Below are 230,686 nucleotides of genomic sequence, written 5' to 3'. Positions count from 1 at the left end.
TGAAAAGATTGGTTTCACTGCTAAGGCCAACGCAAATCAAGACCAGAAATTATTAATTATCAACGGTGCGGGTGGTGTTGGATCAATGGCAATTCAATTAGCGGCATGGGCCGGTGTGCAGGTGACAGCAACGGCCTCGCGAGCAGAGACGATTGACTGGGTGAAGCACTTAGGGGCTACTCAAGTCTTTAATCATCGTGAGCCATTGCAGCCTCAGGCACAAGCTGCGGGCATTGAATTTTTTGATGCGATTTTGATTTTATTTAATACGGACGCGTATTTTGAGACGGCTGCTCAATTGATTAAACCGTTCGGTCATATTGCTTCGATTGTCGGAAACCAGCGACCATTAGCTTTGGGGCAGATTAAAAATAAAGCAGCCAGTTTTGATTGGGAGTACATGTTTGCCAAGAGTGACTATCAAGTTGACCTGGCTAGCCAAGGACGGTGGCTGGAAAAAATTGCCAATCTGATGGATGAGCATGTGTTAAAAACCACGTTGACCAAGGCGATAACGACTGGCATTAACGCACAAAACTTACGAGCAGCACACCAATTAGTTGAAGCTAATCAGATGGTCGGGAAGATCGTTGTGACAGGACCCTTCAATGGTGAGACAGGTTTAAATAAAGACGAGGAGAATTGATGTCATGAAGTGGACAGGAATCACTGTCAATACGACAAATGAAGCTGTGGAGGCAGTGAGCAATATTTTAATGGAAGCAGGTGCTAGTGGAACCAGCATTGACAACGCTGCAGATTTCATGGCTTTGCGACCAGAATTTCCAGGTGAGTTGTTGGATAAACAACAGATTCCACACGTGGCAAGTGGCGCTTTGGTCACCGCCTATTATCCTGAAACTGTCGAAATTGAAGATTTATTGCCAAAAATAAAAAGACAGGTCAGCCAGTTGACTAATTTTGGTATAAATGCCAATCCGGGGGCGGTAACGCTCAAACCAGTGGCCGAAACAGATTGGGCTACCGCTTGGAAGCAATACTATCATCCTGTTCGTGTCAGCCGATATTTAACGGTCGTGCCTAGTTGGGAGAAATATCGTCCCCAACAAGTGGATGAAAAATTGATCACACTTGATCCAGGAATGGCGTTTGGAACCGGTACACATCCGACGACAGCCTTGATGTTGGCCGCATTAGAAATAACGTTACGCGGTGGGGAAACCGTCCTCGACGTGGGGACTGGATCGGGCGTTCTGTCAATCGGAGCCAAATTGCTGGGTGCGCATAAGGTCTTCGCTTATGATGTGGATCAAGTGGCGGTTGATGCGGCGATCAGTAATTTGGCTCTCAATCCGGTGGCACGTGATGTCGAGGTTTCAGTAAATAACTTACTAACGGGAGTGACACAAACTGCTGATGTCATTGTCGCTAACATTCTGGCAGAAATTATTGTTCCCTTGATTCCACAGGCGTGGCCAAGGTTGCCAATTGGCGGACATTTCTTGGTGAGTGGCATTATTGAAGATAAACATGAACTCATTGAAAAGCAGCTGCAAGCTGAAGGCTTTAAAATCGAACAGATTTTGCAACAAGGTGAATGGTACGGAATAATCGCGCGTAAACCGGCGGAGGATGAATGATGCAACGCTATTTTTTGCCAGTTGATTTTGGTCGTGATAAAAAATTTGCATTGGATGATGCCACCTATCATCATTTTGTACAAGTTCTGCGGGCACAGATCGGGCAAGCGGCTGAATTTGTGACCCCAACGCAACAATTGTTTTTAGCTCAGCTTAGTTCGCTTGATCTCGAGCATCATCGGGCCATCATGACCATTGAGCGTCAACTAGAACAAACGGTTGAATTACCAATCCATGTTCGTTTAGTGTGTGGCTTGCCAAAGGGAGACAAAGCTGACTTCATCACGCAGAAAGCGACGGAGCTAGGGGCAAGCGAAATCGTGTTTGTCAAAACAACTTGGTCAATTGCTGATTGGCGCAATAAAGTGGCTAAAAAACGCCAACGATTACAAACAATTGCGCTGAATGCTGCCCAACAGGCGCATCGCTTGATGGTGCCAGAAGTACATTATTTAGATCAGTTATCTCAGATTGACGAATTGCCAACAGATATTGGTCTGGTGGCCTGGGAAGAATCTGCGAAGGCCGGAGAACAGACACATTTAGCACAAGTGTTGACCACCATTGCGGAAGAGCAAACTTTAACAGTCGTTTTTGGGCCGGAAGGTGGTTTGACACCAGATGAAGTGACGGCATTGCAGGCAGTGAACTATCACCCGGTTGGCTTAGGACCACGAATCTTGCGGACTGAAACGGCACCTCTGTACTTATTAAGTGCGGTTTCGTTTGCCACAGAAATGATGGCTCATTAAATTATCACGATAAAAAATGATAAAACACCGTAATTGTGCGTGACGTTACCGTGAAAAGTGGGTATAATGAGCGGCATAATTAAAATTTGATGAAAGGCGGCGGCAGTATGGCCCGTTTTAAGCAAAATAGTGGTTGGGAGTATTGGGGACTAGGCATTGTTTTTGGGGCACTTCTGCCTTATCTCGCTAATTTAACGTCTCTGTCCGTTTTTCACAAGGTACTGTGGGTGTTGTTAGGTCTAAATGGGCTTTACGCCCTGGCGATTGGTTGGCAAATTGGCCGAAAGAAGCGACGGGTTTCGTTACTGCTGGTTTTTCCATTTGTTTTCGCCGCAGCTACATTTCTATTTCAGCTGAATGCACACGAATATGCTTACTATTTGGCGATTGGGTATTTGTGCTTGAGCTATTTTGCATATGGTCAGCAAGGCGGGATGACGGTTACTAATTCTAGTAAGAAGAAACGTGACGGGCGAGCTTTGGAAGATTTAATGGCTAACCACTGAGAAGATGCTCATTGTCTGGTAAAACAAAAGTTTTTATGCAGCAGATCCCTGTTTCTCTTTTTTGGAGAGATAGGGATCTGCTCTTTTAGATTGCGCCTTCAGGAACCTCGAGAACAATAATTAGATGGCAAGATACGTTTTGTTTGCAGCGACTTACGGCCGCCGCATGTTCTGCATAAGACTTTAGCATTGTGTAATTTATAGTTTCGGTTAAAATAAGGGGTTAAATAACTAAATTTGGGGTGAGACGATGTCAAAAGAACATATTTGGACAGCTGACGAGGTGTTGACACAAGTGGGGACTTACATGAATGAAGCCCATGTCGCACAAGTTCGTGCCGCTTATGATTATGCACAACAAGTTCATTCTGAACAAAAACGTCAGTCTGGCGAACCATACATTATGCATCCCATTCAGGTCGCCGCGATTCTCGCCGAATTAAAAATGGATCCAGAGACGATTGCGGCCGGATTTTTGCATGATGTTGTTGAGGATACCGTTGCAACTTTAGATGATTTACGTAATCGGTTTGGCGATGACGTGGCTGAAATCGTGGACGGGGTTACGAAGATTGGAAAAATTAAGTACCGTTCAAATAAAGAACAACTTGCTGAGAACCATCGGAAATTATTGTTGGCAATGTCCCATGATATCCGAGTAATCATTGTTAAATTAGCAGATCGATTACACAATATGCGTACGTTGCAGCATTTACGTCCGGATAAACAACGGCGGATTGCCAATGAAACATTGGAAATTTATGCACCGTTGGCCGACCGGTTAGGGATCAGTACCATTAAATGGGAATTAGAAGATCTCAGTTTACGCTACCTAAACCCAGAACAATATTATCGAATTGTCCATCTCATGGATTCCAAACGAAACCAGCGAATCGAAATTATCAATGAGGCAATTGGCGAAATTAAAGATGCCATTTTAGATTTGCATATTCGGACGCAGATCTATGGGCGACCGAAGCATATCTATTCTGTTTATCGCAAGATGGTCGACAAGCATAAGCAATTTGACCAAATTTATGACCTGTTGGCTATTCGGGTGATTGTTCAGTCTATTCGAGACTGTTACGCAGTATTGGGTGCGATTCACACTCATTGGACGCCGATGCCTGGTCGATTTAAAGACTATATTGCGATGCCTAAAGCCAACATGTATCAATCCTTGCACACAACGGTTATCGGACCTGAGGGCAAGCCATTAGAGGTGCAGATTCGGACGGAAGAAATGCACCGAGTTGCTGAATATGGGGTTGCTGCACACTGGGCCTATAAAGAAGGTCAGACTGATGAAGTACAGGAGTCAACGAATGGTGATCGGTTAAATTGGTTTAAACAGATTATTGAATTGCAGAATAATGCCACTAACGCCGATGACTTCATGGAAGGCGTCAAGGGTGATTTGTTCACTGATTCTGTCTATGCGTTTACACCTAAGGGAGATGTTTTAGAGCTGCCTAAAGGGGCTGGTCCTTTAGATATGGCCTATATTATCCATACTCAAGTGGGGAATCATACGACCGGAGCTAAAGTGAATGGCAAAATTGTGCCGTTGGATTCGGAAATCAAAACTGGTGACATCGTTGATATCTTAACTTCACAGAATTCGAGTGGTCCTAGTCGTGATTGGGTCAACTTGGTTCATACGCGGCGGGCTCGAAATAAGATCAAGCAATATTTTCGCAAAATGGATCGCGGCGAGAATATTCAAGCTGGGCGAGATATGTTAGTCCACCAGCTCCATGATTTGAATTTTGATCCCAAAGAGATCATGACTGATGATAATCTCGCCAAAGTTGCGGAACGGATGAACTATCGGTCGGCGGATGATTTATTGTCAGCCATTGGTTTTGGTGACTCGACGCCACGAGGGGTCGCTAATCGACTGACTTCGGATTTGCGTGCTCAGCGTGAGGCAGATCGGCAAGCAGAAACGGAGCGAGAAATTCTTGCTGAAAATGGTGAGAAGACCGATGAAACTAGTGAGGTTAGTGCCAAAGAAGAGGCTAAACGTTCCGCTTCAGACGGGGTCATTATCGAAGGTGTAGATAATTTGCTCGTTCGGTTAAGCCACTGTTGTTCGCCGGTGCCAGGTGACCCAATTGTTGGGTACATCACCAAGGGGCGTGGTGTGTCGGTGCACCGGACTGATTGTCCAAATGTTCGGGGTGCGGAAGCTAATGGTGAGCGAATTGTCAGTGTTGAATGGGATGATCCGGCCTCCAATCGCACCAATTACAATGCAGATATTGAGATTCGTGGCTATAACCGTAATGGCATGCTAAATGATGTGTTGCGAATGATTAACAACACAACAAAGTTTTTATCATCGGTGACCGGTAAAGTTGATCACAACAAGATGGTGGTTATTTCGGCAACCGTTGGTGTGCGTAATTTGGATGTTTTAAATCATATTATGGATAACATTAAGAACGTTCCGGATGTTTATGAAGTTTTACGAGCAACCCACTAACGCATACTGGAGGGATTTTATGCGAGTTGTTTTACAGCGCGTGAACGCTGCCTCCGTAACGATTGATCAGCAAGTTATCGGGCAGATAGAACACGGTTTGCTTTTGCTAGTTGGCATTGGGCCTGAAGATAGTTCAGCACAAGTTGATTACTTAGCGAAAAAGATTCTAAATACCCGAATTTTTAGTGACAAGGCTGGCAAAATGAATCTGAGCGTCCAGGACATTCACGGGCAAATTTTGTCAGTTTCACAATTCACCTTGTATGCGGATACTGCCAAGGGCAATCGTCCGGGGTTTTCAAATGCCGCAGGTCCTGAACTTGCTAAACCGCTGTGGGAAGCTTTTAATCATCGTTTAGCGGAAGCCGTTCCCATACAAACGGGGGAGTTTGGCGCAGATATGCAGGTCTCGTTAGTTAATGATGGACCAGTGACCATTATCTTTGAGCGTTAGCCGAACCATTAAGACGTGAGGGTTAATCAAAACGGGGCATCAGTTGGTAAGTGCAGTCACTTACCAACTGATGCCCCGTTTTTTTGGGCTATTTAGTTTGGCAATGAAATTTACATTTTGCTTTTGGCCTAAATTATTTTTGAGCGGCCAGCAATTTTGAAAATTTTACCGGATCATTTATTGCGCTGCTTGTTTGGCAAAATAATCTGACAGGCCGGCGGTAATCGAATTGGCAACACGATAAGGATAAGTAAGCCCTGAGATAACCTTAAAGTCATGGGCATCATTGATGTAACCCATTTCTAGCAGAACAGCAGGTCGTTCATTATCTCGGATAACCTGAAAGTTACCAAATTCAATGCCTTTGTTGGGCATGGGATAGTGGTTCATTTGACTATTTAAAGCTTTAGCAAGACCCATTGAGAGATTTTTATGATAATAATACGTGGTCAAACCAGATGATTGATTTGTTTCCGGTGACGAATCAAAGTGAATACTGATGAACGCATCTGCCTTAATTTCATTGGCCAAGGCCGGTCGTGGTGCGAGGCCGACATACTTATCACTATCGCGAGTTAAAACCACGTGAGCGCCACGCTGGCGTAGTTCATTAGCCACTGCCTTGGCAACCTTTAGCGTGTATGTTTTTTCCATGTCCTTCGGCGATGTGTCTGAGGGACTGTGTAAGGCGCCGGAGTCACTGCCACCATGACCTGGATCAATAACAATGGTCGCTTCAGACAAGTCAGTTGCCTGTTTTAGATTATTCCGGCGATTGACCAACCAGCTGGCTACCCAACCGGTATGACGATCATCATAGCGCACATGATACCAAAGATTTTTTTCACCAAGCTTAACGAGGCGGGTATTCAGTTTTGCCTTGTGGACGGTTCGACTGGTCAGACTCGGACCGGAGCGGACATTTAAATTGTCAACACTAACGCGGACCGTTTGTTCACGGGTAAGCCAAAAGAGCAGCAGACCAATTGTAATCGTGACGGCGAGAGTTAGTGAAATTTGGAACCAACGTTGTTTAAGAAATTTCATTTGGGTATTTTCCTTATTTTCATGAAAATCGAATAAATTACACTTAATTATAGCAAATTCGGATGAGCGACTTGACAGAAGCCTAAAACTAAATTAAGTTTTAAACACGAAAACAACATTAAAACCGATGATAAAGACAATTAGTGGTCGTGGCAAGACTAGAGAGTAAGTGGTTGGTGAAAACTTATACTGCTACGACGATGAAGACACTTTTGAGGTGGATGAGAATCCCGTCACAGGCGACGTTACCCTGAGAAAAAACAAAGGTGGTACCGCGCTTTTAGCGCCCTTGATATGGATCAAGGGCTTTTTTTGTTGATAAATCCATTTAGCAGCGGCGCGTTAAGTCATTGTGAGTGGTGAATGATTGTTACAAGTGATGGATGAAACGGAGGAATTTTATGAAGTATCAACGACCAAAAGGGACAGCAGACATTTTACCGGACATATCGGCCAAATGGAGTTACGTGGAAGATATGGCCCGATTATTATTTGATGACTATCAATTTCACGAAATCCGGACACCGATGTTTGAAAGTTTCGACGTTTTTGCTCGATCAGCCGGCGATACCAGTGATGTTGTCACCAAAGAAATGTATGACTTTTACGACAAGGGCAATCGCCACATTGCGTTGCGGCCAGAAGGAACGGCCGGTGTGGTGCGAGCGTATGTGGAAAATAAATTGTATGCACCTGAGCAAGAGAAACCTTACAAGGTCTTTTATATGGGGCCAATGTTTCGTTATGAGCGGCCACAATCTGGACGCATGCGGGAGTTCCACCAGATTGGCGTTGAGGCGTTCGGCAGTGATGCTCCAGCTTTAGATGTGGAAATTATGGCAATGGCGATGGATTTCTTTGCTCATTTAGGCTTGAGTGGACTAAAACTGGCCATTAATTCACTCGGCGATGCGCAGACGCGGGCAGATTATCATCAAGCATTGGTTGACTATTTGACACCACATTTCAATGAGCTGAGCGAGGATTCACAGGCCCGTTTGCACAAAAATCCGTTACGGGTGTTAGACAGTAAGGATCCACAAGATCAAGATATCGTGGCTGGTGCACCGTCAATTTTAGATTATTTAACGCCAGCGGCCCAAAAGCACTTAGACACCGTGACACAAATGTTAACAGCCTTAGCGATTCCATATGAGGTGGACGCAACGATGGTGCGTGGCTTGGATTATTACAACCACACTATTTTTGAAATTGAGAGCGACGCTGACGTTCTTGGTCACGGCTGGACCACAATTTGTGGCGGTGGACGTTACAACGGGTTGGTTGAAGAACTGGGCGGCCCAGAGACACCCGGATTTGGTTTTGGCATCGGGATGGAACGGTTACTCCTCTTATTACAGGACGCCGATATCGAAGCACCAATTTCAAACCCACTGGATGTCTATGTTGTGGGAATTGGTGAAGAAACAAATGTGGCCACGTTGCAACTTGTTCAAGCGATCCGCAATGCTGGTTTCAGTGCAGATCGGGATTATTTGGATCGGAAGCCCAAGGCCCAATTTAAGACAGCTGATCGGCGTGACGCGCGTTTTACAATGACCGTTGGCGCCAACGAATTAGCTCAACAGACCGTTAATTTCAAAAGCATGCAAACAGGTGAAGAAATTAGTTTACCGATGTCCGCTATTTATGCGGATTTTGCCAGCATCTTTGACAAATACTTTGATGAAGATTAGGGACAAATTGATTTTGAGAAAGTAGGGGATTGAATGGAACGAACACAGTATGCAGGTTTGATCGACGAAAGTTATGAGGGGCAACAGGTCACGTTATTTGGCTGGGTGCAAAAACGTCGTGATTTAGGTAAATTAATTTTTATTGATTTACGGGATCGTGAAGGCATTGTCCAACTTGTTTTCAGCGCCGCTAATAGTGAGACTGCCTTGGCGGTTGCTGAACAGATGCGTAGTGAATACGTCATTAAGATTAGCGGCTTAGTTAAGGCGCGCAGTGCAAAAGAAGTTAACCCTGATATGGCAACTGGAAAAGTTGAAGTGGAGGTTAGCGGTGCTGAGATTTTAAACAAATCAAAGGTACCTCCATTTGACATCAGTGATGGGGTCGAAGCCGCTGAAGATTTGAAATTAAAGTATCGTTATTTAGATTTGCGGCGCCCAGAGATGCAGCATAATTTAATCCTGCGTAGTAAAATCACACAAGCCGTGCATTCATACTTTGACGAAAATGGTTTTATTGATGTTGAAACGCCGGATTTAACGAAGTCAACGCCAGAGGGTGCTCGGGATTATTTGGTTCCCAGTCGAATTTACCCTGGTCATTTTTATGCACTGCCACAATCGCCGCAATTGTTTAAACAATTGCTGATGGGCGCTGGGTTCGATCGCTATTATCAAATTGCGCGTTGTTTCCGGGACGAAGACTTGCGCGGGGATCGCCAACCCGAATTTACACAAATTGATATGGAAACTAGCTTCATGAGTCAACACGATATTATGGATATGACAGAAGGCCTAATTGCTCGTGTTATGAAAAACACACGCAATCTGACCGTTGATTTGCCATTCAGTCGCATTACGTGGCAGGAGTCCATGGATCGCTTTGGTACTGACCAACCGGATTTGCGGTTTGGCATGGAGTTGATAGACTTGTCAGAGCAATTAAAAGACAGTCCATTTAAAGTCTTTAGCGGGGCCATTGCTGACGGTGGTCAGGTTAAGGCAATTGTGGTGCCAGGTGGTGCTGATCATTATTCACGTAAACAACTTGACGGCATGACAGATTACATCAAACGTTTTGGGGCGAAAGGGCTCGCTTGGGTTAAAGTGACTGAGGACGCTTTTAATGGGCCAGTTGCCAAGTTCTTGAACGACCAATTTGCGGCGTTAACAACTGCGACTGCAGCCAAAACCGGTGACTTAATCCTCTTTGTTGCTGACCGGCGGAAGGTTGTCGCAGACAGCTTGGGTTACCTACGCGTCACGATTGCGAAGGAACTCGGCCTGATTGATCCGGATAAATTTGCCTTTGTCTGGGTAATCGATTGGCCATTGTTCGAATATGACGAAGGTGATCAACGTTGGGTACCGGCGCATCATCCATTCACAATGCCAAATGAAGGGGACGAACATTTCTTAGACGAGGGTGAAAACCCCTATGAAGCTCATGCGCAAAGTTACGACATCATCCTTAATGGTTTAGAGCTGGGCGGTGGATCGATCCGGATTCACACGCGTGAGCTCCAAGAAAAGATGTTGAGCGCATTAGGCTTTACGCCGCAACGAGCAAAGGCCCAATTTGGTTTCCTATTAGATGCCTTAGATTACGGGTTCCCGCCGCATGGTGGCTTGGCAATCGGATTGGATCGCTTTGCTCGTCTGCTTGCTGAGGCTGACAATATTCGAGAAGTTATTGCCTTTCCAAAGAATTCAAAAGCAACGGAGCCAATGACCGCTGCCCCGAGTGAGGTTACCACGCAACAATTGACCGAATTGCATCTAGCCGTTCGGCAACCACGTGATGAGAATTAATATGGTTTTCACGAACTTCAGTAGATTTCAGCATTAATTGAGCAAGGTGTTTCCATTCATGGTGGAAACACCTTTTTTGTACCTTCCCAACAAAGTTTGTGACGTCACATGTGAAAACGCTGTCAACAAAGCGCCGTATATCAGTTGGTAAGGGACGGAATCCGCTTGTTGTTTGATGTGAAATTAATTACAATGATTGAGTAGTAAGCAGTTTCAATATCTAAAACATGGTTGATGAAAGGGACGACGAAACATGAATAAGTTTATTGGAATCGTGGGAACGATTTCGACAGAGTCGACTAACAAACGCCTCTTAACATTTATGAAACAGCATTTTGCTGATCAAGCAACAATCGATTTACTTGATATTTCTGGGCTACCAATGTTCAACAAACCTGCGAACAAGCAAGTACCCAAACGGATCGGTGAAATGGCGGCGAAAATCGAAGCTGCTGATGGTGTCATCATCAGCACGCCAGAATATGATCACTCAGTCCCTGCGGTTTTGATGAACGCGTTGGCGTGGCTATCATACGGGATTCATCCGTTTGTGAATAAGCCAGTGATGATTACCGGTGCTTCTTTTGGTTCTTTAGGTTCGTCAAGAGCACAGGGACATTTACGCATTATTTTAGATTCACCAGAATTACGTGCGCGGATTATGCCGAGTTCTGAATTTTTACTGGGTAATTCTTTAAGCACGTTTAATGAAGACGGTAGCTTGAAAGATGCAGAAAAGGTGGCCAAATTAGACGGTCTCTTTGCTGATTTTCAGACCTTTGTTGCGCTGACTAAACAGCTTAACCATGCAGATGAACTTAATAAACAAGAGGCCAAGGATTTTTCGTGGGATAAGCTCGATTAAATCGTGGAGGGAGTAACAATTATGAAGCTAGTTGGAATCGTCGGATCAGTGGCGGACGTGTCTTATAACCGCATCTTGATGAAATTTATCGCTAGTCATTTTAGTGATCAAGTTGATGTTGAGATCCTTGACATTAATGACATACCAATGTTCGATCAAGAAAACAATCAAACAAATGGTGAGCCAATTCAGTACCTCAATAAAAAGATTTTAGCCGCTGATGGGGTGATTATTGCCACGCCAGAGCATAATCATACGCTAACCCCTGCACTAAAAAATGTGATTGAGTGGCTTTCTTATGAGATTCATCCATTTTCTGGGAAGCCGGTCATGATTGTGGGAGCTTCATTCTATGACCAAGGTTCTTCTAGAGCTCAATTAATGCTGCGTCAGATTTTAGAATCACCTGGGGTCAATGCTGTTGTCTTCCCAGGCAATGAGTTTTTACTAGCTAATGTTAAATCAGCCTTTGACGAGCAGGGTAACCTGAAGGATGGTAAGACAGTGGCCTTCCTTGGGAGTACATTGAGTAAATTTGTGCAATTCGTTAAAGTTATCAATCTCATGAATGAGCCACAAAGCGGCGAAGAAGAAGACTTAACGGCCTCTGGTAGCATCTCCACGACTGTTGCAGGTGTCGATATGGCAGCTGATGACTGGCTTGAGCAAGCGGCGATGGCAACCCAGGCGGCTGAAGGTGATCAATATGTAAAATTAGACCGTGGTTTACTGACGGTTGATCAGCTGAATGCCTTCTTAAATACGATGCCAATGGAATTGACCTATGCTGACAGTAACAATCAGTTTATCTATTACAATAAGATGACGGATAATCCGAAAGCAATGTTGGCGCCACGACGACCTGGTCAAGTTGGCGATCCAATGTCGATGGTCCATCCACCACGAGCGGTTAAACATGTTGCCGAAGTAATCAATGCCTTGCGGACCGACAAAACAGATCTGGTTAAGATGCCCGTCCCTGGGAACGGACCCGATCGTTTTATCATGCATTATTACAAAGCTATGCGTGATGGCGATCACAAGTATTTGGGCATCAACGAGTGGGTGCTCGATTTAATGCCAACGATTCGCTATTACTTACAAGCGACTGGTCAAAAACTAACACCAGATCCAAATGCACATCCTGATGCAGTCGCGGGCGCCTCTGAGCAGCCGACTACACCAGTGGGACGCCAAACAGATGCAACCGCTGGGGCGTCCGAGGAGATTGACACCCCAGCTAATCCGGCGCCAGCCGTTGATGGCACCTCGGGCGCATCAGAAGCTTAGTGAAAGTAGTTATGTGTTTATAAAAGATTGGTCATAAATCGCGATTACCAGATGATTTTAAAGTAATCGTGATTTTTTTATTGTTCATGCTCACTGGCAGACGAATTAAAGCAATCGAGCAAGATTGGACACTGAATTATGGGGCCGCCGGGGAGGATTTTATTCCGTTTGAGGCATTTTACGGTATGCTTAATTTAATGAATAGAAAGAAGGTTGCGGTGATGGCAGAATTAACAGATGAAGCAGCGACGTATCGTGCTCAATTTGGGCAGCCAGTTCATGATGAAGATGCATTATTCGAGCGTCTTACATTGCAGGTCTTTCAAGCAGGGCTGAATTGGCGAATGGTTATCAATAAATTACCGATTTTTCGTCAGGCTTTTAAAGATTTTGTGGTTCAACAGGTGGCGGCTTTTGAAGAGGAGGATGTCGAACGTTTGCTAACCATGCCTGGCCTGATTCATAACGAACGTAAGATCCGTGCAGTGATTAATAATGCGCAAGTGATTATGAAGCTGCGTCAAGGTGGTCAATCATTTGACCAGTATTTAGCGCAATTTAAAGAAACCGACTCGGCCACTGACCGACCTGAACAAACAGTAGCTGCGACGGCGGCCGCCAAACAGCTGCATCAACAAGGATTTGAGTTCTTAGGGCCGGAGACAACCTTGTCATTTCTACGGAGTATCGGGTTATTTAATCATTCAGATCATCCATTCACACAAAAATAATAATAGCGTGTCAACATCAATGCTGTCGCTTGGACAGTCAGCTGTTGACACGCTATTTAGTCAAGTAATTAAGGCTGATAATTCACCGTGTTGGTAAAATCAATTTGATGTGATTTACCCGTCTTAACCGTTTCGTCACCGCGTAAATTTTCACCACGTGAACCTAGTTTTGTGCGGACTGACTGCGGCTGATTAGTCCATGAGTTATTGGTCAAGTGGACACGATAAGCACCAGTCGGTAGGGGGTGCCCAGCGCTCGTTAACTTGCTAGAAGTAAAAGCGCCATGATTAACCTTGACCTGGTCACCTAGCACTAAGTCTTTTTGGCTAATGGTTACCCTTAATTGACTACGATCAGGTAAATTAGTGGTGCCATGAAGCCGGACATCGCCGTTATTGTCGACATTAAATGATAGTTTGGTTTTAGGGATGACCGTGGTGGTCTTATTTGTCGATAGCCACGATTGTCCGACGCTCTGGTTGGAAGAAGCTGGTGCTAAACCGGCGATCGTCCAAACGATGACGCACAGAATAGACAACCCCAGACTCAGCCAAACTTTTGTGTGGCGCTGCCAGGAGCCAAACCTAAAGATGACATAGACCCCAGCTGGAAAGAATAGCACGGTAAGGACAATGCCAAACCACGGTTCACGGTAGAATTGATTTGCTTGAATGTTCATGGTGACCTCCAAAATGTCATAACGACAGTATACCATGACGACTATCTGACTAGCAGTTCGGGCTGAATGATTCTTGTTGCGACTTGGAATCTACCCTCTGTGAACGTTAAAATTTGTTATAATCGGGATATCACAATTCAAAAGGACAGTCGTTATGAATGATTTGCAGCAATTGATCGAGCGACATCAATATACTGGTCGATTAGGAACGGCCTTCATTTACTCCATTTGTGTGTCCATTGCCTTAAACTTTTTCTGGAATCCTGGACACATTTATTCATCAGGAATTACTGGGGCGGCCCAGCTAGTGCACACATTATCAACGCGCTACCTAGGGGTTGATTTAGGTATCGGTGAGTTATTGTTTGCACTAAATATTCCTTTATTTATTTTAGCGTGGTTTAAAATTAGTCATCGGTTTACCTTTTTTACGGTCATTGCGGTCGGTTTGTCGACAATCATGATTCGTGTTCTGCATCCAGTGACATTAACGACCGATCCGATTATTTGTGCGATTTTTGGCGGCGCCGTTAATGGCTTTGGCACGGGGTTAGCATTACGTTATGGTATTTCGACTGGCGGATTAGACATCTTAGGGATTGTCATTCGCCGAGCTACCGGGCGTAAAATTGGGACAATCAACATGATGTTTAATGCATTCATCGTGATCGCTGCCGGCTTTGTCTTTGGCTGGCCGTATGCATTTTACTCTGCGATTGGTATCTTTATCAACGCACGGGTGATGGACATGGTCTATACTCGGCAACAACGTCTGCAAGTGATGATCATTACGGATCGTCCGAAAACGGTCATCGACTCTGTGCAACACCATATTCGTCGAGGGATCACGATCGTTCATGGGGCGGAAGGGGCATATCGGCACAATAAAAAAGCAATTTTGTTTACCGTGATCTCTGGTTACGAAGTTGGTGAATTACAAGAGGCGATCAACGAATCTGATCCCAAATCATTCGTATCGTTAAGTAACATTGAGCGAATTTTGGGGACCTTTTATGAGCCAAGGCTTTAATTAGGCTGAGCTAATACTTGGAAAATCCGTCTTGTTGAAAACAATTGCTAAAGGAGCAAAGATCAATGTTAGTTGGGTCACATGTCAGTATGAGTGGGCAAAAAATGTTGTTAGGGTCCGCTCAAGAAGCAGCAACGTATCATGCTAATACGTTTATGATTTACACCGGTGCACCACAGAACACTCGACGAAAAACTATTGATCAGTTGAATATTCCAGCTGGCAGAGCCTATATGGCTGAACATGATTTGGCGCATGTGGTCGTTCATGCGCCGTACATTGTCAACTTGGGCAATACATATAAGCCAGATAACTTTGCCTTTGCTGTGGAATTTCTTCGTGAAGAGGTTCGCCGTGCTGACGCAATTGGTGCCGAGCAAATTGTGTTACATCCGGGTGCACATGTTGGCGCTGGCCCATCCGTCGCGATTGCATCAATTAATAAAGGCTTGAATGAAATTCTCAGTCCGACTCAACAGGTGCAAATTGCGTTGGAAACAATGGCCGGCAAAGGCACAGAGGTTGGCGTATCATTTGACCAACTGGCTCAAATGATCGATGGTGTGACGTTAAATGATAAGTTGTCGATCTGTTTTGATACGTGTCATACAAGTGATGCAGGTTACGCAATTAAGGACGATTTTGATGCTGTCATTAATGACTTCGATCAAATCATTGGTTTGGATCGACTCAAAGTGGTCCATCTAAACGATTCGAAGAATCCGCAAGGTGCACATAAGGATCGACACGCTAATTTGGGTTATGGTATGATTGGGTTTGAACGTTTGAATGCGATTGCACATGATCCGCGTTTTGAAACGGTGCCCAAGATTATGGAAACGCCATACGTGGCGGTTGATCCAGAGCATAATCCTAAGGATAAACGCGCGCCGTATGGTTACGAAATTGCTGAGTTAAATGCGGGACAATTTAATAACCATTTAGTGACTGATATCGCAAATCAAGCGGATTTTACTGCTTTTCTCAAATAATTGAGCTTTTTAGGAATAATTGTTCGAGAATAATTGACGATTTAGACGGGTTTCTGTATAATCTTTTAAGGACAGTTAAGTGCACATTGTACAAAACCGTTACTAAACGCCCGAAGGGAGGGGATTTCACAATGGCAAAGACAGTTGTTCGCAAAAACGAATCCTTGGATGATGCTCTCCGGCGTTTCAAACGGACCGTTTCTAAGAACGGAACCCTTCAAGAATACCGTAAACGGGAATTCTATGAAAAGCCAAGCGTTAAGCGTAAGCTTAAGTCAGAGGCTGCTCGGAAGCGTAAAAACAAGAAGAGCCGGTTTTAATTAACCGTAAACGTCAGCTGCGGCTGGCGTTTTTTCATCGGTTGATTTTAAATTTTGAGGAGGTTATCGGTATGGCATTATTGACACAGTTGAATGATGACTTAAAGACAGCGATGAAGGCGAAGAATAAGATAGAATTAAATGTCGTTCGTTCATTGAAATCAGCGATTATGAACGAAAAAATTGAACTAGGTCATGATTTGAATGAAGATGAGGAAATCGCGGTTGTGGCCCGTGGCTTAAAGCAGCGCCGTGAATCACTAGATGAATTTGAACGAGCTGGTCGGCAAGATTTAATTGATGAGACTAAGGCTGAAATTACGATCGTCGAACGATACATGCCGGTTCAATTGACGGCCGCAGAGGTTAATGATGTGGTCAAACAAACAGCCGCAGAGGTTGGGGCAACCAGTCAAGCTGACTTTGGTAAGTTAATGGGAGCAGTTATGCCAAAGGTCAAGGGGAAAGCTGATGGGAAGCTTGTTAACGAGGCCGTTAAAAAATTGCTCCAAAACTAATTCTTGAAAATAAAGTCACTAAACGACCGTCAAAACACTGGCGGTCGTCTTTTTGGTTGGCTTTATGCTAAAATAAAACTTAGTATTAACGAATATGACGCGGTTAAGACCGCAAAGGAGCGAGACTTTTTTGGCAGAAAACCATTTTAAATTTGAACGCAGTTTTCGGTTGTCCACGCCGGATTTAGAAGCCGCATTAGTGGGCGCTAACGATGCTAATTTAAAAATGCTTGAGGAAGGCTTGAACGTCAATGTTCATCCATTTGGTGATTTGATTACGGTGGGTGGCGATCAAGAGACTCCCGTCAATCAAGCAATCGCCATTATCGACAATTTAGTCCAACTGATTAAACAAGGAATTACGCTGAATCGGACGGACATTGTATCAGCGATGACAATGGCTGAACGGGGGACATTAGAATATTTTCAGGACCTTTACAAGCAGACGTTAATTAAAGATGATCGTGGCCGATCAATTCGGGTGAAGAACTATGGTCAACGCCAATATGTTCAGTCGATTGGTCATAATGACATTACCTTTGGCATCGGGCCAGCTGGTACAGGAAAGACCTTTTTAGCTGTTGTGATGGCTGTGGCTGCGCTAAAACGAGGCGATGTGGAGAAGATTATTCTCACTCGGCCAGCTGTTGAAGCAGGCGAAAGCCTTGGCTTTTTGCCAGGTGATTTAAAAGAAAAGGTTGATCCTTATTTGCGCCCAATTTACGATGCACTTTACCAAATTTTGGGAGCGGAGCATACCCAACGGTTAGTAGATCGTGAAGTGATTGAAATTGCGCCACTGGCCTATATGCGTGGTCGTACCTTAGATTCAGCCTTTGTGATTTTGGATGAAGCACAAAATACGACAAATGCCCAAATGAAGATGTTTCTAACTCGTCTGGGCTTTGGTTCCAAGATGATCGTCAATGGAGATATTTCGCAAATTGACTTGCCAGGCCGAACGCATTCTGGATTAGTCGATGCCCAGAATCTTTTACAAAACATCGCGCATATTGGCTTTGTTACCTTTGACGCGGATGATGTGGTGCGCCATCCCGTTGTTGCAAGTATCATTAATGCCTATGATCGCCGCTCACAGCCTGATCAGCCAACAATGAAAGGATAATGATGGACTTAGAAATCTTTGATCACACAATCGATGGGGTCACTGAAGCGCACATGACATTAGTTCGCGATATATTGGCGGCGGCTGGTCGAGAACTCGATTTGCCTGATAATACTGAAATGTCGGTGACACTGATGAACAATCCCGAAATCAAACAAATTAATCAGCAGTATCGTGGTGTAGATAAGCCAACGGACGTGATTAGTTTTGCTATTGAAGAAGACCCCGACGACGAAGATGCGATTATTATGGATGACGCATTATTAGCTGAAATTCCTAAGAATATTGGGGATATCATGATTTCGGTAGATAAAGTTACCGATCAAGCAACGTATCTTGGCCATTCTTACGAACGAGAATTGGGCTTTTTACTCGTTCACGGCTTCCTTCACTTGAACGGTTACGACCACATGGACCCTGCTGACGAAAAAGTGATGTTTGATCTTCAAAGAAAGATACTGGATGATTATGGCCTCACCCGATAAACAGCAGACGCAAAAAAATCAGCATTTTAGTCAGGCATTGCGACATGCCATTGATGGGATTATGGATATTATTTATCATGAACCCAATATGCGTTATCACATGGTCTTTGCCGTGGGTGCGTTGCTAGTTGGTGTGATTTTACAAATCAGTCGCATGGATTGGCTGTGGATTACGTTAGCAATTTTTACAGTCATGCTGGCTGAGTTTGCCAATACAATCGCAGAGTCCTTAACCGATCTGATCACCCACGGTCGTTTTGATCCGCTAGCTAAACGAGTGAAAGATGTGGCTGCCGGGGCGGTGGTGGTTGCGGCGGTCTTCGCGATCATCACGGGAGCGTTAATTTTTGTCCCAAGACTGTGGGCACTTTTGGGCTAATCAATTAAAGGAGTACACCGAAGTTATGCAGGAACAAACGAAATTTCATTCAGGATTTGTCGCGATTGTTGGGCGACCTAACGTAGGTAAATCAACGTTTTTGAATCGGGTAGTTGGTCAAAAAGTTGCGATTATGAGTAATGTTGCGCAGACAACCCGGAATAAGATTCAGGGCATTTATACCACTGCTCAGGAACAAATTGTGTTCATTGATACGCCAGGAATTTTTAAACCAACGAGCAAGCTGGATGAGTTCATGGTCAATTCGGCAATTTCCACCTTAAATGAAGTCGATGCAGTTTTATTTATGGTTAATGCGGAACAAACGCGTGGCGCTGGTGATAACTATATTATTGATCGGTTAAAGATGATCAAGAAGCCGATTTATCTGGTGATTAATAAGATTGATCAAATTCACCCTGATAAGTTGCTTAGCATCGTTGACCAATATAAGGATGCCTTGAAGTGGCAAGAAGTTTATCCAATCTCAGCTTTACAAGGTAATAATGTCGATGAATTTTTACAGCAATTAGCCAGTGACTTGCCTGAGGGACCGCAATATTACCCAGATGATCAAGTTACAGATCATCCTGAGCGTTTTGTGGTCGCTGAGCTCGTTAGAGAAAAAGTTCTGCAGTTAACTCGCGACGAAGTGCCACATTCAGTGGCGGTTGAAGTCGAATCGATGAAACGGGAACGTCGTGGCGGCACGCGTAGCGATGGACAACCAAATGAATTAGTGCATATTTCGGCAACAATTATCGTCGATCGAACTTCACAAAAGGGCATCATTATTGGCAAGGGCGGTAAAATGTTGAAGGAAATTGGCACCCGTGCTCGTGCTGATATCGAACCACTGTTAGGTGACCGTGTTTTCTTAGAGTTGTGGGTCAAGGTCGTGCAACATTGGCGTGACAAGCCCTCTGCCTTACGAGAATATGGGTATAAATCGCAAGACTATTAATTCATTATTAGCTATCGAAACGGGCAGTGGTCGCCACGGCAACGTTTCGATTTTATTTTAGGTTAGTTGCCGGGAGGTGAAGACGATGACGACGTATCAAAATGTCGACTTTCATGGCATTGTCATGTATGCCAAAGATTACCGGGAACGTGATCAGCTGATTAAAATATTTACTGCTGAATACGGCAAAAAAATGTTTTTTGTTAAGGGAGCTAAACGCCGGGGCTTTCGTTTACACAGTGCGTTGTTACCGTTCACCCATGGCCACTACGTTGGGAGCCTTAATGATGACGGCCTCAGTTTTATCAACGCGGCTAAGCAAACGGCACAGTATGCAAGCGTCAATGATGAGATCGAAAAAAATGCTTATGGGACATATATTTTAAGCCTCATTGATGCAGCATTTCGAGACGGCCAATTGATTGAAAATTGGTATTTAAAAACTGATCGAGCGCTAACCCTTATTAACCAAGGTCTCGATCCACAAATTATTACCAATATTATTGAAATTCAACTCCTCTCAGCCTTTGGTGTGGCCCCCCAGTTACAACATTGCGCAATCTGTGGTCGGACGGATCTGCCCTTTGATTATTCAGAAAAATATGGTGGTTTAATCTGCGCTAATCATTTTGATCAAGATGAACATCGTTTACATCTTGACCAGCGCACGATTTTTTACTTGCGACAATTCTCACTAATTGATTTGGACAAAATCACGAAGATTGCTGTTTCGGATCGAACAAAACGCGGATTACGGATGGTGATTGATTTAATCTATGAAAATAGTGTCGGCTTACACCTACGAGCCAAACATTTCATCGATCAGATGGCTTCATGGGAAGACCAATTGATGCATGATCAGCAAGTATTGCGTCAACGTCGATCAAAGCCGACTTTGTCAGACAATCAGGATGATCAGACATAATTAGAATCGACTATTGTGGCTACGGGTTTAAATTGACAACGGCACGACGGATGCTTATGATGAAGGAGTTATTTAATTAAATCATGTTAACAGTGATCAAAAAGGGTTCTCGAGAAATGGTGCAGCGAGTCAGGGACAGTGGTAGCCTGATCCAAATTTCGAGTAATTGGCATTTTGGGAGTTAACTGAAATGAAGCTGCTCGAGTAATCGAGAAGTAGGGTGGAACCGCGTAATTTTTCACGTCCCTACATTGACAGGCTATCTGTCGATGTAGGGACGTTTTCTTTTCAACTCAACGATGCAATCCCTCCAGGGTCGTCATCAAATACACTTTAAGGAGCCATGTTATGGATAATCATGTGGATCAGAAGTTGTCTGTCCAACAAATCATTTTAACTTTGCAACAGTATTGGGCGGCGCAAGGCTGCATGCTCATGCAGGCTTATGATACGGAAAAAGGGGCTGGAACCATGAGCCCCTATACCTTTTTACGGGCAATTGGGCCAGAACCGTGGAATGCTGCCTATGTGGAGCCAAGTCGCCGGCCAGCAGATGGCCGTTACGGAGAGAACCCGAACCGGTTATATCAACATCATCAATTTCAAGTGTTAATGAAACCGGCGCCAGACAACATTCAAGATTTATATTTAAATAGTTTACGGGAACTGGGCATTGACCCCTTAGAACACGATATTCGATTTGTTGAAGACAACTGGGAGAATCCATCGATGGGGTGTGCTGGTGTTGGCTGGGAAGTTTGGCTTGACGGTATGGAAATTACCCAATTTACGTATTTCCAAATTGTCGGCGGGTTAGAAATGAACCCAGTGGCCGCCGAAGTTACTTACGGACTAGAACGATTATCGTCATATATTCAAGATGTCAATTCTGTGTTTGATTTGGAATGGAGCGATGGTGTTTTGTATGGCGATATTTTCAAAGAACCAGAATTTGAACATAGCAAATATTCGTTTGAAGAAAGCAATCAAACGATGTTATTGACCCTTTTTGATGATTTTGAAAAAGAAGCTCAAGCTAATTTAGCTAAAGGTTTGGTTCACCCCGCCTATGATTATATTTTAAAGTGTTCGCATACCTTTAATTTATTGGACGCTCGTGGGGCAGTCTCGGTCACGGAACGAGCAGGCTATCTGAGCCGTATTCGTAATATGGCGCGCAGTGTGGCTAAAACGTTTGTCAATGAACGAGCCAAACGTGGTTTCCCGCTCATTAAAGATGAAGAAAAGCGTACCCAATTAGTCGAAGCTTGGGAAAAGCGGCAGGCTAAACAAGCTGCCCGTCAGCGGAAACAGGAGGCCAAGTAAACATGATGACACATGACTTTTTATTAGAAATTGGGTTAGAAGAAATTCCGGCTCACGTTGTCACGCCTAGTATTAATCAATTAGTTGAACGAACAACAGCGTTTTTAACTGAGCAACGAATGACGTTCACTGAGATTACCCCGTTCTCTACGCCACGACGGCTGGCTGTTTTGGTTAGTGGCTTGGCAGATCAACAGCCAGATATTGATGAAGAAGTCAAAGGACCAGCAAAAAAGATTGCCCAAGATGACGATGGTCAATGGACCAAGGCGGCTCAAGGATTCGTCCGTGGACAAGGGGCGACTACCGACGATATCACGTTTAAATCGATTAAAGGCGAGGACTATGTCTTTGTGACTAAGCATGAAAGCGGTGCGCCAGTCGCTGAAGTGTTGGCAGGGATGAAGGACGTGATCACTGCCATGACCTTTCCGACGATGATGAAGTGGGGACACAGCCACAAGTTTCAATATGTACGCCCCATTCGCTGGCTAGTTGCGTTACTAGATGAACAAGTGTTGCCTTTTGATTTATTGAATTTAACGACCGGTCGTACAACGCAAGGCCATCGTTTCTTGGGCCATGAAGTTGAATTAACACAGGCTACAGACTACGAGAACGCACTAGCTGACGTGTTTGTCATCGCTGATGCTGCTAAACGTAAGCAACAGATTCGCGAACAGATTCAACAACTAGCGATGACCCACGAGTGGACCGTTGCGGTTGACGAGAATTTACTGGAAGAGGTTAATAATTTGGTCGAATGGCCGACAGCCTTTGCCGGTCAATTCGCCGAAAAATATTTAACGATCCCAGATGAAGTGTTGATCACTTCGATGCGTGATCACCAACGTTTTTTCCATGTTCAAAGTCAATCTGGGCAGTTATTGCCAAATTTTGTTTCTGTAAGAAATGGGAATACTAACTATTTGGACAACGTGATCGCTGGCAATGAAAAAGTGTTAACAGCGCGTTTAGAAGACGCTATGTTCTTCTACCAAGAAGATCAAAAGCATGAGATTGACTTTTATGTCCAAAAATTAGCTGGGGTTAGCTTTCACGATAAAATTGGTTCAATGACTGAACATATGAAGCGTGTCGGAATTATGGCACAACTCATTGGCCGTCGGGTGGGATTGACGGAAACTGAGTTAGCGGACCTACAACGGGCCAGTGATATTTACAAGTTTGATTTAGTCACCGGTATGGTGGGTGAATTTGCTGAACTTCAAGGTGTGATGGGCGAGAAGTATGCACTCTTGTTTGGTGAACGGCCAGCGGTGGCGCAGGCGATTCGTGAGCATTACGAGCCGGTTTCGGCAGAAGGTCAATTGCCTCAATCAAATGTCGGCGCTGTTTTAGCGATTGCCGATAAATTCGATAGCATTATGACATTCTTTGCTGCACAGATGATTCCAAACGGTTCTAATGATCCTTATGCGCTGCGCCGACAGGCTTTTGGTATCGTACGGATTCTGCATGATCGCGGTTGGCATGTACCATTAGTGAAAATGAGTCGTGAATTCGAAGCAGCATTGACTCAGCAACATGCCCAGCTGAGTCCTGAGTTGATGGCTAATTTAGCTGACGGGCGCACTAAGATTCAGCAGTTTATGCAAGATCGAGTTCGTCAATGGTTTAGTAATCGAAACATTCGACACGACATCGTCGAAGCGGCTACTAATGCTGATACCTCAGATGTTGAAACGATGATGGATGACGCCGCTGTTCTCCTCAACCATCTTCAAGACGGTGACTTTAAGGACGTTGTCGAAGCACTGAATCGGGTCACCCGGTTAGCTCAATCCGTCATAAAACAAACTGATTTTCCGGTTGATCCAAGTCTATTTGAGAATGATGCAGAGCAGCACTTATATGATGCTGTCAATGATATTTCCGGTCATTTTGATCAGCAGAGTCGTGAAGACAATTATCAGTCGCTGGCTCAGTTACGTCCACTGATTAACGCTTACTTTGAGGCAACAATGGTAATGGTTGATGACGCTGCGGTACGGCAGAATCGCCTAAACCAATTAGCGCGTTTGACTAAATTGACGTTGCAATTAGGTGATTTAAATCAATTGGTCGTGAAATAGATCATTTAAATTTAACCAGACTAAGCTAACAAAGCAGATGCCATCTTATCTTGGCTTCTGCTTTGTTTGTAATCACGATCCTTGTACATTAAACTCAAATTGACTTATATGTGAAGGAGGCCTTAATTGTGTTGTCGATTAAGCGAATCTATGCACCAATTAGTGCAGATGATGGTGAACGGATTTTTGTCGATCGATTGTGGGCCAGAGGAATCAGTAAGGAGAAAGCCAAATTGACCGACTGGGTGAAGACGATCGCCCCGTCTACTGAAGTGCGTCAGCGTTTTGGTCACGATCCAGGGGGCTTTCCAACATTTAAACAGGCTTATGACACTGAATTAGATGAAAACCCACAAACGCCAGCCTTTATCGAACGGATCAAGGCCGGACTTGGCCGGGGGAATGTGACGCTGGTTTACGGGGCGAAAGATGAACAACACAACAATGCCGTCGTCTTGCTGACGTATCTACAGGATCACTTGACAAAATAATTTAATATCTCGGACTTAACAGACACCAAGCAAAATACTGTACATTGCCGGAACAGCGTGTATAATAATCATTGTGTGTAAGTAGGTCTATTTTGAGTCGCATTTTTTGCTTCGCGTAACGAGGATGTTCACGATGTCGGAAAGTGCGTCTTTTTACGCTTCGTGAGCGTGAATGGAGGTGACGAGATGGCAACAAGAATTCCAGAAGAAATCATCGAAAATGTCCGCACCTCAGTCAATATTGCCGATATTATTGGACAAACAGTTCAATTAAAAAAATCGGGAAAAAATTTATTTGGGTTATGTCCGTTTCACGAAGAGCGAACACCATCATTTTCCGTGAATGAAGAAAAACAAATTTTTCACTGTTTTAGTTGTGGCCGCGGTGGCAATGTTTTTAAATTTTTGATGGAACTCAATAATATCAGCTTTCCTGAGGCCGTGCTTCAGGTGGCTGATGAAGCTAACATCACCATTGCCGATGAGTATCAGCATCCTGATGCGGGCCAGCTCAATTCTGAAGTTGGTCAGTTAATTGGACTTTACGAGGATGCCGCTAAACTCTACCATCACGTGTTGATGAACACTCAGGTTGGCGAAGCAGCACTGACCTATCTGCATCAGCGTGGCTTGACGGATGAAATTCTCAATACGTTTAATATCGGTTTTGCACCAACTGAAGGCTTACTAAAACCACTCTTTGAAGAGCGCCATGTGGATTATCAACTGTTGCGCACGTCTGGGTTGTTTATCGAAAATCAAGATGGCCAATTACGTGATCGTTTCAGTGGTCGCGTCATGTTTGCGATTCGTAATGGCAGCGGCAAAGTGATTGCTTTTTCAGGGCGCCTGTTAGTGAAGGATCCGGATGCACCCAAATATCTCAATAGTCCAGAAACCAAGATCTTTCATAAAAGTGAAACGTTGTTTAACTTTGACTTGGCAAAGCGAGAAATTCGTAAGGCTGATGCGGTTATTTTATTCGAGGGTTTTATGGATGTGATTGCCGCTTATTCAGCCGGAATCAAGAATGGCATCGCATCAATGGGGACCAGTTTAACAACGGAACAAATTAGCATCTTACAACGGGTTGCACAGACATTGTACGTCTCTTATGACGGCGATGATGCAGGTCAAAATGCCACACACCGAGCGCTATCATTGATTGGCTCACATAGTAATATGCAGTTGGGCGTCATTCAGATGCCTGAAGGGTTGGACCCAGATGAGTATCTACGAAAATACGATGCCACTCAGTTTCGCGCTGTATACGAAGGCGCTAAGGAAACACCAGTCGGGTTCGCCTTACGATTTCTCGCTCGAAATCGTAATCTAGATAATCAGAGCGATCAATTAAGCTATATTAATGAAGTGCTTAAGATTGTTGCTGGTGTGAATGCCCCGGTTGAGCGAGATTTGTATCTGAATCAACTTGCAACTCGTTTTAACTTGGACAAAGCATCTTTACAGCAACAGCTTGCAGATGTTAGTCAGAATCAGGCGCCGATCCCAGTTGCCGGACAAGCGTCGGCGACCGCGGCGCCACAAAAAGTCGTTACCTATCAAGTACCTAAATTAGATCAAGTTGAACGGGCCGAGCAATTGTTGTTACAGCGTTTGCTGACTGATCAAAGTGTTTGGCTCCATGTGACGGCCGATGCTGAGTTTCACTTTGTTCATGATGCTTATCAGACGCTATTCCTGTTGGCTCAGGGTTATAAACAAACCCATCCCGATCTACAAATCGCTGGCTTTCTCGATTATGTCAATGATGCAGACCTCGAGCAAACACTAATCAACGTGACCGAACAGCCTGTGTTTGACCGTAACGACTTAACGGATGTAGATGATTGCATTCAGATCATTATGAATCAAGCGCCGATTGATGAGGCCATCCGTCAAAAGAATATCGCCATGGCTGAGGCCAAACGTTTAAATAACCGTGATTTACAGAATCAGCTGACATTAGAACTGATTCAGTTGTATAAACAAAAACAAGCTTTGAAACAAGCTTGATTTTTTAAAAATTCGGTGTAAACTAATTGTTTTGCTGGATAGCGAATATAAGGGGGACCTTGCATGTCTGAAAAGCAAGAAACAACCAAAGCATTTGATGAAAAAGGTTATACTAAAGCAGTCAACGCTTTAATTAAGGATCATAAAAAGGCTAAAGAAGTTCAGTATGATGACTTGCAGACGAAGCTGGTGACACCGTTTAAGTTGGATGCTGACCAGATCGATGATTTAATGCAAAAGGTTGAGGATGCTGGTATCGGTGTTGTTGATGAGAACGGCGACCCATCCGAACATGCTTTAAAAAATAAGAAAAGTGATGTTTCTGCAAAAGAGCTGAAGGCTAGTGATGCGGCTCCATCCGGTGTTAAAATCAACGACCCGGTTCGGATGTATTTGAAAGAAATTGGTCGTGTGCCGTTGCTATCGGCGGATGAAGAAGTTGCCTTAGCTTTGCGGATCGAGCAAGGTGATGAAGAGGCCAAGCAGGAATTAGCTGAAGCTAACTTACGATTAGTTGTGTCCATTGCCAAGCGGTATGTCGGTCGCGGCATGCAGTTCTTGGATCTGATTCAAGAAGGTAACATGGGGTTGATGAAAGCCGTTGAGAAGTTTGATTACCGAAAGGGATTCAAATTCTCGACTTATGCGACATGGTGGATTCGTCAGGCGATTACCCGTGCCATTGCGGATCAGGCTCGCACAATTCGGATCCCCGTTCACATGGTTGAGACGATCAACAAATTGATTCGGATTCAGCGACAATTGTTGCAAGATTTAGGACGGGAGCCAATTCCTGAAGAAATCGGTGCCGAAATGGATATGCCGACGGATAAGGTTCGTGAAATCTTGAAGATTGCCCAAGAACCAGTTTCATTAGAAACGCCAATTGGTGAGGAAGATGATTCTCACTTGGGCGACTTCATTGAAGATCAAGATGCGACGTCACCGGCTGACCATGCTGCTTATGAGTTACTCAAAGAGCAATTGGAAAGTGTGCTTGACACACTAACTGATCGGGAAGAAAACGTTTTACGATTACGCTTTGGGCTAGATGATGGTCGGACGCGAACTTTAGAAGAAGTTGGTAAAGTCTTTGGCGTTACTCGTGAACGAATTCGGCAGATTGAAGCGAAAGCGTTGCGCAAATTACGCCATCCAAGTCGATCTAAACAACTGAAAGATTTCCTGGAATAATCAAAAATTAGCATTACAATTTGATCGTACCCACTGCTTTGTTGGCAGTGGGCTTTTTTTGTTCAACGATACCAAAATTTTGGCTACTATAAAAAGATTAGTTTAAAAACTTATTCGGCTACGTTGGATTCTCATCCGTTTACTGGTTAACCTTGGTATACTAAGTTAGTAAAGCTAGATTTGAGAGGAGTTACCTTATGGATGCAAACCATCTATCAAAACGGTTAGCCGCGGTCGCTAAGCGAGTGCCAGATCAAGCAAGGTTAGCAGATATTGGATCTGATCACGCTTACTTACCCGTTTTTTTAGCCAAACAACACCGAATTCAATGGGCCATTGCCGGCGAGGTTGTCGCCGGTCCTTTTGAAAATGCTCGTTCAGAAATTGTCAGCCAAGGGTTAACTGAGCAAATTGAGGCTCGCTTGGGCGATGGTCTGGCAGTCATCAATCCGCAAGATCAGTTGGATACCATCGTGATTGCTGGCATGGGTGGTACACTGATTAGTGATATTTTGACGCGTGGATGGCAAAAGTTATCTGGCAGTGAAAGATTAATCTTGCAGCCTAATGTTGGTGAGGCGCATTTAAGGCAATGGCTGGTCCAACATCAGTATCGAATCACCAGTGAAGAAATTCTCAAAGATGAAGGTCATATTTATGAAATTATTATGGCGGTTAAGATGGCTGCGCCGGTCCATTTAACGGACCAACAGATTCAATTTGGCCCTCAGCTATTAGCGCAACCTAACACCGCTTTTGTTGAAAAATGGCAACATGAATTAGCACGGCGACAACGCGTGTTAGCTTCATTGAAGCAAGCTCATCATGTGCCTGCTGAGAAGGTTACGATGCTGACAGAAACAATTGCTTCGATTAAGGAGGTTTTGGCCCATGCGCGCACAAAAGTTAATTGATCAATTTGAACAATTTGCACCCTTAAATTATCGAGAGGCTGGTGACCCAACTGGTTTTCAAATTGGTGATCGCCAGGCAGACATTCATAGAGTGATGACTACCTTAGATGTCCGTCCGGAAGTCGTCGACGAGGCGATTGAACAACGGGTCGACTTCATTTTTGCACATCATCCAGTTATGTTTCGGTCAGCCCAAAATTTAGACTTTACGGCTGATCCTCAGCTTGCTATGTATGGCAAACTTATCGAGCACCATATCGTGGTTTATGCAGCTCATACGAATCTTGATAATGCGCCAGGCGGCATGAATGATTGGTTATCTGAGCAGCTTAATTTGCAGCAGGTGACCAGTTGGTTGCCAAATCCAACCTTTCCAGAAGTTTCCATGGGTCGAGTTGGGCAGCTGGCCAAGCCACAGAGTGTGATTGACTTTGCCCAATATTGCAAAGCACGGTTTAATTTAACAGGGTTACGCGTAATTTCACATGAACCAGATCGTTTGGTGAAAAAAGTCGCTATTTTAGGTGGTGACGGAGGTAAATTCTTTCGCGAAGCGCAGGCTACAGGTGCTGATGTCTATGTGACGGGAGATGTTTATTATCATACAGGACACGACATGTTGGCCGCCGGTCTGTCAGTTGTTGATCCTGGGCACCACATTGAGGCGATTTGTATTCCCAAGCTAGCGGCGTTGTTACAGCACTGGTCGCAGCAAAAGCAGTGGGGCATTGAAGTTGTTGAATCGCAGCCAAATACCGATCCGTTTACTTTTGTGTAAGCGGATTAAATCGAGTACACTAAGACTATTAAAGACGAGGAGTGTGACAATTGTGGCAAAATATGAATCATTACTTTCCCGATTTATCGGATATGCGAAGGTGAATACACGTTCAGATCCCGATTCAACTACGATTCCATCAGCACAGCGTGAAGTTGATTTTTTGAAATCGATCGCTGAGGAGTTAAATGAAATTGGATTGAGTGACATTCAGACTGATCCGAACAGTGGATATGTCACGGCGCTCTTACCAGCAAATGATGACGGCAAGGCGGCGCCAATTGGTTTTCTCGCACACATTGATACGGCAGATTTTAATGCTGAAAATATTGCGCCGCAAATTGTCGAAAACTACGATGGACAGTCGGATATTAATTTGAGTAAAGATGGTAAATGGATGTTAAAAACAGCCGAATTTCCTGCTTTACACAAATACGCCGGACAAACGTTAATCACGACCGATGGGACGACATTATTAGGTGCGGATGACAAAGCTGGCGTGGCTGAAATTATCACAGCCATGGATTACTTGGTTAATCATCCGGAAGTTAAGCATGGTGATCTCCACGTGGGCTTTGGACCGGATGAAGAGATCGGTACCGGCGCAGATCACTTTGATGCCAAGGGCTTTGGTGCTGACTTCGCTTATACTGTCGACGGCGGCCCACTCGGTGAATTAGAATATGAAACATTTAATGCAGCCCAAGCGACCATTGAAATTGATGGAAAAGAAGTGCATACAGCCACGGCTAAGGGCGTTATGATTAATGCCTTGCAGGTAGGGATTGACTTCCATAATTTACTGCCAGAAGGGGATCGTCCCGAATTGACAGAAGGTCGCCAAGGTTTCTTCCATTTGTACAAAATGAATGGCACGGTGGATCATGCGACCCTCACCTATATTATTCGTGATCACGATCGGCAAGTGTTTGAACAACGCAAACAGCAGATGCTAGACATCGCCGAAAAATTGAACGCTGATTATGAGGCCGATCGTGTTCATGTGACGCTGACAGATCAGTACTATAACATGCGCGAAGTCCTTGAAAAGGATATGACCGCCGTTGATTTAGCCAAGCAGGCAATGGAAGCCCTTAACATTGAACCCGTGATTTACCCAGTTCGGGGTGGGACGGATGGTTCAAAAATCTCATTTATGGGCTTACCAACGCCTAATCTTTTTGCCGGTGGGGAAAACATGCACAGTCGCTTTGAATTTGTTTCTTTGGCGACGATGGAACAGGCGGTTGACGTCATTTTGAAAATTAGTGAACTGAATACAGAAGCGTAGAATCGTAGAATCGCCTTTAACCAGGAAGCGAGTATAACTAGCCTTATCGGCCAGTTATACTCGCTTCTTCTGCGGTAGTTTTCCAAACAAAAAAGCGCGTCCGCTAAGATGCGAATGCACTATTTGTTTGCTTCATTAGCTGCTGGAGTGGACTTATCAGCCATCAAGTAAGTAAAGGTAGCAACGACGACACAAACGATCGCTGCTACGATGCCAATTTCCAACGGTTTATATGTCATTAATTCAAGTTGACCACCGATGTAGCCAATGACTTCACCCCAGATGAATCCCCAAAAAATTACGGTTAAATAACGCATTTTTTGACCACCTTTCGTTTCATTTAGTAGTTTAACACTCTCGTCACTGATTTCAATTGGATTTGTCCCTTCAAAAGAGACTTGTTCAGCAGTAGGTTATTGGTTTTGTTATAATAGCGGTACGAACAAACGTTTGAAAGGAGTTGTCGTGGTGCAACCAGAAATAAGTCCAGCTCATGATCTGACCACTCATGTCGTGCCGTTGTCTGTTCTAAGTAGCTATAGTTTGCTGAACAGCCCGATTCGTATTGACGCGTTGGTTAACGCAGCTAAACAGCGCGGATATGAAGCGTTGGCATTGACGGATATTAATGTTTTATACGGCGTGGTGGATTTTTTTAACGCTGCCAAAAAGGCTGGCATTAAGCCGCTGATCGGACTGACGATCGAATTGAATTCAGAACAGCATCTTGATCAAGTGTTTCCACTAACATTAGTGGCGCGAAATCAAGCAGGTTATCAGAATTTGATCCAAATTTCTTCAAAGAAAATGACATTGGCAGCTGATGCAACCTTGACTTTAACGCAAATCTCATCATGGTTAGGCAATGTATACGTCCTGAACGGTTTAGAAAGTGAAGTTGGTCGTTTAATCAATTCAGGTCAAAGTAGTCAGGCACAACGTTTGGTCCAGCAATTGCAACAAGCGGCCGATAACCAAACTGTTTTTATTGGGATCAGCGATCAGCAATCAGGAACCGCCATTGAGAATTTGCAAGAATTTTCGGAGCAAAATAGCGTACCACTTGTCGCAATGAATCCCATTCGATATTTAAATCCTGATGATCAATTTAAAACAAATGTATTGGCTGCGGTTGAAGCAGGCGAGCAGATAACAAATCTTGGTGTGGCCAGTCAGCAAACCGGTCCGTGGTATTTGCGCGAGGCAGGGCCACTGACAGCACACTATCAACAATTGAATTTAAATGATGCTGTTTTAGCTACCGTACAAATTGCCGCGACGTCTACGGTGGATTTTACGTTTCAAGCGCCACAGCTTCCTCACTTTCAGACGCCCGCTGGCCAATCTCCCGATCAATATTTACGCGACCTATGTGAGCAAGGGCTAACTAAACGGTTGGGGGACAGGCAGCCATTGTTTGACCGCTACCAAAAGCGGCTAACGCATGAGTTGGCGGTCATTCACCAGCTTGGCTTTGATGATTATTTTTTGATCGTGTGGGATGTTATGAATTTTGCCCATCAACATCACATCACCACAGGACCCGGACGTGGGTCAGCAGCCGGATCTTTGGTCGCCTACGTTCTTGATATTACCGAGGTGGACCCCTTAGCTTACGATTTACTCTTTGAACGATTCTTAAATGATCAACGAGCGCAAATGCCGGATATTGATTTAGATATTCCTGACGACAAGCGTGATCAGTTACTGCTGTATGTGCGAGATCGGTATGGAGCTGATAAGGTGGGACAAATCATTACATTTGGTACATTAGGCGCCAAGCAGGTTATTCGCGATGTCGGGCGTGTTTTTGGATTATCTACGTATCAATTAGCTGATTGGAGCCATGCAATTCCTGGCGGGTTAGGTGTCACCTTAAAAGACGCTCAAGATCAATCCCAACCGCTAAAAAATTTGATTGCAGATAGTTCGCTAAACCAGCTCCTATTTGAGACCGCTCTGGCGTTAGAAGGTCTGCCGCGACATACCTCAACGCATGCTGCTGGGGTGGTGTTAAGTGATCAACCGCTAACGGCGCTTGTTCCAGTCCAAACTGGTTCAGAAGGGTTGCTGGTTGCACAATTTCCTAAGAATACGGTTGAAGCGTTAGGCTTGCTGAAAATGGACTTTTTGGGTCTTCGAAATTTGACGATTTTAGCGAATAGTTTAACCACGATTGCCCAAACAACGGGACAGTCGTTAATTGTTAACGATATTCCGCTAACCGATCAAGCAACATTGACACTTTTTCAACGGGGAGAAACTAATGGCGTGTTCCAGTTTGAATCAAGCGGCATTAAGAATGTTTTACGACAACTGCACCCGGAAACCTTTGAATTAGTCGTTGCCGTCAACGCACTGTATCGACCTGGCCCGATGGAAAATATTGATCACTTCATTGCTCGTAAAAAAGGGCAGGAACCGGTTAGTTATCCAGCTCCGGCGCTGGAACCAATTTTAGGACCGACATTTGGCATCATTGTCTATCAAGAGCAAGTCATGCGCGTTGCTAGTGTCATGGGTGGTTTCTCTATGGGCAAAGCCGATTTATTACGCCGTGCTATGAGCAAAAAGGATCATGAAAAAATTGATGCACTACGACATGATTTTATTGATGGTGCGGTCCAACAAGGTTTTACTCAGGCGACGGCAGTACAAGTGTATGAGTACATTGAAAATTTTGCTTCTTATGGATTCAATCGATCACACGCTGTTGCATACAGTAAGATGGCGTTTGAGTTAGCTTATTTAAAAGTTCATTATCCGGGCGCCTTCTTTACGGCGTTATTGAATTCCGTGTTAGGCAATTCAACCAAAATCAAGTTATATCTGTTAGAAGCCCGACAACATGGTGTTAATGTAGCAGCACCAGATATCAACGTGAGTCGGCAGGATTTCTCGTTAATTAACGGGCAAATCATTTTTGGATTGAGCGATATTAAAGGGCTTCGACGGGATTTTGTGGCTAATATTTTGGCGAGTCGCCACGAATCAGGTCCATTTACTGATCTAGATAATTTTGTGAATCGAATTGAACCGCAATTTCGGAAAGCAGAGGGTCTGACAGCCTTGATTTATGCTGGCGCATTTGACCATTTCGGTCTGAATCGAGCGCAGCTATTAGATCTTTTGCCCCGGGTCTTATCAGGAGCCCAAGTTAATATTGACCTATTCGAAAGTAATCTTGGCTTAAAGCCTAAGGTTGCAGCGTTGCCAGATCTTCCCTTAAAGGATAAGTTGGCTCATGAAGCTGAAGTGTTAGGTGCCTACTTATCGGGACACCCAGTCGAACAATACACCGGATTGAGTCGCCAATTACAAGCGACTCCGGTGGTTGATTTAGTGGTCGGTCAATCGGCAACGGTGCTTTTGTATACCAGTAGAATTCGCGAAATTAGGACAAAAAAAGGCGATCGTATGGCTTTTGTCAGTGGAAATGATCCATCTGGCGAATTGTCCATGACGATTTTTCCACGGTTGTGGCAAGAAGTTAGCACATGGTTACAACCGGAACAGGTGGTGGTGGTACGGGGGCGAATTGACACAGGTCGACAACTTGAAATTGTCGCTGACTCACTTCAACTTGCAAATCAAACCGCACAAGCGATTCAAGCAAATAAGCTAGCAACGCACCAGACGGGAACCTGGTATTTACAAACGACGGCTGAAAATGATGAGACTGCTCAGCAACGGTTTCAAGCACAATATCAACAGATGCGAGGTGATAATCCAGTGATTGTTCATGATCAGATTACCGGTCGCACCGTTAAACTAGCCGACACTTATAATCTAGGCTTTTCTCCTGAGATCAAAACGACTTTGTCACAAATTTTCGGCATTGAAAATGTGGTATTTCGCTCGAATTCGCTTTCAAAAAAGTGAGGATAAAGCGAAAATGTTGAAAATAATGAAAGCAGCCGCGTTGTTTTCATGAATGTTTGTGAAAACGAATGAAAAGGGCGACAGGGTGTTTTAAAAAGTGTTAAACTGTTCTTGTAATTGATTGAGGCAGCATGTCTCAAAAACTCGCCACCATGTGGCACAAATCAAAGGGAGAGATTTTTCTTATGAAGAAAACTAAAATCGTTAGCACGCTTGGACCAGCTAGTACCGACGTTGACACGATTGTTAAGCTGATCGAAGCCGGAGCCAACGTTTTCCGGTTTAACTTTTCTCACGGAGATCACGAAGAACACTTGGGTCGGATGAACAATGTCCATGAAGCCGAAAAGATCACCGGTCAGACGGTTGGTATCATGTTAGATACCAAGGGCGCAGAAATTCGGACCACTGTTCAAAAAGACGGCAAGATCGCCTACAAGATCGGTGACAAAGTTCGAATTTCAATGGACGATAGTCTTGAAGGCGTCCACGACAAGATTGCTGTAACTTATCCAGGTCTGTATGATGATGTTCACGTCGGTGGCCATGTGTTGTTTGACGATGGTTTAATCGATATGAAGATTGATGAAAAAGACGAAGCCACGCATGAATTAGTGACAACTGTCCAAAATAATGGTGTGTTGGGCTCACGTAAAGGTGTTAACGCGCCTGGTGTTTCAATCAACTTGCCTGGGATTACTGAAAAGGACGCTTCTGACATTCGGTTTGGTCTGGACAATGAAATTGACTTCATTGCGGCTTCATTTGTGCGTAAGGCACAAGATGTCTTGGACATCCGGGCCTTATTAGAAGAAAAGAACATGCAACACGTTCAGATCTTCCCAAAGATCGAATCACAAGAAGGCATCGACAATTTTGACGACATCCTTGAAGTGTCAGATGGTTTAATGGTTGCCCGTGGAGACATGGGGGTTGAGATTCCACCTGAAAATGTCCCATTGGTCCAAAAGGAATTGATCCGTCGTTGTAACGAATTAGGTAAACCAGTAATCACGGCCACTCAAATGTTGGATTCGATGCAAGAAAATCCACGGCCAACTCGTGCGGAAGCTTCTGATGTGGCCAATGCCGTCTTTGATGGCACAGATGCTACCATGTTATCTGGTGAATCAGCTAATGGGGATTACCCAGTTGAATCAGTTGCAACGATGAACCGCATTGACATCAAGGCTGAAAATGATTTGAGTGTTGACGGTCATATTAACCACAACTATGACACGTCTGATGTCACTGAAGCAGTGGCAGCTGCCGTTGCTCGTACTGCAAGTAACCTGCATGTTAAGACGATTGTTGCAGCGACTGCGTCTGGTCATACGGCACGGATGATTAGTAAATATCGGCCAAATGCTGATATTTTAGCGGTCACTTTTGATGCACGGACACAGCGTGGATTGATGATTAACTGGGGTGTTTACCCAGTGATCGATACTGCACCAGCAAGTACTGATGACATGTTTGCATTAGCCAAGAAACGGGTCGTTGAAGAAGGCTTAGCCGAAAAGGGCGACACGATCTTAGTGACTGCCGGTGTGCCAGTTGGTACTAAGGGTACAACAAACATCATGCGCGTTATGCGAATTGACTAAATTAATGACTCAATGAAACTGTCTTCCAGTTTTGGAAGACAGTTTTTTTGTCGTAGACGTAATGAGCTCATCCGTTGAGCCACAATAAGTTAACGATTTTGGCCCAAATGGGGTTGGCATCGCTTCATACTTCATCATCTGCTATAATAGGCTCAATCAATTTTTTGCCAGGAGGCAAGCTGCATGCATGATTTACTCGGTCGCGTCATCGAAACAAAGGTGACGGACCAAAACGACGATTTTTACATCGTCCAGCGTGATGGATTTTCTTTCTTGTTCGCAAAACAAGAGGCTGATCACCAATTAGGAATTGGCGCTCAAATTATTGGCTTTGCATACGAAAACGAAAGTCACCAATACCAAATCACAACTAATATTCCGAAAGTGCAAGTAGGCCATTACGCTTTTGGAACGGTCGTTCGAGCTGCACACGGTTTGGGCGTTTTTGTGGACATTGGACTACCTAACAAAGATATTGTTGTTTCCGTTGATGAATTACCCACGATCGCTGCATTAACGCCTCAAAAAGGGGATCGGTTGATGATTAGTTTAGTGATTGATGACAAAAATCGGTTATGGGGGCATTTGGCAGATAGTGAAATCTTTACTGCCATCAGTCGTCGTGCGACACCAAAGTTGGTCAATCAGGACATTGCGGCAACTGTTTACCGATTAAAATTAGCTGGGACACTTGTGTTGACAGACGATTACTATTTAGGTTTTATTCATCCCTCTGAACGTGATCATGAACCTCGCCTCGGTGAACACGTAGCAGGTCGGGTTATTGGCGTTCGTCCAGATGGCGCTTTGAACTTATCGCTGAAACCTCGAGCCTATCAGGCCATTGACGAGGATGCTGCGCAACTGTTAGCAGCTTTGAATCACGATCCGATGAAACAACTGCCCTTTACCGATAAAAGTAGTCCAGTAGCGATTAAGGAATACTTTGGAATTAGCAAGGGGCAATTTAAACGAGCTGTTGGTCACTTATTACGGCTGCGTTATATCGAGCAGAGTGAAACGGGATTGACTTTGACAAAGGCAGGCGAGCAAGCAGGTCATGACAATCAATGAACCTAAGGCACTTACAGAGCCGGCTGAGGAATATTTACGCTATATTCAAGTCGAACGTGGTTTGGCGCCAAATAGCGTCACTAGTTATGAACGAGAGTTACGCTCATTTAACCTTTTTTTGGTTGCAAAAAAAATTACGCAACTGTCACAAGTGGATCGTTATGTCATTTTAACTTATTTACAAGCTCAGGATCAGGCCCACAAGGCTCGCAATACGGTCATTCACACTGTCTCTGTTTTGCGGAAATATTTTTTATTTTTAACCCGTGATGGGTACATTACGGATAATCCGATGCTAAAGGTTGATCCGCCAAAGTCAGCCCATCATTTGCCACAGGTATTAACGACCGCTGAAGTAGATGCTTTGCTACAAGTACCAGATGTGACTAAAGTGTTGGGGGTTCGGGATCGCGCGTTATTAGAAGTGATGTATGCTACTGGCTTACGTGTCAGTGAAGTGATTAATTTGACTGGTAATGATCTGCACTTAGACTTGGGATTTGTCAAAACGATCGGGAAAGGTCATAAAGAACGACTCATTCCGATTGGCGAAATTGCGAGCGAATGGCTAACTCAATACCTTGAAACGACTCGTCCCCAGTTAGTACGAGGACAAGCTACCAGCGCGATTTTTGTGAACGCTCACGGTCGGCAGTTAACCCGTCAAGGTGTCTGGAAGAATCTCAAAGCAATGGTTAAAGCAGCGGGTATTGATAAGGATGTCACGCCACACACGTTGAGGCATTCGTTTGCGACCCACATTTTGGAAAACGGGGCAGATCTGCGCGTTGTGCAAGAGTTATTAGGCCATTCGGACATCTCGACGACTCAGATTTATACCCATATTTCTAAACAACGGCTAACTGAAGTTTATAAGCGGGCTCATCCACGAGCCTAAATTGGGATTGGAGGGCAGCAACATGTTAGTTAAATATCGTGATGATTATCAAAAAACGACCATGGGGTTACTGTCTTATCTACCAGATTTCCATAAGATGGCCCATTTGAAAGCTGAAATGCAGTGGTATGCAGAAGGTACGGGGCGGGAAATGTACCTTTGGCGAAATGAACAACAACAGTTCACTGGTGTGGTCGGTTTTGAACAAGAAAATGATTTTATTTTGATTCGGCTGTTGGCGTTATCGCCTCAAGAGCGAAATGATCAAACGCGCAAGGCGATTTTAGATGCAGTGGCTGAATTATTTCCCGATCAGAAACTTATGGGAACCATCGCGACCACACCGATGTTAATGAGATGGCAGAACCTTGATGCCCGCTAAATCTATGGTCAAAAGATACGCCGGTCAAACCGCCCATGATCGTGAAGCCCAAATCAACCAGGCCTTAGCTAATCAACCAACGATTAAAATTGATGATTTTGAAGGGCCACTAGATTTACTCCTGCATTTAATTCGACGAGCTGAGATGGATATTTATGATATTCAAATTTCGGCCATCACTAGCCAGTATTTAGGCTACTTACACAGTATGAAAGTCTTAAAATTGGATGTTGCTGGTGAATATTTAGTGATGGCGGCTACGTTAATGACGATTAAGAGTCGTTTATTATTACCTAAGCCAGAACCGATGGTCGAGCCAGCAGATGAACCTAGTGACGACCCACGTGCTGAGTTGGTGGCTCAATTATTAGAATATCGACGTTACCAACAGGCAGCAGGTGAGCTGCGTCAAAAGGAGCAGGATCGTCGACAATACTTCACTCGACCTGCCAGTTCACCCCCTGAAGAAATAACATTAGCTCCAGTGGCTGCTGGTTTATCGATAGCTGACTTACAGGCGGCCTTTGATCAAATGCTCGTGCGCCGCCAGCAGGCTAAACCGGTCTTTAAGACAGTGACCCCGGAGACTTTTTCAGTTCGCCACCAGATGGAAAAATTATTGGCACAACTTAAACCTGGACAACCACAGGAATTTACGGCCTTGTTTGATCAAACACCGGGAACAGATGAATTAGTCACGACTTTTTTAGCCATGTTAGAGTTGATCAAAGCGGACTCAATTCGTTGTGATCAGGCGACAATTAATGGACCAATCATGGTTTATGAGAATAAACAGATTCTCCCGGCAACACCAAGCTTTGAGGATGGCGCAAATTAATGACCAATATCGAACAAATCGAAGGATTACTATTTGTTGCGGGCGATGAAGGCATTTCATTAGCAGAACTGGCTCATGCAACCGGTTTTATGCGCCCAGCAATCAATCATTTACTTGACGAAATCAAACAACGCCATCAGACCAATGCAGATGATCCCTTATGCTTGCTAGCCAATGACGGTATTTTTCGGTTAGCCACCAAGGTCGAGTTGGCTCCCGTGATTAAACGTTATTTTGAAGCGCCTTTGGCCACCAGTTTGTCGCAAGCTTCGCTAGAGGTTTTAGCAATTACGGCTTACCAACAGCCAGTTACACGAATCGATATTGATGAAATTCGTGGTGTGTCGAGTACTGCGACATTACAAAAACTGATGTTAAGAAATTTAATTGAGACGCACGGACGTAAAGATGAACCAGGACGACCAATTTTATATCAAACGACTAATTATTTTTTAGATTACTTTGGTTTGACCTCATTAGCGCAATTACCACCGTTGCCGCAGGTTGCGGATGCTTCTATGGATCAACCACTTAATTCTGACTTGTTCTTAACTGCGTTTAACCAGCAACTAACCGGGCAAGGAACTTTGAACCAGGGATCGGCAACTTCGCTAGATGCCACCACTTTGGATCGGTCAACAACGGATACGGAATTTTAAAAAGGAGTCACAATGGAACGACTACAAAAAATTATGGCACAAGCAGGAGTTGCGTCACGGCGTAAGTCTGAGACCTTGATTGCCACTGGTCACGTTCAAGTGAATGGGCAGGTGGTGACAGAATTAGGGACTAAGGTCGGCCCCAACGATGCGATTCAAGTTGATGGTATCGCTTTGATGCAAGAAAAGTTCGTTTATTATTTGCTTTATAAACCGCGTGGCGTCGTTTCCACTGCTCACGATGATAAGGGCCGTCAAACAGTTGTTGACCTGCTAGAAGAGGTTACGGAGCGAGTGTACCCCGTTGGCCGACTTGATTACGATACATCTGGTCTATTGTTATTAACAAATGACGGACAATTGGCTAATCAACTGATGCATCCGCGCTACAAGGTTGATAAAACCTATATAGCTAAAGTGAAAGGTATTCCGACCAATGAAGCGTTGGAGCAACTACGCCATGGGTTAGTGATTGAGGGTCATAAGACTGCTGCTGCCAAGGGGAAAGTGCTGAGTATAGATCGACGAAAAAATACCGCCGTAGTTCAGTTGACGATCCATGAAGGTCACAATCATCAAGTTAAAAATATGCTGGCAGCAATTGGAACGCCAGTTGAAAAGCTTAGCCGAGAAACTTATGGTCCGTTGACCTTGGCTGGTTTAACCTCCGGTGATTACCGTCCATTAAAGCCCCAAGAATTATTAGCCTTGCGTGAAGCGGTCAGTCAGACGGCCAAGCCACATCAACGCCGGCGATAAAAGGTTAAATCAACGCTGTTACTGACTTAGGTTTGACGATTGTTGGAGGTCATTGTGGCACCAGAACTATTGCTTGCCTTGTTATCACTAACGCAACCGCGACGGCCGAAGGTGATTTACAATTGTTTACGCGGCCGCAAGACGGTTTCGATTTTATTTTGGAGTTTACGCTATGACTTATTGTCATGGCTAAACACATTTCCTAATTTGACATGGACGAGTTTTGAAGCAACCCTCGGTCAGTTGGTCGCTAGTAAACAGGTTCAATGCGATGCTGATGGTCAGTTGTTGCTGTCACCAGCCGCTGCGCGAATTAATGTGGATGTGATGTTGCCAAAAACAACGCGACAACGGGCGAAATTGCTCCATTTAAAGCAGTTGCGTGAGACAGTTTTATTAGGACTGCAAGCATTGGCACAACAGTCACATCACCAAATGAACTACTTTCCGCTTAGTGTGGGAGAGCCCGCCCGCCAAGCGGTACGCTCGTGGTTTGAAGGCCTTAATCAACAACATGATCAGAAAAAAGCAATCGCGTCATTAGCAAACTGGTTGCAGCAACAGTCAGAATTGCAAGCTAATTTATTTGTTGCACAGTTCGTGGGCGGATCGGTAACCGGTTTAACTTCAACCCAGCTTGCCCAACAATTTGAATTACCAAGTTGGGAACTCGAATTGCGCCAATTAGCCAACTGGTTGGAATTTGCAGGGGCCTTTTCATCTTCAAACACGTCGTTGGGACAACTTATAGCTGCTTGCTGGCAGTCACAGCTGTCGGCCTCCATCGCGCAAACTTTGCTTGCCATTCAAGCTGACAAGTCTCGTCAACAGATCAGTGAACAGCGACATTTAAAGTTGAGTACAGTCAATGAGCATTTATTAACGGCGGCTATTTTACTGCCCATTGATCAGTTTCCGTTTACAAAGTTTTTATCCCCCGAGGTTCACCATCGTTTGGCTGCTAACATGCCGCAAAATATTGATTTGTGGCAATTTGATCAACAATCAGTTACCACAGATTTCTTTTTATTTCGGTTAACGCAGATTTTGGAGAGTAAACATGACACAGGAACCGACACACGTGAAACCGGATGATCCACGGCTAAAGTTGCAACAAACGAGCGTCAGTCGTGCACGAGAACGTTTGGCAGCCTTGAAAACGCATTTTGGCTATCAGCAATTTCACGATGGTCAAGCGGAGGCGGTTGATGGTTTGCAAAATGGTCACGATGTCTTGGCGGTCTTACCAACCGGTAGTGGGAAAACCTTAATTTACGAGTTGACGACTTATTTATTTAATCGCCCGTCACTAATTGTTTCACCGTTATTGGCTTTAATGCAAGATCAGGTAGGCCGCCTTAATCGCCGTGGTGAACGGCGAGCGGTGGCTTTAAACTCAATGCTTAAACCGGGCGATCAACAGCAAGTCTTAAACCAGTTGAGTAGGTATCGATTTATTTTTGTTTCGCCAGAAATGTTATTGAATGACCGCGTTTTAAATGCGCTAAAGCGGATACCTTTGGGATTAATGGTCGTTGACGAAGCTCATTGTATTTCAACGTGGGGACCAGATTTTCGCCCAGCCTATTTAAATTTAGGGCAGGTCCGCCAACAATTAGATCACCCAGTCACATTAGCCTTAACAGCAACTGCTGATGAGCAAGTTCAGCAAGATATTAAGCGAGTCTTAGCATTTGATGACACCGCTCAGGCTATTATTCATTCTGTCGATCGACCAAATATTTTTTTGGCCGTTGAACAGGTGGCGTCGATTCAGCAAAAAGAAGCGCGACTATTAACCTTGCTCCAAGAAGTAGCTTTTCCAGGAATAATCTATTTTTCAAGCAAGGCGCAAGCTAGCGAATGGGCCCAGTCACTAGTTGAACAGGGATATACAGCCGCCGCTTATCATGCGGGATTAGATGGACAAACACGCTTTGCCATTCAGCAGCAATTTATGCAAAATCAGTTGCAGGTTGTTTGCGCAACTAGTGCGTTTGGTATGGGCATTGATAAGGCAGACATCCGCTTTGTCTTCCACTATCATTTACCAGTGAGTTTAACTGATTATGTGCAAGAAATTGGCCGGGCAGGGCGTGATGGTCAACCTAGCCTTGCTGTTGTGGTGATGGCGCCGGGAGATCAACAACGGCCAATCGATCTAGTCAATTTACAGTTACCATCGGACGCTGAAATTGCTGAGGGTTATGCGACGCCTCTGGCAAATCTGAATAGTGAGACGCACGATCTGATCAATTATTATCGTTCACATCATTACACCGTTGAACAAGTTGAACATCTTTTTGCAGCACGCCGACGATCTCAACAACATTCGTTGGCTCAACTATTCAAGTATGTTCGGAGCACAACATGTTTACGTGCGCAGCTATTAAGTACTTTTGGTGAGTCGGCTCCGGAGCATTCTGTAACCTGTTGTGCGCCCGTGGGGACGCAACTTGATGTTCGTCAACTACATTTACCGACCAAGCCTATGCAACCTAGGGGCGATCGACCGATCGTACATCATTGGCGCGACCAGTTACGCCAACTTTTTAGCGAAAACTTTACCAATTGATTTTGTGGACTATGCTAGTATGGATGTAATAGATGATTAAATTTAGGAGGGCTTAGGCATGAGCCAAAACAATGATCCCAAACAGCAAAAGCCATGGGACAAACAATTTGCCGCAGATCACGACGAATTATCTAGGACTGAAAACCGTAAACGGAGTAGTCATAATTCGTTGATTACGGGAATTTTAGTGTTGGTTATCATTGCGCTTGCCTCTGTGCCGGTGTGGTACTTCGTCTCAAATATGAATTCCTTTAATCATCCACAAGGTTCAGCGCCCGTTTCCGTATCGGCCAGTAAAAAGAAGTCGGCAAGTTCGAAAGCTAGTGTAAAAACCAGTGATCAGAAAGCGAGCACGAAGACGGCTAAGGCGGCCGTATCGGCGAGCAGTGTGACTGAGTCGGAGTCGGTTAGCTCAACGAGTAGTGAGTCCGCCAGTGCTGCTTCATCGAGTAGTTCTAGCAATAGTGACGAAAAATATGTGACAGTTGAAGCCGGTCAAGGACTTTATCGAGTGGCTGTGAATAATGGCATTAGCTTACAACAATTATTGACGCTAAATGGCCTCAGCAACGGCGCTCAAGTCGCCCCTGGACAGCAACTACGGGTCAAATAACTAAGCTGAGTACATAATTAAACGTCGGGGATGTTTTAATTTCTATCAATTCTCGGCGTTTTTATTGTGGTTTTTAGCTATAATAAAACAGTTCAAACTAAACTTAGTGATATTAAATTAACTGAGGTGTGAAGAAATGGGTGTTTCAGGAAGTTCCGGAGTGCAGGTGGCGATTGATGGGCCTGCATCGGCGGGGAAAAGTACAGTTGCAAAATTGGTCGCCAAACATTTTGATTATGTGTATTTAGATACCGGGGCGATGTATCGGGCCATCACTTGGGCAGCATTGCGGGATGGCCTTGATCTAAATGATGAGGCGGCTGTTATGGCCATAGTTGCGAAGACGCCCATTCGATTTACACCTGGTCAACCCGATCAACTCGTATTTGCGGGGGAAACTGATGTCACTCGGGCAATTCGTGAAGAAGCCGTGACCAATAATGTCTCAACGGTGGCGGCTCTGCCAGCAGTTAGAGCCGCATTGACGGAACAGATGCAACAGATTGCCGCAGCTGGTGGCATTGTGATGGATGGCCGTGATATTGGGACAACGGTTTTACCAAGTGCGCAGGTTAAAATTTTTTTGGAAGCGAGCGTCGCCGAGCGCGCACGTCGCCGATTTAAAGAAAACCAGGCGAAAGGCATCGCAGTTTCTTTAGCAACGTTAGAGCAAGAAATTGCAACGCGTGATTACAAAGATTCTCATCGAACGAGTTCGCCTTTAACACAAGCAAAAGATGCAATTTTACTCGATACAACGAGTTTGACTGTGAATCAAGTTGTCGATAAAATCGTCAATTTGGTTGATAAATATTTAAATCGTCAAGGTTAGGCTTATTTACTGGTATTTCAATGGCTTTTCGATTATCATGTTAAATAGATATTGTCACTAGGAGGATTTTTTGATGAGCGAAAGCGAAGACAACAAAGAATTATTGGATGCGTTAAACAACGCGGGCCAAGTTAACATTGGCGATGTCGTTAAGGGTGAAATTTTAGCCATTGACGACGACCGACAAGCAATTGTCGGTATTGGCGATACTGGGGTTGAAGGTGTGGTTCCAGTTAAAGAATTAACAACAAATGCAGATTCATTAAATGTTGGTGATGTATTGGATCTTGTCGTTATCTCACGGATTGGTAATGACAAAGAAGGCGGCAGTTATTTACTTTCTCAACGTCGTCTTGAAGCACGTAAAGCTTGGGATGCAATCGAAAAAGAATACCAGAGTGGTGACACCCTTGATGCGACAGTTACGCAAGTCGTTAAAGGTGGGTTAGTCGTTGATGCAGGTGTTCGTGGTTTTGTGCCTGCTTCAATGGTTTCAGATCACTACGTAGAAGATTTGAACCAATTTAAGGGTCAGACATTGACTTTCAAGATTATTGAAATTGAACCAAGTGAGAATCGTTTGATTTTGTCTCATCGTGCGATTGTCGAAGCTGAAAATAAAGCTAAGCGAGCTCACTTATTTGAAACATTGGTTGCTGGGGATGTCATTGAAGGAACCGTTGCTAGAATGACGGACTTTGGTGCCTTCGTTGACTTAGGTGGTGTTGATGGGTTAGTCCACGTTTCAGAAATTTCTTACGATCATGTGAACAAGCCAAGCGACGTGCTTAAAGTTGGTGAAAAAATCAATGTGAAGGTCTTAAACGTTGATGCAGATCGTCAACGGATTTCACTTTCCTTGAAACAAACACAGCCTGGCCCATGGGATGATATTGAAGACAAAGCCCCCGTTGGTGCTGTATTGGATGGTACGGTTCGTCGATTGACAGACTTTGGTGCGTTTGTTGAGGTCTTCCCAGGTGTTGAAGGGCTGGTTCATATTTCACAAATCTCTCATGAACACATTGCGACGCCTAATGATGTCTTAAAGGTTGGTCAAGCTGTTCAGGTGAAGGTTTTGAACGTTGATCCTGACCAACAACGTCTTGGCTTGTCAATTAAGGCCTTAGAAGAAAAGCCACAAGTTGAAACGGAACAAGACGAAGACGATCAAGCAGCTTCGCGTTCTGATGTTCAAAATTACACGGGTAATGATGACGGTGGATTTACCATCGGCGACTTGACTGGCGACGATTTAAACAAATAAGTCGAACACGTTTCGTGAAATCCCCGTCTTCGGGGATTTTTTTATATCCAGATGTGTCCAATACTCAATCAGTATAGGCAAAATCCAGTGGTGGTTATTGCGTATTCTGATGGGATTGCGTACACTGAGACGAGGTTTAAGCGGAATTAGTAAAAATTATTTTAAAGGAGGGACGAGATGTCAAATCCAACAGTGGCGATTGTTGGCCGACCAAATGTCGGTAAATCGACCATTTTCAATCGGTTAGTCGGCGATCGTATCTCGATCGTTGAAGATACACCGGGTGTTACACGCGATCGGATTTATGCTTCAGCAGAATGGCTAGGCCATCAGTTTAATTTAATTGATACGGGGGGAATCGATCTCTCGGATCAACCATTTTCAGTTCAAATTACTGAACAAGCTGAGATTGCAATTGATGAGGCGGATGTGATTGTCTTTCTTACTAGCGCTCCAGAAGGCGTTACTGATGAAGATGAACAAGTGGCGCGAATTTTATATCGGGCCGATAAGCCGGTTTTATTGGCGGTCAATAAAGCTGATAATCCCGAACAACGTCAACAGATTTATGATTTTTATACACTTGGATTTGGGGATCCTTACCCAATTTCTGGCGCTCACGGAACCGGTTTAGGAGATTTGCTAGATGCCGTCGTGAAAGAATTTCCTGATGACGCGGAAAATGAGGATGATGACACGATTCGTTTCAGTCTGATTGGACGGCCCAATGTTGGCAAGTCTTCCATTGTCAATGCATTGTTGGGTGAAGAACGAGTCATTGTATCGGATATCTCAGGTACCACCAGAGATGCCATTAACACCCGTTTTACGGCTGCAGATGGGGATGAGTTCACCATGGTCGACACAGCTGGATTGCGTAAACGCGGAAAGGTGTATGAAAATACCGAGCGTTACTCCGTGATGCGCGCAATGAGCGCCATTGATAAAAGTGATGTGGTGTTAGTCGTCTTGAATGCTGAAGAAGGCATTCGTGAACAAGATAAGCATGTAGCTGGTTACGCGCATGAAGCGGGGCGGGCGATTATTATCGTCGTCAATAAGTGGGATACATTGGCCAAAGATAATCACACGATGGCGAATTTTGAGGCGACCATTCGCGAAGAATTTCAATATCTAGATTACGCGCCGATCGTCTTTGTTTCGGCAAAGACTCGTCAACGGTTAGATCGTTTACCTGCGTTAATTAAACAAGTTGATGAGAATCACCGTAAACGCATCCAGTCTTCAACATTAAACGACGTAATCACAGATGCCATTGCAACGACACCAACGCCGACAAGCAATGGCCGTCGTTTGCGCGTCTACTACGTGACCCAAGTGGCCATCAAGCCGCCAACTTTTGTCCTATTTGTTAACGACCCGGAACTGTTACACTTTTCGTATGAACGATTTTTAGAGAATCAAATTCGCCAAGCTTTTGACTTTACGGGGACGCCAATTCACTTAATTGCTCGGCAAAGAAAATAGTTGTATAAGTCAATCGATGGCTCGAGATCAACTTTCCCTATAAAAATGCTCTGAAACATTGATTTAACAAGGAAAAATGCCCTTTTTTGCTTGTTCAATTAGGGCCCGTGTGGTAAATTGAATGGTGAAATGATGCGGTTTTCCGTTATTGTTTCGCCATTTCTGGACCACTCAGAGATGGCAACTAGATGTTTACATATTTAAACGTCTAAGCCCAAATCCGGAGGTGAAATCTCACATGGCAAACAAGGCACAATTAGTTAACGATGTTGCAGCAGCAACTGGTTTAACCAAGAAGGACGCAACTGCTGCAGTTGATGCAGTCTTCGCTTCAGTTCAAAAGAGCTTAGCCAAAGGCGACAAAGTTCAATTGATCGGTTTCGGTAACTTCGAAGTACGCTCACGCGCTGCTCGTAAGGGCCGTAACCCACAAACTGGGCAAGAAATCGAAATTCCTGCAAGCAAGGTACCTGCATTCAAGCCAGGTAAAGCTTTGAAGGATGCCGTTAAGTAATTTATTACTGACGGATGAGACTCGGGCAACCGAGTCTTTTTTTACGCACTGATTTAGAGACTTGCCGAAACTCACTAATTCAGACTAATATGCTTGAATTTCTGCTTTGACCTGGGGTTAACCTGACTGGTAACTTTTGAGAAAATGGCGTACACTGATGTGTCAATCATGATGGAGGCTAAAGATGAGTGAAGCAAATAGTTATTCCGAACAGATGTTAGACGCTTTGCAAAGTGGCCAGTTGGATGAGGCCAATAAGCTCTATGCTTGGGCGCTACGTAAAGATGACGATAACACGTTATATAATTTAGCTGAACAATTATATGGACTTGGATTTAACAAAAAAGCCCAACGGATTTATGAAAATTTATTAAAGCAGTATCCCAATGAGGATGAGTTACGCACCAGTTTAGCAGATATTGCCATTGATGAAGATGACCTTGACGCTGCCACTGATTATTTAAATAGCGTTAGTCCAAGCTCACCAGCCTATTTGCAAAGTTTGCTGGTCGCAGCTGATCTTTATCAATCGGAAGAATTGTTCGAAGTTAGTGAGCAAAAATTGCTGGCAGCTGAACGATTGGCGCCTGACGAGCCTGTGGTCTTGTTTGCGCTGGGTGAATTTTATTTCATGATGCGTGAGTATCAAAAAGCAATTGCTTATTATCTCGATTTAATTAAACGTGGGATTCCTAAAATGGAAGATGTGGATTTAGTGTCCCGGATCGGGGTGGCTTATGCTAATGCTGGTAAATTTGAACAGGCGGTCGGCTATCTTGAACAGATTCATCAGGGAGATTTAACGCCGGATGTCCGTTTCCAGCTAGGCTTTGTTTATACGCAATTAAAGGAAAATGCCAAGGCAATTGAAACATTTGGGCAGTTACAGGAAGAAGATCCATCGTATGCATCGTTGTATCCTTTTTTAGCGCAGGCATTAACTGATGAAAACCGCCTGGAAGAGGCCTATAAGGTTGCACAGCAAGGACTAGCTATCGACGAATATAATCAGGATTTGTATGGACAAGCAGCCAATCTTGCATTGCGATTGCAAGACGAATCGGCAGCTGAAGATTATTTCAAGCGAGGGTTAGCTTTAGATCCTGATAACCAAACACTCATGCTGCAATTGAGTAACTTATACGTCCAGCGACAGCAGGATGTGGCTAATGTTGATTTGGCTTCTCAGTATGTTCAAAATGATCAAGTTGACCCCCAGGTATACTGGAACTTAGCCGTCTCTTATACGCGCTTAGAAGAGCCCGATCAAGCGCAAACTTACTATGATGCGGCGCGACCATACTTTGAGACAAATACCGACTTTTTAAAGCCAGCCTTTTATTTTTATCGCGCACAAGGCGATATCGATGCGGCTGTTGACCTTTTACGCAATTACTTGAAGCTACAACCAGACGATGAAGAAATGGCTGCTGAACTCGAAGATTACGAAGATCAGGGTTATTAGACTAGCAAACGGGACATAAGTCATTTGACTTATGTCCCGTTTGTTTATCGACTTAAAAATTAAAAAGGAACGCCAGATTTTACCTTTGTCTCGATCGCATATGAGGACTACTTTGAGACTTCATCTGAAACGATTAGCTGAGGTAACAAACGTTGGTAATAGTTCAAAGCGTTGGCGGTCAAGCGTAGTGTATTCATAAGGTCTTGATCACTTGCCTGGCGATGCGTCGTTAGATAATGAAGAACGTAGGCTTGGTGAAGCATGCGTGGTGCTAGTGAAAAGCCAGCACGAGTCTCATCTTGATGTAAATATTTGTGTAGCGCTGGTAAAGTGAGGCGGGGATTAGCTAAATCCAAGCGTTGCTTAAGAAAGAATCCACTTGACTGTTGTTTGATCTGCAAAGGTTCAATAAAATGGCGAAAAGCTTGGTAGAATTGCCGTTCAAATGGTAACCAATCTAAAGATACAATGGTTTGTTCAAAGTTGGGCTGTAAGAATTCACTCGCTGTAAAGCCTTTGCTCAGTAAAATTAAACTAAAGCGCGTATAGAAGTGTAATTGTCCGTCCTCGACAAGCTCTCCTAGCTCGTCTAACCAAGTCATTGTTAAAGTAATCGGTTTGGCTAACGGACGACTGTGCAACGTCAACGTGGGTAATTCTGGTGTCAGATGGTGGCTGAAAGCATAACTGAAGTATTTATTGAGATGCGATAGTGTCTTGTTATAAGTGTTTGACGCCATCGTTTGGTTGGCCAGGCGACGTTCTAAATAGGCCGCAATATCGCGATCAAAGATGTTGGCGAGTTGCGGATCGGCAGCAAAGCCAGAATTAGTATGATTTAAATCATCAAAAAAAGCGGTCAGATCTGCCCGATATTGCGCAATTGTGGCAGGCGCTAGGGGTTGACGAGCTAGCGCTGCTTCAAATTCTCTTTGATATGGATAGTCAGCCGTTGACATAAAGGAATTCCTTTCCGATCAGATTTTCAAATAGATCAGTCTAAAAATGAGCGCCGTTTAACAACTTTGAAGGAAAAGCCTTCACCTAAATTCTGTTCTACCGGTAGAATAGACATGAAGGCATGATCGTCGATGCGATCAACAATCCGCCGCATGGTTTGAACTTCTCGGGGACTGATGACACAGTAAATCATTTTGCGCGGGGTACTGGTGAAGGCACCTTGAGCATCCAAGGTCGTAACTCCCCGCTGAAGTTCTTCAATGATGGCAGCGGCGATGGCTTCGTTTTTGTCACTTAAAATCATGATCGCTCTAGCAGCGTATGCGCCAGATAAAGTAAAGTTAACGATCTGAGTGAAGACAAAGGCACACAACAGGGTATACATCATATGAACAATGTCGATATAAATTAATGAAGCGACTAGGACAATCACATCTTGAACTAGTAGACTGCGACCCATTGGCACACCACTTTGTTTTTCAAAAATTCGCGCAATGATATCGGTTCCACCCAGTGTGCCGCCGGAACGATACACCAGACCACAGCCGAAACCACCGGTGATACCAGCTACTACCCCGGCAATGAATAAATCGTGATGAATATTGATGCTGAGTGGAATTTGCTGCCAAACCCATAGCCAAACTGACAACATCATAATCCCAAAGACAGTGTAAATAAACGAGCGGCGGCCTAATAAACGCCACCCAATTAATAAGAGAGGGATGTTGATTGCCAATGTGGTATAGGCTGGATTCCATTGGAATAATGCCCGTAAAATTAAGGAAATGCCGGCGACACCGCCATCAGCTAAGCGGTTAACGATGTTGACATACACTAAGCCAAACGCATACATGGCCGCGCCAACGGCAATAAACAAAAAATCTCGGAGTCGCATTGATTCATCTTGTCGCATAAGGGTCCCCAATCTAGCGCTTGCCAGTTTAATTAACACTAAAGATAGCAGACTAACAAAAGATTGACCATAGTGTCAGCATAGAGAATTTCTGCTAAGATATGACAGAAGCATGATGCGATTATCGAAAAAATAGTTACGTTAATTAGTGAATTTAAATTGAAGATTAATCAATATATAGGAGGCGGTGGTATGCGTTTGGCACAACTACCAGAAGAATTTAAAAACGCTCAGCCCATTCTAACTAAATTAGAATCAGCTGGGTATGAAGCCTACTTCGTGGGTGGTTCGGTTCGCGATACGATCTTAGGCAAACCAATCCATGATGTCGATATCGCCACGAGTGCCTATCCACAAGAGGTTAAGGCCTTATTTAAACGAACGGTCGATACGGGAATTGAACATGGAACTGTCATGGTTTTAGATCACGGCAATGGTTATGAAACAACCACTTTTCGGACCGAATCCGGTTATCAGGATTATCGACGACCTGATGAAGTCACGTTCGTTCGGCAATTAGCTGATGATTTAAAGCGCCGCGATTTTACGATTAACGCCCTTGCACTCAAGCAAGACGGAACAGTCGTGGACTTGTTTCATGGCCTAGATGACCTCGCAGCTAAAATTATTCGGGCGGTCGGCGATCCAGAAGCACGATTCGGTGAAGATGCATTAAGGATGATGCGGGCCGTACGCTTTGCAAGTCAGTTGAACTTTACGATCGAACCACAAACACAAAAAGCAATTAAAGATCATGCGCCACTCTTAAGCAAAATTGCAGTTGAACGTATTCATGAAGAATTCGTCAAAATGATGATTGGTCCGGCCGCCCAACGCGGCCTTAGCTTGATGATTCAAACTAAATTAGCGGATTATTGTCCTGGTTTTATTGGTCATACGATTGATTTATCAACGATTGCCACTTTGCCACATTTGCAAATGACCGACGAGGTCGAAGTTTGGACATTGGTCGCCTTGCATTTAGGGCTTTCCTATCAAGATACGGTCGAATTCTTGCAAGTTTGGAAGACAGCTAATCACATTATTAAAGCAGTGGTAATGGCGTTACATCTAACGTATGCGCAACAGTATCATCGGGTAAAACCACGATTGTTATTTGATCTAGACCCTGGAACCATCCGTGCAGGGACTAATGTTGCCCGCTATAGTGGTTATGGTCCTGAAGATCCCAATCAGTGGCTTGAAGTCTATGATAAGTTGCCGATTCGAAATACCCGTGAATTGGCCATAACGGGGAAAGATCTAATACAGGGTCTAGGTATGACGCCTGGGCCAGCAATTGGTCAGACACTTGATCAATTAGTCGATACGGTACTAGCAGGCGAAGTGAAAAATGATCACGCGGCTTTAGTTGCGCAGGTTATCGAACAGCAAAAATCCGCTAACGCATCAGAATGAAATAACAGGTGATAAGGAAGCTATGCAAACTTTACGAGCAGAAGATTTAACAAGAAATTATGGTGAGAAAACCTTATTTAATCAAGTTTCCTTTTTAATTGGTGAGACTGATCGAATTGGTCTTATTGGAACTAATGGCAGTGGTAAAACTTCCCTGTTGAATACGCTGGCTGGGATCGATCCACAAGACTCAGGTCAGATTGACACGCCGAATGATTACCGAATTAGTTATCTAAAGCAAATACCAGAATTAGATGATCAATTGTCAGTTTTGGACGCCGTCTTCGCCGGCGCTCAACCGGTTTTTGCCACGATTCGGGCTTACGAACAGGCACTTGCTGATTTTGGTGCGCAGCCAAATGATGAAGCTGCGTTGAATCGTTACACGCAGGCAGAAGCAAAAATGAATCAGGAGGATGCTTGGCTTGCTGAAAGTAATGTGAAGACAATTCTAAGTCAATTGCATATTACTGATTTGCATCAACCGGTGGCCACATTATCGGGTGGTCAACGAAAGCGCGTCGGCTTAGCCCAAGTCTTGATTCAGGCGCCTGATCTGTTGTTGTTGGATGAGCCGACGAACCATTTAGACTTTGACTCGATTGATTGGTTACAAAAATATTTAGCAAGTTATCGTGGTGCGGTGCTCGTCGTCACGCATGATCGTTATTTCTTAGACGCCGTGGCAACTCGGATCTTTGAGCTGTCGTTTGGTCAACTGTATGAATACGAAGGTAATTATCAAGCTTTTGTTGCGCAAAAAGCAGATCGGGTCGCCCATGAGTTAGACGCTGACCGTAAGCAAACGCAACTCTATAAAAAAGAGTTGGCGTGGATGCGGACATCGCCACAAGCGCGGGGGACCAAACAGCAAGCCCGTGTGAACCATTTTAACGAGTTGAAAGATAACTTGCACACCGCTCAGACTGATGACGATGTCGACATTAATTTGGGTCAACAGCGGTTGGGTAAAAAAGTCATTAACGTGGAGCACGCAAATTTAGTCCTCGGGCAGCACCAAATTTTGAACGATTTTAATTTGCTCATTCAAGCCCGCGATCGAATTGGGATTACCGGTAAAAACGGTGCAGGTAAGACGTCCTTGTTAAACGTGCTTGCACACAGGTTACCATTGGATAGTGGCACGGTTACCATTGGTGAGACTGTTAAATTAGCGTATTATACCCAGCAAACAGAGCCAATTCCTGGCGACAAGCGCGTGATTAATTATCTTAATGAAGTTGCCGAAACGGTTCGTGATGTCGATGGCAATGAGATTAGCACGACCAATTTGTTAGAACAATTCTTATTCCCACGGTTCATGCATGGTACATTGATCCGTAAATTGTCAGGTGGTGAGAAGCGTCGGTTATACTTACTTAAATTACTCATGAGTCAACCAAATGTGTTATTTTTAGATGAGCCAACCAACGATTTGGATATTGGTACATTAACTGTCTTAGAAGATTATTTAAGTCATTTTGCGGGCACTGTTATCACGGTATCCCATGATCGTTACTTCTTAGACAAAGTGGCCGATCAATTGTTGATTTTTGACGGTCATGGTCAAATTGAACGCTTTAATGGACGCTTTACAGATTATTTAGTTCGTCAGCAAGCCCAAGTTCAAACGAAGCAGTCGGCACCTTCGACTGCTATTCACACTGATCATCGTGAATCTGGGGCACCGTCGCCAGTATCTGAAAAACACAAACTCACATACAAGGAACAGCAAGAGTGGGATGGAATTGAAGCCAAAATTGATGAGTTGGAGCAGCAAAAGACAACGATTAACCAAGCCATGACAGAAAACGGTTCTGATTATGGTAAATTAGCCGAGCTGCAACATCAGTTTGAAACAGTGGACGCTGATTTGACCACCGCCATGGAACGATGGGAGTATTTGAGCCAGTTTGTTTAGCGACTAATTTAACTACTGATGGATGGAGACGAAAGGGAGCCGCACAATGCTAGAAGATGCCTATTTACAACTAGAACGGTATGTTTATGAGCACGGAAATGTGAAGACAGATCGCACGGGTACAGGAACCAGATCAACATTTGGCTATCAGATGCGCTTTGATCTGAGTGAGGGGTTTCCCTTATTAACGACCAAAAAAGTCCCCTTCGGCCTCATTAAAAGCGAGCTATTGTGGTTCTTACACGGGGATACTAATATCCGCTATTTACTCGAGCATAAAAATCACATTTGGGATGAGTGGGCGTTTCAGCGATATATTGATAGTGATGTATATCAGGGCCCAGATATGACGAATTTTGGTCGGCGAAGCCAATCTGATCCAGATTTTAACATTGCCTATCAGTCAGAGAAAAAACGATTTGATGACCTAATTTTGACTGATGATGCTTTTGCGGCGCGTTTTGGTGAACTCGGGTTGGTTTATGGATCACAATGGCGTAAATGGAAAACATCGACTGGTCAGACGATTGATCAACTCGGGGATGTGATTGAAATGATCAAAACCCATCCAGATTCACGTCGACTGATTGTTTCAGCTTGGAATCCTGAAGATGTGCCAACTATGGCCTTACCACCGTGTCACACGTTGTTCCAATTTTATGTTGCGGACGGAAAGTTATCCTGTCAGCTGTATCAACGATCAGGAGATATTTTCTTAGGCGTGCCATTTAATATTGCTAGTTATGCCCTGCTAACCTCAATGATTGCCAAAGAGTGTCATTTGGAAGTTGGCGAATTTGTGCACACGTTAGGCGACGCCCATATTTATTTGAACCACTTAGACCAAGTTGCTGAACAGTTGTCACGTACACCTAAGGCGGCGCCGACATTATGGCTTAACGACGATAAAGAGAGTATTTTTGATTACGATATGAAAGATATTAAAGTTGAAAATTATGATCCATTACCGGCGATTAAAGCTCCTGTCGCTGTTTAAAGCAAGGAGGCGGGGCAATGTTAACATTAATTTGGGCCGAAGATGAAAACCACGTGATTGGAAACCAAGGTAAGTTGCCTTGGCATTTACCCGCTGACGCACGATTTTTCCGCCAGCAAACAACTGGTCAGACTGTGATTATGGGTAAACAAACCTTTTTATCAATTGGCCGGCCACTGCCAAAACGGACCAATGTGGTGCTTTCAGCGACGTTATCGGCGCCAGCTGGCGTGCTTTTGATGCGTAACCTAGCCATGTTGAAGCAATACTTGCGACAGCATCACAATGAGCAATTGTTTGTTATCGGCGGTGTCCGACTATACCAAGCCCTGATGCCACAAGCGGATCGTTTACTCGTTACCCGCATTGATGCATCCTTTAGTGGTGATACCAAAATGCCAACGATTGATGCTGCTGATTGGCATTTAACAAACGTGGATGTCCATCCAGTGGACGATCAGAACGTTTGGCCATATCGGTTTGAAACTTATGAACGCATTTAATTCTAAACCTGAATCGGTAACGCCCGCGCCAATGCAAATAAGACATTGGTGCGGGCGTTTGACGTTGACGACTATGCATATAACAAAACTGAGAAATACATTAAAATGGTTCCCAGCATCACGAACAGGTGCCAGATCACATGTCCGAACGGAATGTCTTGAAAACTATAAATGATAGCGCCAACGGTAAATGCAACGCCGCCACTGACTAATAACCAGAATCCGGTCGGGCCTAAACCATGATAGAGTTGGGGAAAGGCAAGGGCGCACATCCAGCCCATGACCACGTAAATGACGGTTGAAATAACGTTATAGCGGCCTAGCCACAGTGCTTTGTAGATGACGCCACAGATAGCCATCAGGACAATCACACTGAGAATCCACCAACCCTTAGCACCACCAATTACTAGCAGGCAATAAGGGGTATAAGTGCCTGCGATGAGTAGATAGATTGCACTATGGTCGAAAATTTGAAAGAGGTGTTTGGCGCGAGTAAAAATCAAGGCGTGAAACAGGGTAGAGGCTAAATAGAACAAGACAAGAATACTGCCATAAATGGCAAAGGTTGTCACACGTAAGGATGAACCGGTATGAACAGCACGAACGACTAAAATAACGAGACCAGCAATGGCTAAGCCGAAGCCGATACCGTGAGTGGTCGCATTAAAAATTTCATTTACGATTTCATAGGCACGTGAATGTACAGGGTGTTCCATAAGTTGCCTCCAAAAAATTGATGCGTTTTATTTTCTTGTGAAATGTCAAAGATAACCCATAAAATGTGAGAAGTCTGAAAAGTGTCAGAAAATTTGGTATACTGATCGTACTAATTGTTTCGTAGTTTTCATTGTAGCACGGCATGGAATACAGTGAAGATTGCAGGGAGAAAGCGTGGGATTAATTGTTATGCCGAATGTAAAAATCGTTACTGATTCTTCAGCGGGGTTAACTGAAGCGGAAATCAGCCAGTATGATATCGCGATCATCCCACTCTCAGTCATGATCGATGGTACCGTTTATGTAGAACGAGAGACGATCACTAATGAAGAGTTTATGACGAAAATGGTCGCTGCTAAAGCGTTACCAAAAACTAGTCAACCGCCATTAGGTCGCTTCGTGGAAGTATTTGATCAATTGGGAGCAGATGGATCACCAGTTTTAAGCATCAATATGATGGCCTCTATTTCTGGTACAGTGGAGGCCGCTCGGCAGGCTGCCCAGCTTTCTAGTAGCGACGTAACCGTGCTCGACTCACAAACGACAGACCGCGGTTTAGCTTTTCAGGTACTGGCCGCGGCTAAATTAGCAGCTACTGGTGCCAGTCTGGATGAGGTCATTTCGGAAACAGTCAACGTTCGTGATCATTCACGGCTATTCATGGGCGTGATTAAGTTGGATAATTTAGTTGCTGGTGGTCGCATCAGTCGGGCTGTTGGTTTGGTCTCTAACTTATTAAATATTAAAGTAGGCCTGGAAGTCATCAAAGGCCAAATTGAAGTAACGACAAAAGGCCGGGGTATGAAAACGATCACCAAATTTTTAAACGAAGCGTATGCCGATATGCAGGCGGCTGGACATGTCGCCAGTGTCGGGATCTCTCATGCGGGTGCGCCGGACACGGCTAATCAAATTGCCGAGCATGTTAGACAACTCTTTCCAGATGTGCCAATTGTGGTTCGTCAAACGGCCTCGATTATTTCAACCCATGCTGGTCAAGGGGCTTTCGCGCTGATGTATTATACTGATTAATCGGCAGAAATTCTGGCGCAAACAAACTTAACATGATTCAAGAGGTTGAGCGAGATCGTGAATCACTAGCGGTCAGGGCTTAACCTTTTTTAAAACAACCGCTGGCGGGAGGGTATTTATGAAACGATTTAAAATCTTAATTACCACATTACTAGTTGTTGCAACGGCGGTGGCGGGTTTAGCGTCTTGGTGGCTATTTCAGAGTAACCAAGTTTCGATTAATGCACAGACACGTCCTTCAACAATGAAAAAGATTCGTAAACGACCGGCTAAGTCCAAATCAGTTCGTTTAGTTGCTTTAGGCGATTCATTAACCCAAGGAGTTGGCGATCAACGTAAACAAGGTGGTTATGTTGGGCAAATTCGACAACAACTCATTAAAAAAGACCATTTAGCGGTGACAACTAGTAACTATGGTAAGGCCGGCGATCGCTCGGACCAAATTCAGGCCCGTTTAACGGCTTCCAGTGCAATGCAGAAGAAGGTAAAATCTGCTGATGCGATCGTGATGACGGTGGGCGGTAACGACCTGATGCAAGGCTTTCAAGCAGCGACAGCTGATGGCTCAACTAGCATCGCAAAAATGGATACTGCAGTCGCCAATACACAGCGGACTTATGCTGCTAAATTGACCAGTCTGCTGACGCAGGTTCGATCGTTAAATCCAACCGCTCCGATCTTTTTGTTTAGTATCTACAATCCAGTGTATGTTTACTTTGCGAACGTGCCGCAGCTCAATGTTTATATCAACGAATTTAATCAAACGACAAAATCAGTTGGTAAGCCGTTTGCCCGGTTGTATTTTATGGACATTAACCAGCGCTTGTCTTACGGACAATTTGATACGGTCGAGAAGCGCGCCGCCCTTGCAACCAAAGATGCACAAGTGAATAAGAATGGTGTTAATGGTCAAACGGTTGAAAAATCGCTGATGACGAATCCAGATGGCGAATTGAATAAATATCTGTCACCAGCAGATCATTTTCATCCAAATTACACCGGTTATACACAAATGACCAACGTATTGTATAAAACAATGCAGCAGCATCAACAATGGCGCCCATAAAATAAAGGAGAGTCTCACGTGGCACAAAGAAGTCAACAAGCGTCACCCCAAAAAACACATTCGCATAACGGTTGGCGCACAGCAACTTTGATTCTGGCGGGATTGATGATCATCATTGGTTTATGGGTTGGTTTTGAAGCGACGGCCCCAATTTCCCAACCAGTGGAAGTTACACAACCAGTCCAGCAATCTAACGCAACATTTCAGGTACAATTGAATACCAAACAGGTGAATGCGTTGGCCGATTATTACATTAACCATACTAAGAATAACAAGTACAATTACCGATTTGTTATTAACAAACACGCGATGTTATATGGAAAAACCAAATTTCTGGGGGCTAATCTGACGTATGGTTTGATTATGGATCCAACGGTCACAAAGCAAGGCAACATTAAGTTGCATGCCACAAGGATGGCCATAGGTCGATTGCCTTTACCGGTTCATTTCGTGATGACATTTGTGGCGCGCCATTACCAATTTCCTAAGGGTGTCACTGCTGATGCCAAAAACAATACGGTCAACCTTGATTTAGGTAAAATCGGACCTAAACGATCGCTAACTGTCCGCGCTGAAACATTGGATGTTAATAGTGGTACGTATATCTTTAAAGCGGGCATTCCACAAGCAGCTTTTAATAAAGAGGTTAAGTAACAATTTTTTCATGAAAGGAGTTTTCATGCGACGTAGCTTTTATCAGTTCTTGATGACGAAAAGAAATCCATCCAGTTATGAGCCTGTTGCCCAATTTGCCAATAATGCGTTTTTAGATCAAGCATTTCCAAAACAAGCAACGAATTTTGATGATTTATCACGATATTTTGAATTAAATGGTAATTATTTACCAAGTATGGATGTGTTTGATGATGCGTGGCATCAATACTTAGAGTCGGAAATGTAAAGAGGGAAAGTAGGTGCAGTGATGGCGCAGATTCAGTGGTTCCCTGGTCATATGGCCAAAGCCCTTCGACAACTACGAGAAAATTTAAAAGTCATCGACATCGTGTTTGAATTAGTCGATGCACGGATTCCAGAATCTTCTAGAAATCCGGAGCTAGACGAGATCGTAGCTAATAAACCGCGGTTATTAATTTTAGAAAAAAGCGATTTGGCTGATCCACGTCAGACAGCAGCCTGGCTGCGTTATTATCAAGCGCATCACCAACCTGCGATAGCTGTCGATGTCAACGATCGTAAATTGGTTGGTGACCTCACTAAAGCGGCGCGTCAAGTTTTGAAAGTTCAGCAAGCACATGCCGCCGAAAAAGGGATTCAATCACGGGTCATCCGTGCCGTGGTTGCTGGCATCCCCAACGTTGGTAAATCCACGTTGCTCAATCGATTAGTTAATAAAAAAGTGGCGATTACTGGCGATCGTCCCGGTGTGACCAAAAAGCAGCAATGGCTAAAGGCGGGCAATGACTTGCAACTGTTGGATACTCCAGGAATTTTATGGCCTAAATTTGAGGACCCGCAAGTGGGACAAAAATTAGCCTTAACCGGAGCAATTAAGGATGCATTATTTGCTAAGGATGATATTGCCTTGACGGCAATTGAATTTATGCGCTCTCAAGATCAGTTGACTCGTTTAACTGATCGGTATCATTTAAGTACCCAGGAACTTGACGCGACAAATGTTGATGTTTTGCTCGCCATCACCCACCGTCTCGGATTTAAAGATGATTACGATCGCGGCAGTGAACGACTTATTTTTGATTTGCGAAAGGGAAAAATTGGTCGGTTTACATTTGATACAGTACCAACAATGACACAAGGAGCCGCAGATGATGAGTGACTCGGAAACCGATAAACACAAGACAATCGCCCAAATTAAAGCACAGCTAGACCAGATTACGGCGCTGGATGATCCGCAGTTGGTAGCATTATATCAAGATCCTCGTAAAGGTGTTCAACGTTATTTAACGGTCACCAAACACCGGCTGGAAATGACAATTCAAGCGCAGACGCAGTTCGAAGAGCACTGGTTATTGGAACGGATGGCTTGGTCTAAAGGGCGTCAGCATGTCGTCGGTATTGACGAAGTTGGTCGTGGACCACTGGCCGGCCCCGTTGTAACGTGCGCGATTGAATTACCGACTGATTTTAATTTAACTGCTGTCAATGACTCTAAACAATTATCGGCAGCAACCCGTGAAGTCTTATATCCGCAGATTTTAGCGCAGTGTCGTCAGGTCAGTATTGGCGTAGCTTCACCCCAAAAAATTGATGAGTTAAATATTTATCAGGCAACACGTGTCGCTATGCGAGATGCTGTGTTGTCATTAGCACAGACGCCAGATCAATTATTGATTGATGCCATGCAAATCGATGTGCCAATCCCACAAGAAAAGTTGATCAAAGGTGATGCCCGTTCTGTCAGCATTGGTGCGGCCAGCATCGTGGCCAAAGTTTATCGCGATCATTTGATGTCTTTATATGATCGCGTTTATCCTGGTTATCATTTCCAACAAAATGATGGCTATGGGACTAAAGCGCATTTACAGGCGATCGATGATCTTGGTGTAACGCCAATTCATCGTCGTTCCTTTAGTCCAGTTGCCAAAGCCTTGCGGTAGCAAGTCGAATAAAATTCAGTTAAGACTGACAATCGTTGAAAGGTCAGTCTTATTTGTTTTTTTTTGATTTTTTTTAGGTGGTTTAACGTATGTTTTGATACAGCGATCGGCTGAATTCAAGAGTTGGTGGTTCGAAAATAATGAACGATCCATTTGCTTCAAATCGTGATTTTCTCGTTAAATTTCATTTTTTACCCGGCATTGGTTTAGCCAAACGGCGTCAATTATGGGCCTACTTACGTTCACATATCGATACAAGGCTAACTTTGGCTCGAGTGGCTGAAGTTTTAGATTGGTCAACTGATGATTTTCATCAAGCCCAGATCTTTTGGCAATCAGTTAAGCTTGCTAATCAAATTGATCTTAACCAAGCAACCAGCAAAATCACAACAATTTTAGATCCTGATTATCCGCCGTTTTTACGTGAATTGTATGCGGCGCCATTGGTTTTATTTAGTCGCGGAAATTGGCAATTAACGTCTTGCGCTGGCCTAGCCGTGGTGGGCGCCAGAAAAGCGACTGCTTATTCGCGTTTGGCATTAAAAAGACTACTGCCACCATTGTTAACCAAGCAAACACATCCGCCAATTATTTCTGGTTTAGCATCAGGAGTTGACGCGTTTAGTCATCAGTTGGCGATTCAATATGAAACTAGCACAGTGGCAGTGATCGGCACCGGCTTAGATGTGACTTATCCAGCTGCACATCAATCATTACAGGCCGAATTAATGACCCATCAACTGGTAATAAGTGAATACCCACTTGGCACACCGCCAGCTAGATTTCGGTTTCCTGAGCGCAACCGAATCATTGCTGGTTTATCCCAGGCTGTATTAGTGACGGAGGCAGCGCAACATTCGGGCAGCCTGATTACGGCCAACATTGCGTTGCAAGAAAATCGCAATGTATTAGCCGTCCCTGGCCGTATCACCGATCCACTCTCGCAAGGTTGTAATGCGTTGATTTCAGCTGGAGCCACCCCGATTACAACTGCCACTGAATTAATGGCTGAGCTACGTGATGAGTGAATGACGATGAAGTAAATTCACCAATAATATAGAAGAAAAATAGAATAAAATTTTTGACTTAATTTGCAAAACTATGGCATGATTTCACTTAAAATTTAGTTCTGGCCATTCTGAAATTCTTGACAGAAGTTAGGTCGGTGACGTATGGTGATTTAGATTTGACTGTAAAAGCACGTCAAATAGACTGAAGAAGTAGTCATGATTCATAAATGAATTTTAAAAAGGAGTGGCCTAATGGCGACGTCTAAAACCAAATCAAAAGTTAAAAAAAATTTGGTCATCGTCGAATCTCCATCTAAAGCAAAGACGATTGAAAAGTATCTTGGCCGGAACTATAAAGTAGTTGCCAGCAAGGGACACATTCGTGATTTACCGAAATCTCAGATGGGTGTCGATGTTGATCATAATTATGAACCGCATTATATTTCTATTCGTGGTAAAGGCGATACAATCAAGGAATTACGTAAAGACGCGAAGAATGCTAAACGTATCTACCTCGCTTCTGACCCGGATCGTGAAGGAGAAGCCATTGCGTGGCACTTATCACATCTGTTAAATCTAGATCCGAAAGAGAAGAATCGAGTCGTCTTTAATGAGATCACTAAAGACACCGTGAAAAATGCGTTTAAGGAGCCGCGGGATATCGATATGGCTCTAGTCGATGCTCAGCAGGCGCGTCGTGTGTTAGATCGCCTGGTTGGTTATTCCATTTCCCCAATTCTGTGGAAAAAGGTTAAAAAAGGGTTATCTGCGGGTCGAGTCCAGAGTGTCGCATTAGCGCTGATTATTAAACGTGAAGAAGAAATTAAGGCCTTTAAGCCAGTAGAGTACTGGTCAATTGATTCTGAATTTGCAAAGGGTCGGGCAAAGTTTGCTGCTAGCTTTTTTGGAACTCATGGTAAAAAGGCTGATCTAAAAGACAATGCGGCTGTTCAAGCTGTTTTAAAACAACTTGATCAAAAAGCTCTGTTTAACATAACGGACGTGACACGTAAAGAGCGTCGACGTTTGCCACAGCCACCATTTACGACATCCACGATGCAGCAGGCTGCCAATCGGCAATTAAACTATCGAACTCGTAAGACCATGATGGCCGCCCAGCAACTGTATGAAGGAATTAACATTGGTAAAGGCGGTAGCGTTGGGTTAATCACCTATATGCGGACTGATTCCACGCGGATTGCTCATGTGGCAAAGCAAGAGGCTTCACAGTATATTCACGAAAAGTTTGGTGGTGAATATGCCGCGGTCAAACCGGTTAAGGGTAAATTGCCTGAAGGGGCACAAGACGCCCATGAAGCGGTTCGCCCCACTAGCGTTTTTCGGACACCAGCTGAGATGAAGCAATATTTAACCAAGGATCAATTCCGTTTGTATCAGCTAATTTGGAATCGATTCGTGGCCTCACAGATGACGGCAGAAGTATCGGACACGATGACCGTGACCATTGATCAAAATGATGTTCAATTTCGGGCTAATGGTTCAAAAGTGAAGTTTGCTGGATTTGCGAAAGTTTACAAGCAGGCTGCTGATAAAGACAATGTCCTACCTGACCTGGAGGTTGGTGATACGGTCAAGATGACCAAGAATGACCCCCAACAACACTTTACTCAACCACCGGCACGTTATTCCGAAGCTAACCTCATTCATGCGCTTGAAGAAAATGGGGTTGGTCGACCATCGACATACGCACCGACGTTGGATACCATTCAACGGCGCAATTACGTTAAGTTGGATGCACGCCGTTTTGTCCCAACAGAACTTGGTGAGATTGTTAACAACGTTATTGTTGATTTTTTCCCTGATATTGAAAACGTCGAATTTACAGCAGGCCTGGAAAAGCGTTTGGATGGAATTGAAAAGGGCTCGGAAGAATGGGTCAAAGTTGTCGATTCATTCTTCAAGCCATTTTCAACAGAAGTTCAAAAAGCTGAAGCCAACATGGAGAAAATCAAAATCAAAGATGAACCGGCTGGTTTTGATTGTGATATTTGTGGCGCACCCATGGTGGTTAAAATGGGCCGTTATGGCAAATTCTTTGCTTGTTCACGTTTTCCAGATTGTCGGAACACGAAAGCAATTGTTAAAGAAATTGGTGTCATTTGTCCTAAGTGCCATGAAGGGCAGATCATTGAGCGTAAATCCAAGCGTAACCGGATCTTCTATGGTTGCTCGCGATTCCCGGATTGTGATTTTGTCTCGTGGGATAAACCAATCGGTCGTGATTGTCCTAAAGATGGCCATTTTCTTGTTGAAAAGAAGGTCAAGGGCGGCAAACAAGTGGTTTGTCCAAATGGCGATTATGAAGAAGCTGTGCAAAAATAAGCACCATCAAATATGTTGGCTTAATCAAGCAGCTGCTCGCCTTTTGACGAACAGCTGCTTTTGATTCTTCTGACTGTTAGGTGACATGTTTAATAAAGTAGCCTACAATACAAATTGTATCCGCTTAAGTCGTTTAAAAATATGCACATATGAGAAAGAGGTTTTCAGCATGGAATCGACGCCCACTGTTAACGTAATTGGGGCCGGGTTAGCCGGCAGTGAAGCAGCTTATCATCTTGCAAAAATGGGTGTACCAGTACGCCTATATGAGATGCGTCCAACTAAATTGACCCCAGCGCACGAAACAGGTAATTTTGCCGAGTTAGTTTGTACAAACTCTTTACGAGCCAATCAAATTAGTAACGCGGCCGGTTTGTTAAAAGAAGAAATGCGCCGTTTGAACTCTGTTGTTTTGCGTTCTGCTGATGCTAATGCTGTGCCTGCTGGCGGAGCGTTGGCTGTTGATCGCCAACCTTTTGCAGAACAAATTACCGCCGAAGTTAAGGCATTACCTAATGTCACGGTTATCAGTGGTGAGGTCACGGAAATTCCCGCTGGTATCACGGTTGTTGCCACTGGGCCATTAACTGCTGGTCCTTTAGCGAAAGCCATAACAGATTTTACTGGTGAAGATGACTTACATTTCTTTGACGCAGCGGCGCCAATTTTAAATAAAGAGTCGCTTGATTTAGATACTGTTTATCTGAAATCTCGTTATGATAAAGGCGAAGCTTCTTATTTGAATGCACCGATGGATGAAGAACAGTACAATGTCTTCTATGAGGCCCTTATTCATGCTGAAACAGCGGAGGTCCATGACTTCGAGGATAATGATGTCTTCGAAGGTTGTATGCCCGTTGAAGTGATGGCTAAACGTGGTCGACAGACCTTACTTTATGGGCCACTAAAACCAGTTGGCTTAGAGGACCCTCGAACAGGCAAGCGACCATTTGCGGTAGTTCAACTGCGACAGGATAATGCGGCAGGAAATTTATACAATATTGTTGGGTTTCAAACCCATTTAAAATGGGGTGAGCAAAAACGTGTATTTCGACTCATCCCCGGTTTAGAACAAGCGACATTTGTTCGCTATGGCGTCATGCACCGGAATTCTTTCTTGAAATCACCAAAGTTGTTACAGGCAACTTATCAGACCCAGCAAAGAGCGGATTTGTTTTTTGCGGGTCAGATGACCGGGGTGGAAGGATATATTGAAAGTGCAGCTTCTGGGATTGTTGCTGGTATTAACGCTGGTCGATTGGCACTAGGTCAAGAACCAATCATTTTTCCGGAAACAACGATGATTGGTGCAATGGCACACTACATTACTTCCGCAGACGCTGATCGATTCCAACCGATGAATGCTAATTTTGGAATCGTCCCAAGTCTGCCACAACGAATCCGCGATAAACGAGAACGGAACACAGCAGTTGCCAAGCGGGCTTTATCAGTGCTTGATGACTTCTTACCAAAGATTGGCATGACCTTTGATACCAATGATACTGCGATGACCCTCCTTAATTAGGACTGATTCATCGCTTGTCAAGCCCTTGCTAATTTGCTAACGTAGCAACTAGCGAGGGTTTTATCATGAAAGAAAAACAATTCCCGTCAGCGGCTAGTTGGCGGGATCTCTTTTTAGAATATCTCCGTGTTGAACGACGGTACTCTAGTCATACAATTGACGCTTATCGACGGGATATTGATGAATTTTTTGATTTTTTACAGGCTACCGGTGAGTTGCCAACTCAAGCTGCCATGGACGCCTTGGATCACTTAGATATTCGTGTATACTTAAGCGAGTTATACGATCAACAAGATGCTCGGCGGACAACGGCTCGCAAGTTGTCCTCATTGCGCTCTTTTTTTAATTTTCTCGTTAAGAATGATTTAGTGCATGACAATCCGTTTGTTTATATCAATCTAAAACAACAACCGGAAGCATTGCCAGAATATTTGTACGATGATGAGATCACAACGTTGTTGAATACAGCCAGTGGCGATGGAACTAAGCCGTTACAATTTCGAGATCGGGCACTTCTAGAAATGCTGTATGCGACTGGTATGCGCGTATCTGAATGTGCTGAATTAACGTACGCGCAGTTGGATCAGCCAAATTTAATGGTCTTAGTTCGTGGGAAAGGTGACAAAGAACGTTATGTGCCATTTGGACACTTTGCGGCGACGGCTTTAACAACCTATGAGCAACAATGTCGTACGCCACTCATGACCAAATACCACCGAAAGCACGATCGGGTCTTCATCAATCGGCTGGGTAATCCTTTAACAGCGGGCGGAATTGAGTATATTCTTAAACAGGTCATGCAGCGTAGTCACTTACCAGGATCACTTCATCCCCATATGTTGCGGCACTCGTTTGCAACTCAGCTGTTAAATGGTGGTGCTGATTTGCGGACAGTTCAGGAATTACTGGGACATTCAAGCCTGTCAACGACTCAAATATACACTCATGTTAGTCAGGCTAAGCTTCAGGAAAATTATCGTAACTTTTTCCCGCGCGCAGTCGACCATGGTCAAGGCGGTCCCAACGACCCTAAGCAGTGACGCGATCACATCACGCTCGAAGATAAGCCAGCTTGATTTAAAATTGGAGGTTAGAACATGATTACGTTAAAAAACGCTGCATTACGCGTCACCGTCAATGAACTTGGCGCTGAGTTGACCAGTGTCCGTGATATTGAGTCAAATACAGAATACTTGTGGCAGGCAGATCCATTGTTTTGGGGTCGACACGCTCCCGTACTGTTTCCAATTGTGGGTCGGCTTCATAACGATCAGTATCAATTTAATGATCATACGTATCATATGACCCAACATGGTTTTGCTCGCGATCAGGATTTTTTAGTAACCAGTCAGAGCCAAACGAGTGTCACGCTTACGTTAAAAGATAACGACGAGACGCGAGCGCAATATCCATTTTCTTTTCAATTGGATGTGATGTATAGTTTGCTGGAGCGTCAGGTGAGTGTTGAATATCGCGTTGTTAATCCTGGCCACGAACCGTTGCTCTTTTCAATTGGTGGTCATCCAGGCTTCAATATTCCAATGGGGGCCACGACTGGAACCTTTAAGGATTACACAATCTCGGCTACACCAGCGCAACTATATCCTTCCCTAACGTTGGCAGGTCCATTTAGTGATGTCGAAAATCCAACGACCATCAATTTGGAGCGGCCTTTGCAGTTGAATCATAACCTCTTTGAACATGATGCCAAGATTTTAGAGCTCGGTCAGCAGGAAACCACGCTAACATTGACCTCAAATCTAAACGAACGTGGCGTGGCTATGACACTACAGAATGCGGACTATGTGGGGATCTGGTCGCCATTTCCGCAGAAGGCACCATTTGTCTGTATCGAACCATGGTGGGGTATCGCTGATGCCGTGAATAGTGATGGTCAACTTGAACACAAATTCGGTATTCATCAATTAGTTCCCCAATCAATGTTTAACGCGGACTTCAGTCTTGAATTTTTCTAAATTAAATAATTGGTATAAAAAGACGTTTGCTAACGGTTTAAAAACCGCCAGTAAACGTCTTTACCTGTCGTCAAAGTTTGAAATTTATTTTTTGTTGGCTGAGGTTGGTTTCTGGTCAGTTGGTTCGGCGTGATCGTCTGTTTCAGCGGACTTTTGTGGATGCTTTTGCCGATAATGATAGTAGCAGCCAAATGGAACAAGATTTTCCGTGCGTGCCATGATTCGATCGATATTAGCGCGGTGTCGATAAAAGATGAACAGGGTCAAAATGAAAGCGACGGTGGTCAAAATGCCATCATGTAACAATAGCGAGGTAAATGTGATAATGGTCATCGCCCCCATTGATGCCACGGAGACCATACTTGAAAGGTAGACTAAGCTGGCAAAGATAGCGCTGGCAAATAAGAAAAAGGGGAAATTATAACCGGCTAGAATACCAGCACTCGTCGCCACAGCCTTGCCGCCCTTGAAGCCGTCGAAGACAGAGTAGGTATTACCTAAAATAGCTGCTAGTCCAATGAGTAACCCGTTGACGGGCCAACCGTGAATCATTGGTGCACCAAAAAAGGCGACTTGACCTGAAGCAAGGGCACCCTTCAAAATATCTAATGCCATCACAGCTGTCCCAGCTGTTCTTCCCAACACGCGATAAGTGTTAGTTGTCCCAATATTGCCGGAGCCTTCTTGACGTATATCTTTATGGAAAAAAAGTTTGCCAACCCACATTCCCGATGGTATCGCTCCAAGGAGGTAGGCAATGAATAGCATAGTGAGTAGTTTTACCATGATTATCTTCCTTCGCTCGAACTGAATGGCTTACATTTTAGCATGAACCGAAAGGTGTGACCAGCTTGACTGGTAAGTGAATAATGGAGCATCAACAGTTCTAAATGCGGAAAATGGGTTAAAATTACCCATGTCAGCCGTCCAGTTCTATGGTATTTTAATTTAGATAGCCTTTCACAGGTATAGAGATTGACCAGAGATTAATCATATCAATTAATTAGCAATTGTTTTTAAGAGAGGATGTTACCTATATGGCTTCTTCAGCCGATCAGTATGACGCAACAAGTATTCAAATTTTACACGGTCTTGAAGCAGTCCGTAAACGACCAGGGATGTACATTGGCTCCACCGACGCACGTGGTCTTCATCATTTGGTTTATGAAATTGTCGATAATGCCGTTGACGAGGCTTTAGCTGGCTTTGGCCAAGAGATCAATGTAACTATTCATCCAGATAATGCCATTACCGTTAAGGATCATGGTCGCGGAATGCCTGTCGGGATGCATGAGTCTGGAATTCCGACCCCAGAGGTTATCTTTACCGTATTACATGCGGGCGGAAAGTTTAACGATAGCAGTTATAAGACTTCTGGTGGCTTGCATGGGGTCGGATCGTCAGTTGTTAATGCATTGTCAGAGTGGTTGACGGTGACCATCGTCAAAGATGGTGTCAAGTACCAAGAAGATTTTAAAAATGGGGGTCAGCCAGTTGGCACATTAGTCAAGTTGGGCAAGACCAAGGAGTCCAATGGGACCACTGTTTCTTTTAAGCCAGATCCGAGTGTCTTTACAACGACTGTTTATAACTTCAACACACTGGAAGAACGACTACGTGAGTCTGCATTTTTGCTTACCAACGTTAAGATTACGTTAACTGATGAACGTGCTGAACAAGAGCATACAGAAGAATTTCATTATCCTGAAGGCATTAAAGAATTCGTTGCCTATTTGAACGAAGACAAGGATACGTTGGGTGATGTGATGTACTTTGACGGTAGCCGTGAAGGCGTTGAAGTGGAAGTCGCCGCGCAATATAATGATGGTTATTCAGAAACAATGTTATCTTTCGTTAACAACGTGCGCACACCAGGTGGTGGTACGCATGAGGCCGGTCTACGTGCCGCTTGGACCAAGGCTTTCAATGAATATGCCCGTAAAGTCGGTTTATTGAAAGAAAAAGATAAAAATCTTGAGGGATCCGATGTTCGTGAGGGATTATCCGTGATTATTTCATTACGGATTCCTGAATCTATTTTGGAATTTGAAGGTCAGACTAAAGATAAGCTGGGAACTAACGAGGCCCGGACCATTGTTGACAATGTGGTCAACGAACAATTGGGCTTTTATTTAATGGAAAACGGCGAATTTGCTCAGATGCTGATTCGTAAGTCTTTGCAAGCTCGACAGGCTAGAGAAGCCGCTCGAAAAGCACGAGACGAGAGCCGCAATGGCAAAAAGAAGGGGCGGCAAGAACGTCTCTTATCGGGAAAGTTAACGCCAGCTCAGTCTAAGAATGCAGCGAGAAATGAATTGTTCTTGGTTGAAGGAGATTCAGCTGGTGGTTCTGCAAAACAAGGCAGAGACCGCAAATTTCAAGCTATTTTGCCATTACGTGGTAAAGTGCTAAATACGGAAAAAGCGAAGTTACAAGATATCGTAAAGAATGAAGAAATTAACACGATGATCTACACGATCGGGGCTGGCGTTGGAGCTGATTTTAACTTAAAGGATGCCAATTATGACAAGGTCATCATTATGACTGATGCCGATGATGATGGTGCTCATATTCAAATTTTGCTCTTAACCTTTTTCTACAAATACATGCGTCCAATGATTGATGCTGGGCGTGTCTATATTGCGTTGCCACCTTTATATAAATTACAACGGGGTAGCGGCGCTAAGACACAGATTGAGTACGCTTGGACTGACGCTGAATTAGGCCAAAAAGAAAAACAAATTGGGCGTGGTTATTCTTTGCAACGTTTTAAAGGGCTTGGCGAAATGAACGCTGACCAACTGTGGGAAACCACGATGGATCCAACGACGCGAACGTTGATCCGGGTTCGAATTGACGACGCAGCTTTAGCTGAGCGGCGTGTAACAACCTTAATGGGTGATAAAGTGGAACCACGGCGAAAGTGGATTGAAGAAAATGTGGCCTTTAATTTAGAAGAAGATGGGTCCATTTTGGACAATACGGCCGTCAGTTCTGCCCATCAGGAACCTGAGAACGATTTACAGTCTGCCGATTCTACGACAGATATGAAATCAGATGGGCCGACGATTACCGTTTGGGATCAAGATGAAAGTTAAGCGACTGGCAAGTTAGGACCGAAGTTAGAGAGGAGCTGCATCTGTGGCAGAGCACACACAAAACATTCAAGAATTAACGCTTGAAGACGTCATGGGTGAGCGGTTTGGTCGTTATTCCAAATCGATCATTCAGGATCGGGCGTTGCCAGACATTCGTGATGGCCTAAAACCGGTTCAACGCCGGATTTTGTATGCCATGAATAAGGATGGCAATACGTATGATAAGGGGTTCCGTAAGTCGGCGAAGTCGGTTGGGAATGTGATGGGGAATTACCATCCACACGGCGATTCGTCGATTTATGAAGCAATGGTGCGGATGAGTCAAGATTGGAAGTTACGTAATCCGCTGGTCGAGATGCACGGAAATAACGGTTCAATCGATGCTGATCCGCCGGCCGCTATGCGATATACAGAGGCACGGTTGAGCAAAATTGCCAACATGATGCTGCAGGATATCGATAAAAATACGGTTGACTTCGTGCCTAACTTTGATGATACCGAACAGGAACCCACTGTTTTACCAGCGCGGTTTCCGAACTTACTCGTGAATGGGGCCAGCGGTATTTCGGCTGGTTATGCGACAGAAATTCCGCCCCATAATCTAGGTGAGTTAATTGATGCTCTTGTGTATTTATTAGCGCACCCGAACGCCGATACAACTGCATTAATGACCTACGTTAAAGGACCCGATTATCCCACTGGTGGGATTTTGCAAGGTCTTTCCGGGCTTAAAAAAGCGTATGAAACAGGAGCCGGTCGTGTCGTCCTTCGTTCGCAAACGGCGATCAAATCACTCAAAGGTGGCAAACAGGCCATTGAAATTACGGAAATTCCGTATGAAGTGAATAAAGCATTGCTGGTTAAAAAAATGGATGAGATCAGGATTGCCAAAAGAGTCGAAGGTATCGTTGAAGTGCGTGACGAATCAGATCGATCGGGCCTGACAATCATGGTTGAGTTAAAAGGGGACGCCGACGCTCAGGGTATTTTAAATTATTTATTGAAAAATACTGATTTACAAATCACGTATAACTTCAATATGGTGGCGATTCATAACATGCGGCCAGAACGAATCGGTTTAAAGACTGCGTTGCAAGCCTATATTGATTTTCAACGTGAAATCATTACCAAACGAACGCGCTTTGATTTAGATAAGGCGCAGCAGCGACAGCATATTGTTGAAGGTTTAATCAAAGCCTTATCCATTTTAGATCAAGTGATTGCAACGATTCGAGCGAGTCAGAATCGTAAAGATGCTAAGCAAAATTTGGTCAAACAATATGACTTCACGGAAGCGCAGGCTGAGGCCATTGTGACGTTGCAGTTGTACCGGTTGACGAATACTGATGTGACAGAGTTACAAAAAGAACATGATCAACTGACGAAAGACATTGCGCGCTTATCGGATATTTTGGCTAATGATGCATCGCTTCGCCAAGTCATACGTTCACAAATGCAAGCAATTAAAAAGGCGTTTGCGACACCTCGACTAACTAAAATTGAAGCTGAAATTGAGGAACTAAAGGTTGATCGTACCGTCATGGTAGCCGATGAAGAAGTCGTCTTGATGGTTTCTCACGATGGTTACATTAAACGCAGCTCAGTGCGGTCTTACCAAGCGTCCTCCGCTGATGATAACGGATTAAAGGAAGCAGATTATCCAATCTTATTGCGAAAAGTGTCGACACTAGATCATCTGTACATGTTTACCAATCGTGGGAATCTGATTTATCGACCTGTGCATGAAGTCGCTGATGCGCGGTGGAAAGATACTGGTGAACATATTTCTCAATCAATTGGGCTAGCGGATGACGAATCATTGATCGCAGCCTTCACCTTTAACAGTCTCGATACCACTGGGCGTTTTGTGATTGCTACTAGGATGGGATTAATTAAGCAAACCGCATTAGCTGATTTATTACCAGGACGAACTTATCGTAAACATGCTCAAGTCTATGAAAAGTTTAAATCACCTGCGGATTATGTCGTTAACATTCAATTTGTGGATCACGCAGCACCACTAACAGTGATGCTCATGTCACAACACGGCCTCGGCTTACGTTATGACTTAGCTGAAGTTCCGACAAACGGAGCCAGAACTAGTGGTGCTAAGTCGATGGATCTGCGCGATGGGGATATTGTGACGAACCTCCAATTAGTGGCAGACACAGATGAAGTTATGATTGTGACTCAACGGGGGGCGCTAAAGAAGATGGCGGTTAGCGAAGTTCCAGTGACCAGCCGGGCGCGCAAAGGTGTCTTATGCTTGCGCGATTTAAAGGCAGAACCACATGAGATTGTTGATTTCGTGAGCTTCCCTGCCAAGAGTCAGCAACCAGTTGAAATTATTACAAGTCACGACATACGGCATGATATATTGCCCATGGATCATGCATTGAATGCTAGATACTCGAATGGATCTTTTGTAATTGACATTGATACGGAGGGACTGCCAGTTGCCATTCGAATGAAAGCGTTAGCTTTGACGCTCAGTTAAAATGCCTTAACTTTGAGTAAGTCACCAAAAATGGGGACTTACTCTTTTGCTTTTCCGTCAAATCAGTTCGCCTCATGGTAGGTCGATTAGAAAAATTAGGTTTCGGTTATTAAAAAATAATTGCGTTTAAGATTTAATCCTTGCACGGAGTGGGGCTTGCTGCGTACAATTATCGTATTGAAAAGATATAATTTATACATGAAGTGAATACGAAGAAAGGTGGCCATCAGATGAAAAGTAAGCAGGAGACAATTTTCTCTTCGAAAACATTAACCTACTTTTTACAGCTTGCTGACACAATGAACTATACGCAAGCGGCCCAAATACTGGGAATAACCCAGCCAGCATTAACTCAACAAATCAAAAAATTGGAACGTACGGTTGGCGCACCATTATTTTATTCCGTGGGTAAAAAGCTTCGCTTATCTGAAGCCGGTCGAACCATGTTGAATGCGACTCACGAAATTTATGAGGTGTTAAACCAAGCAACGGATGAAATCCAACAATCGACCTCGGCCGACTCTGGCGAGATCAATGTTGGATTACTTACCTCTATTGAATATTCTGTTTTTGAAGATTTTGCGATTCAATATTATAAAGAAAATCCGGATGTGACGATTAGTTTCCACATGTTAACGCGCAAGGAAATTTGGGATCGCTTGGAAAATAATCGGATTGATTTAGCGATTATGTATCTGCCTGACGATAGCATTAAGAATTGGAAACCGTATCGGTCTAAAAAAATCATTACAGAAGACTTATTGTTTATTCACCATAATGAGAAATTCGCTGGTCGTAAAAAGATTCGCTTAAAGGACACCTTAAATAATGTTTGGGTGACCTATCCGCGTGAATACTACTTAGATCAAGTTATCCGTGAAAATTATAAAAATGCCATGGTGGATACACCTAATTCCGTCGCGCGGTTCACGACACCTGATCAAATTTACGAATTTTCTTCAGCAACGGGCGCATTCACGGCCTTGCCAAATAGCTACATTCTGGCTAAAGGGACCCAAGACAACATGTATTCAGCTCAATTTGAACCAGGAATTAAATTTGACTTAGCGTTCGTTTTCCGTAAAGATAAAGATGAGATTCCACGGGTAGGGCGTGTGCTCAATGCTTTTGACCAATATTTGGCTGAACAAGACTACACTACCCGGCTAACTCACATTCATGATGAAAAATATCGTAATAGTGAAGGAGCAAAAGACTAATGGCAAAAGAACTTGTTTTTGGACACCAAAGCCCAGATACGGACGCAATTGTTGCGGCAAAGGCTTTTTCGTATTTGCAAAACCAGCTTGGCTTCGATACAGAGGCAGTTGCCCTAGGTGAACCAAATGAAGAGACACAATTTGTTTTAAATTATTTCGATGAACCTGCACCACGGGTGATCGAAAAGGCGGGATCGGAAGTTAATGCGGTGATGTTAGTCGATCATAATGAACATCAACAAAGCGTTGCTGATATTGATGATGTAGCCGTCACTCACGTGGTTGACCACCACCGAATTGCCAATTTTGAAACGGCATCGCCTTTATACTATCGGGCGGAACCGGTTGGCTGTACGAGTACCATCTTAACGAAGCTGTTTGATGAAAATAAGATTGAGATTCCGACTCAATTAGCTGGTTTGATGTTATCGGCTATTATCTCGGACACTTTGTTATTAAAGTCACCGACAACCACTGATGACGATAAGGCAGCTGTGATTGCCTTAGCTGAAATTGCCGACATCGACTATCAAAGTTATGGTCTTGAAGAGTTAAAGGCTGGTACTAACTTAAGCGCTAAGACAGAAGCTGAATTAGTGCAGCAGGACGCAAAATCATTTGAGATGGGCGGTAAAACGGTACGCATCGACCAAATCAATACGGTCGACTTGGATGAAGTTTTTGCTCGCCAAGCTAAGCTCGAAGCTGCCATGGCCGCTGAAGCTCAAGCAAATGGTTACGATCTATTCTTAGTGCTGGTAACGAACATCTTGGATAGTAATTCTCGCCTACTCGTTTGGGGAGAACCGACAGCTGCGGTTGAGAAAGCCTTCAATACGACACTTACGAACCATACTGCTGATTTACCAGGGGTGGTTTCGCGTAAGAAACAAGTGGTCCCACCACTGCAAGATGCTTTTTAAACATGATTTGAATCTATTGCGCGGGATCCAAATTGGCAAGTTCGCCTGTGAGCGAAGCCAGTTGACTTGGGTCTCGCGTTTTTGCTTCGCGACTGGTTTTTAAAAGGCCCCAATGAATAAGCTTAAATGATTGTATCCGCGTGACGGTCGCGCCATAATGAATTCGTAGCGTTGATCATTAAAATCATTGTTCGGAGGTAGTCACGATGGCAGCACAACATGAATTATCATTTGATGATGAAGTCAAGGCACAGTTGCAACCGTTATTAAAGGGTGGCAATCAACTTTTGTTAAGTTATGACGACGGGGTTGGGCCTTATTCACATCATGGGCTAGTTGCCTTGCAAGTCTCGTTTCAGTTCGTTATTGTTGGCCAAGACGCCGATGTTAGCGATTATGAAGAAACGTTGCCATCCAATCTTGGCCCAGTTCGGTATAAGGGCTATTCTGGTCGTTTTTTAGGTCATAAGTTGCACGCTTCGTTTAATACCTTAATGCATGCAATTAAGTTGTCTGACGAAGGTGAACAAATTGATGATAATGTGGCTGTGATTGTTGACGATACCGCCACTAAATGATCATTGCCCTTCGATAAATCCGATTGTTAATTTGATTCTATTTCCCTTTGGGAGATGGGATCATTTTATTTTAAACGGGCTCAGTTGGTCACTGAGCACATCCCTTGCTTATCTGGCCAGATGGGTGATAATACTTACTTGTAGTAAGGGATTGAACTTAGTTTTTAGATCAGGAGGCTACTTTTATGAGATTAACAATTACACCAGCTGCTCAAGCAAAATTAGCGCCCTTGATGAAGCCTCATACACAATTATTATTAAGCTATGATGATGGCGTGGGGCCTTATTCAGCGGTCGGGTTCTGCTCACTGGATACAGCCTTTGATCTATTGGTAGTTGACCAAGATCAGGGCACGCCTGATTATGATGAGGCAATTGATTCCAATCTTGGCGAAATTAAGGTTAAAGGGTACAGTAAGGCCCAGTTAGCAGAGCAAATGCGGTTGGATTTAAACCCTACGTTTAATACGTTGCGGCTAACCAGCGATCATGAACAGTTGGATCCTAATGTCCAACTAAAAGATCTCACAACACAACAGGTCTAGACGAATTGGGAGCTGATAAAATGGATGCAGATCAAAAAACAGCAGCACTAGCTAAATTATCTAAGGAAGCGTATGCGGTTACGCAGCATGCTGATACTGAGCGACCATTCTCTGGGAAATATGACGCCTTTTATGCAGATGGTATCTACGTTGATATCGTAAGTGGCAAACCACTTTTTTCGTCAACAGACAAGTATGACGCCGGCTGTGGTTGGCCGTCTTTTACGCACCCTATTGATGCCGGATCGATTAAAGAACATCGGGATCGTTCATTTGGCATGGAACGAACTGAAGTGGTGAGTCGTGAGGCAGAGTCCCATTTAGGACATGTCTTTACGGATGGACCGACCGAGGATGGTGGGTTGCGTTATTGCATCAATTCAGCTGCGCTTAAATTTATTCCTGCGGATGAATTAAATTCAGTAGGATATGGTCAATATGCGGATCTATTTCCACAGGTAACCCAGAAGTAGCTTCACAATTTTATCAGGTCTAATCAAGGAGGTCTTTACATGGCGGAAGAGACAGCAATTTTTGCGGGTGGATGTTTTTGGTGTATGGTAAAGCCGTTTGATACGGTTCCAGGTATTAAAACGGTGGTGTCAGGATATACAGGTGGGCACGTGCCTAACCCAACATATGAACAAGTTGCCAGTCATACCACAGGTCACACGGAGGCAGTTAAGATCACCTTTGATCCAGCCGTGATTAGTTATGATCAATTAGTTAGCATTTATTGGCAGCAGACCGACCCAACGGATGCCATGGGCCAATTTCAAGATCGCGGGGATAGTTACCGACCCGTTATCTTTGTGAATAGTCCAGAGCAACGGCAAATTGCTGAAGCTTCGAAAGCTGCGTTGGCGGCCTCAGGGCGATTTGACGAGCCAATTGTGACGGAAATTGAGGCTGCGCAGCCGTTTTATGCTGCAGAGGACTATCATCAAGATTTCTACAAGAAGAATCCTTTGCGATACCAAATGGAAGAAATGGGCGGACGTGAAGCCTTTATCAAACAACAATGGGCTGATAAAAACCGAACAAATGCTTAAACTGATTGACGGTCAGCTCAAAAATCGGTATTCTAAACGTAAATAGTTTCCACTAGGGGTGTCCACATGGCTGGACTGAGACGACTTGGTCGGACCCTTTGAACCTGTAAGTTCAGACTTGCGAAGGAAAGTGGCCAGTGTGATTGAGGAATAACAACGCTGAAGCCTTCGTGGTTTTAGCGTTTTTTCTTGTCCAAATTGGCCGAGGAGGAAAAAATGAATCCAGAATTGTTAGCCGCCATTCGACGGCTTAATCCAGTTGTATTAACCGTTGCAAATGCGGTGACGATTGCAGAGGTTGCCAATGCCGTGAATGCAATTGGCGCCTCACCAATCATGTCAAAAGCACCAGAAGAAGCACCAGAATTAGTGGGGCTGGCAGGCGGTGTAACACTTAACTTGGGGACCTGGACGAAAGCGCAGGTTGATCAAATGGTTGCGGTGGGCCAGGCTGCAAATCAAGCGCAGGTTCCAGTTGTGATTGATCCAGTCGCGGTTGCATTGCCCAAACGACAACAGATCTTTACTAATTTAGTTGAACAAGTTCAGCCATCCATCATCCGGGCTAACGCTGGGGAAATGGCCTTTCTTGCTGGTGAAGATGATACAACGCGCGGTATTGATGCGACCGATTTAACTGTAAACCATGCGTTAGTCGCTGCAGAAGTGGCGAAACGTTTTAATTGTATTGCGGTGATGACCGGCAAAAAGGATTTCATCAGTGATGGCACCAAGACGTTTGTGGTTCATAATGGGACGACCCTATTTGCGACCCATGTTGGTTCAGGTGATATGTTAAGCAGCGTTTTAGGGGCTTTCTTAGCGGTGAGTGAGGATGCCCTAACAGCTGCAGTAACTGGCACTGCCATTTTCGCGGCTACGGGTCAGTGGGTGGCGCAGACTGCGCAACTATCCAATCAGCAGCCAGGAACCTTTGCGGTTAAATTAATGGATGGTCTGGCCGCCGTTAGCATGACCGATTTGAAATCTTTACTTGAGGTGGAGGTCAATTAATATGGCACTAACTGAATCAGTGGCACAATTTCCCCAGGCATTATCCATTGCTGGTTCTGATTCCGGCGGTGGTGCTGGTATGCAAGCAGATCTCAAGACGATTCAAGAACGTCACGTTTTTGCGGCTACGGTTCTTGTCGCGATTACCGCTCAGAATACGCTGGGGGTTCAGGATGCTTTTGCTCTGCCGACAACCTTGATTGACGAACAATTTGCTTCTTTGGCGGCAGATTTAGCAATCAAAGCTTGTAAAACGGGGATGTTGGCAGATGTCGAACGGGTCAAAGCAGTCGTTGCTAATCTCAAGCGTTATAACTTTGGCCCGCTAACTGTTGATCCCGTCATGATTGCGAAGGGTGGCGCACCGCTATTGAGTGAGGCGGCAGTGTCGACGGTTCGCGATGAATTAATTCCTTTGGCGACCGTGTTAACCCCCAATTTACCAGAGGCCGAAGCCCTGACCGGCTTGACGATTACGACCGATCAGCAAATGCACCAGGCTGCTGAACAGTTACAGACGCTAGGAGCGGCCAACGTCATTGTCAAGGGCGGTCACGAAGCCAATCCTGAATTGGCGAATGATTATGTTTTGTTGGCTGACGGTCGATCATTTTGGTTAAGTTCACCTAGAATAAAGACGCACAACACACACGGCACAGGGGACACATTGTCGGCCTGCATTACAGCAGAACTAGCTAAAGGCGCCGATGTTGAAACGGCGATTCGAATTGGTAAGGCCTATGTGTCCGCCACTATTGCCCAAGGGATCGTTGTCGGCCATGGTCACGGTCCCTTGAACCATTGGGCACAGATTCACGAGGGTGACGCTCATGAAATTTAACACGAAGATGTTGCAGGCTTATTTTGTAGCTGGAAGTCAGGATGTGCCGCAAGGACAAACTTTGCCGGAACAATTGTCCGCCGCGATTGCAGGTGGCATCACAGCATTTCAGTTTCGTGAAAAAGGGCCGCGGGCTCTGATGGGTGCTGAAAAAGTCGCCTTGGGTCAAACGTTGCACGAATTGTGTCGTCAAGCAGAAATTCCTTTTTTTGTTGATGATGATGTGGTCTTAGCACGAACGTTACGAGCTGATGGCATTCACGTTGGCCAAAAAGACCAACGAATTGAACAGGTCATTAATGAGTTACCAGGTTTGATCATTGGTTATTCTTGTCATACGGTCGCCCAAATTAACCATGCAAATGAACTTACTGTCGTTGATTATGTGGGTAGTGGACCGGTTTATCCAACCCTATCCAAAGCTGATGCAGATCCCGCCCTAGGAATCTCAGGACTTAAGCAACTTTTGGCAGTGAGTAAGAAACCGATTGTTGCCATTGGGGGCATTGACCAAAATAACTTAGCAAATGTTGCCCAGACCGGTGTAGCTGGTGCCGCGGTCATATCCATGCTGACCCGGGCTGATGATGTCCAAATGACAGCCACAATGTTGCGTCGAACTTTTACCAATTTTGATGCGTAAGACTTCATTCAATTGAGTTGCATCCGCGGTGTAGAATGTCTACACTTATAGCAGACTTTTAAAGACGTAGGTGAAGATATGAAAAATCGACCAAAACCCATTAATCCAGCCATGCCAACCAATATTGCAACCTTGATGATCGCCCTTAGTGTCGTCACCGGGTTACTGGTTGGCTGGTTATTACCGTTTGAATTTGACGGCTCATTCATCTGGGGTGTCATCGTTGTGTTGGCGTTCAATGGTTGCTTTGTTGTGCTTTATCGACGCTATACAATTAACAAGCAAAAGGCAGTGTTGGCCCAACAGGCAGCTGCAAAATCTGAGACCACGACTTCTGAAAAATAGTTGTGACGGGTAGACTGACAAAGTGATACAATTAATTTTGTTCCGGGCCCGTAGCTCAGTTGGGAGAGCGCCTGCTTCGCATGTAGGAGGTCGACAGTTCGAATCTGTTCGGGTCCATCTTTTTACGCTGAATCGTTGCCCAGTAGTAAAAGTGGCGGTTTACAAACGTTGATATAACAGTGTTTCGCTAATTTCGGCTAATCGACTCAATGAGTCCATCGCCAAAATGATGCCAATTTTGATGCCATAAAAGCACCTCGACAGTTTTGTCGGGATGCTTTTTTGTTTCATTTATCGGCTCGTCGTCAGGAAAACTATAAAGCTGGCAGGCCTTTATGAATCATCTTAGCAGGAAATAAAAGCTAGTTTCGTTACATTTAATACTAAAAAAGGGGGCTGAACGTGCGTGGAACTGTTTTAAATATAACTGACGCAAAACGATTCTGATTAGTTAGGACCATGATCTTGGTTAACCCCAATTGGATCAATCCACGAATGTGGGACTGGCGATTTCATCTTTTAACATTCGTTCAGCCTGCTGTAGTTTTATTATTCGTTGTTCGAGCTTTCTCAGTTCATCAGTTAATAGCGTTGCACGTTTATTGCGAATTTCTGGATCATTGTGATTCAATTGAGCAACTTTCTTTAGTGTGGTAATCGAAACGCCACTTTCTCGCAATAACTCGATGTTTTTAAGCCATTGAACATCAATATCTCGAAAATCACGAAAACCGTTGGTATCACGTGGAATGGTACATAGAAGTCCCTCTGAATCGTAATAGCGAATCGTGGAAACGGTTAGGGAGGTTAACTTGGCGGCAGTTTGAATTTTCATTATTTAGGCTCCAATAGCTGTAGCGGTGTGGTGCCAGCAAATAAATCAAATGCTTTATTTTTGAAATTGTCATTCATCAACGCGTCAACGAGAACTTCGGCAACGTCGGTCCGCGAGATCTGAGGCACATTGTTTGCTAAACTGGCAGTGCGGGTGGGAGCTTGATCGGTCAATATTGCTGGCCGGACAATTGTGTAAGTCAGCCCACTACTCTTTAAAATTCGTTCAGCATAATATTTAGTGACGTAATATAAAGGAATATCATAAACATCAAAAGTTGAGCGAGATCCTGCGCCGGCAGCCGACTCCATAATAAATTGGGGAATATCAAGTTGACGAGCAACATCCATCATTTTTACGGCACCGTCTAAATCAATCCAAACGGCATCTTGGGGACGAGCTTGGCTCGCTCCAGCGGTAAAAATTAGCGCATCAATGTTTTGAGGCAATTTTTTGACTAAAGTTGAAACGTCTTCATTCACTAAATCGATGACAACCCGTTCAACGGATGGGATGTTCGCCAATTTGGCTGGATTATGGCCGGTCGCGACGACATGATGTCCCTGATCCTGCAGTTGTTTAACGACTGCCATTCCATTACGTCCAGTGGCGCCAACGACTAAAACATTCATGATTTGATGACCTTCTTTTACTAGGATGTCGCTATCGTACACCTTAAAGTGAACTTTAGGTCAAGGACAAATTTACTCAGCTGATGGCTGATGACTTTCACCCCATAAACAGATTGCGTCCAACACGGGAAGCAGGGATTTTCCCCGCGAGGATAGTTGATATTCGACGTGAGGCGGAATTTCCGGAAATTGATGTCGTGTAATTAAATGATCATTAGTTAAACCCTGCAAGGCATTGGTCAACGACTTAAAACTGATTGCACCCATTGTGCGTTTTATTTCATTGAAGCGTCGTGTACCTTGAATACTTAGTAAATATAAGATTTCGATCTTGTATTTGCCACTAATCTCACTAAGCGTGTAGCTAAAGCCAGTTTGACTTAATTCTGCTGGTAAAAGGCAGTCCTTAAATTCGTTAGACATAACGGTATTACTCTCCTTTAGGTGAGTTACTTACAATAAATTGCGTACTTGTTTGACATTATTTGATATGAGATATTTTTCTTATCAAATTTAGGGAGGACATTTTTAATGAAAACAATTGTCTATGCTCATCCGTATGAAGGCAGTTTAAATCATGCCTTGTTAAATGAAATCACCGGCAAGTTTAAGGAAAACCAAGACGATTATCAAGTGTTGAATCTTTACGCAGATTCGTTCAACCCAGTATTATCGTCGCAGGATTTGTATAATTACAATCAAGGTATTTCAACCGATCCACTCGTCGAAAAATATCAAGCAGCGTTAGCTAAAACAGATGAATTAATCTTAATTTTTCCTATCTGGTGGTATGGTCTACCTGCTATGTTAAAAGGTTTTCTTGATCGAGTCATGTTGCCGAACGTTTCTTACGATTCGGACGATAATGGGCTGTTAACTGGAAAACTAACCAATATTAAACGAGCAACCGTATTGACAACTGCGGGATTATCTAAGCAACATTTCCAGCAGCTTAACGCTGCCAATGTTGAAAGTACGTTGATCAATGTTATTTTTAAAGATCTCGGAATTGGCCATCAATCGATTAGGTGGTTCCATTATGACACGATTCATCATGATCATGCTGATAGTTCAAGTTACTTAGAGTCAATCATTGATAAAATTTAGGCTAAAAGTGATGCTAGACCCCTGAAATGAGGCAACGTTTGATTGCTTTTACCATATTTTCTATGTAAATTAAACAGTTGTATCAATGGTTTGAAAGGGCACTCACCTCATGTGAAGTGTCTTTTTGTGGTCAACAGGCCTAAATGTGAATGATTATCATTGAGCATTTATGGTAAATTAGAAACTATCAAACAAAAACAAACGTGATTAATTGAACTCAACCAATTTCGTGGATGGCTATCGGAGGCTAAGCTTATGTTTACACACCAAATAGACGCGCATCTGGCACTTAAACTCATGACTGAGGAGGATGCGGATTATCTTTTTGACATTATCGAGCAAGATCGTCGACAACTACGAAGGTGGATGCCGTGGACTGATGCAACACAGACGGTTGCTGATGAGCTGAAATTTATCCGGTTTGCTCGTCAAAAGTTTGCCAGCAATGAAATGTTACCATTGACGATTGTCATTGATGGCTTACCAGTCGGCTGTATTGATTTACATCGTATTGATCGTGAACAGCAACATGCAGAAGTTGGTTATTGGTTGAAGGCAAAAGCCCAAGGCCATGGCGTTATGACTCGATCAGTCAATCGTTTATTGACAATTGGCTTTGATGAGTTAAATCTACACAAGATTATGCTAAGAGCTGATGTTGATAATCATCCGAGCCAGGCGGTCGCCCAACGACTAGGGATGCAACAAGAGGGCGTGCTCCGTGATCATGTTTTAGTCAATAATGAATTTCGAAGCCTAGTTGTCTTTTCAACGCTGGAAAACGAGTGGGAAGCACACGAATAAACAGGATTCAGTGGGGAATCCCCTAGTCATTGACGCCGTAATTGAGTACAATGGTCTTAGCAAATATTTAATATTTCCAACCGGTCTAATTTCAAACGGTCAATGACCGTAACTTAATCGAGGTGACTCACATGATCGATCCACATCAAAAACAAACCGAACAAACTGATGCCGAATTGCCTAATCAATTGCGAGTTATCACGAATCAAGCAACGGTCATTGCAAACGACCAAACAAGTTATGTTGGCGGTCCGCGTCTGACTAAAACAAGTTTTGTTAAAGCGGTGTTTGACGCAACCGGTCAGGCAATTGACCCTAAACAGGTCAGTGTTGATTTAAGCAATATCAACTGGGCTCGTCCTGACGATTATCGAGTTAACTTAAGATATGCTAATCCTGGGAAGACAGTGTCCGCAACGGCTCACTTACATCTATTTTCACTGAACGGTCGTGATGTAACGATTCATGCTGGGGAGCCCTTGCCAGTCAGCAGTGAGTTTGTTAGTGAATTAGTGGATCCTGGACACCCTGATGCACGTCAAAACGCTCAACTTGTGTTTGACGAACCTGTGGCTAGTTTCCAACCCGGTCATCGTTATGGTGCGATGTTAACCTACACAGTCAATGGGATTACTGCCGCTGCTCATCAAGTCCTCCAGATTCTGCCTAATTTAGTCTCAATTATCACAGCAAATCAGACCACTTATGTTAATGGACCGAAAACAAATTCTGAACGGTTTATTCGGACTTTATGTGACGCAGATGGGCGTTTAATTCCGGCTGAAAAGGCGGTTGTTGACATGTCAGCTGTTGTTTGGAATCGTGCTGGACGTTATCCGGTGGAAATTTCCTATACAGATCATGGAAAATCCATTCATCGAACTGCTTATGAAAATATTTTCGAACTGGCAGCTCACAATCAAATTGTTGTCGTCGGGGATGGGGATCCCATTCCGGCTCGTTACGTCGCCTTAGCTCGTGATCACTATGGTCGGGATCGAACTCGCTGGACGGCAATGACTTATCTGGATCCGTCGGCCAACCACCAATTGCCAGGAACTTACGATGTCCGCCTTAGTCTGGAAGTTAATGGATCGGTCGCCACGGTTCATCCAACACTACAGGTACTTCCTGAAATCTTACGGCCACTCAATAGCACTGCGGCGTGGACCATGCCGGTGGGACGGCATGGTGAGCCGTTGACGGAAACGCAAATTTTAGCAGCACAAAGCTTACGGCATAGCTTACGGCACACATCTGAGTCACGGGTTGCCAATAACGCGGCTAAAACTGCCGATAAATTGACCTGGTGGCAACGAATCTTTCATTGGGTTAAAAAGGGTTAAAAAATGATTCGCCCGTGAACGAGTGGTTTAATTTCGACCTTGGCATTAAAACAAAAGCTGAGGTCGTTTTTGATCGCTTAAAAAATTAAAATAGAATTGGACTTATATTTCATATGAACGAAATGAACGAAATTTTGGCTGAACAATTTTTAATTTCCGATCTTTCTAATGACCAACAGCGCATGATTAAAGCGATAAACACCTATATTGGCCAGTCTTTGGCTGGATCTGACCATGCGGTTGCTGTTATCCAAGGGGCAGCTGGGACAGGGAAGTCCGTTGTCTTAATGGACTTGGTGAAGCAGTATCTCGCTGACAAACGTTATAAGAGTGCGCTGGTGGTCAATCATCCGGAGCTCTACAAAGCTTATCGTGAGTTAGGTGCTGGTATCCCGGGAGTCAATTTACGCGATATTCGACGGCCAACGTCGTTAATTAATGAAGCGCAAAAGCAGCACCAACACTATGACGTGGTTTTTGTGGACGAAGCTCATTTGTTGTATTCAAAGTCCGAACCATATGCGCACTACCGCGGGCAAAACCAGCTTACCGATCTGATTAGTTTAGCCAAGGTCGTGGTGGTCGTTTATGATTTTGACCAAGTATTTCAATCAAAAATGTATTGGTCCAAAGAACTCTTGTTCAAGACAATTGGGCAGCATCCTTTCAAACAATTCGATATGACTTTTCAATATCGGATGGTTGCTACTGCTGCGCAGGTCAAGTGGATCGATGATTTAACCGCTCAACGGCCATTACGCCCGTTTCCAGAACAACCTCCATTTGACTATCAATTTTTCGAAACCGCTGGTGCTATGTTTGAAGCAATTAAGGCAAAAAACAAGGCGGCCGGCATGAGCCGGATGGTAGCAACCTCTGGCTTCCCACGGATTGATGGCCGCCATAATGTCGAAATGGACTCTTTTTCACTACCATGGGATGAATGGGACCCACAGCGAACACATTGGGCGAAGCGGGAATATTCGATCAACCAAGTGGGGACGATTTATACGTTACAGGGGTTTGATCTAAACTATGTTGGCATGATTATTGGTCCATCTTTTGGCTATGATCAAAAGACAGATACGATGACCATTTTGCCAGATAAATACTCACATAAAGAGATCTTCAAGAAACGACCTGATATGAAATTTACCCAGCAACAATACAAAATGTTTATTGCAAATGTTCTCAATGTATTGATGAAACGGGGCAAGTACGGTTTGTATTTGACTGCTTATGATGACGAACTGCGAGCACGTTTAGCGACGCTGTCAAAGAAAGCATAAGTAAATCGACAAACAGGGTTAAGTAATAATTAAGTAAGAATAGAAAAGCAAGTTAACGCTAGTGTTATGGATAAGCTTTAGCCATCGTGCTGCCGGCTTTAAGACGTAAATTTAGCCAGAACTTAGGCTTTCAGCTGCAAACTTCCGTGAGACTACTTTACCAAAGTTATTGATCGTCCCGTTGAAACAGCTATTGAGCCAATGGCAGCCATTATTACTAATGTTTATTTTCGATTCAAATTGTCAATCTACAGACGACTGTGAATATTCATGGATTTAGCTGGTTAATAACGACTGAGTTAAAGTTAGCCAGAATTGAGCCTCGATAGTTTTTGAGCAGTTTTTGAGCCTAATCTTGATGACGAGATTTATCAGCATTTTAAACTGATAAAGAGAAATTGAACACGATTAAAAAAAGCCATTTACTGAAGTATCCGTACTAACACGGAACAACTTCAGTAAACGGCTTTTTAAAGATTGAGTTTCTAGAGAGCCGTTTAATCAGGCTAAGATACAACTTAGCATAATATATATTATGTAAACTAGACTAACATAAATTTTGTGTATCAAATTTAAACGCGTGTGATTCACCCCTTTTTGTCTGTCTTTAAATGGTTAATCGTTAACCAACTCGGTTCTCCGTTCGAGAAAATCAACTATTGCGCAATAGCAGTGCTCATCACGAACAAAGTTGTCATGTGACTATAACGACACAAAAACGATCCACACTGGCTTGCAAGTGGCCCTCGCGTGAATCGTAAGGCGTTATTCTTTTAAGCTGGCAAAATTTGCACCGTCGTCGTTCGCGGCCCATCAGGTTCTTTAGCAATCATGATGTTGGTCGAGGTTTGATCCTTGGCTCCATACTTGTCTTGATAAGCTTGATCAATATTGGTCATTAAGGTTTCGTCATCAGTTTCAGGGATCCACCGAAAGTTGACTGTATAAGTTTGACCACCGAGTTCAATTTTGCCAGCTTGCTGCTGTTTAGCTGCGGCAAACCATCGTGATTTTTGTCCGTAGCCAGCTCGGATATAAAGACCGTCGTCCACGACAACTGACCAAATATAGGTTGGTGTGCCAGTGGTTTTCATGTCTTCGTGGAATGGTGCGACATGAAAATCATCTAGTGATTTGAATGCTTCTAACTGCGTGGTTGTCCAATGCTTGTCTGCCATAGTTATTGCCTCCGTTTGTGCATTAATTAATTGTTGGTTGCTTAATCCAGTTCCAGTAGCCATATTCAGTATAGTTGACTGATTTCAAACTGCCAATAAACAAAGTCCCCCAATTGTTTACTGCGCCTGTTAAACTAAAGTCATGATTAATAATTATGCAATTAAATGACCCACTACAATACTGCCAGGGGTTCTTTGCGAGTCGGCGTTGGAAAGGCAGCCGCTAATTGTCGGCGTTCTTGATCCGTTAGCTGAATTTTTCCAGCGGCTACATTAACCAAAGCGTGCTGGCGTTGGCTTGTTTGCGGAATGGCCAAAACTTGCTGGTGATCGACCACCCATGCCAACATGATGGTAAACACGGATGTCTGGTGCGCGAGTGCAATTGTCTGTAAGATTTTGTTTTGCCGTAATTGTCCACCCAATTGATCCCCTTGAGCGATCGGTGAGTACGCAATTAGCGGCAGCTGATGCTGCTGTTGCCACGGTAACAGGTCAAACAACGGTCCACGATTTTGTAAGTTGAACAGGACTTCGTTAGCGCTGACGTTTTCACCATGTGGGACTGACAGTAATTCTTGAAGATCGGCAACGTCAAAATTAGAGACGCCCCAACCACGAATCTTCCCCGCCTGTTTGGCATCCTCTAAGGCCTGAACGGTTTCGGACAATGGAATCGTTCCGCGCCAATGTAACAAATATAAATCTAGGTAATCAGTGCCTAACGCCATTAACGAGCGATCTAGCCGTTGCGGCAGTCGTTTTGCACTAGCATTTTCTGGCAAGACTTTAGAGATTAAATACAAACTGTCTCGTTGCATGTTGCTAATGGATTCACCAACCAATTTTTCTGAACGTCCGTTACCGTACATTTCTGCGGTGTCAATGACGCTAGCACCGGCGGAAATTCCCGCCTGTAATGCTGCAAGTTCTTGTGGACGTTGCCCAATTTGGTCTCCCATATGCCAGGTTCCAAGCCCAATCGATGGCAATTGTTTGCCATTAATCCTGACAGTTTTCATAAAATGAACCCCTTTCGTAAATTAACGACTGCATCAAAAACCATAGTTTAAGTGCCGAACAAAGGACTAAAAACTGAGTTAAACTTAGTTATTTCCAGCAATGCTGGCTAATATCAAAACTGATTAGGAGATGAACACCTTGAATAAACGACCTTGGCTAGCCACAATGATCGGACTATTGGTGGTAACAACAATTGCTGTATTAGGTCTTGCCCGACCCCACGGTTTAAAAAGCGCTCCCTTAAAATCGGCCAACTTGACCACCTTCATGAGAACGACCAACCAAGCTGGTCAACATGATCGCATTCATCAAGTTCATGGCACCTCAATGAGGCAACTCCCCGCCAACACACGCTATATCCAGGTCTTGCCTAATCAGCGACGTCAGTGCATGACTGGCGTTGGTGGCGCGTTAACAGATAGCGCAGCCGCTGTATTGCGTCAAGCTACGCCGTCGCATCGTCGACAAATTTTACATGCTTATTTTAGTTCAACCGGTGCCCACTATACCAATGTTCGCTTAACGATCGGCTCCTGTGATTTTTCAACATTTAGTTACGATTATGAGTCCAAACAGTCAGATCCAAGCTTGCGTCATTTTTCAATGAAAGCAGAAAATCGCAATGTCCGGCCCATGCTACAACAGATTCAAGCGATTCAACCGCACCTAGCTTTATCAGCGGCCCCTTGGGCACCGCCTGCTTGGATGAAAGTGAGTCAACGTCGGGCCGGACAAAATTTTTTGGTCAATAATCAGCTAAAACCCGCGATGAAGACGGTTTATGCCGCGTATTTAGTCAAATATTTGCAAAATCAACGTGCTCATGGGATTAATATCGAGACACTATCGCTGCAAAACGAACTACAGGCGAGTTCAGCTTGGGAGTCAATGACCTGGTCTCCAGATCAGGCGGCATCCTTTATCACTCATGATCTTGGTCCCAAGTTGCGACAAGCCGGTTTACCTACCAGAATAATCGTATGGGATTATGTTCGCAGTGATCAGACTGAACCGGTAATGATGGGCTTTAATCAGTGGACGACGGCGTTTTATCGTCACCCAGGCGTGAAAAAATACGTTACCGGAATTGGCATCCATTGGTATGCCGCGAATCTTGACCCCCAGATGGCCTTGGGCAACTTATTCAAGCAGCCCGCCTGGGACGATAATTTTACCAATTTAACTACTTTTCATCGACAGGAACCAACGCAGCAGATTATGGCGACAGAAGCGACTCAAGAACGTGGCATTTGGCTACATAGCTGGACGCCTGCTGCCCGATACAGTTACGACATTATTAACGATTTCAATCATGACGTAACTGGTTATCTAGATTGGAATCTTGTTTTAAACGGCGCCGGTGGTCCAACCCATAAGGTCACTAATCCCTGCAGTGCACCGATTAATGTGTTGCATCCTGGCACTTCACATGAACGAGTCGTGATTAACCCCAGTTATTATATTTTAAAACGCGTCAGTCGCGATGTTCAACCAGGTACGGTGAGTGTCAAGAGCCGCAGTAATGTTACTGGCATTGATCAAACAGCAATTCAACAACCAGATCATAGCGTTCGGCTCCTGATCAATAACCGCCACCGCCACGTTGAGCAAATTACAGTTGTATCTGGTCATCAAGCCTACCAAGTTCGTTTGACACCACAGTCTTTTAATGCCATTAGTCTACCGGCCGTTGACCAACAAACGACGATTTCTACCCCACCAGCGTTAAAGACGGCCCCAGTGTTTAATGGTTTGAAACACGTATGGAGTCATTGGATTTTACCCCTACTGCCATTGTGGCAGGTCTGGTCACTCCCGCTGTAGAAGCACTGCGGTGAGGTTAAACATCAATCAAAAATCTCATATTTCATGCTCATGATTGGATGATCCCCGCTGCTTTCATGAACATGTGCGTCACCGTTGGGCCAACGAAAGTAAAACCTTGTTGCTTCATTTGTTTAGCAACTAAACTGGCAAATCGTGAATGCGTCAGCGTCGAATCGTCTGTTATTACTGGCATCAAGTTGACAAAGCCCCACATATAATCGGCAAATGTTGTGCCACTTTCTTGAATGGTTCGAATCGCCCTAGCATTTTGGATAACGGCGCGAATTTTTCGTGGATTCCGAATCATTTCTGGATCGGCAGAAATTCGTTCAATATCCGGCTCGTCTAAAGCAGCCACTTGTGGAATTTGCATACCAGCGAAATCTCGACGATACACCGGTAGCTTGCCTGCGGCTACTCGCCAACTAAGTCCGACTTGAAAGACGCCGACCGTCAGTAGTTCAAATAGTCGTTGATCGTCATGCGTGGGCTGACCAAAGTGTTCCTGATAATCTTCAACACCTACGTTAATGGTCATTTTCGTTCCCCTCAGCTAGTGACGCCAATCCGCATATTGACTCGATCGTTGCAAAAATGCTTGATCAAAAGGATCAGGGCCGATCCGCTCGCCGCGATCTAATTCTGCCAATTTGGTCATGTCTGCCGTCGTTAATGAAAAGCCTGCCAAATTAAGATTTTCAATTAACCGCTTTTCATGAACCGATTTAGGAATGATAACTACACCTCGTTGCAACTGCCATCGCAAAATTACTTGGGCCGGTGTCACTTGATGTTCGGTTGCCATACGTTGGATCACCGGATCTTGTAACTCATGACTCTTTCCCCCACCTAATGGACTCCAAGCTTCGTGGACAATCTGATTTATTTTTAAATAATCGTGCAATTCAGTTTGTTGAAAATATGGATGAGTTTCAATTTGATCGACCATTGGTGGCACATTGGCTGTGCTCATCAGGTGTTCAATATGAGCCGGTTCAAAGTTTGCCACGCCGATTGCCCGGATCTGCCCATCATGGTACAGATCTTCCATGGCCCGCCAAGCGCTTTCATAACCTGGTGCTGGCCAGTGAATAAGATATAGATCTAAATAGTCCAATCCCATTGTGGTTAACGTTGTTTGAAACTGTTGAATGGTTTCATCGTAGCCCCGGACATTGTTCCACAACTTTGAGGTAATGAATAGGTCGGCTCGCGGAAGATTGCTGGTACCAATCGCCTGTCCTACGGCCGCTTCATTGCCATAGTAGCTGGCCGTATCGATATGCCGATACCCGTTTTTTAAAGCAGTGGTTACTGTTTGGTAAGCTAATTTTTGATCGGTAACTTGGAAAACGCCGACGCCCAGTTGTGGCATCTTGACATCGTTGATTAATGAAACAGTTGTCGTCATTGGCTGCATCATTTTAACCTCCAGAAGTAAATATGACTGATAACCTCATTATGACCTGTCGGCTTGAGCATTTCAAACTGGACGGATTAGCAAATAATGATAGGAAGTCGCGTTCTTTTAGAGAACTCTCTAATCATTGGTTCTGATTGAAAAATCTCTGATAGGATATGAGTAAGCGGTTTCTAAAAAACATATTTGAGGGGTGTTCAAATGTCATTTAAACAACGCTTTACGCTTTTGTTGGCTACCATTACTGCCGGTCTAACCTTTGCGGTGGGAACATATCGGCCGCAGTCAATTTTAGCTAGTAGCAAACCTGTTACGATTTATCTCACACGCCATGGTGAGACAACCGCCAATGTAATGATGCGTGTTCAAGGCTGGAGTGATTTTCCATTAACTAAGAACGGCGTGAAGGTGGCAGACAACTTGGGACGTGGGTTAAAACATACTGATTTCAAGGCGGCTTATGCAGGTAATTTAACGCGCCAAACAGTTACTGCGCAAGAAGTATTACGATATTCTGGCAATAAAAAAGTTCATGTGACACAAAATAAGGATTTACGTGAAGGTGGCTATGGTAGCTTTGAAGGCGACCCCATTGCCGCGGATAATAATAAGATTGCCCAAGTCGATGGTTACCAGACTGGTGATGAATTTATGAAAAAAACGGGTAAAGATTACTGGAATAAACTGCAAGATGCTTATCACAAGCTAGATGTTGAAAATAGTCAACAGACTAAGCTAGCGGCTGCGGACCGTGCTGAAAGCGCAAAAGCAGTGCAACAGCGGATGACAACCGAGTTGAATCATATCGCTAAAACCACTGCTAAGAATGGTGGTGGTAACGTATTGGTTGTGAGTTCAGGCATGTCAATCAATGAATATTTATCGACGATGAGCTCAAAATATGATGGCAAACCATTGAAAAATGCCGCCGTGACTAAATTGATCTATAAACACGGTAAACTACAAGTTACTGGCCCGATTGGGACACTAAGCTATGTTAATCAAGGTGCCAAAATGAATCATTAGTTGCATTCAAATAATTACGACATTAAATGAAACCGTGCAAAATGTGTTGGTGTATCGATCTTAAGGTACCCCAACACATTTTTAATTTACGTCATTTTGATGGTCAAAGCTTAATTCACAATTACTAAAAATAGCAATCAAAGAGGTGAATTTATATGATAATTATGGTGATTTAGGTTTATATAATCATGTGAGGAGGTAATCAATGTGAAGCGCACCCCAGTCATTAATAGTCAGATTGCTAAGGCAATTGCTGAACTCGGATATACCGATTGGTTAGTCGTGGGTGATGCTGGATTGTCAATCCCAAAACAAGTTACTAAAATTGATGTCGCCATTGCTAGACAAGTCCCCACCTTTAGCGAAGTTTTGCAAAATGTTTTAACTGAGTTGTCTGTTGACCGTGTTTATGTCGCAGAAGAAATTAAAACGGCTAACCCAGATCAGTTAGACACGATTAAGCATTTATTGCCGACAATCCCGATTGTTTTTATTCCGCACGATGTGCTTAAGCAACGGCTTGGACAAGTATCGGCAGTCATTCGAACGGGAGAAATGACCCCCTTTTCCAACATTATCTTAGAAAGCGGCCCGTTTAATTAAGAGAGGAAGTTGATTGATATGAATATTTCATTTATTGGTATTGGCGATATGGGCAGTCAAATGGTGCCACACTTAGCTGAGGCTGGCCACACTGTGACAATCTGGGATCGAGATCCTGACAAAATGGCGGCAATTGAAAGTGATCGTATTGCCGTAGGAAGCTCCTTAGAAAATGTCGTTAAAGCTTCACAAGTGATCATTACCTCAGTTATGTCCGATGATGTCTTAGCATTACATCTTGGAAATGACCATACGCCAGGTATTATCAAATATTTGCAACCAGACAGTATTTTGATCGTCACCTCAACCCTTGATCCAGAAAAAATTTTCACCATTAACCAAGCAATGCCAACGACGACCAAATTATTAGATGTTCCAATGATTGGTGGAGTGCGATATGCTCGTGAAGCCCAGCTTAATTTAATTGCTGCTGGACCAACCAAGGCATTTGAAGTCGTTTCACCTATCTTAAGTTTGCTGGGAAATGTTAAATATACAGGCGCTTTAGGAAATGGCGCCAAGCTCAAATTGATTACTAATGTGGGAATTATGGCGGCCGAAGCCGGAATCCGTGAAACGCTGGATTTAGCCGACGCTTACGGAATTGACTATGAAACTGTACTTGATTTACTCCAAGTAGGTCCCTTAAAACCAGTAGTAATTCGTGCGTTAGATCAAACAAATCCGCGGCCGCTGAAAGATTCAGTGGCGGATGTGGATGAATTATTGGCAGCAACTGAATCCTTACTCAAATTACCGTTAGCAGAGGCCGCTCGTAATCGTCTACGAAAGGCAGTTAACGATGACCCTCAGGAAGCTCGTTTTATTGACATTACGACGACGGATACGAAATTACCTCAATTTAGACAATAATAATTTTAGCTGATAGATTAAATTTCGTAATAAAGCTGTTTTAAACTAAAAGCGCTTCAAAAAGGACCTTATCCGCTCAATGTGAGAGAATAAGGTCCTTTGCTTGAAAATAATCTAATAGCTTTATTTCAATTGATCCATCTGATCAATATCAATCATCCAAGCCAAAGCTAAGGCTTTTTCACCTAAATGAGCACCGACGACTGGGCCAAAATAACTCAAATCAAATGGCATTGACGGGAATTGCTTCGATAATTTATCCCGCCATGTTTGACCAGCAACAGGATCGTTCGCATGAATCACGATTCCTCGTAGTGGGTAATCAACCTGCGCTTGAGCTTCTGAAAAGAGCGTCTCTACGCGCGCCAAAGCCTTTTTAGTTGAGCGAACTTTTTCAAAGGCCACGATTTCATGTGTTTGATCATCAAAAGTTAACAATGGTTTGATTTTTAAAACGGAGCCAATAAAGGCCGAGGCGTTGGATAACCGACCACCACGGACGAGGTTTTGCAGATCATCGACAACAAAGTATTCCCCCATTGTTGCCCGAATTTTGTCTAGTTGGTGAATAATTTCATCAGGGTCAGCCCCGGATTGTACCATGCGGGCTGCGGCAAGAACCAAATAGCCCATCAGGCGAACCGTAATTTGTGAATCATACGGAATCACATGAATCCGATCTGCGACTTCAGCAGCGACGCCCTGTAAGGAACCAACAAATCCTGAAATTGTACTAGCCAAGTGAATACTGATGACCGTGTCATATCCTTCATCGGCTAAATGATTATACAACTCAATCATTGAGCCTAACGGGGGTTGCGATGTACTAGGAAATGATTTAGATTCTCGTAGTAATTGGTAAAACCCTTCCGTGGAAATATCAACGCCTTCGTTGAAAGTCTTCCCATCTACAACAAACGGAATGGGAATGACATGTATGTTGTTATCTTCAATTTCAGTTTGGGACAGATAACAAGTACTATCTGTAACCACGGCAATCTTCATAACGTCGTCGACCTTCTTTTTCGAAAAGTATTCGTCAATTCTACCACACCTAAAAAATAGTAACTACCGTTGCTCACCCTTTTGTGTGGTCAGGAGCCAAAGACAAACCAGATCAATTAAAAACAGAAGTGACAGCGAGCCCGCCCCCATCTGTGAACGACCAACGAGTTGCGCAATGAAAAATATGCGTCAAGCCGTCTAAAGTCGTGATATGTTTAAAAAATCGGCAACACCGCAGCCACTACGATGTTACCGTAACCAGAGTTGGTTCAGTCATAAAAAAATCCAGCTGCACTCTGGCTTTATAAATGCGATTGATTTAGTCATTTTATGGAAACCGCTCATGCCTAGTATGCCGTAAACAAAGAGTCCCCCGCCTTAGGGGTTAGCGGTTGGTGTTATTAACGATGCCATGATGCCTAAGACCACATTCCAGCGACAATCGTTGTATGTGACGATGTGACGGTACGTTAACGTCGGGTAAATCCTACTGACTTTTTTGACATACGTGCCGGTAGCAACTAATTGAGTCAGCTGTGGCAATTCATGCAAATGGTCTCGTAAATCAGCGGCCCCCATGGCGTCTAAGGGGATGACGACCAATCGCCGTGTCCTCGCACTTCTCCGTCCATAAAGAAATGGTCAAAACTTTACTCAATTTGAGATAAACGAGACAGGCTCGTTTCTAAGCGATTAAGCAAGATTTGAAGCAAATTTTTTTCCTCGTCTGTCCATTTGTCAAACACTTGCTCAGTCAGTTTCTCAGCGGCTGTGTTGATCGCAGTCAAAGCTGCATTACCAGCTGGTGTAACTGAGTAAATCAGTTGGCGATGATCACGACCAGTCGCTTCTTTGTCAATCATTTCTTTGTTACCTAAACTCTTAAGTTGACGACTAAGCGTTGAGGTATCGAGTTCGGTGGCGGAAGCGAGCTGCTCTTGAGTTGTATAACCTTGATCTAGGTTAGCTAATAACTGCCATTCAGCGATGGTTAGTTGCTGCATTTTGGTAATCGCCAATAATTGAGTCCGATGAATTTTTTCACTATCTTGGAGCGCTGACAAGCTTGGTTTCATGTGGTCACCTGCAATCATAATATTTTCTTAATCTGTATTGCATTATACAATAACAAAATTGCATTTTACAAGTGACGGTTAACAATTCTTTGTTTTGCGTTGCTATTTATCGACGCCTATAATGGTTATCATTGAGTTATATACGAACGTCTTAAAAGGAGATATAGGCATGTCATTTGATGGCACTTTTACACATGCAATGGTCCATGAACTGAGTAAGCAATTAACTGGCGGCAGGGTCGCCAAAATCTCACAGCCCTACCCAAATGAAGTAATGCTAACTGTTCGTAGCCAATCGAAAAATTATCCATTACTACTATCCGCCCATCCTAGTTATGCCCGCATTCAAATCACTGAAATTCCTTATGCTAATCCAGCAACCCCAACCAATTTCACGATGATGTTACGTAAGTATCTGGATGGCGCGATTTTGGCTGAATTGGTTCAAGTGGATAATGATCGAATTGTCCGCTTGAACTTCAATACACGTAATGAATTAGGCGACCGTCAACGGATCAGCTTAGTTCTTGAAATGATGGGACGGCATAGTAATCTCTTTTTGTTAGACCTTGGTGATCAGCGAATTTTAGATCTGATTAAGCATGTCAATCCCGATCAAAATCGAGTACGACCATTGCTACCGGGCGCAACTTATCAAGCACCGCCTGCACAAAATATGATTAATCCTTTTGTCAGTGCTACCAATATCGAAGCCTTAGTTCATGATTTCCCAGCAGCTGAAGTATTGGCTAAACAACTACAGATGACCTTTCAAGGCTTAGCACATGACACAGCATTATTATTAGCACGAGCGTTGCACAACAATTCGCAATCGGTCGGGGAAAATTTTCATGCTTTCTTTAGTCAATTTGATCAACCCGTTCCGACCTTGACGGAAAACGCTGCGGGGAAAACAGCTTTCAGTGCGATTGCAATTCATGATTCCACTGTCCGTTCGCAGACATTTCCCAGTTTGAGTCAATTGTTAGACTTTTTTTATCAAGATCGAGCTGAGCGAGAACGGGTTAATGAACAGGCAGGAAATTTAATTCATATTGTTCGCAATGAGTTGAAGAAAAATCGAACAAAATTGAAAAAATTACAAGAAACATTGGCTGAATCGGATCACGCTGATGAATATCGAATTAAAGGTGAGTTATTAACGACTTATCTGGGACAGGTTACCCGTGGCATGAAAGAAATTGAATTACCCAACTTTTATGATGATAACCATCCCTTAAAAATCACTCTTTCAAATCAGATTGGACCTTCGCAAAATGCTCAAAAATATTTTAATCGCTATCAGAAATTGAAGAATGCCGTTGCCTACGTGAATGAACAATTGGCAAAAACTGAAGCCGAAATCAACTATCTAGCAAACATTCAGGCCCAAATTGAATTAGCTAATCCTAAGGATATTAACGAAATTCGCCTTGAATTGCAGCAACAAGGCTACATTCGGTTACCTAAGACTAAGAGTCGCAAGAAACCGCGGTTGCAGATTAGCCAACCGGAACAATTTCATGCTAGCGATGGCACCTTGATTTCAGTGGGTAAAAACAATCTGCAAAATGATAAGTTAACCCTCCACACGGCCAACAAAAATGACATTTGGCTTCATGTCAAGAACCTGCCCGGCTCTCACGTCATCATCCATCAGGCCAACCCTCAGGAACAGACACTGACCGAAGCTGCTTTGTTAGCCGCTTACTTTTCTAAAGCCCGCGCTTCGGCGAGTGTGCCAGTAGACTACGTGCCCGTCAAAAAGATCCGAAAACCCAATGGTGCCAAACCTGGATTTGTCATCTATGAGGGACAACGAACCCTATTTGTCACCCCAGACGAACACATCGTTGATCAACTTAGAGGTTAACAGATTTTTTTCATCTGTTTAAGAAGTAGAGCTAAGCTAACCGTTTTACTAATGGTCTAGATTAGGTTGGCGTAGCTCGACAAAAAGCAGGTCCAAAATTGCGCAAAGTTTGCGTTTGGACCTGCTTTTTATTAGATTCATTTAGGTATGGGTGTCCTTTTTAATTCACTGATTAATTCACTGAGAGACTCCCTAAACTTCATTGATTCTGATTTTAACGAAATCAAGTCATGTGTAACTCGCCTGGAAAAGCGATGACGAGTTTAGCCCCTAGTCTAAATTGTGGACTAGTAAGTGGTAGACTGGGACGCCAGCGCATATCAATATCAGTCGGTAAATCAGTCATTGAAATGTCCCCAGCCGTGAGTGTTTTGAATGCTCCTTGACTCAAGTGCGTGCGGTCAGCACTGGTGGTTTTATTAATCAATGCGCGGACTAATAAGCGAATCCAATTGATTCCCGTCCCTTTGTTTAATAAGGCTAATTCAGTAAACGGCAATGCTGTGGTAATCATACGCGAGTGACCACTAAATGCTGAGAACAAGGTACTATAGAAACCCGAATGCCGCATTGCGCCTGGCTCGGCCGCAATACCAGGAATACCTTGTGGTTGGGCCTTAAGTGTGTGAATTGGCTGATCGTAAGCTAATTGACCGACTTCTTGCGGATCATTGACACCAATTTTATTCGAATGATAGACAACTCGAGATAAGAAGTGTGCCCCATCCTGAACCGGATTGAGAGCCTTATCTTTATTGATCACGCCAACATTTTCATGATGTAAGCGCAAAGCGCCAATCAACTTTAGCCGGTTGCCAGGAACAAAGATCCACTGAGGTCGTTCTAATTCAACTAATGTCATGATGTCGGAAATTTCTTGTGGTTCGAGATACTGCTTGTCCGCTAACTGTGGGATAAGACTAATTGCATTCGGATTATTATTAACCACAATTGTTTTAATTCCTTGCTGGTGCAATTCACTTATAACCGTGCTCATAACATAGTCGCCAGCCGCACCATCTCCTAATCGAAAGGGTCCAGTCGTTACAACAAGTGCCGATTGGTCTGATAAGGGTGAACTTTCGTTTTCTAACTCATAGGTCGAATAAAACGCTGGCACTGCTTCAGAAAACTCACCGGCTGTTGGCTCAACAGTCTTAAAGGTTGCTTGAATTCCAGCTGCTTGAGCCGCGTTCATAATCGCATCAGTATGCGTGTGCCACAACTGCGCGATCAGACCATCACTAAATCCGTAATACTTGGCCTGAGCTAACCAATGGTTATCATGAGGATGAGCGGCGACGTCAATTTCTAGTTCATAAATATGGCGCAACTTATTAAAATAAAATTCATTAATCTGAGTCAACTCAGCCAACTCATCAGACTGATAACCACGACGAATGGCTTCTAATAAAAGCATGATCCGATTGTCCAGGGGATGAATCAGTTGCTGGATTAAATCATTATCTGACAGTTTTGCTAAGGCGTCAAAAGCAAAATCACGATCGTGATAATGTGCGCCACGCATTGCCTTGATTAAAGCTTCTTCCACAGAACGTCCGATGCCAAGGGTCGTGCCAACTGATTTTTGCACCGTCGTTAATTGACGATCCACGCTAACCCCATGGCGTTCCGCTTCATCAAAAGCAAAAATCGGAAACCGCACCACAATATGGTCCAAAACTGGCTCAATTAAAGCCGTCCGTTTAGCAAATCCGGTAGGTAACTTCACCTCCGGTAATGGCACCCCAGTCATAACATTGGCGGCAACTTGCGCAATTGGATAACCACTAGCCCTTGCTAGTAGGGCTGAAACGCGATCATAGTACGGATTGACCTTCATGATGAAGTAACGATCAGCCCCTGGATCGAGCGCAAATTGAACATGAAGAACGCCGACAATATGCAACTGACGGGCGACACGGAAAGCAGCCTGCCGTAACTTTTGATACTCGCGATCGGTCAGTGTTTGAATGGGCGTCAGCTCGATGGAATCGGCTGCATGAATGCCAACCGGATCCATATCCTCAGTAGCGCCAAGTAATAATTCTGTGCCGCGAATATCGCGCATTATTTCAAATGACACTTCTTTTAGTCCGACAATACTTTGATCAATAATGACTTGTTTCGTTCGTGATCGGTCAAAAGCAGCCGTTAAGGCGCCATCAAGCTGATCTGCCGTCTCAGCGAGAACACGATCCCCTTCACCTTTAGGAGCGACTGATTTAACAATTACTGGAAATCCGACCTGTCGCGCGAAATCAAAAGCAGCCGAGGTATCACTGGCCACCTGCGATTGAATAACTGGTTCACCGAGATCGCGTAATGCTTGATTCATCAAAGAAGGATTATTAATGAGCCGTACAGTGGTTAAGGGCGTGCCCAGTACATTAATCTGTTTGTCATCCAAATAGTCATGGGCAATTAATTCCTCCACCGTTCGCATGGCGGTTAAACCACCCACAGTGACCAACAAGGTGGTGATGTTTTCACTCTCAATCACTTGCCGAACCACCGCTGGATCACTTGGATCACCCGCAATTACCGTGGCGCCACACGCATTATCCATCGAAAATGAATAAGGATTGTTATTCAAATAGACCGCATCAAGACCGCGTCGTTTGAGAACAAGTAAAGTCTGATACGTGGCTGCGTCAAGCTCACTTTCATGACCGAACCCATTGGGGCCGTCGCCTAAAATAAGAATTCGTTGATGGGTATTTGTTTTGATTTCGGCAGTGCGCGCGGCTTCATTAAATGCTGTTTGCTGTGCGCTGGTTTGTGATGTATCTGTCTGCGTGGATTCTGTCATTAGAATCGATCACCTCGAATTCCAGTTAACTCAATGAAGTCATCAAAGACTTGCGTAGTCTCCCATGGCCCCGGCGCAGCATCTGGGAAAAATTGGACTGAGAATGCGGGATAATCTCGATGCCGCAATCCTTGAATTGAACCATCAATCAGGTCAATATGCGTAATCAACAATTGGTTTCGATCGATACTTTCCCGATCAACCCCAAATTCCTCTGCCTGGGCCGCATACATAATTTGATTAGTGATGATTTCGCGAATAGGATGGTTCATGCCCTGATGCGCAACAGGTAACCGCATAATTTCCGCATCATTAGCTAAAGCAAATAATTCATGACCAAGTCCAATTCCTAACAATGGGACCCGCGTTTGTAATTGTTGAATCGTAGTCAAAATGTCAGTTGACAAATCTCGTGGATCGCCAGGACCGCTCGATAGCACCACCCCATCCGGATCCAAATTAAGAATATCCTCAGCGCTACTGGTAAATGGAACGACGGTCACGTTAGCAGAGCGGACAGCGAGTTCTCTTAAAATACCACTCTTTAAACCAAAATCGATCACAACAATATTGTGTCCCATGCCCGGATTAGCATACGGACGAGGTGTAGCGACCTGAGCGACCTGCTGATTAGTCAGCACTGTCGCATTAAGTTGATCAAAGGCGTGCTCGTCTGCCACGTCTACAATACTGGCATTAAGTCCAGGATTACGACGAAGTTTTCGGACCAGCTGGCGCGTATCAATCCCCGAAATACCAGGGATATTATGCACGCGTAAAAATTGATCCAAACTTAGCGATCGCTGGCGATTAGTTGAAACATTAGCAACTTCCCTTACAATAACCCCTTTAGTCGTCGGTAAGATCGATTCATAACTTTCGTGGTTAACTCCCACGGCGCCGATTGTTGGTGTCGTAAAGACAATGATTTGATTATGATAAATTGGATCGGTCAGCAATTCTTGGTAACCAGTAACACTCGTGTTAAAAACAATGTTGCCACTAGTTGTTGCAGGTGAACCGAAAGCCTGACCCTTATAAGCGGTACCGTCTGAGAGAATTAAGTAGCGTTCTGCCATCTTCTCAGTCCTTTCTCACCTTGCTTAAGTCCTAATCGTTGGTGACAATCTCAATGCTATCTTTTCCGTCAATCTCATCCACCGCAACTCGGATATGCTCATTTTGAGCCGTCGGAATATTTTTGCCAACAAAATCAGCCCGAATTGGTAGTTCACGATGGCCGCGATCAACTAACACGGCTAAATTAATGCTATTAGGACGGCCTAAATCCATGATGGCATCCAAGGCCGCTCGAATTGTCCGTCCGGTGTATAACACATCGTCAACTAGAACAACTTTTTTATCAGTAATCGGCGTATTTAAATTCGTGATTGCGCTTTTCGTCGCTGGTTCCTTATGATGAATGTCGTCACGATAACCACTAACGTCTAACTCTCCAACAGGAACGACGGTATTCTCCAGTTGATGCAACCGCGATGCAATGCGCTGAGCTAAAAACACGCCGCGGGTTTTAACACCGATTAAAACTAGATTTCCAATTCCACGATTTCGTTCAATAATTTCGTAAGTGATCCGCGTTAACGCGCGTTGCATTGCCATTGCATCAACAACCTCTTTTGACATATTTGGAGCCTCCACTATTAATTATGACTGTGTCTGTGCGTCTAGTTGATCTAACATTTGAGTAAACCACGTTGGTAGTGGAATTTCAAAGCGCAAAAGTTCCCCCGTTCGTGGTTGCCTAAAGCCAAGCGTCTGTGCGGTCAAATACTGGCCTTGTCCTGGTAAGGTTTTCTTAGGTCCGTAAAGTGGGTCCCCTGCCAGTGGATGACCAATGTAGGCCATGTGCACCCTAATCTGATGCGTACGCCCCGTTTCAAGGCGGCAATTGACTAACGTGAATTTCGGATACCGTTTTAACACTTTAAAATGAGTAATCGCATGACGACCGTCTTTCACCACAGCCATTTTTTTGCGATCCTTTGGCGACCGGCCAATAGGCGCATCAATCGTGCCTTCGTGTTCCTTGATAACTCCGTGAACTAACGCCACATATTGTCGTTCATTTGTTTTAGCCTTCAATTGAGCGGTTAGGCTTTGCTGAGCAACATCATTCTTAGCAACCATTAATAAGCCTGACGTGTCCTTATCGATTCGGTGCACAATGCCAGGTCGCAAACTACCATTAATGGTTGATAGGGGTGAATGTGCGAGCAATGCATTGACCAGTGTATGATCTGGATGACCTGGAGCCGGATGAACAACCATTCCCTGAGGTTTGTTAACCACTAGAACGTCGTCATCTTCATAGACGATATCTAAGTCGATCGGTTCAGGTACTAACGCAATTGGTATCACTGCGGCCGGTTGATAAGTGATTCGATCGCCAATTGAAACTTCGTATAGATTTTTTTGTGGCTGATCATTGACTAAAGCCTGCTGGTCGTTAATGGCGATTTGTGCTTGTGACCGGGTAATACCTGCCAACTGGCTAAGTGTTTTATCGAAACGATGGCCTTGACTAGATGCGTCAATTATAAAAAATTGTTCGTCCGATGAGTTACCCTTCAAAGGTTCATTTACTTGGATTTTAGCCATTGAAGCCTCCCTAGTGTCGTCCGTGACCAGCAGCGTGTCGTGGGCCAGTCGGTGAATCGTCTCGGTCAGTTATGACGGCGACAATAAGTAAAATCACGCCTAGCGTCAGGCACCAATCGGCAAAATTACTGATTGGAAATCCCTTTAAGAAATCGAATTGAAACATATCGACGACATAGCCTAAGCGTAACCGATCGATAAAGTTGCCTAACGTTCCGGCCATCATCAGACTGATCCCCCACATATAGAGACGATGTGTTGACAAACGCCACATGGCATAAATCAAAACGCCCACGGCAACGATAGTGATGATGATAAAAATATCAATGCGCCCAGATAAAATGGACCAAGCCGCCCCGTTATTACGCAGACTTGTTAATGAAAGTATGCCCGGAATAAATTCATGCGTGCTTCCCAAGGCAAATTGTGTGGCAATGAAATACTTAATAGTTTGGTCTGCAGCAACTAATAAAAGAATGAAAATCCAATAAAATAACATGGCGATTCGTGGTTTTCCACGGCTCCTTCTCAAGGTTTTTGAAAATACAAGCTTAACGTAAAATGCTAATTAGAAAATTCCAGCAATTACGCCATCATCTGAGATACTCATATTTAAGGCAGCGGGCTGTTTTGGCAAGCCAGGCATTGTTAAAATTGCGCCGGTTAGTGCAACCATAAAGCCAGCCCCCAAACGCGGCTGAAATTCACGAATATGGATATCAAAATTAGTTGGTGCGCCTAACAATTTTGGCTGATCAGAAAGCGAATACTGCGTTTTGGCCATACATAATGGTAACTTGTCCCAGCCGCGTTTGGCAAAACGGCGTAATTGTGCTTGGGCATGAGGCTCTAAAACAACATTTCGTCCACCATAAATTGTGGTGACGATTTTTTGCGCGCGAGCCATCAAATCGTCATCGGCGGCCATCAAAGGGGTGAAGTGAACTGGCTCCTGTGCCGCTCGCACAACGGCATGGGCCAGGGCTGTTGTGCCTGCCCCGCCGTGCGCCCATTCATCAGCCTCCACAGCAGGAACGTTAAATCGTTGACAGTATTCTTGAATCATCTTAATCTCATCTGGTGTATCTGATGTGAATGCATTAATCGCAACCACTACTGGAATTTGATAACGCTGCATACTCTTAATATGTTGACCTAAATTAGCCAATCCCTTTTCTAAGGCTGTTAAGTCAGGGGTGGTTAGATCAGCTAATGCTTGCCCGCCGTGTAGTTTTAAAGCCCGCACAGTCGCAACCAACACAATCGCGCTCGGAGCTTGCCCTAAAACAGGAACCTTGATATCAAGAAATTTTTCTCCACCTAAATCAGCGCCAAAACCGGCTTCGGTCACGGCATAGTCACCTAACTGAAGTGCAGTTTTAGTGGCAAGGACACTATTACAACCATGCGCGATATTCGCAAATGGTCCTCCATGAATAATTGCCGGAGTCCCTTCTAGGGTTTGTACTAGGTTGGGCTTGATCGCGTCCTTCAGAAGCAACGCAATGGCGCCACCAACATGAAGATCGGCAACAGTGATCGGTTGTCGGTCAAATGTTTCAGCAATCACCATCCGATTAATGCGGTCTTTTAAGTCATGTAAGTCCGTTGCTAAGCATAAAATCGCCATTAACTCACTGGCCACTGTAATATCAAAGTGGTCCTCACGTGGCATTCCTGACGTCGGTCCGCCCATTCCGACGACCGTATTGCGCAGTGCCCGATCGTTGATGTCAAGTACACGGTGTAAGGAGATTCGTCGCGGATCAATTTGCAAGTCATTGCCTTGTTGAATGTGGTTATCAATCAATGCCGCTAAAGTGTTATTGGCAGTCGTTAGTGCATGAAAATCGCCATTGAAATGTAAATTAATATCTTCCATTGGTGCGACCTGCGCGTAGCCTCCACCGGTTGCACCGCCTTTCATGCCCATAACTGGACCCAGAGACGGTTCGCGCAACGCTAAAATGGCCCTTTTTCCAATTTTTCGTAAACCATCTCCTAATCCAATCGTGACCGTGGTCTTACCTTCGCCGGCAGGGGTAGGATTGATTGAGGTGACTAAAATAAGCTTGCCGGGTTGATATGGCTGAGTAAGAGGCAACGTAATCTTAGCCTTGAAATGGCCATAAGGTTCAATTTCATCTTCAGTTAAGCCCGACCGCTGCGCAATTTCATTAATCTGCTGTAAGTGTGTCTGCTGTGCAATTTCAATATCAGTTAATTGTGTCAAATCGAATCCCCCAGTTATTCATAAAAACTATTTTTGGCATAAGTCGTTAAATGCTATACTCAATCCAAACATTAGCTTTTCTACAATTGTTCTGAAAGCCTTGCTAAGGCCCGTTTAGATAATCGATAGGCAAAGCGTCGTCCATGAACATAAAAAGTTAATGTATGGCCTGAAATTCGAACTTGTTCTAACTGATTAAGCTTAACTGTTAGAGCTCGCGGCGCCAATAAACGTCGGACCATCAGTGTTTCATCGTTAATTAATAATTGGCGACCGACTAGTTGCCATGTCAGAAACAGAACAAAAATGATGGCAATAATGATGGCCGGCCAATTAAATTTGGCCATTTCATATTGAAAAATAATGCCACCGAACAAGAAAATTGCCACCCAAGACCAGATGATAACCGCCGATAACCCACTGGGTTGATAATAAAATCGTTGTTGACTCATGGTTTAAAACCACCTTTCAAGGACACAAGACTTATTTTAACAAATTTGAGGTCGAAAATGATGATTAAACTGTATACAGATGCGGCTAGTCCCGCTTACCAGACAACAAGTGAAGAAACAAGTGGTGCTGGTCTTTTGATTATTCAAAATCACCACCAACACCAACTTAAACAGATTGTCGCCTCTGGTAATAATCATGAAGCAGAATTTCTGGCAGCAATTGCTGGTTTTGAAGCGGTCAAACAGCTAGCCGAGCCAACCGATACCATCATGTTTTTTACCGATAGTCGCCTCGTTGCTGACGCGGTTGGTAAAGGCGTGACTAAACATTACCGTGATCTGACTAAAACATTATTGGCCTTACAGGATGGGTTTCAGTTGGTTGTGACCGAGTGGATTCCCGAGCGACAAAATCATGGCGCCCATCAGTTAGCACTACAGGCACTCCACCATCAAAGCTAGCCTAACACAAGCGCGTTTATCCACCATCCCAGCTCAAAAAATTTAGTAAAACAACAAGAGTAAAGTACCAAATTAGTTCACTAATATTCTAAAAATAAATTGGCTCAAGCCAAGAGTAAAAAATAAACGGAATTTTCAAATCAAAATGATCAAAATGCGGGGCATGAGTCAAGTAACGTTGCTTACCGACTTATGTCCCGCTCACTAAGAATTAGTCATGATGCCAAATTGGTTTTCCCCAATATTGGTATAAATCTGTCCGTAACGCCCCGTTGTATAATTTGCGTTTTTTAGTCGCTCGTTGACCGTAGCTTGTTTCAAAATCGAGGTCACTAGTCAAAATATATTTACTCCAGGTTTTGAGTGGGGAAAATGAGCGCCCCATTCCCTGATACAGGCGACGAACACTCACCTCATCGCTTAGTCGTTCCCCATAGGGGGGATTGGCCACAATCACACCATTAATTTTATCTGTCGTTAACTGAGTTACATCGGCAACCGTAAAAGCGACATCATTGCTTAAGCCGGCTGCTCGCGCATTGGCCTTTGCGGCTTCAACCATCGTCGGATCAATATCAGAACCGGCGATATCGAACTGGCTATCATAATCAGCTTGATCATCTGCTTCATCTCGCACTAAATCGGCGACTTGGTCATCCACCCATGGCCAAGTTTCGCAAATGAATTTGCGCTTATATCCAGGTGCAATGTTGCGCGCAATCAAAGCGGCTTCGATGGGGATCGTTCCTGATCCGCAAACTGGATCCAAAAAAGGCATGTCCGCAGGATGCCAATGCGTCAATAAAATTAACGCTGCCGCCATATTCTCTTTCAGTGGTGCACTTCCCTTAGCAACCCGATAACCGCGTTTAAATAAAGAATCTCCCGTTGTATCCAACGTTAACATGACTTGATCTTTATTAATGGACACTTCTAATGGAAAAGTTGCCCCAGTTTCAGGTAATCGGCTTCGCCGGTGGTAAGTTTCACTCAATTGCACTGCAATGGCTTTCTTTACGATCGCCTGTGCATCTGGCACGCTATGTAGTTGTGAATTGTGTGATCGTCCTTCGACAGGAAAAGCTGCATCCATCGGTAACAGCTCATCCCACGCCACAGCCTTAGTAGCATCAAATAACTCCGTGAATGTCACCGCAGGAAATTCGGCCACGATAATTTTGATGCGATCCGCCGTCCGCAACCACAAATTAGTGCTTAAGATGTCTTTAATCGTTCCTTCAAAGCGAACCCGTCCATTTTCAACATTTACTTCATAGCCCAGGTCACGTAATTCGCGCCCTACCAATGCCTCAATTCCTGCAGCACAGGTGGCCATCAATTTAAATTTTTGCATGTAAACTCCTGTCAAACTTGATTTCATTGTTGCTGACCTTCATCTTACCATTTGCGACTAAAAAAAGAGACCCCTCATCACTGAGCGATCTCTGCCTGTTGCAAATTTCTGTAAGCCATGTTTTGTACTTTGTAGACTTCAGGCGCAGTCTACGCCGTGGTAATCATCTATCTCAGGACGTACTGTCCTCCCCCACAATCAGTTCAATTACCTATGTGAAGCTCCCCTACCGTAGTTTGGGTTTCCCGCTCGAGGGGTTTACCGCGTTCCACCCAGCTCGTTTCCGAACTGGTTTCGTCACTGTGGCACTTTTCAGGGATACTAGGGCATAGTCGAAACGTTAGCCGTGTTTTCCCGCCGTTACCTCCAAAGAGGCACCCCAGCTTATTTTTTCACTGAGCACGAACACTACAGGCATCGCAGCCTGTGCGAGCATGGACTTTCCTGACGCAACAAAAGTCACGCCCAATTACCCGAAATTTGCAAATCATTGCCAAAAGATTAACTATTCCAGCCAGACTGAGACATCGAACCGCCATTATCTAAGGGGCCTTGATTATTCCCATTGTCTAACTGTGAACCAAAAACATGACGTTCTAAATTGCTAAGCCGTTTTAAAATGTCCATGTTTGTCACACTGCTGGTCGTCGAGTTCGATGATTCCGGTTGGCTAGGCACGGCCTGACGCGCACTGACTTGCCGTGTCAAGTCATCAACTTTGCCCGACAATTGTTCATTTTCGTTCCGCAGTTGAGAAATTTCGCGGTTGAACGTTTCATAATCCTTAATCACTAGATCAAGGAAACTGTCCACGTCTGTGGGGTCATATGCCGTCCCCATCCGTTTTTCTTTGAATTCCTTTTGCAGGATGTCCTGCGTAGTAAAGTTGATTTCTTGCATGACTGTTACACCTCATTGATTATCTGTCGAAACACGACTTGAACTATTGTAGCGCATGTTACATAAAATTAAAATGTCGGATGTTGATTTTCTTGATATTCGGTGGCACTTTCTTGTAACCAATCAAAATCAATTAGTGTCACATCGTATGGATGATGCGCTTGGAAAGCTTGGATGGCTGAATAGTCATAAGTCGGCTTCCCTTCATGTTCTATATCATATACCAACATCGCCGCATCTGTATGGCCTAACATGAAGCCTTGATAGTTTTTTAATTGTTGAGGAGATCGGTAAGACTGTTCTGAAACCGTCGCCGTAAAATCTACTTGCTGTTTTAAAGCGGCCAATTTCATTTGATTCTGTTCATTCCATTGGTTGCCAAACTGAGCGAACGGAAGCATCATGGCAACCTGAATTTCAGGATAATCTTCTTTTAATTCGTTGATAATTGGAATGGTCCATTGTTCAATACCTAACTGGCCTCCAGTAATGAACCAGTCAACACCGTTTTCAATCTGCGCTTTAAAGGCAGTTTTTAAAGCGTATTTAATTACCGTCAGCTTCAAATCATTTTCTGAAAAAATGCCTAATTCATAATTTCGATATCCACTTATCCACAATCGGCTCATGTTTAGCGACCTTTCCTACCGTCTTTAAAGCGTTTTGTGGTGCAGTTAGTTGAATTACCAGCCAACACCAAGCGATTTGCTTAAGCACTCTAAATATTACACCTGTGTTAACATCAGCGCCAAAACGTTGCCTGGATAGCAAATCTGATATAATAAGCGCATTATAAAGGAGTGTGGTCTTTTTTGAACATTCGTTATCCTAATGGGACCGCTTATCATCAGTCCGCAAAACGACCTGCCACAACTATGTCCCAAACGACTAATTACGGGGATCGTGGTATGTCACTTGAAGCAGAATTGAATGAGAGTAATCAATATTATTTGAATCAGGGTGTTGCTGTGATTCATAAAAAACCGACCCCGGTTCAAATTGTGAAAGTTGACTATCCAAAGCGTTCGGCTGCAACAATTAAGGAGGCCTATTTTCGCCAGCCTTCAACAACAGATTACAATGGTGTCTATCAAGGCTACTATCTTGATTTTGATGCGAAAGAAACCAAGAATAAAACCTCGTTCCCATTGAAAAACTTTCACGCTCATCAAATCGCACACCTGAGGGCCTGCGTTGCAGCTGGAGGTATTGGCTTTGCCATTATTCGCTTCACCGATGATGTCGCAACATTTCTCTTACCGGCTTCATTTCTCTTTCATTGCTGGGATGACGCCCTTCAAACTGACGGTCGAAAATCAATTCGTCGTTCGGCAATTGAGGCGCACGGTTATCAAATTAATCCAGCCCTTAACCCACTGGTTCCCTATCTAAATGCGGTTGATCAATTAATCACCGCCACAAAAAAATGAGTTAATTGATTAAGGAGTTCAACATGTCTGACAATAACGATCAACCACAATCTCGTATCGCTCGCTACCATGACGGTGATGACAACACCACGCCGACCGGTCCCAAACATTCGCGACCGCTATGGCGTACCATCTTATATTGGGTGTTCGGGGTTATTTTAGTCGCCTTTTTGGCTGGGGTCGGATTATTCACCTACTATGCTTCAAGTGCCCCCAAAATTACAACAGCTCAGTTAACCAGCCAAAATTCAACAGAAATTTTAGATGCCAAAGGCAACGTCGTATCAAATCTTGGCTCACAAAATCGGACTTATGTTCGTTCAGATGAGATCCCAGATCGGTTAAAACAATCTGTTGTTTCCATCGAAGACCGCCGCTTTTACAAGCATCATTTTGGCGTTGACCCGATTCGGATCATCAGTGCCACATTTGCAAACATTCATGGTAGTTCCCTCGGCTTACAAGGCGGATCAACGTTAACCCAGCAACTAGTTAAGCTGTCGGTATTCTCCACGGCCGCTTCAGATCGGACTTTAAAACGAAAAGCTCAAGAAGCTGCTCTCGCCTACTATGTTGAAAAGCATTATTCAAAAAATCAGATCCTAGAGTTCTACATCAACAAGGTTTACATGGGCAACGGTGTCTATGGTATGGGTACAGCGGCTAAGTATTATTACAACAAGTCCTTAAAACAGTTGACCGATGTACAGTTAGCGACGCTTGCTGGTATGCCGCAATCCCCGACTTATTATGATCCAATTGCTCATCCTAACTATGCTAAAGAACGACGAAATACGGTCCTTCGGGCAATGAATCAGAATAAAGTAATTTCTAATACCCAATTGACGCAAGACCTGGCCACACCAATCAGTACCGGTCTAAATGTTAATCATTCAGTTAACAACACGGATAGTGATGACAAAGTGATTGATGCGTATTTACAGCAAGTGATTAAAGAGCTGAATGCGAAGGGATACAATCCGTATAAATCTGGAATTAAAGTTTATACCAACCTCAATATGGGGGCTCAAAAACGATTATATAACATTGTTAACACTGACCAATATGTCAACTTCCCTAGCGACTTGTTACAAGTTGGGGTGACCATGACTGACCCTGAGACGGGTGCGGTAACCGCCATGATTGGTGGTCGTAAGCAAAATGTCGCCTTTGGTTTAAACCGGGCCACCCAGACGGATCGCTCATCTGGTTCAACCATCAAACCATTTATGGACTATGGTCCAGCCATTGAGTACGATGAATGGCCAACCTTTAAATCAGTCTCAGACACGAAATATAATTATCCAGGTACCAATACTCCGGTTAACGACTGGGATGGTCAATACCAAGGCAACATAACTATGAGGAAAGCATTAGTTGAATCGCGAAACATTCCTGCGATTAGAACCCTCGCTTCCGTGGGTTTAAGTCATGCCACCCAATTCATGGCGCAAAATGGTATGACCTTTAAAGAGCCTCTGGTTTATTCAAATGGGATCGGTGCGTACGTCTCTAGTGAACAAGAATCCGCAGCCTTTGCTGCCATCGCTAATGACGGAACTTACAACACGCCTCATCTGGTTAACAAGGTCGTCACCCAAGATGGTCAAACCCACAACTTTAAGGTCGCCTCTCATCGGTCAATGTCCAAAGCAACGGCATACATGCTGACCGACATGTTAAAAGGCGTCCCAACTGCTAATTGGGCCCCTGGTGCTCAAATCAGTGGTCTGCATCAAGCGGGTAAGACGGGGCAATCCGGTTATCCAAGTAGCGTCACCTCGGTTCCATCCACGGCCGTCATGGATGCCTGGTACTCTGGCTACACCAAGCACAGTTCAATCTCGGTCTGGACTGGTTATGATCAGCCTAATGAACCAGGTCATTATATGACGACCGCCCAATTATCCATTGCTGAGGGGATCTACAAGAACTTAGAGTTGTACATGGCGCAAACCCAAGATAATGATGATTGGTCCCGTCCCAGCAATGTTGATGTTGTGCGCCACAATGGCGTCGACGAACTCGTTATTCGCGGTTCAAACTGGCGGCAGTACTTAACTGGCCGAGATCAAAGTAGTGCCACAGGATCATCTTCATCTAGTGTCATTGTTTCTTCTAGTTCCTCACAGAGTAGTTCCTCGCAAACAAGTGAAAATGATACTCGGCTGTCTGAATCTAGTGCCACTCAAGGTGGCAATAATGGCAACAACAATGAGAACTCAAGCAGCAGTAGTATTAGCAGTACCAGCAGTTCGACTACACCAGCCGGTCAATCAGAAACGTCGCGTCCCTAATTAATTTCATTGCGACATTAATAATCACAACAAAAAAGAGAACTAGCAAGCACAAGTCTTGCTAGTTCTCTTTTTTGTTATAAAGCATCAGCAAACGATTTAATGTAACTTGGTACTGAATAGTTGGGCTTAAACGCCTAATTAGTGGTTGAATCGGTTGGATTAGAAATCTTCATGATTGGGATAGCCGGCCCATTAACTTTGGGGTTTACCTCCGTGGCATTAACCACCTGTTGTTTTCGATGTTGTCCTAATTCTCGCTCCACTTGGCCAGCAGTTGTGAGGTGCTTTTGCTGCCAAGTTAGTAAAATTCGATCAATGTAACGCAGGTTGTAGGCTTGATTCAACACAGCTTCACGCAAAGCTAATAAAATCAATTCCGGCTTAAACTGATCCTCGTCGAACCAGCGACTGATTGTTTGAAGCTCTGTCGGACTTAAAGGCCGGCCAAATTCGACTTCAATTCGATTAAACACGTCTGCCCGAGCTGAGGTCGTGGTTGGCGCTGCAATGGTCGCTCGGTGGGCTTCAACACCACTCATCGTCTCAGGCAAAGCCGCTAGTCGCTCATAAAGAGGAGTAAAATCATATTGATCGTGAAGTTTACCATCTGCATCCGTCGTTGAGTTAATGACTAGTAGTTGTTTTTTCAGTAATTGATCTAATTGATTGAAAATCTCAGCTGAGGTCGTCCCCATTACATCAGCAACAGCTTGGGCATCTGGAAAATCAATGCCACGATCCAACGACCGCTTGTATTGCAAATAGACCACTAGCTCATCGTTGGTCATTTCTAACTCACGATATCGACTTAATAGCAAATTATTAATCGTCGTTTCACCAGCTTGGATAAGGGCTTGTGCGAAAGCTTCCATGCGTTTAACAACCTCCTCATACTGACAGTGAATGTAAAGAGACGCCGCTGCGGCTATGGCAACGACGTCTGAATTATTTTACGGGTAGATCCGGTTAATCATACGTGGGAATGGAATCGTCTCGCGGAGATGATCTTGTAGCGTGATCCACGTTAAGAAACGTTCAAGTCCTAGGCCAAACCCGGAATGTGGGACACTACCGAATTTACGTAAGTCCAGGTACCAATCGTAATTCTTAGGGTCTTGACCGGCATCTAGAATTTGTTGGGTCAAGTAATCTAGATCAGTATCACGTTCAGAACCACCGATAATTTCACCGTAACCTTCAGGTGCAAGTAAATCTGCACAAATCACGACATCATCACGAGTTGGGTGCCGCTTCATGTAAAAGGCTTTAATTGCTTTCGGATAGTTTAACACGAAGACTGGTTTATCAAAGTGGTTAGCGAGGAAGGTCTCTTCAGGTGATCCAAAATCAACGCCCCATTCGACGTCAAAGTCATTTTCCTGTAAAAGTTTGATCGCATCGTCATAAGAAATTCGCGGATAAGGTAAGTGCGTGTATTTCTTCAACGTTTCCACATCACGCCCAATGGTTTCCAGTTCCCGCTGACAATTATCAATAACTGCCTGAACTAAAAAGGCGATGTAACGTTCTTGTAGCGCTAAACTCTCTTCTTGATGCATCCATGCCATCTCTGGTTCAACCATCCAAAATTCGGTTAAATGGCGGCGAGTCTTCGATTTTTCAGCTCTAAAGCTCGGGCCAAACGAAAATACCCGGCCAAAAGCCATCGCCGCAGCTTCTTCGTACAACTGCCCTGTTTGTGACAGATAAGCATCTTGCCCAAAATAATCCGTCTCAAATAATTCAGTAGTTCCTTCCGGAGCTGATCCCGTTAATAGTGGCGCATCAATCTTAATAAAATCATTGTCATTGAAAAATTCAAATGTCGCTCGGATCACTTCATTACGAATTCTTAATAATGCATTTGGTCGTGAAGAACGTAACCAGAGGTGCCGATGATCCATTAGAAAATCAATGCCGTGTTCCTTCGGTGTAATCGGATAGTCTTCACTTTCTCCGACAACTTCAAAGTCTTCGATTGCTATTTCATAACCGAACTTGGAACGTGCGTCTTCGTGAATCGTTCCAGTAACGTATAAACTGGTTTCTTGGCGCAATTCTTTGGCTGCTTCAAATTTTTCTTCACCAACATCATTTTTGCGGATGACCCCTTGGAAGAAGGCCGTGCCATCTCGCAGTTGCAAAAAGGCAATTTTGCCGCTCGAACGTTTATTACTTAACCAGACTCCGATGCGAACTTTCTCATCGACATGCTCTGGTGCGTGCATGATACTAATGGTTTCCACAAAAAACTCCCCTTTTTTCGTTGATCAGCGTTTACGATCAACTTATTTAATTTGAATCTTACAGATTTTGAATAGACTGAATCGTCTTGCTGTCGCGATACCGAATAAGATCATAACAGAGGTTGCCTTTTTGATTTAAGTAGGTAACCTCCCAGACAGGTTGCCCATTTCGGATTCCTAAGCCAACGTTCAATACCTTTTTAGGTTGCTGTTTCGACCAAACTCGTTGCAAAATGGCCGTCTTAGTCTGACCGGCTTTAACATGTACAATCGTGACGTGGCCATTTTTTTTGGCAACAATGACATAAACCGATTTGCCTTTACGATTATGGCCGTTAACAGCATAATACGTCTGTTGACGGTTAAAGGTTAGAAAGCCCTTTGCATCATTAACCCCTGCTTTTCGCGCAATCTGAACCGTCTGTTTGGCCGCAGTATTTGCCGGACGCAGTGCCTCATGAAAAACAATCATTACGCTGCCGACAATTAGGATAACTGCCAGCACGCTCCACAGGGTAATTTGACCCCAATTTTTTCGTTGTCGTCGACGACGCTGCATAGTCATCCTCCATCCTGTCTGCAATAACGAAATTAATTATAGCAAACTTGCCCGGTCAAACAATGCTCCGCTCAGGATCTGAAAAAATTTTGTGTTTGCTTAATGATTTCGGCGGTTGACTGGTTTGTGACCCGTAAAGATTTTGGCAACGCCTTTTGCATTGTTAATCCATATCGTTTGGCAGTTAATCGTGCATCTAAAACCACCACTACTCCCCGATCTGTCTCAGAACGGATCAAGCGGCCAATGCCTTGACGTAGACGCAATGTGGCCTTAGGTAAGGCTGACGCATAAAACGGGTTATGTCCATTAGCTTCCAATTGCGCATTAGTCGCCGCCACGAGCAAATCTGTTGGCGAATCGAATGGTAATCGTGTAATGATCACAAGCTCCAATGCCTCATTAGGCAGATCAATACCTTCCCAATAACTGGCTGCCCCGAGTAAAATGGCATTATTTTCTGTCGTAAAGCGTTTTAAATTCTTCTCTCGACTACCTGTCACTCCCTGAGCATATACCGGCGTTTGCGTATCATCCAACAAACCATGGGTTAACTCTCGATAAACTTCGTTAATGGCAGCTAGCGAATTAAACAGGACTAAGGTTTGCCGTTTCGTTGCCATCGTTAACTTGGCAATTGTTTCGGCCCAATAGTGATATTGCACGTCTGGGCGCCCCAGGTTCATCGCCGGCGCATCACTGGCCACCAAGAGGCGAGCCTGACGCTCATAATCAAATGCCTCTGGTAAGCGTTTTGTCGTGGTGGCGTCTTTATCTAAATCTAGCTGCGCCATAAGGTAGTTTGCCCGACTTGAGGTGAACAGCGTTGCGCCCGTGAAGGTCGGCCGCTGAAAATAGTGATAGACGTGGTCATTTAACCAACCTGCGGCCATCAATAACCCGCCACTTAATTCTAAACTTGTGGAATCCCCATACTGATTTTGTTTCAGCCAGTAAACATGACTGGTTTTTTCTTCACCTAATTGTTCATAAAAAAGCTGCAATTGGGCAAATAAGCCATCAATTTGCGCCAAGGTTTGTTCGAATTCATGCATTAATGCCTGATCAGAAGTCAGCCATTTACGCTGATTGGCAGCAAAACGCCGGCGGAGCTTGGCCACATTGGTCAATAGTGGCGTTTTGGCCCCCATCAAGGCGGCAAATGCCCCAGATTCGTTTTGAAAGAGTTGACGTAAGGATGCATTGTCCACCAGTTGTTCAACAATGCGCGTACCCTTGGCGGTCATTTGCGCCCTCATCAAGAATTGTCGATACAGCGCTTGGGCAAATTGATCAAGGTCGGCATCTAAGCGTACTAAAATTGTCGCCAGCTGTCGCAATGCATTCGTTGCCGCGCTGTCTTCATCAAACATCGCCGTCAAATGATGGTCATGTTGATTAAAGATGTTCGCCTGTGCGTGATGGAGCAATGAAATCCAGTCATGAAACCGGACTGTCTCTCGATGATGGGTTGCCGCAACATCCGGTAAGTGTTGGGCCTCATCAACCAGTAAAAAGGGGTGGTGACCTAATAATGTTTCCAGTTGTGCGGCATTTTGACTCAAATACGCGTGGTTAACCACTACCAAGTTGGCCTGACGAATGCGATTATCCAAACGGCGTAAATAATCATCTTCATAGAAGGGATTCTTCTTAGATAGACTAGCCAAGCCACGATGGGTAATTTCCTCAAATAACGGGGCCCGATATGAATTCAAGTGAAGCTCGTCTAAGTCACCAGTACGAGTATCAAGCAACCAGACTAAGATACGTGCCTTTAAAAATTGACTCTGTTGTGAATGATCGGGAACATTTAATACGGCAGAAAAACGGGATAGGTCAAGATAGTGGTGACTGCCCTTTACCGCGACGACATTGAAAGCAAATGGTAACATCTGTCGTAATTTGGGGACGGTTTCGGTCATAAATTGCTCTTGAAGTAACGTCGTCTGTGTGGAAATGACGGTCGCCGTCCCAGTTTGTGACAAATAAGCAAAAGGAACCGCGTAACCTAACGATTTTCCAATACCGGTGGGTGCCTCGATGATCAGATTATGGGTATTTGGATGGCTATAATTGTTAAAAATGGCGTTCATCATCTTGGCCTGACCATCGCGCCAGTCGATGACTGTCCCCCATTGTTTTTGCTTAGCAACTTTTGATTTTGGAAATGCGCGTGGTTGCCCGAGATCAACCGGTTTAATCGGGTCCGGTTCATGTAAAACCAGCCGAGCCCGAACATACTGCCCTGCTGGCAATTTAGCCGGTTGACGGCGGGCCATCGTCAAAGCCGTTTGAAATATCGTAGCCGTATCGGCTGGCAGGGATAAATGCAAAGCGATCAATTGACGTAATGTATTAATGGGTAGTTCGCGTAATCGTGTTAGCAAATCAATAAGCAAAATTGCCGTGGCATCCGCATCCGAGTCGGCAGTATGTGGCTGATCGTGCTCAATTTTAAAGTGGGCACTTAGGTCCCGCAAACGAAAACTAGTTAAAGTTGGAAATAGAATTTGCGTCAATGTCACCGTATCAATGGCCGAGATTGACAAGGCTGGATATCCGACTCGGCTAAATTCTGCATTCAAGAATGGAAAATCAAAATTCACATTATGTGCCACGAACACGGTTCCTTGTAGCATGGCATATAAAGAGCCAGCAATGTCGTCAAAATAAGGCGCGTGGCTGACTACTTTATTCGTAATCCCCGTTAAGTGGATAATATTATTGGGAATGGAGCGTCCCGGATTAACTTTTGTACTATAACGATTAATGACGCGCCCTGATTGCACGAAAGCACAGCCAATCTGGATAACGCGATCACCATCATTTACACTGGTTCCCGTTGTTTCAATATCAACTACGGCATAGATTGTGTCAGTATTCATCGAATTTACAAACGCCTTTCATCAAAACGCCATGTGTACAGCAAATGTACCGCGGATAAACGGTTTGACGCCTTGATTTCATTTATCTAATCCTTAATCTAGTCTTATTCTACTCTGATTAATGACGCTGGCAAAGACTTCCTCCGTTATTCACGCGCCCACCGCTGTGGTATGATAATGTTCGTAAATTATCAAAAGGGGTGAACGATTATGCAAACTGGTCATGGCCGCGCCCATGCCAAAATAATCTTGATTGGCGAACATAGCGTTGTTCACCAGCAGCCCGCTATCGCCTTGCCACTACAAGGGCTGCCGGTAACGGCCATCTTAACAGCTCACAAGTCTGAGCAGCAATTAGTCAGTGATTACTTTAGTGGCGCATTATCCGATTTGCCAGGGCAATTCTCAGGCATTCACGTCCTGCTTGAACGGCTACTAAATCGTTTCCACGTGCCTAATTTAGGTTTTGAATTGGAACTAACTAGTGATATTCCTGAAGAACGTGGGATGGGATCCTCTGCAGCGGTTGCAACGGCTATCACGCGTGCTGTTTATGACTTTTTTGACATACCACTTGACCAAACAACGCTGCTCAAAACAGTTAATATCGAAGAAGTAATTACTCATGGGACCCCATCAGGTATTGATGCGGCGACAGTTAGCGCAAATCGACCCATTTGGTTTATTAAGGGGCAGCCGCTCCAAGAGTTGCCGGTTAACTTATCGGCTACCTTAGTGGTCGGCGACACTGGTGTCACGGGACAGACTGGACTAGCCGTAAATTCGGTGAATGAACTTCTGACTGACGACGAACGGCCGCACATTGGCCAAAATCTCGTAAATCATCTGGGCCAATTAACTTGGCAAGCTGCGACTTGTTTGCGAGACAACCAGCCTGAACGACTTGGTCAGTTGATGAATCAGGCTCAGGTCGATCTAGCAGCGCTGGGCGTTAGCCACCCGGTTATTGAACACCTGGTGTCGGTTGCTAATCGAGCTGGTGCCTTAGGCAGTAAGCTTACTGGTAGTGGCTTGGGCGGATGTATGATTAGCCTCGCTGCCAATCAGCAAAGCGCTAGAAAAATCCAGCAGGCACTATTGAATGCTGGTGCAATTGCCACTTGGATTGAACCCTTTGGGCATTCCGAGTCGTTGTAATTGAATCCACCAATATCATTCAACCATCAAATTGACCAACAAGTCTTAACTAATTAATTTATTTAAAGAGGAATTTTTTAATGACCATTTCAACCACACCAATCACTGCTCGCGCCCATACGAACATTGCGCTAGTGAAGTATTGGGGAAAAGCTGACGAGCACTTGATGCTGCCAACAAATGATTCAATTTCTTTAACATTGGATCAATTTTTTTCAACCAACACGGTTCAATTTGACCCAAGATTAACCGTTGACGAGATTAATTTGGATGGAATCTCATTACCAGCCGACGGACAACAACGAATTCGCCAGTTCATGGATTTGGTTCGGCAGCGGGCGCGCCAAACAATGTTTGCGCACATCACGACGACTAATCAAGTTCCGACCGCTGCAGGATTGGCGTCATCAGCCTCAGGTTTTGCCGCATTGGCCGGAGCTGCTGCTAAAGCAGCGGGCTTGTCAACGGCCCCTCGCGACTTGTCACGTTTGGCTCGACGTGGGTCTGGCTCTGCAAGTCGATCGATTTTTGGTGGCTTCGTCCAATGGCACGCTGGCCATAACGACGAAACTTCCTTTGCGGAGCCGATTGTTGAAGCTGTAGATTGGCCGATTCGGATGATTGCAGTGGTTGTTTCACGTCAAAAGAAAAAAATAAGTAGTCGAGTTGGTATGAAGGCTTCACAGCAATCCCCCTATTTTCAAGACTGGGTGCGCCTGGCTAATGCAAATATTGCACCGATGACAGCCGCATTGCTTAAAAAAGATATAAACCAAGTTGGTCGAATTGCTGAGCATAACGCGATGTCGATGCATGCGACGACGCTTAGCGCGACCCCACCATTTACATACTTTAATGCCGATACATTGCGTGTCTTCGATATTGTCGGCGACTTGCGCAGTGAGGGCGTAAACTGCTATTATACGATGGATGCCGGTCCAAACGTTAAAGTCATCTGTGAGGATCAGGATGTTGAAACGGTCTTAGGGCGCTTGCGACCAGAATTTGGTCCAAACAATCTTGTGGTTGCAAAACCAGGCCCTGGACTAACCTATCGATAAGTTTAAATTTAACTCTTGACGATGTTTGCACGCAGTTTGCCGGTGCATACATTTTTTGTCTTTGAAAGGACATGATTAATTGATTAGCGTGCAAGCACCCGGAAAGCTTTATCTCGCGGGAGAATATGCGGTTGTTGAAGCAGGCTACCCAGCCATTATCGTTGCCTTAAATCAATTTGTAACGGTAACGATTGAAGAAAGTCAAAACTTTGGCACGATCGATTCCGAGCAGTACAAAGAAACTTCAGTTAATTGGCGCCGCTCTGGCGATGAATTAGTTTTTGATAATCGCGACAATCCTTTCCACTATCTGTTGTCGGCGATTCGCTTAACTGAGTCTTATGCTCGTGCCTGTGGCCGTGATTTGAAATTTTATCATCTATCTGTCAATTCTCAATTGGATAGCAAAGATGGCAAAAAGTTTGGTTTGGGTTCATCGGCGGCCGTCACAGTGGGCACCGTTAAAGCCCTCTGCAAATTTTATCAATTACCGATCACGAAGGATACATTATTTAAATTAGCGGCTATCGCGCATCTTGATGTCCAAGGAAATGGATCCTTGGGCGATATTGCTGCGTCTGTTTATGGTGGCTGGATTGCCTATCATTCCTTTGATCACCAGTGGTTAGCTGAACAACGCCAACAATTATCCTTAATTGATCTGCTCGCCTTAGATTGGCCAGGATTATCCATTGAATTGTTGACGCCACCTGACGATTTACGCTTGTTAATCGGTTGGACTGGTTCACCAGCGTCTACTTCTCACCTAGTTGATAAAGTAACATGGGCAAAAAGTGTGGACCAGATCGAATATCGACACTTTTTGACGGCTAGTCGTGACTGTTTGAATCGAATGATTGACGGTTTTCGTCGCGGTGCGATTGATATTATTCAACGTGAGATTCGCACTAACCGTCACCTCTTACAACATTTGAGTTCCTTCAGTCATGTTCCGATCGAAACGGTTGCGTTAAATACACTTTGTGCGATCGCTGAAGATCATGGTGGTGCTGCCAAGACATCTGGTGCCGGTGGCGGCGATTGTGGTATCGTTTTAATCAATCGACACGAAGCAATCGACACCTTGCTCCAAGACTGGGAAGCAGAAGGAATTACCACCCTACCGTTGAGTGTTCATAACGTGTTGGATTTAGTCTAGTTGTTAATTAGTTATATTACTTTTACACTAAAATTGGTGGACGAAGATATGGAGTGTCCTTATGGCAAAAACAACCCCATCGGCCCATGCTCATCGTAAGGATGAACATCTTGCCATCGCCGAAAAACGTTTCAAAACAGCGGCCTCGGCTGGCTTTGATCAAGTTCGACTGATTCATCGAGGGCTGCCCGAATTGGATCAAAATGACATCCGTATGAAAAGTCAGTTTGGCGATTTGTCGTTGGACTGGCCCTTTTACATTGAGGCAATGACCGGCGGATCGCCACGAACTGGGATTATCAATGAACAGCTTGCCCGCGTGGCTGCTGCTAGTGGCATTGCCATGGCGGTCGGTTCGCAAAGCATTGCGATTAGCGAACCGGAGCAACTGAAAACCTTTAAAACTGTCCGTGAAAACAATCCTAATGGTGTGATTTTTGCCAATGTTGGCGCGGGTGTTTCAGTGGCAGTTGCCCAGCAAGCCGTTGAGATGATTCAAGCCAATGCCTTAGAAGTTCATATCAACAGTGTTCAAGAACTGATCATGCCTGAGGGTGATCGTAACTTTCACTGGTTGGCCCGCTTGACTAACTTGATTAACGCGGTCGACGTCCCGGTGATTGTTAAAGAAGTCGGCTTTGGGATGAGTCGCGAAACCGCGGTCCAACTTGAGCAAAGTGGTATCAAGTATGTAAATATTAGCGGCCGAGGTGGCACAAATTTCGCCCAAATTGAAAATGAGCGACTTGTCGATCACCACCTGGATTATCTTAGCGATTGGGGACAGACAACGGTTGAGTCCTTGCTGGAGCTTCAGAAAACCCCCTTACATGTTGCAGCCTCGGGGGGCGTGCGAACACCGTTAGATGTCATTAAATCTTTGGTGCTAGGTGCTGATGCAGTGGGCGTAGCTGGCTACTTTTTACACGAACTTATGACCAATGGTGAGACTGCACTACTCGCTTTAATTCAACAATGGCAACAAGATCTGCGTAAGCTTTACCTATTAGCCGGTTGTCAGACCACTGCTGAACTACGGCAAGCCCCTTATATTTTGAGTTCAAACTTATTATCTTATCGTCAGCAACGACAGTTCTGATTCACTTCAAAAAACTTAAAAACGACTTTTCACTTCACAAAAAGGAAAAGTCGTTTTTAAGTTTTTTTGTGATTTAATCAGTGAAATGCGGCTGAAAACGTAAACCCTTGGGGTACCCATTTTTGAGTGTTTGCCCCACGACTTTACCAAAACCGATCCCGTTACCATTGACGGTCGCTAATGTCCACCCGTGCCCTGGTTCAGTGAGGGACACCGTATCACCATGAACAAAGTCACCCCACTGCGACCGGTCCAGCGCCACTCGGGGGCTATAGTGGGTTGGCTGAATCGCTAAGGCCAACGCAAACGCTGGCTCAAAACGGTTCTTCTTCAATGTCCCTAAGTGTAAGCCGGGGCGGATAATTCTTAGACGACCTAGATCTGGTGTGTTAGCCGGCAAAGCCGACAACTGATCACCAAAAACAACTAATTGTTCATCATTGATGTCTGTTAACCCATGCTGTTGAGCAAAATCATGCCACAGAGATAATGCGGCAGCATCCGGCCTTGGCAGCCGGGGTTTAGCCCATTTTCGTTTGGTAACCTCGCGATCACTGCGGCGAATGAGGCTGGCGATAAAGTGCCCTTCACCGTTTGCGTGATGCGGAAAAACTCGCCCAGCTCGTGCTAATTGAGGTTGATTATCACCCCAAGCTGGGCGCGCTGCCTCTAATCCTGGAAATAGCGGTAAGTCGACTAATTCAAATTCAGGATAATTCTGCAATAGCCAGGCCATCATTTGTTCGTCCTCTTCAGGAGCGAAGGTACACGTTGAGTAAATGAGGTGTCCACCTGGTTTGACCATTTTAACGGCTTCACTTAAGATTTCTTGTTGCCGTTGGGCGCAGATCTTCGGATAGTCAAGCGACCAAAAAGTCATAGCTTCTGGATCTTTGCGAAACATGCCTTCTCCTGAACAGGGCGCATCAACCACGACTTTATCAAAAAAATTAGGCAGTTGTGCGGCTAGGTGTTCAGATGTTTCATTGGTTACCACAGCATTGGTAATCCCAAACCGCTCCACATTTTCTGATAGCACTGCTGCCCGTTTAGCAAAGATTTCGTTAGTTAATAACACCCCTTGACCAGCTAATCCTGCTGCCAGTTGAGTGGTCTTACCACCTGGAGCGGCACATAAGTCTAAGATCAACTCGCCAGGCCGCGCATCAGCAACTGCCCCGACTAACATTGCCGAGGGCTCTTGACTATAAACAACCCCCGTCGTGTGATCAGGTGTGTGCCCACTTACTTGACCAAAATAACCGTTAGGAACGCCAGTTGGCTTGTTCAGGCTAAAATCAGCCGGCACTGCATTTTCTTTTAATGGATTGGTGCGAAAACCGTGTTGAACCGGTTGATCAAAACTGGCCAAAAAATCCGCCGCTTCATCCTCTCCCATCAAATGCTGATATTTTTGTGCATAACCATCTGGTAATCGCATCAAATTCTCCTTCCTCATCCTACAAAACCTCAAATAATTCTACACCGGCATGGACTTCACGTCACGTCCGATGTCCTTGTTAAGCAACGACTTGACTAAGATTGGTTGCCGATTCATGTTTTTTTCGGTATGGTGGTTATCATAAATTAAGTTAAGTCAGCCTGCCAGGAGGAATTGATCCGTGAGTCGTAAATTAATTGCTATTGATTTGGATGGGACCACGCTAAATAACCAGTCCATAATTTCACCATTAACTAAACAAGTACTACAACAGGCAAGTGCTGCCGGACATATCGTCAGTATTGTGACTGGTCGTCCTTATCGAATTTCGCAGCAATTTTACGATGAGCTGGGTCTTCATTCTGCGATGATTAATTTTAATGGGTCGCTGGGCCATTTACCTCATCACCAATGGACCAAGGAATATCAATATACGATCGATCGCGAGATTGCACTAGATTTGTTAGCTCATCAACAAGATCTGGGCATCGAAACAATTGCGGCAGAAAACAAGGCACACGTTTGGGCCAATCATCAAAGTGATGGTACGATTGATTTTTTCCCAAAAATCCTGAGACAGCAGCAAGTCCTTAACGCAACAAATTTAACGGATAATCCGACCGCGCTGACGCTTTATTTCTCGGAATCACATCGAAAACAACTCATTGAGGACTTGCTTTCCCGTTACGGGAAACAGATTGATTTAAACGTCTGGGGCGGCCCATGGCCTGTTTTGGAAGTGGCTCATAAAGGCATCGAAAAAGCGACGGGTCTTGAATTTCTTGCGCAAACTTACCAAATTGATCGCGAAAACATCATAGCTTTCGGTGACGAGGGCAATGATCAATCGATGATTGCTTATGCCGGCTGGGGTGTCGCAATGGCCAATGGGATTGATGACTTAAAAGCCATCGCCCAAGATGTCACCTCCGTCGATAATGATCATGATGGCCTTGCTCACTATCTGCAAGAATATTTGAGTTTACCAACACTGCTGGCAGAGGCGCAATGATTGCAATTTGTCGGTGAAAGCGCCATCATAAAGTTAACCAATCAGTTGAATTGATGCTTATGGCTGCTAACCGCCATCTAAGGGGGAATTTTCATGACTGAGGAAAACGTTCTGTTTAACCCAGGGGACGCGATTGCTAATGCCCATGATTACAACGAAGTTTATCAAAGTGCTCAAATTTATAAACATCATAACCCGCACACCCTCTTTATTGTTTCGGAAAGTGATGGTACACCGTACGTTTTATTTGATCAAGATGCAGTTACAAATCAGGGCCACGACCAAAAGAAATATCGCGTTATTAAAAAAATGTAGTTTTAAAAAAGATCGTTTCTTTAGCCATCAAGGCTAAAGAAACGATCTTTTTGACTGGACTTTAATCGGACCCAGTCTGTCTCAAACGCTGCAGTAGATAGACGGCAACAATTACAAGCACTGATCCGATAACTTCCATTACACTAATTTGTAAGTGAAAGAAAATAATACTAAGAATAAATGTGACTACCGGCTGAACCGCATCTACGATGCTGATGACGGCCGAGGGAGCAAAATTCAAACTATAAAGTAGTGTGGAAAATGCTAAGATGGTCCCCACCAAAATAACACTGCCAATAGAAGCCACTAGTTGTGGTGTAATAGGCGGCGTATCCACCCAAAATGGACGCGCTAAGTTAAATAGGATGCCACTGATGAACATTCCCCACCCTAACACGACAATCGGCGAATGCTCCGCCACGATTGCCCGTGGTAAAACGACATAACAAGCCGCGGTGACCCCCGATAAAATGCCCCAAATAATCGAAGGAACTGGGACTGCCAGCGTATGGATGTTTCCCTTTGTAATCGCTAAGAACACACCTAATAACGCAATGGCAAAGGCAATTAAATCTGAACGCATGGGTAATTCTCGTTTAAACACCAAGGCTCCTAAGACGATGAATAGCGGGCTCAGGTACTGCAAAATTGTCGCCGCCGAAGCATTACCCGTTTTGATACTCATATAAAAAGTAAAGAGATTCGCCATCAAGCCTAACAATGCGTAGGCGACTAGCCAACCGACCAATCGCCAGGATTTAAATAGCGAAAAAATCCGATTGCGTTCTTGAAACCAACCGATAATCAATAAAATAGTTCCAGCACCTAACGTACGTACCGATAAAAACCAGGTGGCAGGAATATTTTGTCCTTGCGAAATGTACTGAAGAATGGTCCCCGAAATTCCCCACATCGTGGAGGCAAACGCGGCCCAAAAGATTCCTTTAGAATAATTTTGTGCTTTCATGTGACTTCCTTACTTCAAAATAGACTTATAAAAATAAACGTTCACTAATGCTCAAATGCTTGTGCAGCTTTAATCGCTATTTGCCAACCTTGGTACAGTCTAGAACGTCGAACGGCTGACATGGTCGGCACAAATTGTGCACCATCGGCATACAATTTGCGCAATTCTGCTTGATCGTGCCAAAAATCCACCGCCAGGCCGGCAAGAAAAGCGGCGCCCAAAGCGGTTGTTTCATTGATCTTTGCACGTTGAATGGTTGTATTTAAAATATCTGCTTGAAATTGCATCAAGTAGTCGTTTTGAGCAGCACCACCATCCACATGTAAGGTCGCAATTGCCAACCCTGTGTCTGCGACCATGGTGTCCACGACATCCCGTGTTTGATAAGCAATTGCTTGTAAGGTGGCACGAACAAACGCGGCTTTGCTGGTTCCACGGGTCAACCCGAAAACGGCACCGCGCAATTCTTGATCCCAATATGGGGCTCCTAATCCAGTAAAAGCGGGCACCACATAGATACCATCATCGCCTTCAACTTGATTGGCAAGCTTTTCTGTTTCAGTCGCAGATGTTACTAGTGCAAGGCCATCTCGCAACCATTGGACTGCAGAACCAGCAACAAAGATGGATCCCTCTAAGGCATAATTAACCTGCCCATTTAATCCGTAAGCAACGGTCGTTAAGAGCCCCTTATTCGAGAGGATCGGCTGTGATCCGGTATTCATCACAATAAAAGCGCCAGTACCATATGTGTTTTTGACATTTCCTTCATCAAAGGCTGTCTGTCCGAATAAGGCGGCCTGCTGATCACCGGCGATCCCACAGATCGGTACCGAAACACCTGACATCGTATAGTCAGCTGTATAACCATATATCTCTGACGAACTACGAACCTCCGGCAGCAACCCTCGTGGAATGTTAAATGTTGTTAGTAGCTCTTGATCCCACTGCAGCTCATGAATATTAAATAGCATCGTCCGACTAGCATTAGTATAATCTGTGGCGTGTACTTTGCCCCCGGTTAATTTCCATAGCAACCATGTATCGATTGTCCCAAATAGTAAGTCACCATTTTCTGCCCTTGTTCGACAGCCGGGCACCTGATCAAGAAGCCATTTGATCTTAGAGGCGGAGAAGTATGAATCAATGACCAATCCCGTCTTCTGATGAATTTTATCCGCCAGACCAGCTGCTTGCCAGTCGTCTGCAATCGAGGCTGTTTGTTTTGATTGCCACACGATTGCATGGTATACCGGTTTACCAGTTTTCTTATCCCAAATGATCGTCGTTTCTCGTTGGTTCGTGATCCCGATTCCGCGAATTTTATACGGTGGAATGTGTGCTTGGATGAGGGCATCAGCCATCACTGATTGGACACTTTCCCAAATTTCTTCCGGATCATGTTCGACCCACCCTGGTTTGGGAAAATATTGGGGGAATTCCTTTTGCGCTTTGCCGATTACTTGACCTTGATGATTAAAAATCATGGCCCGACTGCTCGTGGTCCCTTGATCAATCGCCATCACGTACTGTTCATCGTTCATAAATTGACTCCTATCTGCCGTTATGAAATTAAGCCTCTGTTAATTTTAGCAAATTTCAAGGGATCTATTCCACCCGATTCCGCATTTGACGTAAACGTTCTTGAGTCGCTTCATCGAAAAAATTACCACTGACATCAACAGTTGTGACGAGATCCATGAAACTTTCTGGATCAATGCGATTTACCGTGTTTTTTAAATCATAAAGTTCATAACGGGAAATAACGATCATTAACGTCGCGTTTGTCTGATTGCTGAACCCACCACGTGAAGGTAAGACGGTAATGCCGCGAAATAAGTGACTGCGCAAGTCCTGAATCATCTCCTCAGGATGACTAGTAACAATTAAAGCAGTCATTTTTTGGTGTCGCGTATGAATTGTGTCCACCATGCGGGAAGTCGCATAGATTGTGATAATCGTAAATAAGGCATTTTCCCAACCAATAAAAAAACCAGCAACGGCAACAATGCCTGAATTCAACAACAAAGTTAAGGTGCCAATAGACCGGCCTGTCGTTTTTTGTAACACCATTGCAATAATATCCATGCCACCGGTTGAAAAACCAAATCGAAAAGGAAATCCGATGCCAATACCCGTTAGGATGCCGCCAAACAGCGCATTTAGCAATGCATTATGCGATACGCTCACCTCAGGAATTACAATGGCTAAAATCGAGGTCACGATTGCGTTGGCAAAACTCCAAGCGGTGAACTTAGGTCCAATTTTATGCCACCCCATAATGCCGATTGGTAAATTAAAGGCAAGAATGAACCAACCTGTTGAAACATGGATGTTAGTTGCTACCAATCCCCAATGTAACAGTTGAGCAATCCCATTTAGACCGCCTGAAAAAATATCGCTAGGAATTAAAAATTCATTTAACGCGACTGCACAACAAATCGATGAAAATAAGAGAATTACGATTTTAATGAGGCCATCTTGATCTTGCCAACGTGCCATAAGCGCACTCCTCCGTTTGTTTTAATGTTCCAATTAAACCACATTCTTCTAATGTCTGACCACCAGATTTACCAGTTAATCACAGAATTACCCTTGTTACGTCATTTCCATGATGAAGCTTGGTTAGAAATCAGCATGAAAGCCCTTAAAATAACGAGTGAAACCAACTGGTGCGTCGCTTTTCTGCTACAATTTACTTTAATGTAATTTTATAAAATTATGCAAGGCCACAGACGTCTTGCTCGTCAATAAAGTGAGGTTTTGATGAATGGAGCAACTTTTTGAACGGCGTCCCTCCGCCTGCACGAGTATTTTAGTAGGCCGTTATGCAACTCTCGACGGCTCGATTATGATTGGTCGCAATGAAGACAGTAAGCCTTCCTGGCCTAAACATTTCGTGGTCCACCCCCATCAAGTATTTGATACCCCTCAGCCATTTCAATCCAACGATAATGGTTTTAAGGCAACCCTGCCTAAAATTGCTTTACGGTACACTGCCACACCTGAATGGACGCCAAAATTCGGGCTGTTTGAAGAAGATGGGATTAACGAAGCCAATGTCGCCATGTCGGCAACCGAAAGTGCCTATTCGAATTCAACTGTCTTAGCCGCTGACCCCTTCGTCACCGATGGACTAAACGAAGAAGCTATGGTTACTGTGGTCCTCCCATACATCACGACCGCGCGCCAAGGAGTTAGCCGTTTGGGTTCACTTATTGAGGCCGCTGGTACCGCAGAAACGAATGGGATTTTATTTGCAGATCAACAAGAAGCTTGGTATATGGAAACTGGGGCTGGTCACCAATGGGTTGCTCAGCGTATTCCAGATGATGGCTATGCCGTGGTTGCAAACCAATTGGCCATCCAGGAAGTTGATTTCGACGACCCGGATAACTTCATGACTGCCTCTGGACTTGCCGAATTTGTTAAAACTAATCGATTGAATCCAGACCAAGATGGCTTTAACTGGCGACGAATTTTTGGAACGCACACCGTGGCAGACGAACACTACAACACACCACGTGTTTGGGCTGGTCAGCGGTTGTTCAATCCCAGTACTGTTCAAGATCCGATGAATCAGGAATTACCATTCATCCGTTATCCAGAACACAAATTATCCGTCCACGATGTTCAAGGTTTTCTAAGCAACCATTATGAAGGAACGCCTTATGATCCGGTTGGACAGGATGAACAACATAAACATGACTTTCGTCCGATTAGCTTGGCTAAGACACAGGAAGCCCATGTGCTCCAGTTACGGTCACAAAAAGATCAACCCAATTTAGTTGGAATTCATTGGTTGGCAATGGGCGTGGCCGCACAGAGTTCATTTGTACCATTCTACAGTGCCGTTAACGATACACCTGCCGCGTATCAGCAGGGACAAGCCACTTATTCGCCCACCAGCGCTTACTGGACCTATAAACTGGCGGGCATCTTGTGGGATGCACACTATCAACACTTCAATACGCTTTATCAACGCGTACAAACTGATTTAGCTGCCCAACTGGCCGCTCAACTGCGAGCTACCGACCAGATTGCTATTCAACAGGCTTCAACTGATCAACTCGTTTTTTTAACTAAATCAAATGAACGGATGGCTAAACAAGCGTTAACCGCGTACCAGTCACTAATCGGGCAACTAGTGACTGAAAGTACTGATTTTTCACCACTCAATTTCAAAACGGATGAAAAATTATAAAGGTAATATTCAATCGTGGAATAAATCAAGCTCGATGACATGAAATGAGGTTTCACAATGGAAAATGAATCAAGCAACAAGAAGACCTTAACGCTTGGTGCACTTGTTTTAATGATCTTTACGACTATTTTTGGTTTTGGTAATACCCCCACGGCTTTTGAGCAAATGGGCTATGGGGCAATCTTCTGGTATTTGTTAGGCGCACTACTATTCTTCCTGCCGAGTGGCTTGATGTTTGCTGAGTATGGTGCCTCTTTAAAGGGCTCTAAAGGTGGGATCTACTCCTGGCTAGATGCCTCAATTGGGGAGCAGTGGTCCTTTATCGCGACCTTTATCTGGTTATCCGCGTGGATCATCTGGCAAGTTATGATTTCCCAGAAAGTTTGGATTACGCTTTCAACAATTTTGACGGGCAAAGATACCACGCCAAGTTGGCATCTTTTCGGATTAAACTCCACCCTAACAATTGGCTTACTGGCCATTTTGTGGATCATTGGTATTACGTGGGCGGCCTCTCGAGGCATGGAATCCATCGCCAGAGTCTCTTCGGTCGGCGGAATAGCTGTTATGGCATTAAATGTCATCTTAGTGCTGGCGAGTTTAATTATTCTAATTGCCAATCATTTTCAGCTGGCCCAACCTATTAATCACTTGTCGGACTTCGCGACTTCTCCAAATCCGCAATTTCAAACCCCAATTGCCATGATCAGTTTCGTGATTTATGCCATTTTTGCTTATGGTGGTTTGGAATCAATCGGTGGGGTAACCGACTCACTCGATCAACCAGAAAAAACCTTCCCGAAAGGAATCTTGATTGGGACTTTGGTGATTGGGATTGGTTATTCGCTAACGATCTTCTTATGGGGAATTTCGACAAACTGGAGCATGGTTATTGCTCACGGAAATGTCAATTTGGGTAACATCACTTATGTCTTGATGGGAAATCTGGGTGACGTCTTAGGGATCGCACTAGGCCTGAGTGTATCCAGTGCCCATGTCCTTGGTGAAGTCTTTTCCCGTTTTGCTGGAGTCAGCATGTTTTTGGCCTACCTTGGTTCTTTCTTTGTGTTAATTTACTCACCCTTGAAATCTTTCATTTTAGGATCACCAAAGGCACTTTGGCCAAAGAAAATGACGCGCCTGAATCGCCATGGCATGCCTGAATTTGCGATGTGGATGCAGGCAGTAGCTGTGATCGTATTTATCACTGGAATCTCCATTGCCTCAGTATTAACTCATCAAGACGCTAAATTTTTCTACAATGTTTTAACTTCCATGAGCAATGTGTCAACGACTTTGCCATACTTGTTCTTAGTTGGCGCTTTCCCCTACTTTAAACGAGAAGATTTGCCACGTCCGTTCGTCGCTTATCACTCACATCGCTGGATGCTGTTTGTCGTAACGCTAGTTATGATTACTTTGAGTGTCGGGATTGGCTTTACTATTTTACAGCCCTTCTTAGTTAAAGATTGGGTAACCGCCATTGCTACCGTTGCTGGTCCGATCATTTTCGGTGGCATCGCTTGGATCTTCTATGCCAACCGGGAAAATAATTTAGACGATTAGTTTGAGGTACCTTAGGCTGGAAAAGCCTTTAATTTTGAAACTATTCCCAATGCACTTTCTCCTTATTCTCAGTGTTTGCAAAAATTCAAGTCACGTACGCTTTGAGAATCAACTTAAAATTAAACAAGCTCCGAAATAGTCCACAATAAAAAAAGCACGTTGGATTGACGATGATTAGTCAATCCAACGTGCTTTTTAGCATAGATCAAGCGCAAATCTTAACGACGTGCTTCCTTGATCCGAGCCGCTTTACCATGTAAGGCACGTAAGTAGTATAACTTACTACGCCGAACGCGACCATGACGGGTAACTTCCACATGATCAACTCGTGGTGAGTTAACTGGGAAGGTTCGTTCAACCCCAATCCCGTTACTGATCTTACGAACAGTGTAGGTTGCTGAAATACCAGCACCATGACGCTTAACGACAACCCCTTCGAATAACTGGATCCGCTCACGGGTCCCTTCAACGATCCGGGCGAAGACCCGTACAGTGTCACCGGCGCGGAAATCAGGCATGTCATCGCGTAATTGGCTAGCGGTGATCTTTTCAATTAATTGGTTCTGTCTCATAATGAGCTTCCTTTCACTCGAGGTTCATTCACAGTCGCGCTGCCAGCGGAACATCGGTATTATGGGCTAAATCGCCACAAAAAAGCGTACCACAAAACTCGAGTGGTTGTAAAGCTAAATTCCTTTACAACCCAGACTAAAACACAAATCATAATCCATTTCGTACGCTAGACATTAATAACGATCATTTGCCACGGGTTTCTTCATCAATAATATCATTTAATAAACGCTGTTGTGCCGTCGTGAGGGTTGCTGAAGCAAGTAAATCCGGGCGTCTTTGATACGTGCGTCGTAATGATTCACGCATGCGCCACTCATCAATCAATTGATGATTACCGTTGGTTAAGACTTCCGGTACCAACCGCCCCCGAAAATCAGCCGGTCGCGTATATTGAGGATATTCAAGCAACCCATTGCTAAAGGAATCACCAGGGGCTGAATCCATGTTTCCTAACACATCGGGAATCAAACGCACGGTCGCATCAATCATGACCATGGCGCCTAACTCACCCCCGGTTAAAACATAATCTCCCAGTGATACCTCATCAGTCACTAGTTCGCGAATGCGTTCGTCATAACCTTCATAATGTCCACAGATGAAGGTTAAATGTGATTCCGTCGCAAATGATTCGGCCACCTGCTCCGTAAATGGAGTTCCAGCTGGATCTAACAAAATAACCCGTCCACGATTTCCCGCATCCTGCTCAACATGATCCATCGCGTCAAAAATCGGTTGTGGCATCAATAGCATCCCTGCCCCACCACCATAGGGAGTGTCATCAACGTGATGGTGGCGATCGGTGGTAAAGTCGCGAAAATCAGTGACGTTAATGTCAAGGATTCCCTTATCAACTGCTTTGCCTACAATCGACTCTGTTAAAGGGCCACTAAACATATCAGGGAATAAACTTAAAATGTCAATCCTCATCATCTAGCCCCGCCATCATCTCGATATTGATCGAACCTGCTTGAATATCGACCTTTTTGACGACTGGATCAATAACCGGTAATAATAGATCTGACTTCCCAGGACGTTTAACAACCCATACGTCATTGGCTCCCGGCGCCAAGATCTCTTTGACAACTCCAATTTCTTGTTGGTGTTCATCAATGACACGTAATCCAATGATCTCGTGATAGTAATATTGACCATCCGGCAACGGTTGCTGCTGCGATTCGGTTACATACAATTCAGATCCCTTGTATTGCTCAACCAAATTAATATCATTTAAGCCCTTAAATGTCACCAGGATAAAAGATTTGTAAGTCCGCGATGAATCAATTGTCAGTGCTTCTTGTTTGGCCCCTGGTCGATTGGCCGTCACATAAACCATTTGACCATTAGCGAAGCGCTGCGTGGGGAAATCCGTGGTGGCAACCACACGTAGTTCGCCCTTTAAACCTTGGGTGTTCACGATTTTACCGATATTATAAAAGGCCACAATGAGTCCCTCTTTCATTCTGCTTGTCTGGCGATCGCAATCGCAAATCTATATCTATGCATAGGTTAGTTTAAACACGAATAGTATCAACTGAAAAGACCCTATCTCCCAAATTTCAGGAAATAGGGTCCACAAATGGAACGAGGTGTTTAAGCATTAGCAGCACAAGCTGGCAACAACTTCACCAGACTTGAATAAACCAATGTCTTACATATTCTCATCCATGATTAGTAGTCGCACGCGTCGATGATCGTTCGTCCGCACGCTATAAACCACTGTTCGAATTGCCTGAGCAACCTGACCATGATGACCAATAACAGCCCCAATATCACGGGGATCAACCTGCAGAGCATAGTCCGTGAAACGTTCTCCAGGTTTAACTGCGACCGTGATCGCATCAGGATGATCGACGAGTGGCGAAACAACAGTGACAATAAATGTCCTGACTTCTTCACTTGTTAATCGGTGCTCCTGATTAGAATTCATGCGCTAATCGCCTCAAATTACTTCTTAGTGAACTTAGCTTCGTGGTACTTCTTCATAATACCTTCTTGAGAAAAGATGTTTTTAACTGTATCAGAAGGTTGCGCACCATTGTTTAACCATTGCATTGCTAAGTCTTCGTCTAGCTTAACTTCAGCAGGGTTAACTAATGTGTTATAAGTACCAATCTGTTCGATAAACCGACCATCACGAGGTGAACGAGAATCAGCAACCACGATACGGTAGAACGGACGTTTCTTGGAACCCATACGTTTTAAACGAATTTTTACAGACATTGAAAATTCCTCCTAAATTTCTTAACGAGTCTTAGTTTAGCCAACCATCCGGGTGGTGTCAAGGAGTTTTTCTTTACACTTAAAATCTTCCTCCTGTCGGCTACATTGATCAGAAACTCATGTTTGTATAATTTCTGCTAAGAAGGTTAAACTCTGGTCAAGATTTATATGAACGGTCGGTTGTCTAAGCTTGATATGGTAAATTAACCGTAATCAAGTACCTGTGAATTCACCTGATGAAGGAGTCACTTATGCAAAACAATTCCGAACCTCAGATCAGCTTTACACATCCGCAACTTAGAATCGTTAAAACTGATGCCATCAGTCGCCCCACCAATGCGCGACTACTTCAAGCTGCTGGGGCACGTGCCATTGACAGTCGTGGCACAGACATTACTACTCATTTAAACGCCAATTTAGAAAATATTGACTTCTCAGTCGCTGGCCAGCATCAAGTTCCAGTTGCCGTAATGGACGACCGGGGTAATGTCGGTCGTGCCTATTTTACGCTAACGATTGTCAATACTGAAGCTGATTTAGACGGTCGATCCCCTATTGTCGTTGAATCGGCCCCTGCTTCTGCGGCTGCTAGTCAAGCAGCGACGCAAGCTGTTAAACCAAAATCTAGCCATCGGCGGCGCAATATGATCATCGGTGGATTAATTGCCATCATTGCCCTAGTCCTCATTATTTGGGGTGTCAACGCGCATAATCAGGCCCAAAATGAGGCAGCGATGGCTTCAGCGGCCAGTTCCTCAGCGGCTGCTGCTTCATCGTCGTCTGAAGCTTCTTCTCGTCAAGCAGCGCTAACGTCACAAAATAGTGGTCTATCAAGCCAAGTCTCAAGCTTAAAAGAACAGGTCAAGGCATTGAACTCAATGACCAAGCAATTACAGCAAGCGGTCACAGATTACAAAACTAGTAATGACAATGCACAGTATCAAGCCACGATTGCCTCGCTACAACAGCAGGTCAGCAATTTGCAAACCCAGGTATCACAGAGTAATGCTAATGCGGTTGTGCGTGGTACAGTTAGCTCTCAGTTAAATAAGCTATCCGACACCATGTCTGATATGGCTGACAGTACCTCCCCAACACAGGCCAGCGATACCCTAAAGGACAGCGGTGTAAATGGAATTATTAGTAAATTAGAGTCCTTAATCAGTTCGTTTTAAAGCACAGATTCGCCCCACAGAAATTCAACGCTCCACTAAAAACGCACCAGGCGACCATGGAAGTGGTCCGGCTGATGCGTTTTCTTTTGCTGATCATGTTTATTCAATGCGCTCAATTATTGAGGTTAAAGGGGCTAAACCGATAGCGATAGCCATGAGGATGGTGGGTCAGACCCGTAATTGACACTGTATATTGATGACCATTAATCACCATGAATGGTGGTCGGTAAGTGACGATCATCGCAAATTGCCCGTAATGTTGGCTACGATTGACGTGAACATTGTGCGCCCACTGCCGTTGATGTGTCGTGTCATCGCGAATTTCGACCCGTACTCGACCACTAGTCGCCGCATCAAGCGTAAAGTTGCTTGACCAATAAATTGGGTGGTCATGCTGCTGACTCACTAACATCGCTCGTGGAAACACACCAGCTGACGGATAATTAATAACTTGATTACGATTAGGTGTGATCGCTCGCTGACTCTGATCGGCAAAATAAATATTACTATAGCCAAAGGTCGATTTAGGCCGGTGTGCAATCCCAATGCCAATCGTGTGCACGACTGGTGAGAGCAACCAGGCACGATGTCCGGTGTTATTTCCTTCCACATTAAAATTATCCCGTAAATAATTTCCCATCGTTTGATCGATCCGTTCTGACATCACCATTTGACCGATATTGCTCGTCTCGGTCACTTGCTGCCCAACCGCCCACTGATTTTTGGTGACCAACTTAGGGCGCCGTTGTTTGATTAACCCATGACTAAATCCGTCGGCAGCTGCCATATCAGCTGCCGCCAACTGAGCCTGGTTGTTGGCGTTTAATCCATAACGAATACTCGGCAGACCCACGAGGGCTCTGTAAAAATTGACATAATCAAGTAACTCTCGTTGGTAAGAAGCTCGCAATTGACCAGCCTTCAGTTTAGGTGAAAAGCGTGGCCGTTGCTGATAGATATCATGATCAGAATAAGCTCGTTGACTAAGTTGATTATACCGATGTTGCCACTGCTTGATCTGTTGGGCTTGTGCTTGCGTATAACCTGCCACTTTTGCGGCCTGAACCGATGAGCCAACATTGCCGATAGCAAACCATAAACTGACCGCCACGATTAATATGAAACGTCCATGGAAATGAATATCACACTTAAAAATAAATTGTTTTTGTATCATTTTCTTTATCAAAATTACCTCGTCTAGTTGCCGGTATCATCCAAATCTTCTGTCAGCGGATCTTTAGGTTTGGCTAACGAGAGAATAAACACCGTACTTAAAATTAAAGCGCCACCAATGATTTGAGCGCCGTTAAAGCTCATCTTTAAGAAGATTACCGATAAGAGGGTCGCTGACAGTGGTTCAAACGCATCTAGTAAGCCGGCCGCCGTGGGTGAAATGAAGTTTAAACTGCCCAAAAAAGTCATGTAGGCCAAGCCAGTCCCAAAGATGACAATGAAACCAACGCCCAGCCACTCTAATCCCGATAGTTGTGGAACATTTACCCAAAACGGATGAATAACTGAAAATAGTAAGCCACCAAGCAGCATTGACCACCCTACAACAGTTAAAGTGTCATAGCGTTGTAGTAAACTGGCGGGCAACAAAGTATTGACAGCACCCGCTAAGCCTAGTAATAATCCAAATGTCAGCGCTAGTGGCGAGATGGCTAAATGCAATAAATGCCCCTTCGTCACCAACATCCAAGTGCCAAACAAGGCCAGACTGACCGCTAATACATCTGCAGGACGGGGGAAATCATGATGATAAAAAATGCCCCACAAAACAATCATCACAGTCCCTAATGTTTGCATAATCGTAGCAGTTGGCGCACTGGCAACTCGGACCGTTAAAAAGAAAATATATTGAACAGCCCCCATACCGACAATTGAAAAAATCACCATCAAGATCGCATCGCGGCGATGATGCCACAGATCAAAAACATGACGGCCTTGTTGTCGTCGGACCCACAGCAAAATCAAACAACCAGAAATCAACATTTTTAAACCCGTCAACCACTCTGGTGAAACCTGCCGATGCTGAAATAGAAATTGTGAAATTGGACCGGAAACACCCCATAGGAGGGCACCTGTGCTGGCCAAAATAACGCCCAATGTTTGTTGCTGCTTTTGTTTTCGAACCACGAGTACCTCTCCCTATGCTGCTCACTAGCTTAGCCGACAAATAACGATAGTAGTTTTAGTATAACAAGATTTGACTTGCAGATGTCCGTTGTTTTCAACGCTAACCTATGTTATTGTAAACCACAATCTAATTAAAACAGCTTATATAAGCGTCGTAATTGGTCGACTCGTCTCTACCCGGAACCGTAATTTCGGACTATAAGCCATTGTCGTCGACCACTGTCTCTTTTTTTGACGGTGGTCTTTTCTTTGAATGCATCATTGGCGTTAGTCATGCAAAAATTATGATGATCTGGTTATGGTCGAGCTACTCTAAAATTTCAAGCCCACGAAAAGGAGTTCTCCTAACATGCCACAACCCACTGATATTGTTGTCGATTATGAACTCGCTAACGCCAACGTACTCGATGTTTACACCCAAACCTTTTGCCAAACGACATTGTGGATTAACAATGGCTTCATCATTGGTGATCGCACTGGTCTCAAATTTCGAGCGAAAAAACGGTTTGATTTAACTGGTCAAACTATTGTTCCTGGATTCATTGATGCGCATATGCATATTGAAAGTTCATTACTAACACCTAGCCAACTTAGCCCACTATTAATAAGTCATGGCGTGACTAGCGCGGTTGCGGACCCTCATGAGTTAGCCAATGTTGCTGGCCAAGCAGGAGTGAGCTATCTAATTGATGATGCGAAGCAAGCCAATGTCGACTACTTTTTCATGTTACCATCGGCTGTGCCCTGCGACCCATTTGAACACGCCGGGGCTAAATTAACAGCCGCTGACTTAGCGCCACTTTATCACGAACCAATGGTTCACGGTCTTGCTGAAGTGATGGATTTTCCGGCTTTAGTTCATCAAGATCCCGACTTAATGGCCAAAATTGCTGATGCTCATCGACGAAAGCTACCGGTGGATGGTCACTTGGCCGGTCTCAGTGGCAGTCAGTTGTTAGCGTATCAGGACGCCCACATTCGCAGTGATCATGAGGCAACTACCCCACAAGAACTCGTTGAACGCTTGCGTGCCGGTTTTTACGTTTATTTGCGAGAAGGTACTGTCGAGCGAGATTTGTTAAATCTCTTGCCAGCAGTCAATGCGCAAAATGCAAATCGCATTGCTTTTTGCACAGACGACAAAACGGTGACTGATTTAGTTCAAGAAGGTTCCATTGATCAAAATATTCGCTTAGCCATCGCTAATGGCCTAACCCCAGAGCTTGCCTACACCATGGCTAGCCTTCATGCTGCCGAAGGTGAACAGCTGGCTGACAGAGGTGCTTTGACAACCGGGATGGTCGCGGATTTAGTCATCTTACAAGATGTTGAACATGTCACCATCAACCGTGTCATGAAGGCTGGTCAATGGCAGTCAGTGGATCCAAAACCAATAACAGCAAGGCCTTACACTTTAACCCACCTCAATCATCGTTGTCAGATAGAAGACTTAGCGTTAAAAGTTCCTGAACGGCTAGCCCGCGTGATTGGTGTCCAGCCAAATCACATCACCACCAGCGCCCTAATCAAACAAGTTGCCACCAATTGCGGGGAGTTTTGCTGGGATGATCAATTAGATGTACTCAAAATGGCGGTCGTGGAACGTCATCATCATACAGGGCACGTTGGCGTCGGCTTAGTCAGTGGCTTTCAACTGAGACGAGGGGCCTTTGCCAGTAGTGTTGGGCACGATTCACATAACTTAATTGTTGCTGGAACCTCCGATAGTGCAATGATGCAAGCCATTTCGGCGATCACTGAATTAGATGGTGGATTAGTCGTCGTCGATGGTAATCTGATCACAACCTTACCTTTACCGGTGGGCGGTTTAATGAGTTCGTTACCGGCCCAACAGGTCAATGATCAGTTATTAGCCTTGCATCAGGCCTTTCGTCAAATCGCGCCTACCGTCAATTTTGATCCGTTCATTACGCTATCTTTTTTAAGTTTACCTGTCATTCCGACATTAAAACTGACAGACCAGGGACTCTATGACTTTACCAAGGGGGCTTTTGTTCCCGTCGCAATCACCCCTACTCAAAAATAATCGATTGCATAAAAAAGACCATCCTCGCTTGAGGATGGTCTTTTTATCGACTAAAAATTAGTCTTTAACAACGTTGGTTGCTTGTGGGCCACGGTCGCTGTCTTCAACATCGAAGGTTACATGTTGGCCTTCGTCCAATGTCTTGAAGCCGTCGCCTTGAATTGCTGAGAAGTGAACGAATACATCGTCACCGTTTTCACGAGTAATGAAGCCGTAACCCTTGTCAGCGTTAAACCATTTAACAGTACCTTGTTCCATAAGAATGAAACCTCCATGCGCACCAGCGCAATTATAATTTTGCATCTAAAGCCGGGCGAGAAAGGTTGTCATTCCAAAGAACTAGTACACTTACTACCGAACTATCAATACAATGACTACACTGTAACGCTATTTTTTAATTTGGGCAAGGATAATCAACAACTTATTCAACAAAAATTTTGCGCCGTTATCGAACTGCTTTTGCAACAAAAAGTTGACTGGCAAAATCCCCGTGGGTCAATGCACCACTTGCGTCAGTCTGTTGGCCGATCCAGAGTCCCGCATTCATTAACTGACTGCCGGCTATCACTGGTCCATCGTTGATTCGATATAACTGTGTCTCCTTTAACCCAGTAAAACAAATCCGGGCACTAGCCGGGTTTGGTACCGCAAGAACTTGATAGCGCCCAACGATCGCCGTCTGTTGGTCATCACTAACAACCTCCCATGCAGTGACATTCCCTGCAAAAGGACTCTGCAAACGATAAAAGGTGCCCCGTTGGAAAAGATCACGATATTGACGATAAAATTTAATTTGCTGGGCGATCTCAGCCCGTGCTGCTGCCGACAAAGACGTGATATCAAGCTCATATCCCAAATCGCCAAAATCTGCCACCGCCCCACGCGTTGCTAATGACGTCACGCGGTTAATTTGGGCATTGGGCACTGCAGACACATGCGCGCCCATCGTATTGAGCGGATAAACGAGCGATGTTCCCCACTGAATTCGCAAACGTTCCATTGCATCGGTATCGTCACTGGTCCATGCTTGCGGCGCATAGTACAAAAGGCCCGTGTCAAACCGTCCGCCACCTGATGCACAAGATTCGAACAGGACATTTGGAAATGTTTTAGTAAGCCGCTCATACAGCTGATAAACACCGAGAATGTATCGATGACCAAATTCTAGCTGCCGTTCGGCTGGCAAGGCCGGACTGTACGCCTCCGTCATGTACCGATTCATATCCCATTTAATGTAATCCAACTGGGCCGCATTGATCGCTGAAGCCATCTGTTTAAAAATGGCCTCGACCACCTCAGGCCGAGAAAAATCTAGAATGAATTGATGACGTGACGGACTCATTCGTCGCTCTGGTACCTGAATCACCCACTCCGGATGTCGCTGATAAAGTTGGCTTTCAATCGAAATCATTTCTGGTTCGAACCATAGGCCAAACTTCAGGCCTAAGTCATGGACTTGATGTGCCAAGCCAGATAAACCATGCGGTAATTTCTGCAAATTAACTTGCCAGTCACCCAGGGAGGTCGTATCATCATCGCGTTTCCCGAACCATCCATCGTCCAATACAAACAATTCAATTCCTAATTGCTTGGCCTTTTGCGCAAATTGAACCAGTTTCGACTCATTAAAGTCGAAATAAGTTGCTTCCCAATTGTTGATTAAGATTGGCCGATCCTCATCAACCCATCGTTTTGGAATGAGATACTGACGCAAGAATTGGTGAAAATGATGACTCATCTCAGACAACCCATTGTCCGCATATGTTAGCATGGCTTCCGGCGTCTGAAAACTTTGTCCAGGCGTCAAGGTCCACTCAAACTCGAAAGGATTGATACCAATGGTGACCCGGGTTCGTTCATCTTGATCAACTTCGGCCTGCGCTAAAAAATTACCACTGTAGATTAGGTTAATCCCGTAAACAGACCCACTGCGTTCAGTCGCTTGTGGATTTAAGAGAGCGATAAAAGGGTTTTGCTGTGCGCTGCTTGCGACACGCGTACTACTGACGGATTGGACACCAGAGTGTAGTGGTTGGCGAACCACCTGCCGTTCTCTGGCCCACGCTCCGGAAAGTTGCAACAAGTCATACGGGGCCGTCGGAAGATCCAGAGCTAAACTCAAGGCGCGAGGCACCTTTAATACTTGCTGCCCCTGATTCTTGAAGGTTGCACTACGAACGATTACATCAGCTTGTTCAAAGACGGTGTAATTTAAAGTTAGTTGTAGGCCACTTTGTGCTTCCTGAAAATGAACTTTTAATGTTTGGACGTGGCGATCACCGACTGGGGCGCTGGCCGAAGGTAATCCATTTAATTCTAACTTACCATCAGTAATCTCATCGCCGACAAATTGCCATTCCGAGATCCGCGCGCCATTTTCATATTGAATTTGATACGCAGGATAATGAAAATCACCATGGCCAAAGCCAGGATATTCTTGCATGATCCGATCGCTGGAAAAATCGGCTTGCTCAGCTGATAAGACTGGTTCTAATGATTGCACATCACGTTGGCGTAGCTCTGCAAAATTAACAGGCTCTGCCAACCGAGGACCGTAATAAAAGTGCCCTAACTCACCGTTTTCGAGCAACCCCATCAAATAGCTAGTCGATTGGGTCTGTAAATGATAATTATGTTGTTCATCCACTGTAATTGCCATTGGTTTATAAGCTCCCTTTCAATCGGTAGTTTAAACACTTTCAGTGTACCGATTTTTGAAAGCGATTTCAAAGGTAGCTTTTTCCCCTAAATGATCTTAAGAACGTTCGACACTTTGAACCCCATGCTCATTGATTAACTGTTCGAATAATTGATTCAATTGTTCTGGTCGTTGCGTCACTGCATCTATTTCAACCGTGACGGTCGTTTGAGTAATTGCACTAATATCTAGCTGAATTTGTGACAACCCAGCCACCTGCAACTGATGTTTTAATTGCGCTAACCCGTCCGGTGTCTGGTTAAGGGTTAGTTTAAAATGGACGTGTAATCGTTTCAAAAAATATTTTAATAACCGACGTTCCCGAAACAAGAATTGAACGGCCACGACAACTAACATCGCGGCTAACGCGATAAAATACAACCCGGCACCTGCTGCCATACCAACCGCTGCAGTCGCCCATACTCCGGCAGCGGTGGTTAGTCCATTGACATTGTCTTGTTTAACCAGAATGGTCCCAGCACCGATAAAGCTGATTCCACTGACGATTTGAGCGGCAATCCGTGACGGATCCAACACAACGTCGGATCGCGTCAACACGTCAGCAAAACCATACTTTGAGACGATCATAATTAAGGCAGCGCCAACGGCCACGATAATGTGTGTGCGAATGCCTGCATTTTTTAAACGGCTAGACCGTTCGTAACCTATCAAACCACCACAAGCGGCTGCTAGGAGTAAGCGAAGGCACCAATCAAGTTCTAATGGCATCGCAAAGTCCTCCTGAAATCTTTATGCCACTTTATCATAACAAAATTCAGCAATGGTCGAAATTTTCCCGACCACTGCCCGATCCACTCTCTAATTGATCCGCTTTATGCTATGATCAAATTGTTGGTACGCTAAATCCAAGTGACCGGATTATTAAGGAGGAGTTCAATGGAAATCGGTCCATTATCAGAATGGGTCGCGGCCGTCGCTGAACTGTTAGCGGTCTGTGTTGCCCTATTTTTACCTTACATAAATAATTTTCGGGAATCTAAACGTCGTCAAGAAAAATTTCGCAAAACAATCGTGACCTTGGCTCAAGGTGCCTTGCATCAGGATCAAATGGCCCAAAAACAATTACAACGCTTCGTCATGATCGCTTTTTTCATCAGTTCAAACCCCAAAGAACAGGATATTGTAGAAATAGGCATGCAAATCGACACCTTATTGCAGCACCAACCCTTAGATGACGCTCAAACAGCCCAACTGATTGACCTAATTGACAGTCTCAAGTGTTCCAAGCTAAGATCTTAACCTTTTCTTTAGCCAACCAACCATTCTGTGTTGTTATGCTTACACTACCAATTTTTGGAAAGAAGGCTGCACATGAAACGATTCAAATGGATCCTGGTCGCATTAGTCATCCTGGTCGCTGTTGGCATAGGGATTGACCATCAAATCACCTATGGCGGACACGCCTACTATATCAAAGTTAGCGACCCCATCAGTAAATCTGGATCAGCCAGTCAGGGAGCGCAATCGGTATTTTATAAATATGACCAAACAGGTTTCGATGATCAAGGCGCATCTCAACGACTCCAATTCCACAGCGTAAAGTCAGACAATACGCCCTTGAAGAAGGGGGTTTACTTGAAAGTCATTTATTCAAAGGAAAAGGGCGTTAAATCCTACACTGTTGTTAAACGCTCACAAATCGCCAACAAAGCACTAACCAAAATTGATCAATATCAATAATGCTGGCAGATTTCAGACAATCAAGCCAATCTTGAGCTAAAAAAGCCATCCGTTTATGGATGACTTTTTTTCTTGTCACATTGAAATTGTTAATCATTCGCCAAAAAGTAGTTTAAAGGATTTATGCGAATAATTCGAACAGCTAACAAACCCTTTTATATTATTGGTTAATGTACTCCTTAGTTGAAGCAATAATGTCTTGCAGCCCTTTCTTCGCATCTGAGAAGAACATTTGAGTGTTGTCTAAGGAGAACAATGGATTTTGCACACCAGCATAGCCGGTACTCATGGACCGTTTAATCACGACCACAGACTTCGATTTATCAACATCTAAAATTGGCATACCAGAAATGGCATTGCCTGACTCTCTAGCCAATGGATTGGTGACATCATTAGCACCAATGACTAAAGAAACATCCGTATTTTCAAACATCGAATTTGCTTCTTCCATCTGCTTCATCTGGTCATAGGGCACGTTGACATCAGCTAATAACACGTTCATGTGACCTGGCATCCGCCCGGCCACTGGGTGAATCGCATAGTTCACGTTAATCCCGTTATCCGTCAATAACTTGGCCAATTCAGCAACTTCATGTTGAGCCTGTGCTGCAGCTAAACCATACCCAGGTACAATCATGACATTTTGCGCATAAGCCAATTGTAGACCAACGTCATCAGCGCTGGTTTCTTTAACGTTGACCGGTACATCCTCGGCAGCACTGTTACTACCACTGTCACCAGTACCAAATCCACCGGCCAAGATATTCGCGACCGAACGATTCATCGCATCAGCCATTTGTAACGTTAAAATAGTTCCGGCTGCACCCACTAATGCCCCAGCAATTATGAGCACTTGGTTGTCAATAACAAACCCAGCAAAGGCAACGGCCAAACCAGTAAATGCGTTTAACAGCGAAACAACTACTGGCATATCTGCCCCACCGATTGGCATGGTCATGAGCAGACCAAAAACCAGGCTGGCAACTAATCCGAGTACGACAAACCAGATATTGGTCGGTTCACCCATCATTAACCAAGCCGCAATTAAAATCGCAACTACGATTAAGGCGTTGATCAACCGCGCCCCAGGAAAGGTAATCGGCTTGCCAGAAACATGACCCGATAATTTCCCAGTAGCAATTAGTGAACCGGAGAAAGTAATCCCCCCAATCACCACATCCAAAAAGACAGGCAAGGAAAAGGCCAAGTTAAGGCTAGAACCGGCATCTTTAACAATATAGTCAAAGATCCCAATGACGGCGGCGGCACCACCACCAACAGCGTTGAATAGACTAACCAGTTGAGGAACATCGGTCATCGGGACTTTGCGAGCTCGCACCACACCGTACCAAATTCCGAGGGCCAATCCAGCAATGAGCACTACCCAGCCAATCCCGGTAATCTTACCTTCAGCAATAATCGTGATAATAATCATAATTACGGCTAAAAACATCCCGATTGCGGATAAACCATTCCCTCGACGGGCGGTCTTTGGTGATCGCATCAGGTGAACCCCGATGACATAACAAACGGCCGAAACTAAGTAAACCAGTGAAGACGTTGTCACTAATGCGTTCATTTGTGATCATCCTCCTTTGGTTGTGAATTTTTAGGGCGGTTAAACATCCCTAACATCCGGTCAGTAACGGTATACCCACCGGCCACATTTACGGCCGCAAAGAAGGCGCCAAAAAAGGCTAAACAATAAAATAACCAATTATTTGCTTCAGCCGCAATGACAAAGGCACCGACGACAACGACACCGTGGATCGCGTTCGCACCAGACATCATCGGGGTTTGTAACGTGGATGGAATTTTACTCATGACTTCAAATCCAACTAGTAAACTCAACACAAAAATGGCTAAATTCGCATATAACTCTTGGCTCATGACTGATCGGCTCCTTTCGTCTCTGTATCTGCCGCCACTGTTTGATCTGGCCGACTTGACGTCCGTTCAGGCAAATTCATGGCCCCTCTTAGACGGTTGCTAATAATGTCACCGTTGTAAGTTGCCAATAGTTCTCCTAAGACATCGTCATCAACGTCAAAGCTTAAGGCTTCTTCTTTAGTCACATAGTTAATCACGGCTTGAACGTTTTTTGAAAACATATCTGAAGCCGCTGCTGGTAGTTGACTAGCCATATCACCAGCACCAATAATTTGTGCGCCAGCTGGTGTCATCACCGTTTCATTCGGCTTAGAACTGGCCACGTTGCCGCCCAAGTCACTAGCTGCTAAGTCAATGAAAATCGTGCCTGGTTTAGCTTCATCGACAGATTTTTGCGTCACCAATAATGGTGGCTTCCGACCCGGGACCTGCGCCGTCGTGATGATGACATTGTTTTCCGCAATGAATCCAGCCAATTCATCCTGTTGCTGCTGCGTCTCTTCCGGTGTTAATTGACGAGCATAACCACCTTCACCGGCGCCAGAGACAGAAGTCGTCAGGAATGTGGCCCCCAGTGATTCAACTTCACCGCGTGAGGCAGGACGCACATCATATCCGGAAACAACAGCACCCAGTCGTTTAGCAGTCCCGATGGCTTGCAACCCAGCTACACCAGTACCCAAAACAAGCACTTTAGCTGGTTTAGCCGTTCCGGCAGCCGTAATCATCATTGGGAAGTAGCGAGAGAACTTGTCTGCTGCCACTAAAGCGGCTTTGTAGCCCGCCACACTGGATTGAGAACTCAAAACATCCATGGTTTGGGCCCGAGAAACCGTTCGTGGCAATAGTTCAAAAGCTAATGCTGTCACCTTTTGTTTGGCTAAGGCTTTAATGCCATCCGGATCAGTTAACGGTGCTAGTAACCCAATCAATGTTTGTCCAGCAGTCAACTGCCCAATGGTCGTTGCATCTAGTTGATTAATAACCGCGATTAAATTTGACTGTTTAATTGCATCGTCACGACTAACCAGTGTTGCTCCGGCATCTTGATAAGCCTGATCAGGATAAAATGCATTAACACCCGCACCTTGTTCAATTAACACTTCATAGTTGCCCTTAACCAAGCGACTGACAACATCCGGGGTTAGCGCAACCCGGTTTTCGCCAGTTGCCTCTTTAAGTGCAGAAACTACGATCGCCATGTAACATCCCTCCATCTTTTAGAAATATTTCACAATACCAGCATAGCGCTTACATTGATGAATCACAATTGTTTTAACAGTAATCTGTTCATAAGTTCTTGCTTTTTAAACGACTCTTCAGTTCTGTTACACAAAAAACAAAATTCTATGACGATTACTGACAAAATGTACACCAAGCAAAGCAGTATGGCCTAAATCCCAATACTGTTCCGTAGCACGAAATTCAAAAAAGCTGACCATGATTTGGTAGATACCAAGTCATGGTCAGCTTTATGAGTGAACGCATCCATTAGCGACTACGTTTATTCTTTTTAATTCTTTTTTTCTTATTCTTACGCGTTTGACGAACCATCCGATTAACCGCCATCTTGCCTAAGCGCCCAGAGATTCCGGAGCCGCTGCCCATCATGCCGCCTAGACCACCAGGAACTAATTGGTCTAAAGCACCCATGTTACCGTTGGACATTTGTTTCATCATTTTCTTCATCTGATCAAACTGTTTAATAAGTCGATTAACCTCTTGAATTGGTCGCCCAGAGCCTGCAGCAATCCGACGACGACGACTTGGATTCAACACATCGGGATTTTCTCGTTCTTGCGGTGTCATTGAATAAACGGTTGCACGCATATGAGCTAAATCTTTGGGATCGATCTGCGCATTAGCGATTGCTGGATTGTTCGCTAGGCCGGGAATCATCTTCATGATACTCTCCATGCCACCCATCTTATTCATCTGATCCATCTGATCGAGAAAATCATTGAAATCAAAAGAATTTTCCCGCATCTTCTGTTCAAGATCAGCCGCCTGCTTCTCATCAGAAACCTGTTGCGCTTTTTCAATTAGCGTCAACATGTCCCCCATCCCCAAAATTCGAGATGCCATCCGGTCGGGATGGAAGGTGTCTAGGGCGGACATCTTTTCTCCCTCACCGACAAATTTAATTGGTTTACCGGTGACAGCCCGGATGGACAGAGCAGCTCCGCCACGAGTGTCTCCATCTAACTTAGTCAAGACTACGCCGGTAATATCTAACTTATCGTCAAAACCAGTTGCCGTATTAACGGCATTTTGCCCAGTCATGGCATCAACGACTAATAAGATTTCATTTGGATGCGCTAATGCCTTGATATTAGCCAACTCATCCATCAATTGTTCATCAATTTGGAGTCGACCAGCCGTATCAATGATGACGTAATCGTTCTTATTTGCTACCGCTTGGCCCAGCCCCTGGCGCACGATCTCAACGGGATCAACATCTGTCCCTAATTCAAATACAGGCACATCGATTTGATCAGCCACTTGTTGTAACTGATCGATCGCAGCCGGTCGATAGACATCGGCCGCAATGAACAAGGGACGCGCTTGCTGTTCATTCTTTAATTTATAAGCTAACTTGCCAGCAGTGGTGGTCTTACCAGCCCCTTGCAAACCAACCATCATAATAATTGTTGGAATCTTTGGTGCTTTATTAAGTTCGCTGGCATCCGAACCCATCGTTTTCGTTAATTCTTCGTCAACAATTTTAACGATTTGCTGGGCGGGATTTAGCCCATCTAGCACGTTGCTACCCATTGCACGGTCGCGCACTGTTTTAACAAATGTCTTGACTACATCAAAGTTAACGTCAGCTTCGAGCAAAGCGAGTCGGATTTCCCGCATCGTTTCGCGTAAGTCACTCTCAGAGACTTTTCCTTTTCCCCGCAAATGTTTCATTGCATTTTGTAATCGTTCTGTCAGCCCTTCAAAGGCCATAACCATTCCTCCAGTTCATGATCCGAATTGTTTAAACACTTTCACTTGTTTCTAGCTGCGCAATTAACTGTCGCAATTGGCGATCATCTGGGTAGTGTCTCACCACATAATTAGCGACCGCGTCAGCGGCCTGATTACGCCGCAAGAAGTCTGCGTAAAGCTGAAGTTTGCGCTCATAATTTTCTAAGATAACTTCGGTGCGTTTAATATTGTCATAAACAGCTTGTCGACTGACATCAAAGTTCTCTGCAATTTCGCCTAATGAATAATCTTCGCCATAATACTGTTCAACATATGCTTTTTGCTTCGCCGTTAATAGCGATTCATAAAAACCGAACAGTGAATTGATTCGGTCATTTTTTTCGATTTCCATGTACCCGTCTTCACCTCGCGATACCAAATCAGTTTACCATTTTGACCGGTTCTTGAACATGAATATCCCACTTGTAAGGTGATTTTGTGCTGGTAATTATCGTTAAAAATGATTTCATGCTAATCTTAACTTATTAAAGTTCACCGGAGGCTCGTCTGATGAAACAAAATCGATCGTTAACTGGATTTGGTTTTTTTACCTTAACAGCTGCTATGCTAATGTCTGCCGATGAGTATCCCGCCTTTGCCCAATCTGGCTTAAAGGCCACCTTGTTCTTAGGCGTTGCCGGCTTGCTATGGTTTTTGCCGGTCGCTTTAGTTTCCGCGCAACTGGCAACCATGCCAGGTTGGGGCGATGGCGGCGTTTATACCTGGGTCAAGGGTGGCCTTGGTCAGCGCGCAGGCTTTATTGCCGTCTTTTTCCAATGGTTACAAATTACGGTTAATTTTATCACGATGATCTATTTCATCATCGGTGTGATTGCCTACTCAACACATTTCACGCAGCTAAATTCGAATCCCTGGTTAAAATTTAGCGCCTTTTTCATCATCTATTGGGTGATGACGCTTATCCAATTACGTGGCATTAAGGGAACTGATCGCTTAGTAAAGTGGACCTTTTCCTTAGGCATCGTCTTGCCAGCGATCGTGTTGCTCATTTTAGGTGCGATTTATTTGGGTCAGGGTCACCCACTGCAGTTCGATCTCAATCTGGCTAGCGACCTGCGATCGATTACTAAAGCTGGCTCGATCACCGTAATCGTGCCTTATATTCTAGCATTTACCGGGATTGAGGCCTCTGCTTCCTACATCAATAACCTACAACGACCAACGCGTAATTATCCTTTAATTATGGTTATTCTTGTTGTCTTTGCTATCTTACTTGATTCGTTTGGTGGCCTCTCCGTGGCCGCCGTCGTGCCGGCCAATGAACTGTCGCTTAACCAAGGTGTCATTGTCGCGATGGGCAAAATGGTTAAGTTAATCTTCGGTCAAACGCTGCCCATTTTGGTCAATTTACTAGGTTTGTTGATGGCCATGGGCATGCTTGGCGAGATTAGTTCTTGGATTGTGGGACCAGTTAAATCATTATTAGTAACAGCTAAAGACGAAATTCTGCCAACTCGTTGGCATGAAGTGAACCGCCATCAAGTACCGGTTCGTTTGGTTATCTTGCAAGGCGTTATCGTCTCAATTATTGCGGCAATTCTGACAATTGGGTTTGGCGGCAACAACGCGGCCTTTTCAATGGCCATGTCACTGACCGTGATGTTGTATTTGGTGATGTATATTTTATTGTTCACCGCCTTTATCTACCTTAATCTAACCAATAAAACCAAACAGGCGTCGTTTAAAATTCCAGGAGGTCGCTTGACTTGTCTTTTGATTGGCATTATTGGTCTGATTGGTTCGGTGCTCGTCTTTAGTTCAACGTTTTTGCCGACGACGAGCACCACGTTATCAACTGGCACATACGCACTGGTGATGGGCGGCTTTCTGATTGTTGTGTTAGCTGTCACCTTAATCATCTACAGTCGCCGTCGGACTAAACCAACTAAACGAAATTGGCATATTCGGCATTTACGCCTCGAAGAAGTCCCCCGCTTCACGCCAATCCAAGGTCGTGGTGAACACACCATCGAAATCGATGTGGACCCCAATATTAAAGATTCATCAGCAAACCATTGACGAATTTTTATCTGAGCTTTAAGATGAGATAGTTGTGATAGCACAACTTCCGCACCAGTGGCGCAACTGGATAGCGTATTGGTCTTCGAAACCAAGGGTTGTGGGTTCGAGCCCCACCTGGTGCATTGGTATTAACAGGGCTTCTATTTTAAGAGTGTCCCCTTTTGTCCCTTAAATGAAGCTACGATAAGTCTCGTTCTTGAAAATAAAAAATCCCGTCATAAGCTGGCAAGATAAGTGTCCTGACCACGTCTATCAGCTTTGGCGGGATTTTTAACATGCATGTTTAAAAAGACGTATTCAAAAATCCAACACAAGGATGGCCAAATTAGTCAGATAAGCACATTATTTGCTTGGCAAAAAATGACATGCTATTGTCAAATTAAGCTTAACCACAACTAGCATTGATAACAAGGAGGACCTGTTATGAGCTTAGATAATAAAATTGATGGCACTAAAGATCAAGTCACTGGCAAGGGAAAAGAACTTGAAGGAAAAGCGACTAACGATAAGGGACGCGAACTGCAAGGCAAAACTGAAGGCTTAGTGGGTAAAGCAAAAAAGAAATTGTCAGACGCTAAGGAAGATGCGAAAGATAAAATTGACGAATTGAAAGAACAAAACGATAACTAATTGACATTGAGAAGGCCAGGCGCCTTCTTTTTTTGTGTCTCGTACCTACAACAGTCGCCTTCATACGATCCAATCGATCAATTAAAACACACGACTCGCTGTAACCAAGGTAATTCGATTTGAAACCTATGCCAATCTTATTGACGTCTATTCAAAAAATGTTGTATTTTAGTTAAGTTAAATGATCTTTTACAAAATTAAGTCACCCGGATCTTCGCCTTTTTAGTAATTAAAATTTAGGCCACCGATTAACCCATGTCCAAATAAAATAGCACCTTGTTGCCAGTTAATGTCGTCCAATCGATTGTAAAAATCACAAAATAAAAATAGGAAAAAACAATGAATAAATCCCGTGTAGAAGCTTTTAACGACGCTGTGATCGCCATTATTTTGACGATTATGGTGTTGGAATTTAAAACCCCCAACTCACTTCAACTATCTGCTTTGACCCCCCAATTTCCCTATTTAATTTCCTACGCGATTGGCTATTTGTTCATTGGGACAGCTTGGTATAATCATCATTTTATTTTTAGCAAAACCAAGGTCCTTTCAAAACGCATCTATTGGGCAAATAACTTTTGGTTGTTTGCCACCTCGTTCATCCCGGTCGCGACTTCTTGGGTGGGCAAAGGCATTAATGCTAGAGGTCCGGAAACTTTTTACAGTCTCGTCTATTTGCTCTGGTTCCTGTCATATTCCATCTTAAGTCGAACGATTGTTTCCGAAAATTATCGCCATGGTCATCAAGATGTTGCGCTTAACATCAAAAATACGACGGTTCATCAACTCACGATCCACTGGTATTCTTGGCTGATTCTAGTAATAGCGATGATCCTATCAATCATTTTCTTACCAGCCCTACAAATGGCAGTCATCACTGTGCAAATTTTAATCAACGCCGTTAATACTCCCAAAGACGCGGACTCATTGTTTGAATCCAATTAAAATATCTTCACGGATCTTTAATACCCTTCTAAAAAATGACCAACCCATCGTTGAAGTGCCCTACAATTGTTAGACAAAATCTAACGATTGTAGGGAAATTCATACGGGCTGGTCATTTCTTATTTACCTACATTTAAAATCGCCATAAAGCCAATAAAGACGAAAAACAAGGCATACATTAACGGATGAACTTCCCGGCCACGTTTGGCTGCAATCATTGTAATTGGATACGTAATCACACCTAAGGCCAGACCATCAGAGATACTGTAAGTTAACGGCATCCCTAACACAATTAAAAAGGATGGAATCGCAATTTCCATTTTAGTCCAGTTAATATGGGCCAAGGATTGGGCCATCAAAACACCGACGATAATCAAGGCCGGTGCAGTCACCTGACTAGTAACAACAGTAAGTAGCGGTGAGAAGAACATACCAAGCACAAACAAGACGCCAGTCGTAATTGCGGTCAATCCAGTACGACCACCGACCGCAATCCCCGCTGATGATTCGACATAAGCCCCAACTGGTGACGTCCCCAATACTGAACCGGCCAACATCGCAGTAGAGTCTGACATCAACGCCTTACCAACACGGGGCATTTGGTTGTTCTTCATGAAGCCAGCCTGCTGCGCTAGACCAACCAAAGTTCCCGCTGTATCAAAAAATGTGACTAATAGGAAGGTCAAAACAACAACCCACATCTGCAGAGAATTAATATCGCCCATATGACGCACACCAACACCAAAGGTTGGCGCCAAACTCGGTGCGCCAGCGAGTAAATGCTCTGGCAGTGGAATCAATTTCGTTACTAAACCGACGATAGAGGTGGCGACCATCCCAATGAAGATTCCGCCTGGTACCCGCATAACCATCAAGATAGCCGTTAAAATAAGGCCAAAGATTGTCAACCACGTCGTCGCGGTTGAGAAAGATCCTAAGCCGACCACCGTGTCCTTATTTGCAACGATCAAACCGCCATCATGTAAACCAATAAACGCGATAAACAATCCAATCCCACTAGAGATGGCATATTTGAGATCCGATGGGATTGCGTTGATAATCATTTCCCGTAGTTTAAAAATTGTAATGACTAAGAAAATCAGTGAAGCAACGAACACTCCCGCCATCGCCGTCTGCCATGGAATCTTCATCCCAATCACGACAGAGTAAGCAAAGAAGGCGTTAATTCCTAATGCCGGTGCAGTCGCGATGGGATACCGCGCCAACACCCCCATCAACATACAGCCAATCGCACTGGCTAATGCCGTTGCTGTGAACACCGCGCCCTTATCAACACCGGCGGCGCCCAGCACACTGGGATTAACAAACAAAATATAGGCCATCGAAATAAAAGTTGTAAATCCAGCCAAGATCTCTCGACGAACGGTCGTATGCAACTCATCAATCATAAAGTAATGATTCAGCTTTTCGCTCACAATAGCACTCCTCTGAATTATTCAAACATTGATCCTCCTCAATGTTCGGATATGTTTTATGAAACCACGAGATAAATCATACTACTTCTTATTTTTAAAGTAAAACACGAACCTGTTTTTGCAAAACACGAACAACCTTGTCGCTTTTTTGAAATAATTTGGCAGTTTATGAACTTTTATGATTTTGTTCCTCTAAATCACGGAAATTTCCAAACAAACAGAAAAGCAACCGCTGATTATGATACACAACGATCGCTTTTCTCATTAAAATATTCTTTTACTGTGGTCGCCGGTTAGGTCCAGCAACTAAGACTTCATGGCTTAAGAAGCGAATACGCTGCATTAGTCGGTCCGCCTTGACCGTCTCAGTCTCTCCACGTTGATTAATGGAAAGATGCTGGTCCGCTAATAATTGCATTGAGAAATTAGAGGTAAAGAATGTTGGCAATTCTTCTTGCATCCGGTATTCCAGAATAACACCAAGGACTTCATCTCGCACCCAAGAGCTCATTGAGTCCGCCCCAATATCGTCAATCATTAGAATCGGTGCTTGCTTGATCGCATCCACCTTTTTGGCCACCGAGTTCTCTCCAATCGATCGTTTCATTTCAACAGCAAAGCTTGGAAAGTGCATTAAAGTACTTTGATAACCCAAAGTAGCTAATTCATTGGCAATGGCTCCCAGCAAATAGGTTTTCCCCACGCCAAAATTTCCATAAAAATACAATCCCTGATGAAAAACACGTGGCTTTTGCGAGTAATCAGCAACAAATTGCATTGCTTGACGCAAAGCATCACTGCGTTGCTGTTCTTCGCCAACCACATCATAGTCACTAAAGGAAGCTTGTTCGATCATCTTGGGCATGGAAACCGCATGCACACGCTTCTTCAATAAGGTGCGCTTTTGCGCTAACAGCGTCGCCTCCGTTGGGACATAGGTAACTTCAATGTAATGATCGCTGACAACCAACTGAGGTTCATAACCCGGTGCAAACACTTGGGCACCAGCGCGGACCTTATCACGTTGACTGACAAACTCATAAAGTTTAGACCCATTGCGTTCTAAGGCATCATCAGCTAATTCCGTTTGATGGGTTTGAATAAAGGACTGGACTTCGCCATCATTTGCCGCATTGGCGATCAGCTGCTGATAGTCCGAATTAAGATTCTGCCGATTTAATAAATCGCGCATGGATTTACCTAAATCTTGCATTATGACCGATCCTCCTGACTTTCTTTAGCCTTGGATAAACGTTGCCGCAATTGAGCGATTTCATCAGCCGCCTTGCCATCACTGTTGGCAGATGAACTAGCCGTTTGGTTCCAATCGGGCAATTGTTCCCGGGATTTAGTTGGTCGGTTCCCAGACCGATTCTGCTGACGGGTCGCCTGCGCTTGAGCAAACGCCTGCATGTGTTTAACCGCTTGTTCGGGCGTCTGAACCTTGGCTTTCGCCCAATCATTTGCCACGCGATCAACACTATTTTGATACAACACATTCTGATCACGATCAGCAATTAAGTAATAGATCAACATATTCACGACGCTGGGGGCAAATAACTGACGTTGCATAAAGGTACTCAAAACGCGCTGCTCACCGCTCGTCACATATTGATTCTTTTCTTGTTTTAAGACCGCCAGAAAATCAGCAGGAGCATAAGCCTTAACCGCCGCTAATATTGCATGCAGTTCATCAGTTCCTTGTGGGCGCACTGGCGCTACTTGAGCATCTGTTTGAGACGAGGCTGACGAGGGTACCGATGCTATCTGTGTGCGCTGTTGCTGAAACTGATCGACCACCATGGCCCTAAAACGGTCGGGATCAAATCTGTTTGTGGTCACACTGGTCGCCTTCACAACTAGGTTCGCCAATTCACGCTCGTTTAACCCGTAGAGTAGTGCTTCAGCTTGAAGTAAATCTTGCGCAGAATCGACACTTGTGAGGTCAACCGATTCTCGTTTTAGATACTCGCCTAATAAATGAAAATCCAGTGAAGCCGCCTCATCCGCTCGCGGTTGTTGAACAGATTGGGTCGAATCAACCGATTGAGCTGGACGCTGCGCCAATTGCTGCTCACCAACGTGATAAACACTCAAAAAGTCCGCGGAAATATTTTTGAAGTGGCCTAAATCAAGGTGACTGGCATTAAAGTAGTCAATAAGCTCAGTGTACCGCGCTTGCCCGACATATTGAAACAACAACACGCTCAATAAATCATCGCGAAAAAAGGTCTGCGCATCTAATGGTTGATGCAATTCATAGATATACAAATCCCCCAATGCATCTTGCTGATAGTAAGAATTTAACAGTCCTAACGCTTCGAGGCGTTGGCGGCTCGCCTGGAAATGTGGCAAGTCTAAGTCAGTCCAACTTAATAACTGACTGTGAACACGACGATTGGATAGTTGTGGTTGCTCACTGATGAAAGTTTGCAAAGCGTTGTATAGGCCAAAAGCATTATTACCCAATATCGGTTGATACAAGCGTTGCCAGACATTGGTTGTTAGTTGAGCGCGACTGGGGTTGATGACGATGAAACCTGCGCGCGGTGTTAAAGTTGGCAAAGTATCGGCCATCGTTTGCAACTCCTTTCCATCACCTAATTAATGATTGGCGTCTCTTTTTTTATCCCGGTCAACCATTTCTTTTAATTCATCCAAAAAGACACCCATGTCTTTAAACTGGCGATAGACACTAGCAAATCGGATGTAGGCAATTTCGTCCACATCTGCCAGATCATTCATGACATATTCGCCAATCAATTGACTTGAAATTTCATTTTCTCCTAATGACCGAACTTGCGCGTCCACATTCTCCACGACCCGATTCATCTGTTCCATGGTAACTGGACGTTTTTCTGCTGAGCGAATAATCCCGCGAAGGATCTTATCTCGATTAAACTCTTCGCGCGTCCCATCCTTTTTAATCACAAGTAAAGGTGCAACTTCAGTGCGTTCAAATGTTGTAAAGCGAAAACCGCACTTTTCACATTCTCGCCGTCGCCGAATCGCCTGACCTTCAGCGGTCGGTCGACTATCGACAACGCGTGTTTCCTGATGATGACAGCGTGGACACTGCATAATTTATAAAACTCCTTTATTTCATTGCCACTTCCTGATTGTGATAAGTCGACCAAGTTAACGTGAAAAATCACTTAAATGATCAAGTAATTCTATCACGTGCTGTTTTGTCGCTTCAATGGTGCCAGTATTGGAAATAACGAAATCGGCCAGTTTCTCCTTGTCAGCCAAAGGCATTTGGCTCGCGATCCTAGCGCGTGCTTGTGCGCCATTTAAATGATTACGCACCATTAACCGATCTCTTTGTACATTTTCAGGCACGGTAACGACTACAATCACATCAACCATCGATTCGTAATGTTGTTCCAACAATAACGGCGCATCTAGGATAATTGCCCGTGGCTGAACTAGCTTTGCTTTTGCCACAGCTTGCTTGATTAGATCTCGAATAATCGGTTGAACAATGGCATTTAATTTCGTCATTTGGTTTGAATCATTGAAGACCAGATTGCCAAGCTTACTACGATCCAATTCACCGGTGTTCGTGAGTATCTTGAGACCAAATTCGTTGACGATTTGCCGTAAACCCGAACTTTTGGGCCGTACGGCTTGTCGGGCAATCTGATCGGCATCAATGACATAACAGCCGGCTTCTGCAAACAAACGAGCCACGGTTGACTTCCCTGTCGCAATCCCACCAGTTAGTCCAATAATTGCGGTCATTTATTTAGTGCCTCGTTTCAGCCTGCCCGCCGCCTGTTGATCAGGCAAGCATAACTTTTGTTCTTGTGGACAAAAGGTGGTACCCCGTTCAGCAACTTTGATTTTAACCATTGTCGCGCCACACCGTTCACACGGTTGTCCTACGTGACCATAGGCGTGTAATTGATTCTGAAATTCGCCAGCGTGACCCAGAGCACTATACGTAAAGACCGTTGTGCCATGAGCTTTGATCGCTCGATCCAACTCCAAAAAAATGTTCTCACGAAGCGCAGCAATTTGCTCTTTACTCAACGTATTAGCAGGTTGCTCGGGATGAATTTTTGTTAACCAAAGAACTTCATCACAATAGATATTTCCAAGACCCGCCACGTTATTTTGATCTAATAGCCATGTCTTAATTGCCTTACGACTCTTGGCCATTCTATCAACTAAGTAAGCTACCGTTAAGGTGTCCGCTGTCGGTTCCGGACCCAACGATTTTAAACCGCCAACTTGGTTCTCTTGACCCGTATCCACTACGACCATTCGACCAAACTTTCGCGTATCGTTGTACCATAGCTCATTGCCATGATCAAAGTGAAAGATAACGTGGGTGTGCTTATCCACCGGTGTATTTGCCGGTGCACCGAAGAACTTACCTTCCATCCGCAAATGAGAAACCATCGTTAGCCCACCCGAGAATCGAAATAGTAGATACTTTCCTCGTCGATCAATCGCCGTAATTTTACGACCGATCAACAATTTTTTGAAGGCTATTTCACCGTTTAAAATCATTTTTGGATAAAACACATCAATGCCAGTGACGATTTGTCCAACGACCATGTTAGTTAGGCCTCGACGAATCGTTTCAACTTCTGGTAATTCAGGCATCTCAACCCTCCTTAATTAACAACAATTGCCAAGATCACTTTGCTTCGTACCATGAGGCGCCATGAGCACTTTCAACCTTTAATGGAATGTCCAATTTCACCGCCGAATCCATCACTTTTGGTACCAATTGCGTTAATGTTTCAATTTCTGATTTAGGTGCTTCGAACACGAGTTCATCGTGAATCTGTAACAACATCGTTGCTTTTAAGCCAGCCTGTTCTAGGGCCGCCTCCATCTTGATCATTGCAATTTTGATAATGTCAGCAGCTGAACCTTGGATTGGAGTGTTCATTGCCGTTCGCGCCGCAAACGAACGTCGATTGAAGTTTTTCGAATTAATATCTGGTAAATACCGACGTCGGTGCGTAATAGTTTCTACGTAACCATCAGTCTTCGCTTTAGCGACAATTTCTTCTGTATAATTTTTAACGCCTGGATATTCTCTAAAATACGTGTCAATGAACTGTTTGGCTTGAGGGCGAGAAATACCTAAATTTTGTGAGAGCCCATAATCACTGATACCATAGACAATCCCAAAATTTGTTGCTTTCGCTTGACGCCGCATCAGTGGCGTCACCTCGTCCTCAGCACTAAGCCCAAAAATTCGTCGAGCCGTGGCCGCATGAATGTCCTCATCTTCAACGAATGCTTCCTGCAAATTATGGTCGCCAGTAATATGTGCCAAGACTCGAAGCTCTACTTGAGAATAGTCTGATGAAAAGATTTCCCAATCTGGATGGCTAGGAACAAAGGCCTTACGAATTTCGCGACCTTGTTGGGTCTGAATGGGAATATTTTGTAAATTAGGATCAACAGATGATAGTCGCCCAGTCTGAGTTAATGTTTGCAGGTAGCGCGTGTGGATTTTGTGATCACGGCTGTGAACAACCTTTAACAACCCTTCAATGTATGTTGACTGCAACTTAGCCAGACCACGATAACTCAAAATATTCTCGACAATTGGTGCCTGACTAGCAAGTTGCTCTAACACATCCACAGAGGTTGAATATCCCGTTTTCGTTTTCTTAATAACAGGTAATTTCATTTTTTCAAATAAAATTGTTCCTAGTTGTTTTGTGGAATTAATGTTAAACGTCTCACCGGCTTCGTTATAGATTGTTTGTTCAAGCGTTCCCAATTGTTCCTTAAACTTCTCGCGCATGTCAGTCAATTGCGTTGTATCAACCGTAATGCCAGCCAGTTCCATCCGAGCTAAGACAAAGGTCAGCGGCAATTCAATGTCACGGTATAAATCGGCTTGTTCATGTTCATCTAACTGAGTAAAGAGCCGGTCATGAAGTTCCTGTATTGCCAGAGCTTTACGAGCTAAATGATCAAAAAAGAGTTGATCATCATCGGGAATGCTTCGCTTTGCTCCTTTGCCGTACACCACTTCATCTGATTCAACAGCATCGTATCCATGCTGTTGAGCCAAACTCCCTAAATCGTTTGAATTGTCATTTGTATCCAACAAATAAGAAACCAGTAATAAATCAAAATCGACCCCGTCTAAAGGTGTACCTAAGCGGTGCAAACCAACATATTGCGCTTTAGCGTTGAAGACATTCTTTTTCACCTGATCACTGGCCAATAATTGTTTAACCGGTTTTGTTTGCAATAAATCGACTTCTCGACTGACCAGTGTTTGCTGTCCGTCGGTCATGACAAACCCAGAAAAGGCACTAAGGTGATAGTTTTCATCCGGCATTTCCAGAATGAAACTGATTTCCTTTGTGAATTGAGTTACCAAATCGACATTTTGCGCCGTTAGTACCGTCCATTTAACCGGCACTAGTTGATTTTGATTCATACCAGCTTGATCAAAATCCAATTCTAGACTGGTATTACGCAATTGTTTGAGAAAGTTATTAAAATCCATCGACTGATAGAATGGGACTAACTTATCTAAATCGGGGCCGCGATAATCTAAGTCAGCCAAATGCACTGCCAGCGGTGCGTCCGTTCGAATTGTCGCCAAATCCTTACTGAGGACAGCTTGTTGATGGTCTTCGATGAGATGATCTTTCATTTTACTTGGTTTTAACTCATCTAAATGGTCATAAACCCCTTCGACACTGTCAAATTGCGTTAATAATTTGATGGCCGTTTTTTCACCAACTTTTGTCACGCCTGGATAATTGTCGGAAGTATCGCCGGTCAAACCTTTCATATCAATAATCTGTTCCGGCGATAGACCATACTTTTCCTGAACGTGCGCCGGCGTATAATATTCAATCTCGCTGACCCCTTTTTGAGTGATTGCAACGGTGGTCTGATCGGTTGCCAGCTGCGTCAGGTCGCGGTCTCCGGTCACAATAATGACTTGATAGCCCGCCTCTTCCCCTTCATGAGCTAAGGTGCCAATAATGTCATCCGCCTCCCAATTACTTAACTCGTAACTTTTAATTCCATAGGCGGACAGTAAATCTCGCAAATATGGCATTTGTTCAGATAATTCCGGTGGTGTTTTGGAGCGTCCCCCTTTGTAGTCACCAAATTTTTCCGTACGAAAAGTCGTTTTGCCAGCATCAAAAGCAACCAAGGCCTTATCCGGATGAACGGCCTTGATAACAACATCTAGCATCGTTTTGAATGCATAGATTGCGTTGGTATGTAAGCCATCGTGATTCGTAAAGCGATCTAGCTGTTGATGGAGCGCAAAAAAAGCGCGAAACGCGACGCTATTGCCATCAATTAATAATAAACGCGGCTGTTTTGATAATTCAATTTGTTCACTCATTGGCCGTCTCTTTCTTTTCCAAGATCAACATCGTTAAATGCTTGTATTATCAGTAGTTTACCAAATTTTGGCTTTGCTTTCCATTGGCACATTTTCCGCCAAATTTTAGATCAGCTTAACCGAATTAGTGAGAAATGTTTTCAATGATTAATCTAATGTGGCTTAAATGGGTCATATCGTGTTCTTGGCGTATTACTGACGTTGAATTAAACCCCAAGTTGTCGATGCATGACAAAAATCTGAACAAAGCCAGCTGCTTGACCAAGACCTTTGCCCACCGGCAGCATTCGACAAAAAAGCGAGGATCAATTGATCCTCGCTAAAACATCAAGATGCAACAGATGAGCTAGTTTCGATTACCGCCACTAAAACCAAAGATCTGAAGTACATAAATGAAAATATTAATAAAGTCTAGATATAACTGGAAGGCACCTTGAATTGCCAAGCCCCCTAGCGCCACCTGGTTACCATATTGTTCATAAATTCGCCGCATACGTTGTGTATCCCAGGCCGTCAAAACGACAAAGATCCCAACAATCACAAAGCTAAAGACGTAGCTAATCACTGATGAATGAAGGAACATATTGATCAAGCTGACCACGATAACGCCGAACAGCGCAAAGATCATCTGCGTGCCAATTCGACTCAGGTCACGATGCGTCGTCATTCCATAAACTGCCATGCCACCGAAAATTGCTGCGGAAGCAAAGAAGGCGGAAAAAATTGTGGCGCTCGTGTAAGCCAAGAAAATCGTGGATAGCATCAGGCCATTAATCGCTGCAAAACCAAGTAGCATCGTTAATCCAGCACTGGCACTCCGTTTGGCTTGAAATGAGCCACCTATGACTAATCCAAATTCAGCGATAATTAGAACCCACATAAACCAAGAATTAGCAGCTAGAAAGCCAAAATATTGTTTCTGGTAAACCACCCCTGCAAGAATTGCAACAACGGCGGAAATTAAGACTGCCAAGCCCATGTAGCCAAAGACACGGCTCATAAAAGCGCTTAAACCAGAAGCTTGGACATTCACCTCACGACGAGGTTGTTGATATTCATTATTGTTCACAACTGATCCCTCATTTCTCTCAAAGCATTCCGTTAGTCTGACAAATGTTGACTAACCTTATTTACAAAGTATTTTAACAGAATTAAGTTAACAAGCAAGTCTTTTGCTATTAGAAAAAAATTCTTTAGATAAGCTACAACATTAGCTTATCAAATGAAGCGGTCTAGTTTTTTTTCGAAAACTCGACTAAAATGAGCCAGATATCGATAAATCAAATTCAAGATTGCGAGGTAATTATGATTCAATCTGACAGTCCACAAAAAGTGAATTCGCGCCCTAGCCTTTTTTTGACCATCTTACTAGGGACACTATCAGCTTTTGGGCCTTTATCATTAGATATGTATCTACCCGCTTTGCCGGATATCCAGTTGAGCTTACATACTTCGGCCACGGCCGTTCAAGCCAGTATCAGTGCCTGCCTGATTGGGATGGCAATTGGACAGCTTTTTATTGGTCCATGGAGCGATCGCGTTGGCCGACGTCAACCCTTGATGGTCGGACTAGCCGTTTTCACATTATCCTCATTCGCACTAATTTTCATTCACAATATTGGGTTATTTCTAATTGTGCGAATTGTTCAAGGGCTTGCCGGTTCAGCCGGTCAAGTCTTATCTCGTGCCATTGCCCGTGATTTATTTGATGGTGTCAAACTAACTCGCTTTTACGCAACGTTAATGACAATTAATGGCGTGTTTCCCGTCATTGCACCAATCCTAGGTGCTGCCCTTGTCAGTTTGTTCCCGTGGCAATCAGTGTTCGTTACATTAACCATCATTGGTGTCATTCTGGTGGTAACGAGTCTGTTTGGCTTACCAGAGACTAGCCAAGTTACGCATAACCAGCTTGAACCATTGAACTTTAAAGCAGTGTTTAAAAACCGTCTTTTCATGTTGAATGCAAGCCTCCTGGCCTTGGTTAACGGGGCATTATTCACTTATATTGCCGCTTCTTCCTTCATTTTTCAAAAAGATTTTCACTTAAGTACAACTTCATTCAGTCTCATTTACGCTTTTAATGGACTGGGTATCGCCTTAGGTGCTCAGCTCATGGGTCGGCTGACAGGTAAAACATCTGATCGAAATTTAACGCGCTGGGGATTTCTGATTCCGATCGCCAGCAGTGGCTTGATGTTGTTAAACGCGCTAACGGTCAATAACTTCTGGCTCTTTACGACTGCGCTTTGGATCGTGGTTGTCTCCATCGGTTTCAATAACGGCATAACGACTGCGATTGCTATGGCTAGTACCTCCACTAATATTGGGACAGCATCGGCGGTCTTGGGCACCTTTTCGGAATTAGTCGGCGGTCTAGCTTCTCCCGTCGTCGGGTTATTCGGTTCGACAAGTTCAATTCCGATGATCAGTTTAATTATCATTTTTGAGATCATCGGGTTAATTTTACTTGGTCTCACCTCTGTGACCACCACTAATTAAATTCCAGTCGCAAAAATGGCGAGCTAACTCAAATTGAGTTAGCTCGCCATTTTTGTCTCATCAAGTGAATCATCCGCAATTGTTCATGTTTGCGCTTAACCGTTCGTTAAACTGGAATTACTTAACAGTGTTTCATATTCGCGTTCGTATTTTTGAACATCGCCGGCACCCATAAAGATGACGACAGCGTCATGATAATCTAATAGAGGCGATAGATTTTCCAAAGTTAACACATCGCCGCCTTTGACAATCTTCGCACCTAAATCAGCACTAGAAACAGTTCCTGTCTTTTCACGAGCTGAACCAAAGATATTCGTCAAGTAGACTTTGTCGGCCAAATTCAAACTTTTAGCAAAATCATCCATCAACGCAATTGTTCGCGTAAATGTGTGCGGCTGGAATACCGCAATTAATTGCTTATCTGGATATTTTTGACGAGCAGCATCAATCGTCGCTTTAATTTCAGATGGATGATGAGCATAGTCATCAATGATGGTCATATCTGCCACTGACCGTTCCGCAAACCGCCGTTTAACTCCTTTAAATGAAAGCAGTTCTTTACGCAAATCAGTCATATCAACTTTTTCAAAATGTGCCACTGCAATGACAGCTAGGCTATTAAGCACATTGTGTTCGCCATACAATGGAATTTCAAAGTTACCAATCAACTCATCATGTAAGTAGACATCAAAATTAGACCCTTTTGTAGTCCGTTTGACATTACGCGCTTGAATATCGTCTCGATCCTTCGTGCCATAATAGTAGATTGGCACATTGGCCTTCAACTGTCGTAAATGTTCATCATCACCCCAGGCAAAAATTGCTTTACCTACTTGACTAGCAAACGTCTGGAAGGCATCTGCGACATCATCAATCCCGGTATAATAATCTGGATGATCGAAATCAATATTTGTCATAATGGCATAATCTGGATGATACGCTAAAAAGTGACGCCGATATTCGTCAGCTTCAAACACAAAGAAGCGGGAATTTGGCGTGCCTTTACCAGTGCCATCCCCAATTAAATAACTCGTTGGTGCAATACCGCTTAATACGTGAGCGAGTAACCCGGTTGTACTGGTCTTACCATGAGCACCGGCCACACCAATGCTCGTATACCCCCGCATCAGTTGACCCAGAAACTCATGGTAACGAATAACTGGTAACCCTAATTTTTTAGCCTGAAGTATTTCTGGATGAGTATCCGGAAAGGCATTTCCAGCGATCACTGTCAGCCCTTCATGTAAGTTTGCCGGATCAAACGCGTAAATTTTTATGCCAGCTTGTTCCAATGGTCGCTGTGTGAATGTGTACTGGTCAATATCAGACCCTTCGACACGATCACCACGATCATGCAGAATTAGGGCTAAGGAGGCCATTCCCGACCCCTTAATCCCAACAAAATAGTAAGTTGTATCAGTGTTCTCCATCATAAATGGACTCCTTCGTTAAAACGCGTATCACCAAAATGGTTAATTACAATGTATCAATATTTCAATTAAACAGCCAGTTACTGCGGTTGTTTTTTAAGATTCTTCACGATTCCTTGTTTCAGCCAATTGCTCAGCTGTGAAAAAGACCTCCCGTGGTTTAGATCCCTGCTGGGCCGAGACATAACCACGACTTTCTAATTGATCCACTAGGTTAGCGGCTCGGTTGTAGCCGATTGAAAAGACGCGCTGCAATTTCGACGTTGACACATTTTTTTCTTCAGCGATATAGGCCAACACCTGTGGCCATAATTCATCTTGATCTTCTGCCGCGATTTCAGTTGCTAATAGTTGTTTAGGTTCAAACGCATAATGTGGGGCCATTTGCTCCCGGACAAAATCTGTAACTGGATCGATTTCAGCATCAACGAACGTGCCTTGTAACCGAATCGGCTGGCTCTTGCCGTTTCCTAAGTAGAGCATGTCACCACGCCCTAATAAACGCTCAGCACCGGCCGTGTCTAAAATAGTCCGTGAATCAATTTGACTAGCAACCATGAATGCTAAACGGGTCGGAATATTATTCTTGATCGTTCCGGTTACGACGTCGACTGACGGTCGTTGCGTGGCTACCAGCAGATGAATTCCCGCCGCTCGCGCCTTTTGAGTAATTCTAGCAATATAGTCCTGGACTTCAGAGGCAGCAACCATCATCAGGTCTGCCAATTCATCAATGATCACCAAAATATAGGGCATTTGTGCTGCCTCGTCACCAGCTTGTTTGGCCTTATCATTGTACTGTTCAATATTGCGAGCGCCCGCGGCAGCTAGCCGCTGGTACCGTTCATCCATTTCATTGACGGTCCACTTTAGTGCCGCTGCGGCAGCTTGTGGTTCTGAAACGACGGGGGCCAATAAGTGTGGAATGCCATTATATGGCGCCATTTCAACCGCTTTTGGATCAATCAAAATCAGCTTAACTTCTTGCGGTGTCGCCTTATACAAAATCGACATCAATAGGCTGTTAATGAACACTGACTTTCCTGAACCAGTCGCCCCAGCGATTAATCCGTGAGGCATTTTGCGCAGATCCGTTACTTGTGGTTGGCCGAATAAATCAACTCCTAAAGCGACAGTCAACGGAGAAGTGCTCTTTTGGAACGCCTCTGAACGCAACACTTCGGAAAGCATCACTGGTCGCGATTTTAGATCCGGAATTTCAATTCCGACTGTACTTTGCCCAGGAATTGGTGCTTCAATCCGAATGTCTTTAGCGGCCAACGCCAATTTTAAATCATCTTGCAGATTAGTAATTTTATTAACACGTACACCAGGTCCTAAGCTCACTTGAAACTGAGTCACGGTTGGACCAACCGTGAAATCGACCACTTCCCCATCGATGTTAAAGGCAGATAACGTTTGATTTAAGACATCAATTTGATGATCTAACCACGCATCTAACTTGGCCTCATCTCGTTGAACGGGCGGCTTTAACAAAGCTAGGCTTGGAAAATGATAAGTCAATAATTCTCGATCGTCATCCGTTGCATAACTACGCCCGGTTTGTTGTATCGTTTCGGCCGGGTCAGGGGTGGAGATAACTTCAGAGTTAACTTCATTTGGTAAATCATCATCAGCCCGATCATGATTAAATAGTGCTAGTGCCTTTTGTCCATTTTGTTCCTCATCAAAAATAGCTGCTAATCCATGACCTAAAACACCTTGACTATGATCGGCAAGCGTCGCTCTGCTACTTGTCGCCGCTGTGTCACTCCCGTCAGCTATTTGATGTAGCTGATCTTTATGTGGCTTGACTGTGACTTCGTTATTTGTCAGTTTGGTGGTTTCCTGACTTTGACTCTCTACCTGCTGCGTTGACAATTGTGAAGAATCAGTTGCAGGTGCAACTGATTCAGAATGAGACCAATCATCATCACCCCAGACACTGGCAACTGGCTTATTGTTGGCAGAAAAGGCCACCGAAGTTTGATTAAATACCTTAGGAGTCGCCGAAACGTAACCAGATTCATCGGTTACCGTGCTAGCTGCGGCACTAGCCGGTGTATGCCATTTTCGATGTGGATTAATTGTCTGCGCAATCGCGCGCGCTTGCTGTGCTGCGTAAAGACTAGCGGTTGATCGATCAATTTCAATTTCTGCACTGCCATATCGCACCGCTTGGCTACTTGTTGACGGTTCAGATTGTTCAGTTGGCGGCCCAATTAAGCGATTTGTACGCTGTTGTCGCCGCCGCTCTAATTCTTCTGGATGTTGCCGGAAAAAGGTAGGCCCATCGTAATGTCTCATTCACGTCACCTAAATCAAATATTTCAATTCATTAGTAGTTAATTAAAACTTGCTTCACGAAAAAAGGAGGCCTGCGCCTCCTCACAGGTTAAGCTTCAATAGCTTAACCTGTCTACTCTCAATTGCGAACCCGTTTAAACGAAAAGCTTGTTACCTTGTTCAAACGAAAACGGCGTACCAACGGGAGCAAAATCTGGCGATAAAATCAATGCCCCTTTTTTTTGTGGCGCATTGATCAAGTGAAGCTCCCGACCACTGGTAATCATACCATCGGAAGGAACCCCTCGCAATTCACCTGGCCAAATAATTTGACCACTCGGCATCAATGCACCGACTTTAGCTACCACAACAAAAATATGTTCGCGCATATTCGGTGAACCACTGACAATTTGTAAAATCTGGTCATGGTCGACACGCGTTTGCGTCACCAGTAAATGATCTGAGTCCGGATGCGGTTCGGCCTTTTCAACATAACCGACAACAAACTTTGGCTTCGTATCTAAGACCAGTTCTGGCTTAAATCCAGCCTGACTCAGTGCGGCATTTAAATGCGTGACTTGCGTTTGACTCAATTCAAGCGCGCCGTTGCCACTAATTTCAGGATCAATTTTTTGAACCTGCAGAAAATTGTAGCCGAGGGTCTGATCGGTTAAGGGATCGTAAACACGGGCAATCTGATTAGCTACATCGACAGTTTGTTGTTCATGATCAGGCGCTAAAATCGCCACCAGCACGCCTGGCATCGACGTCTGATTCATGCTAGTGATTAACATGTTGTACCTCCTGTAATTGTCATTGTTTAAGTGTATCGCCTGCGACTTAACGGGTCAACTGTCGTTAGAAAGGCTTTCACAATCGCATAAACGCTTTCGCTCCATGATGAATTTTAATCTTTATCTAAAAAGTGTACACTAGATTCAATTTAGTGGATAAAAGTTTTGAGGAGGCCTATTTTGAGTACCTATCAGCCCATCGAAAAAATTCTATTTTTTGCCGGTTTAGGCGTCGCTACCGGCGTCTCAATTGGCGCTGCCATTCAGAAAGCTCATTCTAAGCGACCTGAACGAATTTTAGCGGACGTTAAGACATCCTTTCGAAAATCAGGTGCTTTGAGCGGCGCATGGATTGAGCATCACCCGGTTATTCGTAAAATCGATACCAGCCCAGTTGAAGTATACAGTGGCGGTATTATTCAACAAGCTGCCAAGTCAACAGTTGTTTATGCTTTTTTAGCAGACAGCCAGACTGGTAAAGTCGTTGATGTTTGGAAAATTGCGCCCGCGATCAATTAATTGAACCAATATCGTCAAACCCGCCGTGAATCAATGATAATCGTTGATTCACGGCGGGTTTTGTCGGATTATTTTGGCGTACTTGAACTTGTCGAACTCGAATTATTACGATTCCCTTTTTGATTAATCGTGCTATTACGAGCTCGCTGTCGATCTCGCGTTTGAAATTGCAATAAGTTCTGCGACATTAGTGACACAATCTGCTTATTTTGTGGCAGATCCGAATGTTCAGCGTCACTACCAGTAACCGTTAACTCTGTGAAGTGTGCGACTTGATCTTGATATACATACTTCCCGGCATAAACGCTTTGAACAGGCACAATACCATCATTCGTATAATTTTCCGTACCTGCGACCAGATACACATTCAGAGATTTGGGCAATTTGTTTCGGTTATCCACCATGTTCGTTAGCATCGGAACGCGTTGGTTTTGATCCTTACCCTCGAGGTTAAATGGTGAGCCGAGCATCATCAACTCGTGCATGCGATACTTTGACTGATTAAAATAGTTTTCTAAAAATAACGTGTAAATCAAACCGCCATTTGAGTGACCAAATCCAGAGAAGTTATTGAAATTGTAAGTCTTCGCCAAGTAATTGAAGGCAATATCAAACCAACGAGCCTGCTTTTTGATATTTGCATAGCCATCATGATTATTTTCAAACGCCACGACAAAAAATGGCGCATTGTCACCCGCTCGAACCGTACCAGAGACTTGCAAATGATCGTTGGTTTTTACTGTAACCTTAACCACACTGTGCTGAATTGGTGTTCGGCCACCGTTAGTATTGGGCGGTAATCCTTGACCCAAGTTGATCGTTTTAAATAAATCATCAAACCGATTTTGACCGGCAGAAGAACCGGGAATGAAAATAACCGGCGACATTCTGGACTGACGAATTGTCCGCGGTTTTGTTACCGAGTGTTTAACCCACGGGACGGTTAATGCACCGACCATAACGACAAAAATACAGAAAATTCCTACCACAAACCAGCGTTTTAACTTATTTGGCATTAGTGGACCTCACTTTCTCGGTCCGATGATGCTCACGTTCGACCAGCAAAATTTGTAATCGATTAGTGTTTCTGACAAATGGGATAAATAATAAAACGTCGATCAAGAATAGCCCGATGCTAACCGCCAACGAGGCCCAGTCGCCACCTGTTCCCGCAAATCCCTGTAAAATTCCCGGCGTTGTCCACGGAATTCGGTACACGGCTGGTGGTAATAATCGCAACTTAATTAGACAAGCACCGACAGCCATGTTGAAAGCTGGAACAATTACCATTGGCACCAGATAAAGCGCATTTAAAATCATCGGCAAACCAACTAAACCGATACCGGACATATTCGAAAATGTTGGTAATAAACCACGATAAGCGACCCGCCGTTCTCGATGAACACTGCCGACCATAATGATGGCAATCATCAGCGCAACCATCCCGCCGATGCCACTGATATTTCCGTAAATATCGTATAGAGTGTGCAACGTGATCGGAAAGGGTGCCCCAAAGGATGTGTGATGCGCTAGTGCAAATTGATAATTTGCCCCAGCGTATGTCGTGAAGCTCGCTAAACGTGGTTGGGCAATCGGACTTGCCAAACCAATAAACATGAGCAGGTTACTGATGATGGCTGACAGAATCACGGGAATGACCCGTGTGGTCGCTCGGCCAACAGTAAGCGATGCGATCCCTTCGTTTAACAAACCTAACGGGCCACGGACGGTCACTAGACTGATTAACCAGCTGACGATTACAAACAATAAGACGGTCAAACTCAACGGAAAAATCATCCGCTGTGAACGTGAAAAAATTCGATCATCCTCTGTCGCTGGCTGATAACTATGAAATTTTTGTGTAAATGGAATTCTAAAAATCAGGCCAACAATAATACCGGTCACAAATGCTAAAAACAAACCACGCAGGCCAAAATTATCGAATAAAAATAAATTATCAGAACTGTGAAAATCATAATTCAAGATTAAATAAGCAGTGACACTGGCCAAGCCGGTCGTCATTTTATCTTGATGGTAATAGTCAGCATAATAATAAGCAATTAGAAAAGCCGCACACAAGCTAATCACGACGTTTAACATAATCACTAAATCTGATAACGAGTCACCAGTTGTGATCAACCATTTACCAGCAGCCTGTAAATGAAATACTTGGTAATAATACCCATCCGGATTAAACCAAGCTTCAGTTATCCAACTGAGCCAAACATCCAGTAATACAAAAGGAAAAAGGATGGTCAGAGCATCGCGCGCCACCTTTGTTAACGGTCGCCGACGCAAGGATATTGCTATTTCAGCACTTTTTGCGTGAAAAAAAGTCCATAATCGTTTCATTTCAACCACCCACTAAATAATTGCCGGCATGGTTTAACTTGCTTTACTGCGGCAGGCAGACTTCATGTTATTTTTAATAAAGCTAGCTAATCATTCGTTGTTATTATTTTTTTATACTGCTTGTCGCCTTTGATTGCAACAGTCTTCCATTTTCTGCCGACTATTTCTATACCAAATTGAACACGTGGAACATAAGCCCTCAAGTCACAGGCATTAATTACCAGTCAGTTTCAAAGCTGCAACTGAAACTCAACTTTCATATTTACAAGCACTGAAAGCCACTAACCCACCTCAAATCATGGCCGTCTGTCTGATAATAACCCACTTATTTTTTCGGAAATTGAGCGACTAATCGGTAAATAGGTTGGCCCTTGGCAGCAAATTTTTGTTCATACTCTGTTTCGATATTCTCCAATTCACCTTGGCTGGCCGCCACATCGGCATGTAAATCAAGAGACAATTCCGTCAGATTGAGACCAAAGCTAGTCATGCTCATGATTGAATACTCAAACAGATGACGATTATCCGTTTTAAACTGTAGCTGACCACCGTCGCCCAGCACCTCCGCATAACTTTTTAAAAAACTTTTATACGTTAAGCGCCGCTTTTCGTGGCGAGTCTTTGGCCATGGATCGGAAAAGTTAAGATACAGTTGGGTCACTTCCCGAGGCTCAAAAAAATCGTTAACCCCCTGCCCATCCGCTAGTACCCATTGCAAATTGGGTAGTTCAGCTGGCAATGACTGTTTGAGGGCCGCGGCTAACACAGATTTTTGCAATTCGATCCCAACAAAATTGAATTCCGGATGCGCAACGGCCATCCCAATTAAGAATTGTCCCTTACCTGTGCCAATTTCAACATGCAACGGTTGTACGGATTTAAAGCGCGACTGCCATTGGCCTCGATAATGCTCCGGATTTAAAACGATTGCTTGCGGATTTTCAGTGATCAAATCGTCCGCCCAAGGTTTATTTCTGACTCGCATACATTCTCCTCGTTATTCTTTACATTTTTTTCAATCGAAATTGGCTGTACCAACCGACGAACAAACCTACTTCAAGAACCATCGTGCCACTGTCGATCAGCAAGCGTGTCCATGACCAATTAACTAGTGTGTCTGTAAGCACAAAGACTAACGCGACAATCGTTAATACAAGGATCAAGACTTTTTGGAACGCCTGCAACTGTTGTGACCTAGTAATTGGATATAGGTGGGTAAATACATTACGTTCGTATTGGCGATAAAACGGTAATAGCTGGAAGCCAATCAAGTAAACAAGCAAAATCATGACCAGTAAGCTGGCCCATTGTTGATGGATAAAAATCAACGCCACCAAACCGATCACTGACAGTCGCGTGATCAGGCCAAACGTATCACTGTCACGTCCTAAACCGCGCGTAAATAAATATAAGTATGGGTCTGCTTGGCGCCGATTAACCCATCGCCACAGTGGATCAAGATAGCGTCGTCGTCGAATTTTAGCAGCAACTTGAGGCACATCGGTGAACAAATTAAAGAAGCGATATAAACCCATCATCCGGCCTGCCTCATCACGCACTAACGTCGTCCACGCCAATTGACCTCGTTGCCACTGCTGGGTGTGCCTAAAAGTCACAATGCTAAACCCGATAATACTCAGCATGAGCCCAATGATAGGATGAAGCCATAACCCACTGGCAAAAATCACCAGTGGCATTAACCAATTAACGAGCCGAAAGTTAAGCGGCGTTAAGCGGGTCTGCTGAACAGTTTGTTTCAACGCGAGATTCATCCACGCAGCTTTCGTTACCAAAGCCGTTAAGATAACGATAGTAGCTGCCGGTAAGGAAAGCTGATCAGCCTGTCCCATAAATGGCAACAAAATGACAACAACGGCGATCTGAATTAAACCACCCATCAATAGGCTATAATTGCGTGCCGAACGCAGGTAATCATGTAAAACGCCTTCCGCAGGCATCAAGAATGCGATGTCCGCTGGCTCAATTAAAGTTGCTAGCCGACCAACTTGAGTAGTCAGGGTTAATATAACAACCGTCACTAACGGGCCCCACCACACACCGCCAACCAACTGTTTTAATTCATTTTGATAGGCAAATCCAAGCGCACCAAAGAAAAAAAATAGTGCAATAACAAAATGATCCGTAAAAACCAGTCGTAAATATTTCAATAATTGTCCCGCGTGCCGGGACAAACGTGTCGAAAATAGGTTCGTTAAATCATTCATTTCGTTCACCATCTGCCAGTGAAAGATAGATGTCGTCTAAAGAATTACCGGCTTGAGGAAAGGCCGCTTGTAATTGGGCAAGAGTTCCAGCAACCTTGATTTGCCCTTGGTGCAGTAAAATAAAGCGATCACAATATTTTTCAGCATTGGCCAAGACGTGCGTCGACATTAAGATTGCTGCCCCATTCTTCTTTGCATCTTCAATTAGCGTCAATAAATCATGTACAGCAACCGGATCAAGACCGAGAAAAGGTTCATCAATAATGTAGACCTTGGCGTCCGTCATAAAGGCGTTAACAATCATCACCTTTTGTTTCATCCCTTTAGAAAAGTTGGCTGGAAACCAATCCAATTTATTGTCCAAGCGAAACATTTTTAGCAAACGATGAGCTCGCTGCCACGTTGCTTCTTGCTCCAATCCATAAGCCATCATCGTTAGCGATAATGTTTCAGCCAACGTCAGTTCATCGTACAAGACTGGCAACTCTGGAATATAGGCAATCTGCTGCTTGTACCGGGTTGGGTCTTCACTTAGCGTCGTACCACCAACAACAACCCGGCCTTTTTGCGGCGTTAATAAGCCAATAATATGGTTAATGGTCGTTGACTTGCCGGCGCCATTTAGCCCGATCAAGCCAACCACTTCGCCGTCGTTGACTTGAAAATTGACATCCTTTAACACGGGAACCTGCGAATACCCGCCTACTAGATGATCCACTTCAATACCCATGTACTGCCTCCACTGTCTAGAATAATGGTACGATTATAGCATAATCTTCTTCGACTAAGCTGCCAGGTTGTTGTTGGCAGACTGGGTGTGTGTATAATGGAAGAAATTCATAAAGTGAGGCGTGCGTAATGCTAGATGATAACTGTATTTTTTGTAAAATAATCAAGGGTGAAATCCCCAGCTATACTGTCTATGAAGACGATGAAGTTAAAGCTTTCCTTGATATCTCGCAGGGTACTCCAGGACATACTTTAGTCATTCCTAAAACCCATGTGCCTGATATTTTCGCTTACGACGAAGACTTGGCTCAGCGAGTGTTCGCTAGAATTCCAAAAATTGCTCGGGCAGTGCGTGATTCTAACCCCGACATTATCGCGATGAACATTGTCAACAACAATGGTGAAGTCGCCTATCAGTCTGTCTTCCATTCACATTTTCACTTAGTACCACGATACAGTGATCACGATGATTTTAAAATGATTTTTAAAGATAACAGCAATCAATATAATGACGCAGCTTACCAACAGATCCAACAACATATTATCGACCATTTGGAGGCGTAATATTATGTTCAAAAAATTTTTTGCGCCTTTTCGCAATCTAATCCAGAGCTTTCAAACCTTTGCTCAAGCTTTGGCAAAATTACGACGGAGCGCCGCTAATTTATCCGCCACCGCTGACAAAGTGCAGAGCACAATTGACGATATCCAGCGTTCCGTTGACCGCTTTCAATTTAAAATGGATAGTCGCACTGAAGCACTTCAAAAAAATATCGATCAACTCAATCACGATCTGGACGAATTGAACCACCGAATTTCAAAATGAGCAAAAAATTGGCTTAAAAATGACTTAAGTCAAAGCAAATTTTCCTTTAAGAGGAGTCAAGTTGGCTCAAATGCCCATGATTTATGGTAGGATATTCCTTGGATGCGATTTACTTGTGACAAATAATTTGGAAAATGGATGTGAAAATAGTTTATGAAAAAATGGTTACTGATTCCGGCCGCATTATTAATGGCCTTCACGTTGGCAGCTTGTGGTAATAAAACAGTTGCGACAACTAGTGGTGGTAAAATCACTCAAGACCAGTACTATTCAAGTATGAAGACCACTAGCCAAGGGAAGCAAGTTCTTCAACAAATGATTATTAAAAAAGTGTTGGAGAAAAAATATGGCGACAAGGTCTCTGATAAAAAGGTCACCACTCAGTTCAATACGGTTAAAAAGCAATATGGTTCAAGTTTCAGCAGCATGCTCCAACAACAAGGGATGACCACTTCTGATTTAAAGGACACCTTGCGGATGAACTTATTGCTGAAAGAAGCGGTTAAAAACGACGTCAAGATTACGAATGCTGACTTAAAGAAGCAATTTAAAGACTGGGAACCAAAAGTTTCCACGGCAGTCATCGTCACCTCTTCCAAAGCTAAAGCGCAATCTGCTATTGATGACTTAAACAACGGAACCAGTTTCGCCGACGCAGCTAAAAAGTACTCCACTGACTCATCAACCAAGAATAAAGGCGGCAAAGTGCCAACCTTTGATAACGCTACAACTTCGGTCGATGATTCCATCAAAAAAGCTGCTTTCAAACTAAATAACGGTGAATACACGAAGGAACCGGTCACAGACACGAATTCTTCTACTGGTGAAAAGAGCTACTATGTCATCAAAATGCTCAATAAGCCAGCCAAAGGTAAGTGGACAGACCACAAACAGGCGCTAAAGGAACAAATTTGGGACCAAGACATGGATACTTCAAATGGCGGTACAGTGCTTCAATCTGTCATTTCTAAAGAATTAAAGAATGGTGATGTCTCAATCAAGGATAAGGACTTAAACGACGTTCTGTCACAATACACCTCAACTTCTACTTCTTCAGCTAAGTAACTGATCGACAGTAAACCAAATAAGTAACTAAATAAACACGCGCTTTGCTAATCAAACTAGCGAAGCGCGTGTTTATTTGGTTGGAAATTGCGATTAGTTGCGCTCCCCTAATTCCGGGCGGTAAAACGACCGACCATCTAAACCAAAGATCCGTTCAGAAAATTCGCCAGGTACTGTTTGTTCAACAGCACTACTCATCATTTGAATGGAAGCATCTAATTCATCCAAATCATGTAAAACCTCTGCCTCTAAGATGCGGGGACGAACCGGTGATCCATATTCTAATAGACCGTGATGTGCCAAAATCATGTGACGAAGTAACAGCATTTCCTCTGACTCAGGATCAAAATGTAATTCCGCACAGACATTGACAATCTCCTCATCCACTAGCACAATATGACCGATTAAATTTCCAGCTAATGTGTAGGAAGTTGCAATCGGTCCCGATAATTCAATCGTTTTGCCCAAATCATGCAATAAGGCCCCGGCGTAAAGGAGCGATCGATTGATATTCGGATGCAAATCCGCCACTGTTTTGGCTAACCGAACAATCGAAATCGTATGAAACGCCAATCCACCAGCAAAAGCATGGTGGTTCTTTTTAGCAGCAGGAAATTGATAAAAACGCTCTATGTGGCGTTGCAAAACGGCCCGAACAACTCGATTCCACTCCGGATTCGTAATCTCAAAAATAATTTGCGAAATTTCTTCTTCCATTTCGCTTGTCGTCATTGGCCCATGGGCAACAAACTGAGCTGGATCATTTGGCTCACTATCGTTTGCAAGACGCAAATGCATAACTTTTATTTGCGAATTTCCCTGATAAAGTTCTTTTTTGCCGCGGACAAGCACGACTTTACCAGCAACAAACGCATTAATATCTTGTTCACTGGCATCCCACAAATTACCGGCCAATTCACCAGAAGAATCCGCAAACGTCAGATGAATAAACCGTTTACCATTTTTCGCAGTTCGCACATCTGCTCCCTTTAATAACAAAAACAAATCGAAAATTTCATCAACTTTAAAATCCATTAATTGTGTTTCTGCCATATTCGTTACTCCTTCAACCTAGGTAGGGCAGCTTTGACTCATCACTTATTAATCGAATAATTTGGTTGGCTTCGAAGTCTTGAACCATATTCAAATCAGCAGTGAAATACAAAACCTGATTTGTATGAGCAAGCCGCTCAAGTAATTGAACTGTCGCCTTGCGTCGTGGCTGATCAAAATCAACAAAAGCATCATCGATCATTAGTGGTAATCTCAGCTGATCATTCATGATTGTCGCGAAAGCCAGCCGGATGGCAAGATACAATTGCTCAACGGTACCCCGCGATAACTCAAATAGCTCGAATTCCTGACCATTAAGATTGATCACCGTGATCTGCTGGCGACTTAACTTAATTTCAGTATAGTGCTTCAACGTCAGGTCGGCAAAATACTGCTTAGCCTGCGCGACAATTTGCGGTAATCGATCAGCGGAGGCTTGTGTCAATGTTTGGTCAATCCATTGCATTGCGAGTTGATTAACTAACCAATTTTGAGCTAACGAAACAACCACATTGCGCTGGTTAGCAACCTGCTGTTGTAACTTTGGCGCCTGCTGATCACGGCCCATTTGCTCAAAATGAGCATGTAGGTCCGCGACGTGCTGTTGCTGTTCTGTTATCTCAGTGCGCGTACTTTCCAGCGCCTCATTCGTTTGCGCCAATTCTCGATCAATCGCCGTCTTTGATCCATAAACCGCTAATTGTTGCTGCAATGCTGGTGTCAATTGGGTTTCAATGGCCTCGACTTGCGCGAATGTTTTAATATCGCTTAATTGCGTTTTATATGCCTGTTTTAAAGTTGACACATCTGGCATTTGGAGTCGTTTTAATAATTTAGTTAAAGCCCGCTCAATGTGGGTCTGAGATGTCTGAATTTCTGCCAGTTGTGCGACGGCCTGTTCGCGCCGCCGCTGAGCTGCCTCCTCACTAATGGCTTGTGTCGCCAATCGCTGATATGAGTGACGGGCAGTTGTTAATGCCTCGCTGGCGCTCAGTGGGCGTAATGAAAGCCATTTATTCGCAAAGTCATAATCACCTAAAAAATGCGTAATTTGATCATTGAAGTGTTGAATTGCCTCAGTCAGATCACGTTCCTGTTCAGCTAACGCCAGCCAGCGGGTCAAATCACGTTGAATCCCTAACCACTGTGTCACAGGCAAGTGAGTAAAACCATGTTTCTGACCAATCAGACTGACATCGTCATTTCGTGAACTGCTGTCATAAACACCCCCTTGTGTTCGTCGCCAGCCATAAATTACCAAGGCAATACCAATCAATATCAATAGCCAACGAAGGCTACTACTGATTAACAGACTGACTAAAAAAAGACCAGCCCCAGCGACAAACCACGGCCATGCCCCTTGCATCCAGCTAACAGCGGCACCAGTTACAGTGATCGATGACGATGACGCCAAGTGTTGTTGAATCGTTGCCTGCTCTGACTCAGAAAAAGGCGTCATTTTATGAGTACTAAACTGATTCCGTTGGTCGAGTTCTTGTTGCTCGGCCTTAATATTTTGCAGTTGCTGACGTTTGAAATGTCGCTCATTAATCCACGCATTGACCTGATCAAACTTCGCCGCTTGTTGATCAAATTCTGATCGATGAATCATAAAAAATTCGAGTTCTGGCGTGGGGTCTTTTGAATCGTCCTGTAAAGCTTCAACCTGTTGCGCAGCTGCCGCCGCGAGCTGTTGCTGGTTAGCATATAGGCTAAGCGCTCCCGTATAGTCCTGCTCGTTAATTTGCAAACTTTTGGTCGTTGTTCGTTCCTGCAATTGCTGATATTGTTCATAATTCGGCCATAGCCGTTGCGCAGTTTGTAAACGCCCTTGGGTCGCTCGTAATTGCTTTTGACGCTCGACCAATTCCGATAAGTGATGTTCCGCTGCGTTAATCGTACTTTGTAATTCGATAAATGTTGGATATTTAGCAGTCGCCGTTGTCAATTCTTGTTGCAGCTGATGATAACGCTGTAAGGCCTGATTTAAAGCTGGCTTTCGCCCGCGAGATTTATAGATTTCGTCACTTTGTTTAGCCAGTTGATCAATCACGGTTAGCCAATGTTGACTGCCAACAGCCCCAACCCGTTGAAGCATTGACGTTAGGGCGGATCCATTTGTTGCCGTTAGCAGACGCAAGTCCTCTAAGTCAAACATCAAAGTCTGTTGAACAAACGCCTGATCCACGGAACCTAACAAACGGTTTAATTCTTCGGATGGCACTATTTGACCTAACGTAAGATTGGTGACCACTAAGTCCCCACCGCTTTTTCCAGCAGTTCGTTGAATTTTATAGGTTGTGGTTGGAGCCACATCGGTTGCCACAATTAAAAAGCCGCCATACCCTGCACCATTCTTGGGTAAATACTGTTCGGCAGGTCGCTTACCACTGGCAAAACCAAAGAGTACGCCCAAAATAAATCGCTGTAACGTCGTTTTACCCGTCTCGTTAAGGCCATAAATGACCTGAAGTGACTCTTTAAACGTGAAATCTTGATTTTGCCACTTACCGAAACCATCGATATGCGCTTGTTTAAGTCGCATCACTTCACCTCCTCTGGTGAATCAAGCTAATTGCTTAATCTGTATGCTCACTCGTTTGTTTAATAATCTGCTTAGCAGCGGCTGGCAATGTTGGTGACACCTGTGATAACGCCTCGGCAATTTCTGGTTCACTGAAAAGCTGCCCAGCGACTTGCGCTAAGTTTTCATCGGTAAATACCTGTTTAGCGGCAATTTGCCAAAACGTTTGATCTAGCTCGTCGCCCACATTGGTAGCTGAAGAAGCAAAAATTGGCTCAAGGCGAACAACCACATTCAATCCTTGCGTGTCTCCATGCAACTGACTTTGAGCTTGAATCAATGTTAATAGACTGCCATTCATCAGGCGTTCTATCGTATCTGCAGCTAGTTGATCCGCTTGTTTAATGGTGACCCCAATCAGTTGTAGCTGAACGTGACTAGAGGGTTGGTCTAGCATCGCAAGCCGATCAAAGATTGCTGACATCAACGCCGCTGAACTCATTTGTGCATGAGCTGTTACGAATACTCGATGCCATTCGATCGGGGCCACAGGTCGAAAAATTGGCGTTATTCCAGCTTGATCCACGTTCACGAGGTAATAGCCCTTAGCATCAGTTTCTTTAATTTGGCGCCCTTGAATATTTCCTGGATAAATAATCCAAGGGTGTTCCTCGTGCAAGATTTGGCGCTGATGGATATGGCCGAGTGCCCAATAATCATATTGCTTAGTTAATAACTCACTCACCGTAAAGGGTGCATATGTGGCATGTGTTTGATCGCCTGCTAGAGAACCATGGAGCATACCGATCGCTAGGTCAACGCCATTTTCACGCTTGGGGAAATCCGGAACAACATCGTTTACGACCGCCCGATTCGCATAAGAAAAGCCACTAATTTGGACTCGAACTTGAGATTTTGTCATCAGTTTTTTTGCAGTCACTGTTGGTCCAAACAGCTGCACATTTGGCGGTAACGACAATGACTGTTGATTGCCCGCCAAAAAATCATGATTGCCGTAACTTAAATAAACAGGGATAGCCGCCTCTTGTAATCGCATCATCTGCTTCAAAAAGAGAGCCTGCGCCGAAATAGAACGCTCCGCGCGATCATAGATATCGCCTGTGATGAGAATAAACTCGACATCTTCCGCAATTGCCTCATCAACCAGTCGCGTTAAAGCAACCATTGGCGATTGGTAAATCGTCTGCCACAACGATGCAGGCAATTGCGACAAGCCTAAGAATGGACTATCTAAATGCAAATCCGCCGTGTGAATAAACTTCAAATTCGTTCCCCCTCATTCTAATAAAATAAACGTACCCTAAATTCATCTCAAAGCTACTCATTATCGAGTCCAGTCAGACACAAACTGCACCGCCCGATAACGAAAAAACAGCCCAGCGCCGCGGAAAATCCGCAATCACCAGACTGTTTAACGTCTCAATTAGTCTCGGTAGAGATCTTGAATCGGCTTCGTGATGACGTTATTTAGGTCATTAAGCAAGTTATTAACGGCCTCTTCTTTTTGCATCAACGTCTTGACTTCTTCAAAATTGCCAACACTGCTTGCTAGGTCACGGGCTTGATTCATTTCATCTTCCGTCAAATCCTGACCTTGCATTTGTTTTTGTTGAAGGTTCATCTGCATCGTTTGAAATTGTTTGAACGTTTCAAACGCCGTCTGATTTTGCTTCATCGTCTCATAAGCATCACTTAGCGCTTTAAATTCAGCACTTTCTTGTAAGCCAGTCGCCATTTGTTTAGCATCTGCTAAAATATCTGTCGCCATGTTTTTCTCCTCTTGCGGTTGTCACTTAGCGCAAGCACTATGATTAACCACGTGTTTTAAAGTTCTTGTTTAGTTTAACATGCCAATCAAACTGGCAACAGCCCGTCAAACGAAGTATTTACTTTAAGAAGTGATTATTGGCCAAACCGACTCGTGAATTGATTCCAAAGGTCCTTCCCTTTTTGGATCAACGAATCAGCCCCATCACCGATCGATTTACCAACCTTATTTGCACCATCTTGAATATCGTTCCAAATATTACCGGAGGCCGTATTATTTTCGGTCGCGGCTAAGGTATTTGCATCCTTCACTGTGAACGGTGTCTGCTTTGTATTTGGTAAAATGTCGGTCATCTCGGCCCGAAATAGCCGGGCAACAGGATACCCAGCTGGGACATCTAAGTGATTTCCCTTATTTGTTTGATCAAACCCTTCCCAGTTGACCATCACAATATCTGGGGTGTAACCATCTACCCACATATCAGTCGTCCCCGCCGTATCGTCAACGCCGTCGGCTTCGGTGGTGCCAGTCTTACCAGCGACTTGATAGTTCGCAGGTTTAGCATAAATGCCAGTGCCATGGGAAAATGTTCCTAACATCATACTCGTCATTTCATTAGCTACATTCGTGCTGATGATCCGTTTAGGCTTTTTATAATCGTTATCAACAATCACTTTCCCAGAAGCATCCACAATTTTCGTAATGAAATGGGCTTGTGTCAATTTGCCCCCGTTTGCAAACGGCGTAAAGGCTTGCGCCATTGTTAACGGCGAAACCCCTTTCTTAATCCCCCCAAGCGCCATCGCTAAATTATCATCTGACGCGTCAAGATTTAAGCCAAATCGTTGGGCTGAATCGAATCCCTTCTGTAAACCAATCTTATTGAGCAACCAGACGGCCGGTGCATTATAACTATTTTGCAATGCCTGATACATAGGAACTTCGCCACGATAAGTATCCCCGTAATTGCTAGGCGAATAGTGATTAGCCCCATATGATTGTTTTTTGTCCTGCAATTCTGAATCGTAATAATAGCCATTTTGGATTGCCGGTGTATAAACGGCAAACGGCTTGATTGTGGACCCCGGCTGGCGTTGTGATTGCGTGGCTCGATTAAAACCACGAAAGACATGTTCGCCTCGGCCACCGATAACAGCAGTCACGCCACCATCATTGGGGTCCATCGCGACACTAGCGGCTTGTACCATCGTACCATCAGCCATATTAGCTGGAAAATTAGCCGGATTCTTAAAGAGTGTCTGCATAACAGTTTGTTGGGTTTGATCTAAAGTCGTATAAATCTTGTACCCGTGATTCATAATATCTGCTTCGGTTAAACCATATTTTGCAATTGCTTCATCAATAACTGCATCAAAAAAGTATGGATAACGATACGAGCTGTCTGGAGCGTAATTATCCGTCGTCGTCAACGGTGTCTTTTGATAATTGGCCGCCTGAGCACTCGTGATTTTTTTGTTCTCAGCCATTAAATCCAAAACCACATTACGTCGTTGCCTAGCTGCTTTCGGCTGATCAACTGGATTATAACCACTTGGCGAGGTTAGCATGCCAGCTAAAACGGCGGATTCTGGCACCGTTAATTGCGTCGCATGTTTACCAAAATAACGTTCTGAGGCATCCTCAACGCCCCACACACCATGGCCAAAGTAAGCGTTGTTCAAATACATCGCCAAAATATCTTGTTTTGAATAAACGTTCTCGACTTCGATGGATAAAAAGATTTCTTTTGCTTTCCGCGTTAACGTTTGTTCTTGAGATAAATAGGCATTTTTAACAAGTTGTTGTGTTAACGTCGAGCCCCCACCACTAATATAATCGCGGTGTAAAAGTTTATTACGAACCAATAAGAACGCTGCTCGGGCTAATCCCTTCACAGAATACCCATGTTCATGATAGAAATTTCGATCTTCAGTTGACAATACTGCATTTTGAATGTTTGGTGAGATTTTATTCAACGAAACATAAGTGCCTTTTTGTGAATAGAGCTCGCCAGCTTTCTTGTCGTTGCGATCATAGATCACGGTCGGCTGTGAGAGCGTTGCCTTCAGATTTTTAACATTCGCCGTCTTCGCTTCGAACGTTAAGTAAGCACTCAATAGAAAAATGAGCGATAAGATCACGACAACGAGCCATCGTGTAAGCTGAAATCGATGCCAAAATTGCCTGATGTGTCGCCAGATTGTGAGCCAAACGCGAGCCAGCCACTTGACAATGCTCGATTCATACCAAGCTCGTTTAGCATCTGGATGCTGATTTCGATTCATAGACTTGAACCTTTCTGTCTAAAAGTTATCCAATGTATCGTACCACATCATGAGTAGGCAACGATCGCAGGCTCATGGGCTTAAAACATTTTTATCAGACTCCCACCAACAATTGAATTAAGAAAGCGTTAAAGCAACTATTCGCATCGCAATAAACTCAAAGTAAAGCCGTCTAGTAAATCCTGAACCGTAATATCGTTCAGGAAATAAAACAACTTAGCGCGCCACAAAAAAAATCCTATCCGCACATTTTGACATGCAAGGTAGGAATGTTTAGTGAACAAAAATCGCGCATAAGTTTAATTATCTTATCGGGCTAATAGTTTGACCCACTGCTCGTGTAATTCGATGGCAGATTGTCGATCCGGACTGATAACCAAAATCGTATCATGTCCGGCCAAAGTTCCCGTGATTTTTATCTCGTCTAGCTCGTCAATTAATGCTGCCAATGCGTTTCCATCACTCGGGGTTGTCTTAATGACGTTCATAAATTCAACTTGAGTGAAGTCAACCACCACTTCACTAAACCGTTGCTGAAAATGATGGGTGTCTGGCGCGGCCATTGGTTTCATAACTCGATAGATTGCGCGCCCCATTTCAACTGGTTCCTTGACCACGTGCAATTCTTTTAAATCACGCGATAAGGTAGCTAACGTGACCGATACATCTTCGTTTGTTAATCGTGTCTGTAAGTCATCCTGATTGCCAATTTCAAATTGTTCAATCAGTTTTAAAATTATGGCTTGGCGCTCTTGTTTTCGCAATCAGCCCACCACCTTTACATTTCATCTGGTGATTGAACGCCTAACAAACGTAAGCTTTCTTTTAACACAATGCTGACACTCTTCACTAATGCAAGTCGAGCATTTAGACCTTCATCGGCCACCAAGACTTTTGTATGAGCATAGTATTTATTAAAATCGCGTGCCAAATTAATCGCATATTTGGCGATAATGGAGGGTTCGTAACTCGTCACAGCCCGCTCAATCGCAGCACTGAATTCGCTTAACGACTTGAGTGTGTCCCAAGCGGCTGGGTCACTGAGGGTGAGGTCATCCAAATCAAAATCGGTCTTGTCAGCCTTCCGTAAAATACTCTCTGCTCGTGCTCGAGCATATTGTACGTAGGGACCAGTGTCTCCTTCAAAGCGAACGACCTCTTCTAGGTTAAAATCAAAGCTGTTCATCCGTTCGTTTTTCAAATCGTGGAAAATGACCGCGCCAACCCCGACTTCGTGAGCTACTTCAGCTTTATCGGCTAAAGCGGGATTTTTCTCCTCAATTTGTGCCATTGCCAATTTGGTTGAATCACTTAATACGTCTTCCAGTAAGACAACACGACCAGATCGTGTCGAAAGTTTCTGACCATTTAGGGTAATCAGACCAAACGGAATATGATGAATTTCATCCGCCCATGCAAAACCCATCTCACTTAGGACTGCCTTTAATTGCTTGAAATGATTAATCTGTTCAGCGCCGACAACATACAAGGATTGGACAAAATTGTACTCGCGTTTACGATAGATTGCCGCCGCGAGATCCCGCGTAATATACAAAGTTGCGCCATCTGATTTTTTAATCAATGCTGGATTAAGGTCATATTTGGCCAAATCAACAACCTCAGCACCTTTGCTCTCTTGCAACAGCTGCTTATCTTCTAAAATCGAAACGACTTCATCCATCTTGTCATTGTAAAAAGCTTCCCCATTAAAGGAGTCAAAGCTAATCCCTAGCTCGTCATAAATCTTCATGAATGACTTAAGCGACTCAGAACGGAACCATTGCCATAACCGAGTAGCTTCTTCATCACCAGCTTCTAATTTACGGAACCATTCTCGCGCTTGATCATCCAGTTCTGGATGCTCTTTATCTTCTTGATGGAAGCGAACGTAATATTCAAGCAATTTATTAATCGGGTCGGCTTTAACTTCTGCTTCGCTACCCCACATTTTATAGGCTTGAATAAGTTTACCAAACTGCGTGCCCCAATCACCCAAATGATTGATCTTAATGGGGTTATAGCCCGTCTTAGCTAAAATATTGGCCAGAGCGTTTCCAATTACCGTGGATCTTAAATGCCCCATAGAAATTGGTTTTGCAATATTAGGCGATGACATGTCGATCGTTACATTTCCACCATGGCCCAGGTCCAGTTGGCCATATTCAGCTTGCTTGGTCAAGACTTCGGTTAACGTTGTTGCAGCAAATGCGCCCTTTTTCAGGAAGAAATTGACATAAGGCCCAACAGCCTTAACCTGTTCAAATTGTCGCTGATCGATTTTGTCCACCAAGTCACTGGCAATCAAATTAGGCGCTTTGTGCATCGTTTTAGCCAAGGTAAACGCTGGAAATGCGACATCCCCTAAATCAGACGTTTTCGGTTGTTCTAATTTGTCTACCACCTCATCAACACTCAACGCGCCGTCTAGCGCCGTACTGATCGCTGTTGCGATTACTACTTTATTATTCATATTGCCCATCCTTTCGGTATTCGCCAAACAAAAACGCCGCCTCTTACATTCCTGTAAGAGGCGGCGATCCGCGGTACCACTCTTTTTGACGAATTTTAATTCGCCCACTCATTAATCATTAAATTATTGGTCACTGACGCGCTTCGTTTGCTCGTAATGCCGCCTCCCATCAACGCGACTCGCTAAAAAAACGAAAATCAAACTACTCCTTCAGTACCTTTCATGGAGGATATTATAGCAACCTATCTTCATAAAGACAAGGGTTTCGCCTAGATTAGGTGGCGCTAATTTTCTTGTAAATTGGCATCCTAGACTAGTCCAGATTAAACTTTTACAGCGTCACTCATGATCGTCTAAATTTAACTTACGTCAACTTTACTGTAAGCGCATGTGTTGATGTTGAATACCATAATCATCAAAGGGCTGCCCCACTAATTTAAATCCAATTCGCTGATAAAAGGGCACTAGGTAAACTTGAGCATCTAATTCGATCTGGTTAACCTGCTGCTGCGATTTAAGCCAAGCAATACCGTCAGCCAAAAGTTGACTTGCCAACCCATGCCCACGATTTTGTTGCCGGACTAGCACTCGACCAATATGCCAAGTCTCCCCTTGTAGCCCGGGATATAGTCGACAATAAGCGCATAACTCATCTTGTTCATCTTTGATCGACACGTGGTAGGCAATTAAATCCGTTGCGTCTACCTCCGGATAAGCGCACTGCTGCTCAACGACAAAGACGTCCGTACGAGCTTGATATATCGTATGTAACTGATAAGTTGTCAGATCATCAAAAGATTGAATCATTGTCTGCATTGACTTTATCCTCACCCTCATTATTCCTGTGTAACCACTACAAAGATCTAAAGTAATAGACCAACTCGGTAATGAATGAACATCGTGATAATTCCAACGATAACGTTGCGAATGATCGCCGTGCGAACTAATCCATCACCAAGCTTAGCACTTAGATAACCCGTCAATGCGACAGACAAAGTCACCGCCACGATCGTCACTGGCCACTGAATATTGACCGGAGCAAATGTCATCGCTGCCAAAGGAAACAAGCCGCCGCTAGCTGCTGCAAACAAGGATGAAAAGGCAGCGTTCCATGGGTTCATGTAATGTCCCAAATCAAGATCATATTTAATTCTAACTAAAGTCCCCAACGCATTTTTTTGCATCAATTCGTCGGTAATTTCTTGCGCAGTAGTTGCCGACACCCCACGCCCAATATAAAATTCACGAATTACTTTAGCCGCCTGATCAGGTTGTTCTTTTAATAACGCTGCTTCCTTAGCTACGGCGGCTTTTTCCGTGTCCTTTTGCGAACTTACCGAGGCATACTCCCCTGATGCCATCGAGAATGCACAGGCTAATAAATCGGATAAACCAGCAATGAAAATGGTGAATTGGTTCGTCGTGGCCACAGCCACGGAAAATAGGACCCCAACAACAGTGAGAATCCCGTCATTAGAGCCTAATACGCCCGCCCGTAATGTATTTAAGCGTTCAGCCATTGTCATCTTTGTTCGCTTAGTTGATTTTGTTGAAACTTGCATAAACACACGCTCCCTTTATCTTTTAAAGCTTTACTTCTCTATTGAACTTTTTTATCGAGCAAACATAATCCCGATCAAATAAGTTACCATCATTGTCAATAAACCAGCAATCACATTACGAGTAGTGGCTTTCTGTCGATCAGCACTGCCTAACCGGGCGGCCGTGTATCCCGTGATCGATAACGCAATAATAACCGAGATCACCGTTGCTAAAATACGAATTCGCGCTGAAAAAAAGGTGATCGCGACCAGCGGTAAAATGGAACCGGTCGGAAAGGAAATCATCGAGGCAACGGCAGCACCAATCGCACTGGTTTTAACGGTTGGATCGAACCCATATCGTTCGCGAACGCCTGTCTCGAGTGGATTCCCCGTCATCATCTCATGCGCAGCTCGATTGGCTAAAGTCTCAGAAATGCCTTGATCCATATATTTTTCTTTGATATGTTCAATTTCGACACTGAGATGGTCATTAACTGCGACTGTTTCTCGCTGGATGGCTCGTTTTTCAGAATCCCGTTGTGTGCTGACTGATACCCATTCGCCCATCGCCATTGAAATGGTACCAGCCAGCATGCCGGCGATACCGGCCAAGAAAATCGCATGTGAATTATTTGTTGCCCCAGCAACCCCAATAACGATACCCGCAACTGATAGGATCCCATCATTGGCACCCATCACACTGGCTCGCATAATATTAATTCGTTGGGCCAATGAACCAGCGTTTTTAGTTTGCTTTTGTGCTCCAGTTTCCATAGACATGCTTCCTTTTTGTCATTAATTCGGTAAACTTAATTCAAGAGTTTACTCATCTATTAGAATCATTCTAAATTATCGTACCACTTTCCGCCTAAAGCACAAGCGCTAATTTCATTAGCACTGGGCGATCGACAATTTAAGAAAGCCTAAACAACACGGACAAGCAGACCACCTTCATGTAAACGTTTTGTATACTTGTTGTGACAATTTTGTATTATTACGAGGATTATTTATGAATCGCCATTTTTTTATTATTTTAAACCGGCATGCTGGTCGCGGACACGCTACCCAAATTTGGCAAGCAATTCAGTCTCGCTTAGCGGAATTACATATTCATTACCAAATGGTTGAAAGTAAATATCCTGGTCATGCCACACTAATCGCTGAGCAGTACGCCAAACACCAACAGTCAATGGACCATCAGTCCCGAATTGTTCTTGTGGTTGGTGGTGATGGCACGCTCAACCAAGTTTTAAATGGGCTTCAAACACACAAGGATACCATTCAGTTGCCGCTTGCCTATATCCCGGCTGGCTCTGGCAATGATTTTGCTCGAGGGGCTAAGCTATCACTTGATCCATTAACGGCACTGAACCAAGTGTTGCAAGCCACTGAGCCATACCAGTTAGATATTGGTCACTATGTGGAAACCATCAAGCAAGAGCATCGCTACTTCGTGAACAATGTTGGTATTGGCTTTGACGCTGCCGTCGTCAGTGCCGCCAATCATAGTTCTAATAAAAGTTTACTTAATCGGATTGGCTTAGGTAGCTTTGTTTATTTGTTTCAGCTTCTAAAAGTCGTCCGTCAGCAAGATGCCTTTCCCGTCACCATTCACATCAACCAGCAACGCGATATTTTTAGGAACGCATTCTTATTAACGACAAGCAACCACCCTTACTTTGGCGGAGGTGTCGCTATCCTTCCGCAAGCCCGCGTCACAGACGGCCAGTTGTCACTGATTGTAGTTGAAAAAATGTCGTTTTTAAAATTTGTTGGCCTATTTATGATGATGACCATAGGGCGTCACCTTGGTTTTAAAACAGTCCATACGTATCAAGCTCACCAATTACATTTAACTGTCTCATCGTTAGAAAATGGGCAAGTTGATGGTGAAGAAATGGGCAACCGTTTTTATGACATTTATCTATCCATCGATAGCTATCCATTCTGGTTTGTTCCCGCCGATTAGCATAAAAACTTCGGCTTAAACTTTGAATCGAGGTATTTAAAGATGCAAAATCAAAATTATCTGCATGATAGTATCTATGCAACCGCCATCGCCGACGCACTAGGTCAGGTCACGCAATTTCAAGGTAACCGTCTCAACTCATCAGATCCATTGATCCAAACCATGATGCCCGGCGATTTAGGGACAATCGCCGGCACTTGGTCCGATGATACTAGCCTGACCCTAGCGACCTTAGCGGCCTTAAGTCAGCCAATGACCTTAGCGACTGAGCAACTCGAAGACACGATGCAAAACTTTGCAGCTTGGCTAAATAACGGTAGGTTCACGACCACTGGTGTTGCTTTCGATGTCGGTGCTGGCACGCAGGACGCCTTGACACAATATCAAGTAACTGATGATCTGTTTCATTCAGGTAGCTCCCATGAACGTAATAATGGTAATGGCGCCTTAATGCGAATGCTCCCGGTTGCACTCTATGTGATTCGCCAGGGGCAAGGGCACCCCTTTGACCATCCTGAACTGGTTGACCTAGTGATCAACTTAGCGCAGTTGACTCATCGTCACCCTCGCTCAACGGTGGCTTGCTTAATTTACGTTTCATTAGCCACTCAGTTATTAGCGGACCAACCAAGAACAGTTGCGACCGTCAATCAGGCCGTCGCCAATGTGGCGCATTTTATTCACGAGAGGCCACGTCTTAACGATCAACTGCCGTTTTTCACTGATCTAACCACACCTGATTTTGCCAACCATTCAACAGAAACACTCAATACGAGTGGCTATGTCGTATCGACCTTAATCACGGCTTGTTGGCTCCTCATACAACCATTGAATTTAGCTCAATTAGTGGTGGCAGGAGTCAACTTAGGTGGAGATAGTGACACCATTACCAGTATCGCAGCCGGCTTAATGGCCTTGCAAATAGATCTCGCTAGTTTCCCTGAACAATGGTTGAGCCAGTTACAAGGACGGTCGTTAATTGACCAACTGCTGGCAAAGGCAGCAGCGTCTAACCATTTCTAAAATTGCAACTCAATTTATCAAAAGTCTCATCCTTATAAACGTGAAGCGCCCTTCTCCGTATTGTCGGAGAAGGGCGCTTCACGTTTATTTTTAACATTGACTAACCAAGAACCAGTTTAATCTTCGGCTGCATCCATTGCCTCAAGAATCGCATCCAGCTGATCACACTTACCACGAAGTAAATCAATCTGGTCCTCATACGCAACCGGTTCGGTCTTGGCCGAGTGGCCTTGAAGTTTCGCTAATTCATCAGTTGCTTCACGATACTCTTCAAGAATCTCTAACTTGTTACTCACCTTTAACACTCCATTTCATCCTATAGGTCGATGACCCAGATTATGAGGGAAGCAATAAAAGCTTCTTCAAATTCACGAGCAACTATAACACCTTTCCCGCGCCCTGTGAACACTTTTGCCCTTAAATTTCGACCAGTAATTTAAGCCGATTCTAGCAGTACAATCTAATTAAACACAATCCACTTTATGCTATATACAACATAGGAATATGTCGCATGATGTATCTGTTAAGGAACATTGTGAAATTGATGAGTAACGCCAGTAGTGAAGCCACAAGTTTGATTTGTATTCGAATTGTCATATATCTGCAACCTGCAATGGGCTAAACAACAGCGTCGGTTTGTGACAATGTGCCACTAAAACTAGGCATCATACTTTGCCCATCCAATGTATAAACAGAAACATTTTGCCCCGGTTCAATGGCTGTCACATACTGACCTCTACCGATATAAAGCGCATTTTGCGTGGTCATTCCGGGTGCTCCCCAGAATAACACATCCCCTGGTTGTGCTTGATCAACTGGTTCTTGCGTAAAATAAGCTTCCTGAGCAACCGTATTATGCGGTAACGAAACACCAATTTGAGCGTAAGCCTGCTGGACCACGCCGGAACCGTCCATTCCAGCGTTGGTGGCGCCTCCTTGTTGATATGGAATCTGTTGATCCACATAGCTAACGGCCGCGTTAACCGCTTGTGTCTTAACTGAAGTTAGGTGACTTTGTGGGTCAAGACTAATTGAACTGACTACTGTATGATCAACTGAGTTTTGGTCAGCGTCAGGAGTAGAAATTAAGTGAATTTTCGGATTACTGGCGACTAATGGCTGAACAGTTGTTGCCTGTCCTTGGCGACTAACCGCCGTCGATTGGACTGTAACTTCAGCGCTAGATGCCGCACTAGTTGGGGCGCTTGCGGCACTTGGTTGGTTTGACGTGGCAGTTGAATCGCCACTTACCATTACATTTTCACTAGTCTGGGCTGGTGCTGCGTCGACTGCAGCTGACTGAACTTCGCTTTGATTCAATGGTGCCGTGACGGCAATGATTTGACCAACATGAATGACCGAATTTTTCAGATGATTAATGTCCATCAATGTCTGCGTCGTGACCCCCAGTTGATTAGCCATTGCCCATAAAGTATCACCCGATTCCACGACATAACGCGGCAAACTAGGATCGATTGGGGTAGCCGTTGACTGCTTAAGTTTTGGGGCCATTTTTTCTTGATGCGTTGCTGGTGCCTTAGCCTGCCCGGCCTTTGAGCGAAGTTCATCCAACGCTTTAACCGACTTTAAAGAAACGTGATAATGCTTATCCTGATGAATAGGCACCGGTCGCTGTCTAACTTGCGCCGCCAACACGCTTGGTCCAGTAGCGGCAAGAATTGCTGTTACCGCACCAAATGTCGCGATCGCTCGATTTTGTCGTTTAGCCAAAATTACCCCTCCCATTGTGACATCTTTAGATATTCTTAATGCTTTACCGAAAATTATAACAAGCCAAGCAAAAAATAGAAAGCGCTGCCTTCAGCTTTTTGTTATACCCAACAAGCAATACAATTTTCTCGACAAAGTTGTATCAAATTCACTACTTAATCACTTATTGTACATTGCATTAATTGATGATAATCCTGTTTCCATTTGTGCCATCGTAAATAGATCCGATTTCTCACCTATTGCGATCAAATAGCGCCAAATTGCGCTGTCGATCAAAATACTGGTCATGATAAATAAAAAAATAATGGCCTCACAAATTTTTAACAAGATGCTGTATACAATAACTTGAAGAATGCAGCTTTATTGTATTTTATTACAGATTGACCATCCGCCTTTGTTGACAGCAAGTAGTTTTACGGGCTTCATTGACAATTTGTGTATAACAATTTGCCTTTGTGTCTACACAAAAAGCGGCAACTTAACCGTCATTTAAACAGAAAGTTGTCGCTTTTTAGTGTTTTTAAACCAGGAAATTAACTATGCGTTCTGCCCGCCGTCCATGACAAATTCTGCCCCAGTCGCATACACAGATTCATCCGATGCTAGAAAAATTGCCATATTGGCAATATCTTCTGGTTGACCCATATGTCCTACTGGAATTGTTTGGACCACGGCCTCACGCATCGCTTCTGGGATAATAGCGGTGTCGACCCAACCTGGATGAACTGAATTAATTCGAATTTGTAAGCCTTCTTGAGCCACAGACAATGCAGCAGCTTTGGTCAACAGTCGCGACCCACCTTTACTTGCCGAATACGGCGCCGCCATCGGTAAGCCACGCAAGCCAGCCACAGAAGACACATTGATGATAGATCCTTTGCCACCATTCTTTTTCATGGCGTTAATACCGGCTTTGACCCCTAGGAAGTTTCCAGTTAAATTAACGTCAATCACTTTTTGCCAGTCGGCTAAACTCAAACTCTCCACTGGTCCATTTGTTCCACCAATACCGGCGTTATTGACTAGAACATCTAGCGGTCCAAATGCCGCTTCAGTTTCAGCAATTACTTTATCCCAATCTGTTTCAGATGCGACATTTTGCTGAACAAATAAACCCGCATCACCCAAACTTTCAGCAACAGCCTGTCCACCGGTCACGTTGTGATCTGCAGTTACAACGACTTTGGCGCCTTCACGGACGAATCCTTCCGCGATCGCACGACCAATTCCAGCAGCTGCTCCTGTTACAATGGCAACTTTACCGTCCAAACGATTTGACATAGTGATTCAGCCTCCCTTTCTAGTTGCCCCTAGTGTACCCTTTTTGTGATGAAACCGCATTCAAAACGGTTATTTATAACCACATACGCAGGCAAAAGTACCAGATCGGCAATATGACTTCCATTAACGGATCGGCGTGATAATCTAAAATCACAAAAGGGAGGCGAGGTCTTTTGGAAATCAACTTTGCACTGCGGAATCAATCATTAATTTCGGTCACCATCTTTGCTCAGCAAAAAACACCCTTGGTTGGCCGCTTAATCACGTATCTCGAAAATTTCAACGATGATGACGATCGGCTGCTAATTCGTCAACACGGTCAGCAAATCCTGGTGGAACCTAGAACGATTGTTGCCATCGAAATCGCTCATAAGGAACTCACGATCGCGACGAGGACGCAAACTTATCATACATTTGGTTCGTTAACGTCAATCCTAAATGCATTACCGGATGGGCTTCTCTTTATGGTCTCCCAGTCCGTGGCGATTAATCTACGGTACCTTAATCGACTCGATGCTTCATTTTCTGGGACGATGATGGCACAGCTAGATCATCACTTGTCCATTGCCATTTTCCGTCGATATGTGCCTTCACTTCGCAAGGCCGTTTACAACCGTTCGCGATCTTTAACAGGAGGTGTTTCCCATGATTAATTTGCGGCAACAGCTACTGACTAGTTTTTTGATCTCTTTTTTTTATTGGAAATTCGTTACTGGCCGTTAATTTGTTAATCAATGATCCGCATCATCTCGGCCATCTTGTACTTCAAATTTGGGGCTTATGTCTGTTGTTAGGTCTTGTTAACTTGCTCAATTCACTCAAGTTAGTCCCAATTTTAAAATATGGCCTAATAATTGGCTTGTCCAGTCTTGTCTACTTAACTTGTGCCACCTTCTATCAGTGGTTTCCTTTATCCAGTCTCAGTATCTGCCTTACTTTTGGCGGTTTTGCACTTTGGTACTTGGTTTCTTGGATTGGGTATTGGTTATATTTGCGTTTTGTTGTTCGCCAAATTAATGTTAGTTTACGCGGTTAAATGGTCGCTTATTTCGCCACTTTAGGTTTTAGATTTAAGTTTAGGCTGTCAAAATTTGTCATTGAGATCCACTTAAAAACTAAAAAAACAGGGCCTCAGTCGAGCAGTAACTTCGTTTAAAAAAGTCACTGCTCAACGGAGGCCCTGCGCGTCCATTTCGACTAATGCGCCTGTAAACTCACTCGTTCAACCGATCTAAAACAAGTCTTCCAACAAGCCAAAATAAATTGTCAAGATGAGTAAGTCCGCCGAACCACCAAGGCTTAACCCTCGCTCAAGGAAGACTTGATTCAAGTCATGTAAAAAAGCTTGTCCCGCGGTTGTTTTGCTGCCGCCACGAGCAAAGTATTGCCGGCTCTGTTCCTTCATCCACTGAGTAATCGCTGGTGTTCCTGCACGTTTGATTAAATTTGAATCACTTGTTTCGCCAGCGATTTTAATTAACGTGTCCAGTAGCCGATCCATCGTTGTTCCAGTTGTTTGTCGCAAAAACGGCAGCGCCAATTCACGAACAGTTGGAAACCCTGCAGTCGCTTCGCCACGAATACCAGTTTTGCCATATTTTAAGAATTGACGTTCACCGGCTGTCAACGACTCCGGATCGCGGTGGGATAAGTTAGTGAAATCACTTTTCAATACGCCAGTTAACATTTGCTTGGCTATATCAAAAATCTGATTTGATCGAAGATTGCTATCTACATCAATTGTTGCCCCAGCGGCCGTCACAATGATTCCTAATGAAAAAATCGCACCTTTATGTGTATTAACCCCGTGCGTTGCAGTAAACATGCTCGTCTCAGCTTTTTTTCCAATGGCTCGTAGCTGTCCAAATAAGGTGGGCCCGGCTTGTAAACCAGCCTGACTACCCAATCGAGCCGCTTGATTGAAATACGATTGAAGGCTCATAGCACTCGTAATAAACGTGAACACATCCATGTCTGGATGTGGTCCCTGATTAACGGGATCGACTAATCCGGGTTTAGGATTGACCGTTACTTCCATCATGAGCGCCTGTACGGCCAACTGACCTAATCTTTCAATTTGCTGTTGTCGCTCATTTAGTTCAGCAGTCATAAAGTTTTCCCGAATGTTTTGTGATAGACATTATTAATGTAGCCCTGTAATTCCTCAATACTGTGTCGTCGAGATCGAGCGCAAGCTTTTGCTGATCGTCCACAGATAAAACACTGACGCACCGGCAAATTCAGTTGTGTCCGCGACAATGCCTGCAAACGTTGACCATCGTTGACCAATACATCTACATCAAATAACCGTCCCAAAGGTGTCTCATCTTCGAATCGCACCGCAAATTGCTTCAACCTTTGTGCTGATCCATCAATGACCATTAAACTTTCACACCCAGTTTCTTTGTTCCATTGTTGCACTTCAGTCACCACGAACTGTTCCTGATTAAGCCTTACTTGCCAAATGTTTTTCCCCTTTTCAAAAATTTGGGTAAGCGCATCATTGTTTTTGATTGGCCCAGGAATATTCAGTTTGAGCGTCACAATCGTCTGGTCTGAATATCGCTTTGCCAATTGCCGTTGGCTTTGAACGCGCTGATCTTTGTTGGCCAGCACATCAGCAATCGATTGGGAGATACCAGTTGCAAAAATGGATTGGGTCATTGTTCCTCCGCCTCAACTTTCATCATAATTAGCTATTATACGCAACAATGATGTCCTCGCGTTTCTTTGAATCACTTGCTAATAGCAAACAGCCGCAATTATAGAAAAGGTGGCTGAAAAACTCACAAGTTTAACTTAAGCTTACGCGTTAGCCTTTGCAAAATCCACCACCGCTTCAGCGACCGTTTTTACCACGCCTTCATCAAATACGCCGGGTACGATATGCTCTGATTTTGGCTCCTGAACCATATTAGCTAACGCATTGGCAACGTTGGTCTCTAGTTCTAGACTCACCTTTTTTAGCCCACTACTTAAAAGACCTTTATATAAGCCCGGAAAGACCAAGATGTTATTGACTTGATTAGGATATTGACTAGAACCAGTCGCAATTACTGCCGCGCCTGCCTTTTGAGCAACGTCAGGGTCAATTTCTGGTATGGGATTAGCCAAGCCGAAAATAATTGGCTGATCTGCCATCGTTTGGACCGCTTCTGCACTGAGGACATTGGCATCTGATAAGCCGATGAAAACATCTTGGCCAATAATCGCCTGCGACAAGGTGGAACCGTTCACATGAGACCCTAATTGAGCAGCTAATTGACGTTGATAGGCATTAGCTCGCTGATCATCCGGCGTAATAACCCCATTGATGTCGACTAAGGTGATCTGTTTAATTCCCGCAGCGGCTAACAAACGAGCAGTTGCAATCCCAGATGCGCCAGCACCATTAATTAAAACTCGTAAGTTATGGAAGTCCTTGCCAACCACCCGGGCTGCATTCAACAAGCCAGCCATAACCACCACTGCAGTACCCTCTTGGTCATCATGATAGACAGGAATATCTAATTCCTGACTTAAACGCGCTTCAATTTCGAAACAGCGCGGCGCGGCGATATCTTCAAGGTGAATTCCAGCAAAACTACCAGCAATGTTCTTAACTGTCGCCACGAATTCATCCGTTGATACCTGCGCAACCGACAATGGTAAAGCGTTCACACCAGCTAAATCTTTATATAGTAACGATTTACCTTCAATCACGGGTAAAGAGCCGGCCGGACCAATATTGCCTAAGCCTAAGACCGCCGAGCCGTCTGAAACAACAGCGACTAATTTACCGCTGAGCGTATAACGATCACGTAAACTCGGATCCTTTGCAAGCAGTTTGGAAATGGCTGCCACCCCGGGCGTGTACGCTTTTCCTAAATCACTGCGATTATTGACAGCCATTTCTGACTCGATTCCTAACACACCATTATGACGCGCGTGTAACTTCAAAACTTCATCTAACTGATCTGCCATCTATAAGCCTCCGATTTAATTTTACAGTGTAACTATACCGTTATTTTTAAATAATGCAAATTAAGTCACCTGTTTTTGCATTTTTAAAAATATCTATTTACGCTTTTTTATCGTGATTAATCCAGCCACAGACGTTCAAATTAATTGCGTAATCGCTTTCAACTCGCTAAACTAGAGCTAATTAACTTTGGTAAAAACACTGGGAGGATCAAATCATTATGGATAAATCTCAACGTCCACGAACAACCTATCACACAACGCTCATCAATGAAGATGGTCTGATCGGCCATGCTTATGCCGTGGGCGCGGATGAAATTGACGTGAAAATTAATACCACTAGTAACGACCATTTAGGAACTAATCCGGAACAGTTACTCGGCCTTGCACTAACAACATGTTTTAATGCGACACTTGAAGCAATTGAAAAACGTGATGGTTATGAACATCGCACTAAAGTAAAAGCAGATGTTGATCAAGCACACGACACCCATGGGTTTCAATTTTTCGTCGATGTCACCGTCTATATTCCTACCGATGAGGTTGATCGACAGACCGCTCAAGCCTGGTTTGAATTGGCTGAATCACGCTGTCCTGTTTCAAAATTAGTCTCCGGTAGCAATAATGTGACCTTTACATTGGTTGACCATTGGGAAGATTAGCTTTCCTGCATTATTAAACATGCTGAATAAACCTAGGTGATTGCCAACAAAGTTATTCGGGCAATCACCTAGGTTTATTTTGTCGCTTCTTCAAAGATGTTAAACACGTTTTAAAAATGACAGGATTGCTTCAGTAGTCGCCTGACTTTGTTCGGCCATCACAATGTGGCCGGCCTGTTGAATCATTCTAGCCTCACCCTTAACTGCCATTGCTGCAGTTACAGGCGCAAAATCCGGGTTAAAGTATGGTGACTGAGCACCGGCCAATATCAGCAATGGTTTGCTCAGCTGAGCAACAACATCCCGCCAGTCTGCCGCAGCATGATCAAACAAAAATGGTTCATTTAGTTTTGCATCAAAGGGCGCCCTTTGAGCAGCCTCCTGCACTAATGCAAATGTTTCGTCATCAATATGTTTGAAGGTTGATGGCCCTAAAGGCATCCGGAAATAATCCGGATAATCGGTCCATGTTGCCTGCTTGAAACCATATGGCCAATCTGGTGTGTTAATCATCTTGGGACTCTGATCAATATCAATCACGGCAGCAACATTTGCATCGCCAAATAAGGATAAATAGGCAAAGATTGTGGCGGCGCCCATTGAATTGCCTAGTAAAACAACTTGCTTAAGCTCTAATTGCTGGATCACTTCCGCTAGGTCCATCCCATGCCGACTAATCCGGCGGCCTTTAACAGTATGCTGTGATTGTCCCTGATTACGCGCATCGACATTGACAACCCGATACCCAGCGGCCAATAACGCAGGAATCTGTGCATGCCAAATTTCCTTAGCGCCACCAAAGCCAGTCAAAATCACAATCGGTTGACCGGTTCCTTGATCAGTGTAGGCTAATTTAACACCATCATTCATCGTTAAAAACATGAGACCCTCCTTAAGCATCTTTCCAGTTTAACACTTTTGTCATTTTTCAATCAGCTTTCATCCAACGCTCACTAAAAAAGCGTGATCACTTAATAAGTGATCACGCTGGAATTAACGAATTCTAACTTAGGCAGGTTGACTTTCAACGGAGTCAATAAATTGTTCAACCTCTTGTCGTGTTTTCCGATCGGCATTAGCAAAACGACCAATTTCTTGACCATTTTCAAAAGCAACAAAACTCGGAATTCCCATGACACCAAGTTCCTGTGCAAAGTCAAGGTTGGCATCACGGTCAACGTGAACCCATTGATATTGACGGTACTTTGATTCAATATCGGGCATCACTGGCTTAATAAAGGCACAGTCAGGGCACCAAGTTGCAGAAAAGTAAAGCATCACTTTACCATCACGCTTAATTACATCATCTAACTCTGCGTTACTCATGTTTTCCATTGGTGTCATCAATGCACCCTCCTTTGATTTACTTACTATTTTATAGCGACGGTAGTAAATGTCAAGCGCAAAGTTTATCTTCTTAAACAATCTTCCTAGTCAAGCGCGTTAACAAATATACGAAAAAAGTATTGCAATCGGTTACATGACATGCTAATTTTAATAGCGTTTTCAAAAACAAATGCTGGTTAGTGAGCTAAGTAAAACGTTTTACAAATTAGTCTAATTTATAACCCTCTGACAAATCGAAAGGAAGTCCTTATTTTGAAAAAAACAACCGTCATTAATTCAGAATTATCAACCGTAATTGCTGGAATGGGCCACATGGATTGGCTAAGCATTGGTGACGCTGGAATGCCTGTACCACTGGGAACAAAAAAGATCGATTTAGCGGTGACAAAAGATCTGCCACGATTCATCGATGTGTTAGAGAATGTTCTCAGCGAATTAGCCGTGCAAAAGATTTATTTAGCCGAAGAAATAAAAACAGTTAATCCTAAGCAACTGACGGCAATTAAAGCATTATTACCCGATATTGAGATTGTATTTTTACCACACGTAGAACTCAAACGCGACTTAGCGCAAACGCACGCCTTTGTTCGAACAGGTGAAATGTCGGCCTACTCGAATATTATCTTAGAATCTGGAGTTACCTTTTAGGCCTGGTTTCCCCGTAAAACCTTTTACTCAAATTTTAAAATCAATTAAGGAGCATTACCATGCAGGCAACTCAAGTAAAAAACAAAAAAAACCATGGTTGGGAACAACTTTCCGATGGTTATCTAAGCAAAACACCAATTTTTCAATACTTAATGGTCTCCCTAATTTTCCCACTTTGGGGTGCAGCCGCTAGCCTAAACGATATCTTAATTACCCAATTCAAGACTGTTTTCATGCTTAATGACGCAGCCACTGCCTTTGTTCAAAGTGCTTTTTATGGCGGTTATTTTTTGATCGCCATACCAGCTTCGTTGGTCATCAAAAAAGCTAGCTATAAATTTGCAATTATGACCGGACTTATCTTTTATATTATTGGCTGTTCACTCTTTTTCCCTGCTTCGCGTGTGGCAACTTATAGCATGTTTTTGGTCGCTATTTTTGCGATTGCAATCGGCCTTAGCTTTTTAGAAACGGCCAGTGACACCTATAGTTCAATGTTAGGACCGAAAAAGTTCTCTACCCTGCGCCTCAACATCTCACAAACTTTGGTGCCACTCGGTGATATTACGGGCATTTTGCTTGGCAAGTTTCTAATCTTTGGGGCCGTTGGTAATCTAAGTGCAAAAATGGCTCATATGCACGGTGCTGCACGAATCGCATACGGCGAACAAATGCTGCAACTAACGCTGCGCCCATATAAATACATTCTGATCGTGCTTTTAGTCATGTTAATTGCTTTCGCTCTGGTTCCAATGCCACAAGCAAAAGCCACTCAAGTTAACGCTGATAACACCATGGTTGAAGAGAAACAACCAACCCTTAGTGAAACCTTGCGCTATCTTTGGCATAATAGCGGCTTTAAAAAAGGGGTCTTCACCCAATTTATTTATGCTGGTCTGCAGACCACGGTTTGGTCTTTCACGATTCGGTTAGCGTTGAACATTAACCCCAAGATCACTGATAGCGCGGCCTCAACCTTCATGATTTACTCGTATATTGCTTGGTTCATGGGAAAACTAATCGCCAACTACTTTATGAGTAAGTATTCAATTACCGGAACCTTAGTCACCTATTCGTTGCTCGGGGTTTTATCCTTAATTGTTACTTTCACGGTTCCAAATATGATTGCAGTCTACGCTGCCATCATGACCAGCTTTTTCTTTGGTCCTGAATGGCCGACAATCTATACCCACACGTTAGATCAAGTTCACGAAAAGCAACATACAGAAACAGCCGGTGCCGTAATCGTAATGGCGCTGATCGGTGGCGCAATTGTTCCAGCTATTCAAGGTATCGTTTCTGATCTGTCGGGATCCATGCAATTTTCATTTGTCGTGCCAGCACTATGTTATTTATACATTACTTTATATTTCTATTTTGAATATCGTTACGAAAAGGCGCATCCACAAACAGTGCAGGAACACTGATGAACAAAACTACTTTTTAATTTCATTTCTAATTATGAAAAATCGGATGTGGTTTGTTCAAAAAATAATGAAGCGCCTGAAATCCACCTAGTGCACTACTTTTATGGTAGGCTTGTTCTAATACATCAGGAGGCTTGTGCCATGGTTCAACGTCAAACATTAATTTCTTTTATTCAACCCCCGGTTAGTTTGTCTAGTTCAAACATGCCAAACTATGTGGATGGTACGTACGACTTATTGGTAACTTTAGCCGATCATGATCATTGGGATGAAGCAGCTATTGCCGCGCTAGCCAAACAGATTGCGCATCAAGTTAACGATACCAATCTCACAACTCAATTTGACACGTGGCGTGCTGCTAGCGTTCAGACTGGCAGCCCCTTGTTCTCGCAACTATTCGCGGCTAGTACCCTTTCCGCTGCTGATAAATTAGGGCACGTCTTGACCACGCTTGGGGCTCACTTAAGCCAAACCACAGGCGATTTAATCTTGGATCGTGACTTTGCTGAACAGTTGGCACCCAACGACGCTTTTTGGGATCAATTAGCGCAAACGGTTCGTACGGCGTTTCCTAATGGATTAGCACTAGATGATTCAAATACGCGAATCGTACATCAACTGCGTTATTACATCGATGCGCATAATGTGGCCTATATTCGACAAAATTTTCAACAAACTGGTCAAACTGACTTAGAGGCACTGATTAATTTTGATCGAGATGCGCGACGACACGGTCAAGCTAGTAGTCAAGCAAGTTCATCACGACTACACAATAAGGTGCCTGAAATGTTAGCCCGCGGTGTTTTACCGGCGTTGCCTACCGCTAACTTTAAACGTTTAGTCAACTTTCACAGTGAATTCATCATTACGCCAGTTCCCATCCCAACTTTTTTGGTTATTCCATTGGCACAATTAGCGACCGTCACTGACGTTCCCAATTATGTTCGTAACTTAACGATTGAGGAGCGAAACGCCATCATCAATGGTGCCTCATTTAATTATGCGGACCGTAATGATTACGGGCAAACTGATAGTATCCATGAACTATTTGACGTTCACTATGGTGACAATGATCCAATGGTTCGTCGTTTAGCCATGAAGCCTTACACTGCTCCGCGTAGTGAACCTGCTGCAATCACGCTATTACAACAGCAATACGATGCCGCCGTTGAACAATCCAACAATTAAATCACCATCCCAAGCATTTCACCGCTTTGTCATACTCATTGACGAAGCGGATTTTTTTGCTGTTTATATTTTTAAGACAGTCCCCCCTTGACAAAGGGGAACATACGTTTGTATCATCAAGACATACTTATGTCGAAGTGAGGTGATCTTAATGTACGAAACGTATGATTACGATGATCAAAACGAGCCCCACGGCGTCTTCTTTTTGATTGACAACAAATCCTTTTATGCCAGTGTTGAAGCTTCTATGCGTGATTTAGACCCTTTGATCACGTGCTTAGTGGTTATGAGTGAGCAGGCTAACACAAATGGCGGGTTGATTTTGGCAACTTCTCCGGAAGCTAAACGCCGCTATGGGCTAAAGGCCAATGTTTCTCGCCAACGGGATTTACCGCAAGATGAAGACATTCTCGTCGTTCCCCCGCGAATGAATTTATACATCAAACGTAATTTACAAATCAATAATATTTATCGACGCTTTGTAGCTGATGAGGATTTGTGGCCCTATTCCATTGATGAATCAATTTTAGATTTAACCCACTCTTGGCGTTTATTTGGTGACCAACCCTTGGCGGTCGCTCATATGATCCAAGATACTATTCGGCGCGAACTGGGACTTTATGTGACTGTTGGGATCGGTGAAAACCCGATTCAAGCCAAATTAGCCCTAGACCTGTATGCCAAACACGCGCCTGATCTAATTGGTGAAATTCGATATCAGACAGTTCCTGAAAAAATTTGGCCGATCACTAAACTTGACGCTGTTTGGAGCATTGGCAGGCGCACTGCACAACACCTTAAGCGAATGGACATTCATTCCATGGTCGAGCTTGCTCATTACAATCCTTATGCCTTAAAGGCTGAACTAGGGATGATCGGAACACAATTGTTTGCCTTGTCTTGGGGAATCGATCGATCACAATTACGGCAACTTGTCCCTGTCCATGAAGCCAGTATCGGCAACTCCCAGGTTCTCCCACGTGACTATAATAATCAGTATGAAATCGAAACCGTCATTAAAGAAATCGGTGAACAAGTAGGGGCACGGTTACGCCACCATCACCAGCTCGCTGGTTGCATCACCCTTAGCGTCGGTTTTTCTTATGCAGCTAGTAAAACGGATGGACGTGACGGTTTTCACCAAGCGATTCGGATTGAACCAACCGACCATAATCAGTCATTGGTCGCGGCGTTATTAACCGCATTTCACAATCACTGGGCAGGACAAACGATTCGTAATGTTGCGGTTTATACCAGCAGCTTACGTCCAAACACTGGCCAACAGCTTGATTTGTTTGTCGATCCTCAGCGTCAACAAAAAAATGAACAGTTTGAAGCCATGGTAGATTATCTGCGTGAACGTTTTGGATTTCGGTCCGCAATCTTTGCCCGCAGCACGTTACCTGGTGGAACAGCGATTAATCGTACGACACTGGTAGGTGGCCATAATGGAGGGAATGCTTATGACTAATGATCTCAACCTTATCTGTAACCGTATTGACGCCCTATTTGTCCGTGCACCACGGGTTCGCTACTGGTTGCTTATCGTCGATGATGCTTATGATCAAACTTACAATTTCTTTTTTGAATCACGCCAAAAAGCGCATCGTACCCGATCTACACCATTGCATACAATCGAACGGCATGATTTAGGCTACCTAGAAACCATCATCAATGGTGTTCAACAACATACGCAACTTACGCAACATTTTAAAGGTTTTACTGGTCAGCGCTGGCCACGTTCCCAGCGAATTATTCAACGAAAGAAAGATGCCGATGAAGAACGAACCTTATAAATATGATCCTAAAGTTGTTCAAGCTTTCTTTGATCATGATTATGTCGATCGTGGCATGCTTAAATGGCAAGGATATTATCTTTCTGATCATACAAGTGCCCTCAAAAAAGAGGCTGCGATTAAGCATGAACACCACCTTGCCAAGCCACAACAAAGCACCATGACCATTACGAAAATCTTGGCACAAGCATTTACTAAACACCAGCATGTCAGCATTCAATGCCTCTCCCACCGTAGCGATGGTCAACTCATGGCTGATATCACGGGAGCTGTACTTGGCTATCAAGAAAATAATGTCTATTTAAGTCATAAGCAAAGCGTCGCCATTAGTGAAATCCGTCATATCGAAATTTTACCCAGGGACGAATAGCACGACATACTTATACTAAGAACCGCATCACATTAACCTGATTGCAACGTCCAAAATTTTTAATGCATCAAAGCACTAAAGAAAGCGCTTGCAATATTAGTCATCGTAATGTACCATGATGCTCATGAATGTTATGTTATATTTATCGATGAAAGGTGATATGTGATGAAACAAATCTATGCGTTTGCTGAAGGAAATCGTTCAATGCGTGATTTATTAGGCGGTAAAGGTGCTAACCTGGCCGAGATGACTAATTTGGGGCTGCCAGTTCCTAGTGGCTTTACCATCACCACCGCCGCCTGCCACGACTTTCAGGCTCATCATCAACTAACGTCTAGTCTCTTGCATGATCTGGACCAAGCCTTAATTGATTTAAGTCAACTTACTGAAAAAAAATTCGACAGTACGACGAACCCGTTACTTGTTTCTGTACGCTCAGGAGCCCCCATCTCAATGCCAGGAATGATGGATACGATTTTAAATATCGGTTTAAACGACCAAACCGTCATTGCGCTAGCCCGTTTAACAAATAATGAGCGGTTCGCTTATGATAGTTATCGACGGCTACTGGCGATGTTTGGCAATGTTGTTTATGGTATTGCCGAATCTGCCTTTGATGATATCTTAACCAAAATCAAACAACAGCAACATTACCAATCTGATTTAGATCTCACAGCTGCTGACTTAAAGACGATCGTAACTGAATTTAAAGCCCTCTATGAACAATCGACAGTTGGTCGTTTCCCTCAGGACCCACATGAACAGATCTTAACGGCCATCACCGCTGTCTTTGATTCATGGCATAATCATCGGGCGGAAGTTTATCGTCAAGAAAATAATATTCCTGATACGCTAGGAACAGCGGTTAATATTCAAGAAATGGTTTTCGGAAATATTGGTGACCGTTCTGGTACTGGCGTCGCTTTCACGCGTAATCCGGCCACTGGGGCCAACGTTTTGTTTGGCGAATATCTCCTTAATGCCCAAGGCGAAGATGTCGTCTCTGGTATTCGAACTCCGCAACCATTGAATACCTTGGCAGAAACTCTGCCCCACCTATACGATCAATTACAAGACATTTCCAATACTCTTGAGACTCACTATCGCGATATGCAAGATGTCGAATTCACCATTGAAAATGGTCGGCTGTTCATGCTTCAAGCTCGCAACGGGAAACGAACCCCGGCTGCCGCGGTGAAAATTGTCGTTGATTTTGTCAAAGAAGGTCTGATTAGCCAAAATGAGGCGCTCATGCGAATTCAACCAGAGTTAGTCAATAGCATGCTCCACGCATCCTTCGAAGCACAGTCACTCTTTGATCATGAAATTATCGCTACTGGACTTCCCGCCTCACCTGGAGCTGCCAGTGGTCAAGTCTATTTCACTGCTGCTGCTGCCAAAGAGGCCCATGACAATGCCCATCAACATGTAATCTTAATGCGTCAAGATACCTCGCCTGAAGATATTGATGGCATGGTAGTCAGTGAAGCAATTGTCACGGCGCGAGGCGGCATGACGTCACATGCGGCCGTTGTTGCTCGTGGTATGGGCGCCACTAGCATCGTTGGTGCTAGTGCGTTACAAATTGACGAGATCCAAAAGGTTGCTCACGTCAATGGGTTGACAATCGATGAAGGTGATTGGGTCTCAGTCGATGGGACCGCGGGAAACTTATATCTAGATCAACTTCCAACGACCGAGGCCGCCATAGATGAAAATCTAGCACAATTATTGGTTTGGGCCAAAGCCACTGCCAAACTTGGGGTTTACACCAATGCTGATACACCAGCTGATTTCAAAAAAGCTTTGGCCTTTGATGCAGATGGGATCGGATTGACCCGAACAGAGCATATGTTCTTCAAACCTGAGCGATTACTCCAAATGCGCCGATTAATTATTGCTGAAGACGCTGCTGGCCGTAAAGATCCGCTCGCAAAATTATTAGACATGCAACAGAATGATTTTTATGAACTATATCAGTTGGCCAACGGAAAATCAGTGACAATTCGGCTTCTCGATCCACCATTACATGAATTTTTACCTCATGATGAGGTCGAACTCCATCAAGTTGCTAATCAACTCGAAATTGATCCCGAACAATTACGTGCTCGCGTCACATCTTTAAAAGAAGCTAATCCAATGCTGGGTCATCGTGGAGATCGTCTAGCCGTGACATTTCCTGATATTTATCAAATGCAAATCCAAGCCATTATGAATGCCGTCATTCGTCTGCATCAAGAGGGTCTTATCGTCAATCCACACATCATGATTCCACTAACTGATTCGAAAACTGAATTGGCATGGGTTCGTCAACTCGTGGTTGACCAAATCGATGCTGCCTTGGCCGACCAACATTGGACCGTCGACTACACTGTTGGCACCATGATGGAAATGCCACGAGCTTGTGTAACGGCCGACCAAGTTGCCGAAGCTGCGGACTTCTTTAGCTTTGGAACTAACGACTTAACTCAACTAACTTTCGGATATTCTCGCGATGATATTGGCTCTTTCTTGCCCGCCTATCTAGAACAAGGCATTCTACCGGCAGATCCGTTCCAAACAATTGATGTCGACGGTGTTGGTGCTTTGATGCAACTAGCTGTGGATGGTGGACGCAAAACGAAACCTGACTTACCAATCGGTGTTTGCGGCGAAGTCGGTGGTGATCCTGCTTCGATCAACTTCTTTGAGCAGCTTGGCGTAACCTACGTTTCTTGTTCACCTTATCGTGTTCCAGTCGCGCGTTTAGCTGCTGCCCAAGCGCATCTGCGCGCAATTGAGCCAACCTTACAAACCATCTAAACCAATTACTTCATGCTTAAAACGACTCGGCTACCTCAATCTAAAGGTAACCAAGTCGTTTTTAAGTTAAATATAACGTCATATTGAGAAACAACCAATAACCGCCTATAATAACAGTAGTGACAAATAAATAATCGGAGAAAACAGCATGAATTTTACGAATCGGCAAAAAGCCATTATTCAAATGTTAAAAGAAAACAGCCCACTCACCGGAGAAACCATCGCAGATCGTTTAAATTTAGCTGTACCCACCATTCGCGGCGATCTTCGGCTATTGACAGCGGTTGGAGAACTCACCGCTAAACCTAAAGTTGGTTACATGTATTCTGGTCAACAAATGGCCAAATTGCAATATCATGATCTATACGAAACACAAATCGCTAATATTCTCTTACCAGCAACTGAAATACAAGCCGATACAACACTCCAAGAAGCTGTCAGCAAGCTATTCTTGCAAGATGTCGGGTCATTGTACGTTGTGGACAATAAGCATCACCTTCAAGGACTCATTTCGCGAAAGGATTTACTGCGTGCCAGCCTTAATAATGCGGATTCTGATGCTATGCTGGCTAGCATGATCATGACCCGCATGCCTAACGTTATCACCGTAACACCACAGACATCAATTATTCATGTCGGTAACTTACTGCTAACACACAAAGTCGACTCACTACCCGTTGTTAATCCGGATGATCAAACACAAGTTGTCGGTAAAATTACTAAGAATCGGATTTTCCAACGGTTTATGGAAATTGGTAACGAGGTTAATCGATAAAGCATTATTTGAGAAAATTGCAGTTTTTTTCGAAACGCTGCTGACATAATTTTGACGCTATGCTAAACTATATAAGTTGAAAGTTTGCGGGTGTAGTTTAGTGGTAAAATCCAAGCTTCCCAAGCTTGTGTCGCGAGTCCGATTCTCGTCACCCGCTTTTTTGTATCATTTAATCATGCTGTGTAAAAAGCACTTCTTAAATGAAGTGCTTTTTGTTTGGCTTTTCTGTTTAAAAGACGAGTGCTGGGGACAGATAACTAATCTAGCTCTCAACCTTCAACCATGGTTGCCGGCTTCTCTCACTAACATTAAACTAACAAATTGACTTGTGAACGTGTTTATCCAGAGGTGTTTTTTTGACTAAAAATCGTTTAGAAACTTTTACCGATGGTGTTTTGGCCATTGTCCTAACCATTTTAGTGCTAGAACTTCATTTACCAAACACTGATCACTCTTTGAATGCCCTAATTGCCCTAGCGCCTCAATTTTTTGCTTATATCTTCTCATTCATCTTAATTTCGACGATGTGGGTCAACCATCATTATTTATTTTTAAAAGTGGCCTCAATTACAAATATAACCCTTTGGCTTAACATTAACTTGCTATTTTGGTCATCAATTTTACCAGCCACGACAGCTTGGGTGGGCTCCGACATTAATGCCCACGTGCCGGCAACTTTATACGCAGTTAACATTGTCTGTTATAATGTTTCATTTGGTCTACTTCGAGAACACATTTCTCGCCATGCTAATCTAATTAAGTCCCGCACCTCTCTAGAGTGGCTTTCCTTAGCAATCAACTTGTTATCACTTGCCATTACTTTGTGGTGGCCGCCTTTTGTCTTTATTGGTTTAATTTCAAATGTTTTATTATGGACTTTTCCTCATTTCATCACCCACGAAAAGTAATGCAAACGTTATTTTAACGGACTGATTTGTCTCTAATGTCCCAACTTTTATTTTCCTTAAGTCATTCACTGTGCTACACTTAATCAGTCCTGAACTTATCCGTTTGGGATCATTCCAGGCGATCACTTCGGTGGTCGTCTTTATTTTTGCCCATAAATGACGACACTTTATCCTTTTCAAACGCTAACTAGTCAGCCATATTCAAGGCCACTCAGTTGGTTGAAACTACCGAATGAGATGACAATCGTAGCAACCAAACGCCATCAGATCGATCATTGATTTTAATATCGACTGGCTCGTTGTGTGAAGTAGTAGTAACTGCATAAACCAGCATAGATTAAAGCAGTTATCCCAGTCACAATGATACTCGTTGAAAACAAGATACCGAAAAAAACTAATACCAGTGAGATTAAGGCAAAGTAGGAGGTCAGCGGGTAAAAACTGACATGGTAGGTGGTCGCATCAAAAGCCACCTGTCGACTACGGATATGACCAAGACACAAAAGAATCCAGATCACGAGAATGGTGTAACTGATTGAGCCAACGAGATCATTAAATAAATCATTACCAATAAAAAACGATAGCATTACCCCAAAAAATAGCGATCCTGAGCAAACTAGAACAGACATATATGGTACAGAATGCTTGTTTAGACGGACTAACGCTTTGGTTATCGATGTTTGCCGCCGATTGCGCTGATTTTGAACAAACAGCAACCGTGAAGCAGAATAAATACCAGAATTAATCGACGAAATCAGCGCTAAGATAATCACAAAATTAACGATATCACCAGCATATGGGACGTTTAATAACCTAAACACTGCCACAAACGGGCTCACCTTGTCGGTCAATTGATCCCACGGAAATAAGGTAACAATGATAAAAAATGGAATCAAGTAAAAGGAAATGATGCGAAACATAATCCCATGTACCGCCCGAGGAATTACCTTTTGTGGGTCCTGCACCTCCCCTAAAGTGATCCCAATCAGCTCAGAACCAGCAAACGAATAAATCACAATCAACATCGCGCTTAAAAAGCCAAAACTACCATGAGGAAAGAAGCCACCATGTATGGTCAGATTGGCAAAAGCATGTTGTGTTGTCATCATATTGTGACCAATCAAGAATAATCCTGTGACAATAAAAAATACGATAACAGTAATTTTCATAATGGCTAACCAATATTCCGTTTCAGCGAACCAGCGCACGGATAGTAAATTAACCCCCGAAATTATCACAGCAACCACTAAGACAATCAACCATGTCGATAACTGGGGCCACCAAATTTGGATAAAACTGGCTGCCGCAATCGCTTCGGCCGTAATGTCTAAGAACCACATGGTAAAGTAAGCCCAATCAATTAAATAGGCTGCAAAGGGCCCGAGGATTGGGGCTAATAGTCCCGAAAATCCGGTTGCTCCTGGGTTATTTGCCGCCATTTCAGCCATGCCTTGCATGATAAAAAGTAAGATCAGGCCACCTAACAGATAGGACAAGATAACGGACGGCCCGGCCGTATGTACAGCGCTGGCACTTCCTTTGAACAGCCCTGCCCCAATTGCACCACCCAATGCCAGCATTGTGATGTGGCGGCTGGTTAGGGTACGTTTCAGTTGTGTCTGCGTTGTTTTGGCCATAAAAAGACCCCTTTCCTAATGGTTGATAAAAAGAAAACGTCCTCAGAATCAAATTAGATTCCAAGGACGTTTTTGGACGTGGTACCACCTTAGTTTGAATGACGAGTCATTCCTCCCAACCACGCCTCTAAACGTAGCTGGTGCCAAGATAGCGGATGGCGCCCGGTGACTCTCGTAAAAGCCACGCACTCATTAAACCTTTAACTAAGCGGTCACGATGTCCTTTCATCTGACGACACTCGCTGAACGCAACGACTTAGCGACTCTGTTTAACCAGGTTAGCAACAATGTTTGTGTTGTGCTGATATTATAATACAATGAGATTTGTGTCAACTAGATTCTCATTTTAATTTTAATAAAAGGCGATAAAAAAGCTTCATTGCCAGTAATTAACCGCAATGAAGCAATCGAAACATCTTTAATAAATGATTAGGCGTTATCCTGATCAGGATCGTCATCATCTTCGGCAGGTTCAGGAACCGGCGCAGCTTTGATCACCTTAATCGCATCTTTTTTCACAACAGCTCGTCGATTCATTTCGCTGACCGTCATGCTATCCCCATCGTTGTAATCATCGATTAGGACCAATGCTGAATTTTCGTAAACTTTCTCCAGCTCACCACCAAAGTCGTGTTCAAACGGTCCAAATTTCTTCGCCGTAACAACATCACCAACATGTAATTCAGCCATTCATTTCACCCCTAGCCCGCTTAGCCGTTCTTCACAGTAGCTGCGGTTATTATCGTACATACGAGTGTGTATCGTACCAAAGATAGCTTAATATTTCAACTATCGTGTTCAGGTATCGCTGATGTTTGCACCCGTTCAGTTTGTTTCGCAGCTTCGTTTTGATCATGCATGTATTGCAAGTTGTGTAACTGCCGAATAGCACGCATATATGAAGGAATTAGGACTAAACATGAGCCTAACCAAGCCAACGGTTCAGCAGAAACGGCTCCTGCATAGCCCAATGGACCCACTAAAAAGAAGGCTGTCGCTGTCCGCATCACCAATTCAGCGATCCCTGCAAATGTCGGCATTGCTTGTTGTCCAACACCCTGCAAAGTATTTCGAATAATAAACAGCACGGATAATAACACATAACTGCTGGCAATCACATTAAAGTAAGTTTGTGATAAATGTAAAACCTGTTCATCGTGGCCATTAATGAATAAACCGACTAACCAACGCCCAAAAACAATTTCACCGGCCCCCACTACAATGGCAAATGTTCCCGACAAAATCAATGTCTGACGCACTCCTTTGATAATCCGTTCATACTGCCCAGCCCCCATATTCTGCGCGGCAAAGGTTGCCATCGTTACACCGAACGAAGCCATTGGCATCGTTGCGATTTGGTCGATTTTACTTGCTGCTGTTGAAGAAGCCACTGAAGCCGTTCCTAAACTATTTAACGCGGCTTGCATAACGATCGCTCCAATTGCGATAATCGACATTTGAAAACCCATCGGTAGTCCCGTCGCAATATGAGTGCCCAATTGAGATAATCCCGCACGTAGATCCTGCCGTGTAATTTGTAAGAGCGGTACTTGACGGACAATGTAACCAATACATAAGCCACTCGCAATTAACTGGGAAATCACTGTCGCATAACCAGCTCCTGCAACCCCCAAATGGAGGCCGAGGATAAAAATTAATTCCAAGACAACGTTGATAACTGTCCCTGCAATTAAAAAATATAGTGGTGTCCGCGAATCACCTAAACTTCGAATCATGTTTGATAACAAGTTAAAGGCCACTGACGCAAAAATCCCAGCGAAAATAATTGAAATAAATGTTTGTGCATCTGCATAGATGGCGCTCGGTGTCTGCATCAGGTGAAGAATTGGATGCACGAACGCTAACGACAAAACTGTCAAAATAATGGTCACAAATAAGCTGATCCAAATACTTGCCGCGAAACTCTCGCGGACGCCTTTTGTATCACGAGCGCCAAATCGCTGAGCCGTTACGATTGAGAGACCAGCCGTCAAACCTTGAGCGAATCCGATGATCAGAAAACTGATCGAGCCAGTTGACCCCACCGCGGCAAGTGCATTGACACCTAATGTCTGCCCGACCACTAAAGTATCAGAAATATTATAAAGTTGCTGAAATAGATTTCCGATTAATAATGGCATAGTGAATAAGAAAATTAATTTCAGCGGCTTCCCGCTGGTTAGGTCTTGCATAGGCCGCCTCCCAATCTCTCAATAATTAAATCACGATCTAAGATCAATAATGCAATTTGAACATGTTATGATAGGCGATGAAACATGTCAAGCAAAAGCAGCGGTTATTAATCAAAAACTGACCGGCTACTTTTCAATGAATGAAAGGAATTGTTATGCACGAATTATTCAATGTTGCGGTCGGCATCACACTTGTTCTTTTCATTTTTGTCTTAATTGGTCGCTTCAGTTCAACCGAAAAACGTGTCAAATTGTGGCTGATGTTGAGTCGCCTGGCATATTTAACGCTATTCGTCATCAGCATTATCAATGATGTCTCCACTTGGCAAATTAAGTTAGTCTGGACTTTGGGTCAAATTACGTTGGTGCTTATTGCTGCCTTACTGGTTGAGTTTATCTTTGCCCACAAGCAAGAGACTCATGTTGACGCTAGCTGGCTTTGGGGATTAGCAATTTGCTTAGTCTTGACGATATATGCCACTTTAACATTAGCCTTTTGAGCTACTTCAAATCGTCCATAATCAAAAGCGTGCCCTCCACGTTGATTTTATCAATCAACCGTGAGGCACGCTGTTTTTATGCTTGCGTATCCAGTTCAATTTCAGCCACAACCGCCTTCGCAACGGCCATGTCAGTTGGGTACGGCGTGTCCACGCCACGTACTTTCTGATAAGGATCTTCACCTTTAGCTGCTAGAACTACCACGTCATTTGGGCGACTGGCTAAAATTGCCTGCCGAATCGCTGTTGGCCGATCAATTTGAGTATGGACTGTCACCCGCTGATGATCAATATGTGCTTCAATTTGTTGAGCAATTGCAACTGGGTCTTCAAACCCTGGATCATCGGCAGTCAAATAGGCAACATCAGCTTCTTCACTAAGCGCCTTACCAAACCCTTCACGCCTAGAGATTCCTTTGTCTCCAGGGCTACCGACCACGACAATTACCCGACTATCGACATATTGTTTTCTTAAAAAGGATAATAATGCTTTAACCGACGCATAATTATGCGCATAGTCAACAAAAATTGTTCCGTGTTGATGCGTCATGATTGATTCAAAACGTCCTGGTACCGTAATGGTGGGTAACGCCTGCTGGGCTTGACCCACCGTCGCGCCGGCTAAACCAGCAGCAATGATGGCAGCAACAGCATTATTTTCGTTATAATCACCTGGAATTGCCAGTTGATACTCCCCATCTAACGCCAATTTGCGTCGCTTGGTGGCAACTGTTGTTAGCGTAAATTTAGCATCCTTTAAATTATCTTCGTTACTTTCAAACCGAAAATCGAGCGGCACGTCCACGCTAGGCTGATACCCCGTTCGTGCATATAAATAAATATTCTCAGGTTGGGTCGTCGCCTTAGCTGCTTGATAGACATCATTTAAGTGATCAGTTTCGGCATTAATGATACAGCGTTTTGAATTCACGAGTAACTGCAATTTGCAGTGCAAATAGTCCGCAAATGTTGGGTGCTCATTACGCCCAATGTGATCCGGCGTAATATTCAAGAAGATGCCAACATCATAGGTCAAGCCATAAACACGATTCTTTTTATAAGCTTGAGAGGAGACCTCCATCACCAGATGTGTCATGCCAGAATCGACTGCCTCGCGCATGTCATGAAATAAGTCCAACGATTCAGGTGTCGTTAAATCTGACTTGAATTCTTGTTCTGGACGGGGTCCTAGAATACGATCAATCGTGGAAAACAAAGCGGTCTTTTGGTTCGTGGCAGCTTGCAACATTCCTCGGGTAAAGTAAGCGGAGGTCGTTTTACCCTTAGTTCCAGTGAAGGCAACGATAAATAGTTCATTTTGTGGGTAGCCAAAAAAGGCGGCGCTCAATAAGGCCATTGCTTGTTGAATATTAGTGACAATAAATCCGGTGATGGTCTGCATGGTGTCGGCCTGCTCAGCCACATAGCCAATCGCCCCGGCATCCACAGCTGCTTGTAAATAAGCCGGTTTAAACGCACCCTTACAGAAAAATAGACTCGCCGGCGTAGCAGTTCGCGAATCATAAGTAATCGCGGTGAAGTTAGTCGCTTCATGCGGATTGACCAGCTTCACTAATAGATCATGTTCCCGCAAGATGGTTTCAATTTGTTCAGCGGTTAAGTTTTGTTTTGCCATGAATAATCAAACTTCCCTTTAATTTCTTAGTCTCCAATTATACACTAGCCGGAATTAAAAACGACTGCTGGATGATTGATCCGCAGTCATTTTAAGAAAAGCTAATTAACCTTGGTTTAAACTTGTCTCGGTTCTTCACGATCAGGAAACCAAAAACTCTGTTCAATCGTTTGGAGCAGCTTGACCAATTGGACCGTCTCTGAAACGTCATGGACACGCAAAATTCGCCCGCCATGTAAATACATATAAGCCTCTGCAACCAACGTCACCGATAAGCGATCATCCTTAGCAAGGCCAAACAATTTATGGCCAAACCCCTTCCGTGAAATTGCAATCATCAGCGGTCGTTTCAAATTAAGAAAGCGATCAAGATTCCGCATCATCGTGAAATCCTGATAACCATCGGCAATTTTGGCATAGCCAATACCCTGATCCAACGCAATTCGTTCACGATCAATCCCTGCAGCCGTCAATGCGGCTAAATTTTCCGAAAAGAAATGGGACATTGCTTGGGTTAAATTCTGATATTCTTTACCACGGCTCGCATGCATCGTTAACAGTCCCACGGCTTGCGGCGCTAAGAGCGTCAGCTTGGCTGGGTCATCCGTAAAAGCATTCACATCGTTAATGATGTCCACACCTTCATCTAAGACTGCTTTCATAACTGGATACTTGTATGTGTCGACGGCGATGGCGACTTCAGGAAAATGTTGCTTGATGGCACGTAAAAGTGGGACAACTCGTGTCATTTCCGTCGTTGCATCAATGGGAGTAAAACCCGGTCGTGTCGTTTGTCCACCAATTTCAATTACATCGGCACCGGCTTCAACCATCGCCGTAACATGGTTTAAGACAGCTGTTGGTTCTTGATAGCGACCACCATCATAAAAAGAATCAGGGGTAACATTTAAAATGCCATAAATAACCGGTTTGCTGGATGTTTTGAAATCAAATCTGCCCGCCCGCCAATGAACTTCACGGGCTTCACGAATGGCAATCATTGCTTGATCCACTGTCGCTTGATGAAATTGTTTATGCAATTGGGTCGTCAAAGTTAGTAATGCGCCGTTATCAATCAGCGTTTCAACCGCCATCGGTGACGAAACAACGATGGCATCTAGGTTATCTAACAGGACCATTAACTGTTGGCGTTCGCTTTCAGTCAACTCACTAAATGACAGTGCAAGCTTTTCTTGCCGTTCTAGACTAGCTTTTAAAGCAATCCCTGCCAAATCTTTAGCAGGACTTGTCAATGTGGTTACAATCATTGCTCATAACTCCTTAAATTAACAGGTCGTGTTATCAAAATTTTTATTTAAAATCATCACGTAAGACTAATTCATGAATCACTTGGGGCACCACACGACCACGTGGTGTAAACGGGATGCGCGCCTGATCCGGTAGTTGTGCTAAGGTCAATCCAATCTCAGGTAACCACATAATGCGATCAAACCCATGGCTATACAATCCGATCGGTTGAAAAGGAATCGTAAACGTCGTCCACCCAGTTCTCGAAAAAGACGAACCATTGGGCGTTACCACCGTCAAAGTCGTTGTTAACCTTGCTTGCCGCGATGCCTGCGTTGGTGCCAACAAGTCAATAATATATTGATTCATCTGTGCATCCGTTTTGGCATGCTCATTTAACTCACGAATCGTTGTCACACCAAAGTGATCTGGGAGCGCATCAATAAACAAGCCGCTATCATCGCCGATTACGATAGCTTCTGGAAGCTGCTTCGCAATAAATTCGGCCTTTCCAGTCGCGTTATCAGTGAAATTTTTCGTCCCTTCAGTGGGGAAATGCTGTCGACCAAGATATTGCCAATACGGTTGTAACGAGTAGCCACTTGCCGTAAAAGTACGAGCTAACTCCGCAAACTTAAACGGATTATTGGTCGCAGCAACAAGTAGCGGTTTAGTCGATTTAGCCATCAAGCCCCGCCTCCTCTAGTGCACGAATCAAATAAAAGCTGCCCGTCACAACAATTGGCGTTGTCGTGGTCAGCCACGAAGCTTGCAATAATTGGCGGACCTCGTTCATGTCAGCGGCCTGATAAACGGTTAAATCCGATAATGTCAGTCTACCGATTTCGTCGGCGACTAATTCGGCCAAATCATCAACCGCCAGCGCTCGTGCAGGCTGATCCGGGGTCGTTAAAATAACATTGTCTGCTAGCGGTAGCAACATCGTTAACATAGCTAGAATATTTTTATCGACCAGAAAGCCCAAAACCAGCGTGAATTTCTGATTCGGCGCGAGCTCACGCAGGGTAGCCACCAGCGCTGCCATTGCATCAGGATTATGAGCGCCATCTAGAACTAACGCCGGATGTTGCCAAGTTGCAGGTACCTGAGTGAAACGGCCCAGCAAATGAACTTCTTTAAACCCACTGCGGACCGCATCTTCACCTAGTCGCCACCCGCGTTGGTTTAACTGAACCAAAACAGCCAACACAGTAGCGGCAGTCGCTAATTGATGACGACCAATGAGATTTAAGCTAATACCTGACCAATGTCCCAACGAACTCTCCATGGTCAATGTCGTCTCATCTAAGCCAAGGTGAATGTGACTGAACCCTGCTAACGATGCCGTGATCACGTCGACGTGTTGCGCACTCGCAATTTTTTGAATAGCGACGGTTGCTTCTACCGCCTGGTGGGGCGCAATTACGACCGTCGTTTGTGGCTTAATAATGCCCGCCTTATTGGTCGCAATTTCACCAATTGTTTGCCCCAGTAATCGAGTATGATCTAGGGCAATATGGGTAAAGACACTAATTAATGGCACCGTAATCGCGTTAGTCGCGTCAAACTGACCGCCTAAACCGGCTTCGATAATCATCAAGTCTACGTGTTGATTGGCAAACCACTGCATCGCAATTAAAAATAACCATTCAAAAATAGTGAATCGATCTGCAGCACCAACGACCGCTTCAACAGCGGGCAGCAATTGTTCATAACAGTGAACAAACACCGTTTTTTCAATCATTTTCCCATTAATCGTCAACTGCTCACGTTGATCAAGGATGGCTGGGCTAGCAAAGACCCCTACACGATAACCGCCAGCTTGAATAGTTCGTGCTAACAGCGCTACCGTCGAGCCCTTACCGTTAGTCCCAACCACATGAATTCGTGGTGCTTGTTGATCGGGATGACCAACCTGTGCCAAGACTCGACGCAACAAGGGAACCCGGTCAGCCTCCCCAGCGAGCATGGCCCGATTTAATTGATTTATAAGTTGATCATAGGTTAAGGTTGCCATGTTCGGCCCTCATTAAAAATTCCTGTTTTAAAGCTTGGTCGCTTGCAAAAGCACCTAGATACTTGGCCGTTTGGGTGACTGAACCAGTCTTGTTAATCCCACGCATCTCCATGCACATGTGCCGAGCTGCCACACTCACCGCCACGCCAGCCGGATTTAGAATCCGCGTCAATTCTGTGGCAATTGCATTAGTCACGTTTTCCTGAACGGTTGGTCGGTGGGTGACAAAATCGATTAGCCGAGGAATCTTGCTAAGTCCAATGATGGTCCCATCAGTAGGCACGTATGCGACGCTAATGCGACCAAAGAACGGTAATAAATGATGCTCACACATCGAATAAAAAGGAATTTGCCCCACTACGACCATATCTGCATTATCTGTTTCATGAAATAATTTGTAATCCGTAAACGTCGGTTCCGTCAGTGAAGAAAACATTTCATTGTAAGCCTTAGCAACCCGCCTGGGTGTTTCCTGTAATCCTGGTCGATCAGCATCTTCTCCCACCGCTGTCAGGATCGTTTTGACGGCATCCGCTACGGTTGCTATTTGTTCATCTGTCATTCAATCATGCTCCATTCAGGCATCACGGCCTAGTTTAATAATTTCTGTCTGATCATTGGTCTCTGCCAGCCAATCGGCAAGTTGCCGTTGAATTTGTCGATCAGGACCACTGATTTCTAATAATGGCACGAGCACAAATTTGCGATTGGCCGCCTCTGGATGCGGAATCGTTAAAGTGTCCGTATGAATATGTTCGTCGCCAAAAAAAATGATGTCAATATCAAGGGTGCGCGGCCCCCAATGCACAAATCGTCGTCGATGCTCGGCATATTCTAAACGATGTAAGCTTTCCAATAATTGGTCAGCACTTAGTTCTGTCTCCACGGCAACGGCGGTGTTTAAAAAGTTGTCTTGAATGACGCCACCCACTGGTTGGGTTTCATAAAAGTGCGCCACGCGAATCTGGGCGATCGCTCTTGAAGCCCGTAATTGTGCGATGGCGGCCAACAAATGAACACGACGGTTACCCAAATTAGATCCTAGGCTCAAGTAAGCGGTAGTCATGTTAAATCGCCTCCTGACACCTCAATTTCAACATTGTCAAAGATTCCTGCAATCGGCACAGCATACTTGCGAACTCGTAATTGCACTCCGGCCGCCTGTGGATATTTAGTTTGTAGCATCGTTAATAAATGGTTAGCGAGTGATTCAATCAAGTTAAATGGATGATTTAATACATAATCTTCTATGTCTTGGTAGACGTGACCATAGTGAATGGTCGTGGTAATATCATCGTCATGCACCTTTGTCTCAATCGGATATGCTAATGCGACATCGACTTCTAATCGCTGACCAAGTTTTTTTTCTTCTGGATATACCCCGTTGTAAGTATGGAAACTCATATTGTTAATGCGAATCATGCCCATCTTGTCACGCTCTTTTCTCAAATATCTTGTTTTATCTTAGCACAGCCATTATTTAAATGCGGGGTCAATCACTTCTCAAATCAATCCAACAACAGTTGTTTATTCTCGTAGCAGTTTGTAAGGTAACCCGTCCAACAACATAAACAACAGCCAGTGCAGCTAATATATTTGAAGCACGTTTAATAACCGATTTGCCAAGGGACTCCCTATAATAAAATCACTAGGAGGGCCAGCTACCAAACCGAAGCCATCAAAATCGGCCCCCTCAATGGCCTTTAGATGGTTCGCCAGCCATGGTCCAAGGGATGCGCGCATCAAGGTGCATGACTTGGCCGGTCACCCTTCTAATATCGTCGCGCAAAGCGGCGATTTTTTTAGCTAAATTGATTCTTTTAAAGATTGGCAAAGCTCCCAGTTAGGCACATTTGTTGTCACAGACAAGTGGTTCTCGCTACACTTGAAACATGCAAGGTTGGCAAAGACGCTGAAGTTTAGTGAGCCGTCGTGCAAAAACTAAACCAGGCCTTTGCTTAGTCATTATTTTCTGCCGCGCAACGGTTCATCCTACTCCGCCTGTGGGGCAGAGCTCAGGCCAATGCAACTCAATTCGACTAGCGTCATGTTAATCTTGCTGCCTCAGCAAATGCTGGGGCCTTTTATTATTGGTCCAATTTTCATGATCTAAGCCAATCAATTTTAAAAATCGGTGTTAAACAAGACTATGCTACAATAAACGTACTTTGTAGGAGGTCCGTTATGCGACAGCAAAGCTCAATCATTATTATTTTAATCACTGTGCTCGTCTTTGGCAGCGTCGTTTGGTTAACTGAAGTTCAACGGCTGACAGGTGTCACCTTGTTCTTGCTGTGGATTGGTGCCTTTATCATCACCACAATCTTAATCACAGTCATTAAAGTATGGCAATTACGTGGCCAGCAAACTGACAAGGAGGAACCTCATGACCAACATTAATTCTGAGAAACCAACTAACCGACCGCGATGGTCAAGAATCGTCGAGGTGATCGCCCTGTGGGTGATGGTTCAATTACCGCCAGCATTACTGGGAATGGCTAAGCATGCCTCCTACGATAATTTTAGTGGCTATCTGTTGACCTTAAGCTATTGGGCAGCTTTTGGGTTAGCCATTTGGATCGCCTATCGTCGTTTTCGTTATTGGTCAGGTCAGCGCTTATTCCATGATTTCAAATGGCGCGATTTAGGAATTGCCGTCCTTGCCTATTTAGTCATCATCATAGGTGAATCACTGTTACTGCGCTTGCAACAGGTACTGTATCATCAACAATCAACGGCTAATAATGATGCCATTAGTCAAATTATGAAGACCAGTCCAGTTGCACTAGTCGCATTCGTCGTTTCAGCCATTTTTTTAACGCCGTTTTTGGAAGAACTCGTTTTTCGAGGCGTAATCACAAATATCTTTTTTAGACCATCGCAGACTTGGCTGAAAATTATTCTTTCAGGTCTCATTTTTTCTACTGGCCACCTTTCGACCAACCCAATTAGTTTTCTCGTTTACTGTTTAATGGGTGCTGTTTTGGCGGCGACGTATCTGTGGACCGGGAAACAGTTTAATTCAATCTTAGTTCATTTTCTGATTAATAGTTTGGCGATGACTCAGCTACTAGTTACGGTCTTACATTGATTTTTAAGATCACGTGTTAAACATCGGCAGACTGATTTACTGATAAATATCAGCATCAGATTTACATCATTCGATTACAAAAACGAGGTCATCTTCCGTAATTTGCGGAAGATGACCTCGTTTTTGTAATCCTCACGCTGAGGTTACCATACACTTTTTGTTCTTGGCTACTTATCATCATGATGGGATTGATCTGGATCAGTGAACTCGCCATCAAAAGTGTCTTCATGATGCGTGGTGTCAGACCAGGAATTAAAATGATCACTCGCTGAAAAATGTGTGCCATCTGGCTCAGGCATCACTAACGCTGCGATCGCATAGGCAATCAAGCCGGTCCCAACTGACCAAAGTATCAAAATACTACCAATGACTCTTGTCAGCGCCACGTCCCAACCGAAGTATTCAGCAATTCCGCCAAAAACGCCCGCTAAAACACGATCATTGGATTTAGTTAAATGTTTTTTCATCGTTATACCTCCACCTAGCTTGAATCAACAACTGTCCACACTATTGTACGGAATTATTGCCATCACTGGTAGTTAATTGCAGCCGATCATTATTAGTTTCGTTTTGCTGCAACAGACCGCCGTCTTCACGATGCTGATCGAACAAACGATTATTGTCAGCACCATGTAAAATATAGCCTTTGCCACGATCTGCACCGACAACCGTATTATCGCCATCCTGATTATTAACGTTTACAATCCCGGTGATTCCGCCATTACGCATCCGAAAGTCCCCATCGGCCAATTGAACCGTCGCTTGATTTAACCAAACGTCTTTCAAGGCAACATCACCATCATCAGTTATCAGCTGCGAATTGGTGAGATTCATCTGCTGCAAGTAAATGTTGCCATCGCCAGTGCTTAGTCGCATGCCTTCGCCGACCGTGGCATGTTCCAAGCTGACGTTACTATTCGTGTGAATCGTCAGTTTATTGGTTTGAACATCTGTCAACCGCATGTCCCCACCTTGATTGACTAATTTAATTTGGTCCAATTTTGTGCCTCGTGGTACCGTGACAACCACCGTTCGATCAGGTAATTGACTATGTCCACCCTCAATCATATCATTGCCATCGGACCCAAAATGCCAACCAGAAGTCGCGTTATCATTCTTAGTTTGTTCGATGACCAAGCGTTGATTTTTAACTGTAACCCGTGGCATCGCCTTGGCATTACTGCGAACCTGCACTCGATAACTATCGCCTTCCTTGATCCGGAGCTGGTTGCTTTTTAAATCGGCATCAAGCACCTTGAATGATTTCACCTTTCGATCAAACGTCTTCACGTGCACTAGCTCTGGTTGATGTTGATCGTTAAAGGTCACGCTTTTAAAGCTGTGTGTCATGGCACCAATCGCCATTAAAACCAAACCAATCACTAAAATAACTAAACCAATTTTTAATGTTCGTTTCATGCAGATTGCCCCCCTCGCGGTTGTTGTCGACGATTACTAAACTTTCGATAGGCAAACCGAATGAAATTTGCAATCATCTGAATGAGCCACCGCACAATGTAATAGAACAATGGCATCAAGACTAAAGCGCCGCCGAGGCCAGTTAAACCGATGCCGATGTAGGCGATCCCAATAAAAATGTGACTGCCCAACAGCCAAAAACCAGTGTATAGCGATACTCCAGCCACCATCATTCCAGCTGCTAATAAGGTGATTGCTAAAACAACTGCCAGTCCCACTGCCAAAATCGCCATGAAGATGACCAATAAAAGGATTAAAATAATGCCAATCGCCGCCGGAATCGTGACTGGCGTTGACAATACCGCCAAAATGATCAGCCATACCATTGTCGCATTTGATCGAGGACTACGCCGCTCACCATTTTGTTCGGCAGTTTCGTTTTCTTTAATCGAATAATCTGCTAATACCTTACGCGCCAACTGTTTTGGCGTACCCAGCTTAGCAATGATTTCATCACCATCCGTTAAATTAGCATCTTCAATGTATTCCGTATAAAAATCTAAGACATCGGCGCGTTCTTCTTCTGTCAATCCGTGCAAACGCCGCTGCAGTTCACTTAAATATGTTTCATTTGTCATCAATATCCCCCCGTTCATCCGTCGATGGCGTTGCCGACGGATCAAAAATTTGGTCTAAACTAATTTTGTAAGCCGCCCATTCATGTATGATTTCACCCAGTCGAATTTTACCTGCATCGGTGATTTGATAATAACGCCGGTTACGTCCCTGAAAAGGCTGGTCATAAGTAGTCAACCAACTTTCTTTTTTCAGGCGTCGTAAAACGGGATACATGGTGGACTCTGAAACAGAAATTGATACCTGAATCTGTTGCGTGAGCGCATACCCATATAGGTCTTCGCGATCTAGTAGTGCTAGAACCATGCCATCAAGTAACTCGCTGCTAACTTGAATACTCATACCACCGCCTCCTCATTACTTTAATTTAGCCATGCCTAACTAGCTAACTTTGAATATGACTATATTATATGATGTATAGTATGAAAGTCAACACAATATGAATTTAAAAATAATTACACGAAATTCATGGCAGCGCTTGCCGTGTTCGAGCCGGTCGTGTAAACTATTACTTTGTTGAGAGTTCTCAATTGTTTCATGCCCCTGTGGCGGAATTGGCAGACGCGCAGCGTTCAGGTCGCTGTTCACCTTGGTGAGTACTGGTTCGAATCCAGCCAGGGGCACTCGAATAGGTTTTTAAAAACCTTGTCAAAACGCGTATAAACGTTGATACACCAACGTTTATACGCGTTTTTTATTTGCCAAAAGTTTCATAGAGTTGCATGAAGTTTCATTGATTTGTGCATGATTGTGTACAAAAAATTATACGGTGCACAATAAAGCAGACATAATGCTGTGCATTTAACTACCTACTTAGACGGGCTAAATACATAAATACAATCTACTTGATTATAAAAACGGTCCCGACTTTAAAAAGCCGAGACCGTTTTACTCATCCGATTTAGTTAGTAATAAGGTCTTTAAATAAGCCATAAACAAACTCACTTGGATCAAACGGACGCAAATCATTGACCTGCTCACCTAATCCCACAAACTTAACGGGTAAATGTAATTCATTTCGTATCGCTAGAACAATGCCACCTTTGGCAGTTCCATCCAATTTTGTCAAAACAATCCCCGTCACATCAGTTGCATCACCGAAAGTTTTAGCCTGATTCAAGGCATTTTGACCAGTGGTCGCATCCAAGACTAACAAGACCTCGTGGGGAGCTTCAGGGATCTCGCGACTCAACACGCGTTTCATTTTGGCCAACTCATTCATCAAATTAACCTTGTTTTGCAGCCGACCAGCCGTATCGACCATTAAAATGTCCACATCATCCTCTTTCGCTCGTTGAACAGCATCATAAACAACCGCTGCCGGATCACTCTTTTCAGGCAGGGCAACCACTGGGACATCATCTCGTTGACCCCAGACTTGCAGTTGTTCAATCGCCCCCGCTCTAAAGGTGTCTGCAGCTGCTAATAAGACCTTTTTCCCTTGTTGCTTATACATATTCGCCATTTTACCAACAGTCGTAGTTTTCCCCACGCCATTAACACCGACAAAGAAAATGACTGTTGGACCACTCTTGGCAAAGTTAACCGAATTATCTTCACCGTTACCTTCTGCGTCATACAGATTGACTAATTTTTCAATAATGACGTTTTCGACATCTGATTGTTTTTTGGCATTCTTCAAACGTACTTCATCGCGTAACTGATCAGTAATCGTCACTGCCGTATTAAAGCCCACGTCCGCGCCAATAAGAGTCTCCTCTAAATCATCAAAGAAGTCCTCATCAACACTTCGAAAGTTTGCTAAAAAGGCATTTAAACGGTCGCCAAAAGTCCGACGCGATTTGGCAAGTCCTTTATCATAAAGTTCTGCATCAGTTGCCTGGCTCAAAGTCGATCCTTCGTTGCTGCCAGCAGCATCCTGACGATCATCTTCAGCAACCATTGTTGAGGACGTCTCTGCTGAGCCGTCGCTCATTTCAACCGTGTCATTAACAACGGATTCAATGGAAGATGTCATCGGCTGACGCTCAGACGCCCCTGATTGGTCAGCGACTGTAGCTTCCGCTTGAGACTGAGAATGACTGGATTTTGCAGCTGCAGACAATGAATCAGCAACTGACTGCCGGGCTGTCAAAGAGGTGTTCGTATTGGCAACTTCCTCTGGCGTCATTTTTGTTGCCGATGACGCTGAGGAATTGCCTGACTCACGACTAACAGTTGATTCTGACATATCTTCTGAATTCGGCTTTACTTCAGAAATGCCCTCCGTTGCATCACTATTTAAATCCGTCTCAACTTGCCGATCAGGCTTTGTCGACTCAAGCGATTGGGCTGAATCGGCCCTTGCTGATGTAACCGCACTTGGCGTCTCACTCGCCGAGTTTGAAGTAGCGTCTGCTGTACTTTCATCGTTTTTACGTCGTCGAAAAATATCAAATAGTCCCATCAAATCACCTACTTTTCTCGATTATTTTAGTATTTCAATTAAACCGCTATGACGCATCATCGGCCAAGTCGTCTAATGAAACTGACACCATCTTTGAAACTCCAGATTCCTGCATGGTCACCCCATAAAGGAGGTTGGCATTCACCATGGTCCCCTTACGATGTGTAATCACGATAAATTGCGTTTCACCACCGAAGTCTCTTAGATAATGTGCAAATCGACTGACATTGGCCTCGTCTAAGGCCGCCTCTGTCTCATCCAAAATTGCAAATGGTACGGGGCGGACAACTAAGGTTGCAAACAATAACGTGATCGCCGTAAGTGATCGTTCACCACCAGATAGCAGGCTCATCCGTTGAAATTTTTTGCCAGGTGGTTGGGCCATAATATCGATTCCTGTCGTCAGCAAATGATCAGGGTCAGTCAATTGTAATCGTGCTTGACCGCCGCCAAACATTTTGACGAAGATTTCGCTAAAAGCCGCTGCCACTTCATCAAAAGCTGACTTGAAACGTGTTTGCACCTCTTCGTCCATTTCCGCCATAGTCATCTCCAACTGTTGTCGACTTGTGACCAAGTCAGACTGTTGGCGGGCCAAAAAGTCGTAACGATCGGAAACACGCTGGTATTCATCAATCGCACCAATGTTAACATCACCAATCTCGTCGAGGCCTCGTTTTAGCAATTTCAATTGTTTCTTAATCGCTTCAATTGGTAAATCAGCCATCGCCTTGGTAGCAGCTTCATAGCTCAATCCATACATTTCGCTCAATTGCGTCAAATCATTATCTAGCAAGGTTGCTAAACGTGATTGTTGGGCACTAAAATCGTTCATTTCGCTCAAAGCAGCTCGTTGAAGTTCCTGACTACGAGTTAAACCTGTTTCTGCCTGAACCAATATCTCGGCTATTCCTGTCAGTTCGTCATTAACCTTCTTGATTTTTTGCTCAGTCGTGTCTCTTTGAGATTCGGCCTGTTTCAGCTGATGGGTCGTTGTTTGCGAATCGGCACCAGCAGCCTGATGATCGTCTGTTAATGTCGCTTCCTGCCTACTTAGGTCTGCTGCTTGCTGCTGCCACTCATTAATTTGCGTCTGCACTCGTTTTTGGTCGCGTTGCTTAGCAGCTAATTCGGCTTGAGCAGCCGCTAGCCATTCCTGCTTTTCTTGTCGCTGTGATCGTTTAGTATCCACGTCTGCACTCAATGCGGCCAAGTCCTGTTGGGTTTGTTTTCTCTGCTCAGTTAGTTGAGCTAGCTGGGCTTCTGATTCAGCTGTTTTGGACTGATTTTGTGTCAGTTGACCTTGGAAATCAGTTGCGTCTAACCCACGTTGCTGTTGCTCCAATTGGCTCGCGGCTAGCCGCCGTTTAGCGACCGTTAGCTGCTCATTAATCAAGGTCGCTTGCCCTTGCAAACGTTGTAAGGTTCCCGCAGCCTGATCGGTTTGGTCGCGTAATTTAGCCCCAGCAGTTGCACTGTCATCCAATTGTTGTTGACGTTCATGCAGCGACTGTTCTTGTTGATGAAGTTCTTGTCGCATTTTATCGATGGCCCGATTAAGTTCGTCAATTTCCGCTCGCTGACTCAATAAGCCACTGGTTTGATGACGGTTAGCTCCACCGGTGATCGAGCCACTCGCATTCATCACTTGACCATCTTGGGTCACAATCCGAAAACGATGACCACCCTGCTTGGCAATTGCAATGGCTGCATCTAAATCAGTTGCTACGACAGTCGTTCCGAGTAAATAGTCCACGACGGGACGAACCTGTACTTGATAAGTCACCAACTCACTGGCTAAACCTACATAACCGGTCATCGATTGCAATGGCGCTAGTTGTGATGCAACTAACGTTCTGCCATGAATCGTCGTCAACGGTAAAAATGTCGCCCGACCTGCTCGCTGTTGCGTTAAGTAGTGAACCGCATCTCGGGCTGTCTGCTCGTCTTTAACGACCAATTGCTGCAGTTGCGCACCCAACGCTGTTTCAATGGCCTTGGTTAAGGACTGTGGCACGGTCAATAAATCAGCCACTGGTCCCACCAGTCCCTGGAATTGTTGTCGGTGGCCTAAAATTGCTTTGACACCTTGATAAAAACCTGCGTAATCACTATTTGCAGCCGATAAACTCTCTGCTCGCGCTTTAGCTCGCTGTTGCACATTGAGCGCGTTATACCAATTTTTTTGTTCTTGATCGAACTGCTGACTTAACAATTGATGCTTTTGCCTAGCGTCTTCTAATTGGGCCTTGAGTCGGTCGTGATCAGCTTTGGCAGCCGCGACCTGTTGAGAAGCTGCACCGAGCT

Annotated in this window: 219 protein-coding genes, 4 tRNA genes, 1 other RNA gene, 1 pseudogene and 2 riboswitches (2 of these 227 running past the window's edge); of the genes and pseudogenes, 124 read left to right on the top strand and 101 right to left on the bottom strand. The window is 44.1% G+C overall.

Annotated features, from left to right (window positions below):
* From ACYQ0Y_RS02125 to dtd, 6 genes are all read left to right on the top strand, one after another.
* A protein-coding gene (locus ACYQ0Y_RS02125) for a zinc-binding alcohol dehydrogenase family protein (protein ID WP_407882380.1) crosses the window boundary here: on the top strand, positions 1-646 show its 3' portion. It extends 407 nt beyond the left edge of the window; the window shows 646 of its 1,053 coding nt (coding positions 408-1,053); its start codon lies off the left edge, out of view; its stop codon occupies positions 644-646.
* Between the two features lie 4 nt (positions 647-650).
* Positions 651-1,601, top strand: a complete 951-nt coding sequence (gene prmA, locus ACYQ0Y_RS02120; protein WP_407882379.1) for a 50S ribosomal protein L11 methyltransferase — start codon at positions 651-653, stop codon at positions 1,599-1,601.
* On the top strand, positions 1,598-2,353 hold the full coding sequence (locus ACYQ0Y_RS02115) for an RsmE family RNA methyltransferase (protein WP_407882378.1): 756 nt from the start codon (positions 1,598-1,600) through the stop codon (positions 2,351-2,353). Before prmA ends, ACYQ0Y_RS02115 begins: the two co-directional genes overlap by 4 nt.
* 107 nt (positions 2,354-2,460) lie before the next feature.
* Positions 2,461-2,859: a hypothetical protein gene (locus ACYQ0Y_RS02110; RefSeq protein WP_407882377.1), complete on the top strand. Its 399-nt coding sequence runs from the start codon at positions 2,461-2,463 to the stop codon at positions 2,857-2,859.
* 250 nt (positions 2,860-3,109) lie between these two features.
* Positions 3,110-5,347, top strand: coding sequence for a RelA/SpoT family protein (locus tag ACYQ0Y_RS02105; protein WP_407882376.1), 2,238 nt, complete (start codon positions 3,110-3,112; stop codon positions 5,345-5,347).
* Positions 5,348-5,366: 19 nt separating this feature from the next.
* The gene (dtd, locus tag ACYQ0Y_RS02100) at positions 5,367-5,801 is read left to right on the top strand and encodes a D-aminoacyl-tRNA deacylase (RefSeq protein WP_407882375.1); all 435 of its coding nucleotides are present in this window, start codon (positions 5,367-5,369) and stop codon (positions 5,799-5,801) included.
* Positions 5,802-5,978: 177 nt separating this feature from the next.
* Here dtd and ACYQ0Y_RS02095 read toward each other — a convergent pair whose 3' ends face one another.
* Positions 5,979-6,848, bottom strand: coding sequence for an N-acetylmuramoyl-L-alanine amidase family protein (locus ACYQ0Y_RS02095; protein ID WP_407882374.1), 870 nt, complete (start codon positions 6,846-6,848; stop codon positions 5,979-5,981).
* Between the two features lie 401 nt (positions 6,849-7,249).
* Here ACYQ0Y_RS02095 and hisS point away from each other — a divergent pair, with 401 nt between their 5' ends.
* The 5 genes from hisS to ACYQ0Y_RS02070 all read left to right on the top strand — a co-directional run bounded on the left by hisS (position 7,250) and on the right by ACYQ0Y_RS02070 (position 13,243).
* The gene (gene hisS, locus ACYQ0Y_RS02090) at positions 7,250-8,545 is read left to right on the top strand and encodes a histidine--tRNA ligase (protein ID WP_407882373.1); all 1,296 of its coding nucleotides are present in this window, start codon (positions 7,250-7,252) and stop codon (positions 8,543-8,545) included.
* A gap of 33 nt (positions 8,546-8,578) precedes the next feature.
* Entirely contained in the window at positions 8,579-10,357 is a 1,779-nt protein-coding gene (gene aspS, locus ACYQ0Y_RS02085) for an aspartate--tRNA ligase (protein ID WP_407882372.1), read from the top strand.
* A 253-nt stretch (positions 10,358-10,610) separates the two neighbouring features.
* Entirely contained in the window at positions 10,611-11,222 is a 612-nt protein-coding gene (locus ACYQ0Y_RS02080) for an NADPH-dependent FMN reductase (RefSeq protein ID WP_407882371.1), read from the top strand.
* Positions 11,223-11,243: 21 nt separating this feature from the next.
* Entirely contained in the window at positions 11,244-12,512 is a 1,269-nt protein-coding gene (locus tag ACYQ0Y_RS02075) for an NAD(P)H-dependent oxidoreductase (RefSeq protein WP_407882370.1), read from the top strand.
* A gap of 221 nt (positions 12,513-12,733) precedes the next feature.
* On the top strand, positions 12,734-13,243 hold the full coding sequence (locus ACYQ0Y_RS02070) for a DNA-3-methyladenine glycosylase I (protein ID WP_407882369.1): 510 nt from the start codon (positions 12,734-12,736) through the stop codon (positions 13,241-13,243).
* 68 nt (positions 13,244-13,311) lie between these two features.
* On the opposite strand, the gene ACYQ0Y_RS02065 is transcribed toward ACYQ0Y_RS02070, so the two are convergent.
* Positions 13,312-13,923: a hypothetical protein gene (locus ACYQ0Y_RS02065; protein WP_407882368.1), complete on the bottom strand. Its 612-nt coding sequence runs from the start codon at positions 13,921-13,923 to the stop codon at positions 13,312-13,314.
* Positions 13,924-14,077: 154 nt separating this feature from the next.
* Between ACYQ0Y_RS02065 and ACYQ0Y_RS02060 the strand changes: the two genes are divergently transcribed.
* From ACYQ0Y_RS02060 to pepT, 17 genes are all read left to right on the top strand, one after another.
* Positions 14,078-14,953 (top strand): YitT family protein, encoded by an 876-nt coding sequence (locus ACYQ0Y_RS02060; protein WP_407882367.1) that lies wholly within the window; start codon positions 14,078-14,080, stop codon positions 14,951-14,953.
* Between the two features lie 65 nt (positions 14,954-15,018).
* A complete protein-coding gene (locus ACYQ0Y_RS02055; RefSeq protein WP_407882366.1) occupies positions 15,019-15,945 on the top strand; it encodes a deoxyribonuclease IV in 927 nt (308 codons plus the stop codon).
* A gap of 131 nt (positions 15,946-16,076) precedes the next feature.
* Positions 16,077-16,265: a 30S ribosomal protein S21 gene (gene rpsU, locus ACYQ0Y_RS02050; RefSeq protein WP_017261952.1), complete on the top strand. Its 189-nt coding sequence runs from the start codon at positions 16,077-16,079 to the stop codon at positions 16,263-16,265.
* A 71-nt stretch (positions 16,266-16,336) separates the two neighbouring features.
* On the top strand, positions 16,337-16,783 hold the full coding sequence (locus ACYQ0Y_RS02045; protein ID WP_407882365.1) for a GatB/YqeY domain-containing protein: 447 nt from the start codon (positions 16,337-16,339) through the stop codon (positions 16,781-16,783).
* 94 nt (positions 16,784-16,877) lie between these two features.
* Positions 16,878-17,909, top strand: coding sequence for a PhoH family protein (locus tag ACYQ0Y_RS02040; protein WP_407882364.1), 1,032 nt, complete (start codon positions 16,878-16,880; stop codon positions 17,907-17,909).
* A gap of 2 nt (positions 17,910-17,911) precedes the next feature.
* Positions 17,912-18,394, top strand: a complete 483-nt coding sequence (gene ybeY, locus ACYQ0Y_RS02035; RefSeq protein ID WP_407882576.1) for an rRNA maturation RNase YbeY — start codon at positions 17,912-17,914, stop codon at positions 18,392-18,394.
* On the top strand, positions 18,372-18,773 hold the full coding sequence (locus tag ACYQ0Y_RS02030; protein WP_407882363.1) for a diacylglycerol kinase family protein: 402 nt from the start codon (positions 18,372-18,374) through the stop codon (positions 18,771-18,773). Before ybeY ends, ACYQ0Y_RS02030 begins: the two co-directional genes overlap by 23 nt.
* Before the next feature lie 25 nt (positions 18,774-18,798).
* Complete coding sequence (gene era, locus ACYQ0Y_RS02025) at positions 18,799-19,737, top strand: GTPase Era (protein ID WP_407882362.1); 939 nt, start codon at positions 18,799-18,801, stop codon at positions 19,735-19,737.
* Between the two features lie 85 nt (positions 19,738-19,822).
* Entirely contained in the window at positions 19,823-20,662 is an 840-nt protein-coding gene (recO, locus tag ACYQ0Y_RS02020) for a DNA repair protein RecO (protein WP_407882361.1), read from the top strand.
* A 360-nt stretch (positions 20,663-21,022) separates the two neighbouring features.
* On the top strand, positions 21,023-21,988 hold the full coding sequence (gene glyQ / locus ACYQ0Y_RS02015; RefSeq protein WP_407882575.1) for a glycine--tRNA ligase subunit alpha: 966 nt from the start codon (positions 21,023-21,025) through the stop codon (positions 21,986-21,988).
* Between the two features lie 5 nt (positions 21,989-21,993).
* Positions 21,994-24,084 (top strand): glycine--tRNA ligase subunit beta, encoded by a 2,091-nt coding sequence (glyS, locus tag ACYQ0Y_RS02010; protein ID WP_407882574.1) that lies wholly within the window; start codon positions 21,994-21,996, stop codon positions 24,082-24,084.
* Positions 24,085-24,209: 125 nt separating this feature from the next.
* Positions 24,210-24,575 carry a DUF488 domain-containing protein gene (locus tag ACYQ0Y_RS02005; RefSeq protein ID WP_407882573.1) on the top strand — a complete coding sequence of 122 codons (366 nt, stop codon included), beginning with the start codon at positions 24,210-24,212 and terminating at the stop codon, positions 24,573-24,575.
* 186 nt (positions 24,576-24,761) lie between these two features.
* On the top strand, positions 24,762-26,591 hold the full coding sequence (gene dnaG, locus ACYQ0Y_RS02000) for a DNA primase (RefSeq protein WP_407882360.1): 1,830 nt from the start codon (positions 24,762-24,764) through the stop codon (positions 26,589-26,591).
* A 63-nt stretch (positions 26,592-26,654) separates the two neighbouring features.
* Positions 26,655-27,785, top strand: a complete 1,131-nt coding sequence (rpoD, locus tag ACYQ0Y_RS01995; protein ID WP_407882359.1) for an RNA polymerase sigma factor RpoD — start codon at positions 26,655-26,657, stop codon at positions 27,783-27,785.
* Positions 27,786-27,982: 197 nt separating this feature from the next.
* On the top strand, positions 27,983-28,699 hold the full coding sequence (locus tag ACYQ0Y_RS01990; protein ID WP_407882358.1) for a tRNA (adenine(22)-N(1))-methyltransferase: 717 nt from the start codon (positions 27,983-27,985) through the stop codon (positions 28,697-28,699).
* Positions 28,677-29,477 carry a Nif3-like dinuclear metal center hexameric protein gene (locus ACYQ0Y_RS01985; protein WP_407882357.1) on the top strand — a complete coding sequence of 267 codons (801 nt, stop codon included), beginning with the start codon at positions 28,677-28,679 and terminating at the stop codon, positions 29,475-29,477. Before ACYQ0Y_RS01990 ends, ACYQ0Y_RS01985 begins: the two co-directional genes overlap by 23 nt.
* Before the next feature lie 52 nt (positions 29,478-29,529).
* On the top strand, positions 29,530-30,768 hold the full coding sequence (pepT, locus tag ACYQ0Y_RS01980; protein ID WP_407882356.1) for a peptidase T: 1,239 nt from the start codon (positions 29,530-29,532) through the stop codon (positions 30,766-30,768).
* Positions 30,769-30,887: 119 nt separating this feature from the next.
* Here the strand turns inward: pepT and ACYQ0Y_RS01975 are convergent, their stop codons facing one another.
* Positions 30,888-31,085: a YjzD family protein gene (locus ACYQ0Y_RS01975; protein WP_407882355.1), complete on the bottom strand. Its 198-nt coding sequence runs from the start codon at positions 31,083-31,085 to the stop codon at positions 30,888-30,890.
* Between the two features lie 151 nt (positions 31,086-31,236).
* On the opposite strand from ACYQ0Y_RS01975, the gene dnaE reads away from it, so the two are divergent.
* The 16 genes and pseudogenes from dnaE to ACYQ0Y_RS01895 all read left to right on the top strand — a co-directional run bounded on the left by dnaE (position 31,237) and on the right by ACYQ0Y_RS01895 (position 49,621).
* Positions 31,237-34,650 (top strand): DNA polymerase III subunit alpha, encoded by a 3,414-nt coding sequence (gene dnaE, locus ACYQ0Y_RS01970; protein ID WP_407882354.1) that lies wholly within the window; start codon positions 31,237-31,239, stop codon positions 34,648-34,650.
* A 185-nt stretch (positions 34,651-34,835) separates the two neighbouring features.
* Positions 34,836-36,251 (top strand): annotated as a pseudogene (gene pyk / locus ACYQ0Y_RS01965) (pyruvate kinase); the annotation flags it as partial.
* A 189-nt stretch (positions 36,252-36,440) separates the two neighbouring features.
* Positions 36,441-37,331: a CvfB family protein gene (locus ACYQ0Y_RS01960; RefSeq protein WP_407882353.1), complete on the top strand. Its 891-nt coding sequence runs from the start codon at positions 36,441-36,443 to the stop codon at positions 37,329-37,331.
* Positions 37,318-38,229, top strand: a complete 912-nt coding sequence (gene xerD / locus ACYQ0Y_RS01955) for a site-specific tyrosine recombinase XerD (RefSeq protein WP_407882352.1) — start codon at positions 37,318-37,320, stop codon at positions 38,227-38,229. Before ACYQ0Y_RS01960 ends, xerD begins: the two co-directional genes overlap by 14 nt.
* Positions 38,230-38,251: 22 nt before the next feature.
* Positions 38,252-38,611 carry an N-acetyltransferase gene (locus ACYQ0Y_RS01950; RefSeq protein ID WP_407882351.1) on the top strand — a complete coding sequence of 120 codons (360 nt, stop codon included), beginning with the start codon at positions 38,252-38,254 and terminating at the stop codon, positions 38,609-38,611.
* A 4-nt stretch (positions 38,612-38,615) separates the two neighbouring features.
* On the top strand, positions 38,616-39,449 hold the full coding sequence (locus ACYQ0Y_RS01945; protein ID WP_407882350.1) for a segregation and condensation protein A: 834 nt from the start codon (positions 38,616-38,618) through the stop codon (positions 39,447-39,449).
* Positions 39,449-40,108, top strand: a complete 660-nt coding sequence (gene scpB, locus ACYQ0Y_RS01940; RefSeq protein ID WP_407882349.1) for an SMC-Scp complex subunit ScpB — start codon at positions 39,449-39,451, stop codon at positions 40,106-40,108. Before ACYQ0Y_RS01945 ends, scpB begins: the two co-directional genes overlap by 1 nt.
* 12 nt (positions 40,109-40,120) lie before the next feature.
* A complete protein-coding gene (locus ACYQ0Y_RS01935; protein ID WP_407882348.1) occupies positions 40,121-40,867 on the top strand; it encodes a pseudouridine synthase in 747 nt (248 codons plus the stop codon).
* 54 nt (positions 40,868-40,921) lie between these two features.
* Positions 40,922-41,962, top strand: coding sequence for a helix-turn-helix domain-containing protein (locus tag ACYQ0Y_RS01930; protein WP_407882347.1), 1,041 nt, complete (start codon positions 40,922-40,924; stop codon positions 41,960-41,962).
* Positions 41,928-43,442, top strand: coding sequence for a RecQ family ATP-dependent DNA helicase (locus ACYQ0Y_RS01925; protein ID WP_407882346.1), 1,515 nt, complete (start codon positions 41,928-41,930; stop codon positions 43,440-43,442). Before ACYQ0Y_RS01930 ends, ACYQ0Y_RS01925 begins: the two co-directional genes overlap by 35 nt.
* Before the next feature lie 58 nt (positions 43,443-43,500).
* The gene (locus tag ACYQ0Y_RS01920; RefSeq protein ID WP_407882345.1) at positions 43,501-44,055 is read left to right on the top strand and encodes an SAG1386/EF1546 family surface-associated protein; all 555 of its coding nucleotides are present in this window, start codon (positions 43,501-43,503) and stop codon (positions 44,053-44,055) included.
* A gap of 136 nt (positions 44,056-44,191) precedes the next feature.
* Complete coding sequence (gene cmk / locus ACYQ0Y_RS01915) at positions 44,192-44,887, top strand: (d)CMP kinase (RefSeq protein WP_407882344.1); 696 nt, start codon at positions 44,192-44,194, stop codon at positions 44,885-44,887.
* 73 nt (positions 44,888-44,960) lie between these two features.
* Positions 44,961-46,154, top strand: coding sequence for a 30S ribosomal protein S1 (gene rpsA, locus ACYQ0Y_RS01910; RefSeq protein ID WP_407882343.1), 1,194 nt, complete (start codon positions 44,961-44,963; stop codon positions 46,152-46,154).
* A 177-nt stretch (positions 46,155-46,331) separates the two neighbouring features.
* A complete protein-coding gene (gene der, locus ACYQ0Y_RS01905) occupies positions 46,332-47,642 on the top strand; it encodes a ribosome biogenesis GTPase Der (protein ID WP_407882342.1) in 1,311 nt (436 codons plus the stop codon).
* 238 nt (positions 47,643-47,880) lie between these two features.
* A complete protein-coding gene (locus ACYQ0Y_RS01900; RefSeq protein ID WP_407882341.1) occupies positions 47,881-48,156 on the top strand; it encodes an HU family DNA-binding protein in 276 nt (91 codons plus the stop codon).
* A 184-nt stretch (positions 48,157-48,340) separates the two neighbouring features.
* The gene (locus ACYQ0Y_RS01895) at positions 48,341-49,621 is read left to right on the top strand and encodes a tetratricopeptide repeat protein (protein ID WP_407882340.1); all 1,281 of its coding nucleotides are present in this window, start codon (positions 48,341-48,343) and stop codon (positions 49,619-49,621) included.
* 107 nt (positions 49,622-49,728) lie between these two features.
* On the opposite strand, the gene ACYQ0Y_RS01890 is transcribed toward ACYQ0Y_RS01895, so the two are convergent.
* Positions 49,729-50,580, bottom strand: a complete 852-nt coding sequence (locus ACYQ0Y_RS01890) for a site-specific integrase (protein ID WP_407882339.1) — start codon at positions 50,578-50,580, stop codon at positions 49,729-49,731.
* Positions 50,581-50,615: 35 nt separating this feature from the next.
* Positions 50,616-51,494: a YitT family protein gene (locus tag ACYQ0Y_RS01885; RefSeq protein ID WP_407882338.1), complete on the bottom strand. Its 879-nt coding sequence runs from the start codon at positions 51,492-51,494 to the stop codon at positions 50,616-50,618.
* A 192-nt stretch (positions 51,495-51,686) separates the two neighbouring features.
* Between ACYQ0Y_RS01885 and ACYQ0Y_RS01880 the strand changes: the two genes are divergently transcribed.
* From ACYQ0Y_RS01880 to ACYQ0Y_RS01865, 4 genes are read left to right on the top strand one after another with little or no spacing between them, the layout of a single operon-like run.
* Positions 51,687-52,913, top strand: coding sequence for a CCA tRNA nucleotidyltransferase (locus ACYQ0Y_RS01880; RefSeq protein ID WP_407882337.1), 1,227 nt, complete (start codon positions 51,687-51,689; stop codon positions 52,911-52,913).
* A gap of 22 nt (positions 52,914-52,935) precedes the next feature.
* Complete coding sequence (locus ACYQ0Y_RS01875; protein WP_407882336.1) at positions 52,936-54,834, top strand: ABC-F family ATP-binding cassette domain-containing protein; 1,899 nt, start codon at positions 52,936-52,938, stop codon at positions 54,832-54,834.
* 46 nt (positions 54,835-54,880) lie between these two features.
* The gene (locus ACYQ0Y_RS01870; protein ID WP_407882335.1) at positions 54,881-55,831 is read left to right on the top strand and encodes a thymidylate synthase; all 951 of its coding nucleotides are present in this window, start codon (positions 54,881-54,883) and stop codon (positions 55,829-55,831) included.
* A 17-nt stretch (positions 55,832-55,848) separates the two neighbouring features.
* Entirely contained in the window at positions 55,849-56,334 is a 486-nt protein-coding gene (locus ACYQ0Y_RS01865; protein WP_407882334.1) for a dihydrofolate reductase, read from the top strand.
* 71 nt (positions 56,335-56,405) lie between these two features.
* Here ACYQ0Y_RS01865 and trhA read toward each other — a convergent pair whose 3' ends face one another.
* The gene (trhA, locus tag ACYQ0Y_RS01860) at positions 56,406-57,050 is read right to left on the bottom strand and encodes a PAQR family membrane homeostasis protein TrhA (protein WP_407882333.1); all 645 of its coding nucleotides are present in this window, start codon (positions 57,048-57,050) and stop codon (positions 56,406-56,408) included.
* A gap of 190 nt (positions 57,051-57,240) precedes the next feature.
* Between trhA and ACYQ0Y_RS01855 the strand changes: the two genes are divergently transcribed.
* From ACYQ0Y_RS01855 to ACYQ0Y_RS01805, 11 genes are all read left to right on the top strand, one after another.
* Positions 57,241-58,083 carry a DegV family protein gene (locus tag ACYQ0Y_RS01855; RefSeq protein WP_407882332.1) on the top strand — a complete coding sequence of 281 codons (843 nt, stop codon included), beginning with the start codon at positions 57,241-57,243 and terminating at the stop codon, positions 58,081-58,083.
* Between the two features lie 118 nt (positions 58,084-58,201).
* Complete coding sequence (locus ACYQ0Y_RS01850) at positions 58,202-59,149, top strand: SGNH/GDSL hydrolase family protein (protein WP_407882331.1); 948 nt, start codon at positions 58,202-58,204, stop codon at positions 59,147-59,149.
* 18 nt (positions 59,150-59,167) lie between these two features.
* Positions 59,168-59,803, top strand: a complete 636-nt coding sequence (locus ACYQ0Y_RS01845) for a YpmS family protein (RefSeq protein ID WP_407882330.1) — start codon at positions 59,168-59,170, stop codon at positions 59,801-59,803.
* Between the two features lie 25 nt (positions 59,804-59,828).
* The gene (locus tag ACYQ0Y_RS01840) at positions 59,829-60,050 is read left to right on the top strand and encodes a YozE family protein (RefSeq protein ID WP_407882329.1); all 222 of its coding nucleotides are present in this window, start codon (positions 59,829-59,831) and stop codon (positions 60,048-60,050) included.
* Positions 60,051-60,071: 21 nt separating this feature from the next.
* A complete protein-coding gene (gene ylqF / locus ACYQ0Y_RS01835; protein ID WP_407882328.1) occupies positions 60,072-60,944 on the top strand; it encodes a ribosome biogenesis GTPase YlqF in 873 nt (290 codons plus the stop codon).
* Positions 60,937-61,725: a ribonuclease HII gene (rnhB, locus tag ACYQ0Y_RS01830; RefSeq protein ID WP_407882327.1), complete on the top strand. Its 789-nt coding sequence runs from the start codon at positions 60,937-60,939 to the stop codon at positions 61,723-61,725. Before ylqF ends, rnhB begins: the two co-directional genes overlap by 8 nt.
* Before the next feature lie 140 nt (positions 61,726-61,865).
* On the top strand, positions 61,866-62,753 hold the full coding sequence (gene dprA / locus ACYQ0Y_RS01825; protein WP_407882326.1) for a DNA-processing protein DprA: 888 nt from the start codon (positions 61,866-61,868) through the stop codon (positions 62,751-62,753).
* Positions 62,754-62,987: 234 nt separating this feature from the next.
* Positions 62,988-65,078, top strand: coding sequence for a type I DNA topoisomerase (topA, locus tag ACYQ0Y_RS01820; RefSeq protein ID WP_407882325.1), 2,091 nt, complete (start codon positions 62,988-62,990; stop codon positions 65,076-65,078).
* A gap of 169 nt (positions 65,079-65,247) precedes the next feature.
* Positions 65,248-66,603, top strand: a complete 1,356-nt coding sequence (gene trmFO / locus ACYQ0Y_RS01815) for an FADH(2)-oxidizing methylenetetrahydrofolate--tRNA-(uracil(54)-C(5))-methyltransferase TrmFO (RefSeq protein WP_407882324.1) — start codon at positions 65,248-65,250, stop codon at positions 66,601-66,603.
* 65 nt (positions 66,604-66,668) lie between these two features.
* On the top strand, positions 66,669-67,643 hold the full coding sequence (gene xerC / locus ACYQ0Y_RS01810) for a tyrosine recombinase XerC (protein WP_407882323.1): 975 nt from the start codon (positions 66,669-66,671) through the stop codon (positions 67,641-67,643).
* A 57-nt stretch (positions 67,644-67,700) separates the two neighbouring features.
* Positions 67,701-68,579 (top strand): aldose 1-epimerase family protein, encoded by an 879-nt coding sequence (locus ACYQ0Y_RS01805; RefSeq protein WP_407882322.1) that lies wholly within the window; start codon positions 67,701-67,703, stop codon positions 68,577-68,579.
* A gap of 84 nt (positions 68,580-68,663) precedes the next feature.
* Here ACYQ0Y_RS01805 and plsY read toward each other — a convergent pair whose 3' ends face one another.
* Positions 68,664-69,365, bottom strand: a complete 702-nt coding sequence (gene plsY / locus ACYQ0Y_RS01800) for a glycerol-3-phosphate 1-O-acyltransferase PlsY (protein ID WP_407882321.1) — start codon at positions 69,363-69,365, stop codon at positions 68,664-68,666.
* Between the two features lie 251 nt (positions 69,366-69,616).
* Between plsY and parE the strand changes: the two genes are divergently transcribed.
* The 13 genes from parE to ACYQ0Y_RS01735 all read left to right on the top strand — a co-directional run bounded on the left by parE (position 69,617) and on the right by ACYQ0Y_RS01735 (position 81,452).
* Positions 69,617-71,677 carry a DNA topoisomerase IV subunit B gene (parE, locus tag ACYQ0Y_RS01795; RefSeq protein ID WP_407882320.1) on the top strand — a complete coding sequence of 687 codons (2,061 nt, stop codon included), beginning with the start codon at positions 69,617-69,619 and terminating at the stop codon, positions 71,675-71,677.
* A 43-nt stretch (positions 71,678-71,720) separates the two neighbouring features.
* Positions 71,721-74,174: a DNA topoisomerase IV subunit A gene (gene parC / locus ACYQ0Y_RS01790; protein WP_407882319.1), complete on the top strand. Its 2,454-nt coding sequence runs from the start codon at positions 71,721-71,723 to the stop codon at positions 74,172-74,174.
* Between the two features lie 230 nt (positions 74,175-74,404).
* Complete coding sequence (locus ACYQ0Y_RS01785) at positions 74,405-75,394, top strand: LysR family transcriptional regulator (RefSeq protein WP_407882318.1); 990 nt, start codon at positions 74,405-74,407, stop codon at positions 75,392-75,394.
* Positions 75,394-76,317 carry a manganese-dependent inorganic pyrophosphatase gene (locus ACYQ0Y_RS01780; protein WP_407882317.1) on the top strand — a complete coding sequence of 308 codons (924 nt, stop codon included), beginning with the start codon at positions 75,394-75,396 and terminating at the stop codon, positions 76,315-76,317. The genes ACYQ0Y_RS01785 and ACYQ0Y_RS01780 overlap by 1 nt, the downstream gene beginning before the upstream one ends.
* A 206-nt stretch (positions 76,318-76,523) precedes the next feature.
* Entirely contained in the window at positions 76,524-76,895 is a 372-nt protein-coding gene (locus ACYQ0Y_RS01775; protein WP_407882316.1) for an iron-sulfur cluster biosynthesis family protein, read from the top strand.
* Positions 76,896-77,080: 185 nt separating this feature from the next.
* Positions 77,081-77,440, top strand: coding sequence for an iron-sulfur cluster biosynthesis family protein (locus ACYQ0Y_RS01770; RefSeq protein ID WP_407882315.1), 360 nt, complete (start codon positions 77,081-77,083; stop codon positions 77,438-77,440).
* A gap of 20 nt (positions 77,441-77,460) precedes the next feature.
* Entirely contained in the window at positions 77,461-77,913 is a 453-nt protein-coding gene (gene msrB / locus ACYQ0Y_RS01765) for a peptide-methionine (R)-S-oxide reductase MsrB (RefSeq protein ID WP_407882314.1), read from the top strand.
* A gap of 39 nt (positions 77,914-77,952) precedes the next feature.
* Positions 77,953-78,492, top strand: a complete 540-nt coding sequence (gene msrA / locus ACYQ0Y_RS01760; RefSeq protein ID WP_407882313.1) for a peptide-methionine (S)-S-oxide reductase MsrA — start codon at positions 77,953-77,955, stop codon at positions 78,490-78,492.
* A 44-nt stretch (positions 78,493-78,536) separates the two neighbouring features.
* A riboswitch (TPP riboswitch) is annotated at positions 78,537-78,638 on the top strand.
* A 70-nt stretch (positions 78,639-78,708) separates the two neighbouring features.
* Positions 78,709-79,506: a hydroxyethylthiazole kinase gene (gene thiM / locus ACYQ0Y_RS01755; RefSeq protein WP_407882312.1), complete on the top strand. Its 798-nt coding sequence runs from the start codon at positions 78,709-78,711 to the stop codon at positions 79,504-79,506.
* A gap of 1 nt (position 79,507) precedes the next feature.
* Entirely contained in the window at positions 79,508-80,347 is an 840-nt protein-coding gene (gene thiD, locus ACYQ0Y_RS01750; protein ID WP_407882311.1) for a bifunctional hydroxymethylpyrimidine kinase/phosphomethylpyrimidine kinase, read from the top strand.
* A complete protein-coding gene (gene thiE, locus ACYQ0Y_RS01745; RefSeq protein WP_407882310.1) occupies positions 80,337-80,990 on the top strand; it encodes a thiamine phosphate synthase in 654 nt (217 codons plus the stop codon). Before thiD ends, thiE begins: the two co-directional genes overlap by 11 nt.
* Positions 80,991-81,068: 78 nt before the next feature.
* Complete coding sequence (locus ACYQ0Y_RS01740) at positions 81,069-81,335, top strand: hypothetical protein (RefSeq protein WP_407882309.1); 267 nt, start codon at positions 81,069-81,071, stop codon at positions 81,333-81,335.
* A gap of 44 nt (positions 81,336-81,379) precedes the next feature.
* Positions 81,380-81,452 (top strand) — tRNA-Ala (locus ACYQ0Y_RS01735).
* 367 nt (positions 81,453-81,819) lie between these two features.
* Here ACYQ0Y_RS01735 and ACYQ0Y_RS01730 read toward each other — a convergent pair.
* The 3 genes from ACYQ0Y_RS01730 to ACYQ0Y_RS01720 all read right to left on the bottom strand — a co-directional run bounded on the left by ACYQ0Y_RS01730 (position 81,820) and on the right by ACYQ0Y_RS01720 (position 83,225).
* Complete coding sequence (locus ACYQ0Y_RS01730) at positions 81,820-82,170, bottom strand: MerR family transcriptional regulator (RefSeq protein WP_407882308.1); 351 nt, start codon at positions 82,168-82,170, stop codon at positions 81,820-81,822.
* On the bottom strand, positions 82,170-82,802 hold the full coding sequence (locus tag ACYQ0Y_RS01725) for an NAD(P)H-binding protein (protein ID WP_407882307.1): 633 nt from the start codon (positions 82,800-82,802) through the stop codon (positions 82,170-82,172). Before ACYQ0Y_RS01725 ends, ACYQ0Y_RS01730 begins: the two co-directional genes overlap by 1 nt.
* 72 nt (positions 82,803-82,874) lie before the next feature.
* Positions 82,875-83,225 (bottom strand): winged helix-turn-helix transcriptional regulator, encoded by a 351-nt coding sequence (locus tag ACYQ0Y_RS01720; RefSeq protein ID WP_407882306.1) that lies wholly within the window; start codon positions 83,223-83,225, stop codon positions 82,875-82,877.
* Between the two features lie 108 nt (positions 83,226-83,333).
* On the opposite strand from ACYQ0Y_RS01720, the gene ACYQ0Y_RS01715 reads away from it, so the two are divergent.
* The 4 genes from ACYQ0Y_RS01715 (at position 83,334) to ACYQ0Y_RS01700 (ending at position 87,348) form a co-directional block, all read left to right on the top strand.
* The gene (locus ACYQ0Y_RS01715) at positions 83,334-83,909 is read left to right on the top strand and encodes an NAD(P)H-dependent oxidoreductase (RefSeq protein WP_407882305.1); all 576 of its coding nucleotides are present in this window, start codon (positions 83,334-83,336) and stop codon (positions 83,907-83,909) included.
* A 255-nt stretch (positions 83,910-84,164) separates the two neighbouring features.
* The gene (locus ACYQ0Y_RS01710) at positions 84,165-84,713 is read left to right on the top strand and encodes a GNAT family N-acetyltransferase (protein ID WP_407882304.1); all 549 of its coding nucleotides are present in this window, start codon (positions 84,165-84,167) and stop codon (positions 84,711-84,713) included.
* 131 nt (positions 84,714-84,844) lie between these two features.
* Positions 84,845-86,059: a hypothetical protein gene (locus tag ACYQ0Y_RS01705; protein ID WP_407882303.1), complete on the top strand. Its 1,215-nt coding sequence runs from the start codon at positions 84,845-84,847 to the stop codon at positions 86,057-86,059.
* Positions 86,060-86,181: 122 nt separating this feature from the next.
* Complete coding sequence (locus ACYQ0Y_RS01700) at positions 86,182-87,348, top strand: DUF2075 domain-containing protein (RefSeq protein ID WP_407882572.1); 1,167 nt, start codon at positions 86,182-86,184, stop codon at positions 87,346-87,348.
* A 773-nt stretch (positions 87,349-88,121) separates the two neighbouring features.
* Here ACYQ0Y_RS01700 and ACYQ0Y_RS01695 read toward each other — a convergent pair.
* Positions 88,122-88,526 (bottom strand): DUF2255 family protein, encoded by a 405-nt coding sequence (locus ACYQ0Y_RS01695; protein ID WP_407882302.1) that lies wholly within the window; start codon positions 88,524-88,526, stop codon positions 88,122-88,124.
* Positions 88,527-88,699: 173 nt separating this feature from the next.
* Complete coding sequence (locus ACYQ0Y_RS01690; protein ID WP_407882301.1) at positions 88,700-89,548, bottom strand: aldo/keto reductase; 849 nt, start codon at positions 89,546-89,548, stop codon at positions 88,700-88,702.
* 139 nt (positions 89,549-89,687) lie between these two features.
* Here ACYQ0Y_RS01690 and ACYQ0Y_RS01685 point away from each other — a divergent pair, with 139 nt between their 5' ends.
* Positions 89,688-91,373 (top strand): glycoside hydrolase family 30 protein, encoded by a 1,686-nt coding sequence (locus ACYQ0Y_RS01685; RefSeq protein ID WP_407882300.1) that lies wholly within the window; start codon positions 89,688-89,690, stop codon positions 91,371-91,373.
* Positions 91,374-91,422: 49 nt separating this feature from the next.
* On the opposite strand, the gene ACYQ0Y_RS01680 is transcribed toward ACYQ0Y_RS01685, so the two are convergent.
* Positions 91,423-91,914: a DNA-3-methyladenine glycosylase I gene (locus ACYQ0Y_RS01680; RefSeq protein WP_407882299.1), complete on the bottom strand. Its 492-nt coding sequence runs from the start codon at positions 91,912-91,914 to the stop codon at positions 91,423-91,425.
* 15 nt (positions 91,915-91,929) lie between these two features.
* Entirely contained in the window at positions 91,930-92,799 is an 870-nt protein-coding gene (locus ACYQ0Y_RS01675) for an aldo/keto reductase (protein ID WP_407882298.1), read from the bottom strand.
* Between the two features lie 198 nt (positions 92,800-92,997).
* Between ACYQ0Y_RS01675 and ACYQ0Y_RS01670 the strand changes: the two genes are divergently transcribed.
* From ACYQ0Y_RS01670 to ACYQ0Y_RS01660, 3 genes are all read left to right on the top strand, one after another.
* On the top strand, positions 92,998-93,822 hold the full coding sequence (locus tag ACYQ0Y_RS01670; protein WP_407882297.1) for a histidine phosphatase family protein: 825 nt from the start codon (positions 92,998-93,000) through the stop codon (positions 93,820-93,822).
* Between the two features lie 207 nt (positions 93,823-94,029).
* A complete protein-coding gene (gene rbsD, locus ACYQ0Y_RS01665) occupies positions 94,030-94,425 on the top strand; it encodes a D-ribose pyranase (protein ID WP_407882296.1) in 396 nt (131 codons plus the stop codon).
* Between the two features lie 18 nt (positions 94,426-94,443).
* Positions 94,444-95,298: an NAD(P)-dependent oxidoreductase gene (locus tag ACYQ0Y_RS01660; RefSeq protein WP_407882295.1), complete on the top strand. Its 855-nt coding sequence runs from the start codon at positions 94,444-94,446 to the stop codon at positions 95,296-95,298.
* Positions 95,299-95,421: 123 nt separating this feature from the next.
* Here ACYQ0Y_RS01660 and ACYQ0Y_RS01655 read toward each other — a convergent pair whose 3' ends face one another.
* From ACYQ0Y_RS01655 to ACYQ0Y_RS01645, 3 genes are all read right to left on the bottom strand, one after another.
* A complete protein-coding gene (locus ACYQ0Y_RS01655) occupies positions 95,422-96,303 on the bottom strand; it encodes a DegV family protein (RefSeq protein WP_407882294.1) in 882 nt (293 codons plus the stop codon).
* A 378-nt stretch (positions 96,304-96,681) separates the two neighbouring features.
* Positions 96,682-96,906 carry an alkaline phosphatase family protein gene (locus ACYQ0Y_RS01650; RefSeq protein WP_407882293.1) on the bottom strand — a complete coding sequence of 75 codons (225 nt, stop codon included), beginning with the start codon at positions 96,904-96,906 and terminating at the stop codon, positions 96,682-96,684.
* 47 nt (positions 96,907-96,953) lie between these two features.
* Entirely contained in the window at positions 96,954-97,379 is a 426-nt protein-coding gene (locus tag ACYQ0Y_RS01645) for a MarR family winged helix-turn-helix transcriptional regulator (protein ID WP_407882292.1), read from the bottom strand.
* Positions 97,380-97,548: 169 nt separating this feature from the next.
* Between ACYQ0Y_RS01645 and ACYQ0Y_RS01640 the strand changes: the two genes are divergently transcribed.
* Positions 97,549-99,252, top strand: coding sequence for an NFACT RNA binding domain-containing protein (locus ACYQ0Y_RS01640; protein ID WP_407882291.1), 1,704 nt, complete (start codon positions 97,549-97,551; stop codon positions 99,250-99,252).
* A gap of 223 nt (positions 99,253-99,475) precedes the next feature.
* Here ACYQ0Y_RS01640 and ACYQ0Y_RS01635 read toward each other — a convergent pair whose 3' ends face one another.
* From ACYQ0Y_RS01635 to ACYQ0Y_RS01605, 7 genes are all read right to left on the bottom strand, one after another.
* Positions 99,476-102,064: a carbamoyl phosphate synthase preATP-grasp domain-containing protein gene (locus ACYQ0Y_RS01635; RefSeq protein WP_407882290.1), complete on the bottom strand. Its 2,589-nt coding sequence runs from the start codon at positions 102,062-102,064 to the stop codon at positions 99,476-99,478.
* Positions 102,064-103,143 (bottom strand): carbamoyl phosphate synthase small subunit, encoded by a 1,080-nt coding sequence (locus ACYQ0Y_RS01630; RefSeq protein ID WP_407882289.1) that lies wholly within the window; start codon positions 103,141-103,143, stop codon positions 102,064-102,066. Before ACYQ0Y_RS01630 ends, ACYQ0Y_RS01635 begins: the two co-directional genes overlap by 1 nt.
* Before the next feature lie 31 nt (positions 103,144-103,174).
* The gene (pyrR, locus tag ACYQ0Y_RS01625; RefSeq protein WP_407882288.1) at positions 103,175-103,708 is read right to left on the bottom strand and encodes a bifunctional pyr operon transcriptional regulator/uracil phosphoribosyltransferase PyrR; all 534 of its coding nucleotides are present in this window, start codon (positions 103,706-103,708) and stop codon (positions 103,175-103,177) included.
* A 21-nt stretch (positions 103,709-103,729) separates the two neighbouring features.
* Complete coding sequence (locus tag ACYQ0Y_RS01620; RefSeq protein WP_407882287.1) at positions 103,730-104,683, bottom strand: RluA family pseudouridine synthase; 954 nt, start codon at positions 104,681-104,683, stop codon at positions 103,730-103,732.
* 10 nt (positions 104,684-104,693) lie between these two features.
* Positions 104,694-105,182 carry a signal peptidase II gene (gene lspA, locus ACYQ0Y_RS01615; protein ID WP_407882286.1) on the bottom strand — a complete coding sequence of 163 codons (489 nt, stop codon included), beginning with the start codon at positions 105,180-105,182 and terminating at the stop codon, positions 104,694-104,696.
* Between the two features lie 69 nt (positions 105,183-105,251).
* Complete coding sequence (locus ACYQ0Y_RS01610) at positions 105,252-106,916, bottom strand: formate--tetrahydrofolate ligase (protein WP_407882285.1); 1,665 nt, start codon at positions 106,914-106,916, stop codon at positions 105,252-105,254.
* A gap of 80 nt (positions 106,917-106,996) precedes the next feature.
* The gene (locus ACYQ0Y_RS01605; protein ID WP_407882284.1) at positions 106,997-107,368 is read right to left on the bottom strand and encodes an EbsA family protein; all 372 of its coding nucleotides are present in this window, start codon (positions 107,366-107,368) and stop codon (positions 106,997-106,999) included.
* Between the two features lie 57 nt (positions 107,369-107,425).
* Here ACYQ0Y_RS01605 and ACYQ0Y_RS01600 point away from each other — a divergent pair, with 57 nt between their 5' ends.
* Positions 107,426-107,830, top strand: a complete 405-nt coding sequence (locus tag ACYQ0Y_RS01600) for a ribonuclease HI family protein (protein WP_407882283.1) — start codon at positions 107,426-107,428, stop codon at positions 107,828-107,830.
* Between the two features lie 211 nt (positions 107,831-108,041).
* On the opposite strand, the gene ACYQ0Y_RS01595 is transcribed toward ACYQ0Y_RS01600, so the two are convergent.
* The 4 genes from ACYQ0Y_RS01595 to ACYQ0Y_RS01580 all read right to left on the bottom strand — a co-directional run bounded on the left by ACYQ0Y_RS01595 (position 108,042) and on the right by ACYQ0Y_RS01580 (position 110,713).
* Positions 108,042-109,184: a THUMP domain-containing class I SAM-dependent RNA methyltransferase gene (locus ACYQ0Y_RS01595; RefSeq protein ID WP_407882282.1), complete on the bottom strand. Its 1,143-nt coding sequence runs from the start codon at positions 109,182-109,184 to the stop codon at positions 108,042-108,044.
* A gap of 106 nt (positions 109,185-109,290) precedes the next feature.
* Positions 109,291-109,665, bottom strand: an RNA gene (gene rnpB, locus ACYQ0Y_RS01590) — RNase P RNA component class B.
* 20 nt (positions 109,666-109,685) lie between these two features.
* Positions 109,686-110,084 carry a cell division regulator GpsB gene (gene gpsB, locus ACYQ0Y_RS01585; protein ID WP_407882281.1) on the bottom strand — a complete coding sequence of 133 codons (399 nt, stop codon included), beginning with the start codon at positions 110,082-110,084 and terminating at the stop codon, positions 109,686-109,688.
* 68 nt (positions 110,085-110,152) lie between these two features.
* On the bottom strand, positions 110,153-110,713 hold the full coding sequence (locus tag ACYQ0Y_RS01580) for an SLOG family protein (RefSeq protein ID WP_407882280.1): 561 nt from the start codon (positions 110,711-110,713) through the stop codon (positions 110,153-110,155).
* A 183-nt stretch (positions 110,714-110,896) separates the two neighbouring features.
* Between ACYQ0Y_RS01580 and recU the strand changes: the two genes are divergently transcribed.
* Together recU and ACYQ0Y_RS01570 are read left to right on the top strand one after the other, a co-directional pair.
* A complete protein-coding gene (recU, locus tag ACYQ0Y_RS01575) occupies positions 110,897-111,514 on the top strand; it encodes a Holliday junction resolvase RecU (protein ID WP_407882279.1) in 618 nt (205 codons plus the stop codon).
* 23 nt (positions 111,515-111,537) lie between these two features.
* Positions 111,538-113,811 carry a transglycosylase domain-containing protein gene (locus tag ACYQ0Y_RS01570; protein WP_407882278.1) on the top strand — a complete coding sequence of 758 codons (2,274 nt, stop codon included), beginning with the start codon at positions 111,538-111,540 and terminating at the stop codon, positions 113,809-113,811.
* 137 nt (positions 113,812-113,948) lie between these two features.
* Here the strand turns inward: ACYQ0Y_RS01570 and ACYQ0Y_RS01565 are convergent, their stop codons facing one another.
* The 4 genes from ACYQ0Y_RS01565 to ACYQ0Y_RS01550 all read right to left on the bottom strand — a co-directional run bounded on the left by ACYQ0Y_RS01565 (position 113,949) and on the right by ACYQ0Y_RS01550 (position 119,507).
* Complete coding sequence (locus ACYQ0Y_RS01565; protein ID WP_407882277.1) at positions 113,949-114,686, bottom strand: DnaD domain-containing protein; 738 nt, start codon at positions 114,684-114,686, stop codon at positions 113,949-113,951.
* A 78-nt stretch (positions 114,687-114,764) separates the two neighbouring features.
* Complete coding sequence (asnS, locus tag ACYQ0Y_RS01560) at positions 114,765-116,060, bottom strand: asparagine--tRNA ligase (RefSeq protein ID WP_407882276.1); 1,296 nt, start codon at positions 116,058-116,060, stop codon at positions 114,765-114,767.
* A gap of 58 nt (positions 116,061-116,118) precedes the next feature.
* Positions 116,119-116,619 (bottom strand): cell wall elongation regulator TseB-like domain-containing protein, encoded by a 501-nt coding sequence (locus tag ACYQ0Y_RS01555; protein WP_407882275.1) that lies wholly within the window; start codon positions 116,617-116,619, stop codon positions 116,119-116,121.
* A 71-nt stretch (positions 116,620-116,690) separates the two neighbouring features.
* On the bottom strand, positions 116,691-119,507 hold the full coding sequence (locus ACYQ0Y_RS01550) for a helicase C-terminal domain-containing protein (RefSeq protein WP_407882274.1): 2,817 nt from the start codon (positions 119,505-119,507) through the stop codon (positions 116,691-116,693).
* A 210-nt stretch (positions 119,508-119,717) separates the two neighbouring features.
* Here ACYQ0Y_RS01550 and mvk point away from each other — a divergent pair, with 210 nt between their 5' ends.
* From mvk to fni, 4 genes are all read left to right on the top strand, one after another.
* Positions 119,718-120,665 carry a mevalonate kinase gene (gene mvk, locus ACYQ0Y_RS01545; RefSeq protein ID WP_407882273.1) on the top strand — a complete coding sequence of 316 codons (948 nt, stop codon included), beginning with the start codon at positions 119,718-119,720 and terminating at the stop codon, positions 120,663-120,665.
* A gap of 80 nt (positions 120,666-120,745) precedes the next feature.
* Positions 120,746-121,726, top strand: coding sequence for a diphosphomevalonate decarboxylase (mvaD, locus tag ACYQ0Y_RS01540; RefSeq protein ID WP_407882272.1), 981 nt, complete (start codon positions 120,746-120,748; stop codon positions 121,724-121,726).
* Positions 121,727-121,805: 79 nt separating this feature from the next.
* Entirely contained in the window at positions 121,806-122,885 is a 1,080-nt protein-coding gene (locus tag ACYQ0Y_RS01535) for a phosphomevalonate kinase (RefSeq protein ID WP_407882271.1), read from the top strand.
* Between the two features lie 61 nt (positions 122,886-122,946).
* Positions 122,947-123,984: a type 2 isopentenyl-diphosphate Delta-isomerase gene (gene fni, locus ACYQ0Y_RS01530; protein ID WP_407882270.1), complete on the top strand. Its 1,038-nt coding sequence runs from the start codon at positions 122,947-122,949 to the stop codon at positions 123,982-123,984.
* A gap of 73 nt (positions 123,985-124,057) precedes the next feature.
* Here fni and ACYQ0Y_RS01525 read toward each other — a convergent pair whose 3' ends face one another.
* On the bottom strand, positions 124,058-125,443 hold the full coding sequence (locus tag ACYQ0Y_RS01525; RefSeq protein WP_407882269.1) for an RsmF rRNA methyltransferase first C-terminal domain-containing protein: 1,386 nt from the start codon (positions 125,441-125,443) through the stop codon (positions 124,058-124,060).
* A 163-nt stretch (positions 125,444-125,606) separates the two neighbouring features.
* Here ACYQ0Y_RS01525 and ACYQ0Y_RS01520 point away from each other — a divergent pair, with 163 nt between their 5' ends.
* The gene (locus ACYQ0Y_RS01520; protein WP_407882268.1) at positions 125,607-126,437 is read left to right on the top strand and encodes a Cof-type HAD-IIB family hydrolase; all 831 of its coding nucleotides are present in this window, start codon (positions 125,607-125,609) and stop codon (positions 126,435-126,437) included.
* A gap of 93 nt (positions 126,438-126,530) precedes the next feature.
* Complete coding sequence (locus ACYQ0Y_RS01515) at positions 126,531-126,752, top strand: hypothetical protein (protein WP_407882267.1); 222 nt, start codon at positions 126,531-126,533, stop codon at positions 126,750-126,752.
* A gap of 61 nt (positions 126,753-126,813) precedes the next feature.
* Here ACYQ0Y_RS01515 and ACYQ0Y_RS01510 read toward each other — a convergent pair whose 3' ends face one another.
* The 3 genes from ACYQ0Y_RS01510 to ACYQ0Y_RS01500 all read right to left on the bottom strand — a co-directional run bounded on the left by ACYQ0Y_RS01510 (position 126,814) and on the right by ACYQ0Y_RS01500 (position 130,221).
* Positions 126,814-127,719 (bottom strand): DMT family transporter, encoded by a 906-nt coding sequence (locus ACYQ0Y_RS01510; RefSeq protein WP_407882266.1) that lies wholly within the window; start codon positions 127,717-127,719, stop codon positions 126,814-126,816.
* A 44-nt stretch (positions 127,720-127,763) separates the two neighbouring features.
* Positions 127,764-129,263 (bottom strand): glycerol kinase GlpK, encoded by a 1,500-nt coding sequence (glpK, locus tag ACYQ0Y_RS01505; RefSeq protein ID WP_407882265.1) that lies wholly within the window; start codon positions 129,261-129,263, stop codon positions 127,764-127,766.
* A gap of 64 nt (positions 129,264-129,327) precedes the next feature.
* Entirely contained in the window at positions 129,328-130,221 is an 894-nt protein-coding gene (locus tag ACYQ0Y_RS01500; RefSeq protein ID WP_407882264.1) for a YitT family protein, read from the bottom strand.
* 268 nt (positions 130,222-130,489) lie between these two features.
* Here ACYQ0Y_RS01500 and ACYQ0Y_RS01495 point away from each other — a divergent pair, with 268 nt between their 5' ends.
* Positions 130,490-131,923: a C69 family dipeptidase gene (locus ACYQ0Y_RS01495; protein WP_407882263.1), complete on the top strand. Its 1,434-nt coding sequence runs from the start codon at positions 130,490-130,492 to the stop codon at positions 131,921-131,923.
* A 57-nt stretch (positions 131,924-131,980) separates the two neighbouring features.
* Complete coding sequence (gene yjeM, locus ACYQ0Y_RS01490; protein WP_407882262.1) at positions 131,981-133,489, top strand: glutamate/gamma-aminobutyrate family transporter YjeM; 1,509 nt, start codon at positions 131,981-131,983, stop codon at positions 133,487-133,489.
* 218 nt (positions 133,490-133,707) lie between these two features.
* On the opposite strand, the gene rplS is transcribed toward yjeM, so the two are convergent.
* From rplS to rpsP, 5 genes are all read right to left on the bottom strand, one after another.
* Positions 133,708-134,061, bottom strand: coding sequence for a 50S ribosomal protein L19 (gene rplS, locus ACYQ0Y_RS01485; RefSeq protein ID WP_407882261.1), 354 nt, complete (start codon positions 134,059-134,061; stop codon positions 133,708-133,710).
* A gap of 184 nt (positions 134,062-134,245) precedes the next feature.
* Positions 134,246-134,989, bottom strand: a complete 744-nt coding sequence (trmD, locus tag ACYQ0Y_RS01480) for a tRNA (guanosine(37)-N1)-methyltransferase TrmD (protein ID WP_407882571.1) — start codon at positions 134,987-134,989, stop codon at positions 134,246-134,248.
* The gene (rimM, locus tag ACYQ0Y_RS01475) at positions 134,979-135,503 is read right to left on the bottom strand and encodes a ribosome maturation factor RimM (RefSeq protein WP_407882260.1); all 525 of its coding nucleotides are present in this window, start codon (positions 135,501-135,503) and stop codon (positions 134,979-134,981) included. Before rimM ends, trmD begins: the two co-directional genes overlap by 11 nt.
* Positions 135,504-135,710: 207 nt before the next feature.
* Positions 135,711-135,989: a KH domain-containing protein gene (locus ACYQ0Y_RS01470; RefSeq protein ID WP_407882259.1), complete on the bottom strand. Its 279-nt coding sequence runs from the start codon at positions 135,987-135,989 to the stop codon at positions 135,711-135,713.
* Positions 135,990-136,006: 17 nt separating this feature from the next.
* Positions 136,007-136,282, bottom strand: a complete 276-nt coding sequence (gene rpsP / locus ACYQ0Y_RS01465) for a 30S ribosomal protein S16 (protein WP_407882258.1) — start codon at positions 136,280-136,282, stop codon at positions 136,007-136,009.
* Positions 136,283-136,533: 251 nt separating this feature from the next.
* Between rpsP and ACYQ0Y_RS01460 the strand changes: the two genes are divergently transcribed.
* On the top strand, positions 136,534-137,457 hold the full coding sequence (locus tag ACYQ0Y_RS01460; RefSeq protein WP_407882257.1) for a hypothetical protein: 924 nt from the start codon (positions 136,534-136,536) through the stop codon (positions 137,455-137,457).
* Positions 137,458-137,569: 112 nt separating this feature from the next.
* On the opposite strand, the gene ACYQ0Y_RS01455 is transcribed toward ACYQ0Y_RS01460, so the two are convergent.
* Complete coding sequence (locus ACYQ0Y_RS01455) at positions 137,570-138,568, bottom strand: CAP domain-containing protein (protein WP_407882256.1); 999 nt, start codon at positions 138,566-138,568, stop codon at positions 137,570-137,572.
* A gap of 86 nt (positions 138,569-138,654) precedes the next feature.
* The gene (locus ACYQ0Y_RS01450; protein ID WP_407882255.1) at positions 138,655-139,596 is read right to left on the bottom strand and encodes a DMT family transporter; all 942 of its coding nucleotides are present in this window, start codon (positions 139,594-139,596) and stop codon (positions 138,655-138,657) included.
* Between the two features lie 121 nt (positions 139,597-139,717).
* Positions 139,718-139,815: riboswitch (purine riboswitch) on the top strand.
* Between the two features lie 130 nt (positions 139,816-139,945).
* On the opposite strand from ACYQ0Y_RS01450, the gene ade reads away from it, so the two are divergent.
* The gene (gene ade / locus ACYQ0Y_RS01445; protein ID WP_407882254.1) at positions 139,946-141,643 is read left to right on the top strand and encodes an adenine deaminase; all 1,698 of its coding nucleotides are present in this window, start codon (positions 139,946-139,948) and stop codon (positions 141,641-141,643) included.
* A gap of 57 nt (positions 141,644-141,700) precedes the next feature.
* On the opposite strand, the gene ACYQ0Y_RS01440 is transcribed toward ade, so the two are convergent.
* The 3 genes from ACYQ0Y_RS01440 to ACYQ0Y_RS01430 all read right to left on the bottom strand — a co-directional run bounded on the left by ACYQ0Y_RS01440 (position 141,701) and on the right by ACYQ0Y_RS01430 (position 145,070).
* Positions 141,701-141,901 carry a cold-shock protein gene (locus ACYQ0Y_RS01440; RefSeq protein WP_407882253.1) on the bottom strand — a complete coding sequence of 67 codons (201 nt, stop codon included), beginning with the start codon at positions 141,899-141,901 and terminating at the stop codon, positions 141,701-141,703.
* A gap of 187 nt (positions 141,902-142,088) precedes the next feature.
* On the bottom strand, positions 142,089-144,302 hold the full coding sequence (locus tag ACYQ0Y_RS01435; protein WP_407882252.1) for an alpha-galactosidase: 2,214 nt from the start codon (positions 144,300-144,302) through the stop codon (positions 142,089-142,091).
* A 96-nt stretch (positions 144,303-144,398) separates the two neighbouring features.
* Positions 144,399-145,070: an MgtC/SapB family protein gene (locus ACYQ0Y_RS01430; protein WP_407882251.1), complete on the bottom strand. Its 672-nt coding sequence runs from the start codon at positions 145,068-145,070 to the stop codon at positions 144,399-144,401.
* Positions 145,071-145,238: 168 nt separating this feature from the next.
* On the opposite strand from ACYQ0Y_RS01430, the gene ACYQ0Y_RS01425 reads away from it, so the two are divergent.
* Together ACYQ0Y_RS01425 and ACYQ0Y_RS01420 are read left to right on the top strand one after the other, a co-directional pair.
* Positions 145,239-145,601 carry a hypothetical protein gene (locus ACYQ0Y_RS01425; protein WP_407882250.1) on the top strand — a complete coding sequence of 121 codons (363 nt, stop codon included), beginning with the start codon at positions 145,239-145,241 and terminating at the stop codon, positions 145,599-145,601.
* Between the two features lie 72 nt (positions 145,602-145,673).
* Positions 145,674-146,042: a YxeA family protein gene (locus tag ACYQ0Y_RS01420; protein WP_407882249.1), complete on the top strand. Its 369-nt coding sequence runs from the start codon at positions 145,674-145,676 to the stop codon at positions 146,040-146,042.
* A gap of 160 nt (positions 146,043-146,202) precedes the next feature.
* On the opposite strand, the gene ACYQ0Y_RS01415 is transcribed toward ACYQ0Y_RS01420, so the two are convergent.
* The 5 genes from ACYQ0Y_RS01415 to ACYQ0Y_RS01395 form a co-directional block, all read right to left on the bottom strand.
* A complete protein-coding gene (locus ACYQ0Y_RS01415; protein WP_407882248.1) occupies positions 146,203-147,621 on the bottom strand; it encodes an NAD(P)(+) transhydrogenase (Re/Si-specific) subunit beta in 1,419 nt (472 codons plus the stop codon).
* Positions 147,618-147,932: an NAD(P) transhydrogenase subunit alpha part 2 gene (locus ACYQ0Y_RS01410; protein WP_407882247.1), complete on the bottom strand. Its 315-nt coding sequence runs from the start codon at positions 147,930-147,932 to the stop codon at positions 147,618-147,620. Before ACYQ0Y_RS01410 ends, ACYQ0Y_RS01415 begins: the two co-directional genes overlap by 4 nt.
* Positions 147,929-149,134 carry an NAD(P) transhydrogenase subunit alpha gene (locus ACYQ0Y_RS01405; RefSeq protein ID WP_407882246.1) on the bottom strand — a complete coding sequence of 402 codons (1,206 nt, stop codon included), beginning with the start codon at positions 149,132-149,134 and terminating at the stop codon, positions 147,929-147,931. Before ACYQ0Y_RS01405 ends, ACYQ0Y_RS01410 begins: the two co-directional genes overlap by 4 nt.
* A gap of 289 nt (positions 149,135-149,423) precedes the next feature.
* Positions 149,424-150,887 carry a signal recognition particle protein gene (gene ffh, locus ACYQ0Y_RS01400; RefSeq protein ID WP_407882245.1) on the bottom strand — a complete coding sequence of 488 codons (1,464 nt, stop codon included), beginning with the start codon at positions 150,885-150,887 and terminating at the stop codon, positions 149,424-149,426.
* Between the two features lie 31 nt (positions 150,888-150,918).
* A complete protein-coding gene (locus ACYQ0Y_RS01395) occupies positions 150,919-151,260 on the bottom strand; it encodes a putative DNA-binding protein (RefSeq protein WP_407882244.1) in 342 nt (113 codons plus the stop codon).
* Positions 151,261-151,418: 158 nt separating this feature from the next.
* Between ACYQ0Y_RS01395 and ACYQ0Y_RS01390 the strand changes: the two genes are divergently transcribed.
* The 4 genes from ACYQ0Y_RS01390 (at position 151,419) to ACYQ0Y_RS01375 (ending at position 154,526) form a co-directional block, all read left to right on the top strand.
* On the top strand, positions 151,419-152,948 hold the full coding sequence (locus ACYQ0Y_RS01390; RefSeq protein ID WP_407882243.1) for an amino acid permease: 1,530 nt from the start codon (positions 151,419-151,421) through the stop codon (positions 152,946-152,948).
* Between the two features lie 51 nt (positions 152,949-152,999).
* Positions 153,000-153,073 (top strand) — tRNA-Arg (locus ACYQ0Y_RS01385).
* A 301-nt stretch (positions 153,074-153,374) separates the two neighbouring features.
* Positions 153,375-153,581 carry a CsbD family protein gene (locus ACYQ0Y_RS01380; protein WP_407882242.1) on the top strand — a complete coding sequence of 69 codons (207 nt, stop codon included), beginning with the start codon at positions 153,375-153,377 and terminating at the stop codon, positions 153,579-153,581.
* Between the two features lie 339 nt (positions 153,582-153,920).
* A complete protein-coding gene (locus ACYQ0Y_RS01375; protein WP_407882241.1) occupies positions 153,921-154,526 on the top strand; it encodes a TMEM175 family protein in 606 nt (201 codons plus the stop codon).
* Between the two features lie 119 nt (positions 154,527-154,645).
* Here the strand turns inward: ACYQ0Y_RS01375 and ACYQ0Y_RS01370 are convergent, their stop codons facing one another.
* From ACYQ0Y_RS01370 to ACYQ0Y_RS01335, 8 genes are all read right to left on the bottom strand, one after another.
* Complete coding sequence (locus tag ACYQ0Y_RS01370; protein WP_407882570.1) at positions 154,646-155,935, bottom strand: NCS2 family permease; 1,290 nt, start codon at positions 155,933-155,935, stop codon at positions 154,646-154,648.
* Between the two features lie 304 nt (positions 155,936-156,239).
* Complete coding sequence (dnaI, locus tag ACYQ0Y_RS01365; protein ID WP_407882240.1) at positions 156,240-157,175, bottom strand: primosomal protein DnaI; 936 nt, start codon at positions 157,173-157,175, stop codon at positions 156,240-156,242.
* A complete protein-coding gene (locus ACYQ0Y_RS01360; RefSeq protein WP_407882239.1) occupies positions 157,175-158,539 on the bottom strand; it encodes a DnaD domain protein in 1,365 nt (454 codons plus the stop codon). Before ACYQ0Y_RS01360 ends, dnaI begins: the two co-directional genes overlap by 1 nt.
* Positions 158,540-158,566: 27 nt before the next feature.
* Positions 158,567-159,043: a transcriptional regulator NrdR gene (gene nrdR / locus ACYQ0Y_RS01355; RefSeq protein ID WP_407882238.1), complete on the bottom strand. Its 477-nt coding sequence runs from the start codon at positions 159,041-159,043 to the stop codon at positions 158,567-158,569.
* A gap of 57 nt (positions 159,044-159,100) precedes the next feature.
* Positions 159,101-159,706, bottom strand: coding sequence for a dephospho-CoA kinase (gene coaE, locus ACYQ0Y_RS01350; protein WP_407882237.1), 606 nt, complete (start codon positions 159,704-159,706; stop codon positions 159,101-159,103).
* Positions 159,707-160,576 (bottom strand): DNA-formamidopyrimidine glycosylase, encoded by an 870-nt coding sequence (gene mutM / locus ACYQ0Y_RS01345; protein WP_407882236.1) that lies wholly within the window; start codon positions 160,574-160,576, stop codon positions 159,707-159,709.
* 34 nt (positions 160,577-160,610) lie between these two features.
* Entirely contained in the window at positions 160,611-163,316 is a 2,706-nt protein-coding gene (gene polA, locus ACYQ0Y_RS01340; RefSeq protein WP_407882235.1) for a DNA polymerase I, read from the bottom strand.
* Positions 163,317-163,662: 346 nt separating this feature from the next.
* Positions 163,663-164,385 carry a Bax inhibitor-1/YccA family protein gene (locus tag ACYQ0Y_RS01335; RefSeq protein WP_407882234.1) on the bottom strand — a complete coding sequence of 241 codons (723 nt, stop codon included), beginning with the start codon at positions 164,383-164,385 and terminating at the stop codon, positions 163,663-163,665.
* A 236-nt stretch (positions 164,386-164,621) separates the two neighbouring features.
* Between ACYQ0Y_RS01335 and ACYQ0Y_RS01330 the strand changes: the two genes are divergently transcribed.
* Complete coding sequence (locus tag ACYQ0Y_RS01330) at positions 164,622-165,818, top strand: multidrug effflux MFS transporter (protein WP_407882233.1); 1,197 nt, start codon at positions 164,622-164,624, stop codon at positions 165,816-165,818.
* 95 nt (positions 165,819-165,913) lie between these two features.
* Here ACYQ0Y_RS01330 and murC read toward each other — a convergent pair whose 3' ends face one another.
* The 3 genes from murC to ytpR form a co-directional block, all read right to left on the bottom strand.
* Positions 165,914-167,248, bottom strand: a complete 1,335-nt coding sequence (murC, locus tag ACYQ0Y_RS01325; RefSeq protein ID WP_407882569.1) for a UDP-N-acetylmuramate--L-alanine ligase — start codon at positions 167,246-167,248, stop codon at positions 165,914-165,916.
* A gap of 96 nt (positions 167,249-167,344) precedes the next feature.
* Positions 167,345-169,555, bottom strand: coding sequence for a DNA translocase FtsK (locus ACYQ0Y_RS01320; RefSeq protein ID WP_407882232.1), 2,211 nt, complete (start codon positions 169,553-169,555; stop codon positions 167,345-167,347).
* Between the two features lie 134 nt (positions 169,556-169,689).
* Entirely contained in the window at positions 169,690-170,328 is a 639-nt protein-coding gene (ytpR, locus tag ACYQ0Y_RS01315; protein WP_407882231.1) for a YtpR family tRNA-binding protein, read from the bottom strand.
* Between the two features lie 180 nt (positions 170,329-170,508).
* Between ytpR and ACYQ0Y_RS01310 the strand changes: the two genes are divergently transcribed.
* Positions 170,509-170,847 carry a hypothetical protein gene (locus ACYQ0Y_RS01310; RefSeq protein WP_407882230.1) on the top strand — a complete coding sequence of 113 codons (339 nt, stop codon included), beginning with the start codon at positions 170,509-170,511 and terminating at the stop codon, positions 170,845-170,847.
* A gap of 68 nt (positions 170,848-170,915) precedes the next feature.
* Here ACYQ0Y_RS01310 and ACYQ0Y_RS01305 read toward each other — a convergent pair whose 3' ends face one another.
* From ACYQ0Y_RS01305 to ACYQ0Y_RS01285, 5 genes are all read right to left on the bottom strand, one after another.
* The gene (locus ACYQ0Y_RS01305) at positions 170,916-171,863 is read right to left on the bottom strand and encodes an alpha/beta hydrolase (RefSeq protein WP_407882229.1); all 948 of its coding nucleotides are present in this window, start codon (positions 171,861-171,863) and stop codon (positions 170,916-170,918) included.
* Positions 171,853-173,199, bottom strand: a complete 1,347-nt coding sequence (locus ACYQ0Y_RS01300; RefSeq protein WP_407882228.1) for a hypothetical protein — start codon at positions 173,197-173,199, stop codon at positions 171,853-171,855. Before ACYQ0Y_RS01300 ends, ACYQ0Y_RS01305 begins: the two co-directional genes overlap by 11 nt.
* Before the next feature lie 325 nt (positions 173,200-173,524).
* On the bottom strand, positions 173,525-174,184 hold the full coding sequence (trmB, locus tag ACYQ0Y_RS01295; protein WP_407882227.1) for a tRNA (guanosine(46)-N7)-methyltransferase TrmB: 660 nt from the start codon (positions 174,182-174,184) through the stop codon (positions 173,525-173,527).
* Between the two features lie 19 nt (positions 174,185-174,203).
* Complete coding sequence (locus tag ACYQ0Y_RS01290) at positions 174,204-175,424, bottom strand: ABC transporter permease (protein ID WP_407882226.1); 1,221 nt, start codon at positions 175,422-175,424, stop codon at positions 174,204-174,206.
* Positions 175,417-176,154 carry an ABC transporter ATP-binding protein gene (locus ACYQ0Y_RS01285; protein WP_407882225.1) on the bottom strand — a complete coding sequence of 246 codons (738 nt, stop codon included), beginning with the start codon at positions 176,152-176,154 and terminating at the stop codon, positions 175,417-175,419. Before ACYQ0Y_RS01285 ends, ACYQ0Y_RS01290 begins: the two co-directional genes overlap by 8 nt.
* Before the next feature lie 128 nt (positions 176,155-176,282).
* Here ACYQ0Y_RS01285 and ACYQ0Y_RS01280 point away from each other — a divergent pair, with 128 nt between their 5' ends.
* From ACYQ0Y_RS01280 to ACYQ0Y_RS01270, 3 genes are all read left to right on the top strand, one after another.
* Positions 176,283-176,717, top strand: a complete 435-nt coding sequence (locus ACYQ0Y_RS01280) for an HIT family protein (protein ID WP_407882224.1) — start codon at positions 176,283-176,285, stop codon at positions 176,715-176,717.
* A gap of 4 nt (positions 176,718-176,721) precedes the next feature.
* Entirely contained in the window at positions 176,722-176,979 is a 258-nt protein-coding gene (locus ACYQ0Y_RS01275; protein WP_407882223.1) for a hypothetical protein, read from the top strand.
* 153 nt (positions 176,980-177,132) lie between these two features.
* Positions 177,133-178,044: a peptidylprolyl isomerase gene (locus tag ACYQ0Y_RS01270; protein WP_407882222.1), complete on the top strand. Its 912-nt coding sequence runs from the start codon at positions 177,133-177,135 to the stop codon at positions 178,042-178,044.
* A gap of 93 nt (positions 178,045-178,137) precedes the next feature.
* Here the strand turns inward: ACYQ0Y_RS01270 and ACYQ0Y_RS01265 are convergent, their stop codons facing one another.
* The 10 genes from ACYQ0Y_RS01265 to ACYQ0Y_RS01220 all read right to left on the bottom strand — a co-directional run bounded on the left by ACYQ0Y_RS01265 (position 178,138) and on the right by ACYQ0Y_RS01220 (position 190,483).
* Positions 178,138-179,097 (bottom strand): 3'-5' exoribonuclease YhaM family protein, encoded by a 960-nt coding sequence (locus tag ACYQ0Y_RS01265; protein ID WP_407882221.1) that lies wholly within the window; start codon positions 179,095-179,097, stop codon positions 178,138-178,140.
* Positions 179,098-179,110: 13 nt separating this feature from the next.
* A complete protein-coding gene (locus ACYQ0Y_RS01260) occupies positions 179,111-181,642 on the bottom strand; it encodes an ATP-binding protein (protein WP_407882220.1) in 2,532 nt (843 codons plus the stop codon).
* A 34-nt stretch (positions 181,643-181,676) separates the two neighbouring features.
* Positions 181,677-182,906, bottom strand: coding sequence for a metallophosphoesterase family protein (locus ACYQ0Y_RS01255; RefSeq protein WP_407882219.1), 1,230 nt, complete (start codon positions 182,904-182,906; stop codon positions 181,677-181,679).
* A 159-nt stretch (positions 182,907-183,065) separates the two neighbouring features.
* Complete coding sequence (locus tag ACYQ0Y_RS01250; protein WP_407882218.1) at positions 183,066-183,410, bottom strand: YlbF family regulator; 345 nt, start codon at positions 183,408-183,410, stop codon at positions 183,066-183,068.
* Positions 183,411-183,544: 134 nt separating this feature from the next.
* Positions 183,545-185,695, bottom strand: a complete 2,151-nt coding sequence (locus ACYQ0Y_RS01245; RefSeq protein ID WP_407882217.1) for a PBP1A family penicillin-binding protein — start codon at positions 185,693-185,695, stop codon at positions 183,545-183,547.
* 308 nt (positions 185,696-186,003) lie between these two features.
* The gene (locus ACYQ0Y_RS01240) at positions 186,004-186,459 is read right to left on the bottom strand and encodes an arginine repressor (RefSeq protein WP_407882216.1); all 456 of its coding nucleotides are present in this window, start codon (positions 186,457-186,459) and stop codon (positions 186,004-186,006) included.
* Between the two features lie 14 nt (positions 186,460-186,473).
* Entirely contained in the window at positions 186,474-188,165 is a 1,692-nt protein-coding gene (argS, locus tag ACYQ0Y_RS01235; RefSeq protein WP_407882215.1) for an arginine--tRNA ligase, read from the bottom strand.
* 375 nt (positions 188,166-188,540) lie between these two features.
* Complete coding sequence (locus tag ACYQ0Y_RS01230; protein WP_407882214.1) at positions 188,541-188,981, bottom strand: GNAT family N-acetyltransferase; 441 nt, start codon at positions 188,979-188,981, stop codon at positions 188,541-188,543.
* 47 nt (positions 188,982-189,028) lie between these two features.
* On the bottom strand, positions 189,029-189,727 hold the full coding sequence (locus ACYQ0Y_RS01225) for a VIT1/CCC1 transporter family protein (RefSeq protein ID WP_407882213.1): 699 nt from the start codon (positions 189,725-189,727) through the stop codon (positions 189,029-189,031).
* A 51-nt stretch (positions 189,728-189,778) separates the two neighbouring features.
* A complete protein-coding gene (locus ACYQ0Y_RS01220; RefSeq protein WP_407882212.1) occupies positions 189,779-190,483 on the bottom strand; it encodes a VIT1/CCC1 transporter family protein in 705 nt (234 codons plus the stop codon).
* Between the two features lie 235 nt (positions 190,484-190,718).
* On the opposite strand from ACYQ0Y_RS01220, the gene ACYQ0Y_RS01215 reads away from it, so the two are divergent.
* Both ACYQ0Y_RS01215 and ACYQ0Y_RS01210 read left to right on the top strand, forming a co-directional pair.
* Complete coding sequence (locus ACYQ0Y_RS01215) at positions 190,719-191,678, top strand: diacylglycerol/lipid kinase family protein (protein ID WP_407882211.1); 960 nt, start codon at positions 190,719-190,721, stop codon at positions 191,676-191,678.
* Between the two features lie 42 nt (positions 191,679-191,720).
* Entirely contained in the window at positions 191,721-192,701 is a 981-nt protein-coding gene (locus tag ACYQ0Y_RS01210; RefSeq protein ID WP_407882210.1) for an ADP-ribosylglycohydrolase family protein, read from the top strand.
* 116 nt (positions 192,702-192,817) lie between these two features.
* Here the strand turns inward: ACYQ0Y_RS01210 and ACYQ0Y_RS01205 are convergent, their stop codons facing one another.
* From ACYQ0Y_RS01205 to ACYQ0Y_RS01195, 3 genes are all read right to left on the bottom strand, one after another.
* Complete coding sequence (locus tag ACYQ0Y_RS01205; protein ID WP_407882209.1) at positions 192,818-192,997, bottom strand: hypothetical protein; 180 nt, start codon at positions 192,995-192,997, stop codon at positions 192,818-192,820.
* Positions 192,998-193,319: 322 nt separating this feature from the next.
* Entirely contained in the window at positions 193,320-194,432 is a 1,113-nt protein-coding gene (locus ACYQ0Y_RS01200; RefSeq protein ID WP_407882208.1) for an NlpC/P60 family protein, read from the bottom strand.
* A gap of 537 nt (positions 194,433-194,969) precedes the next feature.
* Entirely contained in the window at positions 194,970-195,713 is a 744-nt protein-coding gene (locus ACYQ0Y_RS01195) for a glucose 1-dehydrogenase (RefSeq protein WP_407882207.1), read from the bottom strand.
* Between the two features lie 173 nt (positions 195,714-195,886).
* On the opposite strand from ACYQ0Y_RS01195, the gene ACYQ0Y_RS01190 reads away from it, so the two are divergent.
* Positions 195,887-196,366: a LytTR family DNA-binding domain-containing protein gene (locus ACYQ0Y_RS01190; RefSeq protein ID WP_407882206.1), complete on the top strand. Its 480-nt coding sequence runs from the start codon at positions 195,887-195,889 to the stop codon at positions 196,364-196,366.
* Positions 196,367-196,437: 71 nt separating this feature from the next.
* Positions 196,438-196,749: a DUF3021 family protein gene (locus tag ACYQ0Y_RS01185; protein WP_407882205.1), complete on the top strand. Its 312-nt coding sequence runs from the start codon at positions 196,438-196,440 to the stop codon at positions 196,747-196,749.
* A 195-nt stretch (positions 196,750-196,944) separates the two neighbouring features.
* Here the strand turns inward: ACYQ0Y_RS01185 and citG are convergent, their stop codons facing one another.
* The 3 genes from citG to ACYQ0Y_RS01170 all read right to left on the bottom strand — a co-directional run bounded on the left by citG (position 196,945) and on the right by ACYQ0Y_RS01170 (position 199,676).
* Positions 196,945-197,823 carry a triphosphoribosyl-dephospho-CoA synthase CitG gene (gene citG / locus ACYQ0Y_RS01180; RefSeq protein WP_407882204.1) on the bottom strand — a complete coding sequence of 293 codons (879 nt, stop codon included), beginning with the start codon at positions 197,821-197,823 and terminating at the stop codon, positions 196,945-196,947.
* A complete protein-coding gene (gene citX, locus ACYQ0Y_RS01175) occupies positions 197,820-198,377 on the bottom strand; it encodes a citrate lyase holo-[acyl-carrier protein] synthase (protein WP_407882203.1) in 558 nt (185 codons plus the stop codon). The genes citG and citX overlap by 4 nt, the downstream gene beginning before the upstream one ends.
* Before the next feature lie 141 nt (positions 198,378-198,518).
* On the bottom strand, positions 198,519-199,676 hold the full coding sequence (locus ACYQ0Y_RS01170) for an NAD(P)-dependent malic enzyme (protein WP_407882202.1): 1,158 nt from the start codon (positions 199,674-199,676) through the stop codon (positions 198,519-198,521).
* Positions 199,677-199,894: 218 nt separating this feature from the next.
* On the opposite strand from ACYQ0Y_RS01170, the gene ACYQ0Y_RS01165 reads away from it, so the two are divergent.
* Complete coding sequence (locus ACYQ0Y_RS01165; RefSeq protein ID WP_407882201.1) at positions 199,895-200,335, top strand: OsmC family protein; 441 nt, start codon at positions 199,895-199,897, stop codon at positions 200,333-200,335.
* Between the two features lie 99 nt (positions 200,336-200,434).
* On the opposite strand, the gene ACYQ0Y_RS01160 is transcribed toward ACYQ0Y_RS01165, so the two are convergent.
* Together ACYQ0Y_RS01160 and ACYQ0Y_RS01155 are read right to left on the bottom strand one after the other, a co-directional pair.
* Complete coding sequence (locus ACYQ0Y_RS01160) at positions 200,435-201,217, bottom strand: alpha/beta fold hydrolase (protein WP_407882200.1); 783 nt, start codon at positions 201,215-201,217, stop codon at positions 200,435-200,437.
* Positions 201,218-201,343: 126 nt separating this feature from the next.
* Positions 201,344-201,679 carry a thioredoxin family protein gene (locus tag ACYQ0Y_RS01155; RefSeq protein ID WP_407882199.1) on the bottom strand — a complete coding sequence of 112 codons (336 nt, stop codon included), beginning with the start codon at positions 201,677-201,679 and terminating at the stop codon, positions 201,344-201,346.
* Between the two features lie 255 nt (positions 201,680-201,934).
* Between ACYQ0Y_RS01155 and rbsD (ACYQ0Y_RS01150) the strand changes: the two genes are divergently transcribed.
* The 10 genes from rbsD (ACYQ0Y_RS01150) (at position 201,935) to ACYQ0Y_RS01105 (ending at position 211,596) form a co-directional block, all read left to right on the top strand.
* Complete coding sequence (gene rbsD / locus ACYQ0Y_RS01150; RefSeq protein ID WP_407882198.1) at positions 201,935-202,330, top strand: D-ribose pyranase; 396 nt, start codon at positions 201,935-201,937, stop codon at positions 202,328-202,330.
* 59 nt (positions 202,331-202,389) lie between these two features.
* Positions 202,390-203,757 carry an L-fucose:H+ symporter permease gene (gene fucP, locus ACYQ0Y_RS01145; protein WP_407882197.1) on the top strand — a complete coding sequence of 456 codons (1,368 nt, stop codon included), beginning with the start codon at positions 202,390-202,392 and terminating at the stop codon, positions 203,755-203,757.
* A gap of 141 nt (positions 203,758-203,898) precedes the next feature.
* Positions 203,899-204,945 carry a DUF3114 domain-containing protein gene (locus ACYQ0Y_RS01140; protein WP_407882196.1) on the top strand — a complete coding sequence of 349 codons (1,047 nt, stop codon included), beginning with the start codon at positions 203,899-203,901 and terminating at the stop codon, positions 204,943-204,945.
* Between the two features lie 151 nt (positions 204,946-205,096).
* A complete protein-coding gene (locus tag ACYQ0Y_RS01135; protein ID WP_407882195.1) occupies positions 205,097-206,416 on the top strand; it encodes a Y-family DNA polymerase in 1,320 nt (439 codons plus the stop codon).
* Positions 206,409-206,741: an acetyl-CoA carboxylase gene (locus ACYQ0Y_RS01130; RefSeq protein ID WP_407882194.1), complete on the top strand. Its 333-nt coding sequence runs from the start codon at positions 206,409-206,411 to the stop codon at positions 206,739-206,741. The genes ACYQ0Y_RS01135 and ACYQ0Y_RS01130 overlap by 8 nt, the downstream gene beginning before the upstream one ends.
* Entirely contained in the window at positions 206,722-207,111 is a 390-nt protein-coding gene (locus tag ACYQ0Y_RS01125) for a hypothetical protein (protein ID WP_407882193.1), read from the top strand. The genes ACYQ0Y_RS01130 and ACYQ0Y_RS01125 overlap by 20 nt, the downstream gene beginning before the upstream one ends.
* Before the next feature lie 165 nt (positions 207,112-207,276).
* Positions 207,277-209,913, top strand: a complete 2,637-nt coding sequence (gene ppdK, locus ACYQ0Y_RS01120) for a pyruvate, phosphate dikinase (RefSeq protein WP_407882192.1) — start codon at positions 207,277-207,279, stop codon at positions 209,911-209,913.
* A gap of 148 nt (positions 209,914-210,061) precedes the next feature.
* Positions 210,062-210,688 (top strand): helix-turn-helix transcriptional regulator, encoded by a 627-nt coding sequence (locus tag ACYQ0Y_RS01115; RefSeq protein ID WP_407882191.1) that lies wholly within the window; start codon positions 210,062-210,064, stop codon positions 210,686-210,688.
* Between the two features lie 86 nt (positions 210,689-210,774).
* Positions 210,775-210,845: transfer RNA gene (locus ACYQ0Y_RS01110), tRNA-Gly, on the top strand.
* A 199-nt stretch (positions 210,846-211,044) separates the two neighbouring features.
* A complete protein-coding gene (locus ACYQ0Y_RS01105; protein ID WP_407882190.1) occupies positions 211,045-211,596 on the top strand; it encodes a TMEM175 family protein in 552 nt (183 codons plus the stop codon).
* Between the two features lie 281 nt (positions 211,597-211,877).
* Here ACYQ0Y_RS01105 and ACYQ0Y_RS01100 read toward each other — a convergent pair whose 3' ends face one another.
* The 3 genes from ACYQ0Y_RS01100 to ACYQ0Y_RS01090 form a co-directional block, all read right to left on the bottom strand.
* Positions 211,878-213,233 carry an amino acid permease gene (locus ACYQ0Y_RS01100; protein WP_407882189.1) on the bottom strand — a complete coding sequence of 452 codons (1,356 nt, stop codon included), beginning with the start codon at positions 213,231-213,233 and terminating at the stop codon, positions 211,878-211,880.
* Positions 213,234-213,662: 429 nt separating this feature from the next.
* Positions 213,663-213,923 (bottom strand): DUF2187 domain-containing protein, encoded by a 261-nt coding sequence (locus tag ACYQ0Y_RS01095; protein ID WP_407882188.1) that lies wholly within the window; start codon positions 213,921-213,923, stop codon positions 213,663-213,665.
* Between the two features lie 95 nt (positions 213,924-214,018).
* Positions 214,019-215,425: an MATE family efflux transporter gene (locus ACYQ0Y_RS01090; protein WP_407882187.1), complete on the bottom strand. Its 1,407-nt coding sequence runs from the start codon at positions 215,423-215,425 to the stop codon at positions 214,019-214,021.
* A gap of 155 nt (positions 215,426-215,580) precedes the next feature.
* Between ACYQ0Y_RS01090 and ACYQ0Y_RS01085 the strand changes: the two genes are divergently transcribed.
* On the top strand, positions 215,581-215,925 hold the full coding sequence (locus tag ACYQ0Y_RS01085) for a hypothetical protein (RefSeq protein ID WP_407882186.1): 345 nt from the start codon (positions 215,581-215,583) through the stop codon (positions 215,923-215,925).
* A 76-nt stretch (positions 215,926-216,001) separates the two neighbouring features.
* Here ACYQ0Y_RS01085 and ACYQ0Y_RS01080 read toward each other — a convergent pair whose 3' ends face one another.
* From ACYQ0Y_RS01080 to folB, 7 genes are all read right to left on the bottom strand, one after another.
* A complete protein-coding gene (locus tag ACYQ0Y_RS01080) occupies positions 216,002-217,561 on the bottom strand; it encodes a UDP-N-acetylmuramoyl-L-alanyl-D-glutamate--2,6-diaminopimelate ligase (RefSeq protein WP_407882185.1) in 1,560 nt (519 codons plus the stop codon).
* Between the two features lie 116 nt (positions 217,562-217,677).
* A complete protein-coding gene (gene folP / locus ACYQ0Y_RS01075; protein WP_407882184.1) occupies positions 217,678-218,829 on the bottom strand; it encodes a dihydropteroate synthase in 1,152 nt (383 codons plus the stop codon).
* Between the two features lie 43 nt (positions 218,830-218,872).
* On the bottom strand, positions 218,873-219,496 hold the full coding sequence (locus ACYQ0Y_RS01070) for a non-canonical purine NTP pyrophosphatase (RefSeq protein ID WP_407882183.1): 624 nt from the start codon (positions 219,494-219,496) through the stop codon (positions 218,873-218,875).
* The gene (locus ACYQ0Y_RS01065) at positions 219,489-220,826 is read right to left on the bottom strand and encodes a bifunctional folylpolyglutamate synthase/dihydrofolate synthase (RefSeq protein WP_407882182.1); all 1,338 of its coding nucleotides are present in this window, start codon (positions 220,824-220,826) and stop codon (positions 219,489-219,491) included. The genes ACYQ0Y_RS01070 and ACYQ0Y_RS01065 overlap by 8 nt, the downstream gene beginning before the upstream one ends.
* Positions 220,807-221,388, bottom strand: a complete 582-nt coding sequence (folE, locus tag ACYQ0Y_RS01060; protein WP_407882181.1) for a GTP cyclohydrolase I FolE — start codon at positions 221,386-221,388, stop codon at positions 220,807-220,809. The genes ACYQ0Y_RS01065 and folE overlap by 20 nt, the downstream gene beginning before the upstream one ends.
* Before the next feature lie 15 nt (positions 221,389-221,403).
* Positions 221,404-221,892: a 2-amino-4-hydroxy-6-hydroxymethyldihydropteridine diphosphokinase gene (folK, locus tag ACYQ0Y_RS01055; protein WP_407882180.1), complete on the bottom strand. Its 489-nt coding sequence runs from the start codon at positions 221,890-221,892 to the stop codon at positions 221,404-221,406.
* Entirely contained in the window at positions 221,889-222,254 is a 366-nt protein-coding gene (folB, locus tag ACYQ0Y_RS01050) for a dihydroneopterin aldolase (RefSeq protein ID WP_407882179.1), read from the bottom strand. The genes folK and folB overlap by 4 nt, the downstream gene beginning before the upstream one ends.
* Before the next feature lie 756 nt (positions 222,255-223,010).
* Between folB and ACYQ0Y_RS01045 the strand changes: the two genes are divergently transcribed.
* Positions 223,011-223,226 (top strand): hypothetical protein, encoded by a 216-nt coding sequence (locus tag ACYQ0Y_RS01045; RefSeq protein WP_407882178.1) that lies wholly within the window; start codon positions 223,011-223,013, stop codon positions 223,224-223,226.
* Complete coding sequence (locus ACYQ0Y_RS01040) at positions 223,213-223,917, top strand: CPBP family intramembrane glutamic endopeptidase (RefSeq protein WP_407882177.1); 705 nt, start codon at positions 223,213-223,215, stop codon at positions 223,915-223,917. Before ACYQ0Y_RS01045 ends, ACYQ0Y_RS01040 begins: the two co-directional genes overlap by 14 nt.
* A gap of 167 nt (positions 223,918-224,084) precedes the next feature.
* Here the strand turns inward: ACYQ0Y_RS01040 and ACYQ0Y_RS01035 are convergent, their stop codons facing one another.
* The 4 genes from ACYQ0Y_RS01035 to ACYQ0Y_RS01020 are packed head-to-tail and all read right to left on the bottom strand — an operon-like array spanning position 224,085 to position 226,314.
* Complete coding sequence (locus ACYQ0Y_RS01035; protein ID WP_407882176.1) at positions 224,085-224,384, bottom strand: PspC domain-containing protein; 300 nt, start codon at positions 224,382-224,384, stop codon at positions 224,085-224,087.
* Positions 224,385-224,424: 40 nt separating this feature from the next.
* Positions 224,425-225,336: a DUF4097 family beta strand repeat-containing protein gene (locus ACYQ0Y_RS01030; protein ID WP_407882175.1), complete on the bottom strand. Its 912-nt coding sequence runs from the start codon at positions 225,334-225,336 to the stop codon at positions 224,425-224,427.
* Complete coding sequence (locus tag ACYQ0Y_RS01025; protein ID WP_407882174.1) at positions 225,333-225,974, bottom strand: DUF1700 domain-containing protein; 642 nt, start codon at positions 225,972-225,974, stop codon at positions 225,333-225,335. Before ACYQ0Y_RS01025 ends, ACYQ0Y_RS01030 begins: the two co-directional genes overlap by 4 nt.
* Positions 225,964-226,314: a PadR family transcriptional regulator gene (locus tag ACYQ0Y_RS01020; protein WP_407882173.1), complete on the bottom strand. Its 351-nt coding sequence runs from the start codon at positions 226,312-226,314 to the stop codon at positions 225,964-225,966. The genes ACYQ0Y_RS01025 and ACYQ0Y_RS01020 overlap by 11 nt, the downstream gene beginning before the upstream one ends.
* A 197-nt stretch (positions 226,315-226,511) precedes the next feature.
* Here ACYQ0Y_RS01020 and ACYQ0Y_RS01015 point away from each other — a divergent pair.
* Positions 226,512-226,595, top strand: a tRNA-Leu gene (locus ACYQ0Y_RS01015).
* A gap of 278 nt (positions 226,596-226,873) precedes the next feature.
* Here ACYQ0Y_RS01015 and ftsY read toward each other — a convergent pair.
* Both ftsY and smc read right to left on the bottom strand, forming a co-directional pair.
* Complete coding sequence (gene ftsY / locus ACYQ0Y_RS01010; RefSeq protein ID WP_407882172.1) at positions 226,874-228,379, bottom strand: signal recognition particle-docking protein FtsY; 1,506 nt, start codon at positions 228,377-228,379, stop codon at positions 226,874-226,876.
* Positions 228,380-228,425: 46 nt separating this feature from the next.
* Positions 228,426-230,686: the 3' portion of a chromosome segregation protein SMC gene (gene smc / locus ACYQ0Y_RS01005; RefSeq protein WP_407882171.1), read on the bottom strand. It continues 1,300 nt past the right edge of the window; the window shows 2,261 of its 3,561 coding nt (coding positions 1,301-3,561); its start codon lies off the right edge, out of view; the stop codon is at positions 228,426-228,428.

Source organism: Furfurilactobacillus curtus (assembly GCF_054657915.1).
The sequence above is the reverse complement of the archived record's forward strand: the minus strand, read 5'-3'. Positions and strand labels throughout refer to the sequence as shown.

Excerpts from the sequence above, each read along its gene's own strand:
- prmA (WP_407882379.1), top strand. The coding sequence starts at position 651 with ATGAAGTGGACAGGAATCACTGTCAATACGACAAATGAAGCTGTGGAG.
- ACYQ0Y_RS02115 (WP_407882378.1), top strand. The coding sequence starts at position 1,598 with ATGATGCAACGCTATTTTTTGCCAGTTGATTTTGGTCGTGATAAAAAA.
- ACYQ0Y_RS02110 (WP_407882377.1), top strand. The coding sequence starts at position 2,461 with ATGGCCCGTTTTAAGCAAAATAGTGGTTGGGAGTATTGGGGACTAGGC.
- ACYQ0Y_RS02105 (WP_407882376.1), top strand. The coding sequence starts at position 3,110 with ATGTCAAAAGAACATATTTGGACAGCTGACGAGGTGTTGACACAAGTG.
- dtd (WP_407882375.1), top strand. The coding sequence starts at position 5,367 with ATGCGAGTTGTTTTACAGCGCGTGAACGCTGCCTCCGTAACGATTGAT.
- ACYQ0Y_RS02095 (WP_407882374.1), bottom strand. The coding sequence starts at position 6,848 with ATGAAATTTCTTAAACAACGTTGGTTCCAAATTTCACTAACTCTCGCC.
- hisS (WP_407882373.1), top strand. The coding sequence starts at position 7,250 with ATGAAGTATCAACGACCAAAAGGGACAGCAGACATTTTACCGGACATA.
- aspS (WP_407882372.1), top strand. The coding sequence starts at position 8,579 with ATGGAACGAACACAGTATGCAGGTTTGATCGACGAAAGTTATGAGGGG.
- ACYQ0Y_RS02080 (WP_407882371.1), top strand. The coding sequence starts at position 10,611 with ATGAATAAGTTTATTGGAATCGTGGGAACGATTTCGACAGAGTCGACT.
- ACYQ0Y_RS02075 (WP_407882370.1), top strand. The coding sequence starts at position 11,244 with ATGAAGCTAGTTGGAATCGTCGGATCAGTGGCGGACGTGTCTTATAAC.
- ACYQ0Y_RS02070 (WP_407882369.1), top strand. The coding sequence starts at position 12,734 with ATGGCAGAATTAACAGATGAAGCAGCGACGTATCGTGCTCAATTTGGG.
- ACYQ0Y_RS02065 (WP_407882368.1), bottom strand. The coding sequence starts at position 13,923 with ATGAACATTCAAGCAAATCAATTCTACCGTGAACCGTGGTTTGGCATT.
- ACYQ0Y_RS02060 (WP_407882367.1), top strand. The coding sequence starts at position 14,078 with ATGAATGATTTGCAGCAATTGATCGAGCGACATCAATATACTGGTCGA.
- ACYQ0Y_RS02055 (WP_407882366.1), top strand. The coding sequence starts at position 15,019 with ATGTTAGTTGGGTCACATGTCAGTATGAGTGGGCAAAAAATGTTGTTA.
- rpsU (WP_017261952.1), top strand. The coding sequence starts at position 16,077 with ATGGCAAAGACAGTTGTTCGCAAAAACGAATCCTTGGATGATGCTCTC.
- ACYQ0Y_RS02045 (WP_407882365.1), top strand. The coding sequence starts at position 16,337 with ATGGCATTATTGACACAGTTGAATGATGACTTAAAGACAGCGATGAAG.
- ACYQ0Y_RS02040 (WP_407882364.1), top strand. The coding sequence starts at position 16,878 with ATGACGCGGTTAAGACCGCAAAGGAGCGAGACTTTTTTGGCAGAAAAC.
- ybeY (WP_407882576.1), top strand. The coding sequence starts at position 17,912 with ATGGACTTAGAAATCTTTGATCACACAATCGATGGGGTCACTGAAGCG.
- ACYQ0Y_RS02030 (WP_407882363.1), top strand. The coding sequence starts at position 18,372 with ATGATTATGGCCTCACCCGATAAACAGCAGACGCAAAAAAATCAGCAT.
- era (WP_407882362.1), top strand. The coding sequence starts at position 18,799 with ATGCAGGAACAAACGAAATTTCATTCAGGATTTGTCGCGATTGTTGGG.
- recO (WP_407882361.1), top strand. The coding sequence starts at position 19,823 with ATGACGACGTATCAAAATGTCGACTTTCATGGCATTGTCATGTATGCC.
- glyS (WP_407882574.1), top strand. The coding sequence starts at position 21,994 with ATGACACATGACTTTTTATTAGAAATTGGGTTAGAAGAAATTCCGGCT.
- dnaG (WP_407882360.1), top strand. The coding sequence starts at position 24,762 with ATGGCAACAAGAATTCCAGAAGAAATCATCGAAAATGTCCGCACCTCA.
- rpoD (WP_407882359.1), top strand. The coding sequence starts at position 26,655 with ATGTCTGAAAAGCAAGAAACAACCAAAGCATTTGATGAAAAAGGTTAT.
- ACYQ0Y_RS01990 (WP_407882358.1), top strand. The coding sequence starts at position 27,983 with ATGGATGCAAACCATCTATCAAAACGGTTAGCCGCGGTCGCTAAGCGA.
- ACYQ0Y_RS01985 (WP_407882357.1), top strand. The coding sequence starts at position 28,677 with ATGCGCGCACAAAAGTTAATTGATCAATTTGAACAATTTGCACCCTTA.
- ACYQ0Y_RS01975 (WP_407882355.1), bottom strand. The coding sequence starts at position 31,085 with ATGCGTTATTTAACCGTAATTTTTTGGGGATTCATCTGGGGTGAAGTC.
- ACYQ0Y_RS01960 (WP_407882353.1), top strand. The coding sequence starts at position 36,441 with ATGCATGATTTACTCGGTCGCGTCATCGAAACAAAGGTGACGGACCAA.
- xerD (WP_407882352.1), top strand. The coding sequence starts at position 37,318 with ATGACAATCAATGAACCTAAGGCACTTACAGAGCCGGCTGAGGAATAT.
- ACYQ0Y_RS01950 (WP_407882351.1), top strand. The coding sequence starts at position 38,252 with ATGTTAGTTAAATATCGTGATGATTATCAAAAAACGACCATGGGGTTA.
- ACYQ0Y_RS01945 (WP_407882350.1), top strand. The coding sequence starts at position 38,616 with ATGGTCAAAAGATACGCCGGTCAAACCGCCCATGATCGTGAAGCCCAA.
- scpB (WP_407882349.1), top strand. The coding sequence starts at position 39,449 with ATGACCAATATCGAACAAATCGAAGGATTACTATTTGTTGCGGGCGAT.
- ACYQ0Y_RS01935 (WP_407882348.1), top strand. The coding sequence starts at position 40,121 with ATGGAACGACTACAAAAAATTATGGCACAAGCAGGAGTTGCGTCACGG.
- ACYQ0Y_RS01925 (WP_407882346.1), top strand. The coding sequence starts at position 41,928 with ATGACACAGGAACCGACACACGTGAAACCGGATGATCCACGGCTAAAG.
- ACYQ0Y_RS01920 (WP_407882345.1), top strand. The coding sequence starts at position 43,501 with ATGAGCCAAAACAATGATCCCAAACAGCAAAAGCCATGGGACAAACAA.
- cmk (WP_407882344.1), top strand. The coding sequence starts at position 44,192 with ATGGGTGTTTCAGGAAGTTCCGGAGTGCAGGTGGCGATTGATGGGCCT.
- rpsA (WP_407882343.1), top strand. The coding sequence starts at position 44,961 with ATGAGCGAAAGCGAAGACAACAAAGAATTATTGGATGCGTTAAACAAC.
- der (WP_407882342.1), top strand. The coding sequence starts at position 46,332 with ATGTCAAATCCAACAGTGGCGATTGTTGGCCGACCAAATGTCGGTAAA.
- ACYQ0Y_RS01900 (WP_407882341.1), top strand. The coding sequence starts at position 47,881 with ATGGCAAACAAGGCACAATTAGTTAACGATGTTGCAGCAGCAACTGGT.
- ACYQ0Y_RS01895 (WP_407882340.1), top strand. The coding sequence starts at position 48,341 with ATGAGTGAAGCAAATAGTTATTCCGAACAGATGTTAGACGCTTTGCAA.
- ACYQ0Y_RS01890 (WP_407882339.1), bottom strand. The coding sequence starts at position 50,580 with ATGTCAACGGCTGACTATCCATATCAAAGAGAATTTGAAGCAGCGCTA.
- ACYQ0Y_RS01885 (WP_407882338.1), bottom strand. The coding sequence starts at position 51,494 with ATGCGACAAGATGAATCAATGCGACTCCGAGATTTTTTGTTTATTGCC.
- ACYQ0Y_RS01880 (WP_407882337.1), top strand. The coding sequence starts at position 51,687 with ATGCGTTTGGCACAACTACCAGAAGAATTTAAAAACGCTCAGCCCATT.
- ACYQ0Y_RS01875 (WP_407882336.1), top strand. The coding sequence starts at position 52,936 with ATGCAAACTTTACGAGCAGAAGATTTAACAAGAAATTATGGTGAGAAA.
- ACYQ0Y_RS01870 (WP_407882335.1), top strand. The coding sequence starts at position 54,881 with ATGCTAGAAGATGCCTATTTACAACTAGAACGGTATGTTTATGAGCAC.
- ACYQ0Y_RS01865 (WP_407882334.1), top strand. The coding sequence starts at position 55,849 with ATGTTAACATTAATTTGGGCCGAAGATGAAAACCACGTGATTGGAAAC.
- trhA (WP_407882333.1), bottom strand. The coding sequence starts at position 57,050 with ATGGAACACCCTGTACATTCACGTGCCTATGAAATCGTAAATGAAATT.
- ACYQ0Y_RS01855 (WP_407882332.1), top strand. The coding sequence starts at position 57,241 with ATGCCGAATGTAAAAATCGTTACTGATTCTTCAGCGGGGTTAACTGAA.
- ACYQ0Y_RS01850 (WP_407882331.1), top strand. The coding sequence starts at position 58,202 with ATGAAACGATTTAAAATCTTAATTACCACATTACTAGTTGTTGCAACG.
- ACYQ0Y_RS01840 (WP_407882329.1), top strand. The coding sequence starts at position 59,829 with ATGCGACGTAGCTTTTATCAGTTCTTGATGACGAAAAGAAATCCATCC.
- ylqF (WP_407882328.1), top strand. The coding sequence starts at position 60,072 with ATGGCGCAGATTCAGTGGTTCCCTGGTCATATGGCCAAAGCCCTTCGA.
- rnhB (WP_407882327.1), top strand. The coding sequence starts at position 60,937 with ATGAGTGACTCGGAAACCGATAAACACAAGACAATCGCCCAAATTAAA.
- dprA (WP_407882326.1), top strand. The coding sequence starts at position 61,866 with ATGAACGATCCATTTGCTTCAAATCGTGATTTTCTCGTTAAATTTCAT.
- topA (WP_407882325.1), top strand. The coding sequence starts at position 62,988 with ATGGCGACGTCTAAAACCAAATCAAAAGTTAAAAAAAATTTGGTCATC.
- trmFO (WP_407882324.1), top strand. The coding sequence starts at position 65,248 with ATGGAATCGACGCCCACTGTTAACGTAATTGGGGCCGGGTTAGCCGGC.
- xerC (WP_407882323.1), top strand. The coding sequence starts at position 66,669 with ATGAAAGAAAAACAATTCCCGTCAGCGGCTAGTTGGCGGGATCTCTTT.
- ACYQ0Y_RS01805 (WP_407882322.1), top strand. The coding sequence starts at position 67,701 with ATGATTACGTTAAAAAACGCTGCATTACGCGTCACCGTCAATGAACTT.
- plsY (WP_407882321.1), bottom strand. The coding sequence starts at position 69,365 with ATGGTAAAACTACTCACTATGCTATTCATTGCCTACCTCCTTGGAGCG.
- parE (WP_407882320.1), top strand. The coding sequence starts at position 69,617 with ATGGCTTCTTCAGCCGATCAGTATGACGCAACAAGTATTCAAATTTTA.
- ACYQ0Y_RS01785 (WP_407882318.1), top strand. The coding sequence starts at position 74,405 with ATGAAAAGTAAGCAGGAGACAATTTTCTCTTCGAAAACATTAACCTAC.
- ACYQ0Y_RS01780 (WP_407882317.1), top strand. The coding sequence starts at position 75,394 with ATGGCAAAAGAACTTGTTTTTGGACACCAAAGCCCAGATACGGACGCA.
- ACYQ0Y_RS01775 (WP_407882316.1), top strand. The coding sequence starts at position 76,524 with ATGGCAGCACAACATGAATTATCATTTGATGATGAAGTCAAGGCACAG.
- ACYQ0Y_RS01770 (WP_407882315.1), top strand. The coding sequence starts at position 77,081 with ATGAGATTAACAATTACACCAGCTGCTCAAGCAAAATTAGCGCCCTTG.
- msrB (WP_407882314.1), top strand. The coding sequence starts at position 77,461 with ATGGATGCAGATCAAAAAACAGCAGCACTAGCTAAATTATCTAAGGAA.
- msrA (WP_407882313.1), top strand. The coding sequence starts at position 77,953 with ATGGCGGAAGAGACAGCAATTTTTGCGGGTGGATGTTTTTGGTGTATG.
- thiM (WP_407882312.1), top strand. The coding sequence starts at position 78,709 with ATGAATCCAGAATTGTTAGCCGCCATTCGACGGCTTAATCCAGTTGTA.
- thiD (WP_407882311.1), top strand. The coding sequence starts at position 79,508 with ATGGCACTAACTGAATCAGTGGCACAATTTCCCCAGGCATTATCCATT.
- thiE (WP_407882310.1), top strand. The coding sequence starts at position 80,337 with ATGAAATTTAACACGAAGATGTTGCAGGCTTATTTTGTAGCTGGAAGT.
- ACYQ0Y_RS01740 (WP_407882309.1), top strand. The coding sequence starts at position 81,069 with ATGAAAAATCGACCAAAACCCATTAATCCAGCCATGCCAACCAATATT.
- ACYQ0Y_RS01730 (WP_407882308.1), bottom strand. The coding sequence starts at position 82,170 with ATGAAAATTCAAACTGCCGCCAAGTTAACCTCCCTAACCGTTTCCACG.
- ACYQ0Y_RS01725 (WP_407882307.1), bottom strand. The coding sequence starts at position 82,802 with ATGAATGTTTTAGTCGTTGGCGCCACTGGACGTAATGGAATGGCAGTC.
- ACYQ0Y_RS01720 (WP_407882306.1), bottom strand. The coding sequence starts at position 83,225 with ATGTCTAACGAATTTAAGGACTGCCTTTTACCAGCAGAATTAAGTCAA.
- ACYQ0Y_RS01715 (WP_407882305.1), top strand. The coding sequence starts at position 83,334 with ATGAAAACAATTGTCTATGCTCATCCGTATGAAGGCAGTTTAAATCAT.
- ACYQ0Y_RS01710 (WP_407882304.1), top strand. The coding sequence starts at position 84,165 with ATGTTTACACACCAAATAGACGCGCATCTGGCACTTAAACTCATGACT.
- ACYQ0Y_RS01705 (WP_407882303.1), top strand. The coding sequence starts at position 84,845 with ATGATCGATCCACATCAAAAACAAACCGAACAAACTGATGCCGAATTG.
- ACYQ0Y_RS01700 (WP_407882572.1), top strand. The coding sequence starts at position 86,182 with ATGAACGAAATTTTGGCTGAACAATTTTTAATTTCCGATCTTTCTAAT.
- ACYQ0Y_RS01695 (WP_407882302.1), bottom strand. The coding sequence starts at position 88,526 with ATGGCAGACAAGCATTGGACAACCACGCAGTTAGAAGCATTCAAATCA.
- ACYQ0Y_RS01690 (WP_407882301.1), bottom strand. The coding sequence starts at position 89,548 with ATGAAAACTGTCAGGATTAATGGCAAACAATTGCCATCGATTGGGCTT.
- ACYQ0Y_RS01680 (WP_407882299.1), bottom strand. The coding sequence starts at position 91,914 with ATGACCATTAACGTAGGTGTTGAAGATTATCAGGAACACTTTGGTCAG.
- ACYQ0Y_RS01675 (WP_407882298.1), bottom strand. The coding sequence starts at position 92,799 with ATGATGCAGCCAATGACGACAACTGTTTCATTAATCAACGATGTCAAG.
- ACYQ0Y_RS01670 (WP_407882297.1), top strand. The coding sequence starts at position 92,998 with ATGTCATTTAAACAACGCTTTACGCTTTTGTTGGCTACCATTACTGCC.
- ACYQ0Y_RS01660 (WP_407882295.1), top strand. The coding sequence starts at position 94,444 with ATGAATATTTCATTTATTGGTATTGGCGATATGGGCAGTCAAATGGTG.
- ACYQ0Y_RS01655 (WP_407882294.1), bottom strand. The coding sequence starts at position 96,303 with ATGAAGATTGCCGTGGTTACAGATAGTACTTGTTATCTGTCCCAAACT.
- ACYQ0Y_RS01645 (WP_407882292.1), bottom strand. The coding sequence starts at position 97,379 with ATGAAACCAAGCTTGTCAGCGCTCCAAGATAGTGAAAAAATTCATCGG.
- ACYQ0Y_RS01640 (WP_407882291.1), top strand. The coding sequence starts at position 97,549 with ATGTCATTTGATGGCACTTTTACACATGCAATGGTCCATGAACTGAGT.
- ACYQ0Y_RS01635 (WP_407882290.1), bottom strand. The coding sequence starts at position 102,064 with ATGACAGAATCCACGCAGACAGATACATCACAAACCAGCGCACAGCAA.
- ACYQ0Y_RS01630 (WP_407882289.1), bottom strand. The coding sequence starts at position 103,143 with ATGGCAGAACGCTACTTAATTCTCTCAGACGGTACCGCTTATAAGGGT.
- pyrR (WP_407882288.1), bottom strand. The coding sequence starts at position 103,708 with ATGTCAAAAGAGGTTGTTGATGCAATGGCAATGCAACGCGCGTTAACG.
- ACYQ0Y_RS01620 (WP_407882287.1), bottom strand. The coding sequence starts at position 104,683 with ATGGCTAAAATCCAAGTAAATGAACCTTTGAAGGGTAACTCATCGGAC.
- lspA (WP_407882286.1), bottom strand. The coding sequence starts at position 105,182 with ATGTTATTTTATTGGATTTTCATTCTTTTATTAGTTGCTGCAGACCAA.
- ACYQ0Y_RS01605 (WP_407882284.1), bottom strand. The coding sequence starts at position 107,368 with ATGAGTCAACAACGATTTTATTATCAACCCAGTGGGTTATCGGCGGTT.
- ACYQ0Y_RS01600 (WP_407882283.1), top strand. The coding sequence starts at position 107,426 with ATGATGATTAAACTGTATACAGATGCGGCTAGTCCCGCTTACCAGACA.
- ACYQ0Y_RS01595 (WP_407882282.1), bottom strand. The coding sequence starts at position 109,184 with ATGCAAAAATTTAAATTGATGGCCACCTGTGCTGCAGGAATTGAGGCA.
- gpsB (WP_407882281.1), bottom strand. The coding sequence starts at position 110,084 with ATGCAAGAAATCAACTTTACTACGCAGGACATCCTGCAAAAGGAATTC.
- ACYQ0Y_RS01580 (WP_407882280.1), bottom strand. The coding sequence starts at position 110,713 with ATGAGCCGATTGTGGATAAGTGGATATCGAAATTATGAATTAGGCATT.
- ACYQ0Y_RS01570 (WP_407882278.1), top strand. The coding sequence starts at position 111,538 with ATGTCTGACAATAACGATCAACCACAATCTCGTATCGCTCGCTACCAT.
- ACYQ0Y_RS01565 (WP_407882277.1), bottom strand. The coding sequence starts at position 114,686 with ATGGAAGCTTTCGCACAAGCCCTTATCCAAGCTGGTGAAACGACGATT.
- ACYQ0Y_RS01555 (WP_407882275.1), bottom strand. The coding sequence starts at position 116,619 with ATGCAGCGTCGTCGACGACAACGAAAAAATTGGGGTCAAATTACCCTG.
- ACYQ0Y_RS01550 (WP_407882274.1), bottom strand. The coding sequence starts at position 119,507 with ATGAATACTGACACAATCTATGCCGTAGTTGATATTGAAACAACGGGA.
- mvk (WP_407882273.1), top strand. The coding sequence starts at position 119,718 with ATGCAAACTGGTCATGGCCGCGCCCATGCCAAAATAATCTTGATTGGC.
- mvaD (WP_407882272.1), top strand. The coding sequence starts at position 120,746 with ATGACCATTTCAACCACACCAATCACTGCTCGCGCCCATACGAACATT.
- fni (WP_407882270.1), top strand. The coding sequence starts at position 122,947 with ATGGCAAAAACAACCCCATCGGCCCATGCTCATCGTAAGGATGAACAT.
- ACYQ0Y_RS01525 (WP_407882269.1), bottom strand. The coding sequence starts at position 125,443 with ATGAGGAAGGAGAATTTGATGCGATTACCAGATGGTTATGCACAAAAA.
- ACYQ0Y_RS01515 (WP_407882267.1), top strand. The coding sequence starts at position 126,531 with ATGACTGAGGAAAACGTTCTGTTTAACCCAGGGGACGCGATTGCTAAT.
- ACYQ0Y_RS01510 (WP_407882266.1), bottom strand. The coding sequence starts at position 127,719 with ATGAAAGCACAAAATTATTCTAAAGGAATCTTTTGGGCCGCGTTTGCC.
- glpK (WP_407882265.1), bottom strand. The coding sequence starts at position 129,263 with ATGAACGATGAACAGTACGTGATGGCGATTGATCAAGGGACCACGAGC.
- ACYQ0Y_RS01500 (WP_407882264.1), bottom strand. The coding sequence starts at position 130,221 with ATGGCACGTTGGCAAGATCAAGATGGCCTCATTAAAATCGTAATTCTC.
- ACYQ0Y_RS01495 (WP_407882263.1), top strand. The coding sequence starts at position 130,490 with ATGGAGCAACTTTTTGAACGGCGTCCCTCCGCCTGCACGAGTATTTTA.
- yjeM (WP_407882262.1), top strand. The coding sequence starts at position 131,981 with ATGGAAAATGAATCAAGCAACAAGAAGACCTTAACGCTTGGTGCACTT.
- rplS (WP_407882261.1), bottom strand. The coding sequence starts at position 134,061 with ATGAGACAGAACCAATTAATTGAAAAGATCACCGCTAGCCAATTACGC.
- trmD (WP_407882571.1), bottom strand. The coding sequence starts at position 134,989 with ATGAGGATTGACATTTTAAGTTTATTCCCTGATATGTTTAGTGGCCCT.
- ACYQ0Y_RS01470 (WP_407882259.1), bottom strand. The coding sequence starts at position 135,989 with ATGAATTCTAATCAGGAGCACCGATTAACAAGTGAAGAAGTCAGGACA.
- rpsP (WP_407882258.1), bottom strand. The coding sequence starts at position 136,282 with ATGTCTGTAAAAATTCGTTTAAAACGTATGGGTTCCAAGAAACGTCCG.
- ACYQ0Y_RS01460 (WP_407882257.1), top strand. The coding sequence starts at position 136,534 with ATGCAAAACAATTCCGAACCTCAGATCAGCTTTACACATCCGCAACTT.
- ade (WP_407882254.1), top strand. The coding sequence starts at position 139,946 with ATGCCACAACCCACTGATATTGTTGTCGATTATGAACTCGCTAACGCC.
- ACYQ0Y_RS01440 (WP_407882253.1), bottom strand. The coding sequence starts at position 141,901 with ATGGAACAAGGTACTGTTAAATGGTTTAACGCTGACAAGGGTTACGGC.
- ACYQ0Y_RS01435 (WP_407882252.1), bottom strand. The coding sequence starts at position 144,302 with ATGGCAATTACAGTGGATGAACAACATAATTATCATTTACAGACCCAA.
- ACYQ0Y_RS01430 (WP_407882251.1), bottom strand. The coding sequence starts at position 145,070 with ATGCCATTAGAACTTGATTGGTGCCTTCGCTTACTCCTAGCAGCCGCT.
- ACYQ0Y_RS01425 (WP_407882250.1), top strand. The coding sequence starts at position 145,239 with ATGGAAATCGGTCCATTATCAGAATGGGTCGCGGCCGTCGCTGAACTG.
- ACYQ0Y_RS01420 (WP_407882249.1), top strand. The coding sequence starts at position 145,674 with ATGAAACGATTCAAATGGATCCTGGTCGCATTAGTCATCCTGGTCGCT.
- ACYQ0Y_RS01415 (WP_407882248.1), bottom strand. The coding sequence starts at position 147,621 with ATGAACGCATTAGTGACAACGTCTTCACTGGTTTACTTAGTTTCGGCC.
- ACYQ0Y_RS01410 (WP_407882247.1), bottom strand. The coding sequence starts at position 147,932 with ATGAGCCAAGAGTTATATGCGAATTTAGCCATTTTTGTGTTGAGTTTA.
- ACYQ0Y_RS01405 (WP_407882246.1), bottom strand. The coding sequence starts at position 149,134 with ATGGCGATCGTAGTTTCTGCACTTAAAGAGGCAACTGGCGAAAACCGG.
- ffh (WP_407882245.1), bottom strand. The coding sequence starts at position 150,887 with ATGGCCTTTGAAGGGCTGACAGAACGATTACAAAATGCAATGAAACAT.
- ACYQ0Y_RS01395 (WP_407882244.1), bottom strand. The coding sequence starts at position 151,260 with ATGGAAATCGAAAAAAATGACCGAATCAATTCACTGTTCGGTTTTTAT.
- ACYQ0Y_RS01390 (WP_407882243.1), top strand. The coding sequence starts at position 151,419 with ATGAAACAAAATCGATCGTTAACTGGATTTGGTTTTTTTACCTTAACA.
- ACYQ0Y_RS01380 (WP_407882242.1), top strand. The coding sequence starts at position 153,375 with ATGAGCTTAGATAATAAAATTGATGGCACTAAAGATCAAGTCACTGGC.
- ACYQ0Y_RS01375 (WP_407882241.1), top strand. The coding sequence starts at position 153,921 with ATGAATAAATCCCGTGTAGAAGCTTTTAACGACGCTGTGATCGCCATT.
- ACYQ0Y_RS01370 (WP_407882570.1), bottom strand. The coding sequence starts at position 155,935 with ATGATTGATGAGTTGCATACGACCGTTCGTCGAGAGATCTTGGCTGGA.
- dnaI (WP_407882240.1), bottom strand. The coding sequence starts at position 157,175 with ATGCAAGATTTAGGTAAATCCATGCGCGATTTATTAAATCGGCAGAAT.
- ACYQ0Y_RS01360 (WP_407882239.1), bottom strand. The coding sequence starts at position 158,539 with ATGGCCGATACTTTGCCAACTTTAACACCGCGCGCAGGTTTCATCGTC.
- nrdR (WP_407882238.1), bottom strand. The coding sequence starts at position 159,043 with ATGCAGTGTCCACGCTGTCATCATCAGGAAACACGCGTTGTCGATAGT.
- coaE (WP_407882237.1), bottom strand. The coding sequence starts at position 159,706 with ATGACCGCAATTATTGGACTAACTGGTGGGATTGCGACAGGGAAGTCA.
- mutM (WP_407882236.1), bottom strand. The coding sequence starts at position 160,576 with ATGCCTGAATTACCAGAAGTTGAAACGATTCGTCGAGGCCTAACTAAC.
- polA (WP_407882235.1), bottom strand. The coding sequence starts at position 163,316 with ATGAGTGAACAAATTGAATTATCAAAACAGCCGCGTTTATTATTAATT.
- ACYQ0Y_RS01330 (WP_407882233.1), top strand. The coding sequence starts at position 164,622 with ATGATTCAATCTGACAGTCCACAAAAAGTGAATTCGCGCCCTAGCCTT.
- murC (WP_407882569.1), bottom strand. The coding sequence starts at position 167,248 with ATGGAGAACACTGATACAACTTACTATTTTGTTGGGATTAAGGGGTCG.
- ACYQ0Y_RS01320 (WP_407882232.1), bottom strand. The coding sequence starts at position 169,555 with ATGAGACATTACGATGGGCCTACCTTTTTCCGGCAACATCCAGAAGAA.
- ytpR (WP_407882231.1), bottom strand. The coding sequence starts at position 170,328 with ATGTTAATCACTAGCATGAATCAGACGTCGATGCCAGGCGTGCTGGTG.
- ACYQ0Y_RS01305 (WP_407882229.1), bottom strand. The coding sequence starts at position 171,863 with ATGCCAAATAAGTTAAAACGCTGGTTTGTGGTAGGAATTTTCTGTATT.
- ACYQ0Y_RS01300 (WP_407882228.1), bottom strand. The coding sequence starts at position 173,199 with ATGAAACGATTATGGACTTTTTTTCACGCAAAAAGTGCTGAAATAGCA.
- trmB (WP_407882227.1), bottom strand. The coding sequence starts at position 174,184 with ATGCGAGTCAGAAATAAACCTTGGGCGGACGATTTGATCACTGAAAAT.
- ACYQ0Y_RS01290 (WP_407882226.1), bottom strand. The coding sequence starts at position 175,424 with ATGAATGATTTAACGAACCTATTTTCGACACGTTTGTCCCGGCACGCG.
- ACYQ0Y_RS01285 (WP_407882225.1), bottom strand. The coding sequence starts at position 176,154 with ATGGGTATTGAAGTGGATCATCTAGTAGGCGGGTATTCGCAGGTTCCC.
- ACYQ0Y_RS01280 (WP_407882224.1), top strand. The coding sequence starts at position 176,283 with ATGCTAGATGATAACTGTATTTTTTGTAAAATAATCAAGGGTGAAATC.
- ACYQ0Y_RS01275 (WP_407882223.1), top strand. The coding sequence starts at position 176,722 with ATGTTCAAAAAATTTTTTGCGCCTTTTCGCAATCTAATCCAGAGCTTT.
- ACYQ0Y_RS01270 (WP_407882222.1), top strand. The coding sequence starts at position 177,133 with ATGAAAAAATGGTTACTGATTCCGGCCGCATTATTAATGGCCTTCACG.
- ACYQ0Y_RS01265 (WP_407882221.1), bottom strand. The coding sequence starts at position 179,097 with ATGGCAGAAACACAATTAATGGATTTTAAAGTTGATGAAATTTTCGAT.
- ACYQ0Y_RS01260 (WP_407882220.1), bottom strand. The coding sequence starts at position 181,642 with ATGCGACTTAAACAAGCGCATATCGATGGTTTCGGTAAGTGGCAAAAT.
- ACYQ0Y_RS01250 (WP_407882218.1), bottom strand. The coding sequence starts at position 183,410 with ATGGCGACAGATATTTTAGCAGATGCTAAACAAATGGCGACTGGCTTA.
- ACYQ0Y_RS01245 (WP_407882217.1), bottom strand. The coding sequence starts at position 185,695 with ATGAATCGAAATCAGCATCCAGATGCTAAACGAGCTTGGTATGAATCG.
- argS (WP_407882215.1), bottom strand. The coding sequence starts at position 188,165 with ATGAATAATAAAGTAGTAATCGCAACAGCGATCAGTACGGCGCTAGAC.
- ACYQ0Y_RS01230 (WP_407882214.1), bottom strand. The coding sequence starts at position 188,981 with ATGCAGACAATGATTCAATCTTTTGATGATCTGACAACTTATCAGTTA.
- ACYQ0Y_RS01225 (WP_407882213.1), bottom strand. The coding sequence starts at position 189,727 with ATGCAAGTTTCAACAAAATCAACTAAGCGAACAAAGATGACAATGGCT.
- ACYQ0Y_RS01220 (WP_407882212.1), bottom strand. The coding sequence starts at position 190,483 with ATGGAAACTGGAGCACAAAAGCAAACTAAAAACGCTGGTTCATTGGCC.
- ACYQ0Y_RS01215 (WP_407882211.1), top strand. The coding sequence starts at position 190,719 with ATGAATCGCCATTTTTTTATTATTTTAAACCGGCATGCTGGTCGCGGA.
- ACYQ0Y_RS01210 (WP_407882210.1), top strand. The coding sequence starts at position 191,721 with ATGCAAAATCAAAATTATCTGCATGATAGTATCTATGCAACCGCCATC.
- ACYQ0Y_RS01195 (WP_407882207.1), bottom strand. The coding sequence starts at position 195,713 with ATGTCAAATCGTTTGGACGGTAAAGTTGCCATTGTAACAGGAGCAGCT.
- citG (WP_407882204.1), bottom strand. The coding sequence starts at position 197,823 with ATGACTGCTGAACTAAATGAGCGACAACAGCAAATTGAAAGATTAGGT.
- citX (WP_407882203.1), bottom strand. The coding sequence starts at position 198,377 with ATGACCCAATCCATTTTTGCAACTGGTATCTCCCAATCGATTGCTGAT.
- ACYQ0Y_RS01170 (WP_407882202.1), bottom strand. The coding sequence starts at position 199,676 with ATGGCAGATCAGTTAGATGAAGTTTTGAAGTTACACGCGCGTCATAAT.
- ACYQ0Y_RS01165 (WP_407882201.1), top strand. The coding sequence starts at position 199,895 with ATGGATAAATCTCAACGTCCACGAACAACCTATCACACAACGCTCATC.
- ACYQ0Y_RS01160 (WP_407882200.1), bottom strand. The coding sequence starts at position 201,217 with ATGTTTTTAACGATGAATGATGGTGTTAAATTAGCCTACACTGATCAA.
- ACYQ0Y_RS01155 (WP_407882199.1), bottom strand. The coding sequence starts at position 201,679 with ATGACACCAATGGAAAACATGAGTAACGCAGAGTTAGATGATGTAATT.
- fucP (WP_407882197.1), top strand. The coding sequence starts at position 202,390 with ATGCAGGCAACTCAAGTAAAAAACAAAAAAAACCATGGTTGGGAACAA.
- ACYQ0Y_RS01140 (WP_407882196.1), top strand. The coding sequence starts at position 203,899 with ATGGTTCAACGTCAAACATTAATTTCTTTTATTCAACCCCCGGTTAGT.
- ACYQ0Y_RS01135 (WP_407882195.1), top strand. The coding sequence starts at position 205,097 with ATGTACGAAACGTATGATTACGATGATCAAAACGAGCCCCACGGCGTC.
- ACYQ0Y_RS01130 (WP_407882194.1), top strand. The coding sequence starts at position 206,409 with ATGACTAATGATCTCAACCTTATCTGTAACCGTATTGACGCCCTATTT.
- ACYQ0Y_RS01125 (WP_407882193.1), top strand. The coding sequence starts at position 206,722 with ATGAAGAACGAACCTTATAAATATGATCCTAAAGTTGTTCAAGCTTTC.
- ppdK (WP_407882192.1), top strand. The coding sequence starts at position 207,277 with ATGAAACAAATCTATGCGTTTGCTGAAGGAAATCGTTCAATGCGTGAT.
- ACYQ0Y_RS01115 (WP_407882191.1), top strand. The coding sequence starts at position 210,062 with ATGAATTTTACGAATCGGCAAAAAGCCATTATTCAAATGTTAAAAGAA.
- ACYQ0Y_RS01100 (WP_407882189.1), bottom strand. The coding sequence starts at position 213,233 with ATGGCCAAAACAACGCAGACACAACTGAAACGTACCCTAACCAGCCGC.
- ACYQ0Y_RS01095 (WP_407882188.1), bottom strand. The coding sequence starts at position 213,923 with ATGGCTGAATTACATGTTGGTGATGTTGTTACGGCGAAGAAATTTGGA.
- ACYQ0Y_RS01090 (WP_407882187.1), bottom strand. The coding sequence starts at position 215,425 with ATGCAAGACCTAACCAGCGGGAAGCCGCTGAAATTAATTTTCTTATTC.
- ACYQ0Y_RS01085 (WP_407882186.1), top strand. The coding sequence starts at position 215,581 with ATGCACGAATTATTCAATGTTGCGGTCGGCATCACACTTGTTCTTTTC.
- ACYQ0Y_RS01080 (WP_407882185.1), bottom strand. The coding sequence starts at position 217,561 with ATGGCAAAACAAAACTTAACCGCTGAACAAATTGAAACCATCTTGCGG.
- folP (WP_407882184.1), bottom strand. The coding sequence starts at position 218,829 with ATGATTGTAACCACATTGACAAGTCCTGCTAAAGATTTGGCAGGGATT.
- ACYQ0Y_RS01070 (WP_407882183.1), bottom strand. The coding sequence starts at position 219,496 with ATGGCTAAATCGACTAAACCGCTACTTGTTGCTGCGACCAATAATCCG.
- ACYQ0Y_RS01065 (WP_407882182.1), bottom strand. The coding sequence starts at position 220,826 with ATGGCAACCTTAACCTATGATCAACTTATAAATCAATTAAATCGGGCC.
- folE (WP_407882181.1), bottom strand. The coding sequence starts at position 221,388 with ATGACAGATGAACAAATAGCAACCGTAGCGGATGCCGTCAAAACGATC.
- folK (WP_407882180.1), bottom strand. The coding sequence starts at position 221,892 with ATGACTACCGCTTACTTGAGCCTAGGATCTAATTTGGGTAACCGTCGT.
- folB (WP_407882179.1), bottom strand. The coding sequence starts at position 222,254 with ATGGGCATGATTCGCATTAACAATATGAGTTTCCATACTTACAACGGG.
- ACYQ0Y_RS01045 (WP_407882178.1), top strand. The coding sequence starts at position 223,011 with ATGCGACAGCAAAGCTCAATCATTATTATTTTAATCACTGTGCTCGTC.
- ACYQ0Y_RS01040 (WP_407882177.1), top strand. The coding sequence starts at position 223,213 with ATGACCAACATTAATTCTGAGAAACCAACTAACCGACCGCGATGGTCA.
- ACYQ0Y_RS01035 (WP_407882176.1), bottom strand. The coding sequence starts at position 224,384 with ATGAAAAAACATTTAACTAAATCCAATGATCGTGTTTTAGCGGGCGTT.
- ACYQ0Y_RS01030 (WP_407882175.1), bottom strand. The coding sequence starts at position 225,336 with ATGAAACGAACATTAAAAATTGGTTTAGTTATTTTAGTGATTGGTTTG.
- ACYQ0Y_RS01025 (WP_407882174.1), bottom strand. The coding sequence starts at position 225,974 with ATGACAAATGAAACATATTTAAGTGAACTGCAGCGGCGTTTGCACGGA.
- ACYQ0Y_RS01020 (WP_407882173.1), bottom strand. The coding sequence starts at position 226,314 with ATGAGTATTCAAGTTAGCAGCGAGTTACTTGATGGCATGGTTCTAGCA.
- ftsY (WP_407882172.1), bottom strand. The coding sequence starts at position 228,379 with ATGGGACTATTTGATATTTTTCGACGACGTAAAAACGATGAAAGTACA.